Consider the following 230686-nt stretch of genomic DNA (forward strand, 5'->3'; position numbering starts at 1 on the left):
CTCCTCCGCTGGCGATTGCACTGGCTACAACATTTTTCAAATCCAAATTCACGGAGCAAGAACGTAAATCCGGTTTGACGAACTATGTACTCGGCTTGTCCTTCATTACCGAAGGCGCAATTCCATTTGCGGCGGCTGACCCGCTTCGTGTATTGACATCCTGTATTATCGGTTCTGCGGTAGCAGGTGGACTTACACAGCTGTGGAGCATTAACGTACCGGCTCCTCACGGTGGTATTTTCGTAGCAGCACTGGCTAACCACGCCTTGCTCTTCCTGCTTGCGGTGGTTATTGGTTCCGTCGTTTCCGGTCTCATTCTGGGATTGTGGAAAAAGGCACCGACACTTGTTAAATAAGAATTAGATGATCTCATCAACAAATAAATGATAGCCCACTGGCATCTCTCCACTTGAAACATCGATGGAGAGATGCTTTCTTTATATGTTCATACGACAGGCCATTTCACTTTACGCAAGGCATCCAGTAGCTCAGCAGGGGCATTGAGATTGTCACGTACCAGATCACGCGGTGTTAGAGCCATCCACTGGTTGAGAGATACATCCTCAAAACGGTCGCTGCGGAAGATTTCCAGAAACCATAATGTGTCTTTACCGGTATTCTGTATATAGTGCCCCATGGCTAGAGGAACATAGCCGACATCTCCAGCCCGGTAATCAAACGTACGTGCATTGCCTTCCCCGCCAAAAACCGTCATCCTGCCTTCACCTGTCAGATAGTACTGCCATTCATCCGCATTGGGATGCCAGTGCAATTCACGCATCGCTCCGGGTTTGATCTCGACAAGGGCTGCAGCGACCGTGGTTGAGGCAGGAAAGTTGGTGGAGTCCACAATACGTACGCTTCCTCCGGGTGTAATCAGAGGCTCCTGAGCAAGCAAGCGATAGGAGAAAGAAAGGGGAATCGTGCCGTAGGGAGATTCAACCTCCTGGCTTTCGAGTGAACCGGGTACAGTATCCTGGAAAATGTAAACCTGTTCCTTGGGCATGGACTGAAAGGCCGATTCAGGCACTCCAAAATTTAACGAAAGTACCTCTGGCGGGGTGTGAGCAAACCAGTCGGTGATTGAGAGTGTATTCAGGTCTGAGAAGCTCCCGTCATCAAACACTAATAAAAATTCACATCCGTTCTCCAGCCCCTGAATGGAATGAGGCAGTCCTTTAGGAAAAAACCAAAGGTCACCCGGACCGACATCGGCAATAAAATTGCGCCCGTTCTGATCCACAGAAGTGATCCGGGCTGTTCCCCAAATCATATAGGCCCATTCGGATTGCTGATGCCAGTGTAGTTCCCGTACCCCTCCTGGAGTCAGACTCATATTCACACCTGCGAGGGTGGTCGCAATGGGCAGATCACGCACGGTAATCTCACGTGACCAGCCGCCATGATTCAACTGCATGTGGGTATCGGAGAAGGACATTCTCATATTAGGTAACAAGCCATGATCCGTCTTGGGGGGCACAAGCATATCTGGATTCTGAATGTCTCGCAGCACGTCCCTTGGACCGTAATCGGGCCCTCCTGCACCATCACTGCGAATGGGCTGCGGTATGATGAAAGGCTGGCCGCTGGGCTGTTTTCCTTTGCTCATGACATAACTCCTTCCGCTGTTGGCCTCAATCCTTTGAGACACGGAATTTTCACTATGATTACACCTATGAGCAGGGGCTTGGCAATTATGATGGACTTTGGAACTTATGCTTATAGATGTGCTCTACACGGTGCAGCACAGCAGCACTCTGCTCGGTAAAACGCAGGCGAGCTGGTTTATTGTTGACAAGATAACTGCCCGACTCATGCGTGGTGTTTCCGAGCCCGGCGGCATATAGCAGGGATGCACCTCGCGTTGGAGGAGGGAAAAACAATTTCATGACAGGTTTGATATAGAAGGGTATGCCCGATAATTTATTAGCTCTTAATGTATTGTTCCCGCCAGGGTCCACACTTAGAAGATGAATGCCGTCTGCCTTGGCAGCAGCTGCAGCTTCTTGAGTCCAAAGCGAAAGTGCAAGCTTGGATGCAGCATAGGGACCAAACAGCTTTTTAAAGGATGCAGGCTGTTCCAGAGTTTGAAGATTGAATGATTTCAGCATGCGAAAAGCAGTTGTGGAGGTGTTCACTACGGTTTTCATCCGACCTTCACGCAGCAGATGGTAAAGCTCTCGATAGATGATGTAAGGAACGACAGTCTGAAGCTCAAAATGCAGTTCATGGCCTTGAGCCGAGTACAGAAGTCTGGGTGTGCTTCCCCCGGCATTGTTAAACAGGACATCAATGGCTTTGGTCTTGAAACGTATATGCTCAAGTGCAGCGTGAAGGCTGCTGTAGTTCGTCAGATCGGCTTGTACGGCGTACAGCTGGCCTGAGGCCAATGCGGCTTGAATGTCGGGGTGTTCAGGAAAGGCAGAGCGGTTCAGGCCGATAACCTGCCACTGATCTGTTAGGAGCTTTCGTGTGAGCTCCAGGCCGATTCCTGATGTGGAGCCTGTAACAAGGGCTGTCCGTAACAAGTGAGTATTGTTCATAATAACCTCCGTGAAGAATGTATTGTTATTTCGAAATACACTCTATAATTTGGAGTCGACTCCAAGTCAAGAGACAATTTTCGACTTGACTTGGAGCTGGCTCCAAATTGTATGATAGAGAGAATTATGTTTACAGGAGGGCTGATAATGAGTGGTCATATCATGTTTTCCATTCATGAGACGTCAGAGCGGTCGGGTTTATCCAAGGATACCATTCGTTATTATGAGAAGATCGGGCTTCTTCCCCGTGCCGAGCGGAAGGCGAGCCGCCACCGCGTCTATTCCGAGCAGGATATCCAGACGATGAGTCTGATTACTTGTCTGAAGAAAACAGGCATGTCACTGGAAGAAATGAAGCCATTTTTGCATATGTCGCTGGAGTCGGATCTTGATGATTTCCCGGATGAGCGGGAGATGCTGATCAATTATCAGCAAAAAGTAAAGGCACAGATCACATCGCTGCAGCAAGTGATTGATTTTATTGACGATAAGCTCGCTCAGCGCAGTATGTTCCCTGAGAAATGCGAAATAAATGATGAGCATTTGCTAACGGGATTGGAGAAAAAGAACACATTTTCTTAACGTAGAAAGGGGCAGGCCATGACATTACAACAACTGAAGTATGTCATTGAAGTTGCTACACACGGTTCCATGAATGAAGCAGCCAAACGGCTCTTCATTTCTCAGCCCAGCTTGTCCAATGCGATCCGCGATCTGGAGCAGGAGATGCGTATAACGATTTTTGAGCGCACGAATAAAGGCATTACCCTTTCCAAGGAGGGGGTAGAATTTTTGAGTTATGCACGACAGGTTGTGGAGCAGGCAGAGCTGCTGGAAAATAGATATTTGAATGCCAAGCCTTCACCTCAGCATTTCTCGGTATCTACACAGCATTATGCTTTTGCGGTGAATGCGTTTGTACAGCTTGTTCAACAATACGGTCATGATGAATATGAACTTGCCCTGCGCGAGACAAAAACGTATGAGATTATTCAGGATGTGAAAAGCCTTCGCAGCGAGATTGGCATTCTGTATCTGAATGAGTTCAATGCCAAGGTCATTAACAAATTGCTGAAGGACGCGGGACTTGTTTTTACGAGCCTGTTTACAGCGAAGCCGCATATCTTCATCAGTGTCAACAATCCGCTCGCCAGACAGGCATCTGTGGCTATAGAACAGCTTCAGGATTATCCTTACCTGTCCTTCGATCAGGGGGAATATAATTCTTTTCATTTTTCAGAGGAAATTCTAAGCACGTTATCACATCCGAAAAGCATTCAGGTCAATGATCGGGCAACATTGTTCAATCTGTTAATTGGTCTCAACGGATATACCATCTCCACAGGAGTGCTCAGTGCAGATCTGAACGGTAACGAGATTATCCCGGTTCCGCTTGAATGTGAGGAGTCCATTAATGTCGGCTGGATCAGTCATAAGAGCACGTCACTTTCCAATCTTGGTGTTGCTTATGTGCAGGCATTACATGAGGCTACCCGGTTGCAGATATGATTCGCAAGTTATTGGTAAGCGTTGTAAGAAGTCAGAATAGTAGTGGATAAAAGAAGAAGTTATAGAGGATAAGAGAAGTCAGATGGTTTGGATAGAAGGGAGGTTAGAGCTTGAAAGTGTTATATCGGGATAAAAGTGAACAGCATGAGCTAACGGTATATGATACAAGGAGGCTCTATGGGGAACAGGGACAGTTCCGTGTACTGCAGTTCTCGGACGACGCGGTTCAGGGAGCGCTTGATCTGGAGCGGCCTTCAAGAATTGTGCTGGAGTATCCGCGGGCGATGCTGCATCTAATGGAACGCAATGATCCGCAGTATCATCGTGTTTTTGTGGTGGGGCACGGGATCGGCACGATCCCTTCTTATCTATCTGATCGACAGGTCAAGGTGGCTGAGCTTGATGCCGAGGTTGTCTGGCTAAGTCAACATTTTTTTGGATATACAGGTCCAGAGATCATGGTGGGGGATGGTCGCGAGCTACTGAAGCAGGAAAAGTCCGGCACATATGATTATGTTGTCATTGATGCTTTTTCTGCAGCTGGCACACCAGAGCAGTTTACGAATCAATCCTTTTTTGCAATGGTCAAGGACAAGCTTGATGCAGATGGTACTGTGCTGCTTAATGTGTTTGGCCGTTCTGGAAATGACAAGCTGGTCAATGCGATCTACACAACGCTTGGCACGCAGTTTACCTGCACTCGTGCCTTTGCACTTCCGGCGGAGCCGAATGAAGTACAGAATCGCATTCTGATCGGCAGCCACCGTCCGATTGATGTTCATATAAAGCAAATGGCCGGTTTTGTGGAACAACGTCTTGAGGAAGGTTATATCATTGAGGGGTGAGTGAAACTCTAGTCAGGGTGAGCGAGACTCTTAGTCATTGATGAGACGCCCGGATTGTAATTTGTCATGAAATTGTCAATCGTATAAATTATATGTGAAGATATCATATGTTCTTTATTGATTCTTAACAACTTTAATATAAGATAGAATGGATATGCCTTTTTATGAAAATCCGGGGGAAGCAAACATGATTGTGAATAAAAAAATATCCAGATTAAGCAGAAAAGTCAAAAAATTCAAAAAACTCAAAAAAATCAGTCTTACCGTTTTGATGAGCGGGCTCGTCACGATTTCGGTGTTGATGACGTTGACCATCATGGTGATTACGTCATATACCACTCAGAAACAGGCGCTGATTGACAGCACTCTTTCGCTGAATTATGCAAGTGCAGTGCAGATGAGTCAAACGTTAAACTCTTTGTTTGAATCGATGCAAAAGAGCTTGAAGCAGGGGGCAGACTATCTTAAAGATGTGGATTATACGCATAAGGAGCAATTAAACAACACATTGGATTTAATTGACAAAAGCAGTGATTATTTTAACGCTGTTTCACTAATAGATGAGACTGGGCTGGTGTTATCCATGTCACCGTATGCTCAGGTTAGTGTGGGTAAATTTGTTAGCTCTGAAGCCGCCAAAGCAGCCATTAAAGCAGAATCCTCATACATATCAGATGCTTATCTGACACCGCGTACGAAGCGGAGAATCGTCTTTCTTAGCGAACCCGTTTTTGAAAAGACAGGAAAATATAAAGGTGTGCTTAGTGGAAGCATATATTTGCAGGAGAATAATATACTCGATTTATTGTTTGGAAGTCAACTGAAGACCAATAACGGATCATACTTTTTCATTGTTGATCATAGAGGGAACGTGTTGTTCCATCCAAATATTAGCCGGATCGGAACAAATATTAGTGAAAACACAGTGGTCCGTAAACTATTGCAAGGTCAGACCGGTCAGGAGCAGTATACCAACCTCGAGGGGATTAGCTCTCTGGCGGGGTACTACAAAGTTCCTGCAACCGATTGGGGCGTAGTTATCGTATCGCCGACTCAAATGGTATATGATCAGTTGAATCGTCAGATCGGACTGTTGTTGCTTTACACGTCTATACCGTTTGTATTGCTGACTCTGATTGTGCTCAGGGTGGCACGCAAGCTGGTACAGCCTTTTGTGTTCCTGGCTGATCTGGTGCATCAGGTAGACAAGGGACAGGGGGAATTGCCTGTTGTAAAGCCACACTGGAACCGCGAGGCTGATTTGATTACCCGTGCCATGCTCGGAGCTATAGCTAACTTCAGAAACAAGACCGATCAGCTCGTGTATGACGCGAGAACGGACATGTTAACCGGTTTGAATAATCGGAGAACCTTCGAAGAGGTTATACAAAGCTGGATTCATGAGCACATTTCATTTGCAATCGTTGTGCTGGATATTGATCGTTTTAAGTTAATTAATGATACCTTTGGTCATTCAACCGGAGATGAGGTCTTGAAACAGATCGCCAGACTGATCCAGCTGTCTGTTCGACCTGAGGATGTTTGTTCCCGCTTTGGCGGGGAAGAATTTGTAGTGCTGCTGCGGAATTATGATTCGAAGATGGCTTATGAGACAGCTGAACGCATCCGAATTTCTGTTGAAGAAAGTGTACTGGCAGTTGATCGCACCGTAACGATATCGGCAGGTATTGCTGAATTTCCGCTGCATGCCCGGTCTGAAGCCGAATTGTTCCACTTAGCGGATAATGCGTTGTATATGGCGAAGGAAGAGGGGCGTAATCGTACGGTTGTGATTCAGTCGGTAGAAAAATAGAACACAGATAAGCAGTAAACAGAAGTAGAAGCAGGCCCTTAAAGCAGGGTCTGCTTCTATTTGTAAACTCTCCTGAGAAAATTGTGCAAGAACGTTAGATGAAAGAGGATAGAATTCGATCACATAAAGCCATGGTATGCACATTATCCCGGGCGCTGGAGAGAGGAGTGGATTTTGCCTGACAGCAGGCGATGAAATGAGCCATTTCGCCAACGAATCCTCTAAGGTAAAGATCTCTCAATGCACCGGACATCGGGCTGTTGGAGGGTGTATATACTGAATCATGTTGCCCAAGAGATTTCCATGGCAGCAAATCTCCCTTACGGGAAGTATGCACTGTGAGTTTGTTGATCTCATCCGCCAGGGCAAATCCATTTTCAAATGTAACGAGCACACTTTCACTTTCACGTGACCAAGCACTCATACCGGTAAAATAAGCGCTGCCAGTTATCCCTTTATCAAATATGAAGGAAATGCTCTGGTTTATATACTTTCCGTTGTGCACAGTCGTTCCTGTTACCTGCAGGGCTTCTCCAAACAGATAACGCATCAGATCAACCATATGTATGGCGGCAAGCTTCATAAACTGCTCCTCATTTTCACAGAAGGGCGTGCTGTCTACAGCGAATTTAATCTGGAATGAGCAGACTTTGCCAAGCGTTTCGTCATCGATCAGTGCCTTGAGCTGCTGATAAACCGGTGCGTACCTTTTCATAAAACCAACCATGACGATAACTCCTGCTTGTTCTGCCGCATTGGCAACCATCAAGGCTTCTTTTTCATTCCAGCCAAGCGGTTTGTCCACATATACATTGTGACCCGCTTGTATACATTCCGTAACAAGTCTGGTTTGATCTGCAGGCTGCGCAACAACAACGACACCGTCACATGTTTCACGTTCCAGCATGAGCCCTGCATCATCGTAGGCGTGACCAGAACTGCCAAACCGGACCAGGGCAGCCTGAGAGCGCTCGTGGTGGCGTGTAGCTACAGCCTGAATGTATGCGCCTGCTTCAATTGCGGCGGGGAAAATATTTGTGGAGGCGTGAAAGCCGGATCCGACAAAGCAAAGTTGTGATTTCATCTCATGATATATAAGTTGAACAAAAGAATTTACACAAAATCCACTCCGATGACAGAAATGTGTAAAAGAATAGTTAAACTTATATAGCCTCCTATCCTTTTTTCTCAAGTAGATCAAACTGTACGTTCCTAAACATAGGCGGTTTGCAAAGAACAAAAAAGGACAAATGTCCTATTAAGACAGGTGTATAAAAAAGTTGTTGCAATATATTTATGGAACATGTATACTCTGAATTACGGTAAAACAAGGAATTGCTTCACCGGATGCAATTTTCATCGTTGATGAGAAGCTGCAATATATGCGGTCGTGGCGGAATTGGCAGACGCGCACGGTTCAGGTCCGTGTGGGCTAACCCCCCGTGGAGGTTCGAGTCCTCTCGACCGCATCAGATAAAAAAGGTTTGTACTATACCCAATGTGGTGGCGTACAAACCTTTTTTTGTTTTCATGGCCTATGCTCCTCGGTACGGCTCTGCCGAATAATGGCGGTGAGCAAGCCAAATAACATTCCAGCCAAGCCACATAAGGAAACACACCACATCAGAGGCAACGGGGCGAAGCGAAACAGAAACGCAATACCGCTTCCGAATGTGGTACCTGCAAGGAAGCCGAGTGAGAGGCCGATCGGTTTGAGTGACTTCATGGTTTCACCTGTTTCTTTGGATAGGAGTATACAGCAGCTGCACAATCTTCTGACTTATATGTGGAGGCGTGGAGAATATGTAAGCAGAAATTCGCTGTATGATATCATTTTGTGGTATTTGCGGGAAAACTATGCATCGGTTACATTTGTAGGTCTTCGAAAAATAAGCAGGTTAACCTGGAGCGTTTGAACTGCTAGTATTTAAAAAGGCTTTGTCTTCCCTGGGGGAGACAAAGCCTTTTGGCTGTTCGCTGTTTTAGTAAATTATTGGTTCCGGTGATCTTTCAGAATGATATCTGCGAACAAAATAGTTTTCGGAATGCGGAAAAATTGCTCCGCTTGTTCCTGAAACGCGGCAGAAGGCAGCGTTCCCTGATGCAGCCATTTGCGGAAAGTGCCGGGGTGAACCCCGATCCAGTGGCTGACATCTGTCACCGACAAATCATGGACCATACACAAGCCAGTCAGAATACGGTTGCTCACTGGGGAGCGGGTGACCGTTCGCTTCATAAAGCGCGATGGCTCGGGTTGACAGATAACAGGACTGTTACGCACGACTTCTTCATTGAAGAGAATATGCCGCGGATAGCCAAGCAACTGACAGGTTTTGTCCAGATTGGTGCTGCCGGGTATTCGCCCTTCATACACCCACGCGCTTACACTGCGTGAGGAGATCGAGAGATCTTCGGCGAGCTGAGACAATTTAATATCGTTGGCCATCAGCACGGCAAGAAGAACACGATTGCGGATTTGACAGCGTGTCGGTTTACGGAACCGCTTGACACGGACACCTTTTCCCAAATATTTACGGTTGATCAGAGACCACGCCTGGATGGAATGTTGTTCTGGTTGATTAGGCATATTTCCTCCGATTTTTTTTAACCAAATACTACAATAAAAAAAGATGCACTTCAAGTGTCCCAGTTACCTGATTTAAAACCGAAAGTGCGTGATCTCAGATGAAAGAGGGAACTATGAACTAGACTTCACGCCAAACACATCCTAGTATATTCCTAGATTACAATGATTCACTAAAAATGATGGAATGATTTGTACGGTATTCAAGGATAAATGATTCTAAAGAACTATTTATGGGTCTTTGGGACTTTTATGTGTTTTTTGCTGACATCACGCTGTTTTTGTCTCTGAATTCTCATTCGTAAACAGGCTTTATTTAATTTGAAATGATTCTGATATGCGCAAATCTGAAATGATAAATCCGCATCCTCAGTAAGGCAGTTGAACTGTCACAATCTCTCATTCTCACATATATTGTAGGGTACTCCAAGCGAAGTTGAAGGGTACTCGGAGAAAAGAAAACAAGGGAGAGGTGAGGAACGTGAGTCCAGCGGTGAGTACGTTTACTGCCATTTCAGGCGCGTTTATAACATTTGCTTTTGGAGGCTGGGATCAGCTGCTTAGTTTACTTGCAATCGCTATGGCTGTTGATTATGTTACAGGTCTGGCGGCGGCTGTGAGGACGGGAACGGGACTCAATAGCAAGATTGGCTTCTGGGGGATCGCGCGTAAGGGATTGATGTTGACGGTTGTTCTGCTGGCTCACCGAATTGATCTGATTATGGGAACCGACATTATCAAAGGAGGGGCTATTTACTTTTATCTGGTGAATGAATTGATCTCCATTACTGAAAATTACGCCAAAATCGGATTGCCCCTGCCGAACAAGCTTAGACAGGCCATAGCTGTGCTTAAAAAACAGGAGGAACAAGGGCGTTTGCCTGACCGCGAATGGTCCAAGCCGGGGCCGTCTTCCACAAATCCTTCTTCACATGCAGAAACGGGTACAGAACATGTTGTTGGAGCACCCCCTAATGAAGGTGAGAAAACAGAGAAATGAAGGTGAGAAAACAGAGAACGGGAAGGCGCCTTCTGCTGCGCAGCCGGAATCCAGGAAGGAATCGCAGGATTAAATATGTTGGTGTTAGGAAAACGCATGCAGGCATCCTTTCGTATTAGAGAGTGATATGATATATTTTGGATACACGAAACATTGCAAGAACATCCAACTATATCAAATCAAACGAGGTGTTTGGCCAGATGATTAAACATATTGTCCTGTTCAAAATGAAAGATCGCTCTGCTGAAAGTATTGAAGCTGCTGCTCAGGTTCTTCGTAATCTGGAAGGCAAGATTGATGTTCTGATCTCACTTGATGTAGGGATTGACGTCCTGCGCTCAGACAGATCATTCGATATTTCTTTAACTGCGGAGTTTGCTTCACTGGAAGATCTTCAGGCATACCAGGTTCACCCGCTTCATCAGGATGTGATCAAGTATATGAACGAGGTTAGAGAACAATCCATTGCTGTTGATTATGAGTTCTGATCAGTCAGACATCTTACTACGGGTTTAAAGGGGAATCTGCATGAGCGATTTAAGAGACGTTATGGAATTTCTATATATTTTTATCGTGTTTCTGATCGCTTGCCCTGTTATGATCTTCTGGCTCAAGCGCAGAGGCAAACGAAATCGATAACTCACTGAACGGGAAGTGAATGAATGTATTATGTGAACAGGGAACAGATCGCCCGTCGGCTTCAGGCCGTACCGGAGGTGGCTGAAGGCCTCAGACATGCTGTACAAGCTTGGGACGGTGGTCTGGTGTTAGGAATGGTACAGGAGCGCTGTCTGCATCTGGCTATCGAAATTGTGACCGATGTGGGCAGTTATCTCATTGACGGCTTCATTATGAGAGATGCGAGCAGTTATGATGATATCATTCAAATTAATTATGAAGAAAAGGTGTTTGATGAATCTACGTATGACGTTTTGCGCGAGCTTGTCTTATTGCGTAAACCGCTCGTACAAGACTATTACAGCTGGCAGCGTGAAGTGCTGCATCCGCTAAGCGCAGTTTTGCCGGAAATTTTGGAAAATTTTTCTGATCAGGTTAGCGTTTATGTGGAAAAAGAACTTGGTCCTTTTCAGGGGAATGAAGGTCAAGGGACAGAGTAAGGAATGAGGGAAGCAGTATGGGAAATGAAGAATTCAAAGAAACCAAGGAATCCAAGGAATCCAAGGAATCAAAAGAAACCATCTCAGGCAATCGTGAAGGGGATGAGCTGTCTTCAGGTTTTCACCCCGTATACATGGTTGAATTTCTGTTCAGAGAGCAGCCGGAAATAAATCAGGATGTGCTGCAGGAGGCATTGATTAAACGCACAGGACAAGGCCGACTGGATGTCAAGCAGGGTGAGAACGAGCAGGACTCGCAAGAGATGCTCCTTTTTTATCATCTGGCCCATAAGGTTGCTTTTCAGGAAGGCAGCATTCCGGCTCAGACCTGTATTCTTCCGGTGCATGAGATTAAAGAGCGCAAGCGTTTTGCCGGGGCACTGCAGCAAGCCTGGCATTGGCCTGAGGCGGGACAAGCTGTAGCTTCTGCGAGATACACCATTCGTATTCACGATCTGTTTACGGCTGCCATGCCGCGCAAGAAACGTCTGGCTCTTTTCCAGAAGGCGGTACTGGCTGTATTGGATACGTTAGATTGTGATGCACTTTACTGGTATGGCAGCGACAAGCTGGTTGAGCCTGCAAGCTATGTCGAGTCGCAGGAACGTGAGGAGCACCTCTATGCAGCGATGAATGTGCGGATGTATCAGGCCGGGGGTACGGAGGAACAGCGTGAATTAGTGATGGACACGGTGGGTTTATCAGCTCTTGGTGTGCCGGATGTGCAATGCCACTTCACGGGCCTTGAGCCGGATACAGTTGCTCAGACGCTGCTTGGCGCTGCGTATTACATATTTGATCAGGGAGATGTGCTTCAGGATGGTCAGACATTAGGCTCATCCGGTGGACGTCGCTGGCGCTGTGAGCATCAGAACGCTTTAATCGCACCGGGAAGATATGTCATTGATCTGAATCCGGGAGAAGAGCATGCTGTGCCTGTACAGCAGTCAGCCCGATAAAATGAAATAGCAATGGGCAGTCTAAGCCAGAGCAGGATAAGTTCACTTTTTTTCCAATTCGGAGTGTCAGATCAAGCCCTTCATGCTTATAATGCATCAACAGGGTAGGCATTAGCCCAGGGAAGCGGTACGTTGTGCTGCTGTGCAGACCGATGCCTAAATCAAACTTGAAGGAGAGATGAATCATGAAAGATTCGAACAAAAGCTTGTTATGGGGTGCTTTGATTGGCTCGGTTGTTGGTTCAGTCACTGCACTGCTGCTTGCACCGAAAACAGGACGTGAGCTTCGCAAGGACATCACGGACGGCGCTCGTCAGGTATCGGATAAAGGGCAGGAGCTGGCTTTCAAAGTTGGGGAGCAAAGCTCGCACCTTGTATCCAAAGTGAAGGAAACAGCAGATGTGGTTATCAAGGATATTCAGTCCTGGCGCTGTTCTTCGGATGGCAAGGAAATCCGGATCTCGGCCACAATCACGGATACAGACAAAGTAGAAGAGCATGCGCAAGGTCAAGCTCGGTCTGAGGAGATTCAGTCTCAGGAACAAGTACAAAGTCTGGCTCCAGAAGCTGTATCGGAAGAGCGGGAAACAGGTAATGTTGTTCAGCTTCCTGTAACTGATGAGTCCAAAGCCGAGAATTAAGAAGCTTGATTGGATATGAGCAGGCTTTCCCCGTTGCGGAGGAAAGCCTGCTTTGTTGTGTGTCCGTTGCCCTGCATGACTGCAGGCTGTACGGATTGAAATTTGAACACGGCGATGAAATCGGGTAAGATGTAGGTACCTTTTTGCCGATAATTTCATAGATTAGTCAGAAAGCTTTTGTGGTGAGTAATATAGGTAGAAGGCTTTTGGCATGTGTAACAGGTGCAAGTTTTTTTTGATATGTGTTATGACTCAGAATGAATTTAATGAAGAAGGAAGCGGTGTGTTCGTGCAGCAAGCTATTGCTATATTAGACTCCGGTGTAGGGGGATTGACGGTTGCAAAGGAAGTGATGCGTCAGCTCCCGCGGGAAAAGATCATTTATTTTGGGGATACTGCCCGAACACCGTACGGACCCCGTTCGTCCGAACAAGTGAAACAATTTACGGAGCAAATCGTTGATTTTTTGATCCAGTTCAATCCGAAAGTGATCGTTATCGCCTGCAATACCGCGACAGCCGCCGCACTGGAATATATTCGGGCCAAGGTGAATGTGCCTGTGATTGGTGTGATCCACCCAGGGGCAAGAGCAGCCATTATGGCAACCCGGACCGGGCGAATTGGTGTGATTGGAACGGTAGGTACCATCGGAAGTGGAGCATATACATCGGCACTCAAGCAGCTGTCTCCATATGTGGATGTGGTCAGTCAGGCTTGTCCGGCGCTGGTGCCGCTGGTGGAGCAGGGTGAATTTCGTTCCGAACACACAACCCGTACGGTGGATCAGGCACTGGGAGATATTAAAGGGCAGCCGATTGACTGTCTGATTCTTGGCTGTACACATTATCCGTTTCTGATGGATACCATTCAGGATGTGATGGGGCAGGACGTGAAGCTTATTAGCTCAGCGGATGAAACAGCAAGGGAAATCAGTACGATATTGTATGATAAACGCAAACTGGCCAGCGGGGATGAAACGCCTGTGCATCAATTTTTCTGTACAGGTGATCCACGGATGTTCCAGAACATTACAAAGCAATGGCTCGGGGAACAGATTTCCAAGACACCTGTCGTCTGGCAGGTTACGCAACTGTAATAATATGTTTTTGATATGTGCTTCAGCTATTTTCGGACCTGTCTTACAGGTCCGTTTTTTTTGTTTTCCAGTGGTGCTCATGTTTTCTGTATTCGTAATGTGATCGCCCCAAAGAAGTCTGCGAACGATGTCACATGACGGACAACCGGGCATGCATACGTATAATACAGACACGGTCACGCAAGAACCAGGCAGGGAGAATCGAGTCCGTGGGAAGGTGGAAAATATGGAACTGCAATGGATTATCGTGAAAACAGGAGATACACTGCCGCGGATTGCTTCCGCATATCGGATGACCGAGGAATTGTTATGTGCACTGAATCCTGAAGCTGCTGCTCAGCCCTATCTGCTTGCTGGTCAGATGCTGCGTGTGCTGCCAGGGACGGGACGCAGATATGCTGTGCCGCCGGGAGAGTGTGTGCACCAAACGGCGCAGCGTTTCGGGTTAACGGAGTATCAGCTGCGTGAGCAGAACCCCGAACTTGCTGGTATACAGGATTGGAGCGGCTGCTGCATCCATATTCCTGAAGCCGGGGGAGACAGAATTGTGAATATCGAAGGCGAATATGGATATCGTGAATTGATGCAAGACATACAGCGATTGGAGGCACGTTATTCCTGCATTAAATCAGGCTCGATCGGTAGAAGTGTGATGGGGAAAGAGCTGCCTTATGTACGAATCGGCAATGGCCCGCGTCACGTTCATGTGAATGCCTCTGTGCATGCCAATGAATGGCTGACTTCACCGGTGCTGATGAGATGTATCGAAGAATATGCTGCTGCCTATCATTCAGATAAAATGTGGCATTCATCCGATCCGAAGCGCTGGATGCAGGAAACGACGTTGTGGGCCGTGCCTATGGTCAATCCAGACGGGGTGGAACTGGTTCAGGAGGGTGTGGTGAATCATCATATGTATGCGTCCCGATTACTCGAATGGAACGGCGGTCGCGCACACTTCACGCATTGGAAGGCCAATATCCGCGGGGTGGATCTTAATGATCAGTTCCCTGCTCATTGGGAAGAGGAGGTTGCGCGCAGAGGGGTTACTTCGCCTGGGCCTCGGGATTATGCGGGAACCGCACCGCTAACGGAACCGGAGGCACAGGCGCTTGTGCAGTGGACACAGCAGCATGATTTTGCGGCTGTAGTTTCCCTGCATAGTCAGGGGCAGGAGATCTACTGGAATTACCGGGATCTGGAGCCGAGAGAGAGTGCGCCCCTGTCACGCAAGCTTGCCAAAGCTTCAGGTTATAAAGCCGTGAAGCTTGGCGGCAGCGATGCCGGGTATAAGGACTGGTTCATTCAGGCATTTGGAAAGCCAGGCTTTACGGTAGAAGTAGGTCTCGGTGTGAATCCGCTGCCTGTGGATCAGTTCGATGACATCTGTGTGGAAGTAGGCAGGCTGCTGACAGCCCTGTTATCCCACGGGTCACGTGAAGAAGGGAGCTCTGATAGGAGATGAGCGGGAAAAGAAGTGTATTGGCTGGGACAGCAACGGGCGCCGTGAACGGTGTTCGTTGTTTGTTTTTTTATAACAAGTTGCATTCTGTAGATGATTCACATCAATGTTATTGCGATTAGCTGCAACTTTCTTTACAATAGATGCTGGAGTCTAAATGAATGCTGAAATTGTTGAAACCAGCAATGACAATATAGGAGATGAATCGAATGAACTGCAAAATTACTCGTAACGCAGCGAAAGTGTTGAAGCTTGAACTGGACAAGCCGGAGAATGAAGGTAAATTATTGCGTGTTGTAATTACACATGCACACGGAGATCACGCTCATTACGGACTTGATCTGGATACGCCTGGAGATAACGATACCGTGGTATCTACGGATAAAGGCATTGACGTTATTTTGGAAAATGGTCAGCCTATGCTGGATGGCGTCAAAATTGATTACCTCTACTTGCCTCAGGAAGGGTTTGTGATCACAAATCCATCCAAAGGTAACCACGGCGACCACTAAGGGAGCAAAGAAAGGGAAATCATGGCTAACGATATCCGCGTATGCGAAAAATGTAATCATATCCGATTGAAGTCGATCGTTCCCAAGCTGGAGAAAATGGCGCCAGGCACAGAGGTCAAGATCGGCTGCAAATCGTATTGCGGCCCGTGTGCGAAGCGTGCTTTTGTTTTCATCAATGGACGGTATATCAGTGCTCCTACAGAAGAAGAAGTGCTGACGAAGGTTGCAAAGTTCATTAAGTAACCCAAAACCGGATATGCTGGAATCACTGGGGTATCAGCAATAAGTGAATGTTCCATATCCCGTGAAGGAGGGGCTTAGGCCTCTCCTTTTTTGCATTGTGGCTTTGTTTTTCAGCCTCTGTTTTGATGGACATCTCCTTTGTTCAGAATGTGCATATTGCCCATGCGTTCCTCCTTCAGTTCCATCCAACCAGCGTCATGCAGCTTTTGGAAATAATCAACTGGCGGATACAGCCCCTGCTCACCTCCAATATGTTTCAATTCATAAGTTTCGCTAAGTTCCAGTGTGGGGTGATCGGAATATGCTTTGGATTCAATGAGTTTGGCATTGGCGGGTACGGGAATATCCTTATGCAGAGCTGATGTGGTGTACCCTTTAATCTCGTAAGTTGAGGCTGCGGGGCGCTGAGTCCAAAGTATAAAAAGTAAAAATAACAAAATGAACAGTATCGATACAGTTAGCAGACGTAAACGAAGTCCTCTTGTGCTCAAAAATGCATTCCTCCTTGTTCTTGTTCTCATACACCCTTCTGTCTTTTTAACGCATTTTTCCGGATAAAGTTTGAACAAGATTTCAAAAAAAGAATAAGGGGGGCTTATACAACCCATGATAAAAGGGTAACAGGAATATGATTCCGAGGAGGAATAACTCATGCCAAAGCGTTATGATTCCAGTTTGCAGGCTGGTACGACCGTATCTCAGGCGCAAAATGCGGTGAACAAGCTTCACTATGCGGTTTCTCAGGCCATGTCACATCCGACACTGCAGACCATTGTACAGGCAGAGCAGCGCCTCGCACATACCGAGCAGGCGATGCGTCAGGCAGAGCTCTCTCTGGGAGGGCAGGGTTTTGAGTTGGCACAGGAAATGTTCATTGAGGAGAAGAAGAGATTGCATTCTATCCAGAATCAGCACGGGCAAGGGGAAAAATAATACGTTCCTGTTATACCGGAACCTGCGGGCGCGTTGCCTGCGGGTTTTCTTTTTTTCAGATAGGCCTCTTGCTCCTTCCGGGTACTGCAATCTGTTCTTCATTTGCCGAATTAATTTTTCCTAAGAACGCTTAAAATTTTGTCAGAAGGTTAATAGAGCAGAGAGCAGGCAAAAATCAATACGGGAGGTACAGAATGACAAAACATATTACGGATTGTACAATTCTGAACAACGGAGTGACGATGCCATGGCTTGGAATCGGGACGTATAAGGCAAAGGGGAAGGAAGTTCAGCAGTCGGTAGAGATTGCGCTGGAGGTTGGCTATCGCAGCATTGATACCGCGTCGGTCTATGGGAATGAGGAGGAAGTAGGACAAGCTATTGCGAGCAGTGGCGTTGCCCGTAACGAGCTCTTTGTAACGACAAAGCTATGGAATGATGACCAGGGCTTCGATTCCACGCTTCGAGCTTTTGAAGCCAGCCAGAAGGCGCTTGGGCTGAATGTCATTGATCTGTATCTGATTCACTGGCCTGGCCGGGATCAGTACAAGGAGACGTGGAGGGCATTTGAACGTTTATATAGTGAAGGAAGTGTGCGCGCTATTGGTGTAAGTAATTTTCAGGTGCATCATCTGCGCGATCTTATAGATGAAGGCGGTACGGTGCCTGCGGTGAATCAGGTGGAATTGCATCCGGGTCTGATTCAGCAGGAATTACAGGATTTCTGCGGAGAACAGGGTATACAGCTGGAAGCCTGGAGCCCGATTATGAAAGGCAAGCTGAATCAGGATTCGACACTCAAGGGTCTGGCCCAGAAGTATGGCAAAACACCAGCCCAAATCATTTTACGCTGGGACATTCAGAATCAGATTGTGACCATTCCCAAATCGGTAACGCCTGAACGGATACGGGAGAATGCAGATATTTTTGATTTTGAGCTGACGCCGGATGAGCTGAGACAGATTGATGCGCTGGATGCAGACAAGCGTACAGGACCGCACCCGGATCAGTTATTTTGGGATTAAGGAGCGAAGCCGTATTCAATACGTGCATGTCGATTCAACGTAGGTGGGAGCTCCGGGCACGAATCGTTCTTTCGATCGCTCCGCTTCTACAAAATCGATTTCGTTCCCTCCGCAGCAACGCTTCATCGGAGAGACACGTAAAGATTAAACTTCGATAGGTGAGGGGCGTTAACAAAAAAAGCAGCAGGCTCTCGGGATTGTTTCCCGGACCTGCTGCTTTTTTAGTTAGACGGTTTGTTTGCCGGGATTTCGCAGCCCTCGTCTGTGCATACACCGCCATCTGCTGTGGCATCTGCAGATTCAACGATCGTGAAAGGGGAGTGCTCATCCCATGCTTTCTGCAGCGCATTCAGGAACACTTCATCAGGCTGTGCGCCGGAAACGGCAAATTTGCGATCCAGTACGAAAAACGGGACACCCTGAATGCCGAGCTGTGCACCTTCTGCTTGATCGGCACGAACGTTTTCGGTGAACTCGTCACTGGACAAGACGGCAGCTGCGGCATCACGATCCAGTCCCACATCCTGAGCCAGATCAGCTAATACCTTATGGTCACCTGCGTGTTTTCCTTCAATGAATATAGCCTGGAACAAGCGTTCACTCAGTTCAAGTGCTTTGCCTTGCGTATCCGCCCAATGAGTTAAGCGGTGAGCCGCAAAGGAGTTCGTAGGGATCATGGCATCAATGTTGTATTCCAGACCAGCAGTGCGGGCGTTGGCATTCATCTGCGCGTTCATTCCCCGAGCCTGCTCCTCGCTGATGTTGTACTTGGAGGAAAGGTACTCCGTGTTCGTTTTACCGCTGTTCACTTCCGCGTTAGGATCAAGCTCAAAGCTTTTGAATTGCAGCTTCACTTTATCCCGGTGAGGGAATTGCTCCAGCACATTTTCCAGACGGCGTTTGCCAATATAACAGAAAGGGCACATAAAATCGGACCATACTTCAATATTCATTATATTTATAACCTCCATTATGTTCGAAAATGAAACTATTATAGTTACAATTATAAAGCGACTTTCAACAATTCGCAAGTTAATCGTGTTTATTGCGATAAGCTTTGGACCAATGATCAGGCTGGAGTTCATTTAGTGTTTTGAAAATAAGCTGTCCGGAGGGGGCGTATACTGCTGCTTTTACTTCCTCCCCCCAGAAAAAGAGGCGCTCCTGACAGATACCGCAAGGTGTGAGTACCTTGAATGCGGAGTGTTCATCATCACGTGCAATGCAGAGGGAGTGAGTAACGCGCTCATTTAATATGTGAGCCTCCAGATAAGCCCCGGTTTCCATACATAGATGTACAGCATCATTAATGACTTCCGGTGCCACGCTAATAAGCAATGAACCGGCATCTGTGTATACAGCGCCCGCTCCACCCCATCCTTGGGGATAACGCTGCTTAACAAATTCGGCGGCGGCATCAAACAGTTTCTGTTCTATATCATGTGAATGGATATTGGATGTCATGCAGTGATATTCTCTCCTTTTTGGTGCGTATTAATGGTTTTCCTCGCGAAACTGTCGAATCAGGTCAGAGGTAATCAGAGTGTCGGAAACATGCAAACGCTTCGAGGCCTGATCAAAACCGGCTTTGCAGGCGTTGATATCCGTAGTTTCGTGTGTAGACAGATCATAACAGGCCCCGCTTGTGTAGATGTAATCATCTGAAGGAATGTAGAATACCTTGCCATCCGTGAACGAGCCGTTACGCAGTACGACCATGCGTTCCGAGCCATCGTACACGTTGTTCCCCATATGGTAATAGGATTCATCGGATATTCCAAGCAAATGCAGCACTGACGGTGTAATATCCAGCTGTCCGGCGGGTTGTTCGAACGTACCTGCTTCCGCTCCGTCCGGTAAATGTACCAGCAGGGGTACTTCGTTCATAATCTGGGCCATATCCAGATCATTCAGCTGGCGTCCGAGAAATTGTTCGTATAAAGGTTTGTCTTTGATGGAGTTGTCGTGGTCACCGTAGAACATGAAGATCGTTTTCTCCCATAATCCGCGATTCTTCAAGTCCTCTACCAAACCGCCGAGCGCCGCATCTACGTAATGAACGGACTGCAGGTAATTCCCAAATATGGTACCCTGGAATTCACCCACATCAAGCTGCTGCTTATCCTTGGGAAGAGAGTAAGGATGATGACTGCTTAGTGTGATGAGGAACGAGTAAAAGGGCTCCTGGACCTCACTGCTCATTTTCTCTACAGATTGACGGAAAAAGGATTCATCCGATAAAGACCAGCCAAGCGGGTCGTCTTCAACAAAATCATTTTTACTGTAGAACTTGTCGTACTTCATATTTTGATACATCGTATATCGGTTCCAGAAGCTGCTCTCATAGGCGTGAAATGCGTTGGTGCTGTACCCCTGATCCTTCAAGATAGAAGGCAGCGAGTCATACGTATGATCCGGATAACGGACAAACGCAGATCCTGCCGAAAGAGGATGCAGCGAGATGTTGGCACCAAAGTCAGCATCCGATGTTCTGCCCTGTCCGGTCTGATGATAGAAGTGACTGTAATATTGGCTTTCTTTCATCAATTCATTAAAATGCGGGGTAATCTCCTGACCGCCAATGCTTTGGCCGATCATGAAATTCATAAAGGCTTCGCCCTGCACAATAATGACATTGCTGTCTTTATATTTTCCAAACAAGGCCTGATTGTGCTGTGATGCATTTGACTTCTGTCGATCTGCAAAATAAGCCTGCACCTGTTCAACATCGGCTGGATCAGCCTCGGCGCCGGAACCGATATTGTCCTTGACATAAGAATATACATCGTAGCCATGAAACGCGAGCAGTCCGGTTACATTGTACATGGATACATTCCACCAGTGGTTATCAAACAGGCCTTTGGCCCAGGTTTTGCCGGAATAATAGATGGGTCCTGCGCCAAGGCTCAGTCCCAATACAAGGGTTATGCTGCCTGTGAGCAGGCGGCGGTGAAGACGTTTCTTACGAGAAACAGAGGATGCATGTGTTGCAGAAGAGTTGTCTCTATATCCTCCGTTATAGCTGCTCGTGTACATTCCTGAGTTTTGACCAGAACGATCGCGTTTGCTGAACAGCATGATGACTGCAGATGGAATGACTAGCAGAAGGTCGGCAAAAAACCAAACATCACGCGCATAGATCAACGTTACGATACTATCGCCAAGGGAGTCCACCTGCCGTGCCTGTAACAACACCGGGACAGTAAGGAAATCCTGAAAGTAGCGATAATAGACCATATCGGCATAGATTAGAGCGGTGAGAAGCAGGTGAAGGACAGCAAGGGCTGCAATCATGCCTCTACGCGGCAGCCACCAGACCCAGAATGACAGGAGCAGAATGGATCCGATCGCAATGACTTTATCAAGCAGTCCCATCGTAATGTTGTAGGCATGCAGATTATGATGCAGCAGCATCAGTTTAAGCAGAATGAGTATGGTGAAGATGACATATAACGTCAATGGATGACGCAGAAGCCTGCGCGTTCCGGAGCTGCGCATCAGCTGAGTAACAACCATGTTATTTCCTCCTTGAGTAAATAGGATAAGTAGATATGATAAGTAGATTGAGCAAGTTGATAGGATGAGTAGGTAGAATAAGTAAATAGAATAATGCCGGATGTAAATGAAAATAAAAAAAGAAAACTTGTTCGCTTGTTTTGTTAACGCAGTGTAAAACAGGGCTTCATATATTATAGCGTGACCGCCTGGCATTTCAACTAGGCTTGTCATAACCGCCGCCTGTTCGCGAACAAAGCAAAAAACGCCCAGGCCGACAAAGGCTTGAGCGTTTCGACATAAAGTTTGTTTTAGGCTTGCGTTGTTTTGTTACGCGGAGGCAATGGGCCCAGGTATTGATAATACTGGGTTTCAATCCGTCCGTTAAACAGCTTGCGGCGCTTGTCCGCTTTGTGTCCGAAGTATTCTTCAAATGCTTTGGTGGAAGTAATTGCAAAAAATGACCATGTCGGCATCTCCAGATAGGTGCGTCCAAGGGAGCGGAGCAGCTTCTGAACTTCCTTTTCTTCACTCAAACGTTCGCCATAAGGCGGGTTGGTAATAATAACGCCATACTCGCCTTGAGGTCTGGCCCGGTGGGCAGGCAGTACGCTGACCTCAATATCTTTGGCAAAGCCTGCACTTTTGATTGCGGCCTGCGCAACCTCAATGGCTTCAGGATCAATGTCACTGCCAGCGATCTGAAGCGGAACGTCGTCACGGACTGCATCAAATGCTTCTTCCCGTGCTTGTTCCCACAGCTCCGCAGGAATGATGTCCCAGTTCTCCGAATTGAAGGTGCGGCGAAGACCTGGTGCGATGTTCCATCCAATCATAGCTGCTTCAATCAACATGGTACCTGAACCGCAGCATGGATCGTAGAACGGACGGGACACATTCCAGCGGCTGAGCTGAATCAATGCAGCTGCGAGCGTTTCTTTCAGCGGAGCTTCCGTAACGAGTTTGCGATATCCGCGTTTGTGAAGTCCCGGCCCTGTCGTGTCCAGCGTGATGAGCGCGCGATCATTCAGCAGAATGACCTCGACGACATAACGTGCACCATTTTCAGGAAACCATTCCGTGTGATGTGTCAGCTTGAGCTTCTCGACAATCGCTTTTTTGACGATACCTTGAGATGCAGGTACACTGCTTAGCTGGGACTTCTGGGAGCGTCCTTCCACCGGGAACTCACCGTTCGCGGGAATCCATTCTTCCCAAGGCAGTGCTTTGGTACCCTCAAACAATTCATCGAAGGTGGTTGCAGGGAATTCACCCATGTTGACTAATACGCGGTCCGAGCTTCGCAGCCACAGGTTACATCGGCAAATATCAATGTAATCTCCTGTGAAAAATACCCGTCCGTTATCGACCTTGACATCGTCATACCCCAGCTGCTTCAATTCTCGGGCAACAACGGCCTCAAGTCCCATCGCAGAGGTTGCAATCAGTTGCAATCGAGCCATGTGATTCATTCAACTCCATTTCGCGCCGCAGCGGGCTTACCCTCTGGCAGCGATATAGTAACGGTGCGGCCTTGCCGCTTTCCGTGAAAAAACTTACAATGAGTAATGCGGTCTGCGCCGCATCCATTTCAATGCAGGTGATGCCGTGTTCATTATTCTGTGTTGGATAACAAACATTCATTATAAAACATTGGCAACCATATGAAAAGCAGTACCAAGGTATTTATATAAACAACAGTACCAGGGTATTGATATGGAACGCTGTCCAAGTATCCAAGGAGGAACTTCGTGGTGAATCTGACCCCTGACGAATATGTAGATCAATTATTTCAAGAGGATGAGCTTTTGTTAAAAGTAAAAGAAGCCATTCGGGCGAATGGCATGCCGGAGGTTTCAGTTGCGGCGGCTTACGGTCGTCTGTTAACCTTTCTGGCCAAAACCTCGAAGGCTGAAGCCGTGCTCGAAATCGGTGTGCTGGGCGGGTATAGCGGCATCTGTCTGGCTCGCGGATTAAGTGATGGAGGAACCTTGACTTCCCTCGAACTGAAAGAAGAGTACGCAGCGATGGCTCGCGGACATCTGGAGGAGGGAGGGTTCGGTGATAAAGTGGAGTACCGGATCGGGCCTGCAGCATCCAGTCTGGAGCAATTGGCACAGGAGGGACGTACTTTCGATTTCTTCTTTATTGACGCAGATAAAGAAAATTATCCGGTGTATCTGGATTACGCCATTCGGCTTGCGCGTCCAGGTGCAGTCATCGTAGGGGACAACTGCTTCCTGCGCGGTCGCACGCTTAACCCGGACAAGCAGGGTCCGGCCGTGCTTGCTGTTCGCCGATTCAACGAGCAGATGGCGAGTGATCCACGTCTCGTCACGACTATGCTGCCTGACTACGATGGCTTGGCACTCGCTTGGGTGAAGTAGAACGATTGAACTTCGTTGAAGGCTCAGTTAAAAACCTGGATGAACCCAGGATTGAATGTAAAATTATATCGCGATGACGTGCAGCTTTAATTTATGCGTACAGACGACAAAAGCTCGACCTCCGCCCCGATGTTATCAGGCAGTGGATCGCTGACAGCGCTGAAAATCACACGATAAACGTAAAGGGCAAAAAGCAAAAAAAGCCGAGACAGGATGAATATCTGCTTCGGCTTTTTTGCGTATTCATAACGATGATTTAGCTGGCTTACACCTGTGGTGTGCCGTAGGTCTCAAACCATTTTTTAATCGTATCAAAATCATCACTGAAGGAGAGTCCGAGCATCAAAAGGATGCGTGCTTGCTGCGGGCTGAGGTTATCCCCGGCAATAATGCCTTTACCGCCGCCATAGACGCTGCCGGAGCCTGTCCGGGTTGTCGTTACGAAAATAACCCCTTCTTCAATCGCCTTGGTCCGGGCTTGTCCCATGGCTCTGGAGATGCCGCCTGCGCCTGTTCCGGAGGTGACAATGCCCTTCACTCCGCTTTTGACAAAGCCTTCAATGGCTCCCCCGCCTGCTTCCTGATAAGAGATTGCAATCTCTACCTTGGCAAGATCGGCTTTGGTAATTTTGCTAAGATCGAATACAGGCTTCGCTGTGCCCTCCGGTTTCATGGCGCGTGCAGGAGCACGATAGATTCGAATGTTTTCCTCATCAATGTAACCGACAGCGCCTAGCATTGGTGTTTCAAAGGTATCAGTGCGGTAGTCATTCGTCTTGGTTACGCCGCGCGCAAGCTGAATCGTATCATTGAGCATCAGCACGGTGCCAAAGGATGTGGTCCGGCCGCTGCCTGCAAGTTTGATGGCATTGTACAGGTTGGCTTGGGCATCAGAGCCGATAACCGTCCATGGGCGCATGGAGCCTGTAATGACAACAGGCTTGTCACTTTGAACCGTCATATCCAGGAAGTAGGCAATCTCCTCCATTGTATCTGTACCTGTCGTAACAACAACGCTGTCATATTGGGACAGTGCCTTATCTACTGTTTGAGACAAGTCGTAGAGGTCAGCCATCGAGTAGGAGCCTGAACCGGAGTTGCCGAACTGCAATGTGCTGACGTCTGCAATTTTTTGCTTGTCCGGCAAATCTTTGACCATGTCCGCAATGAGCAGTGTGCCTGCCTTGTAATTTTGGAAGCTGGTGGCGTCTTCGGATTGTCCTGCAATCGTCCCCCCTGTACCAATAACAAGCACATTAGGAAGAGAAGACTGCTTGGAGGATTCCGGCACAGCCGGGATGGTTGTGTTTCGTGCTGGAGTGGCTGGTGCAGGCTGAACAGCGCCTGTCGTGCCCTTCACTTCTACGGTAGCAGCCTGGGCGGCATACGTTCCCACAGGGGAGAGGGATAGGGTGAGGGCTGTTAGTGCAGCGGTACTCCAAACGGCCCAAGGACGAAGGTAAGATGATTTTTTCATGCTGACACGCTCCTTCAAGTGAAATGTGTGTGAGGTATTCTCTTTTTTTATGTATAAAGATTAAGATTATTTTATTTTGTGTTAGTTAATATGACAAATGATGATTATGATAGAGATAACGGTTACATTCAAAGTTAAAGAGAGTATTCGTGCTTTTTTTAAAAGAAAATGACCTATTTATGTACCGGATTAGTCTTTGATTAAAGAAAATAGTAGCGAGTTTAATATAGGAATTATAAATATATTGTAAATAAATATGACATTGATTGTATTCGACAATTTCAGGGAAGTTTGGAGTAGGGGATGGGCCGTAAGGCTTATTTACCGTGTTTTATTGGAATTAACATCCAGTTATGTGTATAATGATTATGAGTTTATATGTAAATAAATATATATTATTGATTGGAGGAAACACGATGAAACAAGCGCCCCGAAAATATGCCAATTATATCCCGATTCGGGAATTGCACAGCAAGGAGCGGCAGTTATCCCCCTTCCAGGTGTATGCAGAACTTCGTGAGAACACTCCAGTCCGTTATGATGAGCATCGAGAATGCTGGGATGTGTTTCGTTATGAAGATGTGCATTATGTACTGAAAAATCCAAAGCTGTTTTCTTCCGAGCGTAACCGTGCGAGTTCCAGTTTGCTGACAACAGACCCGCCCAAGCACAAGCAGCTTCGTGATCTGGTTAATCAGGCGTTTACTCCAAAGGCCATTGAAGCGCTGTCCCCGCGAATTCAGGAGATTACGGATGAGTTGCTTGCCCCGCATCTGCCCGGTGAGAAAATGAATCTGATTGATGACCTCGCAGCGCCGCTGCCCGTCATCGTCATTGCTGAACTGATCGGTGTTCCGGCTTCGGATCGCCGGGAATTCAAGCTTTGGTCCGATGTGCTCGTGAAGGGTGCACGCGATGACAGCGAGCAGGCATTTCAAGAGTTAACGGATGAAAAGCGACAGAATATCCAGGAGTTATATGCTTATTTCACTGAAATTTTGGAACAACGCCGTTTAGAACCGAAGGATGACCTCGTCTCCTTGCTGCTTGCTGCAGAGATTGAAGGTCAGAAGCTGACGGTGGAGGAGGTTGTCAATTTCTGTATTCTCCTGCTGGTCGCAGGGAATGAAACTACAACCAATCTGATTGCCAACGCGGTGCGTATCCTCTCTGAACAACCTGAATTACAGAACGAGTTGCGTGAGCATCCGGATCGGGTGGCGAGCGCTGTAGAAGAAACATTGCGGTATTATCCGCCAATTGTAGCGATAGGGCGTGTAGCAAGGGAAACGGTGGAATTAAACGGACAAACCATTCAGGCGGGAGATCAGGTTATTTCCTGGGTGGGGGCTGCGAATAGGGACCATGCTCAGTTTGAACGTGCAGATGAATTCGTATCGGATCGGAAGCCGAACAGGCATATGGGATTCGGGTTTGGTATTCATTTCTGCCTTGGTGCACCTCTGGCTCGTTTGGAGGCGAGAGTTGTATTGCACACGCTTCTTCAACGTATGGAACATATACAACTGGTACCTGAAACGGTGCTGGAGCCGATCCAAAGCCCTTTTGTCTTTGGTGTGAAGGAATATCCCATTCAATTTCACGAACGACAAGCAGAGTAGCGCCGCGTACCCGCTCTGCACACAGAAAGAAAGCCGCTCTCAGTCCCGCAAGGGGCTGAAGCGGCTTTTTGTACTTGTTATAAGCTGTATGTTACACCCTGAAGGTGAGTGCTGTCAGCATCTCGCCCTATTCTTGCATAAACGCCTGTTATCTTCACGGTTCACCCATGCGCACAGGCCTTTTGTACAGCTTGAGCCGGACCCAAACCATATTAAGCAGCAGCAGTGAGCCGGAAACGATAAACAGTCCCTCAATGCCGATAAACCCGGCCAGAAATCCGCCGATGATAGCGCCGAGCATGTTGCCAAGCGCCAGGGTACTGGTATTAAAGCTGAATGCCCGGCTGATCATGCTGTCAGGAGTATATCCCCGAATCAGCGCATTTACACTTGGAAGCAAACCGCCCATAAATACACCCATGACGAAACGGACCAGAATGAGCTGCCACACGGTTTGAACAAAAGCCTGCGGGATCAGCATAAGACCAGTACCGATCAAGGAGAAGGTAAGCACCTTATGGGGGCCTACTCGGTCACTTAATTTTCCGAGTACAGGCGACATTGCCATATTGGACAACCCTGTGACTGCACCAACCATTCCGGCCCAGAAGGCTACGTCTACTGCGGTCCCGTGCAGTTTTTGCACGTATAAAGGCAATAGTGACATCGGACTGATCATTGCAAATTGCAGCAGGAACGTCACAGCGAACAGCGCTGGCAGCTGGGGCGATTTGCTAAGCTCCTTCAGACCGGATAAAACGGATTGATCCGGGAGCTTTGCTGCTTTTTGACGGTCGAATTTCTCTCGCACCAGGAACATGGCCAGCAAGGAAGCCGTGAAGATAAGTCCGCCTGTAATATAAAAAATAGGACGAAATCCGACTGCATCCGCCAGCAGTCCGCCAATCAGAGGTCCCAGAATGGTGCCTGCCACCTGCCCGGACTGACTGATGCCCATGGCGAAGCCCATGCGATCCTTCGGCGTTGTGCCTGAGATCAGAGCTACGGCTGCCGGATTGAAACCGGAGATGGTGCCGTTCAGCAGCCGTAACAAGAGGAGCTGCCAGGGATTCTGCACAAAGCCCATCAGTGCAATAACGATGGCCATGCCAAATCCGGAACGAAGCAGCATAATTTTGCGTCCGTATTTATCAGACAGCTTGCCCCAGAGTGGTTGAAATATAAAAGAGGTAAGGAAATTGGCTGCAAAAATAAATCCGGCCCAGATGCCAATTTCATGCTCTCCTACGACGCCTAGATCTCTGGCGAGAAATAGCGAGAGAAACGGTGTAATCATGGTCATGCCTGCATTAACCAGAAACTGCCCGAACCAAAGCACAATGAGATTAACTTTCCATGTTTTCAATGTGCTTTCACTTCCTTTCAAATTTTCTGCAACTCTTGATGCAAAGATTTTTTTGCAAAACATTTGATATGAAGAATCTTTGCAAAACACTTGATATGAAGATTCTTGCAAGTATTTTCTGAAACTCTCAAAAAAGCCATTCTTTTATTATATCACAATTGGCATATTAAAGATGGGTTATTGAATACATCGAAAGCAGGCTAAACCAAAGTATGAAATAGGGTGTAACGAATGTCATAGTATTGTCACTTGGAACACATCCCCAAATGGTTGTTACGGCTGTTTAAAAAGGGCATAATGGTAGTTATGAGTCCAAAAACTATTGGAGGCTTCTTAATATGAGCTATAATGATCGTTTGATTCGGGCAAGTTTCAAACAGCAGGTAGATCGTGTGCCGGTTTGGTACATGCGTCAGGCTGGGCGTTACGATCCTGAATATCGCAAAATCAAAGAAAAGTACTCCTTGCTTGAAATATGCCAGCAGCCTGAGCTGGCGGCTGAAGTTACACTCATGCCCGTACGGAAACTGGGCGTGGATGCGGCTATTTTGTATTCCGATATTATGAATCCGGTTGCTTCACTCGGTATAGATTTTGATATTGTTAAAAATATAGGACCGGTGATTGATAATCCCATTCGTTCCGCAGCAGACGTAGACCGCCTGCGTCCTATTGATGTGGAGGGTGATCTGTCACACATTCTGGAAACGATTCGTATTCTGGACAAGCAGCTCGACGTTCCGCTGATCACGTTTGCGGGTGCTCCGTTTACGATTGCAAGTTATCTGATTGAAGGCCAGCCTTCCAAAGGCTATATCCGAACTAAAACGATGATGTACAGCGAGCCCGAAGTGTGGCATAAACTGATGCAGAAGCTTGGTGATATGGTCATTACATATATCCGTGCCCATATCGCGAATGGTGGTAAGGCATTTCAGTTGTTTGACAGCTGGGTAGGAGCACTCTCTCCCAAAGATTTCAAAACGTATGTACTGCCTACGATTACCCGTATTTTTACCGAATTATCCGATTTGAATGTACCGAAAATTTATTTTCCTGGTGTAGCATCTGGCGAATTGCTGCCAACCCTGCAGGAATTGCAGGCTAATGTGATCGGGCTGGACTGGAGAGTTTCCGTCTCGGAAGGTCGCAGACGACTGGGGGGCAAATTTGCAGTACAGGGCAATCTTGATCCGTATATCCTTACGGCGCCAATGGAGGTAATCAAAGAACAGGCCAAAGCTATTATTGATGAAGGAATCAAGGAGCCAGGATACATTTTCAATCTCGGACATGGGCTGTTCCCTGAAGCTTCTCTAGATAAATTAAAAGAACTAACCGCTTATATTCACGAATATTCAGCAGAAGCCTTGAAGATGGGAGTGACGGCAAACAATGACTAAGACCGTAGGTGTACTGGTGATGTCGTATGGCACGCCTGAAAATATGGAAAGTATTGAAGCGTATTACACGCATATCCGCAGAGGGCGGCCGCCTGAGCCGGAACAATTGAAGGAACTGACAGATCGCTACGAAGCGATTGTTGGCGGTGTATTCCCGCTCCGTGAGAACACGGACAATCAGGTGAGAACACTGCAGGAGACGTTACAGCAGGACGAGCGCCTGAACGGCACCGAGTTTCGCTGTTATCAGGGACTCAAGCATGCGTATCCTTTTATTGAGGACGGCGTGGAGCAGATGGCAAAGGACGGCATTGAAACTGCGATCGGCATCGTGCTGGCTCCGCACTTCTCGACGATGAGCGTAGGCAGCTATATCAAGCGTGCACGGGAAAAAGCGGAAGAGCATGGCATTCGCATGTCCTTTATTGAAAGCTATCATTTGCACCCGAAGCTTATTCAGGCACTTGCTACACGTGTAAGCGCAAAGCTGGATGCTTTTGAAGAAGCAGGAGCGAAGCGTGGGGACGTGAAGGTGCTCTTCAGCGCACACAGTCTGCCTGCGCGAATTGTAGACATGGGTGATCCATATCCGAATCAACTGCTGGAAACCTCCGAAGCGATTGCATCTCGCGTGGGGATTTCCAACTGGCAGTTTACTTGGCAAAGTGCAGGGCGCACCGCCGAGCCATGGCTGGGTCCTGACATACTGGACACACTGCAGGAGCTATCCCGTGAGCAGGTGGAGGATGTGCTTGTGGCGCCGATTGGCTTCGTATCCGATCACCTGGAAGTGCTGTACGATCTCGACATCGAAGCCAAAGCGATTGCGAAGGAAATGGATATGCGCCTGATGCGCATCGACTCGCTTAACAGTGATCCTCTGTACATGGAAACATTAAGCGACTCTATTATAAGCCAATGGCAGCAAGGGTCTGATAACTGATGGAAGACAAGAAACGACGCGTCGTTATTGTCGGCGGAGGCCTTACGGGTCTCAGCGCGGCATTTTATATTCGCAAGCATTACCGGGCGGCAGGTGTTGAGCCGGCGATTACCCTGCTTGAGAAAAGCTCATCCATGGGCGGCATCATTGAAACGCTGCATCGGGACGGATTCGTGATTGAGAAGGGTCCTGACTCCTTCCTGGCTCGTAAAACAGCCATGATTGATCTGGCGAAGGAGCTGGAGATGGATCATGAACTGGTCAGTCAAAATCCGGAGTCGAAAAAAACATATATCATGCAGCGTGGCAAGCTTCATCCGATGCCGGCAGGACTGGTTCTCGGGATTCCAACAGAGCTGAGACCTTTTCTGAGAAGTGGACTTGTCTCCCCCGCGGGCAAGCTGCGGGCGCTGATGGACTTTATTATTCCACCCAAGCGTACGACAGAGGATGAATCACTTGGTTATATGATTGAGCGCAGACTGGGAGCGGAAGTGCTCGAGAACCTGACGGAGCCGCTTCTGGCAGGCATCTACGCAGGAGATATGCGTAAGCTGAGCCTGCAAGCTACCTTTCCGCAGTTTGGAGAGGTAGAGCGGGATTATGGCAGCCTGATTCGAGGTATGATGACGGGGCGTAAACCGACCGAGACACATACTGGCACGAAGCGAAGTGCTTTTCTGAACTTCCGCCAGGGGCTGCAAAGTCTGGTGCATGCTCTGGTGCATGAACTAAATGATGTGGATCAGCGATTGAATACTGCTGCTGTATCTTTGCAGAGATCGGAACAGCAAGACGCAAGATATCGTGTTGAGCTGCACAATGGCGAATGGCTGGATGCGGATGACGTTGTCATTACCGTACCAACTTATGTTGCATCATCTCTGCTAAAACCTCATGTGGATACCTCGGGTCTGGATGCCATCAATTATGTTTCGGTGGCGAATGTTGTTCTCGCTTTTGAGAAAAAAGAGATTCAACATGTGTTTGACGGTTCCGGATTTCTTGTGCCCCGCAAGGAGGGGCGCAACATTACGGCCTGCACATGGACATCCACCAAATGGCTTCACACCAGTCCGGAGGATAAAGTGCTGCTTCGCTGTTATGTTGGGCGTTCCGGGGATGAGCAGAATGTCGAGCTTCCTGATGAGGCGCTCACGGAACTTGTCATGAAAGATTTAAGGGAAACGATGGGCATTGAAGCGAGTCCAATCTTCTCCGAGATTACAAGAATGCGCAGAGCGATGCCGCAGTATCCTGTCGGTCATCTCCAGCATCTTGCCGATCTCCGCAAAGAGCTTGGAACTAAAGTTCCGGGCGTTTATATTGCGGGCGCTGGTTATGAAGGGGTAGGTCTGCCAGACTGTATCCGTCAAGCCAAAGAGATGTCTGTGCAGGCAGCGACGCAGCTTGCTGCGAATTAAAGGCATACCATTTTATTTTAATATCCGTATACAACTTGCCGTCTCTAATGTAGCAGTATCTACAGCAGAGATGGCTTTTTTGTATAAATGTGCTTGGAGTGAAACCGTTTTAGATGTATTGAGAAACATTAAAAAGGAAAGATGCATATCCAGAATATGCTTGTTATAATGGTATGCATATGGATTGTTTGTAAAGAAGAGGAGTGGCTTATGTATCCCCCAAGATCGCAGCGAAGCTCAGTAAAGAAAAAAGCAAGACGTGCACGTAATGTCAAGATCAGAGTTGTCAATCTCATGCTTGTTGCAGCGATCGGTCTGGTCGGTGTGTATTATATCCTCAACACACGTGAACAGCAGCCAGGGCAGCCGATTCCTCAAGAGGCAGCACAGCAGGAGCCGTCTTCAGCAACGGACAATCAGGGCGGCGGTGCAGTCAATGAGCCTGATGCCGATCCGGCTGAAGCACCCGATGAGGATGCTGCTCCTGCAGATGGGCAGCCAGATGCAGGGACGGACAGTACAGATGATCCTGCATCATCTGGAGCAAGTGATCCGACAGAGAATAGCGGTGGGAAAAAAGACACAGGCACAAAGACTTCTGATTCGGATCAAGGTAATTCTGGCAAAGTTGAAAACAGTGGAAACACCAAGGCTCCTGACCCGGCGAATGACGTTACCATTCATTTTGTTGGCGATATTCAATTTTCCGGTAAAGTTGCGGAGCTGCTGGAGAAGAACGGTTATAACTATCCATTCGCCAAGCTTGGCAGCATGTTCAAGGATGACGATTTAACCATTGGTAATCTGGAGACACCGGTAACTCACGGAGGTACGAGTGCAGAAGACAAGTCGTTTGTATACAAATCTTCGCCAAAGGCTCTGCAAGCTATGGCGGCAGCCGGATTTGATGCGGTTAATCTGGCAAACAATCATATCCTGGATCAGGGTGTGGAAGGTTTGGTGGATACGCTGACGTATCTTGAGCAGTATGGTATTGCTCATGCCGGTGCAGGCATGAATGGCACAGAGGCTTACGAGCCTGCTTATTTTGAACGTAAAGGCATGAAGATTGCCTTGCTTGGTTTCAGCCGGGTTGTTCCAGTAGCAAGCTGGAAGGCAGATGGAAATCGGGCGGGGGTGGCGGAAGCGTATGATTCCACAAGAGCGGTTGAAGCGATTAAGGCGGCCCGGAAGAAGGCGGATCTGGTCATCGTTGTAGCCCATTGGGGAGAAGAGCGTGTCAGTACCCCGAACGCAGATCAAACACGACTGGCCCATGAGTTTGTGGATGCCGGAGCCGATCTGATTATTGGTGGTCATCCTCATGTTTTACAAGGTCTCGAAAACTATAAGGGGAAATGGATTGCATACAGTACGGGCAATTTTATTTTCACAAGATCTACTACGGAAGAAACCTGGAAGACAGCTGTGTTTCAGGCTAGCTGTAGCCGGGATGCGAAATGCAGTATGAAAGTGATCCCGTATGAAGCGGCTCTAGGGCAGGCTGTACCGATGCTTGATGATGCAAACCGGCTCCTGCTGGAGCAGATGGCAAAAATGTCGCCAGGTATTCGCATTAACACCAATGGGGTTGCTACGCTTAACTAAACCAGCCTGCTGCTGAGGAGAGATAAACTATGAATAATCTGTGTGTAGCCCATCGTGGATTCTCATCACTTGCACCTGAGAACACGATGGCAGCATTTAATATGGCAATGGAAAGACCGGAAGTTCAATGGATGGAGCTGGATGTGCAGTTGTCGCGAGATGGTGTGCCAGTTGTCATTCATGACTTTACGCTGGAGCGCACCACCAATGGCAAAGGAAGAGTCAAGGACACGGATTGGGTTGCCCTGAAACTGCTGGATGCAGGATCGTGGAAGGGCAACAATTACAAAGGCGAGCGTATTCCTTCACTTAGTGAGGTTTTGGATCGCTGTTGCGGCAAGGTTCGATTAAACATCGAATTGAAGACACAGGGGGATATGTATCCGGGCTTGCCCGCATCGGTCATTTACGAAATTAGAAAAAGACATATGCAGCATGATGTGGTTATTACTTCCTTTGAACCGGCAGCGCTGGTTGAAGTGAAGAAACTTGCCCCGGAATTGCAAACGGGTCTGATTATTGATGCCAAACCGGGTGATCTGCTTGCTGCGTTGCAGCAGATGCATTGTACTTTTCTATCGATCGGCTACACCAATGTAGATAAAGCATTAATGAAACAAATGCATGGGGCAGGCATTCAAGTGATGGCATGGACGGTGGATGATAAGGCTGCGATGAAAAAGCTTGCTGCCATTGATCCTGATGTGATGATCTGCACCAATCGGCCGGATGTGTGGGAAGAGGCCTTTCAGGAGACGAGCAGCCGTTTCTTCAGACCGTAAAGATCTATAAACCAGGATGAATAATCGAAGCAATGAATCCGGCAAAGGTGGTTACAACTCATGTTAACGAATATCTGTAATGTATACTGTGTAGGACGCAATTATAAACTTCATGCCGAGGAGCTTGGCAATGCGGTTCCGGATGAACCGATGATTTTTATGAAGCCTTCCCATGCTGTTGTGCCTCTGAATGGCGAAGCACTGGAGCTGCCAGCTTCCAGGGGGGAGGTTCATTATGAGGCTGAGTTGGTTATTCGAATTGGTCGGAATTATGAGCCGGGAGTGCGTGTAGATGAGCTGGTGGATGCCTATGCCTTCGGGATTGATTTTACGCTGCGTGATGTGCAGACCGTAATCAAGAAAAAGGGTCATCCATGGACTGCGGCCAAAGGATTCAAAAATTCTGCCCCCATCACAGCGTTTCAGACCTTCCCGGGAGCAGAGACGCTGCTTGAGAATGATTTTACGCTCACGAAGAATGGTGTCCAGGTGCAGCGTGGGAACATAAGCAATATGATCTTCTCTCTGCAGAATATCGTAGATTATGTAGGTCATCAATACGGCTTAGGGCCGGGGGATATTATTTTCACAGGTACGCCTGAAGGTGTAGGTGCTGCTGCGGCTGGCGATGTACTTGAACTGGCATGGGGTAGTGAAGTGCTCGGAGCTTGTACAATCAAGGCAGCGGAGTGAATTACGAACATTAACAGATATCCGTTTACCTGTGTAGTTCGCAGTAACACGAATCAGAGTAGATTCATGCTAAGGAGGGGCGCGCCGCGCTCCTTTTTTGTTCTTTGCGCTGCCTTGAATATATCGAACTGTATCGTTTTATTTACATAAAAGTTTGACTAGATATATGCTCTGTTTGCGCTCTCGATGATCAATTCTGCAACTTCCATAGACTGCAGCGCATGCTGTTCGGAACTGATGCTTCCGTTTGCAAGGCGCTCATCCAGTTGTTCCTGAAGCTGCTTAATCTGAATGGCAATAACTCTGTCATAATTACCTCCGCTGTTTTGCGCGATGCTTCGAAGGGATTGACCCTGATACAGTTTGTCAGCAAGTTCTTCTTCTGATGACTGATTAAGTGCACCTAGCAGCTCATCGTCCTCGCTCTCACTGCTGTTGTCCAGATCAACAATGGACCATTTTGGCATAGGTATAGGGGAGATGGCGGATTTCCCCCATGCAGTTCCCGCAAACGACATCGTTACAATCATCGTGCCCACAAACATAACGTGTTTTATATTCATTCTTGTCATCCTCGTTTCTGTTTTTAAGTACGAAGGGAATCGTAGCTTAATCTTGTTGTTTGATCTGAGATTAGTTTAACCGGCGAAGCTGAAGTGAAACTTAAAATGGCATAAATAATTCCTGACAGACAAAAAAAGAATAAATAACTTTTAATTCTTACTTGACAGGTTGGGTTAGTTGGTTATATGATGAACTCAATTATTTTAACACTAATTAAATGAACAATGAAATAAATTTGAATACAGATGCGAGCTGATTGGAACACCAAAGGCTCCCGGGACTACTCCATATGGAATGTCCTCGGGAGCCTTTTTGCGTACTTGCTAACGTTTCGATTGAATAGGAGGATATGGAATGAACGAGGCAGATTGGGATGCATTGGAGAAAACGGATTGGCTCTTTCGCAAAATGGTCAGACGATTCGTCAAGGAGCGGGATCGTATAACGGTGGAAGGCATTAGTCTGCCGGGTATGCTTATCTTGCACAAAATCATTCGTGAAGGAGAACAGCGACTCGGGGACCTGGCCGATCAATTGGACTTCACTTCCGGTGCCATTACTGCACTGACTGACAAGCTTGAGAAAAAGGGATTAACGATCCGCAGACGCAAGGAAGACGATCGCCGTACCGTCCTGCTTGATATAACCGCCAAAGGTAGGGAGATGTATGCCCGAAATAGCAATATCGGTGCCCGATGTATCACGCTTCTGTTTGAGGGATTTACCACTGCGGAACTGGAGCAGCAAAGCCAATTTTATGAGCGGGTGATCGCGAATCTGGAGGGATTCTCAGATACACTGCTGGAGCTTGCCGAGAGTAACACGAGAGATAAGAGAGAGCCGTCCGTGGACAACGACCTTGAACAGAAGCGAAATTCCGGAAAGAACAATTATCTCAGTTATTAAATGCTTGTATCGCAGTTATTAATGCTTGAACGATCGTGAATGAATTTGACAATCCAAGGGAGAGATGAGAACGATGGGACACTCAACCATTTATCCAACGGGAGCAACGCTGTATAATCCGGAAAAAGCCTGGGGTGGCTACACCGTGTATCAGGCTGGAGAAGAAGGCGTTGTATTAATTGATATGAACGGTAAGGAAGTTCACCTCTGGAAAGGACTGCTCGGATTTCCGGCCAAGATTTTCCCTGGAGGTTATGTGCTGGGAAGCACAGGCAGAAGAGATCCAAAGTTCGGTATTCAGGATAATGTGGACCTGGTTCAGGTGGACTGGGATGGCAACATCGTATGGAAATACAATAGCTTCGAACATATTGAAGATCCGGGATACGAACCATTGTGGTATGCCCGCCAGCACCATGATTATCAGCGTGAGGGCAATCCGGTAGGGTATTATGCTCCTGGTCTGGCTCCGAAAACACAGGGTGGCAAGACTCTGATCCTGGCGCATAAAAACGTAAGCAATCCGCAAATTTCGGATAAACCTTTGCTTGATGATGCCATTATTGAAGTGGATTGGGAAGGCAATGTGTTGTGGGAATGGCTTCCAAACGAGCATTTTGAAGAACTCGGCTTTGACGAGGCAGCACGCAATGTATTGTACCGTGACCCGAATACGCGTTCATTTGGTCACCTTGGTGGGGGTGTAGGTGATTGGCTGCATATTAACTCGGCTTCCTATGTTGGCCCCAACCGCTTCTATGAAGCGGGAGACGAGCGTTTTAACCCGGATAACATCATATGGGATGCAAGAGAAGCCAATATTATTGCCATTACGGACAGACAGAGCGGCAAAATTGTTTGGAAACTCGGCCCGGATTATTCCTCTCCTGAAGCGAAGCATATCGGCACCATTATCGGACAGCATCATGCGCATATCATTCCTCAAGGGCTGCCGGGCGAGGGCAATCTGCTGGTGTTTGATAATGGAGGATGGGCAGGCTACGGTCTTCCGAATCCGGCTTCTCCATATGGCTTGAAGCATGCGGTTCGTGATCATTCGCGTGTGCTTGAGATCGACCCGTTGACACTGGAGATTGTGTGGCAATATACCTCTGCCGAAGCTGGCTTTTCCGTTCCAACCGATTCGTATAAATTTTACAGCCCGTATATTAGCTCAGCCCAGCGCTTGCCTAACGGTAACACATTGATCACCGAAGGCTCCAATGGCAGATTGTTTGAAGTTACAGCAGAGCATGAGCTGGTGTGGGAGTATATTTCTCCATACAAAGACGGGCGTAATACCAATATGGTTTACCGTTCGTATCGGGTTCCATATCAATGGGTTCCTCAACTGGAGAAGCCGGAAGAGGTGGCGATCGAAGCCATTGATGTATCGGTCTACAGAGTGCCGGGAGCAGCAGCCAAGGGCTCTGATTCGGTAGTTAATGTAGAGACAACACTGCCTTTTGTTGAGGGTGCAGCTTGCGTGGCGACATCAGATGAAGGAAAACAAGGCAGTTGACAGTAGCCGATAATAAATGGATTGAACGGGGTGTATGTTGTGAAAAAAACAGCCATTTTAAAGGGAGCATTCATGCTGCTCCTCTCCTTAACGATTATAATTTCCGGATGTTCTTCAAACGGAGCAAAGTCCCAAGTGAAAGGCAGCTCCGCAAGTGGTGCCGCCAAGGTAAAGATCCGCATAGCGGATACTAGCACAAACCCGACGTTCAGGGTAGCCGTTGCCAAAGGGTTCTTTGAAAGCCAAGGCATTGATGCAGAGAGCGTCACGTTTGGTTCTCCGGCAGAAGGCGTGAATGCACTGTTTATCAAGCAGGTCGATATTGCCTACGGTGCTGACTTCCCGGTGTTGAACGCTCTGGCCAAAGGCGATTATTCGATCATCGCTTCTGCGGGTCAGACAACGGATGAAGCAGCAGCTGCGTGGAAGCTGTATGCCAGGGAGGAGATCCGGACGGGTGCAGACTTGAAGGGCAAGAGCGTGAGTTTTATTCGAGGCACATTTATTCCGTATCTGTGGGATGAATATTTGAAGGCTCAGGGGCTTACGCTTGGGGATGTGAAGCAGATTGGACAAGGGGCCTTCGATGAGTCCTATATTGCATTGAAGCAAGGAGAACTGGATGCTGCCTGGGTTATCGGCTCTGCATTAACCGACAAGTTCGATAAGCTTGAAGGCGTGCATCAGCTGACAGATATGTCCCAGACTCCAGTAAGGCTTGGCATGGGACTGGTCGCAAGTAATGAGTTCATCAAGGCTAATCCGGACACGATAAAGGGTTTTCTTGTAGCCCTCGATGAAGCTTCAGCATATGCCCAGGCTCATCCTGATGAGGTAGCGGATCTGATGTATAAGGAGACAAAACAACCCAAGGAAGCAACCTTGAAGGATCTTCCCATCAATCCGTGGGTCGTTGGATTTACCCAGGAAGCGTATGGAAGCTTGGCGGGACAGAAGCAATACATGGTGGATAACGGAATCATTGAGCAGGATTTTGATCTCAAAGGCAAGTTAAACCTCGAACCTCTGAAACAGGCATTGCCGGATAAAGTAACCTATACCGAATAACCCAAAACGTACTGGAGGTGTCTCTATGTCCTTACCCGCAGATCGTCACACCATTCATATTGAACAGCTTCGAAAAACCTACAACGCTCCCGCAAATGGAGAAGTGCATTACATTATCAAGGATGTTGATCTGGTGATCAGGGGTGGCGAATTTTTCGTTCTGCTCGGTCCCAGCGGCTGCGGAAAATCAACGTTACTTAACATGATCGCGGGTTTTATCTCCAAGTCGGGCGGGCAGCTTAAAGTAAATAACAAAGAGATCGACAGACCTGGAAGGGATCGTGCGATGGTGTTCCAACAGGCGGATTCCTCGCTTTTTCCATGGCTTACCGTAAGGGAAAACGTTGAATTCGGGCTTCGGATGTCCAAGGTGCCCAAGTCCGAGCGCCGTACGATTTCGGACCGTTACATTCAGCTCGTGGGCTTGGGAGGACATGAAGGGAAGTATCCGAAGGAACTGTCTGGAGGCATGAAGCAGCGGGTTCAACTGGCACGAGTGCTGGCTAATGATTCGGCGATTCTTCTCATGGATGAACCTTTCGGTGCGCTGGATGCCATGACTCGAAGAGTCATGCAGAAGGAGCTGGTGAATATCTGGAGGGAAACGAACAAGACGGTTATATTTGTTACCCATGACATCCAGGAGGCTTTATTGCTCGGTGAACGGATCGGAATCATGTCGGTGGGGCCTTCGTCGAATATAACGGATATTTATCATAACGTTCAGTCTTATCCGAGAAATATTGCTTCGGCTGAATTCAATACCCTATACGATCAGATTCAAAGTCATTTTGAAGAATAACTGAGGTGATCCGGATCATGAAATGGTTGGAGAAAAAATGGGTGTCTGTATCGCTGTTATGGGTTACAGTCATTCTGATATGGCAGGTTGGTGCATTGCTCTATGGGCCGGACGTGATTCCTGGTCCGTGGGATACTGTGCAGGGGGCTCGCGAATTAATTGCTGATGGCACGCTCATGCATTACATCGGGATCAGCTTCTCACGTGTACTGGCCGGATGGGTACTGGGAAGTGTCATTGCCATTCCGGTAGGGCTTCTCATCGGCAAGGTTCACATCATTCGTCTGTTTGCCGAACCCTTTCTTAATTTTATTCGATTTATACCGCCGATTGCTTTCATTACATTATTCCTGGTCTGGTTCGGCATCGGGGAACAGTCCAAGATTGCACTGATCATGTATGCGACATTTTTCATCGTTGTACTGAATACACTGACGGGCGTCTTGTCCATTGAAGAGGATAAGATTCGTTCAGCCCGCAGCATGGGTGCGAATGAGTGGCAGATTTTATTGCATGTTGTTGTCCCTGCTACGACCCCGTACATTTTTACAGGTGTTCGATTGGCGATGGGAACTTCCTATATGGCTATTATCGGCGCAGAGATGATTGCCTCTAATGAAGGCGTGGGTTATCTGATCTGGAATTCACGGCTGTTTTTTCGAACGGACTGGATTTTTGTTGGACTAATCTCCTTGGGATTTATGGGTTTTCTCACGGATCGTTTGTTCAATTGGTTTGGTCGCCGTGTGTTGTATCGTTATGGCGTTATCGGTGGGGACAAGCGAGGCTGACGTTGTACGGATCGAACGACGTAATGTTTAGGGCGTGTCTGAAAACGCTGAAGGAAGCCAATTTTGCCGAATTTTCGTTCCAAGCAAGGAAGTTTCCCGCAGGCGTGCAGTTTTGATCCATTATATTTCATCCATCAGACCTGGTTGGCAGCTTTCTAAGCTGTCGAATCAGGTTTTTGTCATGCCTGCAACGGGAGTTTCGGCATTGGGCTCAAACCGTGGTATAATTGAATTTCAAAAATAACATAAACGTCATGTGGACCATGGATGGTGCCACATGCAGGAGAGATTATGGACTGGATTATCGGCGCGGTATGCGCTTTTATTGTTGCGGGTGCAGCCTACGCGAAGAAGTCGCTAACCCTGTCCGGTTGCTTGGCAGCTGTGTTGATGGGAACGATCTATTACGGGGCAGGCAATCTGTTTTGGTTTGGCACACTGTTGTTGTTTTTCATAACTTCAACCCTGTTGTCGAAGTATCGTAAGGAACGCAAGCAGGAGCTGGAGAAATCGTATGCCAAGACAGGCAATCGGGATGCAGGGCAAGTGTTTGCCAACGGCGGGATGGGCATGCTTTTATGTTTGGGATACTGGATATTTCCACATCCGGCCTGGATCTATGCTTTCATTGGTGTAATGGCAACCGTAACATCCGATACCTGGGCTACCGAACTCGGCAGCCTGAGCCGCAAGCCGCCGCGTTCAGTGGTGAATTGGAAGGTGCTGACCCCGGGCGCTTCCGGTGGTGTGTCGTTACTTGGAACAACAGCGGCGGCAATAGGCGGTGTTTTGATTGGAGCGGGGGCATTTATCTTTTCTTGGGTCGCAGACTTTGAGACGCTGGGATTTTTGAGCTGGATATGTGTTGGTCTTGCAGGTGGACTGGCTGGAGCATTTGCCGATTCCTATCTGGGAGCAACCGTCCAGTTGATGTATCGCTGCACCGAATGCGGTCGTGAAGTTGAGGTCAGTGAACACTGTGGCCACAAGACCGTTCGTGCACGGGGCTGGACGTGGATGAGCAACGATCTGGTCAATGTGCTGAGCTCGGTGATCGGAGGATGTGTGGCGATCGGTTTGGGGAATATTTTGGCGTTGTAGGGAGGGAGTGCAAATGGGCACTGTGCAGGGAGACAAGTCGGAGGCTATATTGGATGCGGCTTATGGTATTTTTGGATCAAAAGGATTTTATGAGACGAAAATGTCCGATATTGCTGATGAAGCCGGCATTGCAAAAGGCACCATTTATTTATATTTCAAGAGCAAGGAACAGCTATTTGTTGCTGTGTCCATGCGGGATTGTAACAGCTTTATAAGTCGATTGGAATACGCATTGCAGGCAAACGACAATACGGGTGACAAGCTTGCCGCCATTGCGAAGACACATCTGACGTATTATTATGAGCGCCGCAATCATACCAAATTATTTTTTATGGCACCGAATAATGATCCGGACCTGATGAAATTTATGAAAGCCTTTATGAATGAATACATGAGCATCGTGCGCAGTGTTCTTGAGAGTGCCGGAGTGCCTGAGCCTGTGCTGCTGGCCGAAGCATATATCGGTATTCTGGACCGTCTGAAAATGGATATTATGCTGAATCCGGAATTTAATGAGACCGATCTGAATAAACGAATTTCGTTTGCAGCGGCGCTGTTTCTGGACGGATGTCGCTCTTTTTTGCAAGTATAAGCAGCTATGGTAGCTCGCGTAATATGCTTAATAATAGAGGATAGAGCATTTCAAACTATAGAGAAGTGTGGGTAACGGGCAATGAACATAATAACAGTAGAACAAATTGCAAAAAGCTATGGCGAGAAAATTTTGTTCAAAGATGCTTCATTTGGGATGGAGGATCAGGATAAAATCGGCGTCGTAGGTGTGAACGGCACCGGGAAATCTACGTTTTTGCGAGTGATTGCAGGTTTGGAGCCGGCAGATGAGGGTCAGATCGCCATCGGGAATGATGTACGTGTGCAGTTTCTGGCCCAGAATCCGGAGTTTAATCCGAATAATACGGTGTTACAGCAGGTGTTTGAAGGTGAAGGCGCCGAGATGAGAACGGTACGGGAATATACAGAAACGATGGAGCTGCTGGAGTTGAATCCGTCAGATACCGAGCTGACTGAGCGACTGATGCGTCTGAATCAACAGATGGAGCAGCTTCAGCTCTGGCAGATGGAGAGTGAAGCCAAAAGCATTTTGTCCAAGCTGGGCATACAGCAGTTCGATGCACTAATGGGCACTTTATCAGGTGGACAGCGGAAACGGGTTGCTTTGGCGGCAGCGTTAATTCACCCTTGCGAGCTGCTCATTCTGGACGAGCCGACGAACCATATTGATAATGATTCTGTCGTGTGGCTGGAGCAGTATCTGCAGAAGCGGCGCGGCGCATTGCTTATGATTACGCATGATCGCTATTTCCTCGATCGGGTAGCCAATGTCATGCTGGAGCTTGATCATGGACGTTTGTTCCGATATGAGGCGAACTATACACGTTTTCTGGAGTTGAAGGCTGAACGGGAAGAACGAGAGGCTGCTTCAGAACAGAAACGTCAAAATTTGCTGCGTACCGAGCTTGCCTGGATTCGCCGGGGAGCCAAGGCACGCACGACGAAACAGAAGGCGCGGATTGATCGTTTTGAACAGTTGAAAGACCAGCAGGGGGTTCAGCGTTCCGGTTCGCTTGAGGTGTCTGTAGGTTCGACACGTCTGGGCAAAAAAATACTGGAGATCGAGCATCTCTCCAAGTCTGCCGGTGACCGCAAGCTGATTGAAGATCTGAGCTACATTGCCGTGCCGGGTGATCGTGTAGGCATTGTTGGTCCGAATGGCAGCGGTAAATCTACCCTGCTGCAGATGATTTCGGGCAGATTGCAGCCGGATGCCGGAGAGGTTGTGCTTGGACCAACCGTCAATCTGGGTTACTTCACGCAGGAGCATCAGGAAATGGACGAGACGATGCGTGTCATTGAATATATCAAGGAAGTGGCCGAAAATATTAAAACTGCTGACGGATCGCTTATTACAGCTTCCCAGATGCTTGAGCGCTTTTTATTCAGTCCAACCGCCCAATGGACGCCAATAGCCCGCTTGTCCGGGGGAGAGAAACGGCGGCTCTACCTTCTTCGAATTCTGATGGCGGCTCCGAATGTACTGCTGCTGGATGAGCCAACGAATGATCTGGATATTCAGACGCTTGCGGTGCTGGAAGACTATCTGGATGATTTCCCGGGGGTTGTGTTTGTCGTATCGCATGATCGCTATTTCCTGGATCGTACGGTAGATAAAGTACTTGCGTTCGAAGGCGATGGAGCCATCCGTGTACATGTCGGTGATTACAGCGAATATGCGGAATGGATGCTGAAAAATGCGCCAGTCAATCAGCAGAGTGGTGCTGGAACTGCTGCCAAAAAACAGGCGAGTGAAAAAACGTCCGAGGCCGCTGCTCCTTCCTCCTCTGTGTCGGCAAAGCCTAAACTGAAATTCAGTTTTAAGGAGCAGCGTGAATTTGATCAGATTGATGAGAACATTGAGAAGGCTGAAGCGAATCTTGCCCGGATTAACCAGGAGATGGAAGCGGCCTTTAGTGATTCTGCTCGTTTGCAGGAGTTAATGGCCGAACAGGCAGATGCCGAGCGTCATCTGGATGAATTGATGGAGCGCTGGACTGTACTGAATGAGATCGCTGAGCAGATTGAACAGAATAAATCTTAAAGTTGATTGATATATGCAAATCCTACATTGCCTTTCTTCAGAATGCGGCCCCATGCTGATCTGAAGGAGGGCGTTTTTGGCTTGAATGTCCAATGCGAATTAGATATCTAAGATAAAAAGATGAAACGTTACCTATGTTTATTACGTTTTATTAGTAAACAATTCCATAGAAGGGAGAGATCGTGAAGTTGATTAATAATGAAATCAATGAACAACTCGCCACACTGAGGGAAAAAGGAAGAATCTATGAAAAATGGGCAAAACGGCTTCGTAAGCTCCAAGAGGGAGAAGCAGTGGGAAGCCAAGGTGGAACACTGTACCGTAGCATTTCAGAAGGAACAGAAGGATGTTGATCGGCTGAACAGCATGAGCTTGGCCTCATTTTTCTATGATCTGATCGGCAAGAAGACGGAACGTTTGGAGAAAGAAGAGTTGGAACTGCTGGAGAGTAAATCAGCTTATGATACGGCATGCGGGATGCTACAGGATGTACAAGAGCAACGTATTCAAGTGGAGCAGGAGCTTCAAAGGCAATCGAAATATCGGTTCTGGGAGAATGACTATCAGGTTTTATGGGGGGAGAAAGAACAACGTTTGCTTAGTGAGGATGCAGAACTGCAACAATTGGCCGAAGAACGGGAACATCTGGCAAGTGAGTTACAGGAGCTTAACGAAGCTCTCAGAGAAGGGGATTATCTGGTATATGCGCTTGAACGTGCAGAGAAAGCTTTAGATTCAGCAGGAAATTGGGGCATTTATGACATGATGGGTGGAGGTATGATCTCCACACATATCAAGCGTAGTCGTATGGATGATGCGCAAGTGGCTATTATAGATGCGGGCAAGCGCCTGCGTCGTTTTCAGAAAGAGTTGGAAGATGTAGAGATGGCCGTCAGCGCCGATTTAAATTTGGGTGGTTTGCTATCTTTTGCGGACTATTTCTTTGATAATTTCTTTGTAGATTGGATGATTCAGGATAAAATTCGCAGCGCAGAGAAACAGGTCAAACATGGACTTAGCATGGTACGACAGACAATACAGGTTTTACAGCGTGAAATTAAGGATCACGAAGCCCGGCTGCAGACTCAGGAACGTCGATATCGCGAGTATGTGGAACTAGCCTGATTAATGATCATATCTGTATAGCAGCATGCTTCCAATAATAAAGGACACAACTTTCACACGCTGTTCATGCGTTGAGAAAATGTGTCCTTTTTGATAATGAGAGTGGCTAATGAACTCAATGACAAGAAGCAAACAAAATAAAGGGATTGAATTAAGGAGTAAGCTAACTTAATCCTTACTTTGTAGTAATGTATGCGGCAAGAAGACGTGCTGTATTGATTACCGCTTTGGTGTGAGTGCGTTCCATGGAGTGAGAAGCGTGCACACCAGGGCCGATTAAAGCCGCACGAATGTTGTTGCCCCCGCGCAAGGCAGCACTGCCGTCCGAGCCATACTGAGGGTAAATGTCCACGACATAATCCATGCCATCCTGTTTGGCCAGCTCAATGAGGCGGCTTGTCATATCGTAGTCGTAAGGACCGGAAGAGTCTTTGGCACATATGGATACATCGGTTTCTTTGCAGCTGAGATCATCTCCCATAGCTCCCATATCTACAGCAATCAGTTCACTGATATCAGCCGGGATGTAAGCAGCTCCGTGTCCAACTTCTTCGTAGTTTGAGATGAGCAGGGTGACGTTATGTACGGGTTTCCAGCCTTCCCGATGCGCAGATTCGAGAATGCCAAACAGGGCGGCTACGCTGGCTTTATCATCGAGATGACGTGATTTGATATAACCGCTAGGTGTAATGACAGCACGGGCATCAAACGAGATAAAGTCCCCGACACTGATTCCGAGCTTCACAACTTCCTCTTTGGAAGAAACAAGCTCATCAATGCGAACCTCCATATGGTTCTCTGAACGTTCAAACGTGCGAGCATCAGGATAGACATGCACAGAAGGATGCAGGGACAGAATGGTTCCTGTGTACACCTTGCCATCTCGTGTATGAATGGAGCAGTACTCGTTCTCAATGCTGTGCATCGTAAAACCGCCGACAGAGGTCAGTTTCAGCGTACCGTAAGGTGTAATTGAACGTACCATAGCACCAAGTGTGTCTACATGTGCACTAAGGGCGATTGTTTTGGATGAGTCCTGGCCGGGCCAAGTGAGCACAGCACCGCCTTTGTTGTTCAGCTCCCAGGAGACGTTCAGGGACTCTGCTTCCTGGCAGATCATCTCCATGATCTGGCGGGTGTACCCGCTCGGGCTCGGGGTATCAAGTAATTTTTTGAGAAAAGACAGAACGTAGGATTCATTAATGGTAAAGCTCATGTGATCTTCCTCCTTAATTATGCCGCTTGCCATTATGGCTTCAGTAATGAAATGGCTTCAGTAAAAGAATACAGCCTGACTGGAAAGGGAATGCTTGCTTGTCCATTCCTTAATCGCCAGCAGGCTGTTTCTGATTTTACAATGTCCCTGGAGAATTTCCTTTATGCTGACTGCCAATGGAATCATTGTGCAGCTGGTCATCAGGCTCAGGTTCATTAGAATGAAGAGAATCGATGCTGTCGTACGAAACAGGTACAGCAGTGCTGGATGCGGAAGCTTCCAGTTCAGTAATGCGCAATTTCAGGCGTTTGTTTTCGCGCTGCAATCGGTATTGACGGTAGATTCCGTAAGAGCCGACGATTATTCCACCAATTAGCGTACAGCCTAGAATGAGTAGAATCAACGGCACACTAACGGTATTAAACAGCAGGTTAACTTGTACGGAATCGACATTAATGACTGCGAAGATGCCTGTCAGCAGTGCAAAAACAAGACCCGCGATAAGTGCCCATTGCATTTTCATGATGCTTCCTCCTTGTTGGACGTATGCGAACTAGAATGCATTACCCTTTTTGAAGGGCCCTGCATCTTGCTTGATTATAAAATCCCTTGCCCGTCTGGACAAGGGATATAGATTACAGGGGAACATATCCTTATTTGGTTAATTGCTCCATCTGCTCGATTAAATCTTTAAATACACTCATAGCTTCACGTATCGGCTGAGGTGTAGACATATCGACTCCGGCTTTTTTCAAAATATTGATGGAGTAATCACTGCCGCCGCTTTTCAGGAAGCCAAGATAGCGATCCACGGCTGGCTGACCTTCCTCCAGAATTTGCTTGGAGAAGCTGGTTGCTGCCGAGAAGCCTGTAGCGTATTTATATACATAGAAGCTGTTATAGAAGTGGGGAATACGAGCCCATTCCATCTCGATATCTTTGTCAACAACCATGTTTTTGCCATGATACTGCACATTCAAGTCATAATAAATTTCAGATAGCAGTTGTGGCGTAAGGGCTTCGCCCTGTTCGGCACGCTCATGAATGATTTTCTCGAACTCGGCAAACATCGTTTGACGGAATACGGTGGTGCGGAACTGATCCGCATAATACGTAAGCAGGTACAGTTTTTCCTTCGGATCTGTAGACTTGTTCAGCATATAGTCCATAAGCAAGGCTTCATTGGTGGTCGAAGCAACCTCGGCCAGGAAAATAGTATACTGTGCATCTCGATATGAAAGTGCTGTATCCGAATAATGTGAATGCAACGCATGACCCATCTCATGGGCGAGTGTGAACATGCTGTTCAGATTATCCTTATGGTTAAGCAAAACATACGGGTGAGTGCCGTAAGCGCCCCAGGCGTATGCGCCAGAGCGTTTGTTTTCATTTTCATATACGTCGATCCAGCGGTTGTCATAACCAGACTGAAGTGCTTCTGCATAATCTTTGCCAAGTGGTGCCAATCCTTCTTTTACCGTCTGCTTGGCTTCTTCGTACGTGATGTCCATTTTGTATTCATCCACAAGTGGAGCGAACAGGTCATACATATGCAGTTGATCTACGCCAAGCAATTTTTTTCGAAGATCCATGTAGCGGTGCAGCAAAGGAAGGCTTTCATGAATCGTATCCACCAGATTGTTATACACATCAGTCGGAATGTTGTCACCATACAGGTTCATTTCCATGACGGATGGATATTTCCGAACATTGGCATAGAACATATTTTTCGTTACATTGGCATTCAGCGCTGCTGCAATCGTATTTTTTTGTTTGGCGTATGTCTCGTAAACTGCCTTGAAGGCACGCTCGCGAACCTCGCGATTAGGATTTTCCAGAAATTGAATGTAGCTGCCATGAGTCAGTTCAACCTCGTTGCCATTCTCATCCTTGATTCGTGGGAACTTGAGATCGGCATTGTTCAGCATGCCAAAAATCGTTTGGGGAGCCTGGGACAAATTGCCGACCTGTGCGAGCAGTGCTTCTTCTGCTTGGCTTAATACATGGGCCTTCTCGCGTTTCATCTCTTCCAGTGTGAAGGTATAAGCGGCGAGTTTTTCATTTTTAATAAAAGCGTCCAGTTCTGCATCTGGCAAAGACAGAATTTCAGGTGTAACAAAAGAGAGTGCTTCACCTACGTTTACACCCAGCTTTTGTGCTTTTTGGGACAGGCTTTGATATGTAGGGTTAGCTGTGTCTTCATCCTGATGCATACGAGCATATACGAAAAGTCGTTCAAGCTTGAGACCGATTTCGTCTTCAAATTCGAAGCAGGCTTTAAGTGTGTCAGGCTGATTCAGTTTACCTTGGAATTCGGAGGCTTTTTTCATCATAGAAGATACTTCTTCATATTCCTGATCCCAAGCCTTCTGATCGGCAAATAAATCTTCCAGTTTCCATGTATGCTCGGCTGGCACTTCGGAACGTTTCAATAGTTTACTCATGGGAATCCTCCTTTGATTGTGGGCTGAAAAAATGGGCATAGCCGTCTTCGTCTCCTGTGCCTGAGCGGCAGGAGACGAAGGGAGCAGGCTAAGAGCCAGTAGAATGGATAAGGTTTTTCGATATTTCAACAGCCTTCCTCCTTGCTATACGAATTACTTCATATAGTATGGCCTGAGCACAGTTGAAATATTTGAGAGCCTTGAACCATGTGAATGTGCAAGCAAGCACAGTTGTAAGCTTCAGGCTCCCATATTAATGAGGTAATAGACGATTAAAAAAAAGGCGAAACAGATCATCAGGGTAGCGATCAGGGCCATTCCTCGTCTCAGTCGGTCCGGGATGGAGTTGCGTCCCAGAATCAAAACGATCCCGAGTGAGAAGGCCAGAATGATAAAAATAACGACATTGCCTGAATCCAGCTGCATCGTTCTATACTCCCTTGAAGGCTGCCATCAATGCACGCCATTCCTCTTCGCGATTCTCGAAATCCTCCTTCGGAAAACGGCGCTCGGCCCAATGCATCAAAGCAGGGCGGCTCAGGAAGGTGTGGCATTCTTCGCCCCACTCTTCAGAAATTTCCCGCAGGACGAGGTATTTTCCTTGTACTTCTACAGTCATCATATTCCACTTGTCTGTTTTGTATATTTCGTGTTTTTTTATCATAAGTAGTCTCCAAACTAACGGTTTTGGTAAAATGATACCGTACCCTACGTTGCAAAGCAAATTTTTTCTATATTTATGGAAAAGATAAATTGCAAATTGGAAGCCCATACAGTATAATAAGGGTATTCGCCATAGATGGCGATATTTTTAGGAGGTTGTTCATTTGAAAGGTACAGTTAAATGGTTTAACGCAGAAAAAGGCTATGGCTTTATTTCAGTTGAAGGCGGCGAGGACGTATTCGTACATTTCTCCGCGATCCAAGGCGACGGCTTCAAAACATTGGAAGAAGGTCAAGCGGTAGAATTCGAAATCACTGACGGAAACCGTGGTCCTCAAGCAGCTAACGTAATTAAATTGTAAGATTTTTCCGTTCTGTACGGACTTCTTATAAATGATTGTTTATAGCTGAATACAAACAACACAAGCACAGTCCCCTTGCGGAGACTGTGCTTTTTTTTGGTTTTGTATAGGGACCAAGCAGAATGCAGATTGCTGCTCAGGATGAACGGCTGGTAAGGCTGCCAAGCAGCTTGATGCCAAATCCGATCAGACCCGCCAAAGCAAAGGCCATCGCTGTAAGATAAAACGACTGACGTCCAGTATGCTCCAGCAGCAGCCCGCCTAAAGTTCCACTCAGCAGCCCGGAAGCGCTGGACCAGACAATGGTGAACAAAGCCATGCCTGTTGCCCGATAATTATCAGGTACCAGTCTTGTTATATATCGAACAGCAGTGACATAGAAGATGCCAAAGGTGACGCTGTGCATCGTTTGAATAACTACAACTGCAGCAGGTGTATCAGAAAACGACATGAACAGCAGACGAATGGTATACATCAAGGCAGCCAGGGTGAGAAGGGGAAGCTCTTTGTAGCGGTTTCCATACTTGCTGAGCAGTAAAAATATCGGGATTTCACTCACGGAAGAGATCAGCAGGGACCAGCCAATCAAACCTTCGCTTGCCCCCAAGTCCTTCAGTGTGATGGTCAGAAACGCTTCATTCATCCGATGCCCCATAGCCAGCAGAAATACACATCCGAAGAAGGTGAACACCTCTCGGCGTTTGAGGATATCCCATACCCCGGATAATTGCATCTTTCCTCCACCGCCGGAAGGCTGATCTTTCAGCTGGAAGCTGATGAGCAATGTTACAGCAGCAAGACTGATGCAAATGCCCATCGTCCATTCGGGACCAAATGAACCAAGCACATATCCGATGCTGAGCGCAAAGAAGGCATATCCGATCGAGCCGAAGACCCGAATAGACGTGAAGTTACGGCCATATTTACTTGCGGTTGTAATAGCCATCGTATCCGAAAGCGGATAGACCGGATAATAGAAAAAGTAGAATAAGGTCACCAGAACAAATACTTCTCCAAAGGTGGCTGCATTAGCCAGCAGCACCCCTGTAATCAGCTGGCCGCCCAGAAGTATGATCATTATTTTTCGCACCGTTTTGTATTTGTCGCTCGCCATACTCCAGAACATATTGGAAAATACAGAGATGAGTGGACCGATGCCGTACAGATAACCAATTTCAGCCGGACTGAAGCCGAGGTGACTGAAGTAAAGCTGGAAGTAGGATACGACCAGGGCGGTCGAACCAAAGATGGTGAACATCAGTGCCCGTAGCCAGTTCTGATCTGGCCGGGCGGCAAGACTTAATTTCATGATGTGATACTCCATTCTTGAATCAAGTTCATTTTTATAGAGACGCCGACCCGCGGGTTGGGGGAACAGTCATGGTTGGTTCTTTTTGCGTGCGCCGGATGACCATCCAGACAATAATAAGTTCTGCAAGCAATCCCAGAGACTGTGCGGCTGCTCCAATCATTCCATTCCAAGCCGGGAATATGCTGACCAGAATCAGCAGAACGATAACGGTGCAGATGGCGTTTGCGCTTTGCGAGCGAAACATCGTCTTGGTCTGCCCGCGGAGCAGGATGAGACCGTTACTGAAATCGAGAAACGGAGAGATTAGCGGAAACAGCACGAAGGCACGAAGAGTCCAGAGACTTTGCTGCAGCAGCTGGCCTTGAACACTCATCACGTTCTCAAATACCCAGGGTCCGAGAGGGGTATATGCGATAGATACCGTCATGGCAAACGGAATAAAGCCGGTAACCAGAGCGAATTTCTTGACGAGCTTGGCATCAATCATATAGAAGTTGAGCACAATCTGATGAATATAAGTGAAAAAGCTCAACATAAGCTGCATCAGACTGCTTGCTACAGCAAACGAAGAGATGGCGAGAGCAATCCCGGTTGTTTTGCCGAGCACAATGTTGATTACAGGACCTATAAAAAGGGCTACAAAGCTGGATAAAAGCAGTGGTTTGTAAAAACGAAACACATCCCCCTTGCTTTCCACAGGATGCTCCTCAAGCTTGGCTGGCATCTTTCGCATAATGCTTCTGCCCTCCAAATAGCTGACAAGTGCTTCGATCATCATTCCCGCTGCAAATATGATAGCGCCTACACGACCACTGTTAATGGAGTCGGTATAGATGAAATATAGAGATAGGCCATACATACCTGCCAGCCTGAATATCATGCCGATGGTAAGCCATTTGGTTCGGTTATTTGTAATAATAATGCCCTGATATATGTTTCGAATGACTGAAAAAATACTGACGTACATCAGGATCTCGTAAACGTCGATCACTTTGCTCAGCAAATCCGGGCTTACACCAAACAGATATTTGAACACTCCGGTGCCGACGGGAGAATATACGATGAGGAATCCGATCAGCAGCACACAGGCCAGAAATATTTTGGTAACAAACGTCAATGCCTGAAAGGAGAGCCGGTCACGTACCAGTGCAGAGCAGGTCTGGCGAAGCAGTGTAGAGGGACGCTCCGTGAGGGTAAGCAGACTTCCGGCAATAGCATAGCTCGCAATCACCGTCTCAGGATGGGCAGATCGGGCAAGTGTACTGTTGATAATTACATGTGATATCGTGACGAGAGAGGCGGAAATGCCAAGCGGCACAAAAAAAGAAAATAACCGACTCCACGAAAGTGGTTCACCTGACGACATGTCAACGACTCCTTTGATGGATAGAAATATGCATAGTATAACATAAACTATCGGCGGGAGATGCGATATTTTGTGCGGTTTGTGCGGCAGATCATTTGTACAATTAAGGGGATCATATTATAATAAGAATGGTTAAAAACAGCTCTAATACGTATTCAACCAAGTGGAGGCACATTTATTTTGAGCCAATCAAATCGAAAACGTCATCAGTACCCGCGTGGACCGCTGGCATTGATGAGAGGGGTGTACAAATACACCATTCCGGAAACGCGCAATGCATTGAATGGATGGCGTGCTCAGGCCGAAGCGATTCCTGATGAAGAATTGCGAACACAGGCACTTGCCAGCATAAGAGATAAGCAATTTCATTGTGAAGGTGGAACTGTCTATGCATTGGCTGACCTGCCGAACCGCCATATTCTGATTCCGTTAATTGTTTCTTATCAAACCATAAGTGATTATTTGGACAATCTGTGTGACCGCAGCACTTCGATGGACCCGGATGATTTCCGTCTGCTCCATCAATCCATGCTTGATGCGGTAGATCCGGAGGCTGTTCCTGTCAACTACTATGCTCTTCGTGAGGAGCAGGATGATGGCGGATATCTTCGGAATCTGGTGACAACTTGTCAGGAGCTGACCCGTCAGCTACCGGGATATGCGTCAGCCAAGCGCCAAATACAGGATCTGGCAGGCCTATACACGGACCTGCAGGTATATAAGCACATCAAACCGGAACTGAGAGAAACGGCCTTGCTCGAATGGTGGTCGGAGCATCGCCACCGCACACCTCAGTTCCGCTGGAATGAATTTGCCGCAGCTACTGGCTCTACTCTGGGTGTATTTATGCTGTTCCTTGCTGCAAGTGACGAACAGCTGACCGAAGAGCAGGCGGCTTCAATTCATAAGGCCTATTTCCCGCACGTATGCGCATTACACATCATGCTCGATTATTTGATTGATCAGGGTGAGGATCGTGTCGAAGGGGATCTCAACTTCTGCAACTACTACGAGAATGTAGAGACGATGCTGGGCCGAATTGCGTTTATTGTGGAGAAGGCTCGCAGTGATGTGCAGAAGATTCCGGGAACTGCGTTTCACCGGATGATTATTGAAGGACTAATAGCCATTTACCTGTCTGATCCCAAAGTCAGCGAACAGCAGGAGGTTCGCGATGTGTCCAAACGACTGATGAAGAAAAGCCCGATTACACGTGTGTTTTTCTTCATATTCAGCCGCTGGATACGAAAGCATATGTAAGTCAGGTGTGTTGTTGCGGGAGCCTGAAGTGAAACCAGAGGAGGAAGAAACATCATGACAGCAGTAAAGAAAATTGCAGTGTTAACGAGCGGTGGTGATTCACAGGGGATGAACGCGGCTGTTCGTGCGGTTGTTCGCAGCGGACTATATCACGGATTGGAAGTTTTTGGTATTCAACGCGGATACCAAGGGCTTTTGAACAATGACATTTTCCCAATGGATCTGCGGAGTGTCGGAGATATTATCCAGCGCGGGGGCACCGTTCTGCAATCTGCACGTTGTAAAGAATTTTATACCGCCGAAGGCCAACAAAGAGGCGCAGATATTTTGCGCGCACGCGGTATTGACGGTCTCATTGTTATCGGGGGAGACGGTTCATATAATGGTGCGAACAAACTGAGCAAGCTAGGCATTAACACAATGGGGCTGCCAGGCACGATTGATAATGATATTTCATTTACGGATTACACCATTGGATTTGATACCTCGGTAAGCGTTGTGGTGGATGCGGTAAACAAGCTTCGTGACACGATGTCTTCCCATGAGCGATCTTCCATCGTTGAGGTTATGGGCCGTCACTGCGGTGATATCGCGCTGCATGCCGGACTTGCTTCGGGAGCAGAAACGATTCTGGTGCCGGAAGTTCCGTTTGACATGGATGAAGTGGCTGAACGGATGAAAGCCAACTTTGCACATGGCAAACGCCACAGTATCATCATCGTCGCTGAAGGCGTAGGTAAAGGTGAGGATGTAGCCAAAGAACTGATGGAACGTTGCCCGACGTATGAGCCGCGTGTTACCGTTCTTGGACACATTCAACGTGGCGGTACGCCGACACCGTTTGACCGCAACCTGGCAAGCCGCCTCGGTGACTTCGCAGTGCGTAGTCTGATTGCAGGCGAAACCGATAAAGGCTGCGGAATTATCAAAGGTGAACTGGTTCTTACGGACATCGACAAAGTGGTAAATACGAAAAAAGCATTTGATATGGAAACGTATGAGCTGGCGCAGCGTTTGTCCCAATAACAGATGTTTAATCAAGAAAGAGCACAGTTCCGTTGATACGGACTGTGCTCTTTTTTTAGTGTTTTAATGTAATTTACATCGAATAGCTCAATCTGACGAAGACCGAAGGGCAGCCTGCTGCTGCACTCGGAAAAGTCTCCATAGAAGTGCAGTTGCGCCTACAGCCAATCCGGCAATAAGTCCGATCCAATATCCAAACGCGCCAAGTGAAGTATAGGTGGCTGTGATATATCCTACAGGTAGACCGATAATCCAGTAAGCTACAAAAGTAATGATCAAGGCCGGGTTCACATCTTTATAGCCGCGCAGCGCCCCTTGAGTCGGGGTAGCAATTGCATCTGAAATCTGGAAGAAAATCGCATAGATCAGGAAATGCTGAGTCAGGGTTATAACTTCACGTTCATTGGAGTATACACCAGCAATCTGTTCCCCGAACACCAGCAGGATAACGGCTGTAATCAAGGAAAGAGCAACAGCACCTCCGATGCCGAGCACACTGTACTGTTTTGCATCTTTCAATCGTCCGGCTCCGTTCTCGAAACCGACCAGAATGGTGAGGGCCATACAGATGCTCACAGGCAGCATATAGAGTGTGGAAGCAAAATTCAGCGCCGCTTGATGGGCTGCAATGGTAACTGTATCAAATCGGCTCATCAGCAGCGTAACGGCAGCAAAAATAGACGTTTCAAAAAAGGTTGCAAAGCCAATCGGCACACCGATGAGCAGAAGCTCTTTCCATTTGCGGAAGGAGACAGACGACCACTTGCGGAAAATACCATACTGGGCGAAAGGGTCAATGCGATGAACAAAAAACAAACTGATCAGGAAAATAAGCCAGTATGTACAAGCTGTGGCTACGCCGGCGCCAACCCCGCCCAATTGCGGAAATCCCCAGCGTCCGAAGATCAGCACATAGTTGAGTAAAATATTTACGGGCAGGGAGACCAGGGTAATCAGCATTGTGATCCTTGTCTGTCCAAGAGCGTCCATGAAGCTGCGCAGCACGGTGTATCCGAACAGCGGCATGATACCGAACGCGAGCGCACATAGAAAATAAAATGCAACATTGGCGACATGGGGCTCCAGTGGCATTCCGTTCAAGACAGGGCCGAGCAGCAGTGCGCCTGCACCCAGCACCACAAGGCCTACGGCTATGCCAAGATATAAGGCCTGAATGACGCTGTGCCCAATCTGATCATGGCGGCGGGAGCCGAGCAGATGAGAAACGACAGGAGTGATGCCCATCAGAATGCCGCTAAGACCGGTTTGCACGGGCATCCACAGGCTTGTGCCGATGGCTACGCCTGCCAGATCAGCGGGGGAGAACTTTCCAGACATGTTGGTATCAAAAAAGGACATGGCTGAGAGCGCAATCTGTGTAGTGAAGATCGGCAGAAATATAATCAGAAACTGTTTAATTTTTTGTGAAAAGCTCGTTGTGTTCATATTCACCTGAAGTTGCCTCGCGATCTGTAAAGTTATCATGATGATGTCATATCAGACAGCTATTTATTGTAGAGGATTTTGGTTGGTTTGAACAGTGCGGGCGGACAAGGGATAAACAAAGTGGAATGGCTTCTTAGGGAAATATAGTAAAAAACCGCCTCCTGACGTAGGTTCTCCTCGTCAAGAAGCGGCGTGATCCATCTTCGAAAAAAATTATTGAATATACACATCATTCTGATGCTCGCAAATACTGTACTGAATGATTTCCATTGCATCTCCCTGTTCCAGGATGCCCAGCCCATCCCGGAGCACAATCAGCGAGTCGAGTTCATTCGGTTTCAAGAAAGGGAGCATTTCCGGGCACCATTTGTTGACAATTTCAAACAGTTTTACCGTTTCCATATCCACAATAATCACCCTTTCCTACTCGAATTCCAAAATGGTAAGTCATTCGGCGCGAATCGGGAAAGCATATGGCTTGTGAAAAGTAAAGGTCAGAACCTGCTTACAACATATTTAAGAGCGGTGCACCATTATTATACCACAAACTTGTGAATTGTTAACGGGCATATGCCTAACTGCGACGGAAGGAGCCCATAACGCCTACCGTTTCTACAATGTTAACAAATGCCTTAGGATCGGTTTCCTTGATGATGCGTTTAATCTCGACCAGTTCGTAACGTGTTGTCACAGTCATTAACATATCCTTTTCAATGTCGGTATATGCCCCTTGCGTTTTGATTTTTGTAACCCCGCGCGGACGAACCAGCAGCTTTTTCAGCATCGCTTCGGTTTCATTCGTAATGATGTACAGCGTGACCTTGACGTGACTGATATGAATGAAATCCAGCACTTTACCTGTTACATAGATGGAAACCATGGAGGCCAGAGCGATGTTCCAGTTATTGTTCAGATAACCGGCTAGCAGAATAATCGCTCCATTCATGCCAGCCATGACGGTTCCAATGGGGAAATCACGATTTCGGGTGAAAATCGAACCGACAATATCCAGTCCTCCTGTAGAACCGCCAACCCTGAAGGATACGCCTGTTCCGATCCCCACAAGCACACCACCAAACACGCAGCTTAACAGCGGATCAGTAGAGACAGCAGAAACAGGCAGCAGGGCGATAAACCAGGAGGTGGCTGCTACCGAAACAATGCTCAATATAATGAAACGACGTCCGAGAATAAACCAACCTGCAACAAGCAGGGGAATGTTAAGAACGAAATACATTACACTAAGGTTCAAATTTGTAAAATAACCCAGAAGCATGGAAATACCGGATACCCCGCCGCTTAGCAGCTGATGGGGGACCAAAAACCAGTTAAAGCCGCAAGCAATCGCTGCAGCACCCAAAATGATCACCAAAGAGTGCCAAATTATTTTGGGCAATTTAATCACCTCATTTTTATTTAAAACCAGATTGCTGGTAATCTTGAATAGTTTTATGATATAATGATTTGTGGATATTCTTGAGTAGGAAACTTTTCCCAAATCGAAAGCTAAAATTTGAAATGTTTCAAACGCATGATTGTAGTTTTAGTCTTATGTTGGGGACCCATTCATGGAATTATGTTCGTTCATGAAAATAATTCGTCCCGTTGGGATACCCTATAAATATTAACGCTACTTAAGAATACAGACAACAAAGTGGATTGTCCACCATGTCCACCATATAAAAGGAGTATGAATAATTTTGACAAATTTAAATTTCTCAGATTTCAATCTTGAACCACTGGTGCTGCAAGCCATCACTGAGCTCGGGTTTGAAGAAGCAACACCGATTCAATCCAAATCGATCCCAATCGCGCTCGAAGGCAGAGATTTGATCGGTCAAGCTCAAACGGGTACAGGTAAAACCGCAGCATTCGGTATTCCGTTGATCAGCAAAATCTCCAAAACGGATGATAAAATCCGCGCCCTCATTATGGCACCTACACGTGAACTTGCGATCCAAGTCGCTGAAGAGATCGAAAAACTTACTCGCTTCAAAGGTCTGCGCTCCCTGCCAATCTACGGCGGACAAGATATCGTACGCCAGATTCGTGCACTGAAAAGAAAACCACAGATTATCATCGGTACACCAGGACGTCTCCTTGACCACATCAACCGCAAAACCATCAAACTTGATGATGTACAAACTGTTGTACTGGACGAAGCAGATGAAATGCTCGACATGGGCTTCATGGAGGATATTCAATCCATCCTGAAACAGGTTCCAGACGATCGTCAAACGATGCTGTTCTCTGCAACAATGCCTCCTAACATTCAAAAACTGGCTCAACAATTCTTGACTAATCCAGAACACGTTTCTGTTATTCCTAAACAAGTCAGCGCTCCGTTGATTGATCAGGCGTATATCGAAGTGCCTGAGCGTCAAAAATTCGAAGCACTCAGCCGTTTGCTGGATATGGAATCTCCTGAACTGGCGATTGTATTCGGACGTACGAAGCGTCGTGTAGACGAATTGGCTGAAGCTTTGCAAAAACGCGGATATTCTGCTGACGGCTTGCACGGCGACTTGTCTCAAAACCAACGTGATACCGTAATGCGTAAGTTCCGTGACGGCAGCATTGATGTGCTCGTTGCAACAGACGTAGCCGCTCGTGGACTCGATGTATCAGGCGTAACACACGTAGTGAACTTCGACCTTCCGCAAGACCCTGAGAGTTATGTTCACCGTATTGGTCGTACAGGCCGTGCGGGTAAAGAGGGTGCTGCATGGTCTTTCGTTACACCGCGTGAGATTGATCACCTGCACTTCATCGAGCGTGTAACTCGTCACCGTATTCCACGTAAACCACTGCCAACGATGGCTGAAGCGGTTGAAGGAAAACAACGTGTAACTGCTGAACGTCTCCTGGAGATTGTTCAATCCGGTGAACTGAACGAGTACAAAGGCATCGCAATTCAAATGCTTGAGCAGTACGATTCCGTACAATTGTTGTCCGCAGCTTTGAAACTCCTGACAGGTGACAAAAAAGATGCTCAGGTTGATCTGACTCCTGAAGATCCGATCCGTGCAAAACGTCGCAGACCAGATGTTCGCTCTGGCGGACGCAAGCCATCAGGTTACAGCGGTAACCGTAGCGGTGGTGGCGGTGGTTACAACCGCGATCGCAACAGCAGTGGCGGCGGACGCGGCGGTTACAACCGTGACCGTAACAGCGGAGGCGGAAGTGGCAGCAGAGAAGGCGGCTATAACCGTGATCGCAAACCGCGCCCAAGCAACAATGAAGGACGTCGTCCAGCTAGAGACAACTCTTTCGAATAAGCATACGAGTTAATGAGGATGGAGCAGGAAGCTGCTCCATCCTTTTTGCTTTTGTAATAACTTTCCATTTGTTAACGGGATGCATGTTCTTGAAAGTGATCTTCTTTCGGGAAGTGCTGGCTTTTCCTATATATAATAAGGTATATTAATATTAGACTTGAGGTTATAGGCAAGGTACGGAGGGGGAGAATTGTTTGGAGTTTAAAGGAGCTATGGGCGGGATATACCGGCTGACAGAGTGGATTACGAGACTGGCTGCAACCAATCTATTGTGGGCGATCTGTTCGTCACCATTTCTGTTTTTCATGATCATGAAACTGCTTGTGATGCAGCAGAATCTCGCCAATGAATCATTACAAATGAACTGGGCTATAGCCATTGTGGCACCGCTTACACTTTTTCCGGCTACAGCGGCGTTGTTCACGGTTGTTCGTAAATGGAATATGGGAGACACCGATGTGCCGATCTTCCGTACATTCTTCGCAGGTTACAAGGAAAACTACAAGCAAAGCTTAATCGGGGGTATTTTCTACACACTGCTGTTTGCTATTATGTACCTGGACTATACAGTGTATATGACGCAGTTCCGCAACATGCAGCTTGTTGGTATCATTATGCTTGTGCTGCTCCTGCTGCTGTTTGTGTCCTTGTTTAACTTCTTCTCAATGGTTGTTCACTATCATATGTCCATTGGGCTTATTATCAAAAATGCCGTGCTTCTGACGCTGATCCGGCCTTTCCGCGTGTTCTCCACATTGCTGGGCAGCGGATTGCTGTTCTATATCGGACTGCGTTATCCGGTACTGTTTATCTTTTTCATTATGAGCATTATAGCCTGGTTTGCGTTCTTTAACTTCTATGCAACCTACAACAAAATGCAGGAGCAGATGCAAAAGCTTCAATTGCAAAAGGAAGAAGAGGAGGCTGCTGCGCTGGCTGAGAAGTCCGATGATGCTAATGAAGAGGTTAAGGGTGCTGAAGCGGCTGACCAAAAGGATTTTACACAGTCTAAATAAAACGTGGTGCTTCGGCATTTACTTTTTACACAGTTAGGGATATAATAATTGTACATCCTGCGATGTACGTTTCGGTTATTCGTTGTTTTGAACCAATGATGATGTCTTTGGGAGATTAATACAAAATGTTGCTGAAAAGCCCTGTCTATACGACAAGGGGACTTCAAACGCATTTTTGCGGTCACCCACCTGCCAAGCAGGTTCATAAGACAATGTAGCCGGACGGCATAGGCGGGTTCCTAATGTTACAATGTTCAGCACCCTGACTTTTCCTTCAGCGAAGGAAGCCGGGGTGTTTTTACGTTGTTTTACTGGCTGACGTGATGAATGGTTAAGCCTGGCAGGCGATCTGGGTTCTATTTTTGTTAAATATCATGCTTACCCTTTTGTTACTACAAGAACAATGTTACACTAGAATACATAAATGGAACGGTTACACTTAAAGGAGGAAGGGTCTTGACCTTAAAGAGAACGCTCGTCGGTATCATCCGCAGCATGGAGGGAACCAGCGATCGAGCCAAGGATCCCAAATTAAAAACACGATATTACAATCTATCTAAGGATAAAGCCTGGGAAGAGATTTCTTCAACACTCAAAAAAATTCCGGGTTACAAAGTGCTGCATGAAGTACACTCGGTAGGCGAGATTATACTGGAGAAGCGTACAACGTTTGGACGCACGATGGATATTACAGTTTCCATTATTTCGGTAAGTCCTGTGCGGAGCGCAGTGGATATGTACTCGGCTTCCCGTGGTTCAATGGGAGACTTGGGTTCAAATTATCGTACAATTATGAACTTGTTCTCTGTATTGGATAAAAAGCTGAGCAAATACAAGGTGAATGAGTAAACATAAAGGATGGCATACAAAAAGCGAGAGAAGGCGGACCTTCCTCGCTTTTATTCTGCACCTATGAAACCTGTTTTACAGCAAAGCTTTTACAGCAGCAATGGCTTGCTCGAAGTTAGGGGAGTCTGTCATCTCAGGCAGGTACTCCACATATGTAATTTTGTCTTCGGCATCCACTACGAAAATAGAGCGCATGTCGAGCTGGAATTCTTTGATCAGAACGCCATAGTTCTCGCCGAAAGAGCGCGTTTTATAGTCAGAGAGGGTTACTACGCGGTCAACGCCCGCTGCGCCGCACCAACGTTCCTGTGCGAATGGAAGGTCAACGCTGACAGTTAGAACAACGACGTTCTCTCCGAGATCTGCTGCTTCCACATTGAAGCGGCGAGTCTGTGCATCACATACGCCAGTGTCCAGAGAAGGAACAACGCTGATTAATTTGATTTTGCCTGCGAAGTCTTTCAGAGATGCGTCTTCAAGCAGGTTTTTGCTTACAGTGAAGTCTGGAGCTTGATCGCCTACTTTCAATTCAGGTCCGATCAAGGTAATAGGGTTGCCTTTAAATGTGGCTGCGCCTGTACGTTCTTGTGTCATAAATAATGTTCCTCCTTATAAATTGGTGATCCGTGCCAAAATCCATTATAATCTTTTATGAAAGGCATTGTCCAATCCGGGCGTGCGCATTACGATCGATCTGAGAAGGTATGTCTGATCTTGACAGGGTGGAGTGAAAGCAAAAAGTCTATGATATTTATCCGTTATGAAAATTGGAAAAGTTATTTGAAGTTCTTTCCTTTGACATCACTGTTATTAATTGCGAATGTGATTATGTTTCTTGTGTTAACATTTAACGGGGGTTCAACGAACAGTCTGGTGCTGCTACAGTATGGAGCGCTGACGAATTATGAATTGTTAGCCCACGAATGGTGGCGTTATGTAACGTCCATCTTTTTGCACGCAGGATTCAGTCATCTTCTGTTTAACAGCTTTGCTTTGATTGTGTTTGCTCCGCCGATGGAGCGGCTGCTTGGCTCGTTAAGATACGGAGTATTGTATCTGGGCGGAGGCGTGGTCGGCAATATTCTTGCGATCGCGTATTACAATTCAATTGACAAGATTACAATTTCGGTTGGAGCATCCGGGGCGATCTATGCTGTATATGGGGCGTTTCTCTATGTGGCATTGTTCCAGCGCGGTCTGATGGATGAGACATCACGCAAGACGTTGTATACGCTGCTGTTGTTCGGGATCATTTTCTCCTTTGCGATGTCAGGCATCAACTGGATGGCTCATTTAGGTGGTTTGCTGGGTGGTTTCTTTATTTACGGTTTGATCATTCGTTTGTGGAAGCCGCGTATGTTCAGGAAATAGTCGGAACGTTCTCAAGATGGAATGCATTTGAGGATAGAGTAGGGTATAACAGATTGGAGCGATCAGGCAAGTGGAATTAAGACAGTTGCATTATTTTTTAAAGGTGGCGCAGAAGGAACATGTTACACAAGCGGCTGAAGAGCTTCATGTGGCGCAGTCTGCGGTCAGCAGGCAGATTCATCAGCTTGAAGAGGAGCTGGGTGTGGATCTATTTATGCAAAAAGGAAGAAATCTGCAGTTGACCGCGGTCGGTCAGCTTTTCTGCAAACGGGTTGAAGGCATACTTAAAGACCTCGACAAAGCTGTTGGAGAGGTGCATGAGTTTCTTGACCCGGAACACGGGGAAATTCGTATCGGTTTTCCCCACAGTCTGGGAATTCATCTGATTCCTTCGGTGGTGGCTGCTTTCCGTCAGCGTTATCCGAATGTAAAATTCAGGTTCAAGCAGGGGATGTATCCTACATTGATCCGCGATGTGTTATCTGCTGAAGTGGATCTGGCGTTTATCTCACCGTTTCCCGAAAAGCATGATCAGGTAGCGGGAGATATCGTTCTGACCGAGGAGCTGCATGCCATTTTGCCTCCCAATCATCCGCTCGCGGGTGAAGAAAAGATTGCACTGGAGCAATTGAAGGATGACAAGTTTGTGCTCTTTAGCAAAGGCTACTCACTTCGTCCGATTGTGTGGCATGCTTGTCTGGAGGCGGGGTTTACACCTAAGATTGCATTTGAGGGCGAAGAGACAGATACGATCCGGGGTCTGGTGGCCGCGGGTATGGGTGTCAGTCTGCTGCCGGAAATGGCGTTATTTCAGACCAATCCGTTACAGCCAGCCCATGTGGAGATTTCTCATCCGAAAGTAACCAGAACGATTGGATTAATTCATCGTGCAGATGATAAGCTTCCGCTGGTTGCCCAGTCCTTCCGCTCGTTTTTGCTTCATTACTTTGGTTTACAGCAAAACAATACCCCATCCGAATAAACGGTGGGGTATTGTTTTTTTTATTATAATATTGTGCAGGTGGATGAATTAATCACGGCTGTTGAAGATACCGATATAACGAATCAACTCAAGCAGCGAGATCAATGCAGCGGCCACATAAGTTAAAGCTGCAGCATTCAACACTTTAGCTACGCCTTTTTCCTCTTCGTTGCGGATATAACCCTCGGATACCATAATCTCACGAGCGCGATTGCTGGCATTGAACTCAACCGGCAAGGTGATCAATTGAAAGGCGACCGTCACCGAGAAGAAGATAATGCCAACGCCGACCAGGTTCATCGCGTTAAAAATGAAACCTGCAATCAACAAGAGCGGCGCGATTCCGGATGCAAAGTTTACAATCGGGAAGATCCGGTGACGCAGTGCCAGCATAGGGTAACTTTCTTTATGTTGGATCGCATGGCCAACCTCGTGACAAGCAACGGACAAGGCTGAGATGGATCTTTCGTAGTATACAGGCTCAGACAAACGAACAACCCGATTAATAGGATCGTAGTGGTCAGAGAGTGAACCGCGAACAGGTTCAATCGGTACATCATGCAAGCCGTTCGCATCAAGCATGTGGCGAGCTGCGTCATAACCGGTCATTCCGCTCAGGTTAGGAACTTCCGACCAGCGTCTAAAGGTGCCTTTGACTCGGAATTGCGCCCATAAAGAGAGCAAAAAGGCGATAATGATCAGTACGAACATACCATTATTAAAACTCATATTCATTCCTCCGCTTTCATAATAAGCTACATCATGGTGTTTTCAAGCAGGATTTTTAATGCCTCCATCGTGCCTGCACTTTTGGTGAGTAGTCCTGCCATCATCTTGCGAGCTTGTACAGGTTTCATCTCTCCAAGAAGTGGTTTAAGTTCATTCACCTCTCGTTCAAGCTGCTGTACATGTAGTTCAAGTGTTGTCAGTTTGCTTGCTACCTGTTCCTCTGTGCTGACCAGACGCCATTTCTCAAGAGATTGTTTGATCTCTTCGAGACTATACTTCTCCTGTTTCATCTGTACAATACGTTCAAGTCTGGTTAAGGTTTCATGACTATAGAGACGATAATTCTTTTGAGTTCTTTCTTCAGGAGCAATGAGCCCAAGTTTTGTGTAATAGTCAATTGTCCGTTCACTTACACCAGCGTTCTTGGCGAGTTCGCCAATCCGAAAAAGTTTCATATCCCCAATGATATTCACCTCGCTTGCAAGTTCAAATGTAGGGAAATGTAGTTTCCACAAGCGCTTCATTAAAATGCGCCCAGTTATTATTACTAATAAGTATGATACATGATCATGAACCGTACAGTCAAACGTTATGCTTTGTTATAGCTTGCCTTCATTTCTATATCTATGTGCTTACACGATAAGAATATGTACTTAAGTGCAAGAAAAAGACGTAAGACTTTATTCCCATAAATTATTTTGAAAAATGATGAAAATACTCTTGTCAACTTTCCTGTCTTCTGCTTATAATGACATTAAGAGTTTCGCGATATGTGAAGAAATATAACATAAGAGGGAGTGGGGTTTATGAGAAAGAAATGGTTGGTTTCAATGTTAGCAATGCTTACTTTACTGGCTTTTCCGGTGAGTGCATTCGCTGCTGCTGAGGGTCCAAGTACGGTAGAACTTCAAAGCGGTCTGAATTCAGCGTTTACGTTCCTGGCTGTAGTACTCGTATTCTTTATGCAAGGGGGATTTGCGCTTCTGGAGGCAGGTTCTACTCGAATGAAAAATGCAGGACATATTGCGGGTAAAACAGTCCTGACATTGGGCATTTCAGTTATCGCATTCTGGGCACTTGGATTTGGCCTAGGGTTTGGTAATGGTAACGGATTCTTTGGAACAACAGGTTTCTTCATGAGTGGAGATAACATGGCTGCTTCCTTCGAATCACTGGCTTTCTCCGATGTTCCACTGACCATTAAATTTGTATTCCATCTTGCATTTGCTGCTGTGTCTCTGGCGATTGCCTGCGGCGGTATGGCAGAACGTGCAAAAATGAGCGTATATATCGTATTTGGTACATTGTACACCATTATTATGTATCCGGTTGTTGCTCACTGGGTATGGGGCGGCGGCTGGCTGGCTGAGCTGGGCATGCAAGACTTTGCAGGTTCAACAGTTGTTCACTTGACTGGTGCGACTGCGGCGCTCGTAGCTACCATTTTGCTTAAACCTCGTATCGGTAAATACAACAAGGATGGCAAACCTAACATCATTCCGGGTCATAACCAAGTGTATTCTGTACTCGGTGTAATCATCCTCTGGATCGGCTGGTTCGGTTTTAACCCAGGTAGTACGTTGTCTGCAATGGGTGAAGGTTTCTTCGGATATGTGGCATTAACTACAAACGTAGCTGCTGCTGCAGGTGGTGTTGCTGCGCTGTTGATTTCCTGGGCAGTTCTTGGAAAATCGGATATTCCTAGTATGCTGAACGGTGTGCTTGCAGCACTCGTAGCAATTACTGGTGCATGTGCTTTCGTAGAACCTTGGGCAGCTCTGGTGATCGGTGCACTGGCGGGTATCATTACATTCTTCACCGCACAATATTTCGATCGCAAAGGCATTGATGATCCGATCTATGCATTTTCCGTACACGGTATCGCTGGTATGTGGGGCGCAATCTCCACTGGTTTGTTCGCTACACCTGAACTGGCTGAAAAAGTAGGCGTAGGTCAAGCGGGTCTGTTCTATGGTGGTGGATTCCACCAACTGGGTGTACAACTGTTAGGTCTTGTAGGCGCATTTGCCTTCGTACTCGTCATGTCCTTCATCATTCTGGGCGGTATGAAAGCAATCATGGGTATCCGCGTTACTGAAGAAGAAGAAACCATGGGTCTGGATCTCAGTGAACATGGTACGTATGGTTATCCTGAGCAAATGAAGCATGCAGAATCCAAATCGGGCGGTACGTTCAGCTCCTGAGGTGAATCATGATTGAAATTGCTTCAAGGAGGCTGGATATGATGGAACCTATCTCAACAACAAATCCTTTCTGGTCTTATCATGGCATCGATGGCGCGGCCTCTGTGTATGAGCTGCGTCAGGTACGCGTCGCTTTACAGAGAGAGCTCCAGCAATCAATGTTTGCTTCCTTGTCGCCTATGGAATGGTACGAAACGGTAAATGAGCTGCATGACCGCATTGCTCGAAAAGCAGTTGAGTTATGCATTGAGGGGATGGTAGAGGATGGCTTCGGTCAGCCTCCCGTCCCCTATGCCTTTATCGTATTCGGAAGCTCTGGCAGGGAAGAGGCAACATTATGGAGTGATCAGGATAATGGCATGATCATCAGCGATGCTCCGCATGAAGGGAAAGAAGCCTATTTTGACGAGTTTGGCGGACGGATCGCAGATTTGTTAGAGCAGCTTGGTTATGCGAAATGTGAAGGCAAGGTGATGTGTTCAGAGCCATTGTGGTGCAAAACGCTCACAGCCTGGAAGGAGCAGCTCTTGGAGTGGAGTTCAGACCTGAGCTGGGAACCGATCCGTAATCTGATCATCGCGTCGGATATGCGCTTTATTGCAGGCGAAAGCAGTCTTGCAGTTGAATGGCTAGAAAGCTTTTATGAGCAATTCCGCCGAGTGCCTGAGCTTTCAGATGCAGTGTTACGTAATACGGTGAAGCATAAGGCTACGTTAAACATACTCGGCCGTGTCGTTACGGAACGATTCGGTGAGCACGCAGGCGGTTTTGATGTCAAATACGGGGTATACATCCCGCTTGTAAACAGTGCGAGGTTTCTGGCCTTGCATCATGGAATTCAGGAATCGTCAACGGTAAAACGGATGGAAAGACTCACTTCGCTTGAGGCGGTGCCTTTTCCGTTAATGGATGCATGTCAGCGCGCATTTACAGCTGCATTGAAGCTGCGCCGAAGTACACCGATCGTTATGCAGCAGGAGCTGCAGCAGAGCAGTGGTTTTCTGGATGAGAAACAGTTGAAGCAAAAGCAGATTCATTATGATCTGAGGGAGACATTAGGCTTGGTCAAGCGGGTTCATCGTGCTTTGCAAAGACAGTTGCGTTTCGCAGAAAGGAGACGTCCATGAGAGAGCCGGCAAGGGGCAGTACAGGATTTTGGAATTCGCTGCGTCAGGGAGGGGTTCCTTCCGCCATCGCTTCCATTATGGGAGCCCCTACGGCGCAACATATGGCGTTTATCCGTTCGATGATGAGGGAGCAGCGCAGACCTGAAGTGCTGCATACCCCTTTAAATGAGCTGGATGCAGTTGTGTTTGATCTGGAAACGACAGGGTTTTCACCCCAGCATGGGGATGAGATTTTATCCTTTGGTGCGGTGCGCATTCGAGGGGGTGTCGTGCTGGAAGAGGAGCAGTTCTACACGGTAGTCCAGTCCAAAACGGCAGTACCCGAGCATATTACAGAGCTTACCGGAATTACACAGCAGATGACGGAGGAGGCTCCGACGCTGCTTGAGGGATTGCATGATTTTATGTCTTTTGTCGGCGGCAATGTACTGGTTGCACATGCGAGTGCGCATGATCGTGCGTTCCTCAATGCGGCCTTGTGGCGAACCTCCAAGGTCAGGCTGACACATCGGTTGATTGATACGATGATGCTTGCCCGCTGGCTTGAGCCAACCAGACCCGGATATGGTCTGGATGAATTGCTGGAATCAAGGGGCATTCCGATCTATGGTCGGCATCATGCGCTCGAAGATGCCAAGATGACAGCACAGTTATGGTCCTGTTATCTGGAAGATATGAAACATAAAAATATTGAAACGTTGGGTGACCTGTATACACGGCTAAGTCACGCGTAGCTGCATAGGTATCAGGTGATATGAAGGGTGTTCAGGCCATACGCTGTGTGGCTGCTGCTCATCGGTCTTTGCAATCTGATAGGCATTCAGAAGCATACAGGATATCGAGTTGTTTGTGTCCGAAGAATTCATGCCAAGCGTAGAATCCGAAGATTCCGCATTAATCCTTGAGTCTGCAGAGTTGTTCTCCAGATTCGGTGATCCGATGAGATACACCTGGACCATTCCGGCGAAGTCAGGCAGGGCTTGCAGGTCCTCGTATGAAGGAATGGGCAGGGTATGTGGATGTGTGTGAAAGATACCAACGATGATGGAGCCGGAAAAAATACATCGAATCCATTCTGTTTGATCCAGTGCGAAGTGATGCAGCGGGTCAGGCGCTACGTTACGAATGGGCTGAAACCGACTGATTCGTATGCCGCCCGCTGCGGATTCACCCAGCACAACCCCGCAGGCTTCCTGCGGCAGCGAAAGATGCATGTGCCTCGACATTTCCTGTTCCACCGAGCGGGGGATGGTTAAGGGTTTTTGCTGCCCGTGAAGTGCTGCCATTTGTATTCACCCCTCTCTCTTTTGGCTCCTGTTCAGGCAGGAGTCCTTTTTCATTTTATTTTGCTTTATGCAGATTGTAAAATTTTTAAGGAAAAGGGTACAATATGATGGAGGCATGTTGCAGCTCAATTCAGAGACATTTTGAATGAACAAGAGGGTGGCGAATGATGAAACGGAACATATACATAATGCTTGGAATTGTTCTGCTTGTTGGCATAGCTCTGGCTCAGAATACAGACAGTGGCATTGCGGCTGTTTTTAAACAGGAGGAGCCTATGCCAACAGAGACTGGCGCGAAGGCTGGTTTACTGGCCCCTCCGTTCAGTCTGACGGGACTTGATGGTAAAACGTACAGCGTGGGTGGTGCAAAAGAGAAGGCGACATTTGTCAGCTTCTGGGCTTCGTGGTGTGATCCGTGCAAGCAGGAAGCGCCTGAGCTGAACAAGTTAGCTGAGAAATATAAAGATAAGATGGATCTCTATGGTGTGAACGTGACTTCATACGATAAATTGAAGGATGCCAAAGCTTTTGTTGACGAGTACAAGCTGACCTTCCCGATTCCGCTCGATGAAAAGGGGACTGTGTATGCGATGTATAATGGCATGGCATTTCCAACAAATGTGTTGATCGATTCCAGAGGAGTCATTCAAGAGATCGTTTTGGGCATCATGCCGGAAAAAGAGCTTGAGAAAAAGATTAAAAAGTTAATTGCAAATTAAAAGATTGGCTGTAGTGTTGAAAACAGGATTGCTTGCATTCGCCGCATTCACAAAAAAGCTTCTGCACCATGAGAAATGGCTGCAGAAGCTTTTAATATTTTCCGGGAAATAAGGAAAAGGGTTGAGCTATTAATGGTTAACTAAACCGTGAGTGGGGAGTGAACGTGCATCTGGCTCGTCCAGAATACGCTCCTGGAGCAGGGCATATCGGAAACTGTGAACAAGTGCTTCCCAGCTGGCTTCAATAACGTTCTCGGATACACCAACCGTGTTCCAGGTGTTTTCTGTATTTTTGGACTCAATCAATACACGAACCTTGGCTGCGGTAGCATCCTTCTCATCGAGCACACGTACCTTATAGTCAGACAAATGCATGTGAGCGAGTGAAGGGAAGTACTGGACCAATGCTTTACGAAGTGCATTATCCAGTGCGTTAACCGGACCATTGCCCTCAGCTGCGGTGTATACACTTGCTCCGGCCACATTCAGCTTCACAAAAGCCTCGGAAACAACCGATTTGCCTGCTGTTTTCTCTACAAGCATTTTGAAGGATTCGAACGTAAACAGTTCCTTCATGTCTCCATTTGCTTCGCGGATTAACAATTCCAGTGAAGCATCTGCGCCTTCGAACTGATAACCTTGATGCTCCAGATCCTTGATTTTCTCGATAATCTGGCGTGAGTTAGCACTGTTCGGGTCGAATTCCAGTCCCATCTCCTGAGCTTTGGAAACAATATTGCTCTGTCCTGCCAGCTCGGAGACCAGTACCCGCTGTTTGTTGCCGACAAGCTCAGGCACAATGTGTTCATAGGTGCGTGAATCCCGCAAAATGGCGGATACGTGGATACCGCCTTTGTGTGCAAAGGCCGCATTCCCGACATACGGTTGATTGATCGGCATATTCACATTGGCGATCTCGCTGATATAGCGAGCAACATTGGTAAGCTGCTTCATGGAATCCTCAGCCACACACTCGTACCCCAGCTTCAACTGCAGGTTCGGAATAATGGAAGCAAGATTGGCATTGCCGCAGCGCTCGCCATAACCGTTCATAGTGCCCTGCACCTGACGTGCCCCGGCTTGTACAGCGCTGAGGGTGTTAGCAACAGCAAGTTCGCAGTCATTGTGCGTATGAATGCCGAGATGTGCCTGCGGCAGCAGGAGGTGCAGACTGGATACGATCGCGTGCACTTCATGCGGCATTGTCCCGCCGTTGGTGTCACACATTACAAGCCAGTCAGCACCGGCCTCGTGGGCTTTGCTCATGACAGCCTGCGCATACTCGGGATTATGCTTGAAGCCGTCGAAGAAATGCTCTGCATCAAAGATGACCTCCATACCGCTTTGTTTCAGATATGCGATGGAATCATAGATCATGGACAGATTTTCCTCAAGCGTTGTCTGCAGGGCAGTGTGCACATGGAAGTCCCATGACTTTCCGACGAGTGTGGCTGCCTGTGCCCCGGATTCAAGGATACGCTTGAGATTAGTATCCTCGCTGGCAATGCTACCTTTGCGGCGAGTGCTTCCGAATGCAACAACCTTGGCGTTCAGCTTCAGTTCCTTGACTCTTTTGAAAAACTCGATGTCCTTGGTGTTGCTGCCGGGAATTCCGCCTTCAATATAATGAGCACCCAGGTCATCCAGCTTTTTGGCTATTTTGAGTTTGTCGTCTGCGGACAAGCTGACACCCTCTCCTTGCGTGCCGTCACGTAAAGTCGTATCGAAGATGGAAATGGCCTTTGACATGAAGATCCTCCTTTAAGGTAAAGCGCTTTTTTATAAGTTTGATGGAAGGGTTAAAAAGCAGGTAAAGATGTTAATGGATAAATCCTTCGATTCAGCAACGCTACACTGTGTTAAATTCGTTGAATGGATTTGTCCCAAACTCGTGAATTTGTATAATTAATTATTATAGCATCATTATAGCCAAATGCTACATAGAATTCGCAGGTTGGCGGAACAATTGCAGATTGCAGGGTGAAAATAAATATACTCAGCGACGAAGCCTGAATTTATATTCTACTTTTGATATACTATATAGACAGGTTGACCCAGATCAATGAATCGTGAGGATAGAAAGGGTGGGGGGCGTGAAGTCTTCAGACAGCAATCCTCCAGTGGATGTAAGCGAGTATTATCCGGCAGCGGGCAGAGTTATTTTGCATGTGGACATGAATGCCTTTTATTGTTCTGTACATGAGGCCGAGGAGCCCGAGTTATATAAAGGAAGAGCAACGGCTGTTGCAGGCAGCAGTGAGCTTCGCAAGGGTGTAATTGTAACGTGTTCGTATACAGCGCGAAGCAGGGGCATATCAACAGGAATGGTCGTGCATCAGGCTATGAAGAAATGCCCGGAGCTTATTGTTATACGTCCGGATTTTCACTTATATCGCCAATACTCCAGAGCTTTCATGCAGATTGCATACAGCTATACCCCTCAACTGGAGGCAACTTCGATTGATGAGTGTTATCTGGATATCACAGGATCGAAGCAATTCGGTACACCAGTGGAGATCGCTGAACAGATTCAGCGGAGAATCAGGGATGAACTCGGCCTGCCTTGTTCTATCGGTATTGCACCAAATAAACTGCTGGCCAAAATGGCATCGGACCTCAAAAAGCCAAACGGCATATCGATCCTGCGGATGAGAGACGTTCCCCGCATCTTATGGCATAGACCGTGTAATGAGATGTTTGGAATTGGAAGGAAAACGGCCGAGAAGCTAAAAAAGATCGGTATTGATACGATCGGCCAGCTGGCTAAATCGGATGAAAAAATGCTGACGGACCTGTTCGGTATTAACGGAACGTGGCTTAAAAACTCGGCAAATGGCATTCATCACTCCCCTGTCGTTGCTGAACGGGAAGCGAATAAATCCATTGGTCATACGACCACGCTGCCTGCCGATGTTTCGGAGAACCATGATATTCACCGGGTGTTCCTGAATATTAGCGATCAGGTGGCCCGAAGATTACGTAAGCACGAAATGTTAAGTCAAGGCATTCAGATTACGATTCGTACACCTGACATGAAAACAATCACCAGATCACGCATGATGGACATACCAACCGAGGATGCCGCAGTCATCTACCGGGAGGCCTGCCAGCTTTTTGCGAAACACTGGGGGAACGGCAAGCCGGTACGCATGCTTGGCATTACGCTGCAGAGTCTGATTTCGCGGGAGGAATCAGCTGTGCAGATGGACTTGTTCGAATACGAGCAGAAGCCGAAAAAGGAAAGTCTGATTCGAATCATGGATGAACTGCGTGATAAGTTTGGCGAGAATGCAGTCGTGACCGCAGGCATGCTTGGCGATGATCCTTCCACATTGCTCCGCAACCATAAGGTGCGAGGAACTTCACTGCAAAAAGATAACTTGCAAAGTCTGGACTAAATAGGAGATAATAAAGACTTGAGGGTGCAATTTTATTTGTAATTATTCTTGCTTTGTATTAATATGTTTCTAGATAAAAACACTGTACGTGGTGAATCCTAGGAGGAGAGATTGTAAAATGAGCAAATATACTTGGGTAGAAAAAGATACATGTATCGCATGCGGCGCATGCGGAGCAACAGCTCCAGACATCTATGATTACGACGATGAGGGCTTGGCAGAAGTAATCTTTGACGGCGACGCGAACCAAGGCATCAAAGCTATTCCTGAAGATCTGTTTGACGATATGCAGGATGCATGCGATGGCTGCCCGACCGACTCCATTAAAGTAGCGGACGAGCCTTTCAATAAAGAGGGTTAATCTTTTTTCATACATGAAATAGAAGCGCACATTTTGTCTTAGCGACAAGAGGTGTGCTTTTTTTGTATCAGCAACGCGAGAATTTATTAATGACTTGGTGAGTGAGAACTGCTTGTTTACAGCGTATTGATTAGTACCAGGTGCTGTAGTCCTATGCAATTTTAACTGTTGTCTGCCGATATATTAATCTATAAGCTCAAGGCGGAATAGTGGAGGATCAGATGCAGAACACGGATCTAAGATCATATGTGAAGAAACATCCAGATAATAAAATGGCCTGGTATCTGCTTGGCAAAGAATATCTGGCGGAGGGACAGGAAGCGAAGGCCAATTATTGTTTTCAACAAGCGGGCGAAATATATGAGGCGTTTGAACGCAGTAAAGCTCCTGCCGACATATGGATGGATTATCAGGATAAGCTGGTAGAGATGTCTGCGCATAAGGAGAAGAAGAAGCGCAGACGTAAAATGTGGCTGACACTGCTTATGTTACTGCTGTTGACAGGGCTTCCACCTGCTGATGCTCCAGGTGCCAATCAGGGGGTGACGGATGCCCTGGCTTCGGCTCTGGATTCCGGGGATGATCTGCAGGAGGTGAAGCCGGAAGCAAATGAGAAGAAAGGGGCAGATGTATCGTCAGTGAAGCAAGGCAATGTGTTCACTGCAGCGGCATTCGGTGGCGAAAACGATGGGGGAGGAGCGCTTGCAGCAGCTTGGGCCGGTGCTGGTAATGGTGTTCAAACGACGGCTGTGCTGGGAATGCAGACTTCCGATGCCTGGGCCATCTGGCAACGGGATATGCCGGTTAAATACATAATGCAGACGAATTCAAAAGGAAAACTCACCGCCCAGAGTTACGATGCCAAGCAGTGTAACTGTGAACCTCCTGAAGTGTCCGCCAAGATTAAACGCATGGCGCTTGCCTGGACGGCCAGGCAGGAGACGGCGGCGGCATTGTCCAGTGCCATTGTCTCGTATCATAAACAACATAAAACGTGGCCGAAAAGTGTTACAGCACTCGCTCAGCCGTTCCCAGACAATATTCTGGGAGAAACTTCGGCTGAAATGAGCGAGATGTTTCCACAGCTGCTGGCAATGCATCAGAGCAAAGCTCAATCTATATCTACGGGGGATACCGGAAAAGGAGAGTCACAGGCTTCAAAGACACCTGACACCAAAAAGGCATCGTTTGCCGATACCGTGGGTGGACAGCCCTTCTTTGCGAAGCCGCTTGAAATTGTCATAGACAAGAACAACCACAGGCTGGCGCTCATTAGCGGCAGTACAATCCTTCGGATGTATGAGGTAGGTCTTGGCGGTGAGCGCACGCCTGAGGGTTCATATGTCATTACCGACAAAGTGGTGAATCCGAATGGTCGCTCCAATGGAGAGTTTGGAAGCAGGGGAATGCAGCTTTCGGACACCAATTATGCCATCCACGGGACTAATGAGCCGAGCAGCATCGGACAGGATGAGTCCCTTGGATGTGTGAGAATGCGTAAAGATGATGTGGAGGAGCTGTTCGCTCTTGCTCCGCAAGGCACGCCAGTGCGAATCGGGAAAAATCTTCTGCCTGCGTTGATGTCTGTACCGGAAGCAAAGGAGCGGTATACACACAAGCTTGTCCCGAAACAGAGCAATCCAGGCAAAACATATCACTGGTTGAATTAATCCGATCTTCATTGAAAGTCTGATTAAATTCGGTCAGTGCAGGACTTGCCGGAATCCTCACCTCTACATGTTGGCAATAATAATTAAAGCGCCAATAATAATAATCAGGCCGCCTACGCTGGCTGCTGTCCATGCGATGGCTTTGCGGTTAACCTCTTCCTTTTTTTGCTGCAATGCGGGTGGTTTACGTTTCTGAGCCATAATTACTTCCTCCTTATCAGGTATATGACTGGTCAAGAATTGGTTATGTAACCATGCTCTCATTGTAAAGAATTCAACTCGTCTTTTCCAGTAGGCGGGTTGATTTCTTGTGCATATACAGCTCGATTTGAAATTTACTTGTCTATGCGCAAATGACTTTCTTTTTGCAGAAGAAACCGCTAGACTTGTGTGTAGAGTTTTTTACATATTGAGACGGAGAGCGGCCATATCGCATGCCGGACCAGAACGGAGTGAGTGATTTGTTATACAAAAGTCTTGCTAAACCTTTATTGTTCAAAATGGACCCAGAGCAGGCCCATCATCTGATTATTGGCGGCCTTAGCGGTGTGGGCAAGGTGCGACCGGTTCCATCCGGGCTGCGTGTCATGTATGGAGTGCGTGAAACCCCTGACCTGGCGGTGGACATGTTTGGTTGCCACTTTCCTACCCCTGTTGGTCTTGCGGCAGGCCTGGACAAAAATGGTCAGGCTGTAACCGGCTTTTCCTCCATCGGATTTGGATTTATGGAGGTGGGCACGGTGACTCCGCTGGCACAGTCGGGCAACGAGCAGCCGCGTCTGTTCCGCTTGCCGCCAGATGAAGCGCTGGTGAACCGGATGGGCTTTAACAATCTGGGTGCAGAAGCGATGGCAGGCGAGCTTGCCCGTCTTCAGGAGCGGCGTATCCCGGTGGCGGTGAATATCGGTAAAAATAAAACAACACCCAATGAGGAAGCTCATCTGGATTATGAGAAATGCATTCAGGCGTTGTATAATTATGCTGACCTGTTTGTCGTGAATATCAGTTCACCAAATACACCGGATTTGCGTAATCTGCAGCATGGGAATGAATTGAAGGAATTGCTGGCAGCGGTTATGAGTGAGATGAAACGTCAGCAGGCTCAGCATGGAGGGGCGTCCAAGTCCGTGCTTGTCAAAATTGCGCCTGATGTGAATGATCAGGAGCTTGAATATATGGTCAGTACGATTGCGGCTAGCGGGGTGTCGGGCATCATTGCGACCAATACAACGATCAGCCGCGAAGGTCTCTCCCATCAGCATGCGAAGGAAACGGGAGGACTAAGCGGCAAGCCGCTGCGCGAACGTTCAACCGAGATCATTCGTCAGGTCTACAGACAGACCGAGGGTAAACTCCCTATTATCGGATCGGGCGGTATTTTTACAAGTGTGGATGCTTATGAGAAAATTAAAGCCGGGGCAAGTCTGGTGGAAATCTATACAGCCCTGATCTATGAAGGACCAGAGGTTAACCGGCGTATTCATGCAGGACTGCGTGAACTGCTGCGCAAGGACGGTTATCATCATATTTCAGAGGCGGTTGGTGCAGAGCACCGCTAAAAGAAGCAGGATGAATCCCCAGAGCACTAATATAGAAGCATGGAAGAGTGTATAATGGAACGGGACTCTTCCCCCCGGCAAACATCATGTATAATGGATAAGAACAGGGGATGCTATAGAGACAGGAGGCTTTAACCATGGACGGTAGAGACTGGGGTACATTTTTACTTCCTTATGAACAAGCGGTAGAGGAATTGAAGGTCAAGTTCAAAACGATGAGGGCCGAATTGAAAAAACGGGAAGAATATGCCCCGATTGAATTCGTTACTGGCCGTGTCAAAAAAATCTCCAGCATTCTGGAAAAATCAAGACGTTTGAACGTGGCACTCGACGATGTGGAGACAGGTATAGAAGATATTGCCGGTATTCGTATCATGTGTCAGTTCGTGGATGATATTCGCCGTGTGGCAGAGTACATCAGAGCACGTAAGGATCTGACAGTGCTGATTGAGAAGGATTATATTACCAACTTCAAGGAAAGCGGTTATCGCAGCTTCCATATGATTATTGAATATCCGGTTCAAACGGCGCTGGGACAGAAAAAGGTGCTTGCCGAGATTCAGATTCGAACGCTGGCGATGAATTTCTGGGCAACGATTGAGCATTCCTTGAGTTATAAATATCGGGAAAGCCTGCCGGATGACATGCGGGCAAGGTTGAAGAAAACAGCAGAGGCCGCTTTCGTGCTGGATAACGAGATGTCAGCGATTCGTCTGCAGATTCTCGAAGCACAGAAGGCGTTTGAGGACGATTCCAATATCGTGTCAAGGACACTTAGCATCATTCATCAGCTATATTTCTATCATCTGGTCCATGAGGCGATTGAAGCGCAGAAACGATTTAACGATTGCTGGGAGCGTCATGATATGGAAGGACTCAAAGTGCTGCTGGATGATGTGAAGCAGCTTCTGGGCAACGCCAGAAAGGGCGAGAATCCGGATGAACAGCTATGAGCCGCTCTACGTTGACTATCTGATCTATTTCAATCGGGATCAGGACTATTTCGAGTGCCATGAGGTGCTTGAAGAGCTGTGGCTGGAACGGGATCGTGATCCGCTCTATAAGGGGCTGCTGCAGGTAGCGGTTGGATTGTACCATTACAGGAATGGCAATCTTCGCGGAGGGTTTAAGATGCTGCAAAGCTCACTTGAATTAATGGAGGCCTATCCCGACGTGATGCTTGGCATCAGGCTTGGCGAGTTGAAGGAGCAGGTACGTGGACTTGTGAAGCAATTACAGGAAAGTGAACCGGAAGCGTCGGCATATCGAGATTTGTCTATCCAGATTGAGGATGAATCGCTGATACAGCAAATACAAATCAGGTCAGCCGAGCTGAAACCAAACATTCCACAGCGGCGAAGTCCAACCCGGGGACGAATCTATGAAGAGAAAATGAGAGAGCAACAGCGGCAAGCTCAAGCGATGGAGCAACGTAACCATGTGAAGCTTAACAATCATGCAAATAACTAGGATGAACTGTCCTATGTCTTGTATACAAAACACCCCGACCATTCCGTTCACGGAATAGTCGGGGTGTTTTTGGCAGGCATGCAGCCTAGCTTTTCTCAGGTGTAATATTACCTTTATATTTGTCAAAAAATTGCTTGTAGTCGTCCAGTGTATAACCGTTGTCGCTTCCATTTTCTTTCAGACCGCCAACCATGCGATCCTTCTCTACGCCGTCCTGGTAAAAGACGAGTGTAGGCGTGAATTCAATGTTGTAATCCGTCCAGCCTGATTCAAATTCACGCAGATTAAACTGCGGAAGCTTGATGCCTTCACTATCCACCAGTGGCATCAATTGTGGAGTCGTTGCACGGCAGTGGGAACAGTCAGAAGCGAAGAAGTATACAAAGAAGCTATCCTTCTTATCAATTCTGGCTTTCAGATCGGCTGGCAGAATAATCTGCTGATAGTTAGGATCACTCAGAAGTTCACGTGTAGCCGGATTAAGCTTGGAAGCCGCGATGCCATAAGCGTTGGGCGCAGAATCCATCTTTTCCTTGGACAGCTGGTTCACAAACACCAGGGCAGCAATCATAACAACTAAAATACCGAGAAATATAAGGATTGTGGCGCTTTTCTTTTTCTTCTTGGAATTCATTGTTCATCCCCCAATTTTGATATCAAGATATAATTACAGCAAAAATTGAGGTTGGGATAATATGCATAAACAACCGAATTTTTGCTTGTCAAACAATCTATTAGCATTATACTACATTACACGCTGTAGTGGAATACACATGATAGGATAGGCAAGTAAAAACAGGATATGATAACATAGAGCAATATGTCATTTTAACAGGATGGGAAGAGTGGAAATATGGCTGTACAGCTGCCTCACATGTTTACAGAGCGGATGAAACGTCTGCTCGGTGACCAATTTGATTCTTTTATGCAATCGTATGAACAATCCCCGCATGCCGGGCTTCGCGTAAATACACTGAAAATATCAATGGAACAATTCAAGGAATTGGCCCCGTTTGACTTGAGACCCATCCCGTGGTGTGAAACCGGTTTTTATGTGCCGCATGGGGTAAAGCCCGGACTGCATCCTTATTACCATGCAGGCTTGTATTATATTCAGGAACCGAGTGCAATGGCTCCCGTCGAGCAGCTGCAGGTACAGCCGGGAGACCGTGTACTGGACTTGTGTGCTGCTCCCGGGGGGAAATCGACCCAGATCGCTGCCAAGCTGCAGGGTAAAGGTGTGCTTGTCACCAATGATATTCATGCCGAGCGAACCAAGGCGCTTGCCAAAAATATTGAACTTTATGGTGTAAGAAATGCAGTGGTATTAAATGAGTCGCCTGAACGGATTGCCGAAGCATTCCCTCATTATTTTAATAAAGTATTAATTGATGCGCCTTGTTCAGGCGAAGGCATGTTCCGCAAGGATGAGGACATGGTGAAGTCCTGGGAGCATCATTCTGTGGAGAAATGTGTGCTGATGCAGCGCGACATTCTCGAAACAGCCGCACGGCTGTTGGCTCCGGGAGGCACGATTGTGTATTCAACCTGCACCTTTGCCCCGGAGGAGAATGAAGCGATGATTGCAGCGTTTTTGAAGCAGAATCGTGACTTTACCGTTACAAATATCGCAGATACCGCAGGGTTTGCCCCGGGACGTCCGGACTGGGTGCGTGAGATGCTGCCGGCACAGGCAGATGAGACAGAAGAGGTGCTGGAGCAGACGCGAGGCACGGCGCGATTGTGGCCCCATCTTCTGGAGGGAGAAGGGCATTACGTCGCGGTGTTACAACATATCGAAGCAGATGAAAGTGATGCAAAATTGTCTGAGCATGTGAATGAAAAGTCTGCGCTGCTGAATGAATCGAGTGAGGATGGTTTGTTACGAGTTGAATCAAGAGAGGGCAGTGACAGGGGTACACGCTCTGGCAAGCCCTCAGGCAAAGCGGGCAGAAAAGCTAAAGAGGCCGGTGGACGCAAATCGGAACGAGGCCATACACGGGCAACTGACTCGGGGAATGTTGATCCGTTGGCCGTTTACAGCCAGTTTGTAAAAGAGAATCTGGATATGCCGCTGCACGGCGAAACGGTGTGTTACGGAGATCGGGTATATCAGTCAGCCGTTGGCGCTTCCCGTCTGGAGGGACTGAAGGTGGTTCGCCCTGGATGGTTTGTCGGTACGATCAAAAATGGACGTTTTGTTCCTTCTCATCCACTGGCTTGTGCCTTGCGTACATCGGAGGCACGCCGCAGTGTGAATCTGTCCTCTGCAGATGGTGAAGCGGTAAGGTACTTGAAGGGGGAAACGTTGAACATTGAACAGGAGCGCATCATGCTTCATGGAGAAACCCTGTCGAAAGGGTATGTTCTCGTATGTATTGATGGATATGCCGCAGGTTGGGGGAAATGGCTGGACGGTGTGCTGAAAAATGAATATCCTGCGGGATGGAGGTGGACATCGAGATGAGTGGGAAAGGCAAACAAACGCAGCGTTTGGACAAAATTTTAAGTCATATGGGTGTCGGTACACGCAGTGAACTCAAAAAAATGGTGAAACAGGGACGTATTTATGTGGATGGCAAGGTGGTCAAGGATAGCGGTATCCAGGTTAACCCGGAGATTCATGTCATCGAAGCAGATGGCGAGCGGATTATGTACCGTGAAATGATCTATCTGATGCTGCACAAACCGCCGGGTGTGGTATCTGCTACAGAAGATGCAAGGGACAAGACGGTGCTGGATTTATTGCGTAAGGAGGACCGAATCTTTCAACCTTTTCCGGTAGGGCGACTGGATAAGGATACAGAGGGGCTTCTTATTTTGACGAATGATGGTCCACTCGCCCATGAACTGTTATCTCCCCGCAAACATGTGCCCAAAACGTATGAAGCACGGGTGCTTGGTAAAGTGGACGCAGAGGACGTTAAGCAGTTTGCCGCCGGGGTGCGGCTGGATGACGGGTATGAGACAATGCCGGCAGAGCTAACCTTGCTTGGACATGAAGAAACGGACGAGGGCACGGTATCGCTGATCTCCCTCATTATTCATGAAGGCAAGTTTCATCAGGTCAAGCGTATGTTTCAGGCTGTCGGTAAACGTGTGCTGTACCTGAAGCGTGTAGCTATGGGGGAATTGAGGCTGGCTTCTGATCTGGCGATCGGGAGTTACCGTGAATTAACGGAAGAGGAATTAAATCTTTTGCGGAATGATAATGCGGCTAACTAAAAAGAACAGATGGGGATGAAATCATATGACTTACAAACTGATTGCGCTGGATGTAGACGGAACGTTGCTGAATGATGATCATGAGCTGACCGAACGGACGCAGGAAACGTTGATTCAAGCCTCGCGCCAAGGGGCAGAGATTGTGCTTTGCTCCGGGCGTGGACCAGGCAACACGATTCCTTTTATGAAACAGATGGGTCTGGATGGTTATGTCATTACGCATAATGGTGCGGTTACAGCGCAGGTAGAGACACGGGAGGTTATTCATCAATTTGCACTGGACACTCAAGGGCTGGAGCCGATTATGACGTACTGTCGTGAGAATGGGGTGCATTTTGACATCAATACGGCGTTTGGACTGTATGTGGATCAGCCAGAAGGTTTGGAGCTTCAGGTCAGACAGATGTATTATAATTTCCTCGCAGAGCCGCTCAAGCTGCCTCGCTGGGCTGATATGCACGAACCACTCGCCAAGTTTACGGCATTTGGCCCTATAGAGCAGATGGACGAGGTTCAACGTGAATGGACGGCCTGGAACCTTCCCTATTATATGACACGCAGCGGAGATTTCTTCATTGATCTGATGCATCCGGAAGCTTCCAAGGGAGCGGCGCTCAAGAGATTGGCTGATTCGAAAGGCATCGCTTCCTCCGAGATTATGGCGATAGGCAATTATTATAACGATATAACGATGCTGACTTTTGCAGGTAAGGGCATAGCGATGGATAACTCTCCTGAAGAGGTCAAAGCCGCCTCCGACGAAGTGACATTGTCCAACAACGATGAAGGGGTTGCGCACGCCATTCACAAGTATATTTTGTCCGTATAATTCTGTTTCCTCATAAACTACTGCTTCCCAGGACATCCTAAGAGGATACGTTAGAAATGAGGAGGACTGGCAATGAAGCAGGTAGAACTGACGACGGATTTGCGTACAGCTGCGGGTGAAGTGCAGGACATTATGGTGGATGGCCGCTATGCAGGCACACTTGTCCTCGTATACAGGGAGGGAGAGCGGCTGTCGGGCAGCCTGCAGCTGGATCAGGAAGTGATAGATGATCAGGCTGAGTCGTTTATTACAGATAAAGTAGAAGGTTATATTCGTATGCTTGCCGATGCGGTGGGGGCTTCTCATTATGAAGTGTTAGTGAGCTCCGGTATACTGCGTACCGTTCTAGAGCAGCCAGATATGAGCACCGGCGCATCGGCTGGAAACGCTCTGGCGCTTGGTGAGAATGCTCATGAAGATGGAATATTTGCCGAGGCGAACAGAATTCCTGCCTATCGGGATGAATCTTTTACATATGAAGATCCGAAGCATCTTCTGGAGATGGAGATGGTCAGTGCGGGACGCAGTGTATCCACCTATGTGTTCAATGACGCTGAAGGCGAAGAAATGGCAGAAGCGGCGCTGAAGCAGTACGGAGCGGATGCACAGGGAGAAATCCACTGGTATGAGGAGCCAAATGAAGCGCTGCAGGAAGCTGCGGCCGAGCTGCTTGTCAGGGAGCTGGACGAGGAGATCATTGATACGATTACGATTCGCATGTGGTATCAGGGGAATGAACTGGAGAACCTTGAGTGGGTGCATCGTGATTTTGAAGACGAAGATGAAAAAGAACTTGAAGATGAAGATGAGTATGACGAGAGAAATTTTGAAGATGAATTTAATGAAAAATATGAAGAACATGCAGGTGATAAAGGGCAGGTACACTCGTTGAGTGCATCCGGGATGGAAGAAGCGGAGGAAGCATGTTATGTCATGCTCAGAAGCAGGGACCGGGAGTTCAGAGTTTACGATCTGTTCGTGCAGGAGCGTGGGGGGCTTCCGGTAGGCACAGCAACAATTGATATGTCTCAAGCAGATCTCACCGGTTTTATGGACTATGATGTGCCTGGAACAAGTGTGCAGCGCCAAACGCTGGTGGATGTGCTGATGCGGGAGCTGAACAAGGAGATCGAATTCGACACGTTACATCTCACCATGTTATATCGCAATCAGATTATAGATGAAGCCAGAATGGAAGGATAAGGGGCGCAAGCCTTTTATCCTTTTTTTATTGATTTTGACGGACTATGGATTTCCCGGTATAGTACGATTAGTCTAATTTTACATGAAAAGCTGCCGGGAAGTGGAGGGGTATGATGACACACGCATTCAACATTTACAGTGAATCGATTAATGACCATTTTCAAGTAGTGCAGGCTGGGCCAGAGGATACGGAAGAGGTGCTCTCCCTGCTTGAAGAGACAGCGTTATGGCTGCAAAGTCAGGGCTCGTCTCAATGGAGCGCGCTTCTGCACGGGGAGGATTCTCATAATACACCTGCGGCTATTCGGCGTGGAGACGTTTTTGTTTTTAAAAAAGAGGCGGAAATCGCCGGAATGGTCATCCTGATGCAGAAGCCCAGTCCGTGGGATTGTCAGTTATGGGGCGACAAGGCTCATGCGCAGGATGGGGCGGTTTACCTGCACCGGCTCGCCATTCGCAGAAAATATGCGCATGCAAGTCTGGGGAAATCCATTCTGCTGTGGTCCATTAACGGCATTAAATTCGAACATAAATCTCTCGTGCGGCTGGATTGCGGAGCAAGCAATAGTACATTAAATGCTTTTTATGCAAGGAACGGGTTCAGTCATGTCGGTGAAACAGATGGATTCAGCATTTATGAACGAGCAGTTGAGCTTTAAGGGATACAAGTAGTAGAAATTTGAGGCTGAAAATGGATGTAAGGGCGTCTTTATGAAGAGTTGTATGAATATCATGTATATACGACTTCATAATTGTTGTGCAGAAACAGTAGATGTTCAAGCTTTTATATGTCATAATGGACAATAATGATATGCAATAAAATGCATGAAAATACATTATTCATGTGAAGAATTGAGCTAAAGTTGCTCTGGTTTTGCTTTACTGAACATATGTTCTGATATATCATAAATACATGTGGAAGAAAAGAAATGAAGCTGGAAAGGGGGATAATCACGTTGAAGTTGCTACAAGCGCTATTCTTTCCTCCGGAGCAGCCCGGAGGGGTATCCTCTATGATTCCTTACCTGCAGGAGCGATTTACAAGCCCGAGGTGGGAGATGGATTTGTTTTCCCTGCCGAAGCGCATCCGGAATAAAGGTCAGGAGGAAGTACAGTTTGAAACGTTTGATTGGACCGTCTATGGAGATAGTCCTGTTGTGCAAAAATATATTCAGACGTATCGCGATTATTTATGGTGGACCCGGCTTCGTATTCAGAAGCCCTATGATCTGATTCATGCGCATCACCCCATTGCAGGGCTTGCCATGAAGTCAGTCTTTCCCGATATTCCACTTATTCAGACGATTCACTCCAGTTACGAACGAGAGCTGATTCTTAACGGGCGTATTGAGCCGAACGGGCTGGAGCATCAGTTCCTGTTATCGATCTATGGTGAGCTTGAGCATCGAGCTGATCGTCTGTTAACGGTATCGGATTCCTTCCGCAGGTACTTGGACCCGTATGTTAAACATCCAGACCGGATCGGAATTATTCCGAATGGATTTGATGAGAAGCGCTTCAAGCCGATTCCCCATGACAATGCTGTGCCGCAGCTGGTAACGGTCTGCCGTCTCGTTCCCGCTAAAGGTTTGGACATTTTATTCAAGGCTTGTGCAGAGCTCAAGGACAAAGGTCATGACTATGTGCTGCACATCATCGGAGATGGACCGATTCGTCCTGATCTGGAGGAGCTGGCCCAGCGTCTTGGCATTTATAATGAGACTATTTTCTATGGATATACGTTGCATCCTGAAGAGTTTATGCCTTTCTTTGATGTGTTTGTGCTGCCATCGCGTGCAGAAGCCTTCGGTTCAGTGTTTGCTGAAGCGGCTTTGAGCTGCCTGGCTCTCGTAGGCACAGAGGTGGGAGGCATACCCGAACAGATTGAGGACGGCATTAACGGTCTGCTAGTACCGCCTGAAGACCCATCTGCGTTGGCGGACGCTTTGGAAAAGGTGATGCTTGATCCGGCTTACCGTTATGAACTGGCTCGTTCCGCTTGTGAAAAAGCCAAAACACACTATTCGCTGGGAAGATCGGTGAATGAATTGAAAAAGATGTATCTGCAGTTCCGGGTGGAAGCCTGAGAATGGTCAGAGCAATGAAAGATGCCGCTGTAGGTGATACAGCGGCTTTTTGGTTGGTCAATATATTGATGAGGATATTAGAAAATACAATTGTTCGGATGGTGTGCCAGTTCCTGAACGGAGTTCATAAATAAGCCTGCGTGGTAACCGTCACAGACTGCATGATGGAGCTGTAATGAAATTGGCAGATAGATTAAATTTCCTTTATGAATCAAACGCCCTGCAGTAATAATGGGCAGAAGGTAACGACTGTTGTTATTGATATTCAAGTTGAAGCTGGTAAACGAGGTCCATGGAATAACCGAAAAAGAAAATGTATTTTCGGGTACAGGTGTTTTGGGAAACAGCCTGCCTGAACCATTATATTTTTCTACATCGGCAGTATAAGCCGTATGAAACGTCTCGAAATCATTAGTGACGCTAGTCCAAACCGCAGAGAATGATTCAGAACGGCGATCAAAGATGGTGTACAGCGGATCTAGTCTTTCCCAGTAACCCAGCTCTCCTTCACAATTGTAGCTCGTTCTAAAAGCCGGATGTGAATTCACTACAGTGGTGATCAAGAAGATCAAAGCCGGAGTAAACCGATATTTGTGTTGTTTTGTGAACCGATATAAGACACTGATATCTATTTCCCGGGTTAAACTGAAAGACGTATTTTGGTTCATATAATGGTTAAATGCCTCTGTTCTGTTCCAAACGTCAAAATCGATGCGATTAAATTTCATTGGATATGCCTCCTAAATTTTATGTTAGCGCAAATTCAGGAGGCGAACTTGTCTGTTTTTTTCATAAAGAACCAATCCTTTAATTCTTTTTTGAAGTCATTTTTATTGTAACATAACGATGCCGCATAAAACGATTTTTACACCAAGCATGCCTCATATATTATTTCGGCCGCGAAACGTGCCCCACCGATTCAAAAGTAACTTTCCAGCCCAGAACATTGCCATACAGCCAAAGATCGGATACAGGATGGACAACAGGGAGCTGAAGCCGAATTGACTGAGTGAGTAACACAGCAGCATGATGGTTAATGTAATTAATCGGGGATGTACGCTGATATGCTGTCTGAGCTGTAATGTCATACCATAGATGTCGGCAACAAATGTCGTGAAGATTTCCATGAAAATCAGTGAAACATAGATCGATTGCACAACCCAGCCTAATTGAAAAGCAATGCTGCCCATCGGAATTTCGAACTGGGTGATGCCAGGCATATATGCCGACATAGCAAAGTGAGCTGCCATGAGCATAAAACCTACGCCGATCCCGCCTGCGATTCCACCCCATTTCAGCGTATTGCGATTACGAATCTGATTGCCAACAGGTACAAGCACTGCTTGAGCAAGAGCAAGGTTGAAAGCAGAATACAGCAGCGGTGATACCCAGACCTGGATGGGATTGTCATCTGTTGTAAGGGTGATAAAACGTAGTGCACCAGGGTGATGGACTGTGCTGAAAATCATCAGCAGTGATAACAGGAGCATCATTGGAACGACAATGCTGTTCATTTGCAAAATAGCCTGCATCCCGCGTCCCAGAAGCAAATACGTGCCAATGAGAGTAATGATCAGACCCGTTTGATAGTGCAGACCCAGATGTTCCATAAAAACAGAGCCTGCTCCCGCAAGCATCACGCTGTTTACACCGATCAGTACGATAAGGGTGACCCAGGTAATCCATCCGCCAACCTTGGGACCAAACAAATGTTTATTCAGGTCTTCATATGAACGGGAACCTGTATCATGAGCGATCAGCATCATCTTGGTGCCAAGCCAGACAAAGAGCATGGTGGACAATCCGATGGTGATGGTAGCCCACTTGCCATACTGTGTGAAAAATTGCAGTATTTCCTGTCCGGTAGCAAAGCCGGCGCCTACAACGGTTCCGATATAAGTGAATGCAATCTGCAGCACCCGGAATGCCTGTTTCATGTGTTTCCCCTTTCAGGTCCCGGGATTTATTGGACATGCGGGTACCATAGTACAAGGTATGCTTGACCCATAAAAGTCATGACAGCAGGATGAGTCAGGTTATGAATTAGTACTGTTATACGGAGGTGTGCCGGATTTCGCTTGAACTTGCAGCCGGATATATGATACTTTAAACCTCATAGGATAGGCTTGGGAGGTCAAATCATGGATATATTAAAACAACGAATTTTAGAAGAAGGAGTCGTCATCTCGGATCAGGTGCTGAAGCTGGATGGACTTCTGAACCATCAGATTGATCCTGCATTAACGATGGAGATGGGACGGCGGTTTGCTGCGCGTTTTCGCGAGAGTGGTGTGACACGAGTGATTACAGTGGAGTCCTCAGGCATCCCGGTTGCTTTTGCCGCAGCGCATGAGCTGGGGGTACCTTTGGTATTTGCCCGTCGCAAAAAAACGCTCTTGGCCGATCCTGATGCCTACTGCGAACGTGTACCCTCCTTTACAAAGGGGATCGTAACCGACATTATGGTGTCTCGCGAATTTATTCATGAAAATGACCGAATTCTGTTCATCGATGATATTATTGCGAATGGAGACGCCGCTCGCGGTGTCATCAAAATTATCGAACGTTCCGGCGCGGAGCTGGTTGGCTTCGGTGTAGTTGTGGAGAAGTGCTTCCAGGCTGGGGCGCGTACGATTCGGGAGCAGGGTATTCCGGTGGAAGCCCTTGTACGCATCCGTTCACTAAATAACGGCACCGTGCAATTTGACGATAGCGAAATGTGACATTTTGAAGGAAATAGGGCCTAATTTTCGAACTTTGCCTTTGCATGGCTGCGGATTTCCTTTATAATGAGGGTATGTTAGGGAGAGGAGGCAACACCATGGGGAACCAACCGGCAACAGACCAATTTTTTATTGATAAGCTGGCGGAATCGAAAGTTCATTTTGAACGTGCCCTGGATTGTAAACATACGGAATTCGATGACCTTTATCCCTATATGATTGAACATCCTCAATTTTTCTGGTACAAACGCTATGTAGCCTGGTCAGAACTGCTGACGATTGTAGGCTTGTGTGAAGAGTTGTCCTTCTCTTGGAAAGAACAATTTACACCGCACCAAGTAGAGTACCTTGAAGAACGTGTGATGTCCGCCAAAGTGCTTGATTTTTGGTTCGAGAAGAACGACAGCAAAGAGCACGCGCAGCGGTAACTCTCAGTTGGGACATTTTCTTCGAATGACATGACAGTCCAATACAGTCACGTGAGACCTAAATGAATTTTCATTTAGGTCTCTTTTTGTAAACGAATATGAATATAGGAGTTCAAAACATGATCAGTGATTCAGAGTTGGATGCCCTGCGATTGTCAGGGGAAAAGGTAAGAGTTGTACGGGACGAGCTGGAGTCTAACGATGTGACCGGCATTGTGGTAGCCTGGGATGATAAACAGGTGCTGATTCGCCGTCAGAATCGTCGTGTGGTGAAGCTGGACCGCCGTTATCGGTATCAGCTGTTCAGTGAGCCTCGTCAAAGCGTTCTGGAGGAGTAAAGAAGTATAATAAGTAAACGATATGTTTGGAATTACCATCATGACCTGGCATAATTGCCGCACGGCCGAGAGAAGATAGGTACAGTGGAAAAATTCGCTGTATTGACAGCCGAAAGGGTGTGCTGCAAGCCATGACATTGATGAATGATAAAGTTCATGCGTACAAGGATCAGATTGGCGCATTAAGCGATGTACTGCCGGAAGTGGTGCGATCGTATCACGAGTTTACAGGTGAGTGCTTCCAGCCCGGTGTGCTTGATGCCAAAACAAAGCAGCTGATTGCGCTGGGCATCGGCCTGTTTGCCAACAATGAAGTATGTACGTTCTATCATGTACAGGAGGCCCGCTCCAAGGGAGCGACCGATCAGGAAATTATGGAGACGGTTGCTGTCGCTGGCGCTGTTGGAGGCGGACATGCCTTATCGCAAGGGGCTATGCGGGTGCAGAAGGCACTGCATTAGTCCATTATAGGCATGTACATGTACCGAAAATAGAAAGGAGGCTCTGGCATATACCAGGGCCTCTCTTTTGTATGAGAATGGATTTTAGATTTTACCAATCATTTTGTTGTACATAAATTGACCTGTAACCCGTCTGGCTGTCACATAACGATCGTTAAAGTAAGGGTTGGAGAGCTTGGTAATGCTGACCCCTTTGCTACTGGACGCGTGTGCGAATTGACCTCCACCGATGTATACACCTGCATGTGAGATGCCTTTGCCTGTTGTGTTGAAAAATACGAGGTCGCCTGTACGAATATTGGTTTTGGCTACCGGTGTGCCTGCTTTGGCCTGCTGCTGTGAAGTGCGTGGCAGTTCAATGCTGTATTTGTTAAAAAGATATCTCATGAACCCGGAACAATCGAAGCCAGCCATAGTTGTGCCGCCCCATTTGTAAGGGATGCCTGTCATATTGTTAACCATTGTATTAATAGTGCTTGCCTCTGTGCTTGTTGCCCCGGATGTGAATAGTACAGCAGCTCCAAAAATGGAAATAATCAGTTTTTTCAAAATCAATGTTCTCCCTTCGATGCCTACGGAGTTAGCTAAGGGTTCGGTAGAAGGTTCCCTATATTTCCTATGTATAAGAATAATTCACCCAAAATGGTTCCCCCGTTTTCAATCCTGAAACTCGGCAAATGAATAATTAAGTTTTTGTAACTATTTGAAACTATATTGCATAAATGCGTAAATGTCAAACCCGTTTGTAAAGCTTCTTTTCGATTCAATGTTAGCGGAATTATTGAATTTCGTCATAATTATGTTGAAATTTCGACAGTAAAGATTACAAAAAAGTCATTAATGTTTAACCAGGTACGGAGTTGGTTATTAAACCAATTTGTCAAGAGTTAAAAGTTGGATGGGTGGATATTATTATAAAGTGAAAATTTGAGTTTTGTTGCATATATTGACAAAATGTATTTTATTGCATATCATAAATTTATTCATACAAATTATGTATTTAATTAGATTTTATTGGTTGATTCATGTGATGCAGCTAAGCTTAGCGTGAAAGATTAGCCAGCAGATAGACATGTGAGAGAGCGATATTTGTGAATTGGGGAGCGTGTTGTCTTTTGAAAGCAAAAAAATGGGTTACGTTTGTGCTCGCGTGTTCGATGGTTTTTTCTGGAGTGGGCATGGAAATTTTGCCTACAGCAACCGTATCTGCTGCTGATGCCTCAGGTACAACGGCAAGTATGTCTGATATTTTGAAAAACCAACGTCCTGATGGGGGGTGGAGAAAGGATTACAGCCAGACATCGGGGGAGTGGGCCAAATCAACAATTGATAACAAAGCTACATATTCAGAGATTAGAAGACTTGCAAGCGAATTCAAAAAAACAAATGATCCGCGATACTCGGCTGCAGCAATCAAAGGCATTAACTTTTTGCTGAATATGCAGTATTCGAATGGCGGATGGCCGCAGGTTTACCAGAGCTCCGGTTATCATAAACATATTACGTATAATGACGACGCTATGATTAATGTGATGTACATGCTCGATGAGGTTGCGGGGCGCAAAGGAGACTTTTCCTTTATTGACAGCTCACTTGCAAATCGCAGTAAAAATGCGGTGTCCAAAGGTGTGGATGCCATCCTGAATACACAGGTAGTATCCGGTGGCAGGCCTACGGCTTGGGGCCAGCAGCATGATTCGAGCTCACTTAAACCAGCGGGAGCCAGAATTTATGAAGTACCTTCATTAACGGCAGCGGAAAGTGTAAACATTGTGAAATTTCTGAAGACCAGACCGGCCAATTCCAGAATTACGGCATCTATCAAAGGTGCAGAAGCCTGGTTTAATAAAGTGAAAATTACAGGTTATCGCTATGAAAGAGCAAATGGGGACAGCCGGATTATTGCAGATTCAAGTGCAGCACCGATCTGGGCGCGTTTTTATGAACTTGGCACAGACAAACCGATCTTTGTCGGTCGGGACGGGATTGTGAAATACAAGCTTAGTGATATTGAAAAAGAAAGAAGAGGCGGGTATGCATGGTATGGCAGCTGGCCGTCCAAGCTGTAATCATGCAGCGTTCAGCTAATGCAGCTCCAGTATAAATATAGCCAGATTATGCAAGTGCGAACCGGATATGAATCTGATTCGCGCTTGTTGGTTTTATTTTGTTGTTGACAAGAGAAAAGGTACATGATATATTATATCTTGTCGCCGATATTACTTGGTGAGACACAAAATATGCGGTCGTGGCGGAATTGGCAGACGCGCACGGTTCAGGTCCGTGTGGGCTAACCCCCCGTGGAGGTTCGAGTCCTCTCGACCGCATCATGAAAAGGCTCTTTCAGGATCATCCTGAAAGAGCCTTTTACTTTTTGGATCAAGGAATCGTGATTATTCTATGTTCCTGGCTTCCATTTGGGCGTCGTTGTACTGTCAGAAATGTAGCAAACGGTGGCGTTTATAAGGAGGCCGTTACTGTAATGTTATCCATATTAGGCCCCTCTGTCCCTGTTGTGACAATTCGAAGTGTGTTCATCCCTGAGTTCATAGGGATTTGAACGATTTTCTCACCCCAAGTCGACCAGCTGCCGGTTGCACTGAAGGGTTCATTGCTGATTATTTTGGTACCGTTTACATAGATGTCGAGAGTGCGTGTGCCGCTTTCCAAAGCGTAACGAAACTTTACGTTTTTAGTGCCAGTCGTCATGTTATTGATGTTATTCCATTCAATGGATGAGCCCGTTAAAGCGTTAAAGTTTACATATCCGGTACCTGTATAACCGGGGTAGATGGTTTCGATAACTGCATTTGTCAGCTGAGTGCTGCTCTCGGCTTCATAGGTTGTGCCTGTGGCCGGAGACGAAGAAGTGTTAGAAAACTGCCAGTAATCGAAGTTGAACAGTTGACCTGATCCGCTGCCAGTAAAGACTAGAAAGACATTGCGGACCCCTGTTGCCCCGGTAACGGCAGTTTCGACTTCCAGCCAGTTCTGTGAACCGCCAGTAGTGGGGACATTCAGAGTGCCAGCGAGAGGACCAGAGACGCTATCCAGACGAATCTCGATTTTCCCTCCACCTGATGCAGAAGCAACATGGGCTTTAAAAGTCTGAGCTCCGCTGGAACCAAAATCTGCTTTACTTACCGCGACCCAATCTCCATTGTGTATTTGGGTTACCTGCTGATTGTTTATTGGACCGCCAGGTGCATTCGATTTTTCCGTCTGAATTCCGCCATTCCAGGCAAAGGTCTCTGCTTCGACACGGTTATATGGATTCAGATTGGATAGCTGGGGAACTCCAGCATAATTCGCAGTCACTTCCTGAATTGTACCATTGGTGTTGTGCTGCAATTTGTTAATATGTGGCGAGCGATAACCCATTCCTGAACCATATAGAGCCAGACTGACGGTTTGAGCGTGATACACGACGTACCATTCATTATTGAATTGAAAAACCGAATGGTGGTTGTTGCCGCCTGCACCAAAGAATACCCCCGGGTTTTTCAGAAAATGTCCTTCGTATGTAAAGGGGCCCATGGGGCTGGAGCTTACCATATATCCAATTTCGCCTGGGGGAATGTTGGATGGGTGTACGCCGCCAAAGTTAATACAATAGGAGTAATAATACTTGCCATTGTATTTGTGAATGCCCGAGTCCTCCAGAATGAAGGGAGCATCAATTGTTGATGCGCTGCCAACTATACTGGTCATATCGGGACCGAGTTTGATAACCCGGGCTGTTTTGGGATTGGCTCGCTGCTCCTGAGTGGGGTTCGAGCCGCCGGGAATTCCACCGCCTGCATACAAATATCCTGTCCCATCGTCGTCCACAAAAACAGCAGGGTCGAAAAGCCAAACCACGCCTGCCATGCCCGGGGTATTTGTTGTTAAAAGGGCTTTACCAATTGGATCTGTCCACGGCCCAACAGGGCTATCTGCCGTTAGAACACCGATACCGCCAGTACCGTTAGCAAAGTAAAGGAAAAACTTGTCTTTGCCATTGATATTTTTGACTGCAGCTGCGGGGGCCCAGGATGCGCCTGCCCATTTGGCTATCCCTTGTCCACCGTTTGCTCCGTTCGCACCGGCAACGGGAATAGCTCCGTGATCCGTCCAGTTTACCATGTCGGCAGACGAGATAACAAATACGCTTTTCAGATTGGCAAAAGTGTTATCCTTGATGGAGCCATCGCTGTTGTACTCATAATTGTCACTGGACATGTAGAGATAGACACGTCCGTTATAGGTTAATGCAAAAGGATCGGCTCCGAGATGATGATCGATTAGCGGATTTGCATTTCCGATCTGTTTGGCGATGGCGGAGCTTGCAGCAGAGGCCTGATTTATGGGCACACAACTTAGAATTAATGCAATGACAAGAAGCGTGATTCCATATAATCTGTACATCAAGTTTTGTCCTCCTTAAAAAAACGAGTTGGTATGTGATAAATAACCCCGTGCATCAGCTAATTGGTATGTAGTACCTGCTGAACACGGGGCTTGGCTATTTATTGCCTTGATTAAAAAGGGAGAATCCAATGTGGGTTATCAGACTTGTCCTAAACAACACAATAAAATAAAGGATGAAAGCTGTATTTAGGAGGCAGCCGTTACGGTAATATTATCAATATTCGGTCCTTCAGTACCTGTGGTAACGATTCGAAGGGTATTTACACCTGAATTCATAGGAACCTGAATGGTTTTCTCACCCCAGGTGGACCAGCTTCCTGTTGCAGTGAAGGGTTCATTGCTGAGCACTTTGGTGCCATTCACGTAGATGTCCAGATTACGAGTACCGCTCTCCTGGGCGTAACGGAACTTTACGTTTTTGGTACCTGTTATCGTGTTGTTGATGCTATTCCATTGAATGGCCGAGCCTGTGTACGCGTTAAAGTTCACATATCCTGATCCCGTATATCCCGGGTAAAGTGTTTCGATGACTGCATCTGTCAACGTTGTTCCCGTCTCGGCTTCATATGTGGTGCCAGTGCCTACATTCCCGCCTCCAGTGCCACCAGAGAGATTAGCAACAAATGTAGTTACACTCTGTGCAGGAAGCTGAGCTGTGAACGCGCCATTGGAAACATTAATGGGTGCAAGACTTGCCAGATTACGGCTGCTGTCCGTCACATACGAGGATACAGTGGAGGCATTGCCATTTTGCAGCACAAACCGCTGACTGGTTGCTGAATTGCCGCGGTTAATTGCGACGATGACAACTTTGTTGTCTCCTTTATAAGCCGAAACGTAAGTGTTGGTATCCGGGTTTTTGGTTGCATCTACACGAACATAGCCTGGACGAACAAATTTGGAGAAATGGGCCATGTTGTAACCACGTTTACTGATCGTGCCATCTTCCTTCATCGGTCCGTATTGTCTGCGGATATACCACCATACATAAGCTTGGAAATCACCTTCTACCATGGCGCTATGCATGTGGTACGATACGTCCAGAGCCTCTGGCCAGCGGTCTGCGGAATTGTTGTCACTGTTAGGGTAATACACTTCTGTCATCCAAAGTTCCTTGCCGGCCCCTTTTTGTTTGAAGAGCGGGTATGCAAAATCCTTGATCTGGGTTCCGTAGGTATGTGCTCCGAGAATGTCCATATTGGCGAGAGCCTGCGGATCATTCAAGATCGGATCAGACATATTTTTGAGATACTGGAAGGACTCTGGAGCCATAACCTTTGTATTATTAATGGACCCCGCGTTTTCCTTCATGAAGCGAAGCATTTCTTGTGGTGTCCACCAAGTCCAGTCATGAGCGTAATCTGGCTCATTTTGTACCGAGATGGCATATAGGTTTACACCATTATTTTTCATATAAGTTACAAAGTCGTTCAAATGCTGGGCATATGCGGCATATTTGTCGTATTTCAGGCGCTTGGCATTAGTATCTCCGTTGCGGTTAAAGGTTTCAACCATGTCACTCGGTGGGTTCCATGGGGAGGCGAATACAATAGCCCCTTTTTCAATGGCACGTTTCGCCGTGGCGACTTCCCGAGACCAGTTATTTCTATCGGGATCGACGTAGATTCGGAGTACCGAGAAGCCTAACTGGTTCTGATCATTCCCGAAAGCGGTTTCACGTTGTGCCGCAGTAAGGTCACCAATCCATGCTGGATGGTTGATACCACCAAAACCTTTAATGAGCTGCTTTTCAGAGGCCAGATTGATGTTGGCATCACTTGCTGCAGACACGTTGGTAGGTGTTAACATCAGCGGCAGTGCGGTCAAGCAGGCCAGTAAAAGATTGGCAGATTTTTTTAATTTCAATCTCATTTTCATTCTTTACCCTCCTCAGATTGATGGTTCCTGCAAAAGCTGATCAAGAAAAACATCCGAATGCTTGCTTGGCAGCAATATAAGTCTTCACGATCACTTCCTCTCCATAGTGCAACTTGTAATGTTGGTGTTGATTTGAAAATTTTACCATATAATTGAACTGAAAAATACCCTGCAAATTGCAGTTCTATGTAAAATTTTCACTTTTTTTGTATTCGAAGATACATAGACGTGTAAAATCGACAAAATAAATATGATCAGACGTATGTCAACCGGTTGACATATCATATTGAGACCGCTTATGATAAAGCTGCATTCGAAATGTATGCGCATTCATAACAAACACCAGGGGGGAAGTTGAGACATGAAAAAGAAATGGGTACCGTTTGTTGGCGTATTATTAATGATGTTGATTATCACAGCCTGTTCACAAGGCAAGACAACAGAATCTTCATCTCAAGGTTCAGGCAAGCAGGCTGATGAGTCTTCCAAGGAGGTCAAACTGACCTTTTTTAACACCTCTGCTGAAGTCAACGGTGTGTTCGAAAAGCTGTTCAAAACGTATCATGAGCAGCATCCCAATGTGACCATTGAGCTGATTCCAACCCCGATTGGTGGAGCGCAGCTGGAGAAGTTCCAATCCTTGCTTGCATCAGGCAACCCGGCAACGATTGCGAATCTGGATGCAGGCACTATTTTGCAATATAAAGATAAATTCCTCAATCTGGATTCCGAAAAGGCGACATATGAAGGGTTGACCAAACCAGGAGCAGTGGACGGAGCACTGCTGGACGGTCAATTTCTCGGCATCCCGTGGACAGCACAGGGGTACGGACTTTTGTATAACAAACGTGTAGTGGAAGAGGCATTGGGTGGTTCCTTTGATCCAGCCAGTATCAAAACCCGTGACGATCTGGAGGCTGTATTCAAAAAGGTAGAGGCTGCAGGTAAAGCGCCGGTTATGCTTCATGGTGCAGACTGGTCACTCGGAGCTCATTATCTGGGACTGACGTATTCCCTGCAATCCAGCAATGTGGAGGACAATCGTAAATTCGTAAAGGACCTTGAAAATCGAACAGCGAAGCTTGCAGACAATGCTGCTTATAACGGATTGATGGACACCTTTGATCTGCTGAAAAAATATAACGCACGCGGCAAAGACCCGCTGGTGGCAGATTACACCAAAGACAGCACCGATTTTGCCAAAGGCGAAGCCGCTTTTTATTTCATGGGTGACTGGACCTGGGCTGTTATTGGCAATCTGGAAGGACGCGACAAGGAATTCGGTATTGTGCCGGTGCCAATCAGCAACAACCCGGAAGATTACGGCAATACACAAGTGGCCTACAGCGAACCAAAGCTGTTCGCGATTGATAACTCTGGTTCCACCGAGGCACAGCAGGCTGCAGCCAAAGAGTTCATTCAGTGGATGGTCACTAGTGATGAAGGGCAGGATGCGATTGTAGCGCAGATGGGCCTGGCTTTACCTTACAAAGATGTCAAAGTGAAAAGCAGCAACATTTTATCCGAAGCAGTGGGCAGTTTTGTAGATCAAGGTAAAGTAGTGAATATCAGTGTGATTAACTATCTTCCGCAGGATTATTGGGCGAAAACAGGTGCGTCCATGCAGAAATATCTCGCAGGTGTAATTGATCGCAAAGGACTGACAGATGAAGTGCAGGCGTATTGGGCCAGCCAAGCAGGAAAATAAACATTTAACCCGCTGGAAAGAGGATGTGCACCCGGTTTGAGGAGCACATCCTTCCTTCATCAAGACATAGCCAAGGGATGCACAGGAGGTCAACATGGATAGAAAAATACGATTGCGAAATGCGGGAACTTTCCTGCTGTTTGGGGGTCCTTCCGTTATCGCTTTTCTCGCAGTGGTTGTGATCCCGTTTATCGTCGGACTATATCTTACGTTTACGAATTGGGATGTTCGTACCGGGGATAACAGCTTTATCGGTTTATCGAATTATATTGCGGTTTGGCAGGATACCGTGTTCTGGACTCAGTTATGGTTCACGCTCAAGTATGTGTTTTTTACCGTCATTATTGCCAATGCCGTCGCTTTTTTTATCGCGCTGGCGCTGACAGGCGGCGGGAGAGGAGAGCAGTGGCTGCGTACAGGTTTTTTCACACCGAACCTGATTGGCGGTATTATTCTCGGGTATTTGTGGCAAACATTATTTTCGCAGGTACTGCCTTATCTGGGTGAAAAGTATGGATGGTCCTGGTTCGAAACCTCCTGGCTAACGAACACGGATACAGCCTTCTGGGCTCTGGTCATCACAACCTCATGGCAGCTGATTGGTTACTTGATGATTATTTATATTGCGGGCTTTGCCGGGGTTCCGAATGATGTACTGGAAGCCGCCAGCATTGACGGAGCGAGCCGTATGGCAACAATCCGCCGAATTATGCTGCCGCTGACCATTCCGGCAATCGTCATCTGTGTGTTTATTTCGATTTCACGTTCTTTTCTTACCTACGATATCAACCTTGCGCTTACCAAAGGCGGCCCCTTTAACTCCACGGAGCTGGCGACGTATCATATCGTGCAGAAGGCATTTTTGTCCAACCAATACGGGGTTGGTCAGGCAGAGGCTGTGGTGCTATTTGCGGTAGTGGCAATTATTGCGCTGACACAATCGTATCTGCTGAAGAGACTGGAGGTTGAATCCTGATGACCAAGCGTGCATTCCTTCCGTCACTGAAGAAAATATTGTTGTATGTATTGTTATTCGTATTTTTAACACCGTTTTTGCTGATCATTATGAACTCGTTCAAGTCCACCCAGCAATTTGTAGAGAATCCATTATCCTTGCCAACGGGCTTTCAATTGAACAACTATGTGAGTGCATTCGACAATATGAATTTTCTGGACGGATTCCTGAACTCGCTGCTGATTACCGTTGGTTCAGTGGTGCTGATTCTCTTTTTTTCCTCGATGACTGGATATTTGTTTGTACGCTTCAAATGGCGGATCAACGGCATTTTTTTCTATGCGATGCTGGCTTCGCTGGCACTGCCGTTTCAGGTATTAATGATTCCGCTAGTGATGCTGTACGGCAACATGAGCTTGCTTGATTCCAAGCTGACATTGCTCTTTATGTACCTGGGCTTTGGTGTTCCGTTCGGTGTATTTACATTCCATGGCTTCATCAAGGGCATCCCGTTTGAGCTTGAGGAATCGGCATTTATCGAGGGCAGCTCCCGGATGCGTACATTCTTTCAGATTGTGTTGCCGCTGCTAAGACCTGTTTTTGTTACCTTGATTGTGCTTGACGTCCTGTGGATCTGGAATGACTACCTGTTGCCAAGTCTGGTGCTGTTATCCCCGGAACACAAAACGTTGCCGCTCTCGACCTACAATTTCTTCTCGTCCTACTCGGTGGATTATGCACCGCTTATGGCTGGACTAATTATGACCATTATCCCGGTATTAATTATGTATTTGCTTTTGCAAAAGCAGATTATCAAGGGGATCACAGAGGGAGCTCTGAAGTAGGATCGGGGTGGCCTGGAGTGAAATACACGAGAATTAAGCTTATAATGGATTAAAAAGAGCAAGGTGGTTAATCGTTATGCCCAAGATTGATGATGTTGCCAGGCAAGCGGGAGTGTCGGTCACAACCGTGTCCCGTGTATTGAACAACCGGGGGTATATTAGCGAGGAAACTCGCGAAAAGGTATACCGTGTGATGAAGGAACTTGATTATCAGCCTAACGAGATGGCCCGGGCGTTGTTTCGCAGAAAATCCAATATGATCGGTTTGATTATTCCCGATGTGTCTCATCCTTTTTTCAGTGAGATGACCTATCACTTGGAGTATTATGCGGATAAAGCAGGATATAAACTGCTCTTATGCAATTCCAATCGGGATGTTCGCAAAGAGAGCAAATATATGGATATGCTGAAAAAAAACAAGGTCGACGCCATTATTACAGGCAGCTCTTTACTTGAAGTGGAGCATTATCTCAATCTGAATTTACCTATCGTTTCACTTGATCGTGAGGTGGCAGACGATATTCCTGTCGTTTCCTCGGATAACGAGATGGGGGGCAGGCTGGCTACGCAGCTGCTGCTTGAAAAGAATTGTAAACAGCCGGCTTTTCTCTATCGAGGCATTGGTGGCCCACATCATGTAGCTTTACTCGCCAATGGCAGGGCTCAGGGGTATGAAGAAGTGATGCGCAGCGCGGGACTTGAACCCATTCATCTGCAGCTCGATGCTTCCGCCAAAGAGGAGCAGGAAATTCAGGAAGAAATCATGCGTTTTCTGGAGGAGCATCCAGCCGTGGATGGCATTTTTGCAAGCAGTGATGTTATTGCTGCGGAAGCTTTGCAGGCCTCCCGTCAGGCGGGGAAGCGTGTTCCCGAGGATATGCGAATTATCGGCTATGATGATGTCAAGATAGCATCGCTGCTTAGCCCACGTTTAAGCAGTGTAAGTCAGCCCATTCAGGCCATGGCCGAACGAATTATCGAGCTTGTGGTCAAACAAATTAAAGGAGAAGAAATTTCGAGTACGAACCTGTTCCCGGTGCAGCTGGTAGAACGCGAGACGACATAGGAGGGTGCTTGCAGAAAGCACACTTTCTGTGTTGCTTATATGTCAACCGGTTGACATATAAAAGATAAACATCGAACTATTGCTATATAAGTCGAACAGCGATTGGAGGGTTGTTCTGTCCTCGGAGTGGATTGTGTAACATCTTTAGTTCAACTTATATAGTCCCAAAATGAAGCTTGCCAATACGTCAGGAGGATACAGAAATGGGTTTTATAAATAGAGTTGCTCCAGAGCTGCGGGCGGGTCTGCTTGGGCTTGCGGTCATTCAGCTGCCGGAGGACCTGATGAAAGCAAGGCTCGATGCCGCACCTTCTGTTCAGGTATCTGATGCTGTAGAGATTGAGAATGTATATATCCGAGGGGAGCATGGAGATGAGCTTCAACTCCGCATGTATACCCCGGCACATACAGAGCCCACTACAAAAATTACAGAAAGACCGGCACTGCTGTGGATTCATGGCGGTGGAATGATACTCGGCAGTCCCGAAGGGGATGATCAGCTCTGCGCGGATTTTGCGACCCGTGCAGGTTGCATCGTCATCTCGCCGAATTATCGGCTGGCGCCCGAGCATCCTTATCCTGCGGGACTTGAGGACTGTTATACAACGCTGGAGTGGATATCCACCGAGGCTGAAGCAAGAGGAATCGACCGGAGCCGAATTGCTGTTGGAGGAGCCAGTGCAGGAGGAGGACTGGCTGCCGCACTTGCTCTTTTGACGCGGGATCGCCAAGGACCGGCACTATGCTTCCAGATGCCTCTTTATCCGATGCTGGATCATCGGAACGAAACTTCGTCGAGCTATGAAATCACGCATCCTTCGGTATGGAACCGGGCTCATAATCTGGCGGCATGGGAGATGTATCTCGGTCAGGACTTGAAAGCGGATATTCCCGTGTATGCTTCGCCAAGCCTTGCAACGGATCTCACAGGTCTGCCTCCTGCTTACATTTGCGTTGGTGAGCTGGACCTTTTTCGGGACGAGATTCTGGATTACGTTGCTCGTCTGGCCAGAGCAGGTGTTCAGGTGGAGTTTCATCTATATCCCGGCTGTTATCATGCGTCAGAACATGTTGCTCCCGAAGCGGACAGCAGTCAGCGTATTCGAAACGAATATATTGGACGTCTGGCTCAAGCTTTGAAGTCTCCAATTCGTAATATAAACAACCGCTGATTTTTGAAAAAACAAAACGTTTTACTGAAAGTATCGTACAGGACATAGCCCTACAATAAAGTTGTCATTGTCAAATGATAACCTTTGAATGAATACCGTGAAGGATTCGAGGAGGAAACAGGATGTTTGGGCTGGATGAAAGCATAAAGCTGGAGAGACGATCCAACGATCTCTTGGCCATCGGGGAACTGCTGATTGATATGATATCCAATGAATATGGTGATCATGCTGGATCAGACGGGTATACCCGCTTTTTTGGAGGAGCACCCTCCAACATTGCCATTAATGTCAAGCGGCTCGGGATTCGTTCACGTATCGCTTCAGCAGTCGGAGAGGATGGATTTGGCACCTTTTTACTGAGCCGTTTGCAGCAAGCGGGTATGGATACGGATGGCATTAAACGAGTGGGTGAAGCAACAAGCATGGTTGTCGTTAGCAAAAGCAAATCTACACCGATCCCCATTTTCTATCGGGCCGCTGATTTTCAACTGACCGTGGATGAGGCGCTCACAAAATGGCTGCGCAATTCCTCCATCGTTCACTTTTCGTGCTGGCCTCTATCCAGGCAGCCCGCCAGAGCAGCCATTGAACAGATTATTGCCGAGGCAAGAAAACATCATGTGTTGATTGGCTTTGATCCTAATTTCCACAAGATGATCTGGCAACCCGGGGAAGATGGTGCTGCATATGTACAGTCGATCATCCCGCAGGTGGATGTCATTAAACCGTCCAAGGATGATGCGGATCGTTTGTTTGGTGAGGCATCTGCCGACCAGCATTTACAGCGCTTTTTGGACCTGGGAGCACGGCTGGTTATTTTGACGTTGGGCGAAGAAGGTGCCCTGGTTTCCAATGGTGCAGAGACGGTGAAGTTTGAGACGTGTGCAGCAGAGGTTGTGGATACAACCGGAGCAGGGGACGCGTTCTGGTCCGGCTTTTATACCGCGCTCGTCAAGGGGTATACCCTTCGCGAAGCGTTAAAATCAGGTTTTGCCGTGAGTGCGTTCAAATTAAAGCATCCAGGTGCAATCGTAGAGCTGCCAGCTCTGGAGAATATTCGAGAACAGTACGGCATGGGAAAGGGTGGACACATTGCTTAAAAACCAGGTTCAATTAATTACCTATCCAGATTCGCTTGGCGGCAATTTGAGTACACTGAACCAGCTGCTCCAGACCGAACTTTCGGGTCTGTTTACAGGGGGAGTGCACATTCTGCCACCCTTCCCGTCATCAGGCGACCGTGGCTTTGCCCCGTTAACCTATCTGGAGATTGATCCGGCCTTTGGAACGTGGGATGACATTCGCTCTATTGGTGAGCATACGGATGTATTGGTTGATCTGATGGTGAATCATATTTCACAGCAGTCCCCTTATTTTCAGGATTTCCTTCTGAAAGGCAGGGCGTCCGAGTATGCCGATCTGTTCCTGACACTGGACAAGGTATGGGAAGATGGAAATCCGGTTCAGGCAGATATCGATCAGATGTTTTTACGCCGGGAAGTGCCTTATTCTACCTTTGAGATCAAAGAGACGGGCCAGGAAGAGAAGGTCTGGACGACCTTTGGCAAAACGACGCCCTCGGAGCAGATTGATCTGGATATACGGGCAGCCATTACACAGCAGCTGCTGAGATCCTTTTTTGAAAATTTCAAAAAAAACAATGTTAAAATTGTCAGACTGGATGCTGTCGGTTATGTTATAAAAAAATTAGGCACGAGCTGTTTCTTTGTAGAACCGGATATTTATCTGTTCCTTGACTGGGTGAAGGCGCTCGCCGATGAACTGGAGATTGAATTGCTGCCGGAAGTACATGCTCATTACAGTATTCAGTACAAGCTCGCCGAATATGGCTGCTGGATCTATGATTTTATTTTGCCATACCGGGTGCTGGAGGCGTTAATCAACCGTTCCGGCCGGGAGCTGTGTCAATATCTCCAGAACAGACCCGCCAATCAGTTCACCATGCTGGATTGTCATGATGGCATCCCGGTCAAACCTGATCTGGACGGACTTATCCGTACAGAGGAGGCACAGCAGCTGGTGGATATCTGTCTGGAGCGGGGAGCGAACCTCAGCCTGATTTTGTCGGATCAACACAAGTCAGAGGATGGCTTCAATGTTCACCAGATTCGGTGCACGTATTACAGTGCCTTGAACGAGGATGATGATGCATATCTGGCTGCACGAGCGATTCAATTTTTTGCGCCAGGTATTCCTCAGGTCTATTATGTCGGGTTGCTCGCCGGGGAGAATGATCTGGCACGTGTAGCCGAGACAGGAGAAGGTCGCGAGATTAATCGTCAGAATTATACGCTGGAGGACATCAGGTCGCAGCTGGATAAAGAGGTTGTGCAGCGTCTGATGAAGCTGATCCGCTTCCGCAACACACATCAGGCGTTTCAAGGAGAATTCAGTGTACTGGAATCTTCGGATGATCAGGTCTGTCTGGGCTGGAAGCAGGAAGATGTACAGTGCCGGTTGACCGTAAATATGGGTACCTATCAGTCCGTCGTGCACTATACAGATGATTCAGGTCAGCTTGTCGAATATATTGTCTAATCATGTAGGTTGAAATCGGTTGTTCTATCATCGAAGTGTCCGTGTAAACCGTCTTTAGTTCGATTATTATCCATAATCAGGGGGTTGCGAATATGGCTACTGTACAGGTAAACTTTTTCTCAAAAAGCATGCGCAGAGAGGTGTCGTTTAATGCTCTCTTGCCCGTAGACCTGCCCGTCATTCCGGGCCAGTCGGAGACGGCAATACAGCATCAGCCTTTGAAGTCGTTATATCTGTTGAACGGATACTCTGGCAATCAGTGGGACTGGATCACCTTCACACGAATTCGTGAGCTGGCTGACCGATACCGGGTCGCGGTATTTATGCCGGCTGGTGAAAATCATTTTTATGTCGATGATGAAGACAAGGGTGAACTGTATGGACAGTATGTAGGCCAGGAATTAGTGGCATTCACCCGTGAACTATTTCCTCTCTCTACCCGGCGTGAGCATACCTTTATTGGAGGTTTGTCAATGGGGGGATACGGTGCTATTCGAAACGGTCTGAAGTACGCGGAGCATTTCGGCGGAATCATTGCTTTATCCTCTGCCATCCTGCCTTACAAAATCGCAAATGCAGAGCCTGGTTATTCTGACGGCGTAGCAGATTATAAATATTTCACCCGGGTTTTCGGTGATCTGAGCAAGCTGGAAGGCAGTGATAAAGACCCGGAAGCATTGGTGATGCAGTTGAAGGAAAGCGGAGCGCTGATCCCCAATATTTATATGGCCTGCGGCACGGAGGACTTTTTGCTGGATGTCAATCAGCGGTTTCGGGATTTCCTGCTGCGTGAGCACGTTCCTGTGATCTATACAGAGAGTGCAGGCGTGCACAATTGGGATTTCTGGAACGACTACATTACACTTGCGCTGGACTGGTTGGCATCAAACGAACCATCAAAACCATAAAAGGTAGCTGAAACGATAGATTATGCCAAGCCTCTGAGGGTCGTGTGTTATGCATCGACTGTTCAGGGGCTGTCTGATTATTGCAAAGTGAATAATGCAGGTGAGAGTTAAGAGTTGAGAGATAAGAGATGAGGGAACGCATGCAGAGAAAACATTCATTCCGTAGCAGAAGCATTGTATTCAGATTGTACACCCAGATCACGGTTATTTTGGTTATTCTCTTTGCGGCGCTTCTTCTGAGCAACATCTATTCTCTTCAGGTGGTACAGAAAAATATCATCAGCAATTCAGAGCATACGCTGGCGATTTATACGGAATCGATTCGTAACAATCTGGATATCTATGCCAAGGATCTGATGGAGGTATTTGAAAATCAAGCTGATTTTGCCAGGGAATACGGGGATCAATACGGTTCTTCCGGTCATGCGGGAGATTATTTCAAAGAATTAAGACTGATCAATGCGCTGAAGTCCAAGATGTCGAATAATTATGCCAGTGACGGCATGTTCATTCAGATTGCCCGGGACGAGAGAGTGCTCACCTTATTCGGCAATCGGATCAACTCTTCGAACAAGCTGGCTCTAGTGGATGAATTGAAGCATCAAAACTGGAGAGAAATGCAGGTACAGGGGAATCAGGAGGGGCAGTGGAGCGTGGTAGAGGTGAATCACGTTTATTATTTGTTCAAATGGATTTCATACGGTGAGGTGAGCTTCGGCACGTTTGTCCAGGCAGATCACTTGATCTCCTTAACCAGTCGTGAAGCAGAACCTGCCAGCCAATTTGTACTCAGCGATCAGGATGGGCGTATTCTTACAGCAATGTCCAGTCAGGCAAGCTTGGCAAAAAAGGACCTCGACATGACCAAGCAGGAGCTGGGCAATCGTTATCTTTTTGTGAGCAGGCCAATTGCCGAATTCGGGCAAATCACCAATATTGTGATGAAACAAAGTGTGTTTTCCGGGCTGAAGCTGATCCAGTGGCTGATCATCGGTCTTGGAGCTGTTTCTATTATTGTCGTGCCATTGGTCATGCGATTTATCGCAAAAGAGATGCTGCGCCCGATTCTGGAATTGGTGAGGGCTGCAAAAGAGGTAGAAAAAGGCCAGCCCGCCTTCCCGCCGCCCTCCAGAGCGTATTCTGTTGAATTCATGAAGCTGTTCCATGCCTTTCAATCCATGGTGCATGAGATTACACATCTGAAGATTCAAAGTTATGAAGAGAAGATTGAGAAGAGCCGTGCTGAGCTGAAGGTGTTACAGATGCAGATCAGACCTCATTTTTATCTCAATGCAATCTCCACCATCTCCAGTTTGACTTATCAAAATCGGAATGAAGAGATCAGGCGTATGATTCAGATGCTGTCCCGTCATCTCCGTTATATGTTCCGGGCTGAGCAGATGCTTGTCAGCATCAATGAAGAGATGAATCATGTTGAAAACTATATTCGCATGCAAGAAATACGCTACCCGGATCAGATTTTTTATATGACTGATCTGGAGCCGGAAGCAGGTCAAGTTCGTATTCCGCAGCTTTTGCTTCAGACCTTTGTGGAAAATTGCTTCAAGCATGCTCTAACTTATGGAGAGCTGTTATCTATATTTATCCGTGCGCATGTAGAGAGAAAGACAGACGGGGAGATGTACGTTCATATCGTCATCGAGGACAATGGTGAAGGATTCCCGGAAGCCCGGCTTCAGCAAACCCCTTCTTCAGAGGTGACTAAGCACGAGGGTGAGCATGTTGGTATAGCAACCATTCGCAGAACGCTGCAATTATTATACAAACAGGATGATCTGCTGTTGCTGTCGAACGGCGAAGAAGCAGCGGGAGCCAAAATTGACATATGGATACCCGTCCAGGACGACTCCGGTGCTGCATCAGGTATGAAAGTGGGGGAAGTATAGATGCAATGTATGCTGATTGATGATGATATTCCTACCGTTCAGGTGTTGCGAGAGATTATTCCCTGGCCTTCTTACGGTTTTACGGATGTGTCACAGGCGCACTGTGTTCAGGATGCACAAATGCTCTTTGCCGCGGGTGTTCCTGATCTCGTTATTTGTGATATCGAGATGCCCAGAGGTTCGGGGATTGAGATGATTCAATGGATCAGAGAGCAGGGGTATGATTGTGCTTTTATTTTTTTTACATGCCACGAAAGCTTTGATTTTGCGTCCACGGCGATCTCCTTCAATGCGGATTCTTATCTGCTCAAACCTTTGAATCAGGAAAAGCTTGAAGCAGCTGTCATGAAGGCTGTTGGCGGCTTGCGGTGGCGAAGACAGATGGGGGAGTATCAGAAGTTTGGCAAGGCATGGCTGAAAAATAAAGGTTTGGTGGAAGCTGGCTTCTGGACGGATATATTAATGGCGACGATTGCCCCGCGGCTGGACCTGATTCAGGGGGAGATTCTCAAACGGGAACTGACGATTCAAACAGAGCAAGCCTATGTGCTGGTGCTGATTAGTGTATTTCTATCCGAAATTGATGAAAGATGGAATGAAAGTACGTTCCGATATGCATTTGCCAATCTCAGCTCAGAGATTATGCTGCTGCGGCTTCATTATGACCGGATCGTTTCCTATCAGAAGAACAGCATGCTGTATGTTGCCGTGGTATTGGATGAGGACTACGTTAGCCGAACACAGCTGGAGGAACGCGCCCGGCTGCTCATTCAATTGATGAATGAATATTTGAAATGTATGGCAACCTGTTATATTAGCGAGTCTAAGTTGATCGATGAACTGTGCGGGTCGAAGGCAGAACTTGAACGCATGGATCATTCGAATGTCATGTATCGAGGCAAGGTTCACCTGCAGCAAGAGGTATTTCAACGGGAGTGTCAGCAACGATTTGATCTGGATACAGTTCACTACACAAGCCTCTTTGTTGAGCGGGAGAAGGCGCAGATTGTGAACCGTCTCAAAAAAGATTTGGAGCAGCTTGCTGCGCAGCAGCGGTTGGATGCGGAGATGCTGTATGTCATACGCGAGGATTTCATGCAAGTGGTGTATGCCATTTTGGCTCAGAACCATGTACAGGCTCATCAGCTTTTTACCGATCAGCTTGCCCAGCAGTTATATATCAAATGCGAGCATAGCATTTTTGATTTTATGAAATGGGCTCATCTTGTCACCGAACGCACCATCGAAACGATTAAGCAGAATCAGCGCTCGGAAGGAATTGTAGACAAGGCGATGCGTTATATTCATGAAAATTACACCAGAGATCTGAATCGTGAAGAGGTGGCAGCCAGCGTATTTCTGACCCCGGACTATCTTGCCAAAATGTTCAAACAAGCGACAGGGCTGACGATGAAGGAATATTTGAATGAAGTTCGAATTAAAGCGGCCAAGCGTATGTTAATTGAAAGTCGTTTGAGCGTGGGGCAGATTGCAATGGAAACGGGATATGATACGATATCTTATTTTTCTACCGTATTCAAAAAGCTTGCAGGAGAAACACCGAACGCATTCAGAGCGAGACATCGTGATATTCAGTTGAATAATGACGTTTAACGTGTTTGATGGTCAAGTAGCGTTACAGATACAGGATAAACTCTGCTTCATACGGAGCAGGGTTTTTGTTATTTCCAGACATCAGGCAGGATGCATCCCGTTTTTACGAAAAAACAGAACGTTTTTGTTAAAGCCGCAGAGGGCACAATTTTATAAAATGAAAACGAATACAAGCACGACACAAGGAGGTCATGAAACAAGATGAAAACAAAGAGATTATGGGGTTCCCTGTTATCACTGGTGCTCTGCGGTTCCTTGCTGGCAGGATGCGGGGCAGAATCTTCATCCTCAACCGCACAAGAGGGGGACGGCTCGCAAAAGGTGGAAAAGGTCGTATTCGCGATGCCTTCATTCAATCGCATTCCTGATGATATCAGTAAAGTTACAGCGGCCATCAATGCAATCACTGTTCCGAAAATCGGTGTTGAAGTTGATTTCAGATTATACGGTCCGGCAGATTATGCGCAGAAAGTGAATCTTGCATTGCAAAGCGGTGAGCAGATGGACGTTTTTACAACGCTGGGGCAATTCACAAACTATGTATCCAAAAACCAGCTGTATCCGCTTGATGAATTGCTGCCGCAATATGGCAAGGAGCTGACACAGATTCTGGAAAAGGATTTTGGCCCAAATCTGCTGGATGCAACCACGATGGATGGACATATCTACGGCATCCCGGTGAATAAAGGCATGTCCTTGCCAACGAACATTGTGTACAATGCCGACATGCTGAAGGAAGCTGGCATGACATCGGACCAAATCTCGTCACTGGATAATCTGCCTGCGGTATTCGAAGCGGTCAAGCAAAAACAACCAGATGTTATTCCTTTTGGACCGGTTAATGTTAACCCGAGTGACACCAATCTGGTGTTGGCGCTGAAGGGCATGCACAAGATTGATTTCCTGTCAGATACTACGGGAATCGGTGTTGTTGTAGGCAACGACGGGAAGGTTCAGAACTTCTATGATACAGAGGCATTCAAACAGGGTGCCCAAATGATGCGTGACTGGTTTGAAAAAGGTTATCTGGAGAAGGATGCTGCTACAACGTCTATTTCCTTCTCGGATACGATCGCTTCAGGTCGTGGTTTCTCTTTCCTCGGAGGATACAGCGGAATGGAGGCCGCCAAAGCGCTTGGTGCACAAACGGGCAAAAACCTGGAAATGAAACGTTTGGTACCGTATTACTTTGATACCAGTGCGGTCAATCTGGTGAGCTGGATGGTGTCCAGTACGACGAAAGCTCCTGAGGGCTCGGTTAAATTTCTCAATATGCTGTATACCGATCAGCAGCTGATTAATACGATCCTGTACGGCATTGAAGGTGAGGACTACGTCAAGGTGGATGAGCACCACGTGAAGTTCCCGGATGGCATGGATGCTTCAACTGTTCCCTATACAGCCATGCTGAGCACGGGCATCGTCGGTTCGGAATCGCTGCAATACCAGCTGGAAGGTGTGAACTGGTCTGATGTGGAGCTGAAGCTGAAGGAGAACAAGGAAACGGAGCGCTCACCGTATTTCGGCTTTATCTTTGATCCAAGTGAAGTCAAAACACAGATGAGCGCCGTAACCAACGTGGTCAATCAATATCTGCCTGCGCTCGTTACCGGGGTGCTTGATCCTGACAAAACCATTCCACAATTCGTAAAAGCTTTGAACGATGCGGGGGCCCAGGATATTATCGCGAGCAAACAAAAGCAGCTGGATCAATGGATTGCAGAACATCAGAAATAAAATGTGGATGAACGTTTAATGTGGAGCGGCGGTGTAAGGCCTTGGAACACGCCCCCGCTCTTCATTATGGAGGGGAATGGAGCAATGACTGTGAAAACCAAATCCGGAGGGATAAGAAAAACACTGCCTTTACTACTGCTTGCTGCGCCGGGTCTGCTGTATTTTCTGATCAACAATTATTTGCCAATGGCCGGCATCTTTATCGCTTTCAAGGATGTGAACTACGCCAAAGGTATCTTTGGAAGTGATTGGGTGGGCTTCGACAATTTCAAATTTTTGTTTCAGACAAGTGACGCCTGGATCATGACACGCAACACACTGTTGTACAATCTGGCCTTTATCGTGCTTGGTACGATGCTGTCGATTGCCATTGCCATTCTGATGTCCGAGCTGTTAAAAAGCGTATGGTCCAAGCTGTTTCAGTCCGGTCTTGTTTTACCCAATCTGATCTCGATGGTTGTACTGTCTTATATCGTATTTGCTTTCCTGAATGCAGACAGCGGTTTTATCAATAATTCCATCTTGAAGCCGCTTGGCATTCCCGAGATTAACTGGTATTCAGAAGCCAAGTATTGGCCATATCTGCTGGTGTTTATTCAGCTGTGGAAGACGGCAGGATACGGCTCTATTGTGTATATCGCTTTTATCTCCGGCATTGATAAAAGCATCTATGAAGCGGCCAAAATTGATGGTGCAGGCAAGCTCAAGCAGATTCGCATGATTACACTGCCTTTGCTCAAGCCAACCATTATCATACTGACTCTGATGTCCATTGGCCGTATTTTCAATTCCGATTTTGGCTTGTTCTATCAGGTGCCGATGAATGCCGGGGCATTATACAGCACCACACAGACGATTGATACGTATGTGTACCGGGCGTTGATGCAGGTTAATGATATCGGGATGTCAGCGGCTGCAGGCTTATATCAATCCATTGTGGGATTTGTTTTGGTGATGGTTGCGAATGCCATTGTCAAAAAAGTTAATCCTGAGAATGCATTATTTTAGGGGGAAACACCATGATACAAACCAAGGGTGAACGCGCTTTTCATGTGTTTTCCATCGCTGCTATGGCTGTGTTTACGCTGCTTGCTTTTCTGCCTTTTATTCTGATCATCATGGCATCCTTCACGGATGAATCGTCATTAATTCGAAACGGTTACAGCTTTTTTCCAGAAAAAATGAGCATGGATGCTTACGTATACATGTGGTCCTCAGCATCTACATTTGTTCGTGCTTATGGGGTATCCTTTCTAGTCACTGTGCTCGGAACGGCGCTTGGATTGTTAATTACCAGCATGCTCGCTTATCCGATGTCGCGTCAGGACTTTAAATACCGCAATGTGCTGGCCTTTATCGTGTTTTTCACCATGCTGTTCAGCGGGGGCATTGTACCTTCCTATATTTTATGGACCAAGTATTTTCAGATTAAAGATACGCTTGCAGCGCTTATTATCCCGAATTTGCTGACCAATGGATTCTACGTGCTGTTAATCCGAAATTTTTATAAAAATAATATCCCTGTTGAGCTGATTGAGTCAGCACAGATCGATGGAGCCTCAGAGCTTCGCATTTTCTATCGCATGATGCTGCCTCTTTCCGTACCGGTTCTGGCGACCGTTGGGCTATTTATGGGACTGGCATATTGGAATGACTGGATTAATGCCTTATATTTTATAACCAAACCCCAGTACTACGGAATTCAGAATATGCTGATTCGTTTGATGAATAACATTCAGTTTCTGAAATCAGGCCAGGCCAGCAGCATGCTCGGTGCCAATGCAGCTGAGCTGCCGAGTACAGCGGTACGCATGGCTATGGCAATCATCGGGATTTTGCCGATCCTCGTGGTATTTCCTTTCCTTCAAAAGTATCTGACCAAGGGTATTATTGTTGGTGCAGTTAAAGGTTGATCACCAGCTTAGAAGCTGAAGTCCAAGGAGGAGCATAGATGAATGTACAGCAAGTTATGGAAACGGTGATTCAGGATTCCTGCGGAGATCAGCGTCTTCCAGGCACGGGAGATGTGCTTGTCGCTGGAGAAGCAGGCACAAAGGTAACAGGCATTGTGACCACATATATGGCAACGGTCGATGTTATTCGGCAGGCTCATGCCATAGGAGCTAATCTGATTATTACACATGAGCCGAGCTTTTATACGGGAGCAGATCAGCTGGACTGGGTACAGCAAGATCCTGTGTATGAAGCCAAGCGAAAGCTTATCGAGGATTGCGGTATGGCAATCTGGCGATACCATGATTACATGCATATGGCACAGCCGGATCGAATGTACACGGGATTGATCAAGGAGCTGGGCTGGGAATCCAGACAGGTTGATTACCCGCATCCATGGATTTATGAGATGGATTCGTTGAAGCTTCGTGATCTGGCGGAGCAATTGAAGCAACAGCTGCACATGGATGTTATACAAATTGTAGGAAACCCTGATATGACATGTTCTCGCATTGGCATTCTTGTTGGCGGAGGAAGTCTGGGGTTAGGCAAAGAGTCGATGCCTATGGAGCTTATGCGAGAACAAAACCTGGACGTCATGATCTGTGGCGAGATTACGGAATGGACGCTGTGTGCGTATGTCAACGATGCAGCCATGCTCGGATTAAACAAGGCAATGCTTGTTATCGGACATGAACGCAGTGAAGAGTGGGGTATGAAACATATGGCCGATTGGCTGCAGCCCCTTGTTGGTGAGATTCCAGTGCATTTTGTGGATGCCAAAGAGCCTTTTCTGTACCTGTGAACCCATATAAGTTGACGCGCGCGCAATTATTTATTTACACGTGAACGGAGAGGACAGAAAAAACCTGAAAAAGCGGAGCGGTCGCCTTTATCACCGGATTTTCCCTTTGGAAAAGGGAATCGGAAAAATCTGGGGATAACAGCGATTGGAAGGTTGTTCTGTCATCGGAGTGGATGGTGTAAAATATTTAGTTCAACTGATATAGATCTAGCTGCAATTCAAACTGCATAGAATTCGAAGTCCATCGTAAAGCCTGCTAATGCAGGCTTTTTGGCGTTGGGATTGGACTTAGAATGAATTGGGAACGTGAACTTACATAGAAGTGGCGATGGAATCAAACAATGAGAACACGAAGTTCAAAAGGAGGCAGCAGGGGATGAAGGAAAAGGATATCAAGCGAAAAAATGGCGGGTACAGGTATTCTGCTACCTGGGGATTTCGATGGGCAATCCTGCTCTGTGTGGCAGGGGTAATCAGCGTGACAAGCGGATCAGGAGTATCCGCCAGTCAGGATGGCATATCATCAGCTCAGCCTAATCGAATGGCGATTATTATTGATGATATGGGCAATGACATGAAGGGAACTGCCGAAATTTTGAATATGCCGGTCAAGCTGACTGTGGCGGTGATGCCTTTTTTGCAAACGACCAAGAAAGATGCGGCGGCCGCGCATGATAAAGGGATGGATGTCATTGTTCATATGCCGATGGAACCGAAGAAGGGAAGACCAGAATGGCTTGGTCCGGGGGCAATCACTTCCAATCTGACAGATGAGCAGGTGCGGGAGCGTGTGGAAAAAGCCATTGATGATGTCCCTTATGCCATCGGCATGAATAATCATATGGGGTCAAAAATTACATCTGATAAGCGCATTATGTCCATCGTGCTGGATGTCTGCCGGGAGCGCGGTCTGTTTTTTGTCGATAGCCGGACCAATTTTCGTTCTGTTGTAGGGGAACTGGCCGCAGTCAAAAACATGCCTCCCGTTGGCAATGATATTTTCCTGGATGATCAGAACTCCAAGACACATATTCGTAAACAGCTTCATCTGGCTGCCCAGCATGCGGTTGACAAAAAAAGCTGTGTTGTCATCGGCCATGTTGGACATACAGGCATGAACACCTCTGCGGTGATTCGTGAGTCGATATCAGGTTTGAAAAATCAGGTTCAGTTCGTAGGCATCAGCGATCTCGTGCGGGATGTGTGGCACTGGCAGGCAGCGCCTACACTACCGACAGATAATAAATAATGCCGTCTGCAATGGATTGTGCAATTCGTTTCTGCTCTTTCGGATCAGTGATTCTGGCTCGATCAGCTGCGTTGCTTAGAAATCCGGTCTCCACAATGACCGCAGGCTGCTTCACATAATTCAGCAAGTAAAACGGTTTGCCCCATACCACTTCACGATGTGTACCGCATGAACGGTTCATCGCATCCTGAATCGACTGTGCTAGCAAATAGCTGCGACCTTCTTTCTGATGCAGAACGACAGGTCCGTGTGTAGCCGCACGGGGGCTCCAGTTCGCATGAATGCTGACGACAATATCGGTGCTCACTTCTTCGCTGAGGCTTTTACGCTGTGCCAGATCTCTTATGTGCCGTGAACGGCTGTTCAACCAGCGGTTCTCATCACTAAGCGCATAATCGCCGAGACGATTAATGATGACTGCATACCCTTTGCTGCGGAGCAGCAGATAGACTTTTTGACTGATCGCCAGATTAACGTCTTTCTCCAGCACACCAGCTTCGGTTGTACCGCCATCAATACCGCCATGTCCAACATCCAGCAGAATCACTGGTGCTGCAAAAGCATGATGGCTTGAACGGTAAGCATCTCCATCCGTGATCGGCATCATTGAGGGCTTTTGGACCGGAGAAGGCTTGGCCTGTATCGGCATTGAAGCAAAGCACATAGCTGTAGCGGGAAAAGAATGAAAACTGATTAGCAAGGCCGCAGTTGCGGCAAGCAGTTTATACATGGACACACACTCTCCTTCATAAATAGGGATCTGTAGCAGATTCGGGACGTAGTGGATACCTTTGGCATTAGACTGTGCAATCTGATGTATTTCATACGCGGCGGTTCAAAAAATGTTTAGGTTGATCATGTCGTGCGCACAATAGAAGTAACGTCTTTTCATAAAGGGTACGATTAGAGGAGGGCTGCAATATGGCAAAAGGTGATGAGCTTGTTAAATACATTACACAGCGCGTCGTGCATTATATGGACACACCGAAGGATGAGCGGAAGGAACGAAGAGCACAGAGCAGAAGGAAAGAGCCGTGGTCAATGAAGTGGTTTGGCATGATTCCGTTTGCGGTTTCGCTCTGGGTTGGCCAAAAAGAAAGCAGCATGAAATCGAAGCATCGTAAACACCGCTCGTCCAAAAAAAGAGAACACACATGAAATACGGTTACAGTGAAGCCGTTTTTATCTGTCGACACACCTAAGAAGACGCCATCCTTATGAAAAGGGGGCGTCTTCTTTGTAGTCAGTGATGATGTTATTCCATAAGTTCCATAAGTGCACTTTATGCTGTGGATTGTATTGGTTTGAATACTCTGTTTGTTATTACGGGTTAATTATATAAAAATGTCCATCATTCCACAGTGTATTCATGGGCACAAATCGCTGAACCGAGTGCATGCCACCTAATGCCACGTAAAGAATAGAATCGGAATCTTTGTGCCACCACTGATGCGCGCTTACCGGCAATGGACCGCCATAGAACAGATTGCGTTCTCCTGCCGAAAAGACGAGAGCCTCGTTCTGATTGTACTGCAGCCAATTCTCGATATGAGCAGGCTGGAGCGGTTCCGATGTCAGCCAAGCCAGCTGCAGGGAAGGATCAAACGCCGGATGCGTGTATACCTGATTTGTTCTCACGACTTTCACAGCGGAGTTGTCCTGCGGTTCAAGCATTTCAGCAGCGCCCCATGATGAGGATGGAGCATTGTTCTCCCATTGTTGTAACGTATGATCAGGTAACAAATCACCATTGGATGCATCCACGTACAAGGCGTCCTGATTCGGTTGTTCCAGCTTCCAGTATGCAAGCAGGGGAGGAGCGTAATGTGCTGTAATCTTCCCGCCAGCAGCCTGAACCATCGCCTGCTTCAGATGAAGTCGCTCCAGTGCTTGTCCCAGCAGCTCATTATCGTACAGTGCTTGTTCGCCCTGACCATACTCGCTGAGAGTAAGTTCTCCCAGACTTGTAACTGAAATAATCATATATCCGACGCGTTTGTCCGTAATGCTGGCCTGAACAAACCAGCCATGCGTTCCGGGGCCCAGTGGATAATAGTCCAGCTTGGCTGCAAGCCAGTCCGAATTGGACGTGCCGAGTGCACGCGCCTGCTGCTCTGCATATTGCTCTACGGCAGCAGGGGCCAGATGGCTTGTCGGTGCAGTCGCATAGGCTGTCGGCCAGAACGAGCATACGGCAAAGCTGATCATCACGCTCAGGAGCACGTATATGCATCTTTGAATACGGCTTTGTTTTCGTCCGAAATCACTCTTCATATCAACACCTTCTTCCTGATTCAATTGTAGAGGCTACTTATTGCAAAGGATGCTGCAACATGTCGGTCAAGCGGTCATGAATAAACACTACTTTTGCCAGCATTTGCAGGAAAAGTAGTGTGCTCGTCTATCTTAGATGAAACATGCCGCTGCTGATTGCAGTGACCTTTACCTTTGGCTCATATTGCCAGATCATCTCGGTTCGCCGTGTCTCATACTGCCTTTTCATCGCCTCGCGATCCATAACCGCCTGTTTTGCTTTTTCCTGCTCCGGGTCAACCTGCTCCACGTCAGGAGATAGGGCAGGTTCAGCAGCAAGCTCTGCATCACTCGCAACTGGCTCCAGCATGCCCCGAACCCGATTGTTGACAGCCTGCACAGGCGAGGCTTCAGGTGGCGAAGGGACAGCCTGATTATTGGAGGCTTCACGGACAGTTAATCGATTGGCAGCGGCCCGGGCATCTTCTGTTTCTTCGGACTTCTCAACCTCAGGCATATCTTCCCTCAGCACGGCCTCATAATACGCATCGACTACATCCAGCTCCATTTGCAGCCGTTCCTGAGCTTTTTCAGCCCAGCTGTAATCCAGTTTGCTTAACTGACGGGTCAGATGTAATTCAAGTGCTGCTCCTGCATCCGCCAAAGAAATTTTGGGTGCCTGGGCATGCATATTCTCGGCCAGTCTTGGACTAAGGTCGCGCCGGCTAAGCTTGCTGCCAAAGTTCTCAACAATCTCGCCTGAACGCAAGGAAATGCCGAGAAAGTGAAGTTCCTCCCGTTTCAGGTCACAGGCAAACTCGATTTTGAAGCAAACGCCGAGCCAAGGCTCATACACAGCAGGAGCTGTCGCACGAATCTGTCGTTTGGCAGCCTGCTCAAACAGATTGACAAAAGCTCCGCCTTCACGGGCCGCTGCAAAAATCTGCTGTAATCTGCGGCTGCCATACACAACGTCTTCACGCAAAATACGACCAGGACCGAGCTGCGGCATAGATGGTGTAATGCCAAAATATCGCCCGAGAATGGTATCTTTGGGTGCGCTTGAGTCCGTTTCAGGTGCTGCTGGAGCAGGCTGTGCTGCCTTCGCCTTGGCTTCCGCTGCTTCCATCATCTGCTGATAGGCCTCCGGGTCAAAAACAAAGGTAAAAGACATCGTCTCCGGCTCCACACCGACACGTTCTACAAACCCCCAGTAATAGGGGCGGTTGGTTAACGCTTTATCTGCCTCAGGCGACAGCTTGACCGTCACATGGGCGGGTGATCTTTCAAGGATTTGACAATCTAGAGCTTCAAGGTAAGTCAGGACATAAGCCTGTATTTCGTGTGATGACATCGTCATGGATATCAGCGTCCTCCTTTGTGAAGATCAAGTTTGGTGATCAGAGGAACTTCACTCGCAACGTCGCGCTGAATGGAATGCAGCGACTGCCCGAGCGAATCCATTTTGCGGCGAATATCGTCTTCGTTCTCGGATTCCAGCATAATTTTGTACAGACTTTTTTCAATAGATTCATTTTTCTCCAGCCGCTCCAGAATGACGTCCAGACCGCCAATGACCATCTCGAACATGTTGATCTTCTCGTGCAGCAGATTCAGAATGTGCTCTTCAATCGTGCCTTTGGTGGACAGGTTGAAAATATTAACGTCGTTCTGCTGACCGAGCCGGTGAACCCGGCCAATCCGCTGCTCTACCCGCATCGGGTTCCAAGGCAGATCAAAGTTGATCATGTGATGACAGAATTGCAGGTTGATGCCCTCACCACCCGCTTCTGTTGCAATCATCGCCTGTACACGTCCGCGGAAGAGATCCATCATCCAGTCTTTTTTACCCCGGTTCATGCCGCCCCGATAAGGAACAGCTGTAAGCCCGTTATTCCGAAAATAGTTCAGCAAATACTCCTGCGTAGCCCGGTATTCCGTGAAGATAATGACCTTTTCATTCATATCCCGGATCAGTTCCATCGTTTTCTCGGCTTTTGTATTCTCCTTGATCGCCTTGATGTGTGCAACGAGCTCCCAGATTTTATCCCGCAGCGGGGAATCGAGCGGCAGCTTCTTCGACAGATTGACAAGAGTTACAAACACGGCATCCCGGCTGCTGCATACTTCCCGCTGCAAAGTGACGAGGGAGAGCATGCTGCTAAGATTGCCGCCAGCCTCCTGATACTGGTCTTTTACAAAGGAGGTAACTCCATCGTAAAGCGCCTGCTCCTCAGGGGAGAGACGAAGATCGACGTTGGAAACATTACGTTTGGTGAACTGTACCGGACCTTCGCCGCGTCTGTTACGGATCATGACCTTGGACAGCTCATCCTTGAGCTGCTCCTGATTTTTGGGCACCCGTTTATCCACCACAAAGTTGGCGGCAAAATCCCCCTGACGTCCCAGCTGACCTGGCTTCAGCAGATTGATCAGATTAAACAACTCGCTCATATCATTCTGCACAGGTGTAGCGGTGAGCAGCAGGCAGTATTTTTTGCGTAACTGCAGCATGAATTGATAGTTGGTCGTTTTTTTGTTTTTAAGTTTATGTGCTTCATCAATGATGATCATGTCATAGTCCATACTTAACAGCATATCTTTGTGCGGGTCCCGTTTGGCCGTATCCATCGAGGCTACGACCACATCGTTTTGCCAGGAGTACGCTTTTTTCTGCGCTACGGCAGGAATGCCGAATTTCGAATTGAGCTCACGCACCCATTGAAGCACAAGGGATGCAGGCACAAGAATTAACACCTTCGATACCAGACCACGCACCATATATTCTTTCAGAATAAGGCCAGCTTCGATTGTTTTGCCCAGACCTACCTCATCGGCAAGAATGGCACGGCCTGACATTTCAAATAATACTTTGCGTGCCGTATCCATCTGGTGAGGCAGCGGGGTTAAACCTTGCAGATGCTTGAGACTTTGAATTTCGTCAAAATTAGGGATCAGATTTGTTTCTTCAGCCTGAATGCCCAGTTGAAAGAGTCGATAGTCTCCCCAAGGGCCGCCTTTATCCAAACGGGATTCGAGCTGGTCCAGCCAGCTGCGATCAAACTCCAGCGGCACGGGTATTTCAGCTGCAGGCTGTTTGAGGTGATGCGGATGTTTCCGGTTCATGCTGCGTCCTCCCCTGTCATGCTATATAGATGACGTTTTATTTCGTAGGTAATAGTATGGACGAACGTGTGGCAGTTCATAACCTGTAGTGCAATTCCGTCATGCTGCCGATGGACATTCTCAAAAAATTCACAACCTGCGCAAGAGAGCGTACAAGAGAATAGGAGAGAGCTTGGACGAGTACATGCTCCTCCAATAATGTTTCTATGACAAAAATCACATGGAAAATCAATATATTGTGTAATATACTGGGTATACATCGCTATATGTAGTATTTTTGCATATTTTATTCGCAGGTGTGAAGTGAATCAGATGAATAATCTATTCGGGAGGGTGATTGGAACGATGACATCCAACAATACACAAACGAATCAACAAGAATATAGTCAGAACCACAAGGATAAACACAAGCACAGGCTGGAAGGGCTCAGCGAGAAAATATTTCTCGATCGCTATGCGTGGAAGAACGCAGATTCGTCACATGCCAAGGTCGGAGATATCGTGCTTGTTCTGACCAAGGATGATCCCAAGTTCCCAATGAAGGAAGTGGGAGAGATTGTAGAGCGGCAGGGACAGCAGGTTAAAGTGCGAACACGAAGCGATGCAGTCATTGAGACGGATGTGGAGAAGCTGACACTTACCATCGAGAAAACACCGGAAGAGATGTGGGACCGACTGGCGAAAGCCGTTGCCTCTGTGGAATCAACACCTGAGCAGCGCACAATGTGGGAAAGCCGCTTCCGCTCGGTGCTGCAGGATTGGAAGCTGGTTCCGGGTGGACGCATCGCAGCCGGGGCAGGGGCGAGCGAAGAGCTTACGCTGTTTAACTGTTATGTCATTCCTTCTCCGCAGGACAGCCGGGGCGGTATCATGAAGACGCTGACAGAAATGACCGAGATTATGGCTCGCGGGGGTGGCGTGGGCATCAACCTGTCTTCGCTGCGTCCGCGGCGGGCTGTCGTAAAAGGGGTGAATGGTTCGTCGAGCGGCTCAGTATCCTGGGGTGGTCTGTTCAGCTATACGACTGGACTCATCGAACAAGGCGGCAGTCGTCGCGGTGCGCTCATGCTGATGATGAATGACTGGCACCCGGACGTGCTTGATTTTATTACGGTTAAACAAACGATGGGTCAGGTAACCAATGCGAATTTGTCGGTTTGCGTGAGCAATGCATTCATGGAAGCCGTCAAGCAGGACGGCAATTGGGAGCTTGTTTTTCCCGATACCCATGACCCGGATTACGATACGGCATGGGATGGCGATCTGAGCAAATGGAAGCAAGCAGGTCACAAGGTCATCTCTTATCGGACCGTAAAAGCACGTGAAATATGGCATACCATTATTGAATCTGCCTGGAAGTCGGCGGAGCCTGGCGTTGTGTTTATGGAGTATTACAACCAGATGTCCAACAGCTGGTATTTCAATCCGATTATTTGTACAAATCCTTGCGGCGAACAGGGACTTCCAGGCTGGGGAGTGTGTAATCTGTCAGCGATTAACCTCTCCAAATTCTATGATGAAACGAATCATGATGTGGCGTGGGAGGAATTGGCGGAAACGACGCGCATCTCGGCCAGATTTCTGGACAATGTGATTGATGCGACGCCGTATCATTTTGAAGAGAATCGGCTCAATCAGCAGCGCGAACGCCGGGTGGGGCTGGGCACAATGGGGCTGGCGGAGCTGATGATCAAGTTGCGTATCCGTTATGGCAGCCCGGAGTCACTTGAATTTCTGAATCAATTGTATGGCTTCATGGCAAAGGAGGCCTACCTGGCTTCGGCAGACATTGCTGCGGAGAAAGGTGCATTTCCGGCATTTGAAGTGGAGCCTTACTTGCAGAGCGGATTTATGAAACAGATGACGGAGGAGTACCCGGAGGTCGAAGAGGCGATCCGTGAAAAAGGGATTCGTAACGTGACGCTGATTACTCAGGCACCTACGGGCAGCACGGGAACGATGGTAGGCACATCGACAGGTATTGAGCCGTATTTTGCCTTTAAATATTTTCGTCAGAGCCGTCTCGGTTATGATGAGCAATTTGTGCCGATTGCCCAGAATTGGCTGGAGCAGCATCCCGGTGAGCCGCTGCCGGATTATTACGTGACGGCGATGGACCTCTCGGCTGAAAATCATATTCGCGTACAGGCCGCCATCCAGAAATGGGTGGACAGCTCCATCTCGAAAACGGCGAATTGCCCGGCTGATTTTACGGTGCAGGATACGGCAGAGCTGTATGAGCTGGCCTTTGAACTCGGCTGTAAAGGGGTAACCATCTACCGGGATGGCAGCAGAGATGTGCAGGTGCTCTCCACGTCGAAGAAAGAAGAGAATGAAAATGAGCAGGAAAATGAAAGCCCGGCTTCCGATCAGCATACAGAGGTCACGGAGAAAAAACAGGTCACGCAGCATGACGACGCTTCAAGTGTCCTGGATAAACAGTACAAACGCCGTCCGCAGGTGCTGCACGGTGCAACGTACAAGATCAATACACCATTTGGCATGGCATACATTACGATTAATGATCTGGACGGAACGCCCGGAGAAATTTTCCTCAACGTAGGCAAGGCAGGCTCGGACGTGTTTGCCATGGCAGAAGCGTTGGGCCGTGTATGCTCACTTTTCCTGCGGTATGGCGACCACGGTCACAAGGTGGAGCTGCTGATCAAACATCTGAAAGGCATCGGCGGTTCAGGGGCGATCGGCTTCGGAGCCAACCGGGTGGAGTCGATTGCAGATGCCGTTGCCAAAGCGCTGGAAAGTCATGTACAGATGAATGAGGGTGGTGTGGTCGAAGGTGCACAGGAAGTACAGGGTCAAAAGAAAGTAGCCCTTTTCCAGACACAGGTGCAGCATTCGCATTCGACAAACCCGGAAGATGCGGGAGTTGAGGTTGATGGACAGAAGGCTATTATCCAATCCATCGATTTATGTCCTTCCTGTGGCGCGGCGTCTCTGATCAATATTGAGGGCTGTAAAACATGCAGCAACTGCGGATATAGCAAGTGTAATTAATTTTTCAAAAAAGTATAAGTAATCTCAGGGCTGCGGCAGCATGATTATCATGTTGCCGTATTTCTTGATAAACGGGATCGTTAGACCCAAATGACGAATCAATTACAGAAAAAATATGATTTAAATACAAAATTTGTTATTATAGTCCTTTTTAAGGAGGGTTCGTTTACATTATAATGAAAATTGGGACGAATTCAACTGAAAAGAGGGAATATATTGCATAAACCGATTGATGAGCCGATTTTTTATTCTTATCCCGGTATGGTTGCTGTAGTTACTTCGCGTGATGGAGACAGACAGAATGTGATGGCCTCTGGTTGGCATACGTATATCGGGTCGTCTCCAGGTGTATACGGCATTTCGCTTCGCAAAGAAACGTATTCATACCAATTAATCGAGCAAAGTGGTGTATTTGGTGTTCATTTTCTGCCTGCCCAACGGTCAGAATGGATTCAGGCAGCGGGAACATTTAGCGGCAAGGATACGGACAAATTCTCCAGATTTGGTATTACGTATAGCGATGGGTTGAAGCTGAATGTGCCTGTTCTGGACGATGCTTATTTTGCTTATGAATGTAAGGTAATTGATATTACTACCTATGGTGATCATGAGTGGATTGCAGGTGAAGTGATGCAGCGATATCGGGACGAGTATTATTTTTTGGAGAATGGCATGGTAGATTTGGAAAAGCTTCAGATCCCGATGTACACGGGACGTTCCAGTTATCGTATTCTGGATGCAGATGCGGCGGAAAAAGTTCATCCCTTCCACCTCTAGAGTCCTAGGAAGGAAGATGCAATTCGAAGCAAAACTTTCAATCAGGTTGCAGATCGGTTTATAATGGTTATTGGCTGCTGAGCAAGTCGGCAGCTTTTTTCTATTTGCAGAGGTCGTGGTAATTTTGCCCAGACGGTAAAAAGGGCTATATTAAACGTTCAATTTGCAGTATGATTTTACAGCTGGTTGGCTGGCAGGAAAGGTTACATGAATTCAACTGGATTGTAACTGTTCCTGTAAAGAGTTCAAGCTAATCTCAGGCGTATAATATAAATCGTAATCGTGAGTTCACGAGAAAATAGATATTAGTTTTACCATTTATACAACTAAATTTATAGGCAAAACGTCTTCTTTATGTTGTAAATGAAAGATGGAAGGTGCAATACGTATGTTAATAGCAACCAGAACGACCGAAGGTTCCAGAATGCCCCGATCACCATGGATGTGGATTGGCAGTAACAAGGAGGGGCGCGCATGTCACAAGCAGTAAAAAGAAAGAGGCATATGAACGGACTGGATGGCCTGCGGGCTATCGCGGTAATAGGCGTGATCGCGTATCATCTTAATTTGGATTTTATTCCGGGCGGGCTGCTCGGTGTCGGTATATTTTTTGTTCTGTCCGGCTACCTGATCACGGATATACTTCTATCTCAATGGCGGGAGCATGGACGTATCTCACTGGGAGATTTCTGGTTAAGGCGATTCAGGCGCCTGCTGCCCGGGATGCTGACGATGACAGCGGCAGTGATGCTCTGGCTGGCATGCACGGACCCGTCCCGGCTCGCATCACTGCGAGGGGATATCGTATCCGGTATCATGTACATAAGTAATTGGTGGTATATTTTCCACCATGTTTCCTATTTTGAAAGCTTCGGTCCGCCATCGCCTTTTGGACACTTCTGGTCACTAGCAGTAGAAGAGCAGTTTTATCTGGTCTGGCCACTGCTGCTGATTGCCGCAATTATGTTGTTCAAAAGAAAAGGATGGCTGGTCGTTTTCATCGTGGTTGCCGCTGAATTGTCTGCCGGCGCAATGGCGATTATGTATAACCCGGATCTGGATCCCAGCCGTGTATATTATGGGACAGATACCCGTGCTTTTGCTCTGCTGGCCGGAGCCGCATTAGCTGTAGTCTGGCCGAGCCGCAAGCTGTCCAATGCGCTGCCTGCGATGAACCGACTGGCTTTGGATGCTGCGGGGCTTGGTGCTCTTGCCGTGTTAATCTATATGATGCTGAATACCAGCGAGTACGATTCATTTCTGTATCAAGGAGGCATGGTGCTGCAATCCGTCGCCGCGACTGTGCTGGTAGCGGTGCTGGCTCATCCTTCATCCTTCCTGGCACGTATCATTGGTGCCAAGCCACTTCGCTGGATCGGTGAACGTTCCTATGGAATGTATCTGTGGCATTATCCGGTTATCGTATTAACGAGTCCTGTTGTAGATACCGGAGGTTCACATCCTGTACGTATGATGCTGCAGGTGATAGCAACGATAATACTCGCGTCCCTGTCATTAAAATATATCGAAAATCCGATTCGGTATAATGGCTTCCGTGACTCCTTATCCAGACTGTGGGGAAGAGGCTGGACGTCCCTCGTTCCTCGTCATGTATGGTGGAAACGCACAGGGCTGTTAATGACATTACTGCTGTTATGTTACAGTGTGTCTCAGATGGTGCTGCCTGTTGCAGCCAACTCCGATTCTCATATCGTGTCTATGTCTACCATGTTAAATGGAGAGAAGTCTGCAGAAGAAAAGGGGCAGAACGTTCTACCGGTTGAAACGAAACCGGCAGGGACTGGGCAAACGGATCAGGATGCTCAAGCAGGTTCGGATTCAGGCGGCAAAGGCAAATCGGAAGAGAATAACAAGCCGGAAGCCGGGGATGCGGCAGGTTCCAGACCCGCCAAAACAAACGATTCCTCCAGCGGAAATGAGGATCAGAAGAATGAAACGTCAGACAACGAACCTGACAAGAGTTCTGCTGGTGCGGGGAACGGAGAATCAGATCAATCGGGGTCCGAGCCTGTGGACGGGAATAAGGACACGGCGGATTCAGGTAAAAAGCCTGAACCGTCCACACCCGTTGTGCAGGATGGGAAAATCAATTACACCATTATCGGAGACTCGGTCATTCTGGATGCGAAACCCTATCTGGAGCAGAGTGTCGGCGGTGTATATGTAGATGGTCATGTCGGCCGCCAGATGTGGCAGGCCGGAGATGTGCTGCAGGATCTGAAGCGAAACAAACGGCTGGGCAGTCAGGTGGTGCTTGAGCTCGGAACGAACGGTTCATTTAATTCCAGAAGTTTGAAAGCCGTGCTGGACGGCTTGAAGGATGAAAGCCATGTCTACCTTGTAACCGTGCGTGTTCCGCGTCCATGGGAGCGGACGGTGAATAAGGCTCTGGAGGAAGCAGCCTCAAACTATAGCAACGTTTCGCTTATTGACTGGTATGAGGCTAGTGAAGGCCATGATGAATATTTTGAGAAAGACGGTGTGCATCTGACCGTCACAGGTTCTGAAGCTTTTGCAGCACTGGTGAAGAGCAGTATTCAATAATCGATATGTTTGTTATAACGGATTACAGGGTATCTCGATGGATTTCGTACTTATAGTTGTCTTACCACCTTATACGGATGTGATTCATGTCCATCCACCATTCATTAAAGAGCTCTCCGAGAGTGATATCATTAACGGTACAATGATGATATTGCTTGCGGGGGCTTTTTTTCTTGAAAATGGGAATCCGATATAATTCACCCCTGCATCCGCGGATTGTCACCTTACCGTATGATAGCGTTACCATTTACAATGACAGATATCAAATGCTCAAGGGGGAGTATAAAGATGTTGAAAAGATGGCTTTCAGGCATGCTGGCATTGACCTTGTTTACAATCGTTCTGGCAGGATGCACAAGTAGTGATTCGTCCGAAGCAGGCGGCGGAGGAGACAAGGTCGCTGTGACGATCTGGCACAACTGGACTGGACAGGACGCCAAGGCGGTAGCCATGCGTCAGATCATTGAGGATTTCCGTGCGGCACATCCGGATATTGAAGTGGTGGATGAAGGACTGCCAACGGATGGACTGAAGACAAGGCTGCGCACAGTCGCGGCAGCGAATGAGATGCCCGATCTGTTCGTGATGTGGCCGGATGCGATGACCAAGGAGTTTGTGAAGGGAGATCTGCTGCAGCCGATTAACGCAGAGCTTGATGCGAAGCCGGAATGGAAAAATAACTTTATTCCGAGTGCGCTGGATGGATACACGGTGGACGGCAATATTTATTCGGTACCGATGAATCTGGCGCCAAGCTCTTTTATTTATTACAATGAGGCACTGTTCAAGGAGCATAACGTCAAGGTTCCTGAAACGTGGGCTGAACTGGAGAAAGCGATCAGTGTCTTTAATGACAATGGCATTATTCCGATGGCGCTGGGTAACAAGACAAATTGGGTGGCGCAATCTACGATTTTCAGTACACTGGCGGACCGGATGACAGGTACGGACTGGTTTCTGAAGGCGGTAGCCCAGGATGGGGCAAGCTTTACAGACCCTGTGTTTGTGGATGCGCTGAACAAGATGCAGGAGCTTGGCAACATGAAGGCTTTTCAGGACGGATTTAACAGTATTGATGAAACACAGATGATGCAGCTCTATTTTCAAGGAAAAACAGCGATGGTCATGAACGGCGGATGGGCGCTGGCTAACCTGGTCAACAATGCTCCTGAAAACGTATTGAACAATACACATATTACGATTCTGCCTCCGGTAGAGGGCGGTCAAGGTGAACCAAGAACTACGTCAGGAGTGGTCGGAACGGGTCTGGGTGTCAGCAAAAAATTAAGTGGTGCTCAAAAAGAAGCTGCCATGCAGCTGTTCTATGCACTCGCTGGCCCGGACGGTCAGAAAGCTACGCTGGACAGCAGCACACTCGTCAGCTACAAGATTGATCTCGATAAAACGAAGGCACATCCACTGTTTGTCGAGCTGTACGATCTGATGCAGGAAGTGAAAATTACGCCGGTATACGATTCCAAGCTGGGTTCGGCTACGGTTGAGGTCATTAATAACGGCCTGCAGGAGCTGCTGATGGGCGGCAAAGCGGAGGATATTGCGGGCCGAATCCAGGCAGCTCAAGCGAATGCGGTGAGTCAATAAGGGCTGATCGTACGTACTGACTGGGCTGCGGGTAATGTGAGTACAAGGTAATCACAAGGTAATTCCCCTTCCCGGCAGGGGAGGGGTTTTTAGATTAGCGAGGGGAAGTGAACCGATTGAACGCATTGCGAAGCCGACGTTTCATTATGCTGGGCCTGGCCCCGGCAGTGATCATCTATGCATTGTTTGTGTTTGTTCCGGTTGTGTGGTCGGCGTATTACGGATTTTTCAACTGGTCGGGCATTGGAGCTGCTTCGTATATTGGTCTGAGCAACTATGTAGAAATATGGAATGACGCGATCTTCTGGCGAGCCTTGAAAAATAACGTCATTTTTGTACTGGCTTCGGTGTTCGGCCAGATTCCATTAGCTTTGATGCTGGCAGTGATGCTGCACAAAAACAATCCGCTGCAGCGATTTTTACGATCTGCTGTATTTCTGCCGATGGTTTTGTCCACGGTGGTCATCGGCATGATCTGGCAGTACATTTATCATCCGCAGATCGGCATTCTGAACTTTCTGCTGGATGCGCTCGGGCTGGAGAGCTGGAAGCTGCAGTGGTTATCCGATGCAAAGATTGCCATCTTCTCACTTGTGCCGCCGCTGCTCTGGAGTTTTGTCGGACTGTACCTGATTATTTTTATCTCAGCGCTGCAGAACATCCCGGGGGAAATTCATGACGCAGCCAAAATAGACGGCGCATCCGGGATACGCAAGCTTGTATCCATCTCGCTGCCAATGATCTGGGGTACGGTTCAGGTGGCTATTATTTTGTGTATTTCGGGCAGTCTGAAGTCCTTTGATCTGGTCTACATTATGACAAAAGGCGGGCCGGCTCACGCAACGGAGCTGCTTGCTACGTATATGTATAACTCGACGTTTACGACATATCGATACGGTTTCGGCAGTGCAATCTCAACCACCATCGTGCTGATTTCCTTGCTGCTTATTGGAACAAGTCAGTGGGTAACCAGCCGTGGACGCAAAGAAAAGGGGTAGAGAGGAGGAACACTCATGCAAGTATCACCTGTGTCCAACCAAACATCGAGAGGTCCATCAGGACATTCGATTCGCCGGATGCGCAGTGGCATCGTTTGGACGCTGCTTACGGTATATGGTATTTTAACATTGTATCCGTTTTATTGGCTTGTGCTTAGTGCGTTCAAAACAAACGAGGATTTCTACAGCAGGCCCTTTGGTCTGCCAGCTCACTGGAATGCGGCCAATTTCACGAACGCCTGGGAAAGCTCGAAGCTGGGAACTGCTTTTGGCAATTCATTGATTGTATCCATTGGGTCATTGGTGCTGACGCTGTTTATCGCGGCACTGGCCTCCTTTATTCTGGCCCGATTCCAGTTTCGCTGGAAAGGCCTTATTATGACGTTTTTTGTAGTGGGCATGCTTATTCCGATTCACAGCACCCTGGTGCCATTATTTATTTTGATGAAACAAATGTCGCTTCTGAACACGTACTGGGCATTGATTTTGCCATATACTGCTTTTGCCCTGCCTACGGCGATCTTTGTGCTTACCGCGTATCTGGTCAGCATTCCGCGAGACATTGAAGAGGCGGCGTTCATGGATGGCACGGGACTGTGGGGGCTCTTTACGCGAATTATGCTTCCGATGTCTCTGCCTGCGCTTTCAACCGTGACGATTTTGAGCTTTCTGCATGCGTGGAATGACTTTTCTTTTGCCCTTGTGTTTATTAATAAAACCGGATTGAAAACGTTACCGCTTGCCATTGCTAATTTTGCTGACGGATATCAGACCGATTACGGTTTAACGCTTGCTGCGATGACCCTGTCTGTTATTCCTACGATTATTGTCTATCTGATCTTTCAGGAACAGGTGATGAAGGGCATGACAGCGGGTGCAGTCAAAGGGTAAGCGAGAGCGCATCCAAAGGAGGAACAGAGTTGGTTCGCTGGCTTGCATCTTCACTGCAGCGGAAGTTATCCGTGGTTGTTACAGCCTCGATGATCGTGCCGCTTCTGGCGCTGGGGCTGTTTGCTTTTCTGTTCTCCTCGCGCATTACAGAGGAAAAAACGAAGCTGTCGGGTATGGATACGCTGAAACAGGTTGAGGCCAACCTCCGATATATGCTTCAGGATGCCGAGAATTTATCCATTTTCCTGATTGGAGAACGCGATATCCAGCAGTATTTAAGCCGTAATGAGGATCATGAACTGGATCGCATCGACATTTTGGGCAGAATGACCAACCTGGCTGCCTCCAAAAAATATATAGCGAACATCGCGATATATCCCGGGCGTTTTGATGCTGCGTTATCGACAGCTACCTGGTACGAGGCAGACGGCTCAAGCATCTATTATCCGGCGATGCCAAGCGGGGAGGCAGACAAACGATGGACGGGCGTTTATCCGGTTCGAAACTACGCCGGCGTTCAGAATGTCATTACTTTAATACGCCCGATCCGCAGCATTCATGATTATCGGCCGATTGGCTGGCTCGCGATCAGTCTGGATGAGAAAGTAATATCTAAAGGATGGCCTGCACTGGGACTTGGCAGAGGGGAAGGCGAGCTGGAGCTGATTGGCGGTTCCGGCGAAATTTTATCCTCCATGGACAAGTCCAGGCTTGGGCAGCATGTGTCTGATCTGGAGCCCGGCCTTATGCTGCGTATTCAGAAGGGACGCAGCGGAACGGCGATTTACGGTGAGAAGGAATACAAACGTACCGTACTGTATTATCCGGAGGAATTAACAGGCTGGACTTTGGTTGGAACGGTTCCTTACGAGCAGTATCGTTCCGAGAATAGTTACATTTTGATTCTGACTGCGATAGCAGTGGCTATGTCAGCGCTGATCAGTGGTGGTCTGATCTGGTTCACCGTTCGCCGGATTACGAGACCGCTGCTCCTGTTGACCCGGCATCTGTCGAGAATCGATCCGAAACGTCCGCTTCCCTTGTTTCAATCCGTGAGCAATGATGAGATTGGCAGGCTGGGCGAGAGTTACAACCTGCTCGGCGAGCATATCCAGATGCTGAAGGAAGAGGTTATCCGTGGGGAGGCTCGCAAAAAAGAGGCAGACCTGCGTGTGCTGCAGGCACAGATCAATCCCCATTTTCTGTATAACACGCTTTCTTCCATTCATTGGATTGCGCTGATGTCCAAAGAAAGTCGAATCGCAGATATGGTGGAGGGGTTGAGTGATTTTCTGCGCATCAGCTTGAACAATGGGCAGGATTACTGCCCGGTTGCTCAGGAGATTGCACATATCCGTCATTATGTGCGGGTGCAGTCTATTCGTTTCCCGGATCAGTTTGTGCTTCATTATATTGTTGATCCTGCTCTGGAGCAGCAAATGATGCTGAAGCTGCTGCTGCAGCCGCTTGTGGAGAATGCGATGCTTCATGGTATTCAGCCAACAGGGCGAAGGGGCACGATCACGATTATGATTCAGAAGGACACAGGAGATGAGCGTATGAATATTCTTGTGCTGGACGATGGTGCAGGGATGGCTGCGGACAAGCTGGAGCAATTACGAGCAAACCTTGCAGCCGTAGCAGAAGGAAGCAATGTGCTGCCAACAGGCAGTCAGCTGCAGGAGAAAACACTTGGCAGCTCATTATCTGATGGCGGATATGGCCTGCGCAATGTTAATGAAAGACTGCTGCTGCATTACGGAGCCGATTCACTGCTTGAGGTGCACAGCAGAGAGGGCGAGGGCACCCGGATTTCATTTTCAATTCCAATCCTGGAGGACATGCCGTGAGATTATTAATTGTTGATGATGAGGTCATTATTCGAACAGGACTTGCAAGTGTCATTGCCTGGCATGAGCTCGGGATCGAGCTTCTTCAGCCCGCTGCCTCAGCAGAGGAAGCTTTGACAAGAATGGCAGAGGAACGTCCGCACATTTTGATGACGGATATTCGGATGAATGGCATATCAGGTCTGGAGCTGGCTGAGGAAGCCATGCTGCTGATCCCTGAACTTGAGGTCATTATTTTATCCGGTTATGATGATTTTTCTTATGCGCAGCAGGCTATTCGTAACGGGGTCACCGATTATTTGCTCAAAACGAGCAAGCCGGAAGAAATTATAAGAACTGTATTGCAGGCCAAGGGAAGAATTGCAGACCGTTGGGCCGAAAAATCGCGCGAGGAAAAGCTTTTGCGTGAAAATCGAGAGCGGCTGTTTGCAGACTGGGTCATTGAAGGCAACCTGCACTCAGGTGTTTGTCCTGCTTTTCTGGAATTTGAAGCAGCATCCGGGCAGTCAACACCCGCCGAACGGGAGGATCACAGCGCGAATGGATATCGCAGCAGGCAGGTTGCTCTGATCCAGACGAAAGGCTGGAGCGGCACCTCGGATGCGCTGCTGCGGTTTGCTGTACAAAACATGCTGCAGGATGTGCTGCCCGGGTCGGTGGCTCAAGTGCATAAGCAGCATATTGTTTGCATTGTGCCTGCTGTTTCTGAACATGAAGTAAGCGTATACAGGCTGGAAGCCGGGTTAAGCCAGATCGAGCAGTGGTTGAAATGTTCACTCCGGGCAGCGGTTGGCAAGCCGGTTCATCGTTCTGATGAGCTGCATCACAGCTACCACACCGCTCTGACAGCCTTTCGCTATCGGGGATTACTGGATGCCAAAGTGTGGCGCTATGAAGACATCCGGACACGGCAGGGCGGCAAAAGTGTTCTGACACATGAGGAGGAGACTTCTCTTGGTACACTGCTGCTGGATCATGATCCGGTCAAACTGACAGCATGGATTCGTGAGCTGATGACAGGACTGATGGAAGAGCCAAGCGTGACGCCAGGATCATATGCAGCCTGTTTACATTCGGTTGTCATTGCAGGTCACCGCTGGTTGGCGCGAACGCTGCAGGCGATCGGGCGGGAGCATACAGCCCGGATTGAGCCGTGGACGCCTGAACCGGATAAAGATGCTGCATCGCTGGGAGATGAGCTCTTTCACCATCTGTATGAACTGATGTATGTGTATCACAGCCGTATGGGGCAAGGGCAGGCGGCACATGTGCAGAAAGCGATTGGTTATATTGAATCCTCACTGACTCAGGATGTTAGCTTGCAGCAGGTGGCAGGACGGGTTCATTTGCATCCGGGACATCTCAGCGAGCTGTTCAAAAAAGAGATGGGTGTAACGTTTGGCGATTTTGTCACCGATATGCGAATCAGACGGGCGATGGATATGCTCGCGGTGTCTCCGGCAAAAGTGAGTGAAGTGGCCGCGATTAGCGGTTACGAGGATGTGAAGTATTTTAGCAGGCTGTTCAAAAAGCATACAGGCAAAACTCCCAGTGAATACCGGGAGCATGTACTTTTATACAAATCTTCAGGTATCTAGAAGCTGGAGCTGCCTGTGGGCCGGGTTCGATTCAGTGATAACTTCTGATCCTATAGAAACAGGTATCATAGAGAGGAGGCCGCAGCATCATGTCTTTTGTTTTTTGGCCCCGGATGATGGTGATTCTTCTAATTGTTGTACTGTTCAGGCCAGGCAATCAGACGAGCTGTGATTTATCTCAGGCTAGAGTCTGAAAAATATAGCTCAAAAAGCCATGTCCTGTGAGGATTGGCTTTTTGAGCTACCCTGTTGTAAGAGCTGAACTATTTACACGTGAACGGAGAGGACAGAAAAACCTGAAAAAGCGGAGCTAAAAGCTTTCTGTAAGAAAGCTACATCGGAAGCATAAGCTTTGCCTTTATCACCGGATTTTCCCCTTTGGAAAAGGGAATTGAAAAAATCCGGGGATAACAGCGATTGGAAGGTTGTTCTGTCATCGGAGTGGATGGTGTAAATTTTGGCTTATACAGACGCCGATTAACGAAAAGATTCATAGCGTTGCTGGAAAGAAGACTCCATCTCGACCTGACGCGCCAGCTGCTGTTGCACTTTGGTGCCACGAATAGCCTGCAGCTGCTGCAGGGCTTCAAGTGATCTGAAATCTTCCTTTGCCATGTGAATGAGCAGCTCGGAGAGCACATCGGCATCCTCAAGCGCCGCGTTTAAGCCAAAGGCACCTGTAGGCGTCATCGTATGGGCGGCATCTCCAAGGAGCACCACATGATCCACTGCCCATTTCGCACTATAGCTGCTTTCTACGGAGAGCAGTACAAAGTCACTCCAGTTCCGGATATGTGCTGCTACGGAATCTGCAAGGCACGGGAAGGCCGCAACGAGCTTACCCACGAAGGGGGCGAAGGGCTGCTCGCGTAGCTTGGCATAACCAGCCTCCGGAATATTCCATCCGATCTGAACATAGCCGCCGTACTGTGAGAACAAAGCAAGCTGCTGTCCATCCATGCTGGCCATACGAACTGCGGGTTCCCATCCGGCAGGAGCTGGAATTCGGGCCCATAACAGATCGTAACCATGCTTGCGAATTTCCGGCGTAAGGCCGGCATGTTTGCGTACCGCCGAATATCGACCGTCTGCTCCAACAATGATGGATGCTCTAATGCTTGCCGGGACACCATTCTGGCGCACATTAATGCCTGCAATGCTGCCATTTTTGTCCCGAAGCAGGCCCGTCATCACGGTATTAAATCGAATTTGATACAGGGGGTTCAGTCCCTGCGTCTGAGCCATGATTGCTTCAAGCAGATGGTCCTGGGGTACATGAATGCCAACATGACGTTCCCCTTTGTTCAGATCAGGATCAATCGTGTGCAGGATGTTCCCCTCTTTCCAATACTGAATTTGCTCCAGCGGCAGTGCACCAAGCTCCTGAATGTGCGTATACAGCCCATGTTTTTTCAGAATGGCTTCACCATCTGTGTTCAGCAGCTCCCCGCGAAAAGACTTATGCAGATGCGGCTGACGCTCAATAAGTACGGTAGAGATGCCCTGCTGATTAAGCAAATAGGACAACAACATGCCGCCAGGGCCTGCGCCCACGATACAGACATCTGTATGACTGAGGTCGTTTATTTCGGCCATTTTCATTGAATTCATATCCATTATTCCCTTACGATATATTGATAAATCTCATTTACTTTATGATAACAAATTTACTTAAATTATTAAGTAACTAAAAGTAACTAAAAAGATATACGTTATTATATACAAACTACTCGTTATATACAATAGGCTGCCTCAACTTTTTATTCATATGTACCTAAGGACACAGGCTGCTTCAGCAGCTGCTGTTTTTTTCGCAACCAAATGTGTGTAAATATGTTACAATATACGGTAGGTTATGATGAAAGGCAGGAGGAACGGATATGAGCCCGAATACGGAGCGAAACTCGCAATTGGCAAACGTGGATCAATTGTTGGAGGCCTTCTTCAGATATAAAAACAAAGTATTGGATCAACAGCAAAAGTCGGAAACGAACTGTAAGATGAATCCAACGAAGAGTCATATACTAGGCATGATTTTACGTGAACAGCGCTGTATGGCAGTTGATGTTGCACGTCAGCTCAGTCTGTCCTCCGGGGCGACAACGATCGTTTTGAACCAGCTCGAAAGTGATAACCTGATTCAACGCGTTCGGAGCGAGGAAGATCGCAGAATTGTCTGGCTTTCCTTGACGGAAGAAGGAGAGCAGTTAGCCAGAACGCTGAATGCCAACCGAGGTCGTATGACATGGGAATTGTTACAAGCGCTTACGGAGGAAGAACAGCAATTAATGCTCGGTATGCTCAAAAAGATCGAGATGAAGCTGCTGGAGAAAATGAAGTTGTTTGAACAGACCTATCGTTAATAATAAAATATGAACTTGAAGACGTCAGTCCTCATGCGTTCGTCCCGAAATACGGGTATGAATCGTGAAGACTGGCGTTTTTGCGCATTTCTTTTTAAGCTTGACGTATTTCTATTGAATTGGAGCGGAGGGATTAGAGATGAAAACGGGATATATGCTCGTTCAAACCTTCCTGCTTCAAAATTTCCTTCTGCCTGCTTCCCATCAGATCAAAATGAGGGAAGGGCTGTCTTCGATGAATGTAGTGTGGGTCCAGACTGTGTTCCCGGCACCACTGCTCCAGACGGTCCAAATCTGCACAGCCGACCTTGGTAACACTTGTAATTCCGGGAAATCGTGGATCAATCCAGTAATGAGTCAGATAGGCGATTTCGCCGCGAGCGACCTGCTCTTTCCATGCTGCCAGTTCCTGTCGTTTAATTCCAAAAGCCATCGTTGAACGATCCTTTCTAGCGGGGTATGGTCCTATACATACTGTACATCTTATAGATATCCATAATCAAAAGGGTTTGCATAAACGAGTAGGAAAGCGACTGGAATGGGTAAAAGAATATGAAAACTTTGTTATAAGCGTCTTTGATTTTGTTAAAATAAGGACATTATGATGTTTTGCTAACTTTAGCAGCGGAAAGGGTTGTCATCATGGAGCTATTTATTGCGGTGCTTGTCTTGCTGGTGCTGATCGGTTTGTCGAATGTATTAAACCGGTTTGTGCCTTTTATTCCCGTTCCGCTCATTCAGATTGCACTTGGTGTAGCTGCAGCGCTGCTGCCTGCGGGTGTTCATTTACCACTTAATCCCGAATTGTTTTTTGTGCTTTTTATCTCGCCATTGTTATATAACGATGGGAAAAGAACACCACGAAACGAACTTTGGAACCTGCGCGCACCGATTCTGCTGCTTGCTCTTGGCTTGGTGTTCGTCACGGTTGCTGTAGCCGGGTATATCATCCACTGGCTGATCCCGTCCATTCCGCTTCCAGCGGCATTTGCTCTTGCAGCCATTCTGTCTCCGACCGATGCTGTAGCTGTGGGGGCTATGGCAGGACGTGTACATTTGCCAAAAAGCATACATAGACTTCTTGAGGGCGAAGCACTGATGAATGATGCGTCGGGTCTGGTTGCGTTTAAATTTGCGATTGCTGCAACGGTTACCGGTGTTTTTTCACTCGCTCAAGCGACGGTCAGTTTTATCCTGATTGCCGCGGGAGGTCTGCTTGCGGGTGCTCTGATGTCCTTTTTGTTGATCCGGCTCGGGGTATGGATTCGCAGACTGGGCATGGAGGATGTAACCATTCATATGCTGCTGCAAATTTTGACTCCATTTATCATTTACCTGGTAAGTGAGGAGATCGGGGGTTCCGGCATTTTGGCGGTCGTGGCAGGGGGCATCATTCATGCCATTGAACGGGATCGGGCAGAATCGGTGCAGCTCAAGATGCAGGTGGTGTCGGCAAGCACATGGTCGGTTATTTTATTCATTTTGAATGGTCTTGTATTTATGATTCTTGGTGTACAGATCCCGGATGTGTTAAATACGATCTTTGTCAACGTGTCATTTAACAATCTCGAAGTGTTAGGTTACGTGGTGCTCATTTTCTTGCTGCTTGTTCTGCTGCGTTTCCTGTGGATTTATCTGTTCTGGCAAGGGAATGAGTGGCTGCGGAGCACCAGGAAGTCACCTATTGGCAAACCACGCTTTAAAGAGATTATAATTCTCTCCCTTTCTGGTGTAAGAGGTGCGGTAACACTCGCAGGGGCATTTTCAATTCCTTATGTTCTACAGGACGGGTCACCGTTTCCTGAACGGGATTTGATTATTTTCCTGGCGGCCGGTGTCATTCTGGTATCTCTGATCGCTGCCAGTGTGCTGCTGCCTGTGTTAGCAAAGGAGGAAGGAAAGACTTCGGATGAGCATACACCGCAGAAGTCTGAACGCAAAGCACAAGACATTATGCTGAATGCGGCAATTCGAGCGGTCAAATCCGAGATGAATGATGAAAATAAAGCGGCTGCCCTGACCGTCGTATCCGACTTGTCCAAATACATTAAACAGGCAGCCGGGCAGTATACTGCAGATACACGTAAAGCGATGCAGAAACAGGAAACAGTAATGAATCTGGTCGCCACACGAGCGGAACGCAAAGAGATTGAAGCGATGATGGATGAGAATGCTCTTGGACCCGAAGCCGCTTTCAAATGTGATACCTGGTTGGATCGCAAGGAGATGATGCTCTCCAATCGTACCAACACACAACTTCTGGCTTCGCTACACGAGGTCGGACGTATGCTGGGTCAACTGTTTGCCAGTCGTAATCATAAGCAGGCTCAGCCCTTTATGTTGGAAAATGCAGAGCTGTTTCGCAAGGTGAAGCTGCGCACGTCCCAGGCTGCCATTAAAGCCGTGCGGGCACAGATGAATGACACGAATCGTACGGCTGCGCTCTCTGTCATAGCCAAATATGAACGGGTCATGGCCAGGCTGCGAGCCTGGAACCAGGACAAGGCGGAAGACCCATTCAATCAGGAAAAGCTTGAGCTTCAGATGGTAGCCATTCAGGAACAGCGGAATACCGTTCAGCAATTATATGAGAACGGAGAGATTACCCGGGATGTAGCAGCCAAACTGCGTCGTTACATCAATGACGTGGAGGCGACTGTATTGAAAAATGATTAATGAAGATAATTCATGAGTTGCCCACAATCGGGTAATGCTAACAGGGGATTGCAGTTTAAAGGATGAAGTTAAAGTATGAAGTTAAGTTTGAAGTTTAAAGTATGACGAATGAAGTATGAACATCAAAGTGAGGATACGACATGAACCTGAAAGCAGCTCGATTTGTCGCATTGTTCATGCTGGCTATGGTGTTGCTGACCAGTTCAGCGTATGCCAAGCCGGTGCAAAAGAATCGCCAGTATTATGAAGAGCGGGGAGAGATCGTGTGGGAAGTTCCTACACAGGACAAATTGATCGCCCTGACCTTTGATGACGGACCAGACCCCGTCCAGACACCCCAGATTTTAGCATTATTGAAGCAGTATGATGCTAAGGCAACCTTTTTTGTACTTGGCAAATGGGCTGAGAAGTACCCTGACATCGTTCGGCAGGAGCAGCTTCAAGGTCATGAGATCGCTAATCATACGTATGCTCATACGTATGCCGTGCGCTCAACAGCAATAGGTAAATACTTGAAAGACATGGGGGCGGCGGAGGCCTCCATTGTTAATGCAGGAGCGCAGCGTCCATTACTGTTCAGGCCTCCCGGAGGTTATTACAATGATATGGTGATTCAGGCGGCCAAGCAAAAGGGATATACCATTATTTTGTGGTCCTGGCACCAGGACACACGAGACTGGGCTTTGCCTGGCGTATCAGCGATTACGAAAAAAGTGCTGAACAATGCACGGAATGGGGATATCGTGTTATTCCATGATAAGGTTGATGGCAGGTCGCAGACCATCGAATCCTTGCGGAAGATTTTACCCATATTGAAGGAACGAGGATATGAATTTGTAACGGTGTCCGAGCTTCTTGCCGTCAAGGCTCGCGAAGCCGCCAAAGAGGGAGTTTCATCCTCATCACCGCGGAAGCATCCATAATATCTGCTAACAATTCGATCCATTTTGCTTCGGACAGAAACTGTAGCTCGTGTGCATATGGAATGCTGTTATGCCTGTTCAAGCCGCAGACCCCGATCGTATCAGGGACTGCGGTCTTTTGTTTTGCAGTCCAAACGTCTACAATAGATAGAGCTGAACCGCTGCTGATACTTCAATAAAGAAGGTGAATATATGAATGGACAAAAGAGAGCAGACATTAAACCGGGTCTGGAGGTTGATATCGTACTCAAGCAGGATCAGGCCTCCGGTAAACTGACACGAGGTATTGTCAAAGACCTGTTAACCAAATCGCCTTCACATCCGCACGGCATTAAAGTGAGATTAACGAACGGACAAGTTGGCCGGGTGAAACAAGTGATTTCAACGAACAATGCCAATGAATAAACAGGGCAGGCTGCACACGACATCAGAGGTGATCTCGCTCAATCACGCGTTACGTTTTAAATGAGAAAAATTGCAACAATCGTTGTGACGGTCAGTCCGAGCATGACCGGCTTCAGATTGCGCCGTGCCAGCTCAAACGGGCTGACCCCGCAGATCGCGGCAGCTGGAATTAATGCCCATGGTATTAACGTGCCACCGCCAACCCAGATGGCTGCGATTTGACCCAATGCGGTAAGCATCGGTGCTGAATCTGCTGAGCCAGCAAACATGGTCGCAATTGAACCCACAAGCGAAATTCCCGAAAATCCTGAACCGTCCATACCGGTTACAGCGCCGGTAACGGTCATGGTAATCGCCCCCACAGTGCCGTTCAGAGGCACAATACCCGCCAGCGCAACGCCAAGATCATTAACGATCCCGTGTGAGCCTTCAGGAAGAGGATTAGCAAATAATTCGGTAATAGCTGCGTCTCCAAGATAAAAAAATGCAGCAATCGGAATAACCGGACCAAATACTTTGAAGCCAAATTGGAAGCCTTCAATGAGATAATGGGTCGTTTCCTCTGATCCGTTATAACGATGCGCTGCCAGCGAAACGGCGATCAGAATGACCACGGCGGTTCCGCCAATTAAGGCCGTTGCATCTCCTCCCTGCAGGTTTAACACAAACATCAATACAACATCGAGTGCGAATAACAACGGTATAATAAGTGCGAATGCTTTTCTAAGATGAAGGGGCATCGCATGCACATCGATAGATGAATGACCTTCTGGTGCTAACGGCAGCTCTGCTAACGGTTGCTCTAACTTGACAGTTTGCTGTCGAGCGTTGCTGGATTTCATCTCTTTGCGAAGCATCCAGAAGGCAGTGAGTGTAGATACCGTTCCCATGACGAGCACAAGAGGCACGCTGGCAGCCATCACGGCTGCTACGGGAAGACCGGCCGCATCTGCTGTAAGCTTTGGAGCACCTTGAATGATGTAATCGCCTGACAGTGCAATGCCATGACCAAACAGGTTCATAGCGATGGCAGCTCCAATGGGAGGCAGTCCAACCCGGGCCGCTGCTGGCAGGAGCACTGCACCGACCAGTGCAACAGCTGGAGAGGGCCAGAAAAATAAAGATACGACCATCATAATCAGCCCGATGCTCCAATAAGCGGCCTGAGGCGTTCGAATAAAACGGGTAAGGGGTCTCACCATGACTTCATTGATGCCTGTTCTGATCAGCACACGACTCATCGCAACGATAATTGAAATGATAAAGATGGTGCTTAACAATTCCTTGGCAGCGTAGATAAAACTGTTAAAAACGCCGGCGACCGAGCCGCTTAACGTTTCTGCTGCCAGCAGTCCGATGGTCATAATGCCTGCGACACAGATGATGGTTGTATCTTTGCGCCGAACCATAACGGCGATAATGAGAACAATAAATGCCAAATAAACATAGTGCAGCGGAACAAGTTGAATATTCATCATGATGACAACCTCCCTGCATATCCCTGCATCCCTGGTCACTTATCCCGGGAGTGATATATCCTATGCATGTCAGGCCTCGGTGTTCAAGCAGGATTTTTTTTACATTCAGAGAATTATGTAGGAGTGAAACGAAGCGTACACATGGAATGCACTGGAGAATAAAAGTCACGAGAACACATATCTGGGGGTCACCGAACCTGATAGACAACGTCGAACACAGGTGATTACAATATACATGCTATCTTGAGGGAGAAATCAGAAACAACAGATGAAATCAGAATAAATCAGATTATCCTGAATCAAAAGGACGGTAATCCATGAACTTGATCCGTTCATTGCGCTTTAAATTTATTGTGGGACTTACGCTGATCATGCTGCCACTGTTCATGCTGCTCTATTACAACAATGTGTATGCGATGAAGGTGGTACGTGATAAGGTATCCCTCACTTATATGAATCATCTGGCCAAAAATGTGGAGCAAAATGAACGTGTACTGCAGGAAACGAATCGATATTTATACAGTTTGGGCGAGCGTGACCCTGATATTATCTCCCTGTTCTTTCTGCAATACGGAAGTGGAGACTATATTATTGCCAAGCAGCGTATTATGAACAAATTTATGACCGATATCGGATTTTACAATCTCATTGATGCATTCTATTTGTACGATGCGGTGAATGATGATCTTCTGCTGGCCACCGCGGGCAACTATGATATCAAAAAGTCGGTTGTGCAGCGAAGTATGCCAGCCCAGCTGCGCCAGTTGGAGGGGGATATTCAGAAGCCGGAATGGAGTATTGTACGCGGAGGTTCGTTTAATGCGTTAGTGAAAACGGTGCGGATCAATCAGCAATTCTATGCCGGGGCTTTGGTAGACATGAATGCACTGAATGATTCACAGCAATTTGCTGAATCGGGGGACAGGGGCGGAGCGGTTATCGTGACTCCCGATGGCAGAGCCTTGTCTGATTCAACGCTGGATGCGAAACAAATTAAACTGGCGGCTGATCATTTAACCGGTTTGGAAAGTCCGTACCAGGTCATCACTGAAACGGGCGGGCAGGCCCGGCAGTATCTGATGGTTGGCATTGCCTCCGCGATGTCAGAGATGAATTATGTTGTATTGCTGCCAGAGGAAGACATGATGCGCAACCTGCCATTTTTCCAACAAATTATCCGATTGCTGCCTATAGGGGCTGCTGTCATTCTCATCACGGCGCTGTTCTTTCTGCGGCAGCTTCTGTTCCGTCCGATGAACGCTCTGATTCGCGGCATGAGAAGGGTTAGTCGCGGAGAACTGGATGTGACACTGGACGCACCGTCCTCCTCCGAGCTGGAGTTTGTGACACGCAGCTTCAATCAGATGATTCAGGAGATCCAGCATCTGAAGATCGATGTGTATGAGGAACAGCTGCGGACGCGGGAAGCCGAATTCAAGCAGCTGCAGATGCAGATTAATCCGCATTTTTATCTGAATTCCCTGAATATTATTCATAGCCTTGCCTCCCTGCAAAAACATGAGCTGGTACAACAGATGGCAGGTCACCTGGCCGATTATTTCAGATTCAGTTTACGTGCCGGCAAACGTGTAATCAGCCTTAACGATGAGATCGAGCATATTCGCCACTATCTTGAGATTCAGAAGCTGCGCTTTCCGAGCAAGCTGGAATTCGAACTGGATATTGATGCGAAGGCGGGACAGTATGTTCTTCCGCCGCTGACCCTGCAACCTTTTGTAGAAAATGCTATCATTCATGGATTTCAGCGGAGAATGCAGCCCTTTGTCATTCGTATCTCGGCACGTGTGAAGGAAGAAGCAGACGGTGAGGCCAGGGATGGCATGCTGGAGCTCCAGATTACGGATAGCGGAGTCGGCTTTGCACCGGAGCTACTGGAGCGGCTGATGCAGGCACAATATGCCAGGGACCCCGGAGGACAGCATATTGGAATATGGAATGTGGCTCACCGGCTGCTGGTGAAGTATGGCAGCGAGGCTGGTTTGACTTTTGAAAACAGGATAGATGGAGGCGCTGCAGTAAGCATTTATCTGCCTGCTCAGACGGAAGAGCAAGAAGGAGGAACTCATGCGGAACCTGTTGATCGTGGATGATGAGGTATACGCTCTGCAAGCGATGCTGGAGGGTGTGGACTGGAAGGCTGCCGGAATTGATCAGGTGTTCGGGGCATGTGATGTGGAAGAGGCCAGACAGGTCATTCGGACGGAGGCCATTGATATTTTGATCTGTGACATCGAGATGCCCGGGGAGACCGGTCTGGATTTGCAAAGCTGGGTGCTCAAGCATGATCCAGGCATACTGACTATTTTTTTGACGGGTCATGCACTGTTTGATTATGCCCAGACAGCAATCAAGCTGAACAGCTTCGATTATCTGCTGAAGCCTGCTCCAGCGGATCAGCTTATCAAAGTGGTTACACAAGCCATGGACAAAATCAGGGATGGAGAACAGCGTACCCGAACGAACGAGGTTTACGAAACCGTATACAAGCGGTGGAAAACCCATAAACCTCTACTGACCGAGCGTTTCTGGAAAGATGCAGTATCCCAGCGCAGTGCACTTACCCCGCAGAAGCTGAAGGAGCTCGCCGAGCTGTACGGTGCAGAGATTGATCCCGAGGTTCGTGTGCTGCCGATTGTTATATCGGTGGAGGAATGGGTACGCGAGTTCAATCTGCGTGATGAAGAGGTATTGGAATATGCCCTGCGTAATGCGGCCAGAGAAATGGTGCTGGGGGATAAACCAGGTGAAGTGTTTCAGGATCACAGCGGGCTGAACATCGTCCTGGCGTATGAACAGGATGGAACTGTCCTGTCTGCGGAAGAAGCCCAGCAGCGCTGCCAGCGCTACATTCAGGAGTGTGGAACTTATTTCTATTGCCGCTTGTCTTGTTATGTAGGAGCACCTGTTGCTGTAACTGAACTGCAAGGCATGCTGAATGATCTTATGGACATGGAGCGGCGTAATATCAAGGAACTGGAAGAGGTTTTTGTCTATGACGAGCGGCATCGGGCGCAGGAAGATCGTTTTTTACCGATCCCATGGTTCTCGGAGCTGTCCATATTGTTTGAAACAGGCAAAGTAGATGATTTGCGTGAACGTGTGCATGAAATTTTCGAGCTGCTTGCCGCGCAGGAAGGCTTATCCCCGGAAATGCTGCGTCTCTACTATCATGCGATGCTGCATGTCGTCTATCCGCTGCTGCATCAGAACAATGTATCCATTCGCAGTCTTTATCCAGGAGAGCGAGAGCCGGAGGAAGCCGTAGTGACACGATCGCTGTCGCAGCTGAAGCAGTGGACGCTTGATCTGATTGACCGTGTCATCCCCGTCCTGTACCCGGACGATCAGAATCCGATGTCGATTGTGGATCAGCTGTGCATTTACATTGAGAATCATATCGGCGAGGAGCTGATGCGGGAGGAGCTTGCAGCGTTTGCCGGATTTAACCCGGCTTACCTGTCCCGTTTGTTCCGCAAGGAAAAAGGAATGTCTCTGTCCGAATTCATTCTGCAGCGCAGAGTAGCGATGGCGAAAACCTTACTCTCCCAGTCCACTGTCAAGGTGACGGATATCGCAGGTAAGGTAGGGTACTATAATTACTCTCATTTTACGAAAATGTTCAAAAAATGCACCGGCATTACGCCGCAGGAGTTTCGCAAACAGTCCAGAACCGTGTAACCAGGCGCAGCATGCTGCGCTTTTGTTTGTTTTTTATGGAATGAAAGTCATAATTTGATCATTGAACAGGTCACCACAGCAGATAGAGGACTTGATCGCCCCGCCGTATACTTGAACCACAGGAGACGCACGGAGCTTCATCCTGAGGAAGAATTCAAGAGGAGTGAGGGAGAACACGTATGAAGACACAACCCCGGGCGGGTAAGGGCGTACGAATATCGGAGATACCGGAAGGCACGGTTCGAAAGCGCAAGTCCGTGTTATACAATCTTGGCAAGTACAAGGTGCTCTACCTGATGTTTCTGCCAGGCATTTTGTTTCTGCTGGTAAACAACTACATGCCGATGTTCGGCGTTCTGATCGCATTCAAAAATGTCAACTATGCCGATGGAATATGGGGGAGCCCGTGGAGCGGATGGGATAATTTTAAATACCTGTTCTCAACCAGCGATGCGTGGGAGATCACGCGAAACACGCTTGCATACAACACCGTATTTATCGCACTCAATCTGTTTGTTGGTGTAGGACTGGCAATTATGCTTAACGAAGTGAAAAATAAAGCAATGTCCAAGTTATACCAGTCACTTATGCTGCTGCCTTATTTTTTATCCATGATCGTGGTCAGCTATCTCGTACTTGCTTTTCTAGGCAAGGACTCGGGATTTATGAACTCGACCATTCTGCAAATGTTTGGAGGACAGCCGATCGACTGGTATTCTGAACCGAAATACTGGCCATACATTTTGCCGCTCGTGAATACGTGGAAAAATATCGGTTATTATGCGGTTATTTATCTCGCTGCCGTTGTGGGAATTGACGAGGAATACTACGAAGCGGCTGTACTCGATGGGGCATCAAAGTGGCATCAGATTCGGTTCATTACGATTCCTTTTCTGATTCCGTTGATTGTCATTATGACTTTGCTTCAGATCGGACGTATCTTTTATGCAGACTTCAGCTTGTTCTATCAGGTTCCGCTGGAATCAGGCGCACTGTTCCCTGTAACCAACGTTCTTGATACGTATGTATATCGTACATTCCTTATTGGTGGAGACATCGGGATGTCATCTGCGGCAGGTTTGTACCAGGCGATTGTCGGTTTTGTGCTGGTGCTGGTATCCAATACCATCGTCAGACGGATTGACAAAGATAATGCACTATTTTGAGAGGAGGCAAGTCAGTTGTGAAAACACGTGATCCATTAGCGGTATCCAAGCGTTCCGCGGCCGTCATTCATTTCATGTTTCTATTCTATGCCATTGCCTGTATCGTGCCGATCATACTGGTCTTCGCCATCTCTTTTTCGGATGAAACGACGGTTGTTGCCAATGGCTACAAGCTCATTCCGGAGCAGTTCAGCCTGACAGCCTATGAGTTTCTGTTCAAGGATATGGATCAGATCATCCACTCTTACGGCATATCGATTATCGTTACCGTTGTCGGTACGATTACAAGTGTTGCACTGACCGCACTTTATGCGTATCCGCTCTCACGCAGGGATTTGCCGTATCGCGGCTGGTTCGCCTTTTTCATCTTTTTCACCATGCTGTTTAACGGGGGACTTGTTCCCTGGTATCTCGTATACGTCAACGTGCTGGATCTGAAAAACTCCATTCTGGCGTTGATCCTGCCGCTGTTGTTATCACCGTTTTTTGTACTCGTCATGCGAACGTTTTTCGCCAACTCCATTCCGGTATCTATTCTGGAATCGGCGCGCATTGACGGAGCGGGGGAACTGAAAACGTTTTTGCGGATTGTCCTGCCGCTCTCGCTGCCCGTTATGGCAACCGTGGCACTGTTCAGTACGCTGAACTACTGGAATGACTGGTACCTCAGTATGATTTTTATCTCGGATAACCGGACGATCAGCCTTCAGTACCTTATGTACCGGACGCTGCTCGATATTCAATATTTAACTACCAACTCCAACGTTTCTTCACAGATTTCATCACAGGGAGGACTTCTCAACCTGCCTAACAAAACGCTGCAAATGGCAATGGCTGTTGTCGGTATAGGTCCAATTGTACTGGCGTACCCGTTCTTCCAGCGTTATTTCATCAAAGGTCTGACGGTAGGTGCTGTGAAGGGATAACTCCAGCCGGTTAGGGAGTGGCCAAGGTTATTGGAAGATAGACGAAAGGGCACATACAGAAAGGTTTTACCGTTTATTTGGAATTGGGGAAGAACGGTAAAGGTGTAAAAGGTAACGGTCCATTATATGAACAGGAGGGGTTCAATTGGTTCAATCGTTTAAAGTGTGGTCACGTATGACAGCGGCTGCCATGACACTGGCTCTGGTGCTTGCTGGCTGTTCGCCTGACAAGGGGGGGACTGCAACACCGGGAGCAGAAGGAAGTACTCCGAACGCAAGTAATACTGAAAAGCCTTACGAGGTTTCGCTATTCTATCCGGGCACACCTCAGAAGGATGTTGCATTGGTAGAGGCAGAAATCAACAAAAAGATGGAGTCCAAGATTGGAGCTACGATCAAAATCAATGCTGTGGACTGGGGTCAATGGGATAATAAGCTGAACCTGATGATCTCCTCAGGGGAGAAGGCTGACATTATCTTCACGGCAGCTTGGCAGAACTATACCGTTAACGTAGCCAAAGGTGCGTTCTTGCCGCTGAATGACCTGCTGGATGAATACGGGCAGGACATCAAGAAAAATCTGGACCCTGCCTTCCTGGAAGGTTCTCAAGTGGATGGTGTCAACTATGGAGTGCCAACCAACAAGGAGCTTGCAGCCACCCGCGGTGTGCTGGTCCGCAAGGATCTGGCTGACAAATACAAGCTGGACCTGACAGCAGTTAAAACATGGGCTGATCTGGAGCCGCTGCTCAAAACCATTAAGGAAAATGAACCTTCCGTCACTCCGTTCTACATGTCCAACACGAATGGTAACGGATTGCTCGAAAACCTCGACTGGGATTATCTCGGTGATGCTTCTGTACCGGGTGTGATCTCCAAAACAGCAGGCGAAACAAAAGTGCTGAATGAAGTGGAAACGCCGGAGTTCAAACAAGCAGCCGAGCTTGCACGTAAATGGTATCAGGCGGGTTACATTAACAGTGACGCAGCAACGTCGAACGTATTCCCGAAAGACCAGGCCAAAGCGGGCAAAGCGTTCATGTGGACGGATGGTATGAAGCCGGGCAAAGATAAGGAAGAGGAAGGGTATGTTGGCTATCCGCTGACACAGATTGAAATGACAAGTCCGACCATTACGACTGGGGATGCATCCGGTGCGATGCTTGCAATCTCCCGCTCTTCTGAAAAACCGGAGAAAGCGATGCAAGTCATTAACCTGCTTCACTCTGACAAAGAAATTAATAACCTGCTCAACTTCGGTATTGAAGGGAAGCATTATGTAAAAGTAGAAGGTCAGGATAACATCATCAAGCTGCCTGACGGTGTAGATGCCAACAGCCGTACTTATAATCCAGGCGCACAGTGGCAGCTGGGTAACCAGTTCCTGAATTACCTGTGGGATAATGAAGATCCGCAGAAATGGGAAAAGTTCAAGGAGTTTAACGCCAAAGGTGTAAAATCTCCTGCCCTTGGTTTCACCTTTAACAGCCAGTCCGTGAAAAACGAAATTGCGGCTGTTAACAACGTCAACAAGCAGTTCAAACCAGGCATGACCTCGGGTGCAGTTGATCCGAACGAGATGATTCCGAAATATCTGGAAAAATTGAAAGCGGCAGGTATCGATAAAATTATTGCCGCTAAACAGGAGCAGCTGGATGCATTTCTGGCTGGAAAATAAAGCTTCAGACAAAGACGTTATCGGCTATTACCGATAACGTCTTTTTTTTGTTTTGGATCGTTAATCAAAAATAGGAAAAATATGATATAATCAGGTGGTTGATTAGGAGGTGTTTGCGTGTCGGGAACCAGACTTGTGTTCTCAGGAAGTTTATTGCTCTTTGCGATTATTTTTACCTGTAACCACCATCTCGGTTTCTCAGTCGGTGATTCGTTATTGTTATCCATCGGCATATCCCCATATACCAAAGCGTACGTCAGCGGTGTACATATTACGGTTTTCTTCGGACTTGGCATGCTGGCTTGCGGGTATTATCTTGCGCGGAAGGAGATCATGACCAAGTATCCGCTCGTGGCGAAGACGTTGTGGATTGCGGTAGTGATCTTAATCTCCAATTATTCGTTTATGACGGATAAGTTGATGTATGTGGTAAAATGGGGGGCCACGGGTTTAAGCAGCATATCGTACTCACAGAACGATAGCTCATGCACGTATCAGGTTTATCCTGACGGTCAAGCTCGTGCGACTTGTGAATTGTTACTGAAAAATTATAGCAGCTCGGCTGTCGCCGCGATGGTAAAGCCTGATCTGGCAGGAAGCTACCGTTATCAGGATGATCCGTTATCTGAATCTTTACAGTCTGTTGAGCTTGACGCTATATCGGTCAAACTTGAGCCCCGCATGACGTTCACAGGAAAGCTTGAATTCTCCGGATTGGCGCAACGGCCCTTGCAGGTGAGCGGCAAGCTGCATGATATCGTACTAGATGTTGCAGTTGATGGGACCAATACGGTTTTTGACTATGATATCCCTTAGCATGTGTAGGCAGACTGTAAATCCAAGTACATAACCAATATATACTGAATGACCGACAGGCAGAATAACATAAAAAATACATCATTTATCAGGAGTGAAGTCGGCTGAGCGCCGACTTTTTTCCGTTTGTGCAAGTTGAATTAAGTGCTGAAACCTTGCATTAATGTCCTTTTCCAGAGGATGGGTGAGGCTTACCATATAATATGGGACAGTCTGTTTATGAGAGCATCTAACGGTGCATTATGAAGCTTGTACAAGAAATAGATTGTATTTAAAGCTGCCATGACTACAATTAATGTCACGACTTGTGTCAGGACGATTAAAGAAAATTAAAATAAAGCGAGATGAACATTTCCATGTCATACCGGACAAATCTGTTTTCAAAGATGGTCATTTTGATTCTGATTATGCTTGTTCCTGTTGTACTCCTGTACTGGTATTCCAATCATAAAACAACGGCTGTGCTTCGAGATGAGCTTAACCAATCAAACAGCAATCAGCTGGAGTTTTTTCAAAATCAGGTGAACTCTAACATTGAATTGTTATCCTCTTGGCCTAATCTGCTGATCCATGACCCGGATATCGCCAGTTTTCGGCGTATATTTGCGGAGAGCCGTTATTTCGATCTGGATGCGATCAATCTGGTCAAGCGTATTCAGAACAAGCTGAGTATTCAGGAAAGCTCATCGAACTGGGCTACCAAATTATATCTGTATTCCCCGTCGCTCGGCAGAGTGATCTCGGAACGGGATGCCCGTACGTATGACAAGCATGCGTTAAAAGAAAGTATCGTTTCAGGCTGGGATGTTCACAAAATTGAGGATGGGCAGAATGACCGGTTCATGTTCAGCTGGATCACCGTATCCCCATACGGAATCAAAGACCCTGCCGAAAATGCAGAGACCATCATCAAGCTGGAATTCGACAGTGACAACATTCGGGACATGCTTGATAAATTCAAAGGGGATGGAAGACATGATCCCTTTTATTTCCGTGAGGAAACGGGCGTAATCTATAACCGGACATCGGATCGGACATTGACAGATCCATTGATCAAGGAATTGTCCAGCCAGCCCTTGAAAGACGTGGAGAACCGTACGGTAGTGATTGGCAATGAGCCATACATGGTCAATTCGGTGAAGTCAAGCACCACAGGCTGGTATCTGGTGGACTATATGCCGTTGTCCGATATTTTGAAGCCGATTCACCAGTCCAACATTCTGTTCTACTCGTCCATGATATGCCTGCTTCTGATGAGCTCTACCGCAGCTTATTTGTTATATGTGCAAGTTCAGGTGCCGGTGAAACAATTGATTCGTGGATTCCAGCGGTTGAAGCAGGAGGATTACTCTGTTCGAATCGAGCCGAAAGGTCGCAATGAGTTCAGTTTTCTGTCCGAACGCTTTAACTCGATGGTAGAAAAGATTCAACAGCTGTTCGAGCACGTATATCTGGAGCAGATTCATGTACGGGAAGCTAGGTTGAAGCAGCTGCAGTCACAGATTAATCCGCATTTTTTCTATAACTGTTTCTCATTCATTACAAGCATGGCGAAGCTGAAACGTGTAGATGCCGTTGTAGCCATGTCTCACAATCTGTCCAGATATTACAGGTATACAACAAGGCAGGAGAGGGATCTGGTCCCGCTATCCGAAGAAATTGAATTTGTGACCAACTATTTGGAAATCCAACGTATGCGCATGGAGCGCATCCATTATACGCTTGATTTGCCAGAGGACATGCTGCGTATCGAAGTTCCGCCACTAATTGTGCAGCCTCTGGTTGAAAATGCGGTCATTCATGGGATTGAAGCATATGCAGAAGCAGGGGAGATCAGAGTATCCGGTGAGCAAAAGGATGGCCGAATACTGCTCATTGTTGAAGATGATGGTCAAGGCATGACACAGGAGGAGCGGGAGGCGCTGCTCATCAAGCTTGCGGGTACGCTGGATCAGGAGATGGGCTGCGGCTTGTGGAATGTGAATCAAAGACTGCAGCTGAAGTATGGTGAGAAGGGTGGACTTCATATTACCGAATCCGACCTGGGCGGCGTGCGAGTTGTGTTGTCATGGCCGGTAGAGCCGAAACCTGCGCTTGAAGAATACGAAGAAGAGTAACTTAAAGTTAACCGGGAGAGTGATTGAATTGATCGATATACTGCTTGTGGATGATGAAACGTATGTAACCGAGAGTCTGGAACTCACCATTCCTTGGGGAGAGATCGGAGTAACAACCGTGCTGCGTGCGGCCTCCGGCAAGGAAGCGTTGAAGATTATGGAGGAGAACGCAGTAGATATCGTCGTGACTGACATTCGAATGCCAGGTATGACCGGGCTTGAGCTGATTAGCGAGGTGAGCCAGCGGTGGCCGCATGTGCGCTGTATTTTGCTGACAGGACACAGTGACTTTGATTATGCCAAAAAGGCGATTCAGCTGCAGGCGGCAGATTATATTTTGAAGCCGGTTAACGATGATGAATTTATGAATTCTGTATCAGCAGCGATTACCTCTCTGCGTGACGAATGGGATGAATTTGACAAATATCATCGCCTGCTGTACAGCCGCAAATCGGATTACAAAATTTTACGCGAAAATCTGATGCATGATCTGCTCTTGGGCCGGGTGCTTACTACGAAAGCATTGCGCGAGCAGTTTGAGCAGTACGAGCTTCATATGGACCCCGAGCAGCCTGCTGTCATGATGCTGATTCGTCTTGCCGGACGATTTGCGTCTATGGATCAGCAGTCGCTGGACCTGATGGATTTTGCTGTCGGGAATATTGCCGAGGAAGTGCTGGGTGAAGCGTACAACGTCTGGTTTGGTCGGGGGCCGCATGAGTGTCTGGTCATGTTCCTTCAGAACCGAGAGCCGGATGAGCTATCCCGAATGGAGGGAAGCAATCTGCAAGCAGCTGCCGGAACATTCCGGGAGCATGTGGTTCGTTACCTGCAGGGAGATCTGTCCATGGTGGTTACACCGCCTTTTCCATTTAACGAGCTTACAAATGTGTATCGCAAAAGTTTGGGGTCTTTAATCCTTTCCGGACCCGAGGAGCACAGAATCATATATATCGACATGGAAAAAGCGTTAAACAAACGTGCCGAAAACGATGCTGCGCAAGCGCTTGAAGAGCTGTATAAGCCACCGGTGCTGCCTCAGCTGCTGGAGACCAAACAATGGGAGGCTGCGGCGGACAAGCTGAACGCTGTTTTTAATGCTGTGGAGAAGGTGTATTTGTCCAGAGAGCATGCGTATGAAATGTATTTGTCTGTGACAAATGCTTTTATGTACATCGCTCATAAACAAGGACATCTGGTACATGAGATAGATCATGCGGGTTTCGATCTGGTGCTTGCGCACCAGTTGATTCAATCCCCGGAGAAGCTGCGGCGCTGGGCAATGAACATGCTCGAGAAGCTGCAGGAGGAGCTGTCGGATCAGGAAGGGGTACAAAGCCGCAGGCATGTCATTAAACAAGTGCAGGAGCTGGTAACCCGAGATACGGGACAGGATCTGTCGGTGAAAATGATTGCGGACAAAGTGTATTTACACCCCGTATACCTCTCTAAAATATACAAGGCAGAGACGGGGGAAGGTCTCGGAGACTACATGATCCGTATGCGTATGGAACGAGCGCTGTATCTGCTCAAACATACAAATAAAAAAATATACGAGATTACGAGTGAGCTGGGTTATCAAAATCCGCAATATTTCAGCAAAATGTTCAAAAAACATTACGGCATGACACCGAATGAATTCCGGGATCAGACATAAATACAACATAAATCGAGCATACAGGTTGGTAAAGGTGCAGAAATCTTGATTTCTTATCATAGGCTGATGTGCCTGGCCGTCCTATAATGAAAGGGTAACCAAAACGATTAAGGGGGAACAACATGAGAGCGCAATCAACGAAAAAGAGATTCTTGTCGCTTCTCGCTACGACGCTCTGTCTGACCGTCGTTCTTGCAGGATGTTCAGGAGGAAATGGGAGCAAGGAGAGTGCTGAGCCAAGCGCATCCGGGTCCCAAAATGAATACAAGGAAAAGTATGATCCCGCAGTAACCATTACTACAGCATGGGGCATCGACCCTGAGCTGAAATTCAAAAATGGCGAATCGATGGAAAATAACGTCGCTACGAAATGGGCCAAGGACAAATTCGGTATTGAGATTAAGTCGCTGTGGTCCGTAACGGATACAAACAACGCGTTCGCAACCAAACTTCGTTTGGCAATGTCCTCGGGTCAGGAAATGCCTGATATCGTAACCGTAGGTGATAACCTGCTGGCTCAGGACCTGATTGATTCCGGCATGTATCAGGAAGTGGGTCCGCTGTTTGACAAGTATGCTTCGGATACTTGGAAAAAAGCAATGGAGCAAGATCCGAATGTATGGAATGCGTACAGCCGTGATGGTAAAAGAATGGGTATTCCGGTACTCGATTACGCATACAACAATGACTACCTGCTCTGGATTCGTCAGGATTGGCTGGACAAGCTGAATATGAAAGCACCTAAAACCATTGATGAGCTCGAAGCGGTTATGGAAGCTTTCAAAAACAAAAATCCGGATGGTCTGGCACCAGATAAAGTAACTCCGCTCAGCATCGGTTTCAAAACATCCATGAATACCTGGATGGGTGATCCATCCTGGATCTTCGGTGCATATGGAGCTCTGCCATCTCAGTGGAATGTGGGTGCAGATGGCAAACTGGAGTATGGTTCTGTTAACCCGGGTATGAAGCAAGGTTTGACAAAGCTGAATGAATGGCTGACCAAAGGTTACATTCCTCAGGAAGCAGCGTTGTGGGATGAGAACAAAACGTCAGAACCGGCGGTTGCAGGTACAGCAGGCATTATCCCTGGTCCTTACTGGATGAGCGGCTGGCCGCTGAAAGATACAGTGAAAAATGTACCGAGTGCAGTATGGAAGCCAATTTCTATTCCGACAGGCCCTGATGGCAAAGCAATGCGTCACGGAACACAGTTTGTTAACGGTGTGACCCTGATCAAAAAAGACATGGCTCACCCTGAAGCGTTCTTCACTTACCAGAACTACCTGTTTGACAACTATGCTGACCCGGCTCCAGGCAGCCCGTATGACAACGGTCTGTTTGAAGGGTATGACTACCAGCTGGATGCCAACGGCAAACAGAAAAAACCGGATGAAATTGACGGTGGATATGTCAACGTTGTACGTTACCTGCTTGTTCGTGACGGCGCACGTATTCCAGATGCACAGATGAAGGCATTGATGAATCTGGCAGATGGCAAAGAGCCGCAAACGAAGCTGGAAAAAGACGTAGCGGTGAACTATGGACCGGAGACTCCTGCGGCGGCTAAAGTGCTGCTTGAGCAGAAAGATATTTCGTTCAAAAATATGTTCACAGGTCCTACAACCAAAACGATGAAAGCCAAGCTGGACTACCTCAACAAAATTGAGAATCAGGCATTCAATGAAATCATCTATGGCAAGAGCCCGATCGATTCATTTGATACCTTTGTTCAAACATGGAAATCCGGCGGCGGCGATCAGATCACTCAGGAAGTTAACGAGTGGTATGATGGTGTGAAAAAATAAGCCGAACCTCTCTATGAAAATGTAAATCAATAGTGACGCACAGACGATACAAGTCTGTGCGTTTTTTGTGTTTTTCAACGTCATAAAAACACATGGAAAATCGAGTGAAACAGCGGTTTTATGGCTTTCCGTGCTGAGCAGCAGGGCCTAAGCCCAAAGTAGTTGCTTTTGTGCCATTTATATTGCTTTTATGCGCTGTTTGAGGGTGCTGGAAGGTTGATATAATTTGCCTATAAGCCACTCAGGGAGTACTTGAGTAGGAAGAATTACAGGGGGAGCAATCATGAGAACTTTAAAACGAACTTGGCCATTCCACGTAATGCTGCTGCCAGCTATCATCTTTCTGATTATTTTCAGTTATGTGCCTATGGGCGGAATTGTTATGGCATTCCAGAACTACAAACCATGGCTTGGCATTAGCGGCTCGGACTGGGTCGGGCTTGATAACTTTAGATATTTATTCGAACGGGAGGACAGCTTGCAGGTCATCTGGAATACGCTGATCATCGCTGTACTCAAATTGATTTTCAACTTGTTTGTACCGTTTGTGTTTGCCATCCTGCTCAATGAGGTTCGCAAGATGGCCATTCAGCGAACGATCCAAACGCTCGTATATTTGCCTCACTTCTTGTCCTGGGTCATTCTGGGCGGCATTTTGCTTGATCTGTTGTCAACAGGTGGTCTGGTGAACCGGGTACTCGGCACCTTCGGTCTCGGACCGTACTTCTTCCTCGGAGATAACAGCTTGTTCCGACCAACGATCATTGTTACGGATGTGTGGAAGGAATTCGGATATAACATGATTGTCTTTCTGGCTGCACTGGCAGGTATTAACCCGGCACTGTATGAAGCTGCCGAGATCGACGGAGCGAATCGTTGGAAGCAGACACTTCACATTACAATTCCGTCTCTCGTACCGATGCTGATGGTTGTAGGAACGCTCGCGCTTGGTAACGTATTGAATGCCGGATTCGACCAGATCTTCAACCTGTACAACCCGCTTGTATATCAATCGGGAGACATCATTGATACATTCGTATATCGCTCGGCGCTGGAAAACGGTGAGATGGGCTTCGCCACAGCCATTGGCTTGTTCAAATCCGTGATCAGTATGGTGCTGATTCTCGTATCGTACAGCCTCGCCAAGAAATACGCCGGATACCGCATATTCTAATTGAATGAACAGAGAAGGAAGGGACTACGATGTATCATAAATCAAAGTCATATCGTGTATTTAACGTTATCAATATCAGTTTTCTCATTCTGGTCGCCATCATGTGTATTGTACCGATGATTCACGTTTTGGCTGTATCCTTCAGTAACAAAGCTGCGGCAGATGCCAACCTGGTCAGTCTCTGGCCAGTCGGCTTCTCTCTTGAAGCTTACAAAAAAACAATGAACAATCCGATCTTTCTGAACTCACTCTGGATTTCACTGCTGCGTACCGTTATTGGTACAGGCATTACGCTGTTAATTACCTTCCTGGCGGCATATCCGCTGTCCAAGGAAAACAGTGAGTTTAAAGGCAGAACCGTATACTCCTGGATTTTCGTATTCAGCATGATTTTCAACGGCGGTCTGGTTCCATTCTACATGGTGATTCAAAAGATTGGTCTGATGGATTCCTTCTGGGTACTGGTGCTGCCAGGTGCAGTCAACACCTTCCTGGTCATCCTGATGCTGAATTTCTTCCGCGGCATTCCGAAAGAGCTTGAAGAAGCAGCCCTGATGGACGGAGCCAACCATTTCAGAACACTGTTCAGCATTTTCCTGCCGATCTCCATGCCTTCCATCGCAACCATTGCACTGTTCAGTATGGTGTTTCACTGGAACTCCTGGTTTGACGGTCTCTTGTATATGAACAACGCCAAAGACTATCCGCTTGCAACATTCATGCAGACCGTCATTATCAAACGGGATATGAGTACGATGGCGATGAATCCGAAGGAGATGGAAACGATCTCCCAGACAACGGTACGTGCAGCTCAGATTTTTATCGGAAGTGCGCCAATCCTGATTGTATATCCATTCCTGCAGCGGTATTTTGTAAAAGGTATGACACTGGGCTCAGTGAAAGGCTGAGCCTGAATCCCTAATTCATGGAGGCTGATATTTTGAATCAATCAACCAAACAACCATTTGTTCTCGGCATGGATGTGTCATTTATGGACGAGATTGAACAGCATGGGGGGACATATCGTGATGCGGATGGCAAAGAAGCAGATCTGCTCACCATTCTCAAGCTGAATGATGCCAATGCGATCCGGCTGCGTATCTGGAATGATCCGGTCGGCGGATTCTGTAATCTGGAGCGCACAATTGAAGTGGCGAAACGAATCAAGGCACAGGGCTTGCAATTTTTGCTTGACTTCCACTACTCGGACCGCTGGGCTGATCCGGCTAACCAGTGGAAGCCGAAAGCGTGGGAGAACCTGTCCTATGAACAGCTTAAACTGGCGGTATGCACATATACAGCGGATGTGCTTCGCGCATTAAAGGAACACGATGCTCTGCCGGATATGGTTCAGGTAGGCAATGAAATTACACCAGGCATGTTGTGGGATGATGGGCGTGTCGGCGGCGAAGAGCATGATACAGACGAGCAGTGGCAGCGTTTTGCCGGGCTTGTGAAATATGGCATTGCTGCTGTGAAATCGGTTGATCCTTCGATCCAAATTATGATTCATATTGACCGCGGCGGTGATAATGCCGAGAGTCGCAAATTCTATGATCGCTTTGAAGCGCTGGGTGTTGAGTTTGACGTCATCGGCTTGTCCTATTATCCTTGGTGGCACGGAACGCTGGATGCGCTGCGTGACAATCTGAATGATCTGGCCAAGCGCTACGGCAAGCCAATCAACGTTGTGGAGACCGCTTACCCATGGACGCTGGAGCAGCCGGAAGGTATTGAATGGATTATGAATCAGGAAGACATGCTGCTGCCAGGATATCCTGCAACGGTAGAAGGCCAAACCCGATATTTGCAGGATATGCTGCAGATTATACGCGAGGTTCCCGGTGGTCTGGGCCATGGCTTCTATTATTGGGAGCCAGCATGGATTCCAAGCAAGGAAGAATGGTCTGTAGGACACCCGAACAACTGGGGTAATCTGACCATGTTTGATTTCAAAGGTCGCAAGCTCGATTCATTTAAGGCGTTAACTGCGGCGCAAGAACTGAATGCCACATCCTTCGTTTAATAAGGTGTGCCAAAGCAAAATTATCGTAATTCAACAGCAAGGGAGTTTTCATAAATGACATACAAATTTCCACCTGTAAGCTCCAAAGCACCGCATATGCTGCATGGTGCCGACTATAACCCGGAGCAGTGGCTTCGTTATCCAGAGGTGCTGGAAGAAGACATTCGTTTGATGAAATTAGCCAAATGCAATGTGATGTCCATCGGTATTTTCTCCTGGGTCTCACTTGAACCGGAAGAAGGCGTATATACGTTTGAATGGCTCGATCAGGTGCTGGATCGTTTCGCAGCGAGTGGCATCTATGCTTTCCTGGCTACACCAAGTGGTGCCCGTCCGGTGTGGATGTCGGCAAAGTATCCTGAAGTGCTGCGTGTCTCCGAGAACCGGGTTCGTAACCTTCATGGCTTCCGTCATAACCATTGTTATACGTCCCCGGTGTATCGTGAAAAAGTGACGGAGATGAACACAAGACTGGCTGAGCGGTATTCAGATCATCCGGCCGTCATTGGCTGGCATATTTCGAATGAATACGGCGGGGATTGCCACTGTGATTACTGTCAGGAGGCATTCCGCGGCTGGGTGAAAAACAAATACAAAACGCTGGATGAGCTGAATCATGCGTGGTGGACAACATTCTGGAGCCATACGGTGACAGATTGGAGTCAGGTCGAATCTCCAGCACCGCATGGTGAGACTCAGGTCCATGCAATGAATCTGGACTGGCGCCGTTTCGTAACGGATCAGACAGCAGATTTCATCGTACACGAGACGAAACCACTCAAGGCGAAAAATCCGAATCTGCCTGTGACAACCAACCTGATGGAATTCTACGGTGGTCTCAACTATTGGAAGTTCGCAGATATTCTCGATTTTCTTTCCTGGGACAGCTACCCGACATGGCATGATGCAGAGGATGATGCGAAGCAGGCGTCCCGTATTGCGATGATGCATGATATTGTACGGTCCATTAAAGGTGGACAGCCGTTCCTGCTGATGGAGAGCACGCCAAGCTCAACCAACTGGCAGGATGTGAGCAAGCTGAAGCGTCCGGGCATGCATCTGTTGTCCTCCTTGCAGGCGGTAGCTCACGGATCAGACAGCGTGCAGTACTTCCAGTGGAGAAAAAGCCGCGGGTCCAGCGAAAAGCTGCATGGCGCCGTGGTTGACCATGTAGGTACTGAGCATACACGTGTGTTCAAGGATGTTACAGACGTAGGTACAGCGCTGCAGAGCATGCAGGATATCGTAGGTGCATCGGTTCCGGCGGAAGTCGCAATCATCTTCGATTGGGAAAACCGCTGGGCTGTGAATGATTCACAGGGCCCGCGTAATATCGGCGTAAAATACGAGCAGACGGTAGAAGCTCACTATGAAGCCTTCTGGAAAAAAGGTGTAGCGGTGGACGTGATTGATATGGATGCCGATCTGTCCAAATACAAAGTGCTTGTTGCACCCATGCTCTACCTCGTTCGTGAGGGTGTAGGCGAACGGATCGAGAGATTTGTGGAGCAGGGCGGTACTTTTGTAGCGACATACTGGTCGGGCATCGTTAATGAGAATGATCTGTGCTTCCTGGGTGGATTCCCTGGACCACTTCGCAAAACGCTGGGCATCTGGTCCGAAGAGATCGACGGACTGCATGATCGGGAACTCAATGGCATTATTCCAGAGCAGGGCAATGCGCTTGGACTTACAGCGGAGTATGATGCAATTGAGCTCTGTGATCTGATTCATCTGGAGGGTGCGAAGTCCCTTGCTTCCTATCGTTCCGACTTCTATGCAGGACGTCCGGCATTGACCGTGAACGAGCTTGGCTCAGGTAAAGCCTACTACATGGCTGCACGTATGAAAGCACCGTTTTATGATGATTTCTACGGCAAGCTGATTGCAGAGCTTGACCTGGAGCGCGGACTCAAGTCCGAGCTGGCTGCAGGTACAACGGCTCATGTGCGTACAGACGGGAATTCCGATTATGTATTCATTCAAAACTACACCGAGCATGAGAAACAGGTTCAACTCGACAGTCATGCTTACACAGATGTACTGAGTGGTGAAGCGGTTGAAGCGAGCCTGGACTTGCAGCCTTACGACATTCGTGTGCTGCGCAGAACGGCGAATCGCAAGTAATGCCATTGTTGGTGAAGTGAAACATCATTTGTGTAAAATAAGATGAAACAACAATAACTGGATTACCCGGGTGCCTCGGAACAGGTGCTTGGGTAATCTTTTTTTGATGCTGAAATGGGGCTTCTGTACTTTTTCTGGACAAGATAAAGGATAATCGTGTCCACGTAGCGAAGACAAATACGTAACTTGTCAACTTTAGACTTTCATTGTCTGGGAGGAATTGAAATGAATCAGAGAAATCTGGACGGCAACAGCATTATTATACGGCTGGAAATGACAACGAAAGATATCAAGTTTGGCGAAGTGGCCTCGGCCATCTCGGAAGCTGGAGGAGACATCATTGCCATTGACGTCATTTCGACCAATCAGGATGTCAGTGTGCGGGACTTGACTGTTGCAGTCACCGACTCACAGGATAACAGTAAAATTATAGAAGCCGTACGCCAGCTTAAAGGCGTGTCCATCGTTAACGTGTCAGACCGGACATTCCTGCTGCATCTGGGCGGCAAAATTGAAGTGACACCAAAGACCCCGATTCATAACCGGGAAGACCTGTCACGTGTGTACACGCCGGATGTGGCCCGGGTATGCTCTGCAATATCCGAAGAACCGGGTAAAGCCTTCTCATTAACGATTAAACGAAATACAGTCGCCGTTGTCTCCGATGGCAGTGCGGTACTGGGGCTTGGCAATATCGGGCCGCGTGCAGCGATGCCGGTTATGGAAGGTAAGGCGATGCTGTTCAAGCAGTTTGCAGGTGTCGATGCGTTCCCGATCTGCCTGGATACTCAGGATACTGAAGAAATCATTCGAACTGTGAAAGCGATATCACCGGCGTTTGGCGGTATCAATCTGGAGGATATTTCTTCCCCGCGCTGCTTCGAAATTGAACGCCGCCTGAATGAAGAACTGGACATTCCGGTGTTCCACGATGACCAGCATGGTACAGCGGTTGTATTGTATGCAGGTCTGATTAATGCGCTGAAGCTGGTTGGCAAGTCCATCGAGGATGTTAAGATTGTGGTGTGCGGCATAGGAGCAGCGGGTGTAGCTTGCAGCAATATTTTGTTATCTGCCGGTGCGAAGCGACTGATCGGAGTGGATCGCGAGGGCGCGATCATACGTACAAACACGTATGAAAACGAGGTCTGGACGGAGTATGCGGCACGTACTAACCCCGATATGGAGAAGGGTTCCTTGCGGGAGGTTATTCGCCATGCCGATGTTTTTATCGGCTTGTCCCGAGGCAATCTGCTTACACGCGAGGATGTGCAGACCATGGCGGACAATCCGATCGTATTTGCTATGGCGAATCCGGTGCCTGAGATTATGCCTGCTCTGGTCGAGGATATTGTAGCCGTTATGGCGACAGGCCGTTCGGATTATCCGAACCAGATAAATAACGTGCTTTGTTTCCCGGGTATGTTCCGAGCAGTACTGGATTGCCGGGCAACAGAAATCAATGAAGAAATGAAGCTGGCAGCTGCTCAGGCGATTGCCTCATCCATATCGGACGAAGAGCGTACACGTTATTATATTATCCCGAGTGTATTTAACGATAAAGTGGTTAAATCCATGCGCAGTCGTGTCATTGAAGCGGCAATCAAGACGGGAGTGGCAAGACGTGTGCCGCGTGAGCAGCCGCGTGAAGGTGGAGAATCCTGATGACTTCGGATTTACCTAACATGACTTCCGATTTACCTAATGCATCTGAGCGATCGCATCATCCGGTGAATGAATCCATTTTGCGCGCGGCTCGTGCTTTTGTGCAGGAGGATGCTTCCCGGCATGCCGATGGACACGACTGGACTCATATTGAGCGCGTCACCAGACTTGCAGCCAGATTGGCACATGACGAAGGCGCTGATCCGTTCATCTGTGAACTGGCTGCGCTGCTGCATGACGTACCGGACGAGAAGCTGAATGATAGTCTGGAGGCAGGCATGGTGAAGCTGCACGCGTGGCTGGATTCGCAGCCGCTCACTCCAGAAACACGGGAAGCGGTGCTGAACATTATCAGCACGATCTCGTATGCAGGCGGTCAAGGAGCTGCGCTCAGCTCTCTTGAAGCCCAGGTTGTGCAGGATGCAGATCGTCTGGATGCACTGGGTGCCATCGGCATTGCCCGTACCTTTGCATTTGCCGGCGCCCGCGGGCGAGAAATGTACGATCCTTCACTTCCGCCGCGGGAGCAGATGACCCGTGAGCAGTATCGCAATGAGCGCAGCACAACGATTAATCATTTTTACGAAAAATTGTTCAAGCTCAAAGATTTGATGAATACCTCCCGCGGCAGGCAGCTGGCTCAGCAGCGTCATGATTATATGGTGCAGTTCGTGGAGCAGTTCAAGAACGAATGGGAAGCACTAATGTGAATCCGCTTCATCCTTTTGCATGTTTTGGGTTAAATTATGCTCAGAACACCAGCAAAGGGATGAAGCTTTTTTTAATGATATCTAATACGTTCATGGAACTGGGAATAGCAAAGGCATAACCTCTCATGGTACAATAAATCGTTCTCCTGAACTCATTCAGGCAAAAAACGAAATATGGGGTAATAATGAACATGATGATCATTAAAAGTGAACGAACAGGCCGGGTAAGAGGAGGGGGATGCCATGTCATTTGGAGCACGTGTACTTAAGACAGGTATAGCGGTCACGCTTGCTTTATATCTGAGCAGCCTGTTTCTGAACCCGCAATCTCCTGTGCCTGCCGCGATTGCAGCGATCTTTGCGATGCAGCCTTCCATCTATCGTTCGTGGAAATATTTTCTGGATCAGCTGCAGACAACGACGCTGGGAGCCATTGTGGCTTTGCTCGGGGGCATGGTGCTGTCCAACGAACCCATCGCAGTCGGGTTAATTATTGTGCTTGTTATTATGATCTGTCTTAAATTAAATATGGGTGAGACGGTAGGCCTGACACTTGTCACGGTAGTCTCTATTATGGAAGCTTCGGGTGATTGGCACTTTGCACTGAATCGTTTCCTGCTGACTCTTGTAGGCATCGTGTCTGCATTTCTGATTAACATCTCGGTGTTTCCGCCCAAACCCAAGGTGCAGTTTGTAAAGCAGATTCAAAGTGTATTTAGCGGCATGTCCTTACTGCTTCGCACCTCGATCTCCGATGAGATTAAAGAGGTTATTTTCCGGGAGGAGAAAAATACGCTGGGCGGCTCGATCAAGTCTTTATCTGACAAGTATCACCTGTTTGAGGAAGAGCAGAAGAAGATGAAACGCGCCAAATTCAGCGAAACCCGTCAGATGGTCGTATACAAGCAGATGCTGCTTAGTTTGCAAAAAGGATATGATGTGCTGGATTCCGTTGAACGTCATTACTTCCAGGCACAGCGTACCCCGGAGATGGATCTGTTCTTTGATACACATCTGGAGCGGGTGATCAAGTTCCATGAGCATGCCTTACTTAAATTCGAAGACAAGTTAAAACCGAATGGTGAGGAAGCAGCACAGTTTGTGACGGATAATGATCATTTCATGGAGCAGGCGATTACGCAGTTTGATATCGACAAGGAAGGTATGTTACGATTATCCATCGTAGCCGCAGCCATCTATGATTATGGCTATCAGCTGGAACGCTTGAATCGGCTGGCGGATCATGTGCACAGTGTCAGCGAGGATAAAGAGTCACAGGATACTATGCTGAACTGGCTGAAATGGCCTTAGCCTGGAAAATCATATACAATAGAATAACAACCAAGCCCGGACAGCAGCGTCCGGGCTGTTTGGTCTATTGGGTCAGGGAATTGAGGGATAAAGATATGCATATAGAGCAGCTGGATACAGAACTGATGGAATGGTTAGATGGAGGCAGGCTGGAGACCAAGCAGCATGAGGCTATGCAGCTGCTGACGGTAACAGACGGGCAGTGGGCACATACGGCCATGATTAGCATGGGAGAAGTGGTGGCTATAAGCCCAACCTGCCTCAGACTCGCACTTTGGCAAGGAACTCAAACAAGTATGAATATGATGGAAACAGGTAAGGCTACTTTAATTGCAATTCATGGACAGCATTTGCTGCACATCCGGCTGGAAGTCCGCCCTTTGCCAGCCCTGGCAGAGGCCGTGCATCCGCGCGACAGATATGAGGGCAACATCCGGCATATTCGTATAGATGAGGCACCTTATGCTGAAATAACGTCAGGCATTACCTTTCAATTAAAAGATCAAGCCGGTGCTTTGGCGCGCTGGGCAGCTACAATTGAGGACCTGAAAAAGTAGACGAGTAACGATTGGAAAAACAAGAACTTATACCATTGCCTTTTCGGGCTTGTCCAATGGCTATTTAGAAGACACAATCCGGGGAAAGAGGGGCGCATCAACAAATGAGTACAGAACAGCAATGGAATGAGGAACAACAGCGAGTGAATTCAGTCACTGACCTGATTGAGCATCGAATTACTGCATTGGAAGAAGAAGCAGGTTCATTCCGTGGTGAAGTGGTCGAGATGAGAAAAGAATTCTGGGACGAGGTCACCATGAACTTCAGTGAAGCAGATGATGTCGGGGAGACGTCAACGAGTATGCGGCAGCAGTCGCAGGTGTTGTCTGATCGCGAACGAAGTCATCTGAATACAGCTGCGGCTCTGGATAAAATGAAACGGCTGCATCATTCTCCTTATTTCGGGCGCATTGATTTCAAAGAAGATGGATATGCAGATGCAGAGCGAATCTATCTGGGCATTGCTTCACTGCTGGATGAGAAGGAGGAGTCTTTTCTGATCTACGACTGGCGTGCACCGATCTCCAACCTGTATTACGACGGTGCACCGGGACCGATCTCCTATCGTACACCAAGCGGTGAAATCAGCGGAGAGATCGAGATGAAGCGACAATTTGTTATTCGGGACAGACGAATTCGGTTTATGTTTGATACGGGCGTGACCATCGGTGATCAGCTGCTGCAGGCCGTGCTCAGCCGAACGTCGGATGCCCAGATGAAAAGCATTGTAGCAACGATCCAGAAGGAGCAGAACCGGATTATCCGCAATGACCGGACCCGAATGCTGATCGTGCAGGGAGCGGCAGGTAGTGGTAAAACCTCTGCTGCGCTCCAGCGGGTAGCTTATCTTCTCTATAAATACCGCGAGCATCTGCAAGCGGATCAGATGGTTCTTTTTTCACCGAATCCGATGTTTAACAGCTATGTATCGACGGTATTGCCGGAGCTTGGAGAAGAGAACATGCTGCAGACGACATTTCAGGAGTATCTGGAGCGTCGCTTGGGCCGGGAATATCAGCTGGAGGACCCGTTTATTCAGCTTGAATATGTGCTTACAGCAATGCAGGAGCCGGAGTACGATGCACGGATGTCGAGTATTCGCTTCAAGTCCTCTGCATCCTTTCAGAAGGTCATCACACGTTATAAAGAGAGCATGCTTTCCGGTGGCATGAAATTCAAGCCAGTGCGTTTTCAGGGCAGAGTAATTGTGGATGCGGAAGCGATGGCTGAGAAATTTTATAGCTTTGGCTCATCTGTCAAGCTGGTGAGTCGACTGGAGCTGCTGCGGGACTGGCTGCTGAAGGAGCTATCTACATTTGGCAAGAGTGAATTAAATGCGCCTTGGGTGGATCAGCAGCTGGATGTAATGGAACCTGAGGACCTGCAGAGAGCTTATCAACGGTTAAAACGCAAACAGAAGGGGAAATCGCATACGTTTGATGACTTCCAGCAGGAAAGAGAGATTCTGGCCAGAATGGTAGTCAGTGACCGGCTCAAACCTCTGCGTAAATGGATCAAATCCTTGCGTTTTGTCGATATCCGTCAGCTGTACGCAAACCTGTTTCAGGACCAGGCACAGATGGTGCGTTTGCTGGAAAACGAACCGCTGCCCGCGCATTGGGAGGCGATCTCCACGATGACGCTGCGCAGGCTGAAGCTGCAGGAATTGGCTTATGAGGATATCACACCATATCTGTATTTGCGAGAGCTGCTGCTTGGGTTCCATATTAACTCTGGCATCCGTCATGTGATTATCGATGAAGCGCAGGATTATTCTGCATTTCAGCTGGCCTTTATGAAAAGGCTGTTCCCGCATGCCAAAATTACGGCTTTGGGTGATTTCAATCAGGCGATCTACGCTCATTCGTCTGTGCTAAGCGGAACGGGACCTTTGAGTGATCTATATGGACCGGAGAATACAGAGGTTATCGAATTGACGCGCAGTTATCGATCCACCATGGAGATTGTTGAGTTTACACGGGGCATGGTTCCGGGGGGAGAGCACATTATTCCGTTTAATCGAAGCGGTGAGAAGCCTAAAGTGATCGTAACGGCTGATCTTGAGAAGCATATGCATCATATTACGGCTGATCTTCATCATCTGATTGAGCAGGGATATGAATCGGTCGCGGTCATCTGCAAAACAGCAGAGGAGAGCAGTGAAGTTCACGCGCTTCTCAGTGAGAAGCTTAACACTGCGCCCAAGCTGATCAAAAAAACGACACTTGCTTTCGAGCAGGGTGTTCATGTCGTGCCTGCTTATCTGGCGAAAGGTGTGGAGTTTGACGTGGTATTGATCTATGACGGGTCTGCTGCAGCCTATTCCCATGAACAGGAACGCAAGCTGTTCTATACAGCCTGTACGCGAGCGATGCATCTGCTGCATGTATATTGTCTGGGCAAACCGAGCCCGTTTATTACCTCACAGTCAGAGGAATGGTATGAGGTGAGTGATATGACTGCGACTCGTGTAGAGTAATGCTGGTTTTCCGCTGCTCGTTGTACGCTAATCGTTAATCGCTATCGGAGTTGCATTAAGAAAGGCTGGTCAGAATCCAAACTTCTGTCCAGCCTTTTTTTGCATGCCTTATCGAGATTTTTATATGTGTAGTATCGAGATTTTTGTATATGTAGTATCCAGATTTATGTGTATGCTGTATCCAGATTTATGTGTATGCTGTATCCAGATTTATGTGCATGCTTATATTGAGAAGAGACCTGATTTGTTTGGTGAAGTAAACAGACACTTTTTAGTGTATATTGATAATTCAGGTGGATTTCATTGTGTGTATACACAATTGATGTAATTTTTCTTTACACATGAAGCCAAGACTCATATAATCGTAACAATCTATTTTTTTGGAGCGTTGAATGAAGGAGGCAGGTAGCTTGAATAAATCAGCTTTTGAACGGCCGCTGATGGCCGATTGCGTACCCGATCTGGTTGCTACAGCACGGGGAGATATGAAGGCAACATTGGTGATTCGTGGCGGTACATTGGTTAACGTCATATCGGGAGAGATTTTGCCAGACATGTCGGTCGCTGTACAAGGGGCGAGAATTGCCTATGTCGGCAGGGATGTAAGCCATACGATTGGAGAGCACACCCGAATTATTGAAGCAAAAGGCAAGTATATTGCTCCTGGTTTATTGGATGGTCATTGTCATATCGAGAGCACACAGATGAAAGTGTCCGAGTTCGCAAGAGCAGTATTGCCTTCGGGAACGACCGGTGGTTTTTTCGATCCGCATGAAATATCAAACGTGCTTGGTCTAAAGGGACTACGGCTGATGCTGGATGAAGCACGGACTACACCGATGGCTGCCTATTTGCAAGTAGCCTCCTGTGTTCCCTCCACTCATCCGGGACTGGAAACGACGGGGGCATTTATTGGCCCTGAAGAAGTAGCGGAAGCTCTTTCCTGGGGGCCTGATATGATTGGTTTGGGTGAAGTCATGAACTTCCCGGGGGTCGTGTATGGAGATGAAACGATGATCGGGGAGATCCAGGCGACACTGCGCGCAGGCAAGGTGGCAGATGGTCATTTTACATGGGCATCGGATGATTGGCGCCTGCCCGCTTATGCGGCAAGTGGTGTTACAGGGGATCATGAGTGTGTAACCAAAGAGGATGTCGTGGAACGGCTGCGGCTTGGCATGTATGCGAAGATGCGTCAGGGGTCTGCATGGCATGACGTTGCCGAGACCATTAAAGCTTGTACGGAGCTTGGACTGGATACCCGCCGGATGATGCTGGTGACAGATGATCGCAGCTCTGAATCCCTGCTCAAGGAAGGGCATATGGACTTTGTGGTTCGACTGGCGATCTCTCAAGGGGTGAAGCCCGTAACGGCATTCCAGATGGCAACGATTAATACAGCCGAACGCTTCGGCGTAGCGCGTGATATCGGGGCGGTGATTCCAGGCAACATAGCTGACATTATTTTGCTGGACGGACGCTTGGCCGATGTGCGTGTAGGCATGACGATTGCTGCAGGGCAAGTCGTGGCCGAGAATGGCAAAATGACAGCGGTATGGGATACCTTCACGTATCCTGAAGAGGCTTTGAATACGGTGAAGCTGGAAGCCAATATTCAGCCTCGGGACCTGGAGCTGGCTGCTCCGATTATACAAGGTACCATTGGTGCACGAGTGATTCACGTGACAGAGAATCATGTGGAGACGAAGGAGAAGCGTGTGCAGGTGAGTGTGCAGGGCGGCAAGGTGGTTCTCCCCGTGACGGGTGATGTATGCAAAATTGCGGTGCTGGAACGTCATAAACAAACCGGAAATCGCGCCGTAGCTCTGGTTGGAGGCATCGGGTTCACATCTCCGGCTGCCATCGCAATGACGGTAGCTCATGACAGCCATAATCTGTTGATTATCGGTAACGATGATGCGCTCATGGCGGAAGCGGGCAATCGGGTCATCTCTATGCAAGGCGGTGTAGCTGTTGTAACGAATGCAGGCGTGACGGAGTTCCCGCTTCGTATTGCAGGACTCATGTCGGTGGAACCATTCGAAGTTGTAGCCGAGCAATCGGCAGCAGTCAGCGAGGCGTTGCAATCGGCTGGCTGTACGCTGAATAATGCGTTTATGACGCTGTCCCTGCTTGCTTTAGTAGTTATTCCTGAGCTGCGTTTGTCTGACATTGGATTGGTGCGAATCTCAGCAGAAGGCATTGAGCGGGTTTCGCTCTTTGATGATGAGCCTGCTGCGGATTAAGCTGACCTCAGAGACAAATAACATGTCCGTGCAATCAGAACAAAAGATCATAATAAATATTGCTGAATTACAGGCCGCCTTCGGGCGGTTTTTTGTCTTGGGAAAAGAAAGCGCTCACTAGGTCTGTAGAATTGTCTCTCTCAAAACAAGGATGATGACTGAAGTCGTGGTTAGAATTTATATTTTACATAAAATATTAATATTTGTGACTTTTGACCTATGTATTCAGAACTGTGAATTCCCGAAATAAAGTTATATGATTCTTTCGTCGTGAGTCTTAGAGGTGATATTGCGTATAGAAGAAGTTTTCATTCATCGTGCTTCCATTAAAGTGCAAAAGTGAATAATAAACGACAACAATTCATCCGGATTTATACGTAAGAGCTGCATAACTTCAAGGGAGTGTATAAATATGAAAACTAAAAGAGAGATTCGTTTCCTGCTGCTGATGAGTTGTCTGATCTTGTGTTTGAGCACAGCCTGTTCTTCCGAGGTATCTGCTATCGGTTCCGATGAACCTGTGGACAGCTACACTGAAATCCATGGCCATCTGGATCATCCTGTGAGAGCAACCTGGGTATGGGATACAACCCAGATCAGAAGCAATGCACAGGATGTGCTGCAATTTGCTGCGGAGAACAATGTGAATACCATCTATCTGCAAATAAACCGGGACATTAAAATTCCTGAATATAAAAGCTTTATTCGTCTTGCACGGGCACAGAACATCGCTGTTGATATCATGGATGGACGTTCTGCATGGGGGCTGACGGAGAGCCGGGATCAGATCGTTTCTTTTATGGACTGGATTGAGGCATATCAGGCACAGGCGCTGTCCCAGGAGAAGTTTGCTGGCATTCATCTGGATATTGAGCCACATGTACATCCGCAGTGGAAAACAAATCAGGCGAGTGTCATCACACAGTGGCAGGGCAATGTGAATTATATTGTGGAACGCGCTGCGGCTATGAAAATACCGGTCGGAGCAGATTTGCCATTCTGGCTGGACAATTACAAAATTCCAAATTCCACGATGGCGGTAAGCAGCTGGATGATTCGCAAGTTCGATTCCATCACGATTATGGCTTATCGGGACACAGCGGCCGCGATCTATAATGTTGCGAAGGATGAATTGATCGATGCAGCCTCTGTAGGCAAAACCATCTCGATTGCTGTAGAAACGAAGCAGAGCAAGGAAGGGGATTTTATTACGTTTTACGAAGAGGGAGAAGCTTACATGGAAGAGCAGTTGAAGCTTGTAGAGAAAATGGCCAGTGTGCATCCATCCTTCAACGGTTTCTCCATTCATGAGTACACGTCCTGGCAAACATTAAAGAAATAAGGTGTGCATGAGAAGAGCAAGTATCAACTGTTCCATAAAGGAAAGGAAGCTTGAAGGCATACCTGAACGACAGCTGTTCCTGTTTTAACTTTAAAAAGGTGCTTGCAGAAGTGATCGCTGCAGCACCTTTTTTTATTTATTTTAGATAAGCTGGCTAAGGGAGTCAGGCTCCAGGTTCAGGTTGTGCGTAAACATTTTGCGATAATGGGACGGGGTGGTATGTTTGTGTTTTTTAAAGGTGGTAATAAAGTAGCTCAGATGCTCAAAACCAACGTCCATCGCAATGTCGACAATTTTATGATCCGTATTCTCAAGCTGCAGGCAGGCCTGCTGTACACGGTAATAATTAATGTAGTCCACCGGACTCTTCTGTACCATCTGTTTGAAAAAACGACAGAAATGCCCTTCGCTCATATTCGCTTCTTCCGCCAGTTCTTTCAGCTTGAGCGGTTCAGGATAACGCTTGTGAATATAACCGAGCACCGATTTCAGACGTTCCACCTTGTCAGGGCTTCCTCCATGAACAGAGCCTTTGAGCGGCAGCTGCTTACGATGCTCAAACATACGGGCAAACATCAGATAGAGATAGGCTTTCGTAGTCATTTCACAGGTTACTGCTCCGGCTGCGTGATCTGCGAAGATACGCTCCAGATATTCCAGCACTTCTGCTCCCCAGGCTTCATCCGGCGTGATATGAGAGGGGAGTCGTACATTTTTTCGTATGATGGGAACGATAAATTTCTCCTGCACTGCGTCAAAGCTATGGCTGCCAAGCAGATCGGAGTGAAACACGATAGAGGAAAACATACAAGGCTCCGTGCCTCTCAGGTTGCCCGCATGAATCTCGCCCCGATGAACAAAAATAGCCTCTCCTGCCTTGACCTCAATTCGGTTCATGTCAATCTGAAACACGGCAGAGCCCTGCGTCACCATCGTAAACTCCATCTCGTCATGCCAGTGGCAATCGAGAATGCTGTCCCCATTCAGCTGCTGAATGTCAGGATACACACTTACCGGATACATGGCATTGCCATGAATACGATCCTCCCTTAAACGTTCACGTTCCATAATGTCCCCCTTGTATCCATGAAAAGATGTAATCGTTTGCAATATATATCGATAATCAGCTAAATAACCTTTGAAATATCAAAATAATGATATATTTAGTCAAAATAGAAGAAGAAATTCATTATTTATATCAATATCATTATAGTATAACCGAAGGAGGTAATCCAAGATGAAATTTACAGATGGCTATTGGCAGATCCGTGATGGATATCATGTTCAAAATCCTGCGGACGTTCGAGATATTGTACAAAAGGGCGATTCCTTTACCGTATATGCAGCAACAAAACGTATTGAGCGCAAAGGGGACACCCTGAACGGAACGCTGCTCAAAGCAACCTACAGCTCTCCAATGCCTGACGTCATTCGTGTACAGTTAAATCACCACAAGGGCAAAGTCAATCCGGGTCCTGAGTTTGCTCTGAACACGTTGAATACCGATGTGCAAATTACACAAGATGAGCATGGTGCAGAGCTGAAAAGCGGAAATCTTCGTGTAAGCGTGAACAAATCCAAGGGCTGGGATATAGGCTTCCATTATAACGATAAACGTCTGACAGGCAGCGGCTGGAGAGGCCCGGCATATATCGAGTCAGCGACAGAAGGGGTGTTTTTCCGGGAGCAGCTGGAGCTGGGTGTGGGCGAGTATGTCTATGGCCTTGGTGAACGCTTCACTCCGTTTGTGAAAAATGGCCAGGTTGTGGATATCTGGAATGAGGATGGCGGCACAAGCAGCGAGCAGGCCTACAAGAACATTCCGTTTTATCTGTCGAATAAAGGTTATGGCGTATTTGTCAATCATCCTGAAAAGGTATCCTACGAGATTGCTTCTGAAAATGTATCAAAGGTGCAGTTCAGTGTAGAAGGAGAAACGCTGGAGTATTTTATTATCGGTGGTGCCAATCCCAAAGAGGTGCTGGACAACTACACCAAGCTGACTGGCAAACCGGCTTTGCCGCCAGCATGGACGTTTGGACTGTGGCTGACAACGTCATTCACAACGGATTACGATGAAGCGACGGTGAGTCACTTTGTTGACGGCATGGCTGAGCGTGATCTGCCGCTTTCTGTTTTCCACTTTGACTGCTTCTGGATGAAGGAATATCAGTGGTGTGACTTTGAATGGGACAAGGACATGTTCCCGGACCCGGAAGGCATGCTGAAGCGTTTGAAGGACAAGGGACTCAAAATCTGTGCATGGATCAACCCGTATATTGCCGAGAAATCCATTCTATTTGATGAAGGCATGGAAAAAGGTTATCTCGTCAAGACGGCTGATGGCAGTGTATGGCAGTGGGATAAATGGCAGGCGGGCATGGGGCTTGTGGACTTCACGAATCCAGAGGCAACTGCATGGTACAAAGACAAGCTGAAAGGTTTGATTGACCAGGGCGTGGACTGCTTCAAAACCGACTTTGGCGAAAGAATTCCGACCGATGTTGTATACCATGACGGTTCTGATCCGGTGAAAATGCACAACTACTATACTTTCCTGTACAACAAGGCAGTATTTGATGTGCTCGAAGAAAACCTGGGTAAAAATGAAGCCGCCTTGTTTGCACGCTCCGCTACCGTAGGCGGTCAACAATTCCCAGTACACTGGGGAGGAGACTGCTCTTCCAACTATTCCTCCATGGCAGAATCACTGCGCGGCGGATTGTCTCTGGGCCTCTCCGGGTTCGGCTTCTGGAGCCATGATATCAGCGGATTCGAAGCGACAGCCGAGCCAGATGTATACAAACGCTGGGTACAGTTTGGCCTGCTCTCTTCCCACAGCCGCCTGCATGGTAATGAATCGTACCGTGTACCTTGGTTATTCGATGAAGAGGCTGTCGATGTTGTGCGTGACTTTACGAAGCTGAAGCTGAGCCTGATGCCTTACCTGTTTAACTCTGCGGTTGAATCCTCTGTACAGGGTCTGCCTATGATGCGGGCAATGGTGCTGGAGTATCCAGACGATCCAACGTGTGCGACGCTTGATCTGCAGTACATGTTTGGTGACTCGATCCTGGTTGCGCCGATCTTCAACAAAAAAGGCGACGTTCGTTATTACCTGCCTGAAGGAACATGGACCAATTATCTGACAGGAGCCAAGGTTGAGGGAGGACGCTGGATCAGTGAAAATCATGACTTCAAAACACTGCCAATGATGATCAAGCCAAACAGTCTGATCGCGGTTGGTGCAGTTGACAGCAAACCGGATTATGATTTTGCCGACAATGTATCCCTGCATTTATTTGAACTTGCTGATGGAGAGACAGCACAGGCTGTAGTTGTTAATCAAACCGCAGAGCGGGAATTGCAAGTCGCAGTATCACGCAGCGGGTCGAAGCTGTCGGTTCGCGCAGAAGGTGCAGGCAAGCCGTGGAGCATCGTGCTTCGTGGCATTGATTCGGTATCAAGTGTAGATGGTGGTACGCAGCAAGCTGGCTCACATGGGGTAATCGTAGCTGCAGCATCAGGGACAAGCGAGCTTACTATAGAGCTGTAACATGTTACAATAGGAAATAGGAAATAGGAACGGACGGTGCGTGAGGCACCGTCTGTTTGTTTATTTGACATATCCTGAATAATCAACCTTGGTTAGACCGACAATAACGCTGTTGTGTGTACAATCTGCGAAGGTGGTTAGGGTATGTCTGATAAAAAGTGGGACCTCGTCGCACTTGCTTCCATCCCTGTGATTATGACCTTGGGGAACTCCATGCTTATACCGATTTTGCCACAGATTGAACGGGAATTGAAGGTATCTTCATTCAAGGTCAGTATGCTGATTACGGTATATGCTGTAGTTGCGATTCTGCTGATTCCACTGGCAGGATATTTATCGGATCGATTCGGCAGGAAAGTGGTCATTATCCCCAGTCTTGTTATTGCGGCGGTCGGTGGGGGTGTTGCTGGTGCTGCAGCATGGATAATGCAAGGTGATATCGCTTACTGGACGATTCTTGCGGGAAGGTTTTTACAGGGGATCGGTGCGGCAGGTGCTTTTCCCATTGTCATTCCACTGGTGGGGGACATGTTTAAGGATGAAGATCAGGTCAGTAAAAGCCTGGGCATTATTGAAACCTCCAATACGTTTGGCAAAGTGCTCAGCCCGATTCTCGGAGCAGCGCTGGCGGTCTGGCTCTGGTATTCCCCGTTTCTGGCTGTTCCGGTGCTTTGTCTGATTTCGCTATTGCTCGTTATATTTCTGGTCAAAACACCGAAGAGGAGCGAGAAACCCCAGACCTTCTCTGAATTTATTGCGTCCATCCGTGGCGTATTAAAACAAAAAGGGCGTTGGTTATATGCGTTGTTTGCCATTGGCGGCATCTGCATGTTCCTTCTTTTTGGCGTGCTGTATTACCTTTCGGAGACACTGGAGAGTGAATTTGCGTTAAAGGGTGTGGTGAAAGGCCTTGTACTGGCGATCCCGCTGGCCGCGTTATGTCTTGCTTCTTTTTTTGCGGGCAAATGGATCGGGAAAAACAAATCCAAAATGAAATGGCTGGGCTTCACGGGGCTTGCCTTGGTTACCGTATCGCTGGGGATCATAGGCATGTTCGACAATATCTATGTTGTCGTGGGGTTATTTACGCTAGGAAGCGTCGGAATCGGGGCTGCACTGCCGTGTCTCGATACGTTAATAACCGAAGGGGTGGACAAAAAACAGCGGGGTACGATTACAGCTTTGTTCAGCAGTATGCGCTTTATCGGAGTATCACTGGGCCCGCCTGTCGTGTCCTTGCTCATTGGAGCCCATCATTTCCTGCTGTTTGGCATTCTGGCCGCATCAGGTGCAGCCGGGGCTTTACTTACCTTGTTAGCGGTGAAGCCGAATAAGGGAGGGCAGTCGTCCTCCGAAGGAGATTCGAAGCAGCGGCATCAGCACGAGCAAGAGAACGAAACAAACCCAGCATACAGAGTCCCTTTGCGTCGTAAAAAAAGTCCATTTTGACATGACGTATCTGAGTAATTTTTTATGTCTAAAAGGGTAAAATAAAAAACGCGTCTACTCCGAGAGCAAATAAACTGCTGCCCGGTGTAAACGCGTTTTTGTTGTGCAATGCGCTGAGGTCTATTTTCTATTCTCAGAACCGGAAGTGTTCTGCTCAGAAGCATCGGATGCCGTGATGTGTGTGTGTGACAGCAGCGGATGCGTCTGAATCTGAAAACTGCCGCTCCGTTTACCCTGGATCAGATAGATCAGCAGAAAGAGCACCATGAACAATACAGAGTAACGATACATTTCGGTATAGCTGGTCAGGGAAGCGATGGAACCAAGCAGAAGCGCTCCGGTAGCAATCCCGAGATCAAGCGTATTTAAAAACATGCCATTAGCCATTCCCCGCTGAGCAGGGGAGACCACTTGAATCATCCAGGTTTGCAGTGACGATTGCATGGAGCCATAACCAATCCCGTACATAAATGCTGCTGCAAACAGTACCGGCATCGTTGATGCTGTGGATAGGATAACAAGTCCGAGTGCGATACATACGGCACCTGGAATTAATAAAGCTTTAGGTCCTTTGCTGTCGTAAATACGACCAGCAAAAGGTCTGACAAGCAATACAGCCATAGCGTTAAATAGGAAAAACAAAGCCGGATTCGCAAGATGAGCTTCCTTGCCAAACAGGACGATAAATCCAACCAGTCCACCGTAAGTAATGGATAACAGGCCGTTCAGTATACTAGGAAGAATCAGTTTGCGGTTAAAGGTTGTTTTCCCGGCAGCACCCGATGCAGAAGATGGAGCACCCGATACAGTTACCGCAGCGGGTTCGGCAGCCTGCTGTAAGTGTTGGCTTGAAGCAGCCTGCTGCGTTTGAGCCGCTTTTTTGCGGGTCAGGCTGTAACTGAGTGGATAGATTACAGCGATAACAGCCGCAGTGCACACCATAAGTGTCACAAATCCGGCCCCTTGCAGCAACGTAACACCGATGATTGGACCCATGGACATCGCAAGGCTTGTTGACAGACCAAAGTATCCCATGCCTTCACCCATCCGCTTCACGGGCACAATGTCAGAGGCCATCGTTGGGAAGGCGGTGCTGCTCATGCCGAATCCAACACCAAACAACATGCGCAGCAGCAACAGCACAGCAATGCCGGCAGCAAAATAATAGCCAAGCGTGGCGAGCAGGGCTACAGACAGACCGATATAGATCATCGCATTACGCAAACCCTTCTCCAGCGCCTTGGCGGAGTAAAGCCTTGCCGCAATGGCACTCAATGCGAACAGACAGGTGAAGAGACTGACTTGAAAGGCATTGGCGTGGAAACGATCCTGTACATATGAGGGAAGGGGTGAAACGATCATGTGCAGTTGAAGAAACAGCAGAAAATTACATAACATTAGCAAAATAAAATCGGTTGTCCATAATCGGACAGGTGCAGATTGTTCTTTCATGGTGAGACATTCCCCCTGAGTTGTGATAGTTACAGATTGTGATTGATGAGGGAAAGAGTATGCTTAAAGGCTTCCATCTGGTCTGCGGGTATACCTTCTGCAAGTTTTTTATTCATTGCTCTTTCGATCGGTACTAGAATATCAATTAAAGCTTTGCCTTCCTTGGTTATATACAGCAGATATGCCCGGCGGTCATGTTCGCTTGTCCGGCGTTCGACCCAGCCTTTCTTCTCAAGCAAATCAATAATTCGTGCTGTGGTTGGCTGATCCTTGAAAACAAGCCCGGCGATCTCCTTCTGGTTCACACCTTCTGAACGATTCACATTAAAAAGGACAGAGAACTGCTCTGTCGTGATATCGTATGGCTTGAATTGAGATGCCAGCAGTGCGGCTGATTTGCGATGGGTGAGTCCGAGCATGAATCCAACGGATTGCTCCAGAGAATAATCCATGTATCAATGAGCCTCTCTTTCCGAAATAACATCGTTTAAATTCATTTAATTGTTATAACAACTATATGTGAAACAAGTAATTTTGTCAAAGCCAATTTATGCTTTCAAGGTGATTGCATCCCGGTGCAAAGCACACAGAATCCTGTTAGAATAGGAATGAAACGGCTTTCAAGGCAATTCAATTCGTGTGTAAGGAGCGTTTAATGATGCTAAAAAATATCCCTGCCATACTTCCGCCCGAGCTGCTTAAATTCATGTCCGAGATGGGGCATGGCGATGAACTTGTAATCTCGGATGCCAACTTTCCGGCAGCCAGTCATGCGCAGCGACTGATACGCTGTGATGGCGTAAACGCTGTGCAGCTGCTACAGGCCGTATTACAATTGTTTCCGCTGGATACGTATGTAGAGAAGCCCGCCGCTGTAATGCAGGTGGTTAAGGGAGATCCCGTCATACCGATCATCTGGGAGGATTACCGGCGAATCATTGAAGAGCATGAAGGCATAACCGATGCATTGGAGTATGAGGAACGCTTTGATTTTTATGAACGGGCCGCCAAAGCTTATGTCATTGTTGCCACAGGGGAACGGGCGCAATATGCGAATCTGATTTTGAAAAAGGGTGTTATCTTTCCTGAACCAGGCCATGCCCAAGGGCAGCTGAATCTGGAATTCAAATAGACAATCAAAGTTATGGCGACGGGGCTGGCGAGGCTTTCGTTGCCTTTTTGTGTTTACCCGAACGCAGCCAGTAGACGACAGTATATACATGGGCATCGACTCAACCAGAACAGTAAAGGCTGTATCGCGTAAGAGCGAATGCCAATTCGTAAGCTGCTGCATTTCTGGCCTACGCATCATTTACTGCAAACTTTGCTTCAGTTGATGAATGGGGCACAACGAAGATTTCTTTTACAATTAAATTAAGGAAGATATGAGGTGCATGAAGATATGAAGCACAGGGAGGATTTGAGGGCTATGGAGGAAATAGAAATGCAGCAAACGCAGGACGTGCAAGTTCGAATCAGACAAGCGAACGGAGAAAACGACATTTCTGAAGTATCAAGGCTTTTTAACAATTACCGTATTTTTTACGGTCAGCATTCAGATCTGGAGGGAGCCCGCTGTTTTATCCAGGAACGATTCCGTAATGAGGAATCTATCATTTTTATTGCTGAATTAGGTGAAGCAGGTGAGTGCGCGTCAGCTGAAGCAGAATCCGTATCACACTATTCTGGCGAATCACAGGTGCTGGCTGCTGGTTTTGTGCAGATTTATCCCAGTTTTAGTTCCGTTTCTATGGGACCGATCTGGGTACTGAACGATCTATATGTCGATTCGGTTTACCGAAAGCAAGGGATTGCAAGAAAACTGTTACAGGCCGTTGCCGGAGAGGCACAGAAACAACAGATCATCCGTATTACGCTAAGCACTGCTGTGAGTAATCTGCATGCTCAAGCATTATATGAGTCTGAAGCGTATACACAGGATCAGGGCTTCATGTATTATGAACGTAGTGTTTATTCTGGAAATGAAGCGTAAGAGAGACACTTGGCGTTAAGGGCAGGTAAAAGGAGGGAGCAGCTGATATGATGCAATGGATTGCCATGATTACGATGCTGATCGATCATATAGGTGCTGTATTTTTTCCGCATATTGTGGAACTGAGAATTATCGGACGTATCGCGTTCCCGATCTATGCTTTTGCGGTGTATATTGGTTACAAGCATACACGTAATGTGCAGAAATACATATGGCGTTTGTTCTGGATCGCGGTCATTTCTCAATTGCCGTTTACGGCAGCGTTTAATCATTTCTCGCTGAATGTGGTTTGGACCTTGTGGTCGGCGCTGCTTGTTTTGCTGGCTTTGGATAAGCTGCCTTCCAGATCTCTTGGTATCCTGATTGCCATCGGAGCGGGCGTAGTCATGGAATACACACATATGGACTATGGGATGTATGGCCTGCTGCTGGTACTGCTGTTCCGCTACTTCAACGGGCCTGTGCTGGTTATGGCTCATGTGATTCTGAATGGACTCTATCTGCTGTTGTACCACAGTTCATTACAGATGTACAGTGTGCTGGCAACTATCGGGATTGCTATCGCTCAGTATTATCAGGCGGCGTTTCGCTTGAAGGGACCACGCTGGATCTGGCGTTATTTCTATCCGGCTCATCTTGCGATTATTGCTGTGATTCGCTGGTTGCCCTGATTGCATTTTCTATTATCGTTTGGCAAGAAAAAGCCACTTTTTCGCTATGTGCAGCGAGAAAGTGGCTTTTGAAATAAAGGTGTACATTGATGTTTATTAATTCATGTTTATTATAGAGAACACTTGCCGAACCTCGATTAATCCGCAACCGTCGTTGTTCCGTAATTCGGACGAATCGGCTCCGGGAAATATCCGATCTGAACGGCATAGTCCAGCATAAGATTGATGAAACGATGGTCTGTTCTGGCACACGAAATTCCGGCCGGTTCAACATATGCAGTTGTTACCGGTGATGCATAGGCATATGCTGAATCCTTCGCTCCATCACCTTCAAGCTGCGCGATGGCAAGCTGTAAGGCTTCTGGCTCTTTAGGGATAGTGGCATCGAACAGCCAGCGGTTATAATCCTCAAACGGCATCGTCTCAACATGATAACCGGCTTGTTTGATCGCTTCAATCAGATCATCATAACGAATCGGCTCCGGATTACAGATGTGGAATACTCGTCCGGCTGTATCCTGACGTAAGGCCAGATGTACGATCGCTTCACTTGCATAATCAATCGGCGTGAAGTCCATCATCCAATCTGCAGCAGGCGCTTTACCCAGCATCAACATTGCTTTGATCATTCGGTAAATCGCATTGCTGTCGATGTTGGTCTGGAAACGACCGGTGAGAGAATGACATGTGAGATTGCCCGCACGATAGATGCTGACAGGCACACCTTCTTCTGCGGCAGTCATGAGCACTTTCTCGGCTTCGAGCTTGCTGTCCGAGTACAGGTTGTCTACATGCAGCTCAGCCGGGAAACGATCGTACTGCAGCGTGGATTCCCATTGCCCGCTAAGGGCCAGATCCTCCGGTATACCCATGGTCGATACGTGATGGAAGGAGGCTCCTTTTTTGTTGCGGATCAGATTCAGCAAGGCAACGGTACCTTCGACATTCGTTTTGGCAAACTGTGATGCTTCTCCGAAATGTCGTACGTCAGCTGCACAGTGAATGATGCGGTCAATGCGTGATTGAATGTAAGCTTGCTGTTCACCAGACAGCCCAAGGTTTTTTTCCTCCAGATTGCCTTCAACGATTTCCACACGATCTGTAAGCTGATCAGCCAGTTGTTTTCCGAAATAGCTTTGCATGACTTTGGTTAATCGCTGCATGGCTGTTGTTCCGTCACTTGCACGGCGAACGAGGGCATAGATGCGCGCCGAAGATTTGACAATCAGCTGCTGCAGCACGTGAGAGCCGAGATAACCCGTTGCACCAGTCACCAGCACATGCTCGGGTTTAACAATATCCGGGTACCCCAGTTGGGATGAGAGCTCGACCGGATGTTCGGAAAGCTGAGTCAGCACTCCGCTGCGGACAGAAGCCTGTGTATCCGTACGCTGATGGGATAACATTTCTATTCGATGGGCAAGTGCACGAATCGTTTTTTCAGCAAAGAAATCGGCAATTTTCAGCTGTGGATAATGCGGCTTCAGAATAACCAATACATGGATGACCCGCAGGGAGTCGCCGCCAATGCTGAAGAAGCTGTCCTCGATACCGAACTCGTCATGCTGCAGGATTTCTTTCCACGCATTGTACAGAATGATTTCCGTTTCTGTTTCGGGCATCACCCGGTCAGGCTGATCAAAATGACGTTCTGTATGCGGCATGGATACCATTGCTTTACGGTTGATTTTGCCTGTCGGTGCGATCGGCATCATATCCAGCTGACAGATCCATTTCGGTATGAAATACGATGGCAGTTTCTCTGCAAGCGCTGCTTTGATGTCAGCTGGCGAAACGGTGCTTCCATCTTTGGAGGTGAAATAACCGACCAGCATATTCTGACCATCTGCTTCCTTTTTCGGAATAACAGCCACATCCTGAATCTGCTCCAGTCGAGCCAAATGATCTTCAATCTCACCGATCTCAATCCGGTGACCACGAATTTTAAGCTGGGAGTCACTACGTCCGACATACTCCAGCAATCCTGTATCCAGTACCTTGGCAATGTCGCCGGATTTGTAAATCTTTTCTCCGATAGCAAAAGGATTATCAACAAATGATTGCTCGGTGCGCTCAGGCTGGTTCAGATAACCTTTGGCAAGGGCAGGCGTTGCGATGTATACTTCACCGGGAACACCTATCGGACAGAGCTGCTGCTCTTCATTGACGATATATACTTTGTAATTATGAATCGGTTTGCCGATGGGAATGTTAACGACATCTTCTGAAATCTGCTCACTGATCCGGTAAGTGGTCGTAGCTACTGTACATTCTGTAGGCCCGTAAACGTTAACGATATCAATCTGATTGCCAAATTTACGCTGGAATGCCCGAACCTGCTCGCCGTAAAGTGCTTCTCCGGCTACGGTAATAATGCGCACCTTTGCCAGCTTGTGAAAGCCTTCGTCAGACAGATAGGAAGCCAGCTGGTTAAAGAAAATCGTTGGCAAAATGGTGATAATGGTTGTTCCTGTGCGTTCAACTGCACTTGCAAACTCTTCGATGGACACACGTTCTTCCGCAGACAGCAGGTAGAGCTCCGCACCATAGAACAGGGCGCCGATCGTGTCCCACACGGATGCATCGAAGCTGTATGTGGCAAACTGGGTCAGAACGTCTCCGGGCTGAATGTCGCAGTCGCGCTGTACAACGCTGCCCAGATTGGTGACTCCCCGGTGGGCAATCAGCGCACCCTTAGGTTTGCCGGTTGAACCAGAGGTATAGATAATATAAGCGAGATCGTCCGGCTTGATATCCAGATTCGGATTGCTTGCTGCAAAGCCTGCAAGGCGACCGTCCACCGAGAGAATCTGGCGTACCGTCGAAATACCAGAGAATAATGCTGCAGCCTGCTCATAAGAAGCTTCTGTTGTCAGTACAAAAGATGAGGCCGTATCTTCAACAATGTAGCTGTTGCGTTCCTCTGGATGTTCAGGATCAATGGGTACATAAACACCGCCTGCCTTTAATATACCGAGCAATGAAATGATCGTTTCCAGGCTTCGATCCATAAAGATGCTTACAAATTCACCTTGCTGCAGTCCATTGGACATCAACACACGAGCAACCTGATTCGCCCGCTCGTTCAATTCCCGGTATGTATAACTCATTGAAGGAGAAGTTATCGCCGGGGAATCCGGGTACGCAGCCGCAGTTGCTTCGAACCACCCATGGATTGTTGGATGGACTGGCTCAAGCATTGATGTATCATTCATCTCGCGGTAGATCAAACGATCGGAAGGAGAAAGGATATCTACAGCCCCAATGGCTTTATTGTAGTCACGCAGCATTGCGAGAAGCAAAGTCTGGAAATATTCTGCATATCGCAGCACTGTAGATTCCTTTAACAGAGAGCAGTCGTAGAACATGTCAAGAATAATTTCATTATGATCATAACGAATGTTCCAGTTCATCACCTGAGGGGCCTGAGGCAGCTGAACACTATTCAGCATAAATAGTGTCTCAGGATACCCTCCGGTTTGCAGTGTATAATGAATTTTCAGCTGTTCTGTAATTTGTTCAAACAATTGATTAAACGTTGTTTTGCCCTGAAGCTGTAATGAAAGATAGGAAGCTGCCTGATCTGGCGCAAGTACCCCAATGGCAAGCTCCTGTTCTGCAGACAATCGGAATAACAAGGCCGCATAGGCTGAAAGGAATGCAGGATACACCATCTGTTCCCCAAACCTCTTTTGAAGTTCACGACTCAATGACGCTTGCAATGTAATATGAGTAGACTCATAAGAGAAAGTTTGCTGGCGGCGCCCATAATCCAGTGGAATCTGAAGAACGGGCAAGCCAGATTCCACTATGTTGGATGATGATTGGTTTTCAATCACTTCAGGTATCCTCCTTGGTTGAAACCGAGTGTTGGTTTATTTTTATTGTTGCTTGCTTACATGGAAATGAGAGATTAGCTCTTGCAGTTCTTCGGACATATCGTTCAATCGAGTAGAGGAATCTACCAGTGTAATTGAGGAAGCTTTCTGTTCATCAACAGATACTGAAATCTGTTCACTGCTTACTGCTGTTTTACTTACACTTGCGGACAAATCTTCAGCCGTTGCTGTCATCTCTTCTGTGCCTGCTGAAATTTCCTCTGTTGCACTTGATACTTCCTGAATTTGCTGTGAAACCTTTTTCGCTGCTTCGAGAATTTCGTCGAACAATTGACCTGTTTGATCTGCTACTGTGAGCCCTGTATCCACTTCCGAGGTGCCTTGCTCCATCGCACGAACGGCTTGTCTAATACCGGCTTGAATCTCTTGAATCAAAACACCAACTTGGCTGGTTGCCTGTTCCGATTGTTCAGCGAGCTTGCGTACTTCACCAGCAACTACCGCAAAACCTCGACCTTCTTCACCGACACGAGCAGCTTCAATGGAGGCATTAAGAGCAAGCAGGTTGGTTTGACTGGATATGCCCGAGATAATGTTCAGGATATCGCCGATTTCCTGAGAACGGCTTTCCAATACTTCAATTGCGGATGCTGTGTTTTTTACAGACTCAGTAATCAGATTCATTTGTTCGGAGACTTGTCGAACTACGCTGTTACCCTGTTGTGAGCGGCGTTCCATCTCATAAGCTTCATCCGCTACACTGGCGGAGCTGCTTGCAATGGTTTGAATAACGGTAGCCATCTCGGACATGGCACGAGCGCTGTCCCGCGTCGCTTGCTCCTGTGAACGGATGTTGGACGCAATCTGGGTTACGTTATGATTAATAGAGTCTGCGTTGTCACTGTTGCGTTCAGATACTTCATAGAGTTCCTTGGCGGACTGATTGACTTCCTGAGAAGTCACTTGCACTTTTACGATAGTGTCATTAATTTTGCGAACCATGACATTGAATTTCTCGTTAACGAGTCCCAGATCATCTTTGCCTGTCGGGATGTTGACATCAAGGTTGCCTTTGCTGACCTCGTCAATACCTTTAATCAGGTGACGAATCGGAGAAAGTGTGTTTTTAACAACCAGATATTGGATGATAAGGAACAAAAGCAAGAAAGCAACGAGAATAATCGTTCCATTTAACAGCAAGGAATTCAGACCAGCCGGCACCGCACTTGCATCGGCATCGACAGCGAAGTAAGCAAAAATTTTGCCATTGCTGTCCTTGATCGGGTAAGCGATCGTTGTCCATGTTCCAAAGTCATCTGAATAAAACGAGGTGAATGTTGGACGGTCTGTATTCAGCATTTCTTTGAGCGCATTGGCAACGACAACAGGCTGTTCGTACATGTCACCAATATTTACGTTATCACTCTGAAAAGCCTCTCTCAGGTTTGTTGGCATCGCGACAAGCGAGGTTAATCGTTTGTTATCGCCGCCAAGCTCAACACCAAAGATATAGGCTTGTGCAATGTTAGGATAATATTTTTGCATTTCATCGAAATAGGCTCTTAATTTTGTCTGTGCTTTACCATCATAGCTTTTTTCGGTAATTGCGGTCTGTACATCAACGGGATTAATATCTTCTGCCCACTTTTTCGTAATCTGTGCTACTTGTCCATGTAACTGATCGACCAGAATCGTTTTTTGGAAGTAATAACTGCTTGCAATCAAAGCTACACCAATGATGATAATGTTGGTAAATGAAAGCAATAGGTTTTTGGAGAAAAACGACATGTTTTTCCAGCTTAATGATTTCACTAAATTCCACTCCTGATCTCTATTAAAGTTAAATGTTTGTAAGCTATACTTCGAATCGAGCAAGCTATCTCATCTCGTCATCCCCTTCTGAAAATATGCGACAATGGTCTCGGTTTCCTGTTTGTGTATCAAGACTTATGTACCTCTTGAAACCATAGGTGTCTAATTATTAAAACACATCTCTATCTATTATGTCGTGTAAAATGTCGTTAAATTGAAGAGTATTGTTAAAAGTTTTTTAATTTTCTACGTATTTATGGACATATTTCTCGAAAAATAGGTATAAAGAACTGTTTATTGTAATCAATTGCCATTTTTTAGTTTCATTCTGTATTCTATAACATAGTGAGTAAAATTACACTATCAAACATCCAGAAATGAACACCTTGCTGCATCAGAAGCATGGATATACATTACATAAGGTTTTATCTATAATAACTACATATGGTTTTTTATAAATTGAGAGCAGGCGGGGGTTAAATGATGAATCTGAAACAAATTGCGGCAGAACATGCAGCATCATTCGTTGAAGATGGAATGAAGGTTGGTTTGGGCACAGGCTCAACTGCATATTATGCGATATGTCGAATCGGGGAACGCGTTCGGGAAGGATTGAACATTCAGGCGGTAGCTACCTCGGAGGCTTCAGACAAGCTTGCAAGGGAGTGGGGCATTCCGATTATTCCTTTTGATCAAATCGGGCGTCTGGACCTGACGATTGACGGAGCAGACGAGGTTGATCCGGATTTCAATCTGATCAAAGGCGGCGGTGGTGCTCTTTTGCGTGAGAAAATAGTGGCAGCAAACAGCGATAAACTGATTATTGTTGCTGATGGTAGCAAGGCTGTACAGAAGTTGGGTAAATTCCCGCTACCTGTTGAAGTCGTGCCTTTTGCCTCGGAATGGACTTTTCAGACGCTTGAAAAAATGGGATGTCAGCCGCAGTGGAGAATGGACGGGCAAGAACGGTACTTTACCGATAACGGCAATCTGATTGCAGACTGTCATCTGGGCACAATTGAGCATGCAGCAGAATTGAATGTGCAGCTTAATATGCTCCCTGGTGTTGTAGACAACGGATTATTTGTGGATATGGCAAACCTAGTTATTATCGCGAAAGAGGATGGCACGATCGATGAGCTTCACCGTCCGTGATCATTAAAGAAAAAGGGTCTGTGAACATTGAAATAGGAAGAGGGCCTGTGAACCTAGAATGGGAAGAGGGTGAGTATAATCACGAGAACTGAACCGATACTTAGACAAGATGAGCTTGTCCTCCGATGCGTGGAGCCGCGAGATCTGGCTGAACTCTATGAACTGATCTATGGGGAGGACGAGCCTGAATGGAAACGATGGGATGCGCCTTATTATCCGCTGGAGCGTGTGAGTTACGAGCGTTTTGAGCAGAATACGTTCAAACGCATGAGAGCGGATCACGAGGAAGCACACCCCGCATCTATTCGGGTTATTGAAGCGGACGGAGAGATCATTGGCATGATCAGCTATTATATAGAAGATTCGTCATCCATGTGGCTTGAGATAGGAATTGTGATCTACAAACCCTTAAGATGGGCCCGTGGCATTGGTACGAGAGCTCTTCAAATGTGGTCAGGTTATTTGTTCGAACAAATGCCTATAGTCCGGGTTGGACTAACGACCTGGTCGGGCAACGAGCGAATGATGCGGGCTGCTGCCAAGGTTGGATTTCAGATTGAGGCACGTCTGCGGAAGTGCCGGATTGTACTTGGAGAGTATTATGATTCTATTCGAATGGGAATGCTTCGTGAGGAATGGGAGCAGATGTATGCCATAAGGGCGGACAGAAATGTAAACAACTGATGGAGGATTATAGAAATGCTGAACACGGAGGATAACCGGGACCTGTCATTGCAATTATTCGTTGTACTTATTCGAGCTTATAATTCGGTGACATCACGCTCCAATCGGGACATCCAGAGCCATGGACTGAATTCAACAGAGTTTGGTGTACTTGATCTGTTGTATCATAAAGGACCACAAGCTTTGCAGAAGATTGGTGAGAAGGTGCTGATGTCCAGTGGAAATATAACGTATGTTGTCGATAAGCTGCAAAATAAAAATCTGCTGTTTCGCAGACCTTCCAAGGAAGACCGGCGGGTGATATACGCTGAGCTGACGGAAGAAGGCAAACAGTTGTTTACAGAAATCTTTCCACAGCATCATCAAGTGATTATTGATATCCTGGATGGACTTGAAGCTTCCGAGAAGGTGGAAGCGATACGTCTGCTGAAAAAACTCGGACTTGCTGCAGAAGGCAAAACGGACCTGCGTTCATAACGTAGATCCGTTTTTTTTGTGTCCATAAATGGACTCTGATCCTAACTATGTGACTTGCGTACAGATACATAATATAGGAAGATTGAAATTCGAAAGAATATGAACTCTTGTTCGTGTATAATAGAATAGTTAAATTGCGTGATTTAGTTCGATTTTTTATTATAACTCAATAATAGAGGAAGTAGAGTTCATACAGCTGCAGGATGAAGACAGGGGAGGAATGTGTCTATGAGTCATCGGGAAGCTGGAGAGCGTTTACTTCAAAATGCAGGAACCTTGGCTGAGAAAATTACCGAAAAGCAATATCGGCTACAGCCTGATTTAATGGAACGTTTCGGTCCAATCGGAAAAATACGAACAAAGGAAGACTCACGGTACAGCCTGAGTTATTTGGCAGAAAGTGTGCTTGTGAAGAGTCCAAGTTTATTTATTCACTATATATCCTGGTTAAAGGTGCTGCTTGCTGGTTATCGGGTATCTGCCGAAGATCTGGAAGTGAACCTGCAGCTGATTAAAGAGTCATTAGAAGAAGAGTTCGAACATCCTTATCTTGAATTTCTTCTGGAGTACCTTGAAATGGGCATTGAAGCGACCTGTCAGCCGGAATCGCAGAGTAGCTTTATTCATGCCTCCTTGCCCTATGGACTGGAGGCTCAGGCTTATGTACAGCATCTGCTTCATAATCGTCGAAAGGAAGCTTTTGAACTGATCGAATCAGAACTGGATGCTGGTGCATCGATTCGTGACATGTATCGCTACATTTTTCAGCCAGCGCAGTACGAGATCGGTCGATTGTGGCAGCAGAGCGAGATTAGTGTGGGCCAGGAGCATTTTTGCACAGCAGCAACACAATCGTTTATTTCAAGATTATATTCCAGATGGCTGCTTCAGCCTAATCAGGAGAAAAGGCTGGTTGCTGCCTGTGTCGGAAGTGAGCAGCACGAGATTGGATTACGCATGCTTACAGATGTATTTGAGATGGAGGGCTGGGATACGCATTATCTCGGTGCAAATGTTCCGAATGCAAGTATTGTGGAGGCCATTGGTCGGCATAAAAGTGATGTAGTGGCAATCTCCGTTACGATGACTTATCATCTTCATCTGGCTAAAGATTTAATTCATCGCATTCGAAGCCATGCAGAAACGGCACATGTCAAAATAATGGTAGGCGGTTACCCGTTTAATATAGACAAGGATTTATGGCGGGCAGTCGGCGCGGATGGTTATGCACCGGGAGCGGAGGAGGCTGTCGCTGTTGCGGAGCATTTACTTATTCATCCGGTATCGCTTGACAATGTAAGTGCGGCAAGTGAAGCAGGAAAGGGATGAAGTGATGTCTAATGACAATGAAGAGATACAGAGACTGCGTCAAACGGTTGAGCAGTTGTCAGACCGGATGATTCGCAGCAAAGAGCAGGAGGAGCGCACGCTCTCTGCGTTTTCGGAAATGAATAACGAATTGGTCACGCTCCAGCGGAGACTTGCCAAGAACAATGTGAGCCTGGAGTCGGCACGGCAGCAGGCAGTAGAATCGGACGAGTCAAAAAGTGCTTTTATGGCGGTTGTCAGTCACGATTTTCGCACACCGTTGAATGGCATATTGGGAATGGCGGAATTGTTAGCCCTGTCTCCCTTGTCCGAGGAACAGAAAAATTCAGTCACTGTTATCCAGGAAGCAGCGAAGCTGCTGCTCAAATTAATTCAGGACCTTCTGGATCTATCGAAGCTTGAGGCGGGGCAGATGCGGCTTGAACAGGGCGAAGTCAACCTTCAGGCGATATTGGACCAGATTGCGCAGCTGCTTCGGCCGCAAATCGAGAAGACAGGAAATCGGTTGTTGATTGATTTTGATGCTGAAGTGGCGTCTGTACTGCAAGGGGATTCGACAAGAATAACCCAGGTGCTGATTAATCTGATCCAGAATGCAAACAAATTTACGACGGATGGCTTGGTAGAAGTGCGTGTGAAACGATTGAAGCATCAAGCCCATCATGCACAGCTTATACGATTTGAGGTGCAAGACACCGGGATAGGTATTCCAGAAGCAGATCAGGCCCGTCTCTTTGAGCCTTATGTGCAGACGGAGCAGGGGCGTGCGAAAAAGTATGAGGGTACAGGGCTTGGCTTGTCTATATGTAAATCACTGGTTACCCTGATGAACGGGCAGATCGGCATCAAGAGTAAGGAAGGGCAGGGCTCCACCTTCTGGTTTGAAATAGAGCTGGGTGTACAGGCGGATCAAGGCGATGAATCCGTGCAGCAAGCTGCGGGAGATGATTCACCGGTTCATTCAGCTGGCCCGGGTCATGATGATAGCTGTGCTCCTAAAACAGATGTTCATGAAGCAACCAAGAAGTCCGCGCTTGCCTTGCCTATACTGCTCGCTGATGATAATGCAATTAACCGCCAGCTTGTGCAGTTACAATTAAAGAAGCTAGGATATACGGAAGTGGAATGTGTATCCAACGGGCAGGAAGCGCTAGATGCGTTTCGTCATAAAACATACAGCCTGATTCTGATGGATAGCATGATGCCTGTTATGGACGGAATCGAAGCTGCCCGCCAGATTCGAATCATCGAGCAGAATGAAATGCGTGAACCGACACCGATCATTGCAATGACAGGTAATGTGATGAAAAGTGAGCAGGAACGATGTTACGAGGCCGGGATGAATGATTTTATAGGTAAACCATGTACCCTGGATGTGCTTGGAGTTGCTATCCGAAAATGGCACTCGGCGTCCAAGCCGGTTGAGATATTGAATATGAACGTTGTTCGTGAAATTGCCGCCTTGAATACGGACGGGAACGAAACGCTGCTTAGCATGCTGCTGGAGATGTACCGTGCGGAGACGCCCGGCAAGATTGAAGACCTGCGCAGACATGTGGTTTCTGCGGATCATACAGCGGCAGTCGAGACAGCACATGACTTGAAATCAGGCAGCCTGAGTCTTGGCATCAGCTATCTTTCAAACCTGTTTAGTCAGATAGAAGAACATGCCAAAAAAGAGCAGACACATCTGGCAGAGCCGCTGCTGGACAAGCTTCTTCCGGCGTATCAGGCGGCATGTGAAGCACTTCGACAGGCTAACACCGACTAAGGCGTGTCTTGAAGCCCTCTGAAGTGCATCCAGGTATCTATCAAGAAGTGAAGAAACACATGATTCTTTATTTCGCTTTCTGGTGAACGTTACTGTGAACGTCTAAATCGATTTGCAGGAGGTACCGGAATGGGAAAACAACAATTTGAGGCTGCTCGTCAGGCTGAAGCGGGGTATCATTCCAACTTCTATAAAAACAATGAATTGTTTGAAGACGGAACATGGATGTCCAGACCGATGCCCCTAGTTATGGAAATGCTGGAACGGCTGCTTGTTCACAAAAAAGAACTGTGTGTACTTGATTTGGGATGCGGTGTGGGCAGACACACAATACCGATCGCACAGCGTCTGACAGAAACCAAAAGTCAAGTCATTGGTGTAGATCTGCTGGATGAAGCGGTGAACGGACTTAACAAGTATGCGAAGCAGTATGAGGTGAATCACATCGTTCGGGCAGAAAAAGCAGATGTTGAGCATTATCAGGTTCAGCCGAATGCTTTTGATTTTATTGCAGCTTGTTCATGTCTGGAGCATACCTCCAGCAAAAAAGCTTTGCTTGAAACGGTGGAGCGATTAAAAGCGGGAACTCGGCTCGGAGGCATTCATTGTATAACGATGAGCACCAGCGTAGAGGAAAAGGAAATTCAAACAGGCCGTCAGATCGAGCCGTTGATCGAATTAAATCTGTCCACATCCGAAGCCATCACATTGCTGGAACAGGCATACAAGGGGTGGAACATCCTTTTTCAAGAGCATGTTACCCAGACGATTCAAGAAGAAAAGTATGATGAACCCACGGAGTTTCGCTGTGAGCTGCTTCGGTTTGCTGTGCAGAAGGATTAATCGACTCGTCTTGAACTTTGCAAAAATAAAGTCTACAATACGATAACGGGTTTGAGCATTTCTTTGCGATTGCAGAGCTGAATAAGTCTTTTGGAGGAATTGTTTTGTTGAAAAATTTGAAGCCTCGTTTGAAGGAGCTGGAAGTTCAGGAGTTGTTATCCTACTCTGTCTTTCCAGACCCGGATCAGGTGAACCAAGCGATACAGGAGTACGAGACACAGGAGACATTGTTTCTGTCTGGTTATGAAGACGAGGAGCAACTGGTCGGTCTTATTGGATATGAGCACACCGGGCCAAGCGAAATTACAATTCGCCATATAGCCGTGCTGCCGGAGAATCGGTTCAAAAATTATGGTCGCGGAATGATCTCACAGCTGCTTGCCGCCCATAATCCCGATACGTTGATCGCAGAAACGGACCATGAAGCGGTTGAGTTTTACCGTAACAGCGGATTTATCGTATACAGCCTTGGTGAGTTATATCCTGGTGTGGAGAGATTCCGCTGTGTATTAGAGAAAGAAGATGAGCAGGACGAGTAGTGCGTGCATAGAAGTGACCATTTTAAAGTCATGAGAAGCTGCACTCACATACTCCTATACTTGGATACAACCGACAGGATGTCGGACTTGGCAAATGGGCTGAGTCAGATGTCCTGTTTTTTTTGATTTCAAAAATAGGATAAAAGTATTGCTTTATAACATAGTTTCATTATAGAATAGTTTTGTTGATGAATAGTTCGTTATGTGAACTAATTTGGAGGGGAGGATATCCATGAGCGCCACAGATGCAAAAAGTTTGGTCAATCGATATTTGGACGCCTGGTTTTTGGTGACAAAGCGATTTGATACTCAGATACGGGAAAAGGTAGGTCAGACGGTCACGAAGGATCAGTTCAGTGCACTGCGTCTCATTCATGAGAAGCCTGCATGTACCCCATCGGATCTGGCTGAGCTTCTATGTGTAGGCAAGAGCAGCATCACGGCTCTGGTGAACAAGCTGGCTGACCGAAGTCTGGTGCATCGTACAGGTGACGAGCGTGACCGTCGCGTCATCTATCTCACCTTGACCGATATGGGACTGCAGATCTACAGGGAAACCGAGCTGGAGATTCAGAACGTCCTGGAGCCTTACTTGAAGCATTTTACGCCAGAAGCGGTCCAGAATTTTATTGAATCATTTGAGAAGCTGGCAGCGCTGCTAACACAAGAAGAAGGGCTGGAAGAACAATGAGAGCGATTTTGAAAGGACGCTGGTGGATCATGGGGCTGTGGATTGTCGCAGCTGCTGTGTTAATGTTCACCGCGCCAAATATGAGTGAGTTAATTCGTGAGAAGGGGCAGTTTTCCGTCCCGGAAGGCTATTCTTCCACCAATGCTGCGGCGATTCTGGAAGAAGCCGCGGCTCAAAAAGGAGAACAGAAGGGCACGGCCATTGCGTTAGTATTTCATAATCCGGATGGACTCGGAGCAGCAGGCAAGCAGGAGGCAGAGAAGGCGATCAAGCAGCTTGAGGCCGATAAGCAGAAGCTGGGCATCGTGTCTATTGTAGAGCCATTTTCTCAGCCTGAACTGGCAGACAAGATGATCTCGGAGGATGGCAAAACCATTCTGACATCTCTCTCCATCGAGATTGGTGACCGTACCGTCAAGGAAATGCGTCAGGATCTGAATGACGCTATGAAATCAGTCCCGGTTGAACATTATTTTACAGGTAAAAATTTGATTGACGAAGATACGATCGAGAGCTCCCAGGAAGGACTTAAGAAATCGGAATACATTACTGTTATCTTCATTTTACTTATTCTTTTCATTGTATTCCGCTCGTTTGTCGCTCCATTTGTACCGCTTCTGACGGTGGGCATCAGTTACATCGTATCCCAGCAGATTGTAGCGTTCCTGGTTGACGGAGTGGACTTTCCGATCTCCACGTTCACACAGATCTTCATGGTTGCGGTTATGTTCGGGATAGGTACGGATTATTGTATCCTGTTGATCAGCCGTTTCAAGGAAGAACTGGTGCATCATGAGAACACATGGGATGCTATTATTGCTACATATCGTACAGCGGGTAAAACCGTATTTTTCTCGGCGCTCGCGGTATTGGTTGGATTTGTGGCCATCGGCTTTGCACAGTTTATGCTGTATCGATCTGCGGTGGCCGTAGCTGTCGGTATAGCTGTGATGATGCTTGCACTTGTCACCATTGTTCCATTTTTTATGGCCGTGCTTGGAAGAAAGCTATTCTGGCCATCGAAAGGCTCACTTGAGCATGCGGAGAGCGGAATCTATAGTGCAGCCGGGAAATTCTCGCTTAAACGTCCGTGGGCAGCCCTGCTGATTGTTGCGGCGGTTTCTGTGCCCCTGCTGGTGACTTATAATGGAAAATTGTCATTTAACAGTCTCGATGAGATCGGTGACAAATATGATTCAGTTAAAGCCTTTAACATTATTTCAGACAGCTTTGGTCCAGGTGAATCCCTGCCGGGGCAAATTGTCATTCAGAATGACGAGCCGATGGACAATGTGAAGTATATGGCTGTAGCTGAGAAAATTAGTCGTGAAGTAGAAAAGGTTCCTGGTGTTGCAGGTGTACGCAGTGTAACACGTCCAACCGGGGATGAGATCAAGGATTTTGAAGTTACGAAACAGGTGGGCACTCTCTCTGATGGTCTGGGCGAAGGCAAGACGGGTCTGGACAAAATCAGCGATGGTCTTAGCAAAGCAAGCAATGAATTGAGCAAAAATGAACCTCAGCTCAAAGAAGCGGCTAATGGAGCCGGAGAGCTGACCAAGGGAACAAGCCAGCTGCAATCCGGTATTACACAGCTTAGCGATGGGCTGAAGCGGATTGAAAAAGGTATCCGCGACGGTTCATCTGGTGCTGGCGATCTGAAGGCGGGTCTTCAGCAAGCCAAATCCAGTGCAGAGCAGCTTGCGAAAGCGAATGATCAGCTGCTGCAAGCCTATCGTCAAGCGGGAGCCGGTGTAGCTGCGCTGGGCGACGGCACGAAGGAACTGGAGCAGCAGCTGACTGGAGTGTCAACAGCTCTGACAAGTCTGACACAATCTTTTGCTGCGCTTGAGGAGCGTTACCCTGAGCTGCAGCAGGATGCTGACTACCAACGAATTAAAGGTACGATTGGTCAGACAGGTACAGGTACAGCGCAGCTTGCGCAGGGACTGTCCCAGATTCAAACCAATCTGAGTGCAGCTGCAGCCGGAATTAATCAAGCGAATGAAGGTTTTGCTTCTGCCGCAGCTGGACAAAAGGCGCTGGCTGATGGTCTGGGTCAGATCGTTGCAGGCATTGGACAATTGCAGTCTGGATTGAAGCAGGCTGCGGACGGTCAAGGTAAAGTGATCAAGGAGATTCCTTCTATTCAAAATGGTCTGGGTCAGCTGCAGGGAGGACAGGAGAAGATCCAGCAGGGATTCTCCGATCTGAGCGGTCAACTGACACAGCTTACAGATGGCCTGAACCAAAGCGTAGACGGAATTAAAAAAGTGGCAGGAGGTCTGGATTCTGCACAGGATTATTTGACAGAATTGCAGAACTCGCCGGATTCCGATCTTGCAGGCTGGTATGTTCCGGCAGAAGCACTGCATAACAAGGACTTCCAGAAGGTCTTTGATACGTATCTGTCCAAGGATCGCAAGACAATGACACTGGATGTTATTTTTGCAGAAAATCCGTATGGTACGGAAGCGATTGATCGTGTGCAGGATATTGAAGCAGCAGTGCAGCGTGCGGTTCAAGGCAGTGCGCTTGAAAAGGCTGACGTAGCTATTGGTGGTGTAACCAGTACGTTTGCCGACTTGCAATCCATCTCGAACAAGGATTATATTCGCACAGTGATGTTGATGCTGGCAGGAACCTTTATTATTCTGGTTATACTGCTTCGCTCTGTAATTATGCCGATTTATCTCATTATTTCTTTGCTTCTTGCGTATTTCACATCGATGGCACTCACAGAAGTTGTCTTCGTGAATATTATGGGCTACGCTGGAATCAGCTGGGTGACTCCGTTCTTCGGATTCGTCATGCTGATCGCACTTGGTGTGGATTACAGCATCTTCCTCATGGATCGTTTTAATGAAAACAAAGGCATGAGAGCCCAGGATGCGATATTACACGCCATGAAAAATATGGGGACCGTTATTCTCTCCGCAGCGGTAATTCTAAGCGGAACATTCGCCGCGATGTATCCATCAGGAGTGCTTTCGATGATGCAGATTGCTACCGTTGTACTGAGCGGGCTGGTTCTGTACTCGTTATTGTTCCTGCCATTCTTCGTACCTGTCATGGTGAAGATGTTCGGGCGAGCAAACTGGTGGCCGTTTCCGAACAAGGAACAAGCCGACTCTGCGGATTCCAATCGTTCTGTAGGCATGTAATATACCGAGCAAATAATGCAGTCATCAATGATGTTTAAGGAGGCTCTGCCGTATACCGCGGCAGAGCCTTTTTCTTCCTCATTGCTATCATGGCAAAGAGGGGTGTCTGCCTAAGGACATTATCCCGCGCTTTGACGTGCTGGCTCTCATATGATATATGGCAGTTCTTTATTGAACAGGCAGATCAACAGAGAGAGGGGCGGCGGGATGGTATATCGTTATGTAGCTATAGGAGACTCATTGACTGTGGGTACGGGAGCGCTGCTCGGAACCGGGTTTGTGCCCATCTACCGGCGAATGGCTGAGATGAATCTTCGTACGTTTGTATCGATGGAAAATTTGGGAGTGAACGGGCTGACCTCCGGGGAACTGCTGCAGATGATTCACAACCACCCCCGAGTTCGTCAGGCGGTGCGCGAAGCGGATATTGTTACGATATCTATCGGCGGCAATGATCTGATCCGAACCTTTAAAGCGAGCGGTGGTGTGCCAAGCGCGGGGAAAATGACACAGATTCTGGGTGAAACGCGCAATCACGTATCTCTGACGATGAAACAAATTCGACAGCTAAAAGGCAATGGCAAGTATTTTGTTCGTTCGATTGGATTGTACAACCCGTATCCGCAATCGACAGAGGCAGCATACTGGGTTCGGCAATATAACGCTTATCTGAATGGTGCAGGGTCGGGCAACTATGCATGTGCCCAAGTGTATGACAAGTTCGAGGGGCGTGAGCGCGAGTTGTTGTTTTGGGACAGAGTTCATCCCAATGCCCGAGGATATCGGGTTATTGCTGAGCAACTGAACCGGACGGGATATAGTCCTTTTGTGTAGGTGAAGTGTAAGAGCTAAAGAAAGCTAGACCTGTTATATGAGTTTCGATATGATGAGAGGTATACTTCAAATCATCGGAACAGAGGGGTTAAAAAGGTGTCTAACTTGCATAACAATTGTCTTTCTCGGGCGGAGCAGCAATTCATCTCTGACGTGTTGACCTTGTACGGCATTACATCGGAGTGGCAGGGCAAACGCAGCGAAGGAGGCATGAACAATTCGACCTTCGTGCTGCATACAGACGAAGAAATCTATATTATGAGACAATATGAAACACATAATGATCAAGCGAAAATAGCTTTTGAACATGACGTATTGACTGCACTGCAGCATTCCGATTTCAAACTGGATTCGCCTAGACCTGTTGAATCTGTTAAAAATCAGAGGATGTATCAGGTCGTTCAGGATGAGTTTACAGGCAGAACGAAAATTGTGACGTTGTTTCATTATCTGGAAGGTGTCAATCCAGTATGGGAGCATGCGGATCAGCTGCTGCAATTGGGACGTGCAGCCGGTCATTTATCCTCATCACTCGCCAGACTGGATGTGCAGTCGGAGCCTGTCTATCCACCATATTACCGGATTGATAAGGCTTATCCGCTCTGTTCACCGTCCAGACTAATGGAACTGTGTGCTTCGCCACCGGAGGCACTGACTGCTTGTGCTGCACAGCTTGGACAGCTGCGGGATGAACTTCCGGATCTGTTTGAAGCGCTGCGCGGAATGGATCAGCTCCCACATCAGCTTGTACACGGAGATGTGAACGCCTCGAACGTGCTGGCTGATTCCGAAGGAAACATCTGTGCAATTCTGGATTTCGAATTTGCTACTTGGGATCTGCGAGTAATGGAACTGGCCGTTCCGATGTCTGACATGCTGACGATGGACAAGAGTGAAGCTTGGATGTGGAAGGCGCAGGCCAGACTGGTTCAGGGATTTCGGGAAAAAGTGGAATTGACGGCTCAGGAGCTGAGAGCGATTCCTCCGTTAATTCTGCTGCGAAGTCTGGACGTGGTGATGCATTTCATCAGCCGAATGCTGGAAGGAACAGATAAGCCGCAAGTTGCTGTGGAGCAGATTGTGAAGTTGAAGCAGCGAATGGAATGGATGCGGCTGAATGAGCTTCAATTACGCAGATTGTTAACGGAATAATTCGTCATGAATGAAAGTGCACTGCTTCTGCTCGGGTTAAATGGGCAGGGGCCAGTGCACTTTGTATGTGTTGAAGTTTTTGAAACGGATATCAGGAGGTTATATCGTCATCTTGCGAAACCAGCTGCGAACAGCCCAGCGGCGTTCCTGACGTTTCTTATACTTGGGCAAGGAACGATATACATTCAGGGATTGATGATAAGCCTGCTTGGCATCATCGTTACGCCCTATCGAACGATAGACGGAGCCGAGTAGATAGAAGGCCTCACTGGACGAAGAGTGAATCTCCTGAAATTGCTGCACATAATGAAGTGCTTTGTCGCGATCCGTATCTTTGAAGGCGGTGGCAAGCGTGAGATAAGGCTGCCCGTATTTTACTCTCGGATTAATCTCAAGCGCATGTAAAATATGACGTTCGCCTTCTACAGTGTGACCCAGATGCAATTCAGTTGTGCCCAACGCTTCCCAGTATTCTGCCGACTGCTCATAAGGGCGCTCCAGTTCAAGCAAATAAGCATGGGCTTCATTATAACGTTTGCGTTCAATCAGCAGCCTTGCCAGCTCCAGCTTGGAGGATACTTCGTTGGGATTTAACGCAAGCTGCTGTTTCAGCCGCGAAATGTTGCGCATCCGTTTCAGCGGCTTGGTGAGGCTCGGGAATACACCTACAAAGCGCCGGTCCAGAATGTACAGAATGACCAGCAGAATGAGAACGGCAAGGAATGGATTGCCGACGATCTGCCAAAGCAGACCAAAAATAAGAAATTTGATAATCACAGGTTCAACTCCAGTAACAATTTGATCGGGCTTAGCAAGCCTTGAATATCATACCATATCTTTCCTGCAAATAAACTGTGAGTGCATATCAACGATGACGTACCATCGTTCTGCGGTAAGCGGCGGGGGTTGTACCTGTAAGCTTCTTGAATTGTCTGTAAAAATGAGGCAGGCTCTCAAAGCCGCAGGCGTCTGCGACTGCCGCCATTGTGGCATCTCCTTGCACAAGATGCTCCTTCGCCATAATCACTCTGCGAGCCAAAACGTAGTCCGTTAACGTCATCCCGGTATAACGTTTGAAGGCACGGCTAAAATGGGCAGGAGACACGGCAGCTTGCTGAGCAAGTTCGGGTAAGGAGAGGCCGCTTCTCAGTTTGTGGTCCATGCTGGATAGTGTAGATGAGAGCCAGGATGGGGCCGGAAGTGACGCTGTAGCATGAGCGGGTCCGGCAGCGGTTTCTGCCTCCAGGCGTTCCAGAAAAATGAGCAGCAGCTGCAGATGCAGCTGTGCTGCGTGAGCACTCAGATGATGGTCAAGCTGGAATTCGGCATGTATGTCCTCGATTAAAGCGGATACTTGTGCGCGCTGCTCTTTGTTCAGCTGCCTTTTGTATACCCGGCGTTTACGGCAGCGCTCGAATGGATGCAGCAGCGCTGAGGACATGCCACCCGCAGATGAAGCCAGCAGCCCCGGGCTAAAGAACAACGCCGACGAAGTCACGGGATTGCCGGCATCGGGCAAAGCACGGTGCACTGTGCTGCCTGGAATAAGGAACAAATCACCCTCCTGCATCTCTTCAAGCCCCGTATCAATAAAAATACTGCCTTGTCCCCGGTAGACATAAATAATCTCATGCCAGTCATGCAAGTGATCGGGCAGCTCGTTCTGCGGGGACTTGGTATCACTGTAGACGAGCCGCAGCGGTATGCCTGATTCGGTCTGGATCGTAGTGCGTACAGGTGAGTGTTCCATAAAAATACTCCTTTTGGAGACGAATGTCTCTGGTGAGATGTTATTTCTAGTCATGAAAGAGTATATTTAACGCAAAATAAGCAATTTAATTTCCTTTTATTGATGATACAATGAATTTAAAGCGTTTACAATAAAAGGATGACAGCATCTGATGTGTATTCTGGGTTTACAAATAATCGGTGAGGTGAATGTCCATGTCTGCAAGCACAAAGCGGCCAAGGTTAAAGCTGCATTTGCTCGGTAATGATAGTCAGCGCAAATGTAAAGAAATGATGGAACGTCCCGTCAAGGTTTTGCAGATCGGGGAAGGGAACTTTTTACGGGGATTCGCAGACTGGATGCTGCATGAAAGTGCAAGACAGGGCAAGTTTCACGGTAGTATAGCTGTGACACAGCCGCGGCCCGGCGGAAAGGTCAAGCTGGAGCAGATTCGTGATCAGGATGGATTATACACGATGATTACGCGAGGGCTGTCTGACGGGAAGCGTGTAGAGCGTACAGAGATGGTGTCCATTTTTTCACAATATATTAATCCGTACGAGGAGTGGCAGACGTTTTTGGAGCTGGCAGAGCTCCCGTCGCTTGAGTTTGTCATCTCGAATACAACCGAATCCGGGTTGAAATATATAGCTTCTGACTATGTTCCGGGTGAGCCGGTACAGTCCTTTCCTGGTAAATTAACGGTTTTCCTGCATCAGCGATATGTACGATTTGGTGGAGATCCATCTAGAGGTCTTATTCATCTTCCGTGTGAGCTGCTGGAGGGCAATGGAGATGTGTTGCGGAGCTGCGTGCTCCGTCACAGCGAGGATTTCGGATTTTCCGACAGCTTCCGTTCGTGGATCGAGCATCATAATTTGTTCCTGAACAATCTGGTGGATCGCATTGTGACGGGTGCACCGACAAACGAAGAAGCAGAGGAGCTCGCAGATCGCTGGGGGTACGAGGATCAGCTGATTAATACGGCAGAGCCCTATCATTTCTGGGCGATCCAGGGGGAGGAGTCACTGGACAAAAGGCTTCCGCTCAAGCAGGCCGGGCTGAACGTGCACTGGGTCAAAGATCTGAAGCCTTATCAGCTGCGGAAGGTTCGCATCCTGAACGGTTCACATACACTCATGTCCTCCCTTGGCTTGCTTCGGGGCAAACAGCATGTCAGAGAAACGATGGAAGACCCGCAGTTCAGCTCATGGATCAGGGAAGCGGTGCTTGAAGAGATTGTGCCAGCCATGGATATGCCTGAGCTTGGACTGGAGCAATATGCAGAAGAAGTGTTCGAGCGTTTCCTGAATCCCTACATCGATCACAAGCTGCAGGACATTGCATTAAATACCGTTGGTAAAATCAAGGTGCGTGTGCTGCCAACCCTTCTTGCTTATGAACAAAATCAGGGAAGCTGGCCCGAGCGGTTGGTGCAGGGGCTGGCAGGCTTCCTGTACTTGTATCGTCCGATTCCAACAGAGGACGGATACAAGGCCCAGCTGCTGAACGGTGAAATGATTTCCTTGCGGGATGATCCTGATGTGCTGAAAAGGTTGGCTGCTCATTGGGACGGGTATGACAGTCTGAGCGGTACAGCGGCAGCTGATCTGGAGAACAGGGTTGCAGACGTATTGTCCGATGCAGGCATCTGGGGAGAGAGTTTGAATGAAAAAGAAGGGCTGCGTGCAGCACTTGTGCATGAAGTCGGCAAACTGGAAGGTGAAGCGAAATGAGTACAACCAGTACAATCAATGACTGGATTGCGATCCAGCCGCAGGATGATGTCATCATTGCACTTCGGGATTATGTCAAGGGGGAAGAAATTACTCTGCCGGATGGGGTATCATTCGCTCTGCTGCATGATGTGCCCAAAGGACACAAAATTGCAGTACATGACCTCGCGCAAGGTGCAGATGTGATGAAATACGGCTTCTCCATCGGGATCGCCCAAGAGCCGATTGCACAGGGGAGCTGGATACACAGCCACAATCTGAAGACAGGCCTGCACGGACTGCTTGAGTACGAATATCAGCCTGGAAAAGCAGTCCCTATGGACATGCCGCCCGAGCATCTGCGCTCCTTCGATGGTTATTTGCGCCCGAATGGCGAAGCGGGAATTCGCAATGAGATCTGGATTGTGAATACCGTGGGATGTATCAACAAGGTATGTGAAGCCCTTGCCCGTATGGGGCAGGCTCAGTTTGGCAGCCGTATTGACGGGGTGTACCATTTTCCGCATCCATTCGGATGTTCCCAGCTTGGGGATGATTTGAAATATACGCAGCAGCTGTTAGCTTCGCTGGTGGAGCATCCGAATGCCGGGGGTGTGCTTGTCATCGGTCTGGGTTGTGAAAATAACCAGGTGGATGAGTTCCGCGAATGTATTGCGCCTGAATATCGGGAGAAGGTTCGTTTTCTTAAAGCGCAGGAGACCGAGGACGAGCTTGAAGAGGGACTTCGTTTAATGGAAGAACTGGTGGAGATTGCAGAGCAAGAGCAGCGTCAGCCGCTGCCGCTGAGCAAATTGAAAATTGGTCTGAAATGCGGGGGATCGGACGGGTTATCCGGCATTACAGCGAATCCGCTGGTAGGTGCTGTTGCCGATCTGCTGGTTGCCGCAGGAGGAACGGCAATTTTGACAGAGGTACCCGAGATGTTCGGAGCGGAGACGATTCTGATGAACCGTGCTGCCGATGAGCATGTATTTAATGATCTGGTAGACCTTGTGAACGGCTTCAAGCAGTACTTTGTGAATCATGGTCAGAACATCTATGAAAATCCTTCACCGGGCAACAAGGCAGGCGGCATTACAACACTGGAGGAGAAATCACTCGGCTGTACGCAAAAGGGAGGACGTTCCTCGGTTGTCGATGTGTTGAGATACGGTAAACGAGTGACCAAAACCGGTCTGAATATTGTAGAGGCACCAGGGAATGATCTGGTTTCGGTGACGGCATTATCTGCAGCGGGAGCTCATATTGTGCTCTTTACGACAGGCCGAGGCACACCTTTTGGCGGTCCAGTGCCTACACTGAAAATTGCGACACAATCCGATCTGGCGAAACGCAAAAAACACTGGATTGACTTTAACGCAGGGCAACTGCTTGAAGGCCAATCGATGGACGAGGTCAAGGTGCAATTATTCAGCCAGATCATTGACATTGCTTCAGGGCGTGCAAACACACTCAGTGAGTTGCATGGTTTCCGCGAGATTGCCATTTTCAAGGACGGAGTTATTCTGTAACTATAAGTAGAACTAAATATTTTACACCATCCACTCCGATGACAGAACAACCTGGAGAGTAGCGGTTATCCCCAGATTTTTTGGATTCCCTTTAAATAATGGGGAAAATCCGGTGATAAAGGCGACCGCTCCGCTTTTTCAGGTTTTTTCTGTCCTCTGCGTTCACGTGTAAATGAATAGTTTAACTTAAATATCCATGATGACGATCATAATAAATCAAACCAACAACCGGACGGTCTGCTTGCCTGCAGACATCCGGTTGTTGGTTTGTTCAGGCGGAGAGCTTTGGTGGTGCAAAGTACAAGGGCCTTATATTTCATACAGCATTTGTTAAGTGGTCCATTCCAATATGTGCACGCCGCGCGCTTCGATCTCGGTCGCACCTGTATAATGTTGACCTGTTAACAGGTCGCGAGCAGCATTTTCACCCAGGTCATACGATTGTGCAGACGCATGATGATTCATGACAAACAGATAAGAGCTGCCATCTTTGGTGCGTGCGCTTACCTCCACACCTTGCGGCGTTTCCAGCAAAGGTTTGATATGTTTGGCTGCTGCAAGCTCACCAAGCAAACCGTCAAGGAACAGATCATCCGGGTCTGTGGCAACATACCATGCTTCCCCTTGACCGAATCTGTTGCGGGTAAGCGCAGGCATGCCTTTGTAGAAGTCCTCACCGTATTCAGCAATCACTTCTGCCCCTTCACTGTGCAGCAGGTCACATAACATGCCACATTCGTAAACGCCCTCAAGTGAACCGAATGTTTCCTGCAGCACGATCGTGTTCTTCTGCTCGGGTAATAGCGCATCAATCTCTTCAACCCAGATGCCAAGCAGGCTGCGCAGCTCGCCCGGATAACCGCCTGTGGTCACCAGATCATGCTCGTTAACGATGCCGCTGAAGAAGGTGGTCAGGAATGTGCCGCCAGCAGCAACAAACTGCTCCAGCTTGGCAGCAAAGCCTGGTTTGACCATGTATAACACAGGCGCAAGCACAAGATTATAACTGCTGATATCTGTATCCACACTTACGATATCCACTTGAATGTTACGGCGGAAGAAGGCTGCATAATATTTGTGAATCTGATCGACATATTTCAACGCAATGGTCGGTCCGCTTGATTTTTCGATAGCCCACCAGTTGTCCCAGTCAAATACGATGGCTACCTTGGACTGCACTGCCGCATCGAGCGTCGTATCGCCCAGGAGCTGCAATTCCTTGCCCAGCTGTGCTACTTCGCGGAACACCCGTGTATTCTCATGTCCGGCATGTTCGATAACAGCGCCATGATATTTCTCGCATGCCCCGATTGAACGACGCAGCTGAAAGAACATAACCGTATCCGCGCCATGTGCGATGGATTGATAGCTCCACAGCCGCATCACACCTGGACGTTTCAGCGAATTGTAAGGCTGCCAGTTCTGCTGGCTTGGTGTCTGCTCCATCAGCATGAACGGCTGACCATCCTTGAGTCCACGCATGAGATCATGTGCCATCGCGGTGTAGCTTACCGGTGTAGCAAGACCCGGATAACTGTCCCAGGAGACGATATCCATATATTTGGCCCATTTGAAGTAGTCAAGCTGTTTGAAAAAGCCCATCAGGTTGGTTGTAACGACGGAGTCGGGGATATGCTTTTTGATGGCATGATATTCCAGCAGGTAACATTCCAGCATACTGTCCGAGTTAAACCGGGAGTAATCCAGAGAGATGCCCTGAAACGAGGAGCTGTTATGGCCCCAATGCTCGCTTAGATTGCTTGGAAGCACGATCTCGTCCCAATCGTAAAACGTGTGCCCCCAGAAGTTGGTGTTCCAGGCTTTGTTGAGCCGTTCAATGGACGTATAACGTTTCTTGAGATACACACGGAATGCCTTCTCACAATTATCACAGTAACACTCGCCGCCGTATTCGTTGGAGATATGCCACACGAGCACAGCGGGATGATCTTTGTATCGGGCTGCCAGCTTGTCAGCGATGATCTCGGAGTATTTGCGATAGGTTGGACTGTTTGGGCAGGAGTTATGCCGCCCGCCGAATTTGCGTTTGCGCCCGTCTGTATCTACACGAAGCACATCCGGGTATTTTTTAGCCATCCAGGCCGGATGAGCAGCCGTGCTTGTCGCAAGGCAGACGTATACTCCATTCTCATAGAGACGATTAATGAGCTGGTCCAGATACTCAAAGTTGTAGGTTACTTCATCGGGCTGAATCAGCGCCCAGGAGAAAACGTTAATGGTAGCGATATCAATACCTGCCAGTTTAAACATACGCAGGTCCTCCAGGTGGGTCTCATGATCCCATTGTTCAGGGTTGTAATCCCCTCCATAGAACATTTTGGGCAGTTTGCTGCTTATCAACGCGCTCACCTCTTGTATAAGAATAATTCTATACTATATGATACATATGACTTTTAAAATATAACAAAAGTGATAACTCATATAAGAATATGGAACTCAATTATGGGATATAAAGCTTGTGATTGCAGTTCTATGCGAGGAGGCTTTTATGCTCATTTCGCCCCGTCATCAACGTTATTTTATGACCCCGCGAGACCAGTCGCTGCCGCTGTACATCGAGAGCATCGGGTATAACGGAAGTCAGGAAAAAGTCTACAGACCTGCAGGTTATCCGTATTATCACTGGCTGCAAACGGTGAAGGGAGCGGGTGAACTCAAATTGTCCGGGGCTTCGGCAACACTCGGTGAAAATGCAGGTATTCTGCTTCCACCCAACCTGCCGCATGAGTACGTCCGTGTTCAGAAGGAGTGGGAGACGATCTATATTACTTTTGGCGGATCGCAATGTGCAGCAATTGTCGATTCGCTTGGTCTGGGTGAGCCTGCTTTCCAGCAGTGGGATCTGCATAGTCCGCTGAATCGTTACGCCCGGCATGTGCTGGATTCCATCGGCAATGATCAGGATTTATCCGGACTTGAAGCGTCAGCAGACATGTACCGTTTTCTGATTTTGCTCAAAAAACATGGCATGACCGGCAATCGCTCCTCGATCTCGCAAGCCGTAGCCAGACTGGCTCCGCTCCTCGCCTTTATGGAGCAGCATTATCAAGATCCCGACATTGGACTGGAGCAGATGGCATGCATTACCGGAATTTCATCGAGACATTTGAACACGCTGTTCAAACAGTCCTTTGGCATGACGGCCTACAGTTATTTTATTTTGCTGCGGATACGCAAATCCAAAGAGCTGCTGACAGGCAGCAGGGAGCTGACAATCAAAGAGACCGCCATACGGGCAGGATTTCGGGATGCCAGTCATTTTGTCGCCACCTTTCGCCGGATTGAAGGGGTAACACCGGAACAGTTCCGGAACTTGTACTAATTTAGGGCCGGCTTGAACAAAAAGATATGCTGTAAGGTATTGATGCATGATGCCGTTCCCGTTATGATGGTATCGAATCCTAGTAACGAAAACGATTAAACGGATATATTTCCATGCTAACGAGAGAGGATGAGCCATATCATGAGTTCTATTATCCCTTTGTGGGATCAGGCAGCGCCTTATGCGGCTGCAGGTCATGAAGACGAAATGCCGCATCTGATTCCTTTTATTCAACCCGGTTCCGAGAGCGCTGTCATTGTGTGTCCAGGAGGCGGTTACGGTTTTCTCGCAGATCATGAGGGTGCGCCTGTTGCTGAACTGTTGAATCGTGCAGGTATCAGTGCATTTGTGCTTAAATATCGCGTAGCTCCTCATCAGCATCCAGCTCCCAAGGCCGACGGACAGCGTGCAATCCGTTATGTGAGAGCACATGCGGAGCAATACGGAATTAACCCGTCCAAAATCGCGGTGTTAGGTTTCTCGGCAGGGGGCCATTTAACAGCCACACTGGGTACCCAATATGATGCAGGACAACCGGATCACGAGGACTTTGTCGAGCGGCAGAGCTCGCGTCCAGACCGTGTAATTCTCTGTTATCCGGTTATTACGATGGAGTCATATGGACATTCGGGTTCAAGAATAAATCTGCTGGGCGAAGATGCAACACAGGAACAGATTCAGGCCTTTAGTGCAGAGCAGCAGGTCAAGGCAGACGCTCCTGAAGCGTTTATCTGGCATACGAGTAACGATCAGGCTGTTCCTGTTGAAAATAGTTTGCGCTACGCTCTCGCTTTGGGTAAACACGGTATCCCTTATGATCTGCACGTATTCGAGAAAGGGCCGCATGGCTTAGGTCTGGCTGAGAATGATAATACGGTTCGGGTATGGTCTGATCTGTGCCTGACCTGGCTTAAAAATCAAGGCTGGTAACGACAGGCTGCCCAAGAAAGAAACACAAGAACGGATGCCGCCCTGAGTAACGTACTCATCGATTTCATATCAAGCGAAGGAGATCAGACTCATGAAACTGCATAAGAATGACAAGCTTCTATTCATCGGTGATTCCATTACCGACTGCGGACGATCACATCCTGTAGGAGAGGGGAGTTCGGGGCTGGGCCATGGATATGTCGCACAGGTGTATGCCTTGTTACGGTCTATTTATCCCGAACTGATGCTTCGGGTACAAAATGTGGGTAATAGCGGGAATACAGTCCGTGATCTGAAGCAGCGCTGGGAGCGTGACGTGCTGGAGCTGAAGCCGGACTGGTTGACCATCATGATTGGTATTAACGATGTATGGCGCCAATTTGATCATCCGCTGGCAGATTCACATGTGTTCCTGGATGAATATGAAGCCACACTGCGTGAACTGGTGGCATCTGTTCGCCCGAAGGTGAAGGGACTTGTGCTCATGACACCGTATTATCTTGAAGCAAATCCGGAAGATCCGATGCGGGCTACTATGGACATATATGGAGCAGCTGTTCGCAGGGTAGCATCGGAATATGAGACTCTGTTTGTGGACACACAGGCCGCATTTGCACCATTCTGGGATCACTATTATACATCCGTGCTGACACATGACAGAGTGCACCCGGATGCTACAGGTCATATGATCTTGAGCAAAGCTTTTCTGGATGTGATTGGATTTGAATGGTTGGGTAATAAGAAATCCTGAAAACAAGGAGTGATGATATGAGTAAAGTAACTGTAGTCGTGGATACCCCTGCACTATTAGGAGAAGGGCCCAGCTGGGATGCAGAAAATAACCGTTTGTTATGGGTGGATATCGAAGGGTTCAAGGTGCATGCATTTGATCCGGTGACAGGTCAGGATCAGGTCTATGACGTGGGTGAGCACGTCGGGGCTGTCGTTCCGTATCGCGGCAGCGAGGTGATTGTTGCGCTTCGTACCGGATTTTATACATATGATCTGTCTACGGGCGAACGTCAAGCCATTGCCGACCCGGAACAGGATAAAACGACCAATCGGTTCAATGATGGAAAGTGCGATGCCAATGGACGATTCTGGGCTGGCACCATGAGCCTGAATAACGAGCAAAAGGCCGGATCATTATATTGCCTGGAGGAAGGACAGCCGGTGCGTACAATGGTGCAGCAGGTATCTACTTCCAATGGTCTCGGCTGGAGCCCGGATCGTCAGTTCATGTATTACATTGATACGCCAACACGTTCGATAGATCGTTTTGCTTTTGATCTGGCTTCCGGCACAATCTCGAATCGGACCAGCATTATTTCCATTCCTGAAGAAATGGGATTCCCGGATGGCATGACTGTGGATGCTGAAGGAATGTTATGGGTTGCTCATTGGGGCGGAGGGAGAGTTACCCGCTGGAACCCGGAAACCTCGGAGCTGTTACAGCAGATTGAAGTACCTGCGGATCAGGTGACCTCCTGTTGTTTTGGCGGATCCGACCTGGAGGAGCTCTATATTACTACCGCACGAATCGGGATCAAGGAAGAAAGGTTGCAAGAAACGCCGCAAGCAGGTTCACTATTCGTGGTGAAGCCTGGTGTGAAAGGGCAGGAAACTCATGCTTATGGGCGAAAAGGCTGAGCAATCTGCTGAACATAAGAAGATTTAAGGTGCTGCTTCTGCAGCGCCTTTTTTGCGCCTGGAAGCAAGGATATGAAGAGAAAATATTTTTTTGAAAGACAGCTTGAAAGAAAGGGATAAAACGTTTTCCATCGAATGTTAATTATTGTACAATAAACTATTTTGTGGTTTTATTTACAGATATTTTGTAAGCGCTTAACCCGAATGTGAAGGGAGGTGATGTTTCCTTAATAAGCAACTTCTATGGATTCGTCTGGAACGGCATCATCATCAGGATGAGACAGCGGGGATAGAGCGGATTACAGCACATGTTCAACCATGAAAAGGAGGATATGTTGAGATGAAAACGTGGATGAGGAAGCTGCGGATGATTGGTTTAAGTGTGGCTATCGTAACGGCTTCACTGGGTGGAGTAGGCATGTCTGGAACGGCGGCGGCGGCTCCAAGCGAAGCTTATGAATGGAAAAACGTTGTAACTGGTGGAGGCGGGGGATATATACCGGGAATCATTTTCAACGAATCGGAGAAGGATCTGATCTATGCCCGGACAGACATTGGTGGAGCGTATCGCTGGAATCCGGCTGATAGCAGCTGGAAACCGCTTACCGACTTTGTCGGGTGGGATGACTGGAACAACAATGGGGTGGACGCACTCGCTACGGACCCGGTAGACCCGGATCGTGTGTATATGGCTGTAGGCACGTATACGAACTCGTGGGTACAGGATAACGGGTATATTTTTCGATCCACAGACCGGGGAGATACGTGGGAGAAAACGGAGCTTCCCTTCAAGGTGGGCGGAAACATGCCTGGTCGCTCCATGGGAGAACGCTTGGCGATCGACCCGAATGATCATCGGATTTTATATTTTGGGGCACGCAGCGGCAACGGGTTATGGAAAAGCACCGATTATGGAGTAACCTGGAACAAAGTGACCAGCTTCCCGAATCCGGGCAACTATGTAGAGAATCCAGGGAATGAATATACCAGTGATATTACAGGTTTGGCCTGGATCACTTTTGATAAAACAACCGGCTCAGCAGGACAGGCAACACAGACGATCTATGTTGGAGTAGCGGATAAAAGTGAAAGCATATATCGCAGTACAAACGGAGGTTTGACCTGGACAGCTGTTCCCGGGCAGCCGACAGGTTATCTGCCTCATCATGGGAAGCTGGATGTCGATGGCAGTCTGTACATTACCTATAGCAACGGTGCAGGACCTTATGACGGCACAAAGGGAGAGGTCTGGAAGCTGAACACAGCGACGGGGGTGTGGAAAAATATTAGCCCTGTGCCGAGCAGCAGCTCGGATAACTACTACGGTTATGGCGGCCTGGCTATTGATGCACAGGAACCCGGTACACTTATGGTAGCCACGATGAATTCCTGGTGGCCTGATGCCATCCTGTTTCGAAGCAAGGATGGTGGAGATACATGGACACGCATCTGGGATTTTGAAGGATATCCTGACCGTAAATTCAGATATACGCAGGATATTTCTGCAGCACCTTGGTTAACCTTTGGCGTTAATCCTGCACCGCCGGAGATTACACCCAAACTTGGCTGGATGATTAGTGCGCTGGAGATTGATCCGTTTGATTCAGATCGGTTGATGTATGGAACGGGTGCAACCATCTACGGAACCAATAATCTGACCGATTGGGATCAGGATGAGAAGATTCATATCTCCGTGATGGCCAAAGGCATTGAGGAGACCAATGTAATGGATCTGATCAGCCCGCCAAGTGGAGCAAATCTGGTCAGCGCTTTGGGCGACATTGCCGGGTTCCGCCATGATGATCTGACTCAAGCTCCTGCTACAATGTTCACGAACCCGAACTATCCTTCAACAGAAAGCATTGATTTCGCTGAATTAAGTCCGAATACGATGGTACGTGTGGGTAAAGCCGATTACACGGTTGATCCAAATGCGAGATCCATAGGGCTATCCAGCGACGGAGGCAGCACATGGTACAAAGCAAGCGCAGAGCCTTCAGGCACAACAGGGGGCGGGACTGTTGCGATCTCGGCAAGTGGCAATCGTATCGTGTGGAGCACATCGGACCGGGGAGTATTTTACTCTGCCAGTGGTGATTCATGGACGGCAAGCACAGGAATTCCTGCACAGGCCAAAGTGATCTCCGATCGGGTGAATCCGAACAAATTCTATGGCTTCGCAGCCGGTAAAATGTATGTGAGTACCAATGGTGGAGCTTCATTCACTGTATCTCCAGCTGCAGGTCTTCCAGTGGAAGGCAACGCAGACCTTCATGCTGTACCGGGTGTAGAAGGGGAGTTGTGGTTCGCAGGTGGTAATGAGGAAGATGGGCCATATGGTTTGTGGCACTCCACAGATTCGGGAGCAACCTTTACCAAGCTGGCAAATGTGGAGGAAGCGGACAGCATTGGTTTTGGTAAGGCAGCTCCGGGGCAAAATGTTGTTGCCTTATATACCGTGGCACAGATTGACGGGACACGAGGATTTTTCCGTTCGGATGACGGAGGAGCAAGCTGGGTGCGGATCAACGATGATCAGCATCAATACGCTCGTGTAACAACTATTACAGGTGACCCGCGTATATATGGCAGAGTTTACCTTGGAACAAATGGACGGGGAATTCTCTATGCAGATCCGGTTAACGGAAATGGCGGCACAACGCCAGTACCGAATTCGACGATCACCCCTGTAACGGCTCAATTTGATCTGAACATCGATCATCAGGCTGATATTCCTGTAGCGTTGACACTCAACGGCAATACATTGACCTCTATCCGCAACGGAAATACGATATTGGCAGCCGGAACCGACTATAGTGTAACTGGAAATCAGGTTGTGTTTCATAAAGCGTATCTGGCTACTTTGCCAAAAGGGGCAGCCACATTAACATTCCAGTTTAGTGCAGGCAATCCGGCCACGCTGAATCTGACCGTCAAGGATACAACAGTGGTGATTCCAAGTGGCACGATTCGGATTGAGATGTATAACGGGACAACAGCGGCATCCAGCAGCTCCATCAATCCCAAATTCAGACTGACCAATACAGGCACGGCTCCACTCAATCTGTCGGATGTGAAAATCAGATACTACTATACGATTAACGGCAGCCAGCGGCAAAATTTCTTCTGTGACTGGGCTGCTGTAGGTAACAACAACGTTACGGGTACGTTCAGTGCATTAACTCCGGGGCTGCCTGGAGCGGACCATGTACTGGAGATTGGCTTCAAAGCCTCGGCAGGAACGTTGAATGCGGGGCAGAGTACAGAGATTCAGACCCGTTTCTCCAAAGACAACTGGACCAACTATAATCAAACGGATGATTATTCATTCGCAGATGCACTTTCCTCGTATACAGAGTGGTCGAAAGTTACCGGTTTTGTTGCTGATCAGCTGCAGTGGGGAGTAGAGCCTTAATATAGGGTCCCAGCACCCGGAATAGCAGAATAACTGTGGAAGTTCCTTAACGCCTGAATAGGTACAGGCGTTTTGGGACTTCTTGTTTTGTCGAAATATAGTGTACACTATAGATAGTTACCATTGCTTAAACACAGGATTTGAGATATAACAAGATGTACGATTATTTTATTATTCATGTAACCGCTAACAAGGGGAGACTTCAATAACCAACACATATAGAGTTAAACTGTATAGATACAGAGCGATAGATGAGACAGGGGGGTCGCGATCATGAACCGGTTGTGCAAGGTGCTGATTGTTGACGATGAATTTCTGGTTAGACAAGGTATAAAGCACCATATGAACTGGGAAGCCGAAGGCTTTAATATCGTTGGAGAGGCTTCCAATGGCGAAGAGGGTTTGCAGCAGGTGGAGCTGTTGAAACCGGATATTGTTATAACCGACATCGTGATGCCTGTTATGAACGGTGAAACATTTGTCCGCACACTCAAGGCGGCTTATCCGCAGATAGAGGTAATTGTGCTGAGCAGTTTCAGTGAATTTGAGTATGTTCGATCAACATTGCAGCATGGAGCAGCGGACTATATTTTGAAGCCAAAGCTGGACACAAACGAACTGCTTGAAGTACTTAGACGCACGGCTGGCAAAATTCCAGAGCTTCACTATGAGCCTTCACATGAGGGCTATCGAATCGGTCAGCTCATGGATAAAATGCTATCCGGCTTTACGCTGGATGAAGACAATGAAATGCCTAAGCTGCGGGAAGCATTTCCGTTAGGCTCCTTTCGTCTGTTCGCTTTCCAGCCGGAGAGTGGACTGAAGAATCAGGATCATGAGCGGATTGAAGCACAATTACGGAGCCGTCTGCCTGAGATTGGCTGCGCGGTTTTGCCCGCGGAGAGCCGTCTGCCTGTTCTGCTGCTGAATGTAAAACCAGAACAGGATGAAGAGATGGTTGAACAAATTCGGGAGTGGGCTAAGGAGTCGGGGACGAGAACTGGTGAGCACGCTTCAGTGTGGGTACTCAGCGAGAGGTTTGGCTCATTTGAGAAGATGGGTGAGATCTACCGTGAGCGTCTGGTTAAATTAATGGAGTTTTGCTTCTATTATACAGATCGTGCGATTTTGGTAGATGGCGAGCTTCCACCGATGCATCCCGCAGGATATCAGTTCAATGTCAATATGTTTTTGCAGCATGTGAAACGCAATCGGGTGGAGTCGGCCAGAGAATATTTACGTGATCATGCCGCCTCGCTTGGACGGGATTATATAGCCGACGTATTTGAAATCAAATCCTTTCTCGGCAACCTGATTTTTAATGTTACGATTACGCTGGCAGATATGGATGTGCAATCCTCCGGACTGGAGGAGAGCAAGTACACGTACTTCAAAAACGTCGATGGAGCGTCAAGTCTGAACGAAGTGATGCAGGTGCTGGATCAGTTCATGAACGAGGTTGAGGAATGTGTATCCGGTTCAGGTGGCAAACGGAGTGATCCTAATATGAAAATGCTGCTGGATTATATGCATGAGCATTACGATCAACCGCTGGGGCTGTCCGAGGTGGCCAAGCATTTCCATTTCAACCCATCGTATCTGTCCAGTTATTTCTCGTCACACAAAAAAGAAGGCTTTAATGAATATTTGAATAAAATTCGCATTGAAAAGGCTGAGGAGCTGCTTCGTTCAGACGATGTGACAATATCCGAAATCAGCAGTATGGTCGGATACTCGGATCACAGCTACTTCTGTAAAGTGTTCAAAAAATTCACTGGACTATCACCAAGCCGATACCGACGTAAATTCTGGGCTTAACTCCCGTGGCAGATTCCAGGGATAGAAGTTTAGAGAAATGAAGTTTAAAGAAATGAAGGTTAAAGAAATGGATGAGATGTATTCATGAAAAAATGGTTGTACAGCGGCTTGGCTCGTCTTGGACTGTTTCCCAAGCTGATTCTGGTTATGCTCGTCAGCATTGTACTTGTCTCTGTTCTTATCCTATGGACAACAATTCATATGTCTACCAACCTGTTTACGGAAACGTTCAGCATCACGAATTCCAAGGTGCTCAGCCAGATCAAGACGAACTTTGATGCGTTTAACGACTCAATTGCTGCGGTGACCAATAACGTAGCTCAGAGCGGCGCGATACGCGGGTTTCTATCCGAAGGGGACGGAGATTCAGTCACCTTGTCCAAGTCATATTATAATATGCGGGAAACGATGAAGCGGGTTCAATCGATCATTGACTTTTATGAGGTAGGCATTACGATTGCCGGTGTGAATGGACGCTCTTACTCAACCAATCCCTCCTATATTCAGAAAACAGCAGAAGAGCTAAAGCAGGAGCAGATTACGAAGGAGGCAGCTCAGTCGCCGAGCAGATTGATTTTTGACGACTATCAGAGTAAAACCAATGAAGGCGAGCTGCAGATGATCTCCGCTACGAAGGCATTGACCGACCGTACACGAAGCCGTACGTACGGAACGGTGTATATAACGATGAGAGAAGAGGCATTCCGTCAGTTTTATGCTAATTTCACCAGTCGCGGCAATGATGTAGTCATCATGAACGAAAAGGGAGAGATCGTCTCGTCCAACCGGGAAGACTGGATCGGTACGAATCAGCCAGAATTGTTATCATATGCCGAGACGATAAAAGAAAATGCTCCTAAAAACATTACGGCACGTGTAATGGGACAGGAGAGCATTATCATATCGGAATATTTGCCATTCTACCGTTTTTATCTGGTGAATATCGTTGATAAAGAGTCTGCAATGGGGCAGCTCATCGACATGAAGACGGTAGCCCTGATCTGTGCTGCGATTGTTGTCGGGGCTCTGCTGCTGGTGTTCCTGATTACAAACCAGATGACGAAATCACTGCGCAGACTCGTGAAGCAGATGTCCAATATTACGAAGAGTGATCTGGACAACTATATTCCGGTTAGCGGCAGTTACGAGAGCAGACAGCTTGGTCATGCGTACAATTATATGTTGGATGAGCTTCATGACTATGTGGATCAGCTTGTGCAAACACAGCGTGAGCAGCGTAATGCTGAGCTTGCGGCATTGCAGAGTCAGATTAATCCGCATTTCCTCTATAACACGCTGGCTTCCATCAAAGTTCTTGTGCAGCAGGGCAACAAGGACCGGGCTGCGGAGACGATCAATGCGCTGATCGGCTTGTTACAGAATACGATTAGTGATGTGAGCGAGACCGTTACGGTCGAGAAGGAAATTGAAAATTTGAAAAACTATGTATTCATCAATCATGTGCGTTATGGTGGTCGCATCAAGGCGGCCTTCTATGTAGCACCGGATTGTACGCATTATCATGTACCCAAGCTCGTCATTCAGCCTTTTATTGAAAATGCCTTCTTCCACGGGTTTATCAAAAAAGAAATGGGCACCATTCATGTCATGGTGTCCCGTGCAGGGGAATCACTCATCTGTGAGATTATGGATAATGGAGATGGCATTGAAGGCTTGAATATGGAAGGAGCACTGCCTAATCCCCAGAACAATCGTCAACTGTTTAGCGGGATTGGTATCCGAAACGTACATGATCGCATAGAACTTTTGTATGGCTCCCCCTATGGGGTAACGATTATGAGCACTGTTGGAGAAGGCACCCGAGTGACGGTAACGCTGCCTCTGATCACAGGTTAAAGCTATACAAACCCTCATCTAAAATTACAAAGAACCTCTCATTTGGTCGTTTGCAGATGAGGGGTTTTTCATATGCAAATGTATGACCGACTGCATAGTTGTAAAATATTCAGCTCAAAATAATACAAAATCAAAAGAAAGTACAAAAAGCTAAATTTAGTGCAACCGTTTACTGTAAAGGTTTTCATTGTGGCAATAAGAAGACAAATCTGCACAAAATTTTTACTAACGAATGGAGAAATGGGAATGATAAGATGAATACATCGAAAGCAACCGCTTTCAGAAAACGCAAACAAATTTACAAACAAAGAGGTCGAAGGGGAGTTGAATGTTTTGAAAAAAATGTGGGTATTGATGCTCGTAACCGTATTACTGTTGTCCGCATGTTCATCCGGCGGTGGAGGTAAAGAAGCTGCAAGCGGTGGCGGCAGCGAGAAAACAAATGAAATTACGATCTGGGCTTGGGATAAAGCCTTTAACGTCGCTGCTCTGGAGCAAGCTAAAGCTATTTATCAAAAAGAAAACCCTGATCTGAAAATCAACATCATTGAAAATGCTCAAGATGCGATCATTCAGAAGCTGAACACTGGCTTGAACTCCGGAACAAGCAGCGGTCTGCCAAACGTAGTTCTGATCGAAGACTATCGTGCACAAAGCTTCCTGAGTGCTTATCCAGATGCGTTCAAGGATTTGTCTTCAACAATCAAAGCATCTGACTTTGCAGATTACAAAATTGGACCAACTTCTTATGAAGGCAAACAATACGGTATTCCGTTTGACTCCGGCGTAGCTGGTTTGTACTACAGAACAGACTTGCTTGAGCAAGCAGGCTACAAAGCTGCTGACCTGCAAGATATCACGTGGGATGATTACATCAAAATCGGTGAAGCTGTAAAAGCAAAAACGGGTAAAGAGCTTCTGTCCCTTGACCCGAACGACCTGGGTATCATCCGTATGATGATCCAGACTGCAGGTAAATGGTACACAGCTGAAGACGGTAAAACACCTGATCTGAACAACAATCCTGCATTGAAAGAAGCATTCGAAACATACAAAAAAATGATGGATGCTAACATTGTTAAATTGCACTCCGACTGGAGCCAATTCGTTGCCAACGCCAACAACGGTGACGTAGCAACAATTCCTACAGGTAACTGGTTCTCACCATCCGTTCGTCAAGAAGCTTCCCAATCCGGTAAATGGGCTGTAGCTCCAATGCCGAAAATGGCTGGTCAAGCAAACTCTGTACACGCATCCAACTTGGGTGGTAGCTCATGGTATATCATGAACAATGTTCCTGGTGCAGATCAAGCGGCTGACTTCATGGCTAAAACGTTTGGTTCCGACAAACAACTGTATCAAGATCTGTTGACTAAAATCGGTGCAATCGGTACTTACACGCCGGCTGTTGATGGTGAAGCATACAACAAACCAGATGAGTTCTTCAGCGGTCAAAAAATCTTCGCTGATTTCGCTAACTGGACTAAAGAAATTCCAAAAGTAAACTATGGCAGCAACACATATGCAATCGAAGATATTCTGGTTGTAGAAATGCAAGCATATCTGAACGGTAAATCACTTGATGACGTTCTGAATGATGCACAAAAACAAGCAGAAGCACAATTAAACTAAAATAACCAAGGTAACTTATAGAACCAAGGAAACAACGGAGCCATCTCCCTTGTCTGGCGCAAGTTGAGCTGGACATGGCGAGAGGCTCTGTAGGTTCTACCCATGTTGCATGGAGAGAGAGGAGCCATACTGTGAAAGCCATAAATACAGGAGACAGTCTCCAAAAGAAAAATAATTTGACTGGATGGGCTTTTGTTTTGCTGGCTGTTGTCGGAATTGTAGCCTTCTACTTCTATCCGATGATTCAAGCGCTGCTCTTATCATTCAAGTCAGGCAAAGGTGCCAACCTTGAGTTTTCGGGCCTTGCAAACTACAAAAGATTGCTCGTAGATACAACGTTCCGTACAGCGTTATCGAACACATTTATTTATTTGATCATTCAAGTGCCTTTAATGATCATTCTCGGTTTGTTCATTTCCGTATTGCTGAATGACAGCACACTTCGTTTCCGCAGCTTTTTCCGTACTGCAATCTTCTTGCCTTGTGTAACTTCACTTGTTGCTTACTCGGTTGTATTCAAATATTTGTTTGCACCGGATGGTATGGTGAACCAAGCATTACTGGGTTTACACATTATCGGCACACCAATACAATGGATTACTGACCCGTTCTGGGCTAAAATTACGATCATAATCGCCGTTACTTGGCGTTGGACCGGATATAACATGATTTTCTATCTGTCATCCTTGCAGAACATCGATCAATCGATCTATGAAGCAGCGAAGATTGACGGAGCGAATGCATTCACTCAATTTTTCAAAATTACTGTACCATTGCTTAAACCGATTATTCTCTTCACATCCATTACATCAACGATTGGTACATTGCAAATCTTTGATGAAATTATGAATATTACCAAAGGTGGTCCGGGTAACGCGACCATGTCGATTTCTCAGTATATCTACAACCTTTCGTTCAAATATTCACCGGACTTCGGTTATGCAGCAACCGTTTCGTATTCCATCGTAATTCTGATCATTATTTTGTCCATTATCCAGTTCAAAGTGGCAGGTGATAATAAAAATGGCTAAATCAAGAGCAAAACGCATTTTCACATATGTCTTCCTGTCCATCGTCGCTTTTATTTCCATCTTCCCATTTTTCTGGATGATCGTCAGCGCTACAAACAAATCGGTAGACGTAACCAAAGGCACTTTGCTGCCGGGCTCTGCTTTAATTGAAAACATTAACAAACTGCTCGACTCTACAAATCTGATTCAGGCACTGGGCAATTCGGCGATTATCTCGATCGTTTCCACCGTTCTGGCTCTGTTGATTGGTTCCATGGCTGGTTACGGGTTTGAAGTATATCGTACGAAATCCCGTGATATCGTGTTTAACATCCTGTTGATGTCGATGATGATTCCGTTTGCAGCGATTATGATTCCACTCTATCGTATGTTTGCAACCATTTCGAGTACGGTACCGGCAATCGGTATCAACACGATGGGATCCGTTATTTTGCCGACCATCACAACAGCGTTCCTGATCTTCTTCTTCCGTCAGAACACCAAAATGTTCCCGAAAGATTTGCTGGAGGCTGGACGTATTGACGGTCTGAGCGAACTGGGTATTTTCTTGAAAATCTATATGCCGACGATGAAAACAACTTATGCAGCAGCGGCGATTATTACGTTCATGAGCAGCTGGAACAACTACCTGTGGCCGCTGATCGTATTGCAAACGCCTGATCAGCAAACCATTCCGTTGTTGATTTCTAACCTTGGCGCAGGTTATGCTCCAGACTATGGGGTTATCATGACAGCCGTTGTTATTGCAACCCTTCCGACAGCACTCGTGTTCTTCATTATGCAGAAACACTTTGTTGCAGGTATGGTTGGTTCGGTAAAATAAAGTTAACCGCATATGACGTCCATAAGGACGAATGCAGGAAAGAAGGGAGGACGCCTGTACAGGCGTACCTCTGTCTTTTTTGTATAAAGCACATATTAGGTACATTCTGTTGTAAGCTTGAAATAACTCAAAACGATATTCGTTCTAAAGAGGGAGAGAGAGCCGATGAAAGCAACAAAGGCAGATATCAACTGGTTGGGAGATGTAAGTGTATTTGAGGTGAACCGTCTGCACGCATACTCCGATCACCGCTATTACCATACGATGGAAGAGGCTGTCGCTAATGCTTCCATGTCGATGCGTTATGATCTGAACGGAACATGGAAATTCAACTATTCGATCCGCCCGGATTGCCGTCCCGAGCTGTTCTACACTTCGGAATACTCCAGCGAAGGCTGGGATGATATTGAAGTGCCAGGACATATTCAACTGCAAGGGTACGGACAGATTCAATATGTAAATACACAGTATCCGTGGGATGGTCTGAATGAACTTCGTCCACCGGCACTGCCGCAGGACAAAAATGCGGTGGGCAGCTACATTCGCACCTTCCATCTACCAACGGGCTGGGAAGCAAACCCGGTATATATTTCATTCCAAGGTGTGGAATCCGCATTTTATGTATGGCTGAACGGTCAGTTTGTCGGTTACGGCGAAGACAGCTTCACACCATCTGACTTTGACCTGACCCCGTTCCTTCAGGATGGAGAGAACAAGCTGGCTGTTGAAGTATATCAACGCAGCACGGGCAGCTGGCTGGAGGATCAGGACTTCTGGCGTTTCTCCGGTATTTTCAGAGACGTATATCTGTATACCGTGCCAGCAGCACATATTCGTGATGTGCATGTTCGGACGGATCTGGAAAAGTCTTACACAAACGGTACCTTGGAGCTGGATCTGAAACTCGAAGGAAAAGCGGCAGCAGGTGCGCGGATCGAAGCCGAGCTTCGCGACAAGGACGGCAATACGGTTAAAACCTTTGGCGGTCATGAAGTGGGTAATGGGCTGGTGCAGCTTCGTGAAGAAATCGGTCAAGTGAACCTGTGGAGTGCCGAGATTCCGTATCTTTATCGTTTGTATATTCGTGTATATGATGCGGCAGGCAATCTGGTAGAGGTTGTTCCGCAAGCGGTTGGCTTCCGCAAGTTCGAAATGATCGACAAGGTTATGCATATCAACGGCAAACGCATTGTGTTCAAAGGGGTTAACCGTCACGAATTCAACCCGCGCCGTGGTCGTGCGATTACGAAGGAAGACATGCTGTGGGATGTTCGTACGATCAAGCAGAACAACATGAATGCCGTTCGTACATCACACTATCCCAACCAAAGTCTGTGGTACGAGCTGTGTGACGAGTACGGATTGTATGTTATTGACGAGATGAACCTGGAAACTCACGGCTCCTGGCAAAAGCTTGGCGCAGTTGAGCCATCTTGGGTTATCCCTGGCGACAAGCCGGAGTGGCATGACATTGTTATGGATCGTGCAATCTCTATGGTGGAGCGTGACAAAAACCATCCGTCCATTCTGATCTGGTCCTGCGGTAACGAATCTCACGGCGGTGAAGTGATCTACAAAGTATCCCAATACTTCAAAGAGGCTGATCCGACACGGTTGGTTCATTATGAAGGTGTATTCCACGACCGTCGTTTCAATGACACAAGTGACATGGAATCCCGGATGTATGCGAAACCGGCTGACATTGAGGAATTCCTGAACGATAACCCGACCAAACCATATATCAGCTGCGAATACATGCACGCGATGGGTAACTCTATTGGCGGTATGCATAAATACACTGAACTCGAAGACAAGTACCCGATGTATCAGGGTGGCTTTATCTGGGACTACATCGACCAATCCATCTACAAAAAGGATCGTTATGGCAAAGAATATTTGGCATATGGCGGAGACTTTGGAGATCGTCCATCGGATTATTCCTTCTGCGGCAACGGGATTGTTCATGCAGATCGTAAAGTGACGGCTAAAATGCAGGAGGTTAAATTCCTGTATCAGAATATCAAGCTCTTCCCAAGTCGTGACGGTGTTAAAATTGTAAATCAGAACCTGTTCGCAGATACATCTGCGCTTGAACTGGTGTACAGCCTGGAGCGTGAAGGGCATGAAGTATTGCGCGGCACATTGGATGTAAATGTTGCTGCGGAAAGTGAAACCGTAGTAGAGCTTCCTTTGAATGCAAAGGCTCTTGAAGGCGGTGAATATGCTGTCAACGTGGCGTTTGTGCTCAAAGAAGCAATGCTGTGGGCTGACAAAGGTGACGAAGTGGCATTTGGCCAGTTCATTTTCACACAAGAAGGCAGCCAGGCAGCTGCGGCTGTAGATCAAAATCTGGTGAGCTATATACAAGTGGTTGAAGGTGACGTAAACATCGGCGTTCGCGTTGGTCAAACCCATGCCTTGTTCTCCAAGCAATTTGGTACACTGGTTTCCCTGAAATTCTCCGGACGCGAAACGATTGCGATCCCGCCGGCACCACTGTTCTGGCGTGCAACGACAGACAATGACAAAGGTACAGCGATGGGCTTTGAGCTTGGCGCTTGGTATGCTGCCAGCCTGCTGCCGCGCTGTGTAGAATGGAAACATGAACAGAAGCCGGATCAATACCGCATTGAATTCACCTACAAGCTCAACATCTCCGCAGATGTAGAGGTGAAGGTGATTTATACGGTGCTTGCCGATGGCAGTGTGCATGTGAATAACACGTACAAAGGCACTGAGGGCTTGCCAAACCTGCCAATCCACGCCCTTTCGTTCAGAACGTCTCCAGACTATGAAAATGTGGAATGGCTGGCGATGGGACCAGAGGAAAACTATTCCGATCGTGCATTCGGTGCACGTCTGGGCATCCATGGCAGCAAAGTAGCAGATACTATGGCTCCGTATCTTGTACCACAAGAGTCGGGTAACCGTACAGGCGTACGCTGGGCCAAGCTGACGGACAATGCCGGACGCGGATTCAAGATCGAAGCTTCCGGCTCGCCGGTTGAACTGAATGTGTCACCATATACAGCGTTTGAGCTGGAAAATGCGCAGCATGTATATGAGTTGCCACCAGTGCATTACACTGTCGTTACGGTTGCTGGTAAACAAATGGGTGTCGGTGGTGACGACAGCTGGGGCGCTCCGGTGCATCCAGAATATCAGATCCCTTCCAATGGTGAGCTGAGCTTCGAATTTGTGATTCGTTCACTGTAAGGAAAGCATTAGAAAGACTTTGTGTTCACGTTAAATACAGATGTGAACTGCATCTTCATAAACAGTTAAAACCAGAGGCTCCTCCACGAGAATGAGAGGGCCTCTGTTTTATTTTTATTTTTTGCTGGAAGGGAGGGTTCAGAGAGCTTCAAATCAATGATTGAATGTTTCAGTGATTGAAACCGTTTTCGCTTTATGCTCGTAGTGTACAGGACAAAGAGACCGAGGAGGGGACATAATGAGCAGAAAAGCAAAAACAGGGGTATGGGTGACGGTGCTGGCTGTTCTGGGCATCATTGTTGGATCATTAATCTGGTATTTTAATACAGCTTCCGGTGAACGCGCACTCAAAACGATGAGATCCAATAATGCTGGCGGGTTGGAACGTATAGTGAAGGTGTACAGCTATTCGGGTGAATTGATTCAGACTTACGAAGGCAAGATCGATGTGCAGGATACGGAGTATGGCAACAAGGTATTGTTTGACCTGAACGGTAAACGTGTTGTGATCTACAATGCAACGATTGTGACGGAAGAGAAGTGAAGATGAGCATAAAAAGAGGAATTGGGTGATTGTACAATGATGATGCTCGTCCGCATTTCGAATCGAAAGCAAAGAGAACGCCTTAAACGAGAATTTACTTGAATCGTCGAGACAAGGAGGGTGCGCTTTGATTCTGGGCCAAACAACAGATACGTCAGGACTGACCAAGGTTGCGGAGCTATCGGATGAGTTACAGCCTATTTTTGAAGAAGCCGCTGAAAAGTATGCTTCATGCATATCGAATTGTACTTTGTGTTCCGCTGCCTTCCCGATGAATATTATGACTGGGGCGTTCCTCTTCTCGCTTTTATTTTGATGCTTTTTCAAATTAAGACTACTAAATCGAGAAGTGAGATATAAAAAACAGGAAGCTCTTAGTTTTCGAGCTTCCTGTTTTTTATATCTAGTTTTAAGATGTGCCTGCTTGGGCTAAACCATTAAAGGTTACTGGACCTGTAATTGTTACATCATTAGGACCTGTATTCGATGCGTACATCGTATACCGAATTTGACCAGTTGCAACATCAGTCGCAGGAGGGAAGTCACCTGCAGCAAAAGTTTCCAGTCTGGAGGCGGGGCCAGCAGTCAAAGGGAGTGTAGCAGCAAAAATTAGAAGTCCTGTTCCGAACACACCAGTACCTCCTCTTTCAACAAAAATGTTAACGGTATTTGCTGCTGTTCCACTAACTCCAATCGTCCCCCAAAGTTCTATGCGAACATCGCTTTCATTTGGGGTGCCTATTGCACCAACAGTTTGAAGTCCAATATCACCTAGTAACGTTGGGGTTGCTGGTAGAATGGCTGTGCCAGTACCATAAATGTTGTTTAATGAAAGACGGGAATCCAAAAATTGAGTTGCCATTGATAACACCATCCTTTTCTTTTGATAGTTTAATATATTAATAGTAAGTGAGAATGTTTGGACACCGGTTGAGATTTCACTAAATTTATGCTAAAACCTACAATGATTGAAAAGTTATTATCAATAAAGTGAGGAAAGCAGAGAAAACTGCTGGTTTGTCCCGAATCATCAGGACTCACCCGTTTTCTGTTCCTTGACCCGGTTTTGGTAGCTTGTATAAAATGGTCTTGTTCTTCCTCTATAGTAACAAAGCTGGTATGCATTTAAAGCAAAGAGCACAGCGTTTTTGCTGCGGACGGTACGGATGCCAATCTTTTAAAAGCGTCACACGAATCACCAAAAGCGTCATTTTATTCATCATAAACATGTTTTGATTAGCCATTATTGTACATATAACAGCCAAAGTCGTTCCTTCCCTGGATCGGCTTTTTTTATTGGAGGAATTGAAGTGATCAGCAGAAGACGGAAGAAGATACGCATTCGCCCCAATAAGCAGCCAGAGAAATGCAAAGGTTGCATATGGGGCAGATGGGGTGGAGTAAAACAATACTGTAGTAGACGAAAATGCACAAAGGAGTTAAATAATACTTCTAGATAAGTTTCAGTTTCGATGGTTGAAACTGGGTCTTTTTTATCATGCTCTAATTGAATTTATAGTCACTTATGACTGTTTTTGATATTTGAGGTAAACCGCTATTGCCTACAACAAGGGGTTGCACATATGATCAACGCAAATAGAGACCAACACATTCTTATTAATTCCATTAAGAGCGTTATACAGTCAATAGCATCAAACAAAATAGAGGTGTATAAAGTGGAGAGGAGTGCGAAATTAACAGTCAAAATCAAGGCGAAAAAATCAACGCGAATTTCGTCAACAACTCGTCAACAATTATGGATTTTGAGGTGAAGTTAAAATAGCAACAATCCTCATTAACGTTGGTACATAAAGGTTTGTGAAACAAAAAGAAGCCCTCTTTCGAGAGCTTCTTTTTCATGGGAGAGGAGAAACCGGATGAAGAGCTTATGGGGAAACGTAAGTCTTCTCCGCGGTTGTCTACGACACTTGTGATGTCGATAATTATAGAATGGCCCAAGGCTTTCCTTTTTATACATATTGGTCAACAGTATTTTTCAAACCGAACCTGATTGTGGTACGATAGCTTTATCAATAAACTTACATAGAGAGAAAAGGTGACTCATTCGTGAGAGTGGTATCTGGAAGTGCAAAGGGCAGGCCGCTGAAGGCTGTTCCCGGCACAGGTACGCGACCGACCACTGATAAGGTGAAGGAAGCGTTGTTTAGCATGATTGGCCCTTATTTTGAGGGTGGAACAGCATTGGATCTGTTTGCGGGCAGTGGAGGTCTCGGGATCGAGGCGCTGAGCCGGGGCATGGACAAGGCTGTTTTTGTTGATCTTGAACCGAAAAGTATTGAGGTAATCCGCGCGAATCTAAAGGCCACGAAGCTGGAGGATCAGGCGGCTGTATATCGTAACGATGCAGGTCGGGCGCTCAAAGCGCTGGCAAAGCGGAACACGGCGTTTGAGCTGGTGTTCCTCGATCCGCCGTATCGTATGAAAAATGGACATGAACTGATGTTAACGATGCATGAGCTGGAGCTGCTTGCACCGAATGCAACCATCGTGCTCGAATACGAATCCAAACATGAGTACCCTGAGCAATTCGGGCCGTTTGAGCAAACACGTAAAGCGGTGTATGGGGAGACGGCTGTATCCATCTACGAATATGTACCGAATGCTTCAGAGGATGACGAGAACAGCAGCATAGAAGAGGAGGCTCCTCATGACTGAAATGATCCAGCGCAAGGAACGTATTGCCGTATATCCAGGCAGCTTTGATCCCGTAACGATGGGGCATCTGGATATTATTGCGAGAGCATCGAAGCAGTTTGACCGTGTGATCGTGGCTGTATTGAACAATATGAGTAAAAATCCACTCTTCACCGTAGAGGAGCGCAAGGAACTGATTCGAACGGTAACGAGCGACCTGCCAAACGTGGAGGTGGACAGCTTCCGTGATCTGACGGCTAATTATGTGCGGCAAAAGGAAGCTCAGGTCATCGTTCGCGGCATTCGCTCTGTGACGGATTTTGAGTATGAGCTGATGCTCGCTTCCACCAACAGCAAGCTGAACCCGGATGCGGAAACGATTTTTATGATGACCAATCCGAAATATTCATACCTGAGCTCCAGCATTGTGAAAGAAATTGCTCACTACAACGGGGATGTTACCGATCTGGTTTCACCTGAGGTGGAAGAAGCACTTCGTCAGAAAATCAGCGAGAAGAGCGGCGCGTAAACCACAGGAGCGTACCTGACAGACTAATCATAATGACAAGAAGCAAGCTGAGGCTTGCGGCTGCGACAGGGAAGGCACTCCAGATGATCTGGATCGTACTGGTTGTGTCATAATAAGGCATGAACCACTGTAACAGCCAAGGGTGTGACTCACTAGCTGCAGTGGTCTGCCAAGCAGTCCAGGCTTCTGTGGAATATAGGCTGAATGGTTTCCATAACCAGAGTGTAAGGCCAAATGCGATCATGGCATGTGCCAGTCGAACGAGTATAAAATACAGTATGGATTGGCGCCCAGGAATGGTAGATCTCAGAATCGAGGTCACTTGTAAATGCGAGCAGATGCCACCCCATCCGAGCGCGGCAGCCAGAAAAGCCATCATCATGGCGGAGTCCAGCGCTGTTTTACTAATCTGATATGTACCCAGGTGAAGTTCAAGAATGGATGGCCATAGCGCCGCTGAAATGCCAGGTGTCAGATAAAGAGAAAGCAGTCGGATGAATACGGCAAAAACGATAATGTATCCTCCGGTTAACATCAACGTCTGTACCGCCTGGGATACGGTGTCACCAAGCAATTTGCCGAACCCTCGTGCATCCCGGCTGTGTGCTTCTCGAGCTACCTGCAGCATGCGGGTAATTAAACTTAGCTTACGGGATGACTTTAGTGCAAGGACAGATATCGAAGTGGACGTTGAGCCTGACGCGAGGCTGCCCTTGCGAGCGGCTGGATGAAATCGCACCGCTGTTGCGGTCGCAATCCAGCCGCTAATCCAGTGTATCATTAGCAGGAAATACCCGGCGGCAGGCTGATGAAGAAAAGCCCCCCCTATGACGAGCAAAATCATCATCGGATTAGCAAAATGAGCCGCAGCAACTACGATAACCGCCTGTCTGGCGGTCATTTGTTTATCCTGAACCAGACGGGAAACGGCATCTGCTGCGGCCGGGAAGCCCCCGCACATACCTACTGCAAGAGCAAAACCTGCATGGCCAGGGAGCTTGAACACACGCTGCATTAAGGGCTCAAGCATCACCCCGATGGCATGGGTGAAGCCAAAGGCAGTCAGCATTTGCGACAGCATCAGGAACGGCAGCATGGCGGGAAAAACGATTTTCCACCAGATGTCGAGTCCCTGAATGGAGGCGTCAAATGCTTCTTTGGGAGAGGCGACTACTGCAATAACGAGCATGAATGCACTGCTGCTCAGAATCAGGGTGCGTAATACACCTGAGCTGCGAACCTCACTGGATACGGCCATGGTCTCACCTCTTTATTGAATAGGCCTTTAGCGGCATTGACATCATTGTGGACGGCCGAAGCACGTCCGTAAACGGCTCGGCCTTGACCAGACAGACAGCCATGAAGCAGCGGCCGATCCAGCCTGTACCATTGTATGCAGGAACGCCAAGGTGTTAGAATGATAACCACATTAAATCAGAAAATAAGATGAGCTAGACAGTTACACGCAAGCATATCTTGGGGAGATGGAACGGAGGCTCATAGGATGAATCGAATCCGCAAAACGGGCGGTTTCAGAGCTTCGATCTATGTGATCGCGGTGGCTCTGATCGTCTATCTTACCGTGTATATGCCAACGCCGTATATCATATATACACCTGGCAGCGCGGATGAAGTTAAACCGATGGTTACCGTGAAGCACGGTGACAAGGATGAACGCGGCGTTTTCATGATGACAACCGTGTCGGCGACTTATGCAAACTTATTTTTGCTAGGGACCTCGTTGTTTGATAAAAATGCACAAGTGGATAAAAAGGAAGATCGTCTTCGGGGTAAAAGCGAGGCGGAGTACTCGGCTGAACAGATGTGGTTCATGAGTGATTCGCAATCCTCTGCCATGGAAGCCGCATATGAGAAGGCGGGGATCGCCTATTCCATCGTGCCGGAGCACATCTTTGTATTCGGGCTTTCGGAAAATCCGAAACCGGATGGGGATATTGAGCCTGGAGATATTATTCTGGGTGTAAACGGCACAGCGACGCCGGATAATACGGCTTTGGCTGAACAGCTCAAGGGGAAAAAGGCCGGAGATACGGTGGAGATGCAGCTGGAACGCGGCGGTGAAACGATCAGCAAGGACGTGACGCTGGTTCAGGTCAAGGACAGTCAGACAGGAAAGACACGGCCAGGTCTGGGTGTAATGATCGGGGCCGTGCAGAAGGTCAAACCTGAAGATCCGAATAAACAGATTACGTTTACAAGCACCCAGGTGGGTGGCCCTTCTGCCGGGCTGATGTTTACACTGGAAATCTACAATCAGCTGACTCCGGGTGATCTGACGAAAGGGCATCGGATTGCAGGCACAGGCACGATTACAAAGGACGGTGTGGTAGGAGCAATTGGTGGTGTGCAGCATAAAATTGTAGCCGCTGACCGTAAAAAGGCCGAAATATTCTTTGTACCCAAAGATAATTACAAGGAAGCCGAAGCCAAGGCCAAACAAATTCACACCAGCATGAAGCTTGTGCCTGTCAGCACACTTGATGATGCATTGAATTATCTGAATACCCTGTCTGTGAACTCGTAATTTGTCAGAGAGCATGGATGAAGAACAGGGATCAGGTTCAGATGGAGGACGATGTGCCCAGGAGTGTATCAGGTGGAAAATGTCACGCGTAACGAGAACGGGAAAAAGCAGATGATCATGAAGATGATATGGTTGTCATTGTTGTTCTTGCGGAAAAAATGGAATGAAAAATCCCTTGTTGTGGCAGCCTGAACGGGCTGTGTACAGCAAGGGATTTTTTTGAGGTGGACCATGGTCTGAAAAAATTGAATGCTGAGTTCTGTTCTCTTCTATATTCGTATCGGTGACTCGTAGTAATCGCTGTACATGGCGCGTGATATGCCGTGTGAATCAGCTTGGCCATATGCGAGAGCATAAGCGGCCTGTGCCTGAATATCCAGTTCCAGCTGATGATGTGTGAACGTTGACGGCTTCACGACGACAGGCAGCGAGGCTGTTTTTTTCATTTGTTTAAGCAGGTGCTGTCCAGTCGATGTGAAGCCAAGGACACGCAAGTATCCGGGTCCTGCAGCTAACTGCTCCGGGAAACACTCGTGCTTGGTGTGATTCAGGAGCAGGTGGGTGAGCATGCGCTGCAGTTTGGTGCGTGTGTACCGCTTCGTTTTGAGTGCATTCAGGAGAGCTTCGACGGAAGGCTCCTTGAGCTGGGCGAGTGCACGCAGGAGCCGGTGCTCCAGCCCCTCCGTGACTTCGGCGATGCGCTCCAGCTCGCAGGCACGGCGGGTAGCCGCGATGTGTAGCAGCGGCTGTGCAAAGCGCTCCCAGTGTATGGGAGCGCGCCCCTCTTGCCATTCGCGCTGCAGAATGGCAAGGCTTGCCGCCGGCACGTACGGCGCGGCGGCGGTGGGCCCGTCCGCCAGCAGCAGGCGGCGGACGGCTGTGGCACTGGCGATCGCCCCCGGGCCGGGCGTCGCCTGGTGATAGGCGGCACCGGTACGTGCCGCCGTCAAGGGCCGGATCGCGCTGCCAAGCCGCTGCAGCGCGATGAGGTAGTGCAGCCCAAGCGAATTGTTGGGCTGCTCCAGCAGTGCCGCGGCGTCGTCAGCATCGACGCCGCCGGGCGCCAGCGCTGCCGCCGCGCCTGCGTACGCGGCGGGGTAGCTGGCGCCTTCCCGCAGGCGGCGCGCGATCTC

196 protein-coding genes, 2 tRNA genes, 1 other RNA gene, 1 pseudogene and 1 riboswitch (2 of these 201 cut by a window edge) are annotated in these 230686 nt (G+C 47.6%); of the genes and pseudogenes, 147 read left to right on the forward strand and 53 right to left on the reverse strand.

Going from position 1 to position 230686, the window contains the following annotated elements; translation table 11 throughout:
- Positions 1-356: the 3' portion of a PTS fructose transporter subunit IIABC gene (locus tag HNR77_RS00760; RefSeq protein ID WP_184179763.1), read on the forward strand. Its footprint begins 1615 nt before the window's first position; only the last 356 of its 1971 coding nucleotides appear in the window; the start codon falls outside the window, past its left edge; it ends in the stop codon at positions 354-356.
- Between the two features lie 89 nt (positions 357-445).
- On the opposite strand, the gene HNR77_RS00765 is transcribed toward HNR77_RS00760, so the two are convergent.
- A complete protein-coding gene (locus HNR77_RS00765) occupies positions 446-1609 on the reverse strand; it encodes an oxalate decarboxylase family bicupin (RefSeq protein WP_184179766.1) in 1164 nt (387 codons plus the stop codon).
- An 85-nt stretch (positions 1610-1694) separates the two neighbouring features.
- On the reverse strand, positions 1695-2543 hold the full coding sequence (locus HNR77_RS00770) for an SDR family NAD(P)-dependent oxidoreductase (protein ID WP_184179769.1): 849 nt from the start codon (positions 2541-2543) through the stop codon (positions 1695-1697).
- A gap of 147 nt (positions 2544-2690) precedes the next feature.
- Between HNR77_RS00770 and HNR77_RS00775 the strand changes: the two genes are divergently transcribed.
- From HNR77_RS00775 to HNR77_RS00790, 4 genes are all read left to right on the forward strand, one after another.
- Entirely contained in the window at positions 2691-3125 is a 435-nt protein-coding gene (locus HNR77_RS00775; protein ID WP_253298854.1) for a MerR family transcriptional regulator, read from the forward strand.
- Positions 3126-3143: 18 nt separating this feature from the next.
- Complete coding sequence (locus HNR77_RS00780) at positions 3144-4052, forward strand: LysR family transcriptional regulator (RefSeq protein WP_111273022.1); 909 nt, start codon at positions 3144-3146, stop codon at positions 4050-4052.
- A gap of 116 nt (positions 4053-4168) precedes the next feature.
- The gene (locus HNR77_RS00785) at positions 4169-4897 is read left to right on the forward strand and encodes a spermidine synthase (protein WP_311768558.1); all 729 of its coding nucleotides are present in this window, start codon (positions 4169-4171) and stop codon (positions 4895-4897) included.
- A 187-nt stretch (positions 4898-5084) separates the two neighbouring features.
- A complete protein-coding gene (locus HNR77_RS00790; protein WP_184179776.1) occupies positions 5085-6710 on the forward strand; it encodes a sensor domain-containing diguanylate cyclase in 1626 nt (541 codons plus the stop codon).
- Between the two features lie 94 nt (positions 6711-6804).
- Here the strand turns inward: HNR77_RS00790 and HNR77_RS00795 are convergent, their stop codons facing one another.
- Positions 6805-7794, reverse strand: coding sequence for a Gfo/Idh/MocA family protein (locus HNR77_RS00795; protein ID WP_184179779.1), 990 nt, complete (start codon positions 7792-7794; stop codon positions 6805-6807).
- Positions 7795-8094: 300 nt separating this feature from the next.
- Here HNR77_RS00795 and HNR77_RS00800 point away from each other — a divergent pair.
- Positions 8095-8179, forward strand: a tRNA-Leu gene (locus HNR77_RS00800).
- Between the two features lie 59 nt (positions 8180-8238).
- Here HNR77_RS00800 and HNR77_RS00805 read toward each other — a convergent pair.
- Complete coding sequence (locus HNR77_RS00805) at positions 8239-8436, reverse strand: hypothetical protein (RefSeq protein WP_184179782.1); 198 nt, start codon at positions 8434-8436, stop codon at positions 8239-8241.
- 264 nt (positions 8437-8700) lie between these two features.
- The gene (locus HNR77_RS00810) at positions 8701-9297 is read right to left on the reverse strand and encodes a helix-turn-helix domain-containing protein (RefSeq protein WP_184179785.1); all 597 of its coding nucleotides are present in this window, start codon (positions 9295-9297) and stop codon (positions 8701-8703) included.
- A gap of 469 nt (positions 9298-9766) precedes the next feature.
- Between HNR77_RS00810 and HNR77_RS00815 the strand changes: the two are divergent.
- The 9 genes and pseudogenes from HNR77_RS00815 to HNR77_RS00855 all read left to right on the forward strand — a co-directional run.
- Positions 9767-10171 (forward strand): annotated as a pseudogene (locus tag HNR77_RS00815) (phage holin family protein); the annotation flags it as partial.
- Between the two features lie 323 nt (positions 10172-10494).
- A complete protein-coding gene (locus tag HNR77_RS00820) occupies positions 10495-10782 on the forward strand; it encodes a Dabb family protein (RefSeq protein ID WP_111273028.1) in 288 nt (95 codons plus the stop codon).
- Between the two features lie 174 nt (positions 10783-10956).
- Positions 10957-11412 carry a DUF86 domain-containing protein gene (locus tag HNR77_RS00825; RefSeq protein WP_184179791.1) on the forward strand — a complete coding sequence of 152 codons (456 nt, stop codon included), beginning with the start codon at positions 10957-10959 and terminating at the stop codon, positions 11410-11412.
- A 17-nt stretch (positions 11413-11429) separates the two neighbouring features.
- The gene (locus HNR77_RS00830) at positions 11430-12371 is read left to right on the forward strand and encodes a DUF4261 domain-containing protein (RefSeq protein ID WP_184179794.1); all 942 of its coding nucleotides are present in this window, start codon (positions 11430-11432) and stop codon (positions 12369-12371) included.
- A 185-nt stretch (positions 12372-12556) separates the two neighbouring features.
- Positions 12557-13012 (forward strand): YtxH domain-containing protein, encoded by a 456-nt coding sequence (locus HNR77_RS00835; RefSeq protein ID WP_184179797.1) that lies wholly within the window; start codon positions 12557-12559, stop codon positions 13010-13012.
- 289 nt (positions 13013-13301) lie between these two features.
- Positions 13302-14108, forward strand: coding sequence for a glutamate racemase (racE, locus tag HNR77_RS00840; protein ID WP_289374267.1), 807 nt, complete (start codon positions 13302-13304; stop codon positions 14106-14108).
- 226 nt (positions 14109-14334) lie between these two features.
- The gene (locus tag HNR77_RS00845) at positions 14335-15573 is read left to right on the forward strand and encodes a M14 family metallopeptidase (protein WP_397365972.1); all 1239 of its coding nucleotides are present in this window, start codon (positions 14335-14337) and stop codon (positions 15571-15573) included.
- A gap of 206 nt (positions 15574-15779) precedes the next feature.
- Entirely contained in the window at positions 15780-16082 is a 303-nt protein-coding gene (locus tag HNR77_RS00850; protein WP_090920458.1) for a heme biosynthesis protein HemY, read from the forward strand.
- A gap of 21 nt (positions 16083-16103) precedes the next feature.
- On the forward strand, positions 16104-16325 hold the full coding sequence (locus tag HNR77_RS00855; RefSeq protein ID WP_184179800.1) for a YuzB family protein: 222 nt from the start codon (positions 16104-16106) through the stop codon (positions 16323-16325).
- Positions 16326-16435: 110 nt separating this feature from the next.
- On the opposite strand, the gene HNR77_RS00860 is transcribed toward HNR77_RS00855, so the two are convergent.
- Entirely contained in the window at positions 16436-16816 is a 381-nt protein-coding gene (locus tag HNR77_RS00860; RefSeq protein WP_184179803.1) for a hypothetical protein, read from the reverse strand.
- A gap of 160 nt (positions 16817-16976) precedes the next feature.
- On the opposite strand from HNR77_RS00860, the gene HNR77_RS00865 reads away from it, so the two are divergent.
- Complete coding sequence (locus HNR77_RS00865; RefSeq protein WP_184179805.1) at positions 16977-17258, forward strand: hypothetical protein; 282 nt, start codon at positions 16977-16979, stop codon at positions 17256-17258.
- 194 nt (positions 17259-17452) lie between these two features.
- Entirely contained in the window at positions 17453-18283 is an 831-nt protein-coding gene (locus HNR77_RS00870) for an aldo/keto reductase (protein WP_184179807.1), read from the forward strand.
- A gap of 221 nt (positions 18284-18504) precedes the next feature.
- Here the strand turns inward: HNR77_RS00870 and HNR77_RS00875 are convergent, their stop codons facing one another.
- From HNR77_RS00875 to HNR77_RS00890, 4 genes are all read right to left on the reverse strand, one after another.
- Entirely contained in the window at positions 18505-19236 is a 732-nt protein-coding gene (locus tag HNR77_RS00875; protein WP_184179809.1) for a DsbA family oxidoreductase, read from the reverse strand.
- Between the two features lie 79 nt (positions 19237-19315).
- A complete protein-coding gene (locus tag HNR77_RS00880) occupies positions 19316-19747 on the reverse strand; it encodes a cytidine deaminase (RefSeq protein WP_184179811.1) in 432 nt (143 codons plus the stop codon).
- Between the two features lie 30 nt (positions 19748-19777).
- Positions 19778-21799: an LTA synthase family protein gene (locus HNR77_RS00885; RefSeq protein WP_184179813.1), complete on the reverse strand. Its 2022-nt coding sequence runs from the start codon at positions 21797-21799 to the stop codon at positions 19778-19780.
- A gap of 290 nt (positions 21800-22089) precedes the next feature.
- Positions 22090-23241, reverse strand: a complete 1152-nt coding sequence (locus HNR77_RS00890; RefSeq protein ID WP_111272762.1) for a THUMP domain-containing class I SAM-dependent RNA methyltransferase — start codon at positions 23239-23241, stop codon at positions 22090-22092.
- 291 nt (positions 23242-23532) lie between these two features.
- Between HNR77_RS00890 and HNR77_RS00895 the strand changes: the two genes are divergently transcribed.
- Positions 23533-24165, forward strand: a complete 633-nt coding sequence (locus tag HNR77_RS00895; protein WP_184179815.1) for an O-methyltransferase — start codon at positions 23533-23535, stop codon at positions 24163-24165.
- A 265-nt stretch (positions 24166-24430) separates the two neighbouring features.
- Here the strand turns inward: HNR77_RS00895 and HNR77_RS00900 are convergent, their stop codons facing one another.
- The gene (locus HNR77_RS00900; RefSeq protein ID WP_184179817.1) at positions 24431-25642 is read right to left on the reverse strand and encodes an asparaginase; all 1212 of its coding nucleotides are present in this window, start codon (positions 25640-25642) and stop codon (positions 24431-24433) included.
- Positions 25643-26058: 416 nt separating this feature from the next.
- On the opposite strand from HNR77_RS00900, the gene HNR77_RS00905 reads away from it, so the two are divergent.
- Positions 26059-27264, forward strand: coding sequence for a cytochrome P450 (locus HNR77_RS00905; RefSeq protein ID WP_184179819.1), 1206 nt, complete (start codon positions 26059-26061; stop codon positions 27262-27264).
- Between the two features lie 154 nt (positions 27265-27418).
- Here the strand turns inward: HNR77_RS00905 and HNR77_RS00910 are convergent, their stop codons facing one another.
- On the reverse strand, positions 27419-28630 hold the full coding sequence (locus tag HNR77_RS00910) for an MFS transporter (RefSeq protein ID WP_184179822.1): 1212 nt from the start codon (positions 28628-28630) through the stop codon (positions 27419-27421).
- Between the two features lie 338 nt (positions 28631-28968).
- Here HNR77_RS00910 and hemE point away from each other — a divergent pair, with 338 nt between their 5' ends.
- The 6 genes from hemE (at position 28969) to HNR77_RS00940 (ending at position 35483) form a co-directional block, all read left to right on the forward strand.
- A complete protein-coding gene (gene hemE, locus HNR77_RS00915; protein ID WP_184179825.1) occupies positions 28969-30033 on the forward strand; it encodes a uroporphyrinogen decarboxylase in 1065 nt (354 codons plus the stop codon).
- Positions 30026-30976 (forward strand): ferrochelatase, encoded by a 951-nt coding sequence (gene hemH, locus HNR77_RS00920; RefSeq protein WP_184179828.1) that lies wholly within the window; start codon positions 30026-30028, stop codon positions 30974-30976. Before hemE ends, hemH begins: the two co-directional genes overlap by 8 nt.
- The gene (hemY, locus tag HNR77_RS00925) at positions 30976-32400 is read left to right on the forward strand and encodes a protoporphyrinogen oxidase (RefSeq protein WP_184179831.1); all 1425 of its coding nucleotides are present in this window, start codon (positions 30976-30978) and stop codon (positions 32398-32400) included. Before hemH ends, hemY begins: the two co-directional genes overlap by 1 nt.
- 210 nt (positions 32401-32610) lie before the next feature.
- Positions 32611-34008, forward strand: a complete 1398-nt coding sequence (locus tag HNR77_RS00930; RefSeq protein ID WP_184179834.1) for a CapA family protein — start codon at positions 32611-32613, stop codon at positions 34006-34008.
- Positions 34009-34037: 29 nt separating this feature from the next.
- Entirely contained in the window at positions 34038-34790 is a 753-nt protein-coding gene (locus tag HNR77_RS00935) for a glycerophosphodiester phosphodiesterase (protein ID WP_184179837.1), read from the forward strand.
- Between the two features lie 60 nt (positions 34791-34850).
- Positions 34851-35483 carry a fumarylacetoacetate hydrolase family protein gene (locus tag HNR77_RS00940; RefSeq protein WP_184179840.1) on the forward strand — a complete coding sequence of 211 codons (633 nt, stop codon included), beginning with the start codon at positions 34851-34853 and terminating at the stop codon, positions 35481-35483.
- Positions 35484-35641: 158 nt separating this feature from the next.
- On the opposite strand, the gene HNR77_RS00945 is transcribed toward HNR77_RS00940, so the two are convergent.
- The gene (locus HNR77_RS00945) at positions 35642-36046 is read right to left on the reverse strand and encodes a hypothetical protein (RefSeq protein ID WP_184179843.1); all 405 of its coding nucleotides are present in this window, start codon (positions 36044-36046) and stop codon (positions 35642-35644) included.
- Between the two features lie 355 nt (positions 36047-36401).
- Between HNR77_RS00945 and HNR77_RS00950 the strand changes: the two genes are divergently transcribed.
- The 9 genes from HNR77_RS00950 (at position 36402) to HNR77_RS00990 (ending at position 45979) form a co-directional block, all read left to right on the forward strand.
- Positions 36402-36953 carry a MarR family winged helix-turn-helix transcriptional regulator gene (locus HNR77_RS00950; protein WP_184179846.1) on the forward strand — a complete coding sequence of 184 codons (552 nt, stop codon included), beginning with the start codon at positions 36402-36404 and terminating at the stop codon, positions 36951-36953.
- A gap of 73 nt (positions 36954-37026) precedes the next feature.
- Positions 37027-38475, forward strand: coding sequence for an aryl-sulfate sulfotransferase (locus tag HNR77_RS00955; RefSeq protein WP_184179849.1), 1449 nt, complete (start codon positions 37027-37029; stop codon positions 38473-38475).
- A gap of 72 nt (positions 38476-38547) precedes the next feature.
- Entirely contained in the window at positions 38548-39543 is a 996-nt protein-coding gene (locus tag HNR77_RS00960; RefSeq protein ID WP_184180433.1) for an ABC transporter substrate-binding protein, read from the forward strand.
- A 25-nt stretch (positions 39544-39568) separates the two neighbouring features.
- Positions 39569-40345: an ABC transporter ATP-binding protein gene (locus tag HNR77_RS00965; protein ID WP_184179852.1), complete on the forward strand. Its 777-nt coding sequence runs from the start codon at positions 39569-39571 to the stop codon at positions 40343-40345.
- 17 nt (positions 40346-40362) lie between these two features.
- The gene (locus HNR77_RS00970) at positions 40363-41136 is read left to right on the forward strand and encodes an ABC transporter permease (RefSeq protein WP_184179855.1); all 774 of its coding nucleotides are present in this window, start codon (positions 40363-40365) and stop codon (positions 41134-41136) included.
- A 291-nt stretch (positions 41137-41427) separates the two neighbouring features.
- Entirely contained in the window at positions 41428-42237 is an 810-nt protein-coding gene (locus tag HNR77_RS00975; RefSeq protein WP_184180435.1) for a DUF92 domain-containing protein, read from the forward strand.
- A gap of 13 nt (positions 42238-42250) precedes the next feature.
- On the forward strand, positions 42251-42829 hold the full coding sequence (locus tag HNR77_RS00980) for a TetR/AcrR family transcriptional regulator (protein ID WP_184179858.1): 579 nt from the start codon (positions 42251-42253) through the stop codon (positions 42827-42829).
- Positions 42830-42910: 81 nt separating this feature from the next.
- Positions 42911-44854, forward strand: a complete 1944-nt coding sequence (locus HNR77_RS00985; RefSeq protein WP_184179861.1) for an ABC-F family ATP-binding cassette domain-containing protein — start codon at positions 42911-42913, stop codon at positions 44852-44854.
- Positions 44855-45100: 246 nt separating this feature from the next.
- The gene (locus HNR77_RS00990) at positions 45101-45979 is read left to right on the forward strand and encodes a hypothetical protein (protein WP_184179864.1); all 879 of its coding nucleotides are present in this window, start codon (positions 45101-45103) and stop codon (positions 45977-45979) included.
- Positions 45980-46154: 175 nt separating this feature from the next.
- On the opposite strand, the gene HNR77_RS00995 is transcribed toward HNR77_RS00990, so the two are convergent.
- The 5 genes from HNR77_RS00995 to HNR77_RS01015 form a co-directional block, all read right to left on the reverse strand.
- On the reverse strand, positions 46155-47195 hold the full coding sequence (locus HNR77_RS00995; RefSeq protein ID WP_184179867.1) for a M42 family metallopeptidase: 1041 nt from the start codon (positions 47193-47195) through the stop codon (positions 46155-46157).
- A gap of 136 nt (positions 47196-47331) precedes the next feature.
- Positions 47332-47718: a LapA family protein gene (locus HNR77_RS01000; RefSeq protein WP_184179870.1), complete on the reverse strand. Its 387-nt coding sequence runs from the start codon at positions 47716-47718 to the stop codon at positions 47332-47334.
- Between the two features lie 130 nt (positions 47719-47848).
- Entirely contained in the window at positions 47849-49639 is a 1791-nt protein-coding gene (gene pepF, locus HNR77_RS01005) for an oligoendopeptidase F (RefSeq protein WP_111272742.1), read from the reverse strand.
- Between the two features lie 240 nt (positions 49640-49879).
- Positions 49880-50065: a hypothetical protein gene (locus HNR77_RS01010; protein ID WP_397365871.1), complete on the reverse strand. Its 186-nt coding sequence runs from the start codon at positions 50063-50065 to the stop codon at positions 49880-49882.
- A gap of 4 nt (positions 50066-50069) precedes the next feature.
- Positions 50070-50303: a hypothetical protein gene (locus tag HNR77_RS01015; RefSeq protein ID WP_090924721.1), complete on the reverse strand. Its 234-nt coding sequence runs from the start codon at positions 50301-50303 to the stop codon at positions 50070-50072.
- Positions 50304-50466: 163 nt separating this feature from the next.
- Between HNR77_RS01015 and HNR77_RS01020 the strand changes: the two genes are divergently transcribed.
- Positions 50467-50664 (forward strand): cold shock domain-containing protein, encoded by a 198-nt coding sequence (locus HNR77_RS01020; RefSeq protein WP_095288023.1) that lies wholly within the window; start codon positions 50467-50469, stop codon positions 50662-50664.
- A gap of 136 nt (positions 50665-50800) precedes the next feature.
- On the opposite strand, the gene HNR77_RS01025 is transcribed toward HNR77_RS01020, so the two are convergent.
- Together HNR77_RS01025 and HNR77_RS01030 are read right to left on the reverse strand one after the other, a co-directional pair.
- Entirely contained in the window at positions 50801-51973 is a 1173-nt protein-coding gene (locus HNR77_RS01025; RefSeq protein ID WP_184179872.1) for an MFS transporter, read from the reverse strand.
- Between the two features lie 34 nt (positions 51974-52007).
- Positions 52008-53342 carry a polysaccharide biosynthesis protein gene (locus HNR77_RS01030; protein ID WP_184179875.1) on the reverse strand — a complete coding sequence of 445 codons (1335 nt, stop codon included), beginning with the start codon at positions 53340-53342 and terminating at the stop codon, positions 52008-52010.
- Between the two features lie 180 nt (positions 53343-53522).
- Here HNR77_RS01030 and HNR77_RS01035 point away from each other — a divergent pair, with 180 nt between their 5' ends.
- Both HNR77_RS01035 and pfkA read left to right on the forward strand, forming a co-directional pair.
- Entirely contained in the window at positions 53523-54602 is a 1080-nt protein-coding gene (locus tag HNR77_RS01035; RefSeq protein ID WP_184179878.1) for a tetraprenyl-beta-curcumene synthase family protein, read from the forward strand.
- Positions 54603-54656: 54 nt separating this feature from the next.
- Positions 54657-55628: a 6-phosphofructokinase gene (pfkA, locus tag HNR77_RS01040; protein WP_111272739.1), complete on the forward strand. Its 972-nt coding sequence runs from the start codon at positions 54657-54659 to the stop codon at positions 55626-55628.
- A gap of 87 nt (positions 55629-55715) precedes the next feature.
- On the opposite strand, the gene HNR77_RS01045 is transcribed toward pfkA, so the two are convergent.
- From HNR77_RS01045 to HNR77_RS01055, 3 genes are all read right to left on the reverse strand, one after another.
- Entirely contained in the window at positions 55716-57113 is a 1398-nt protein-coding gene (locus HNR77_RS01045; RefSeq protein WP_397365875.1) for an MATE family efflux transporter, read from the reverse strand.
- A 174-nt stretch (positions 57114-57287) separates the two neighbouring features.
- Positions 57288-57476 carry a hypothetical protein gene (locus HNR77_RS01050; RefSeq protein ID WP_174812284.1) on the reverse strand — a complete coding sequence of 63 codons (189 nt, stop codon included), beginning with the start codon at positions 57474-57476 and terminating at the stop codon, positions 57288-57290.
- A 172-nt stretch (positions 57477-57648) separates the two neighbouring features.
- Positions 57649-58470 (reverse strand): YitT family protein, encoded by an 822-nt coding sequence (locus tag HNR77_RS01055; protein WP_184179881.1) that lies wholly within the window; start codon positions 58468-58470, stop codon positions 57649-57651.
- A 304-nt stretch (positions 58471-58774) separates the two neighbouring features.
- Here HNR77_RS01055 and cshA point away from each other — a divergent pair, with 304 nt between their 5' ends.
- The 4 genes from cshA to HNR77_RS01075 all read left to right on the forward strand — a co-directional run bounded on the left by cshA (position 58775) and on the right by HNR77_RS01075 (position 62217).
- Complete coding sequence (gene cshA / locus HNR77_RS01060) at positions 58775-60352, forward strand: degradosome RNA helicase CshA (protein WP_184179885.1); 1578 nt, start codon at positions 58775-58777, stop codon at positions 60350-60352.
- A gap of 194 nt (positions 60353-60546) precedes the next feature.
- Positions 60547-61368: a YesL family protein gene (locus tag HNR77_RS01065; RefSeq protein WP_145402889.1), complete on the forward strand. Its 822-nt coding sequence runs from the start codon at positions 60547-60549 to the stop codon at positions 61366-61368.
- 51 nt (positions 61369-61419) lie between these two features.
- A non-coding RNA gene (gene ssrS, locus HNR77_RS01070) (6S RNA) lies at positions 61420-61610 on the forward strand.
- A gap of 214 nt (positions 61611-61824) precedes the next feature.
- A complete protein-coding gene (locus HNR77_RS01075) occupies positions 61825-62217 on the forward strand; it encodes a DUF1499 domain-containing protein (RefSeq protein WP_111273102.1) in 393 nt (130 codons plus the stop codon).
- Positions 62218-62292: 75 nt separating this feature from the next.
- On the opposite strand, the gene tpx is transcribed toward HNR77_RS01075, so the two are convergent.
- Positions 62293-62811, reverse strand: coding sequence for a thiol peroxidase (tpx, locus tag HNR77_RS01080; protein WP_110893450.1), 519 nt, complete (start codon positions 62809-62811; stop codon positions 62293-62295).
- 150 nt (positions 62812-62961) lie between these two features.
- On the opposite strand from tpx, the gene HNR77_RS01085 reads away from it, so the two are divergent.
- Positions 62962-63588 (forward strand): rhomboid family intramembrane serine protease, encoded by a 627-nt coding sequence (locus tag HNR77_RS01085; protein WP_145403769.1) that lies wholly within the window; start codon positions 62962-62964, stop codon positions 63586-63588.
- 70 nt (positions 63589-63658) lie between these two features.
- Complete coding sequence (gltC, locus tag HNR77_RS01090) at positions 63659-64570, forward strand: glutamate biosynthesis transcriptional regulator GltC (protein ID WP_111273101.1); 912 nt, start codon at positions 63659-63661, stop codon at positions 64568-64570.
- Between the two features lie 48 nt (positions 64571-64618).
- Here gltC and HNR77_RS01095 read toward each other — a convergent pair whose 3' ends face one another.
- Together HNR77_RS01095 and HNR77_RS01100 are read right to left on the reverse strand one after the other, a co-directional pair.
- Complete coding sequence (locus tag HNR77_RS01095; protein WP_110893446.1) at positions 64619-65299, reverse strand: zinc metallopeptidase; 681 nt, start codon at positions 65297-65299, stop codon at positions 64619-64621.
- A 26-nt stretch (positions 65300-65325) separates the two neighbouring features.
- Positions 65326-65754, reverse strand: coding sequence for a MerR family transcriptional regulator (locus HNR77_RS01100; protein WP_111273109.1), 429 nt, complete (start codon positions 65752-65754; stop codon positions 65326-65328).
- A gap of 351 nt (positions 65755-66105) precedes the next feature.
- Here HNR77_RS01100 and HNR77_RS01105 point away from each other — a divergent pair, with 351 nt between their 5' ends.
- Genes HNR77_RS01105 through HNR77_RS01115 form a run of 3 tightly spaced genes read left to right on the forward strand, consistent with a single transcriptional unit; the run spans position 66106 to position 69364 of the window.
- Positions 66106-67503 (forward strand): ammonium transporter, encoded by a 1398-nt coding sequence (locus tag HNR77_RS01105; RefSeq protein WP_184179888.1) that lies wholly within the window; start codon positions 66106-66108, stop codon positions 67501-67503.
- A 41-nt stretch (positions 67504-67544) separates the two neighbouring features.
- Positions 67545-68630 (forward strand): DUF294 nucleotidyltransferase-like domain-containing protein, encoded by a 1086-nt coding sequence (locus tag HNR77_RS01110; protein WP_260410234.1) that lies wholly within the window; start codon positions 67545-67547, stop codon positions 68628-68630.
- A complete protein-coding gene (locus tag HNR77_RS01115) occupies positions 68627-69364 on the forward strand; it encodes an exonuclease domain-containing protein (protein ID WP_184179894.1) in 738 nt (245 codons plus the stop codon). Before HNR77_RS01110 ends, HNR77_RS01115 begins: the two co-directional genes overlap by 4 nt.
- Here the strand turns inward: HNR77_RS01115 and HNR77_RS01120 are convergent.
- A complete protein-coding gene (locus tag HNR77_RS01120) occupies positions 69350-69916 on the reverse strand; it encodes a M67 family metallopeptidase (protein ID WP_184179897.1) in 567 nt (188 codons plus the stop codon). The genes HNR77_RS01115 and HNR77_RS01120 overlap by 15 nt on opposite strands.
- Before the next feature lie 164 nt (positions 69917-70080).
- Here HNR77_RS01120 and HNR77_RS01125 point away from each other — a divergent pair, with 164 nt between their 5' ends.
- The gene (locus HNR77_RS01125; RefSeq protein ID WP_311768550.1) at positions 70081-70635 is read left to right on the forward strand and encodes a redoxin domain-containing protein; all 555 of its coding nucleotides are present in this window, start codon (positions 70081-70083) and stop codon (positions 70633-70635) included.
- Between the two features lie 129 nt (positions 70636-70764).
- On the opposite strand, the gene cimA is transcribed toward HNR77_RS01125, so the two are convergent.
- Positions 70765-72384, reverse strand: a complete 1620-nt coding sequence (gene cimA, locus HNR77_RS01130) for a citramalate synthase (RefSeq protein WP_184179900.1) — start codon at positions 72382-72384, stop codon at positions 70765-70767.
- Positions 72385-72728: 344 nt separating this feature from the next.
- Between cimA and HNR77_RS01135 the strand changes: the two genes are divergently transcribed.
- The 3 genes from HNR77_RS01135 to HNR77_RS01145 all read left to right on the forward strand — a co-directional run bounded on the left by HNR77_RS01135 (position 72729) and on the right by HNR77_RS01145 (position 76064).
- Positions 72729-74033: a DNA polymerase IV gene (locus tag HNR77_RS01135; protein WP_184179903.1), complete on the forward strand. Its 1305-nt coding sequence runs from the start codon at positions 72729-72731 to the stop codon at positions 74031-74033.
- Positions 74034-74151: 118 nt separating this feature from the next.
- Entirely contained in the window at positions 74152-74394 is a 243-nt protein-coding gene (locus tag HNR77_RS01140) for a ferredoxin (protein ID WP_111273095.1), read from the forward strand.
- Positions 74395-74615: 221 nt separating this feature from the next.
- Complete coding sequence (locus tag HNR77_RS01145; protein WP_184179906.1) at positions 74616-76064, forward strand: L,D-transpeptidase family protein; 1449 nt, start codon at positions 74616-74618, stop codon at positions 76062-76064.
- A gap of 63 nt (positions 76065-76127) precedes the next feature.
- Here HNR77_RS01145 and HNR77_RS01150 read toward each other — a convergent pair whose 3' ends face one another.
- Positions 76128-76265 (reverse strand): hypothetical protein, encoded by a 138-nt coding sequence (locus HNR77_RS01150; protein ID WP_167434145.1) that lies wholly within the window; start codon positions 76263-76265, stop codon positions 76128-76130.
- Between the two features lie 260 nt (positions 76266-76525).
- Between HNR77_RS01150 and HNR77_RS01155 the strand changes: the two genes are divergently transcribed.
- The 3 genes from HNR77_RS01155 (at position 76526) to HNR77_RS01165 (ending at position 79093) form a co-directional block, all read left to right on the forward strand.
- Entirely contained in the window at positions 76526-77623 is a 1098-nt protein-coding gene (locus HNR77_RS01155) for a quinone-dependent dihydroorotate dehydrogenase (protein WP_184180443.1), read from the forward strand.
- Between the two features lie 137 nt (positions 77624-77760).
- Positions 77761-78576, forward strand: coding sequence for a GTP diphosphokinase (yjbM, locus tag HNR77_RS01160; protein ID WP_111273092.1), 816 nt, complete (start codon positions 77761-77763; stop codon positions 78574-78576).
- Positions 78563-79093, forward strand: a complete 531-nt coding sequence (locus HNR77_RS01165; protein WP_184179909.1) for a DUF309 domain-containing protein — start codon at positions 78563-78565, stop codon at positions 79091-79093. The genes yjbM and HNR77_RS01165 overlap by 14 nt, the downstream gene beginning before the upstream one ends.
- 85 nt (positions 79094-79178) lie before the next feature.
- Here the strand turns inward: HNR77_RS01165 and HNR77_RS01170 are convergent, their stop codons facing one another.
- Complete coding sequence (locus HNR77_RS01170; RefSeq protein WP_184179912.1) at positions 79179-79727, reverse strand: thioredoxin family protein; 549 nt, start codon at positions 79725-79727, stop codon at positions 79179-79181.
- Between the two features lie 219 nt (positions 79728-79946).
- Between HNR77_RS01170 and HNR77_RS01175 the strand changes: the two genes are divergently transcribed.
- The 6 genes from HNR77_RS01175 to HNR77_RS01200 all read left to right on the forward strand — a co-directional run bounded on the left by HNR77_RS01175 (position 79947) and on the right by HNR77_RS01200 (position 86437).
- Positions 79947-81560 (forward strand): RsmB/NOP family class I SAM-dependent RNA methyltransferase, encoded by a 1614-nt coding sequence (locus HNR77_RS01175; RefSeq protein ID WP_184179915.1) that lies wholly within the window; start codon positions 79947-79949, stop codon positions 81558-81560.
- On the forward strand, positions 81557-82318 hold the full coding sequence (locus HNR77_RS01180; protein WP_184179918.1) for a pseudouridine synthase: 762 nt from the start codon (positions 81557-81559) through the stop codon (positions 82316-82318). Before HNR77_RS01175 ends, HNR77_RS01180 begins: the two co-directional genes overlap by 4 nt.
- A 25-nt stretch (positions 82319-82343) precedes the next feature.
- Positions 82344-83147: a Cof-type HAD-IIB family hydrolase gene (locus HNR77_RS01185; RefSeq protein ID WP_184179922.1), complete on the forward strand. Its 804-nt coding sequence runs from the start codon at positions 82344-82346 to the stop codon at positions 83145-83147.
- A gap of 72 nt (positions 83148-83219) precedes the next feature.
- The gene (locus tag HNR77_RS01190; protein ID WP_184179925.1) at positions 83220-84350 is read left to right on the forward strand and encodes a hypothetical protein; all 1131 of its coding nucleotides are present in this window, start codon (positions 83220-83222) and stop codon (positions 84348-84350) included.
- Positions 84351-84463: 113 nt separating this feature from the next.
- On the forward strand, positions 84464-85009 hold the full coding sequence (locus HNR77_RS01195; protein WP_184179928.1) for a GNAT family N-acetyltransferase: 546 nt from the start codon (positions 84464-84466) through the stop codon (positions 85007-85009).
- Positions 85010-85306: 297 nt separating this feature from the next.
- Positions 85307-86437, forward strand: a complete 1131-nt coding sequence (locus tag HNR77_RS01200) for a glycosyltransferase family 4 protein (RefSeq protein ID WP_184179931.1) — start codon at positions 85307-85309, stop codon at positions 86435-86437.
- 77 nt (positions 86438-86514) lie between these two features.
- On the opposite strand, the gene catA is transcribed toward HNR77_RS01200, so the two are convergent.
- Together catA and HNR77_RS01210 are read right to left on the reverse strand one after the other, a co-directional pair.
- Positions 86515-87165 carry a type A chloramphenicol O-acetyltransferase gene (gene catA, locus HNR77_RS01205; protein WP_184179934.1) on the reverse strand — a complete coding sequence of 217 codons (651 nt, stop codon included), beginning with the start codon at positions 87163-87165 and terminating at the stop codon, positions 86515-86517.
- 153 nt (positions 87166-87318) lie between these two features.
- The gene (locus HNR77_RS01210) at positions 87319-88374 is read right to left on the reverse strand and encodes a YkvI family membrane protein (protein WP_184179936.1); all 1056 of its coding nucleotides are present in this window, start codon (positions 88372-88374) and stop codon (positions 87319-87321) included.
- Positions 88375-88578: 204 nt separating this feature from the next.
- On the opposite strand from HNR77_RS01210, the gene HNR77_RS01215 reads away from it, so the two are divergent.
- The 4 genes from HNR77_RS01215 (at position 88579) to HNR77_RS01230 (ending at position 90387) form a co-directional block, all read left to right on the forward strand.
- Positions 88579-89160 carry a xanthine phosphoribosyltransferase gene (locus HNR77_RS01215; protein WP_184179939.1) on the forward strand — a complete coding sequence of 194 codons (582 nt, stop codon included), beginning with the start codon at positions 88579-88581 and terminating at the stop codon, positions 89158-89160.
- A gap of 98 nt (positions 89161-89258) precedes the next feature.
- Positions 89259-89588, forward strand: coding sequence for a hypothetical protein (locus HNR77_RS01220; RefSeq protein WP_110893402.1), 330 nt, complete (start codon positions 89259-89261; stop codon positions 89586-89588).
- 119 nt (positions 89589-89707) lie between these two features.
- On the forward strand, positions 89708-89926 hold the full coding sequence (locus tag HNR77_RS01225; RefSeq protein ID WP_184179942.1) for a hypothetical protein: 219 nt from the start codon (positions 89708-89710) through the stop codon (positions 89924-89926).
- 131 nt (positions 89927-90057) lie between these two features.
- Positions 90058-90387 (forward strand): carboxymuconolactone decarboxylase family protein, encoded by a 330-nt coding sequence (locus HNR77_RS01230; protein WP_184179945.1) that lies wholly within the window; start codon positions 90058-90060, stop codon positions 90385-90387.
- Between the two features lie 84 nt (positions 90388-90471).
- Here the strand turns inward: HNR77_RS01230 and HNR77_RS01235 are convergent, their stop codons facing one another.
- A complete protein-coding gene (locus tag HNR77_RS01235; RefSeq protein WP_111269880.1) occupies positions 90472-90936 on the reverse strand; it encodes a C40 family peptidase in 465 nt (154 codons plus the stop codon).
- A 5-nt stretch (positions 90937-90941) separates the two neighbouring features.
- A riboswitch (cyclic di-AMP (ydaO/yuaA leader) is annotated at positions 90942-91073 on the reverse strand.
- A gap of 429 nt (positions 91074-91502) precedes the next feature.
- Between HNR77_RS01235 and pelA the strand changes: the two genes are divergently transcribed.
- Together pelA and HNR77_RS01245 are read left to right on the forward strand one after the other, a co-directional pair.
- Positions 91503-92456: a pectate lyase gene (gene pelA, locus HNR77_RS01240; protein ID WP_260410205.1), complete on the forward strand. Its 954-nt coding sequence runs from the start codon at positions 91503-91505 to the stop codon at positions 92454-92456.
- Positions 92457-92629: 173 nt separating this feature from the next.
- Positions 92630-92714 (forward strand) — tRNA-Leu (locus tag HNR77_RS01245).
- Positions 92715-92847: 133 nt separating this feature from the next.
- On the opposite strand, the gene HNR77_RS01250 is transcribed toward HNR77_RS01245, so the two are convergent.
- Together HNR77_RS01250 and xynC are read right to left on the reverse strand one after the other, a co-directional pair.
- Complete coding sequence (locus HNR77_RS01250) at positions 92848-94794, reverse strand: carbohydrate-binding protein (RefSeq protein WP_184179948.1); 1947 nt, start codon at positions 94792-94794, stop codon at positions 92848-92850.
- A 189-nt stretch (positions 94795-94983) separates the two neighbouring features.
- Positions 94984-96675: a glucuronoarabinoxylan endo-1,4-beta-xylanase XynC gene (gene xynC, locus HNR77_RS01255; RefSeq protein WP_311768551.1), complete on the reverse strand. Its 1692-nt coding sequence runs from the start codon at positions 96673-96675 to the stop codon at positions 94984-94986.
- Between the two features lie 361 nt (positions 96676-97036).
- Between xynC and HNR77_RS01260 the strand changes: the two genes are divergently transcribed.
- From HNR77_RS01260 to HNR77_RS01330, 15 genes are all read left to right on the forward strand, one after another.
- Positions 97037-98383: an ABC transporter substrate-binding protein gene (locus tag HNR77_RS01260; protein ID WP_184179951.1), complete on the forward strand. Its 1347-nt coding sequence runs from the start codon at positions 97037-97039 to the stop codon at positions 98381-98383.
- A gap of 94 nt (positions 98384-98477) precedes the next feature.
- Positions 98478-99359 (forward strand): carbohydrate ABC transporter permease, encoded by an 882-nt coding sequence (locus tag HNR77_RS01265; RefSeq protein WP_145402874.1) that lies wholly within the window; start codon positions 98478-98480, stop codon positions 99357-99359.
- Entirely contained in the window at positions 99359-100183 is an 825-nt protein-coding gene (locus HNR77_RS01270; RefSeq protein ID WP_184179954.1) for a carbohydrate ABC transporter permease, read from the forward strand. Before HNR77_RS01265 ends, HNR77_RS01270 begins: the two co-directional genes overlap by 1 nt.
- A gap of 76 nt (positions 100184-100259) precedes the next feature.
- Positions 100260-101249 (forward strand): LacI family DNA-binding transcriptional regulator, encoded by a 990-nt coding sequence (locus tag HNR77_RS01275; protein WP_184179956.1) that lies wholly within the window; start codon positions 100260-100262, stop codon positions 101247-101249.
- A gap of 203 nt (positions 101250-101452) precedes the next feature.
- Positions 101453-102421, forward strand: a complete 969-nt coding sequence (locus HNR77_RS01280; RefSeq protein WP_184179959.1) for an alpha/beta hydrolase — start codon at positions 101453-101455, stop codon at positions 102419-102421.
- Positions 102422-102543: 122 nt separating this feature from the next.
- On the forward strand, positions 102544-103521 hold the full coding sequence (locus HNR77_RS01285; RefSeq protein WP_184179961.1) for a carbohydrate kinase family protein: 978 nt from the start codon (positions 102544-102546) through the stop codon (positions 103519-103521).
- A complete protein-coding gene (gene gtfA, locus HNR77_RS01290) occupies positions 103514-104980 on the forward strand; it encodes a sucrose phosphorylase (RefSeq protein WP_184179964.1) in 1467 nt (488 codons plus the stop codon). Before HNR77_RS01285 ends, gtfA begins: the two co-directional genes overlap by 8 nt.
- Positions 104981-105072: 92 nt before the next feature.
- Complete coding sequence (locus HNR77_RS01295; protein WP_184179967.1) at positions 105073-105888, forward strand: alpha/beta hydrolase; 816 nt, start codon at positions 105073-105075, stop codon at positions 105886-105888.
- Positions 105889-106028: 140 nt separating this feature from the next.
- Complete coding sequence (locus HNR77_RS01300; RefSeq protein WP_260410210.1) at positions 106029-107795, forward strand: sensor histidine kinase; 1767 nt, start codon at positions 106029-106031, stop codon at positions 107793-107795.
- On the forward strand, positions 107796-109409 hold the full coding sequence (locus tag HNR77_RS01305; RefSeq protein WP_184179970.1) for a helix-turn-helix domain-containing protein: 1614 nt from the start codon (positions 107796-107798) through the stop codon (positions 109407-109409).
- A 201-nt stretch (positions 109410-109610) separates the two neighbouring features.
- Positions 109611-111146: an ABC transporter substrate-binding protein gene (locus HNR77_RS01310; RefSeq protein ID WP_184179974.1), complete on the forward strand. Its 1536-nt coding sequence runs from the start codon at positions 109611-109613 to the stop codon at positions 111144-111146.
- A gap of 84 nt (positions 111147-111230) precedes the next feature.
- Complete coding sequence (locus tag HNR77_RS01315) at positions 111231-112154, forward strand: ABC transporter permease (protein WP_111270058.1); 924 nt, start codon at positions 111231-111233, stop codon at positions 112152-112154.
- Positions 112155-112165: 11 nt separating this feature from the next.
- Positions 112166-113059, forward strand: coding sequence for a carbohydrate ABC transporter permease (locus tag HNR77_RS01320; RefSeq protein WP_111269892.1), 894 nt, complete (start codon positions 112166-112168; stop codon positions 113057-113059).
- 38 nt (positions 113060-113097) lie between these two features.
- The gene (locus tag HNR77_RS01325) at positions 113098-113904 is read left to right on the forward strand and encodes a Nif3-like dinuclear metal center hexameric protein (protein WP_184179977.1); all 807 of its coding nucleotides are present in this window, start codon (positions 113098-113100) and stop codon (positions 113902-113904) included.
- Positions 113905-114280: 376 nt separating this feature from the next.
- Positions 114281-115153 carry a divergent polysaccharide deacetylase family protein gene (locus tag HNR77_RS01330; protein ID WP_184179980.1) on the forward strand — a complete coding sequence of 291 codons (873 nt, stop codon included), beginning with the start codon at positions 114281-114283 and terminating at the stop codon, positions 115151-115153.
- Here HNR77_RS01330 and HNR77_RS01335 read toward each other — a convergent pair.
- Positions 115128-115883 (reverse strand): N-acetylmuramoyl-L-alanine amidase family protein, encoded by a 756-nt coding sequence (locus HNR77_RS01335; RefSeq protein WP_184179983.1) that lies wholly within the window; start codon positions 115881-115883, stop codon positions 115128-115130. The genes HNR77_RS01330 and HNR77_RS01335 overlap by 26 nt on opposite strands.
- A 191-nt stretch (positions 115884-116074) precedes the next feature.
- Here HNR77_RS01335 and HNR77_RS01340 point away from each other — a divergent pair, with 191 nt between their 5' ends.
- Positions 116075-116311 carry a YqzE family protein gene (locus HNR77_RS01340; RefSeq protein WP_184179986.1) on the forward strand — a complete coding sequence of 79 codons (237 nt, stop codon included), beginning with the start codon at positions 116075-116077 and terminating at the stop codon, positions 116309-116311.
- A 165-nt stretch (positions 116312-116476) separates the two neighbouring features.
- Here HNR77_RS01340 and HNR77_RS01345 read toward each other — a convergent pair whose 3' ends face one another.
- The 3 genes from HNR77_RS01345 to HNR77_RS01355 all read right to left on the reverse strand — a co-directional run bounded on the left by HNR77_RS01345 (position 116477) and on the right by HNR77_RS01355 (position 120532).
- Positions 116477-117451, reverse strand: coding sequence for a hypothetical protein (locus HNR77_RS01345; protein WP_184179989.1), 975 nt, complete (start codon positions 117449-117451; stop codon positions 116477-116479).
- Between the two features lie 103 nt (positions 117452-117554).
- The gene (locus tag HNR77_RS01350; protein ID WP_260410211.1) at positions 117555-118766 is read right to left on the reverse strand and encodes a YqhG family protein; all 1212 of its coding nucleotides are present in this window, start codon (positions 118764-118766) and stop codon (positions 117555-117557) included.
- A gap of 5 nt (positions 118767-118771) precedes the next feature.
- Positions 118772-120532, reverse strand: a complete 1761-nt coding sequence (locus HNR77_RS01355) for a DEAD/DEAH box helicase (RefSeq protein WP_184179992.1) — start codon at positions 120530-120532, stop codon at positions 118772-118774.
- A 345-nt stretch (positions 120533-120877) separates the two neighbouring features.
- On the opposite strand from HNR77_RS01355, the gene HNR77_RS01360 reads away from it, so the two are divergent.
- The 8 genes from HNR77_RS01360 (at position 120878) to HNR77_RS30535 (ending at position 133828) form a co-directional block, all read left to right on the forward strand.
- Positions 120878-123547, forward strand: coding sequence for an adenosylcobalamin-dependent ribonucleoside-diphosphate reductase (locus HNR77_RS01360; protein WP_184179995.1), 2670 nt, complete (start codon positions 120878-120880; stop codon positions 123545-123547).
- A 216-nt stretch (positions 123548-123763) separates the two neighbouring features.
- The gene (locus HNR77_RS01365) at positions 123764-124324 is read left to right on the forward strand and encodes a flavin reductase family protein (protein WP_184179998.1); all 561 of its coding nucleotides are present in this window, start codon (positions 123764-123766) and stop codon (positions 124322-124324) included.
- Positions 124325-124798: 474 nt separating this feature from the next.
- Positions 124799-126889 carry an acyltransferase family protein gene (locus tag HNR77_RS01370; protein ID WP_184180001.1) on the forward strand — a complete coding sequence of 697 codons (2091 nt, stop codon included), beginning with the start codon at positions 124799-124801 and terminating at the stop codon, positions 126887-126889.
- A 288-nt stretch (positions 126890-127177) separates the two neighbouring features.
- Positions 127178-128491: an extracellular solute-binding protein gene (locus HNR77_RS01375; protein ID WP_184180004.1), complete on the forward strand. Its 1314-nt coding sequence runs from the start codon at positions 127178-127180 to the stop codon at positions 128489-128491.
- Between the two features lie 116 nt (positions 128492-128607).
- Entirely contained in the window at positions 128608-129489 is an 882-nt protein-coding gene (locus tag HNR77_RS01380) for a carbohydrate ABC transporter permease (RefSeq protein WP_184180007.1), read from the forward strand.
- Positions 129490-129504: 15 nt separating this feature from the next.
- Complete coding sequence (locus HNR77_RS01385) at positions 129505-130380, forward strand: carbohydrate ABC transporter permease (RefSeq protein WP_184180010.1); 876 nt, start codon at positions 129505-129507, stop codon at positions 130378-130380.
- Between the two features lie 29 nt (positions 130381-130409).
- Complete coding sequence (locus tag HNR77_RS01390) at positions 130410-132230, forward strand: sensor histidine kinase (RefSeq protein ID WP_184180014.1); 1821 nt, start codon at positions 130410-130412, stop codon at positions 132228-132230.
- On the forward strand, positions 132227-133828 hold the full coding sequence (locus tag HNR77_RS30535; RefSeq protein WP_184180017.1) for a helix-turn-helix domain-containing protein: 1602 nt from the start codon (positions 132227-132229) through the stop codon (positions 133826-133828). The genes HNR77_RS01390 and HNR77_RS30535 overlap by 4 nt, the downstream gene beginning before the upstream one ends.
- 477 nt (positions 133829-134305) lie before the next feature.
- On the opposite strand, the gene HNR77_RS01400 is transcribed toward HNR77_RS30535, so the two are convergent.
- Positions 134306-135439, reverse strand: coding sequence for an FAD-dependent monooxygenase (locus HNR77_RS01400; RefSeq protein ID WP_260410213.1), 1134 nt, complete (start codon positions 135437-135439; stop codon positions 134306-134308).
- Between the two features lie 269 nt (positions 135440-135708).
- On the opposite strand from HNR77_RS01400, the gene HNR77_RS01405 reads away from it, so the two are divergent.
- Complete coding sequence (locus HNR77_RS01405; RefSeq protein ID WP_184180020.1) at positions 135709-136191, forward strand: MarR family winged helix-turn-helix transcriptional regulator; 483 nt, start codon at positions 135709-135711, stop codon at positions 136189-136191.
- Between the two features lie 133 nt (positions 136192-136324).
- Here the strand turns inward: HNR77_RS01405 and HNR77_RS01410 are convergent, their stop codons facing one another.
- On the reverse strand, positions 136325-136624 hold the full coding sequence (locus tag HNR77_RS01410; RefSeq protein WP_184180022.1) for a hypothetical protein: 300 nt from the start codon (positions 136622-136624) through the stop codon (positions 136325-136327).
- Between the two features lie 209 nt (positions 136625-136833).
- Here HNR77_RS01410 and HNR77_RS01415 point away from each other — a divergent pair, with 209 nt between their 5' ends.
- The 3 genes from HNR77_RS01415 to HNR77_RS01425 all read left to right on the forward strand — a co-directional run bounded on the left by HNR77_RS01415 (position 136834) and on the right by HNR77_RS01425 (position 140195).
- Entirely contained in the window at positions 136834-138867 is a 2034-nt protein-coding gene (locus tag HNR77_RS01415; protein ID WP_184180025.1) for a Na+/H+ antiporter, read from the forward strand.
- 140 nt (positions 138868-139007) lie between these two features.
- A complete protein-coding gene (locus HNR77_RS01420) occupies positions 139008-139790 on the forward strand; it encodes a polysaccharide deacetylase family protein (protein ID WP_111269913.1) in 783 nt (260 codons plus the stop codon).
- Between the two features lie 192 nt (positions 139791-139982).
- Positions 139983-140195, forward strand: a complete 213-nt coding sequence (locus HNR77_RS01425) for a YwbE family protein (RefSeq protein ID WP_184180028.1) — start codon at positions 139983-139985, stop codon at positions 140193-140195.
- A 56-nt stretch (positions 140196-140251) separates the two neighbouring features.
- On the opposite strand, the gene HNR77_RS01430 is transcribed toward HNR77_RS01425, so the two are convergent.
- Complete coding sequence (locus tag HNR77_RS01430; RefSeq protein WP_184180453.1) at positions 140252-141670, reverse strand: hypothetical protein; 1419 nt, start codon at positions 141668-141670, stop codon at positions 140252-140254.
- Between the two features lie 320 nt (positions 141671-141990).
- On the opposite strand from HNR77_RS01430, the gene HNR77_RS01435 reads away from it, so the two are divergent.
- The 20 genes from HNR77_RS01435 (at position 141991) to HNR77_RS01530 (ending at position 171178) form a co-directional block, all read left to right on the forward strand.
- On the forward strand, positions 141991-143784 hold the full coding sequence (locus HNR77_RS01435; RefSeq protein ID WP_184180031.1) for a sensor histidine kinase: 1794 nt from the start codon (positions 141991-141993) through the stop codon (positions 143782-143784).
- Positions 143759-145372, forward strand: coding sequence for a response regulator transcription factor (locus tag HNR77_RS01440; protein ID WP_184180034.1), 1614 nt, complete (start codon positions 143759-143761; stop codon positions 145370-145372). Before HNR77_RS01435 ends, HNR77_RS01440 begins: the two co-directional genes overlap by 26 nt.
- Positions 145373-145551: 179 nt before the next feature.
- Positions 145552-146538 (forward strand): ABC transporter permease, encoded by a 987-nt coding sequence (locus tag HNR77_RS01445; RefSeq protein ID WP_184180037.1) that lies wholly within the window; start codon positions 145552-145554, stop codon positions 146536-146538.
- 17 nt (positions 146539-146555) lie between these two features.
- Positions 146556-147464, forward strand: coding sequence for a carbohydrate ABC transporter permease (locus tag HNR77_RS01450; RefSeq protein ID WP_184180039.1), 909 nt, complete (start codon positions 146556-146558; stop codon positions 147462-147464).
- A 145-nt stretch (positions 147465-147609) separates the two neighbouring features.
- Positions 147610-149142, forward strand: coding sequence for an ABC transporter substrate-binding protein (locus HNR77_RS01455; protein WP_184180042.1), 1533 nt, complete (start codon positions 147610-147612; stop codon positions 149140-149142).
- Between the two features lie 117 nt (positions 149143-149259).
- The gene (locus tag HNR77_RS01460) at positions 149260-149958 is read left to right on the forward strand and encodes a serpin family protein (RefSeq protein ID WP_184180045.1); all 699 of its coding nucleotides are present in this window, start codon (positions 149260-149262) and stop codon (positions 149956-149958) included.
- Positions 149959-150314: 356 nt separating this feature from the next.
- Entirely contained in the window at positions 150315-152075 is a 1761-nt protein-coding gene (locus HNR77_RS01465) for a sensor histidine kinase (protein WP_184180048.1), read from the forward strand.
- 28 nt (positions 152076-152103) lie between these two features.
- Complete coding sequence (locus tag HNR77_RS01470; protein ID WP_184180051.1) at positions 152104-153732, forward strand: response regulator; 1629 nt, start codon at positions 152104-152106, stop codon at positions 153730-153732.
- A 122-nt stretch (positions 153733-153854) separates the two neighbouring features.
- Entirely contained in the window at positions 153855-155540 is a 1686-nt protein-coding gene (locus HNR77_RS01475) for a type 2 periplasmic-binding domain-containing protein (protein ID WP_184180054.1), read from the forward strand.
- A gap of 283 nt (positions 155541-155823) precedes the next feature.
- Entirely contained in the window at positions 155824-156714 is an 891-nt protein-coding gene (locus HNR77_RS01480; RefSeq protein ID WP_111269923.1) for an ABC transporter permease, read from the forward strand.
- Between the two features lie 29 nt (positions 156715-156743).
- On the forward strand, positions 156744-157622 hold the full coding sequence (locus HNR77_RS01485; RefSeq protein ID WP_111269924.1) for a carbohydrate ABC transporter permease: 879 nt from the start codon (positions 156744-156746) through the stop codon (positions 157620-157622).
- A 32-nt stretch (positions 157623-157654) separates the two neighbouring features.
- Positions 157655-158740 (forward strand): glycoside hydrolase family 53 protein, encoded by a 1086-nt coding sequence (locus HNR77_RS01490; protein ID WP_260410215.1) that lies wholly within the window; start codon positions 157655-157657, stop codon positions 158738-158740.
- A 54-nt stretch (positions 158741-158794) separates the two neighbouring features.
- Positions 158795-160867, forward strand: coding sequence for a beta-galactosidase (locus tag HNR77_RS01495; protein ID WP_311768552.1), 2073 nt, complete (start codon positions 158795-158797; stop codon positions 160865-160867).
- 225 nt (positions 160868-161092) lie between these two features.
- On the forward strand, positions 161093-162532 hold the full coding sequence (locus HNR77_RS01500; protein WP_184180060.1) for an NAD-dependent malic enzyme: 1440 nt from the start codon (positions 161093-161095) through the stop codon (positions 162530-162532).
- Positions 162533-162552: 20 nt separating this feature from the next.
- Positions 162553-163242 (forward strand): HD domain-containing protein, encoded by a 690-nt coding sequence (locus HNR77_RS01505; RefSeq protein WP_184180457.1) that lies wholly within the window; start codon positions 162553-162555, stop codon positions 163240-163242.
- Positions 163243-163485: 243 nt separating this feature from the next.
- Complete coding sequence (locus tag HNR77_RS01510) at positions 163486-164553, forward strand: FUSC family protein (RefSeq protein ID WP_184180063.1); 1068 nt, start codon at positions 163486-163488, stop codon at positions 164551-164553.
- A gap of 95 nt (positions 164554-164648) precedes the next feature.
- Entirely contained in the window at positions 164649-165110 is a 462-nt protein-coding gene (locus tag HNR77_RS01515) for a pyridoxamine 5'-phosphate oxidase family protein (RefSeq protein WP_184180066.1), read from the forward strand.
- Positions 165111-165214: 104 nt separating this feature from the next.
- Positions 165215-167590: an RNA polymerase recycling motor HelD gene (gene helD / locus HNR77_RS01520; protein WP_184180069.1), complete on the forward strand. Its 2376-nt coding sequence runs from the start codon at positions 165215-165217 to the stop codon at positions 167588-167590.
- Positions 167591-168030: 440 nt separating this feature from the next.
- Positions 168031-169836 (forward strand): adenine deaminase, encoded by a 1806-nt coding sequence (locus HNR77_RS01525; protein WP_260410237.1) that lies wholly within the window; start codon positions 168031-168033, stop codon positions 169834-169836.
- Between the two features lie 412 nt (positions 169837-170248).
- The gene (locus HNR77_RS01530) at positions 170249-171178 is read left to right on the forward strand and encodes a hypothetical protein (RefSeq protein ID WP_184180074.1); all 930 of its coding nucleotides are present in this window, start codon (positions 170249-170251) and stop codon (positions 171176-171178) included.
- Between the two features lie 141 nt (positions 171179-171319).
- Here HNR77_RS01530 and HNR77_RS01535 read toward each other — a convergent pair whose 3' ends face one another.
- A complete protein-coding gene (locus HNR77_RS01535) occupies positions 171320-172246 on the reverse strand; it encodes an AraC family transcriptional regulator (RefSeq protein WP_184180077.1) in 927 nt (308 codons plus the stop codon).
- 169 nt (positions 172247-172415) lie between these two features.
- Between HNR77_RS01535 and yicI the strand changes: the two genes are divergently transcribed.
- Entirely contained in the window at positions 172416-174734 is a 2319-nt protein-coding gene (yicI, locus tag HNR77_RS01540; protein ID WP_184180080.1) for an alpha-xylosidase, read from the forward strand.
- 144 nt (positions 174735-174878) lie between these two features.
- The gene (gene bcbE, locus HNR77_RS01545; protein WP_184180084.1) at positions 174879-176183 is read left to right on the forward strand and encodes a bacillibactin exporter BcbE; all 1305 of its coding nucleotides are present in this window, start codon (positions 174879-174881) and stop codon (positions 176181-176183) included.
- A gap of 120 nt (positions 176184-176303) precedes the next feature.
- Here the strand turns inward: bcbE and HNR77_RS01550 are convergent, their stop codons facing one another.
- Together HNR77_RS01550 and HNR77_RS01555 are read right to left on the reverse strand one after the other, a co-directional pair.
- Positions 176304-177635: an MFS transporter gene (locus tag HNR77_RS01550; protein WP_184180087.1), complete on the reverse strand. Its 1332-nt coding sequence runs from the start codon at positions 177633-177635 to the stop codon at positions 176304-176306.
- Positions 177636-177664: 29 nt separating this feature from the next.
- A complete protein-coding gene (locus HNR77_RS01555; RefSeq protein ID WP_111269940.1) occupies positions 177665-178087 on the reverse strand; it encodes a MarR family winged helix-turn-helix transcriptional regulator in 423 nt (140 codons plus the stop codon).
- A 206-nt stretch (positions 178088-178293) separates the two neighbouring features.
- Here HNR77_RS01555 and HNR77_RS01560 point away from each other — a divergent pair, with 206 nt between their 5' ends.
- The 3 genes from HNR77_RS01560 to HNR77_RS01570 all read left to right on the forward strand — a co-directional run bounded on the left by HNR77_RS01560 (position 178294) and on the right by HNR77_RS01570 (position 180299).
- On the forward strand, positions 178294-178767 hold the full coding sequence (locus tag HNR77_RS01560; RefSeq protein ID WP_184180090.1) for an RbsD/FucU family protein: 474 nt from the start codon (positions 178294-178296) through the stop codon (positions 178765-178767).
- Between the two features lie 297 nt (positions 178768-179064).
- The gene (locus HNR77_RS01565; RefSeq protein WP_184180093.1) at positions 179065-179628 is read left to right on the forward strand and encodes a GNAT family N-acetyltransferase; all 564 of its coding nucleotides are present in this window, start codon (positions 179065-179067) and stop codon (positions 179626-179628) included.
- A gap of 47 nt (positions 179629-179675) precedes the next feature.
- Complete coding sequence (locus HNR77_RS01570) at positions 179676-180299, forward strand: conjugal transfer protein TraX (protein WP_260410217.1); 624 nt, start codon at positions 179676-179678, stop codon at positions 180297-180299.
- Between the two features lie 137 nt (positions 180300-180436).
- On the opposite strand, the gene HNR77_RS01575 is transcribed toward HNR77_RS01570, so the two are convergent.
- Positions 180437-184138 carry a non-ribosomal peptide synthetase family protein gene (locus HNR77_RS01575; protein ID WP_184180096.1) on the reverse strand — a complete coding sequence of 1234 codons (3702 nt, stop codon included), beginning with the start codon at positions 184136-184138 and terminating at the stop codon, positions 180437-180439.
- 42 nt (positions 184139-184180) lie between these two features.
- On the reverse strand, positions 184181-185926 hold the full coding sequence (locus HNR77_RS01580; RefSeq protein WP_184180461.1) for a methyl-accepting chemotaxis protein: 1746 nt from the start codon (positions 185924-185926) through the stop codon (positions 184181-184183).
- Positions 185927-186433: 507 nt separating this feature from the next.
- Between HNR77_RS01580 and rpiA the strand changes: the two genes are divergently transcribed.
- From rpiA to HNR77_RS01635, 11 genes are all read left to right on the forward strand, one after another.
- Positions 186434-187105, forward strand: coding sequence for a ribose-5-phosphate isomerase RpiA (gene rpiA / locus HNR77_RS01585; protein ID WP_184180099.1), 672 nt, complete (start codon positions 186434-186436; stop codon positions 187103-187105).
- A 69-nt stretch (positions 187106-187174) separates the two neighbouring features.
- Positions 187175-187789: a GNAT family N-acetyltransferase gene (locus HNR77_RS01590; RefSeq protein ID WP_397365905.1), complete on the forward strand. Its 615-nt coding sequence runs from the start codon at positions 187175-187177 to the stop codon at positions 187787-187789.
- 15 nt (positions 187790-187804) lie between these two features.
- The gene (locus HNR77_RS01595; RefSeq protein ID WP_184180102.1) at positions 187805-188266 is read left to right on the forward strand and encodes a MarR family winged helix-turn-helix transcriptional regulator; all 462 of its coding nucleotides are present in this window, start codon (positions 187805-187807) and stop codon (positions 188264-188266) included.
- Between the two features lie 228 nt (positions 188267-188494).
- The gene (locus tag HNR77_RS01600; protein WP_184180105.1) at positions 188495-189595 is read left to right on the forward strand and encodes a cobalamin B12-binding domain-containing protein; all 1101 of its coding nucleotides are present in this window, start codon (positions 188495-188497) and stop codon (positions 189593-189595) included.
- A 4-nt stretch (positions 189596-189599) separates the two neighbouring features.
- Positions 189600-191366 (forward strand): ATP-binding protein, encoded by a 1767-nt coding sequence (locus HNR77_RS01605; protein ID WP_184180108.1) that lies wholly within the window; start codon positions 189600-189602, stop codon positions 191364-191366.
- A gap of 129 nt (positions 191367-191495) precedes the next feature.
- On the forward strand, positions 191496-192209 hold the full coding sequence (locus tag HNR77_RS01610) for a class I SAM-dependent methyltransferase (RefSeq protein ID WP_184180111.1): 714 nt from the start codon (positions 191496-191498) through the stop codon (positions 192207-192209).
- Positions 192210-192316: 107 nt separating this feature from the next.
- Positions 192317-192748 (forward strand): GNAT family N-acetyltransferase, encoded by a 432-nt coding sequence (locus HNR77_RS01615; RefSeq protein WP_311768554.1) that lies wholly within the window; start codon positions 192317-192319, stop codon positions 192746-192748.
- Between the two features lie 232 nt (positions 192749-192980).
- The gene (locus HNR77_RS01620; protein ID WP_184180114.1) at positions 192981-193439 is read left to right on the forward strand and encodes a MarR family winged helix-turn-helix transcriptional regulator; all 459 of its coding nucleotides are present in this window, start codon (positions 192981-192983) and stop codon (positions 193437-193439) included.
- Positions 193436-196603, forward strand: a complete 3168-nt coding sequence (locus HNR77_RS01625; protein ID WP_184180117.1) for an MMPL family transporter — start codon at positions 193436-193438, stop codon at positions 196601-196603. The genes HNR77_RS01620 and HNR77_RS01625 overlap by 4 nt, the downstream gene beginning before the upstream one ends.
- Before the next feature lie 207 nt (positions 196604-196810).
- Positions 196811-197437 (forward strand): GDSL-type esterase/lipase family protein, encoded by a 627-nt coding sequence (locus HNR77_RS01630; RefSeq protein ID WP_184180120.1) that lies wholly within the window; start codon positions 196811-196813, stop codon positions 197435-197437.
- Between the two features lie 96 nt (positions 197438-197533).
- Positions 197534-198589, forward strand: a complete 1056-nt coding sequence (locus HNR77_RS01635) for a phosphotransferase (protein ID WP_184180123.1) — start codon at positions 197534-197536, stop codon at positions 198587-198589.
- A gap of 99 nt (positions 198590-198688) precedes the next feature.
- Here HNR77_RS01635 and HNR77_RS01640 read toward each other — a convergent pair whose 3' ends face one another.
- Together HNR77_RS01640 and HNR77_RS01645 are read right to left on the reverse strand one after the other, a co-directional pair.
- Complete coding sequence (locus HNR77_RS01640) at positions 198689-199366, reverse strand: tetratricopeptide repeat protein (RefSeq protein WP_184180126.1); 678 nt, start codon at positions 199364-199366, stop codon at positions 198689-198691.
- A gap of 88 nt (positions 199367-199454) precedes the next feature.
- Positions 199455-200339: an AraC family transcriptional regulator gene (locus HNR77_RS01645; RefSeq protein WP_184180128.1), complete on the reverse strand. Its 885-nt coding sequence runs from the start codon at positions 200337-200339 to the stop codon at positions 199455-199457.
- Positions 200340-200533: 194 nt separating this feature from the next.
- Here HNR77_RS01645 and HNR77_RS01650 point away from each other — a divergent pair, with 194 nt between their 5' ends.
- A complete protein-coding gene (locus HNR77_RS01650; RefSeq protein ID WP_184180131.1) occupies positions 200534-202054 on the forward strand; it encodes a tagaturonate reductase in 1521 nt (506 codons plus the stop codon).
- Positions 202051-203565 carry a UxaA family hydrolase gene (locus tag HNR77_RS01655; protein ID WP_184180134.1) on the forward strand — a complete coding sequence of 505 codons (1515 nt, stop codon included), beginning with the start codon at positions 202051-202053 and terminating at the stop codon, positions 203563-203565. The genes HNR77_RS01650 and HNR77_RS01655 overlap by 4 nt, the downstream gene beginning before the upstream one ends.
- Before the next feature lie 330 nt (positions 203566-203895).
- Here HNR77_RS01655 and HNR77_RS01660 read toward each other — a convergent pair whose 3' ends face one another.
- Positions 203896-205926, reverse strand: a complete 2031-nt coding sequence (locus HNR77_RS01660; protein ID WP_184180465.1) for a beta-galactosidase — start codon at positions 205924-205926, stop codon at positions 203896-203898.
- A gap of 148 nt (positions 205927-206074) precedes the next feature.
- Here HNR77_RS01660 and HNR77_RS01665 point away from each other — a divergent pair, with 148 nt between their 5' ends.
- The 13 genes from HNR77_RS01665 to HNR77_RS01725 all read left to right on the forward strand — a co-directional run bounded on the left by HNR77_RS01665 (position 206075) and on the right by HNR77_RS01725 (position 224140).
- Positions 206075-206908 (forward strand): helix-turn-helix domain-containing protein, encoded by an 834-nt coding sequence (locus tag HNR77_RS01665; protein ID WP_184180136.1) that lies wholly within the window; start codon positions 206075-206077, stop codon positions 206906-206908.
- Positions 206909-207049: 141 nt separating this feature from the next.
- The gene (locus HNR77_RS01670) at positions 207050-207838 is read left to right on the forward strand and encodes an alpha/beta hydrolase (RefSeq protein ID WP_184180139.1); all 789 of its coding nucleotides are present in this window, start codon (positions 207050-207052) and stop codon (positions 207836-207838) included.
- A 91-nt stretch (positions 207839-207929) separates the two neighbouring features.
- Positions 207930-208589 (forward strand): SGNH/GDSL hydrolase family protein, encoded by a 660-nt coding sequence (locus tag HNR77_RS01675; RefSeq protein ID WP_184180142.1) that lies wholly within the window; start codon positions 207930-207932, stop codon positions 208587-208589.
- Positions 208590-208606: 17 nt separating this feature from the next.
- Entirely contained in the window at positions 208607-209488 is an 882-nt protein-coding gene (locus tag HNR77_RS01680) for an SMP-30/gluconolactonase/LRE family protein (RefSeq protein WP_184180145.1), read from the forward strand.
- Positions 209489-209828: 340 nt separating this feature from the next.
- Complete coding sequence (locus tag HNR77_RS01685; RefSeq protein WP_184180148.1) at positions 209829-212903, forward strand: X2-like carbohydrate binding domain-containing protein; 3075 nt, start codon at positions 209829-209831, stop codon at positions 212901-212903.
- Between the two features lie 273 nt (positions 212904-213176).
- Positions 213177-214721, forward strand: a complete 1545-nt coding sequence (locus HNR77_RS01690) for a response regulator transcription factor (RefSeq protein ID WP_184180151.1) — start codon at positions 213177-213179, stop codon at positions 214719-214721.
- An 84-nt stretch (positions 214722-214805) separates the two neighbouring features.
- Entirely contained in the window at positions 214806-216578 is a 1773-nt protein-coding gene (locus HNR77_RS01695) for a cache domain-containing sensor histidine kinase (protein ID WP_184180154.1), read from the forward strand.
- A gap of 333 nt (positions 216579-216911) precedes the next feature.
- A complete protein-coding gene (locus HNR77_RS01700) occupies positions 216912-218210 on the forward strand; it encodes an extracellular solute-binding protein (RefSeq protein WP_184180157.1) in 1299 nt (432 codons plus the stop codon).
- Positions 218211-218341: 131 nt separating this feature from the next.
- The gene (locus HNR77_RS01705; RefSeq protein ID WP_090923919.1) at positions 218342-219241 is read left to right on the forward strand and encodes a carbohydrate ABC transporter permease; all 900 of its coding nucleotides are present in this window, start codon (positions 218342-218344) and stop codon (positions 219239-219241) included.
- A complete protein-coding gene (locus tag HNR77_RS01710; protein ID WP_184180160.1) occupies positions 219234-220064 on the forward strand; it encodes a carbohydrate ABC transporter permease in 831 nt (276 codons plus the stop codon). The genes HNR77_RS01705 and HNR77_RS01710 overlap by 8 nt, the downstream gene beginning before the upstream one ends.
- Before the next feature lie 165 nt (positions 220065-220229).
- Positions 220230-223280 carry a beta-galactosidase, LacZ type gene (gene lacZ, locus HNR77_RS01715; protein ID WP_184180164.1) on the forward strand — a complete coding sequence of 1017 codons (3051 nt, stop codon included), beginning with the start codon at positions 220230-220232 and terminating at the stop codon, positions 223278-223280.
- Positions 223281-223518: 238 nt separating this feature from the next.
- Positions 223519-223824: a hypothetical protein gene (locus HNR77_RS01720; protein WP_184180167.1), complete on the forward strand. Its 306-nt coding sequence runs from the start codon at positions 223519-223521 to the stop codon at positions 223822-223824.
- A 127-nt stretch (positions 223825-223951) separates the two neighbouring features.
- A complete protein-coding gene (locus tag HNR77_RS01725) occupies positions 223952-224140 on the forward strand; it encodes a hypothetical protein (RefSeq protein ID WP_184180170.1) in 189 nt (62 codons plus the stop codon).
- Between the two features lie 93 nt (positions 224141-224233).
- On the opposite strand, the gene HNR77_RS01730 is transcribed toward HNR77_RS01725, so the two are convergent.
- Positions 224234-224686, reverse strand: a complete 453-nt coding sequence (locus HNR77_RS01730) for a hypothetical protein (protein WP_184180174.1) — start codon at positions 224684-224686, stop codon at positions 224234-224236.
- 1205 nt (positions 224687-225891) lie between these two features.
- Between HNR77_RS01730 and rsmD the strand changes: the two genes are divergently transcribed.
- A complete protein-coding gene (rsmD, locus tag HNR77_RS01735; protein ID WP_184180176.1) occupies positions 225892-226500 on the forward strand; it encodes a 16S rRNA (guanine(966)-N(2))-methyltransferase RsmD in 609 nt (202 codons plus the stop codon).
- Position 226501: 1 nt separating this feature from the next.
- Positions 226502-227008 carry a pantetheine-phosphate adenylyltransferase gene (gene coaD / locus HNR77_RS01740; RefSeq protein ID WP_184180467.1) on the forward strand — a complete coding sequence of 169 codons (507 nt, stop codon included), beginning with the start codon at positions 226502-226504 and terminating at the stop codon, positions 227006-227008.
- On the opposite strand, the gene HNR77_RS01745 is transcribed toward coaD, so the two are convergent.
- Complete coding sequence (locus HNR77_RS01745; protein ID WP_184180179.1) at positions 226986-228266, reverse strand: nucleoside recognition domain-containing protein; 1281 nt, start codon at positions 228264-228266, stop codon at positions 226986-226988. The two genes, coaD and HNR77_RS01745, sit on opposite strands and share 23 nt — an antisense overlap.
- 246 nt (positions 228267-228512) lie before the next feature.
- On the opposite strand from HNR77_RS01745, the gene HNR77_RS01750 reads away from it, so the two are divergent.
- The gene (locus HNR77_RS01750; protein ID WP_184180182.1) at positions 228513-229553 is read left to right on the forward strand and encodes a SepM family pheromone-processing serine protease; all 1041 of its coding nucleotides are present in this window, start codon (positions 228513-228515) and stop codon (positions 229551-229553) included.
- Positions 229554-229822: 269 nt separating this feature from the next.
- On the opposite strand, the gene HNR77_RS01755 is transcribed toward HNR77_RS01750, so the two are convergent.
- Positions 229823-230686 carry the 3' portion of a nucleotidyltransferase gene (locus HNR77_RS01755; protein ID WP_184180184.1) on the reverse strand. Its footprint extends 381 nt past the window's final position, so only the last 864 of its 1245 coding nucleotides appear in the window; its start codon lies off the right edge, out of view; the stop codon is at positions 229823-229825.

It is taken from the genome of Paenibacillus sp. JGP012, assembly GCF_014203995.1.
Classification (GTDB): domain Bacteria; phylum Bacillota; class Bacilli; order Paenibacillales; family Paenibacillaceae; genus Paenibacillus; species Paenibacillus silvae.

Excerpts from the sequence above, each read along its gene's own strand:
- HNR77_RS01730 (WP_184180174.1), bottom strand. The coding sequence starts at position 224,686 with ATGGCAACTCAATTTTTGGATTCCCGTCTTTCATTAAACAACATTTAT.
- HNR77_RS01600 (WP_184180105.1), top strand. The coding sequence starts at position 188,495 with ATGAGTCATCGGGAAGCTGGAGAGCGTTTACTTCAAAATGCAGGAACC.
- HNR77_RS01095 (WP_110893446.1), bottom strand. The coding sequence starts at position 65,299 with ATGAGTTTTAATAATGGTATGTTCGTACTGATCATTATCGCCTTTTTG.
- pepF (WP_111272742.1), bottom strand. The coding sequence starts at position 49,639 with ATGAGTAAACTATTGAAACGTTCCGAAGTGCCAGCCGAGCATACATGG.
- hemE (WP_184179825.1), top strand. The coding sequence starts at position 28,969 with ATGAGCTATAATGATCGTTTGATTCGGGCAAGTTTCAAACAGCAGGTA.
- hemY (WP_184179831.1), top strand. The coding sequence starts at position 30,976 with ATGGAAGACAAGAAACGACGCGTCGTTATTGTCGGCGGAGGCCTTACG.
- HNR77_RS00945 (WP_184179843.1), bottom strand. The coding sequence starts at position 36,046 with ATGAATATAAAACACGTTATGTTTGTGGGCACGATGATTGTAACGATG.
- HNR77_RS00890 (WP_111272762.1), bottom strand. The coding sequence starts at position 23,241 with ATGGCTCGATTGCAACTGATTGCAACCTCTGCGATGGGACTTGAGGCC.
- HNR77_RS01500 (WP_184180060.1), top strand. The coding sequence starts at position 161,093 with ATGAATCAGAGAAATCTGGACGGCAACAGCATTATTATACGGCTGGAA.
- HNR77_RS01295 (WP_184179967.1), top strand. The coding sequence starts at position 105,073 with ATGGCTACTGTACAGGTAAACTTTTTCTCAAAAAGCATGCGCAGAGAG.
- HNR77_RS00830 (WP_184179794.1), top strand. The coding sequence starts at position 11,430 with ATGGGAAATGAAGAATTCAAAGAAACCAAGGAATCCAAGGAATCCAAG.
- HNR77_RS00775 (WP_253298854.1), top strand. The coding sequence starts at position 2,691 with ATGAGTGGTCATATCATGTTTTCCATTCATGAGACGTCAGAGCGGTCG.
- HNR77_RS01225 (WP_184179942.1), top strand. The coding sequence starts at position 89,708 with ATGATCAGTGATTCAGAGTTGGATGCCCTGCGATTGTCAGGGGAAAAG.
- xynC (WP_311768551.1), bottom strand. The coding sequence starts at position 96,675 with ATGAAAATGAGATTGAAATTAAAAAAATCTGCCAATCTTTTACTGGCC.
- cimA (WP_184179900.1), bottom strand. The coding sequence starts at position 72,384 with ATGTCAAAGGCCATTTCCATCTTCGATACGACTTTACGTGACGGCACG.
- HNR77_RS00870 (WP_184179807.1), top strand. The coding sequence starts at position 17,453 with ATGACAAAACATATTACGGATTGTACAATTCTGAACAACGGAGTGACG.
- HNR77_RS01260 (WP_184179951.1), top strand. The coding sequence starts at position 97,037 with ATGAAAAAGAAATGGGTACCGTTTGTTGGCGTATTATTAATGATGTTG.
- HNR77_RS01560 (WP_184180090.1), top strand. The coding sequence starts at position 178,294 with ATGCTAAAAAATATCCCTGCCATACTTCCGCCCGAGCTGCTTAAATTC.
- rpiA (WP_184180099.1), top strand. The coding sequence starts at position 186,434 with ATGAATCTGAAACAAATTGCGGCAGAACATGCAGCATCATTCGTTGAA.
- HNR77_RS01030 (WP_184179875.1), bottom strand. The coding sequence starts at position 53,342 with ATGTCGTCAGGTGAACCACTTTCGTGGAGTCGGTTATTTTCTTTTTTT.
- HNR77_RS01180 (WP_184179918.1), top strand. The coding sequence starts at position 81,557 with ATGAGTGGGAAAGGCAAACAAACGCAGCGTTTGGACAAAATTTTAAGT.
- HNR77_RS00985 (WP_184179861.1), top strand. The coding sequence starts at position 42,911 with ATGAACATAATAACAGTAGAACAAATTGCAAAAAGCTATGGCGAGAAA.
- HNR77_RS01550 (WP_184180087.1), bottom strand. The coding sequence starts at position 177,635 with ATGAAAGAACAATCTGCACCTGTCCGATTATGGACAACCGATTTTATT.
- HNR77_RS01285 (WP_184179961.1), top strand. The coding sequence starts at position 102,544 with ATGTTTGGGCTGGATGAAAGCATAAAGCTGGAGAGACGATCCAACGAT.
- HNR77_RS01710 (WP_184180160.1), top strand. The coding sequence starts at position 219,234 with ATGGCTAAATCAAGAGCAAAACGCATTTTCACATATGTCTTCCTGTCC.
- HNR77_RS01325 (WP_184179977.1), top strand. The coding sequence starts at position 113,098 with ATGAATGTACAGCAAGTTATGGAAACGGTGATTCAGGATTCCTGCGGA.
- HNR77_RS01650 (WP_184180131.1), top strand. The coding sequence starts at position 200,534 with ATGTCTGCAAGCACAAAGCGGCCAAGGTTAAAGCTGCATTTGCTCGGT.
- HNR77_RS01275 (WP_184179956.1), top strand. The coding sequence starts at position 100,260 with ATGCCCAAGATTGATGATGTTGCCAGGCAAGCGGGAGTGTCGGTCACA.
- HNR77_RS01360 (WP_184179995.1), top strand. The coding sequence starts at position 120,878 with ATGACATCCAACAATACACAAACGAATCAACAAGAATATAGTCAGAAC.
- HNR77_RS01745 (WP_184180179.1), bottom strand. The coding sequence starts at position 228,266 with ATGGCCGTATCCAGTGAGGTTCGCAGCTCAGGTGTATTACGCACCCTG.
- hemH (WP_184179828.1), top strand. The coding sequence starts at position 30,026 with ATGACTAAGACCGTAGGTGTACTGGTGATGTCGTATGGCACGCCTGAA.
- HNR77_RS01045 (WP_397365875.1), bottom strand. The coding sequence starts at position 57,113 with ATGATAACTTTACAGATCGCGAGGCAACTTCAGGTGAATATGAACACA.
- HNR77_RS01425 (WP_184180028.1), top strand. The coding sequence starts at position 139,983 with ATGAATGGACAAAAGAGAGCAGACATTAAACCGGGTCTGGAGGTTGAT.
- HNR77_RS00780 (WP_111273022.1), top strand. The coding sequence starts at position 3,144 with ATGACATTACAACAACTGAAGTATGTCATTGAAGTTGCTACACACGGT.
- HNR77_RS01125 (WP_311768550.1), top strand. The coding sequence starts at position 70,081 with ATGATGAAACGGAACATATACATAATGCTTGGAATTGTTCTGCTTGTT.
- HNR77_RS01375 (WP_184180004.1), top strand. The coding sequence starts at position 127,178 with ATGTTGAAAAGATGGCTTTCAGGCATGCTGGCATTGACCTTGTTTACA.
- HNR77_RS01420 (WP_111269913.1), top strand. The coding sequence starts at position 139,008 with ATGAACCTGAAAGCAGCTCGATTTGTCGCATTGTTCATGCTGGCTATG.
- HNR77_RS00955 (WP_184179849.1), top strand. The coding sequence starts at position 37,027 with ATGGGACACTCAACCATTTATCCAACGGGAGCAACGCTGTATAATCCG.
- yjbM (WP_111273092.1), top strand. The coding sequence starts at position 77,761 with ATGGACGGTAGAGACTGGGGTACATTTTTACTTCCTTATGAACAAGCG.
- HNR77_RS01480 (WP_111269923.1), top strand. The coding sequence starts at position 155,824 with ATGAGAACTTTAAAACGAACTTGGCCATTCCACGTAATGCTGCTGCCA.
- HNR77_RS01685 (WP_184180148.1), top strand. The coding sequence starts at position 209,829 with ATGAAAACGTGGATGAGGAAGCTGCGGATGATTGGTTTAAGTGTGGCT.
- HNR77_RS01620 (WP_184180114.1), top strand. The coding sequence starts at position 192,981 with ATGAGCGCCACAGATGCAAAAAGTTTGGTCAATCGATATTTGGACGCC.
- HNR77_RS00790 (WP_184179776.1), top strand. The coding sequence starts at position 5,085 with ATGATTGTGAATAAAAAAATATCCAGATTAAGCAGAAAAGTCAAAAAA.
- HNR77_RS01145 (WP_184179906.1), top strand. The coding sequence starts at position 74,616 with ATGCAGAACACGGATCTAAGATCATATGTGAAGAAACATCCAGATAAT.
- HNR77_RS01265 (WP_145402874.1), top strand. The coding sequence starts at position 98,478 with ATGGATAGAAAAATACGATTGCGAAATGCGGGAACTTTCCTGCTGTTT.
- HNR77_RS01630 (WP_184180120.1), top strand. The coding sequence starts at position 196,811 with ATGGTATATCGTTATGTAGCTATAGGAGACTCATTGACTGTGGGTACG.
- HNR77_RS00885 (WP_184179813.1), bottom strand. The coding sequence starts at position 21,799 with ATGGTTGTTACTCAGCTGATGCGCAGCTCCGGAACGCGCAGGCTTCTG.
- HNR77_RS01465 (WP_184180048.1), top strand. The coding sequence starts at position 150,315 with ATGTCATACCGGACAAATCTGTTTTCAAAGATGGTCATTTTGATTCTG.
- HNR77_RS01215 (WP_184179939.1), top strand. The coding sequence starts at position 88,579 with ATGGATATATTAAAACAACGAATTTTAGAAGAAGGAGTCGTCATCTCG.
- lacZ (WP_184180164.1), top strand. The coding sequence starts at position 220,230 with ATGAAAGCAACAAAGGCAGATATCAACTGGTTGGGAGATGTAAGTGTA.
- HNR77_RS01105 (WP_184179888.1), top strand. The coding sequence starts at position 66,106 with ATGAGAAAGAAATGGTTGGTTTCAATGTTAGCAATGCTTACTTTACTG.
- HNR77_RS00765 (WP_184179766.1), bottom strand. The coding sequence starts at position 1,609 with ATGAGCAAAGGAAAACAGCCCAGCGGCCAGCCTTTCATCATACCGCAG.
- HNR77_RS00995 (WP_184179867.1), bottom strand. The coding sequence starts at position 47,195 with ATGAGCTTTACCATTAATGAATCCTACGTTCTGTCTTTTCTCAAAAAA.
- HNR77_RS01675 (WP_184180142.1), top strand. The coding sequence starts at position 207,930 with ATGAAACTGCATAAGAATGACAAGCTTCTATTCATCGGTGATTCCATT.
- HNR77_RS00835 (WP_184179797.1), top strand. The coding sequence starts at position 12,557 with ATGAAAGATTCGAACAAAAGCTTGTTATGGGGTGCTTTGATTGGCTCG.
- HNR77_RS01370 (WP_184180001.1), top strand. The coding sequence starts at position 124,799 with ATGTCACAAGCAGTAAAAAGAAAGAGGCATATGAACGGACTGGATGGC.
- HNR77_RS01015 (WP_090924721.1), bottom strand. The coding sequence starts at position 50,303 with ATGATAAAAAAACACGAAATATACAAAACAGACAAGTGGAATATGATG.
- pfkA (WP_111272739.1), top strand. The coding sequence starts at position 54,657 with ATGACAGCAGTAAAGAAAATTGCAGTGTTAACGAGCGGTGGTGATTCA.
- HNR77_RS01430 (WP_184180453.1), bottom strand. The coding sequence starts at position 141,670 with ATGAATATTCAACTTGTTCCGCTGCACTATGTTTATTTGGCATTTATT.
- HNR77_RS01750 (WP_184180182.1), top strand. The coding sequence starts at position 228,513 with ATGAATCGAATCCGCAAAACGGGCGGTTTCAGAGCTTCGATCTATGTG.
- HNR77_RS00865 (WP_184179805.1), top strand. The coding sequence starts at position 16,977 with ATGCCAAAGCGTTATGATTCCAGTTTGCAGGCTGGTACGACCGTATCT.
- HNR77_RS01440 (WP_184180034.1), top strand. The coding sequence starts at position 143,759 with ATGCGGAACCTGTTGATCGTGGATGATGAGGTATACGCTCTGCAAGCG.
- HNR77_RS00940 (WP_184179840.1), top strand. The coding sequence starts at position 34,851 with ATGTTAACGAATATCTGTAATGTATACTGTGTAGGACGCAATTATAAA.
- HNR77_RS01570 (WP_260410217.1), top strand. The coding sequence starts at position 179,676 with ATGATGCAATGGATTGCCATGATTACGATGCTGATCGATCATATAGGT.
- HNR77_RS01270 (WP_184179954.1), top strand. The coding sequence starts at position 99,359 with ATGACCAAGCGTGCATTCCTTCCGTCACTGAAGAAAATATTGTTGTAT.
- HNR77_RS01110 (WP_260410234.1), top strand. The coding sequence starts at position 67,545 with ATGGAACCTATCTCAACAACAAATCCTTTCTGGTCTTATCATGGCATC.
- HNR77_RS00980 (WP_184179858.1), top strand. The coding sequence starts at position 42,251 with ATGGGCACTGTGCAGGGAGACAAGTCGGAGGCTATATTGGATGCGGCT.
- HNR77_RS01670 (WP_184180139.1), top strand. The coding sequence starts at position 207,050 with ATGAGTTCTATTATCCCTTTGTGGGATCAGGCAGCGCCTTATGCGGCT.
- HNR77_RS01505 (WP_184180457.1), top strand. The coding sequence starts at position 162,553 with ATGACTTCCGATTTACCTAATGCATCTGAGCGATCGCATCATCCGGTG.
- HNR77_RS01170 (WP_184179912.1), bottom strand. The coding sequence starts at position 79,727 with ATGAATTCCAAGAAGAAAAAGAAAAGCGCCACAATCCTTATATTTCTC.
- HNR77_RS01150 (WP_167434145.1), bottom strand. The coding sequence starts at position 76,265 with ATGGCTCAGAAACGTAAACCACCCGCATTGCAGCAAAAAAAGGAAGAG.
- HNR77_RS01115 (WP_184179894.1), top strand. The coding sequence starts at position 68,627 with ATGAGAGAGCCGGCAAGGGGCAGTACAGGATTTTGGAATTCGCTGCGT.
- HNR77_RS01475 (WP_184180054.1), top strand. The coding sequence starts at position 153,855 with ATGAGAGCGCAATCAACGAAAAAGAGATTCTTGTCGCTTCTCGCTACG.
- HNR77_RS00810 (WP_184179785.1), bottom strand. The coding sequence starts at position 9,297 with ATGCCTAATCAACCAGAACAACATTCCATCCAGGCGTGGTCTCTGATC.
- HNR77_RS00805 (WP_184179782.1), bottom strand. The coding sequence starts at position 8,436 with ATGAAGTCACTCAAACCGATCGGCCTCTCACTCGGCTTCCTTGCAGGT.
- HNR77_RS01445 (WP_184180037.1), top strand. The coding sequence starts at position 145,552 with ATGAAGACACAACCCCGGGCGGGTAAGGGCGTACGAATATCGGAGATA.
- HNR77_RS01190 (WP_184179925.1), top strand. The coding sequence starts at position 83,220 with ATGAAGCAGGTAGAACTGACGACGGATTTGCGTACAGCTGCGGGTGAA.
- HNR77_RS01165 (WP_184179909.1), top strand. The coding sequence starts at position 78,563 with ATGAACAGCTATGAGCCGCTCTACGTTGACTATCTGATCTATTTCAAT.
- HNR77_RS01655 (WP_184180134.1), top strand. The coding sequence starts at position 202,051 with ATGAGTACAACCAGTACAATCAATGACTGGATTGCGATCCAGCCGCAG.
- HNR77_RS01555 (WP_111269940.1), bottom strand. The coding sequence starts at position 178,087 with ATGGATTATTCTCTGGAGCAATCCGTTGGATTCATGCTCGGACTCACC.
- HNR77_RS00820 (WP_111273028.1), top strand. The coding sequence starts at position 10,495 with ATGATTAAACATATTGTCCTGTTCAAAATGAAAGATCGCTCTGCTGAA.
- HNR77_RS01210 (WP_184179936.1), bottom strand. The coding sequence starts at position 88,374 with ATGAAACAGGCATTCCGGGTGCTGCAGATTGCATTCACTTATATCGGA.
- HNR77_RS01315 (WP_111270058.1), top strand. The coding sequence starts at position 111,231 with ATGACTGTGAAAACCAAATCCGGAGGGATAAGAAAAACACTGCCTTTA.
- HNR77_RS01350 (WP_260410211.1), bottom strand. The coding sequence starts at position 118,766 with ATGACGATGTCATCACACGAAATACAGGCTTATGTCCTGACTTACCTT.
- yicI (WP_184180080.1), top strand. The coding sequence starts at position 172,416 with ATGAAATTTACAGATGGCTATTGGCAGATCCGTGATGGATATCATGTT.
- HNR77_RS01050 (WP_174812284.1), bottom strand. The coding sequence starts at position 57,476 with ATGGAAACGGTAAAACTGTTTGAAATTGTCAACAAATGGTGCCCGGAA.
- HNR77_RS01300 (WP_260410210.1), top strand. The coding sequence starts at position 106,029 with ATGCAGAGAAAACATTCATTCCGTAGCAGAAGCATTGTATTCAGATTG.
- HNR77_RS00990 (WP_184179864.1), top strand. The coding sequence starts at position 45,101 with ATGAAAAATGGGCAAAACGGCTTCGTAAGCTCCAAGAGGGAGAAGCAG.
- HNR77_RS01410 (WP_184180022.1), bottom strand. The coding sequence starts at position 136,624 with ATGGCTTTTGGAATTAAACGACAGGAACTGGCAGCATGGAAAGAGCAG.
- HNR77_RS01565 (WP_184180093.1), top strand. The coding sequence starts at position 179,065 with ATGGAGGAAATAGAAATGCAGCAAACGCAGGACGTGCAAGTTCGAATC.
- HNR77_RS01195 (WP_184179928.1), top strand. The coding sequence starts at position 84,464 with ATGACACACGCATTCAACATTTACAGTGAATCGATTAATGACCATTTT.
- HNR77_RS01400 (WP_260410213.1), bottom strand. The coding sequence starts at position 135,439 with ATGAATTCAATGAAAATGGCCGAAATAAACGACCTCAGTCATACAGAT.
- HNR77_RS01510 (WP_184180063.1), top strand. The coding sequence starts at position 163,486 with ATGTCATTTGGAGCACGTGTACTTAAGACAGGTATAGCGGTCACGCTT.
- HNR77_RS00930 (WP_184179834.1), top strand. The coding sequence starts at position 32,611 with ATGTATCCCCCAAGATCGCAGCGAAGCTCAGTAAAGAAAAAAGCAAGA.
- HNR77_RS01645 (WP_184180128.1), bottom strand. The coding sequence starts at position 200,339 with ATGGAACACTCACCTGTACGCACTACGATCCAGACCGAATCAGGCATA.
- HNR77_RS01535 (WP_184180077.1), bottom strand. The coding sequence starts at position 172,246 with ATGGAACGTGAACGTTTAAGGGAGGATCGTATTCATGGCAATGCCATG.
- HNR77_RS01690 (WP_184180151.1), top strand. The coding sequence starts at position 213,177 with ATGAACCGGTTGTGCAAGGTGCTGATTGTTGACGATGAATTTCTGGTT.
- HNR77_RS00960 (WP_184180433.1), top strand. The coding sequence starts at position 38,548 with ATGCTGCTCCTCTCCTTAACGATTATAATTTCCGGATGTTCTTCAAAC.
- HNR77_RS00950 (WP_184179846.1), top strand. The coding sequence starts at position 36,402 with ATGAACGAGGCAGATTGGGATGCATTGGAGAAAACGGATTGGCTCTTT.
- HNR77_RS00880 (WP_184179811.1), bottom strand. The coding sequence starts at position 19,747 with ATGACATCCAATATCCATTCACATGATATAGAACAGAAACTGTTTGAT.
- HNR77_RS01025 (WP_184179872.1), bottom strand. The coding sequence starts at position 51,973 with ATGAAATTAAGTCTTGCCGCCCGGCCAGATCAGAACTGGCTACGGGCA.
- HNR77_RS01385 (WP_184180010.1), top strand. The coding sequence starts at position 129,505 with ATGCAAGTATCACCTGTGTCCAACCAAACATCGAGAGGTCCATCAGGA.
- HNR77_RS01000 (WP_184179870.1), bottom strand. The coding sequence starts at position 47,718 with ATGAAAATGCAATGGGCACTTATCGCGGGTCTTGTTTTTGCACTGCTG.
- HNR77_RS01720 (WP_184180167.1), top strand. The coding sequence starts at position 223,519 with ATGAGCAGAAAAGCAAAAACAGGGGTATGGGTGACGGTGCTGGCTGTT.
- HNR77_RS01405 (WP_184180020.1), top strand. The coding sequence starts at position 135,709 with ATGAGCCCGAATACGGAGCGAAACTCGCAATTGGCAAACGTGGATCAA.
- HNR77_RS00970 (WP_184179855.1), top strand. The coding sequence starts at position 40,363 with ATGAAATGGTTGGAGAAAAAATGGGTGTCTGTATCGCTGTTATGGGTT.
- HNR77_RS00855 (WP_184179800.1), top strand. The coding sequence starts at position 16,104 with ATGGCTAACGATATCCGCGTATGCGAAAAATGTAATCATATCCGATTG.
- HNR77_RS00850 (WP_090920458.1), top strand. The coding sequence starts at position 15,780 with ATGAACTGCAAAATTACTCGTAACGCAGCGAAAGTGTTGAAGCTTGAA.
- HNR77_RS01515 (WP_184180066.1), top strand. The coding sequence starts at position 164,649 with ATGCATATAGAGCAGCTGGATACAGAACTGATGGAATGGTTAGATGGA.
- HNR77_RS01310 (WP_184179974.1), top strand. The coding sequence starts at position 109,611 with ATGAAAACAAAGAGATTATGGGGTTCCCTGTTATCACTGGTGCTCTGC.
- HNR77_RS01580 (WP_184180461.1), bottom strand. The coding sequence starts at position 185,926 with ATGTCGTTTTTCTCCAAAAACCTATTGCTTTCATTTACCAACATTATC.
- helD (WP_184180069.1), top strand. The coding sequence starts at position 165,215 with ATGAGTACAGAACAGCAATGGAATGAGGAACAACAGCGAGTGAATTCA.
- HNR77_RS01495 (WP_311768552.1), top strand. The coding sequence starts at position 158,795 with ATGACATACAAATTTCCACCTGTAAGCTCCAAAGCACCGCATATGCTG.
- HNR77_RS00975 (WP_184180435.1), top strand. The coding sequence starts at position 41,428 with ATGGACTGGATTATCGGCGCGGTATGCGCTTTTATTGTTGCGGGTGCA.
- HNR77_RS01530 (WP_184180074.1), top strand. The coding sequence starts at position 170,249 with ATGAAAACTAAAAGAGAGATTCGTTTCCTGCTGCTGATGAGTTGTCTG.
- HNR77_RS01485 (WP_111269924.1), top strand. The coding sequence starts at position 156,744 with ATGTATCATAAATCAAAGTCATATCGTGTATTTAACGTTATCAATATC.
- HNR77_RS01340 (WP_184179986.1), top strand. The coding sequence starts at position 116,075 with ATGGCAAAAGGTGATGAGCTTGTTAAATACATTACACAGCGCGTCGTG.
- bcbE (WP_184180084.1), top strand. The coding sequence starts at position 174,879 with ATGTCTGATAAAAAGTGGGACCTCGTCGCACTTGCTTCCATCCCTGTG.
- HNR77_RS01625 (WP_184180117.1), top strand. The coding sequence starts at position 193,436 with ATGAGAGCGATTTTGAAAGGACGCTGGTGGATCATGGGGCTGTGGATT.
- HNR77_RS01665 (WP_184180136.1), top strand. The coding sequence starts at position 206,075 with ATGCTCATTTCGCCCCGTCATCAACGTTATTTTATGACCCCGCGAGAC.
- HNR77_RS01120 (WP_184179897.1), bottom strand. The coding sequence starts at position 69,916 with ATGGCAGCACTTCACGGGCAGCAAAAACCCTTAACCATCCCCCGCTCG.
- HNR77_RS01335 (WP_184179983.1), bottom strand. The coding sequence starts at position 115,883 with ATGTATAAACTGCTTGCCGCAACTGCGGCCTTGCTAATCAGTTTTCAT.
- HNR77_RS01085 (WP_145403769.1), top strand. The coding sequence starts at position 62,962 with ATGATATTTATCCGTTATGAAAATTGGAAAAGTTATTTGAAGTTCTTT.
- HNR77_RS01680 (WP_184180145.1), top strand. The coding sequence starts at position 208,607 with ATGAGTAAAGTAACTGTAGTCGTGGATACCCCTGCACTATTAGGAGAA.
- HNR77_RS01140 (WP_111273095.1), top strand. The coding sequence starts at position 74,152 with ATGAGCAAATATACTTGGGTAGAAAAAGATACATGTATCGCATGCGGC.
- HNR77_RS00770 (WP_184179769.1), bottom strand. The coding sequence starts at position 2,543 with ATGAACAATACTCACTTGTTACGGACAGCCCTTGTTACAGGCTCCACA.
- HNR77_RS01220 (WP_110893402.1), top strand. The coding sequence starts at position 89,259 with ATGGGGAACCAACCGGCAACAGACCAATTTTTTATTGATAAGCTGGCG.
- HNR77_RS01595 (WP_184180102.1), top strand. The coding sequence starts at position 187,805 with ATGCTGAACACGGAGGATAACCGGGACCTGTCATTGCAATTATTCGTT.
- HNR77_RS00875 (WP_184179809.1), bottom strand. The coding sequence starts at position 19,236 with ATGAATATTGAAGTATGGTCCGATTTTATGTGCCCTTTCTGTTATATT.
- HNR77_RS01305 (WP_184179970.1), top strand. The coding sequence starts at position 107,796 with ATGCAATGTATGCTGATTGATGATGATATTCCTACCGTTCAGGTGTTG.
- HNR77_RS00965 (WP_184179852.1), top strand. The coding sequence starts at position 39,569 with ATGTCCTTACCCGCAGATCGTCACACCATTCATATTGAACAGCTTCGA.
- HNR77_RS00935 (WP_184179837.1), top strand. The coding sequence starts at position 34,038 with ATGAATAATCTGTGTGTAGCCCATCGTGGATTCTCATCACTTGCACCT.
- HNR77_RS00900 (WP_184179817.1), bottom strand. The coding sequence starts at position 25,642 with ATGAAAAAATCATCTTACCTTCGTCCTTGGGCCGTTTGGAGTACCGCT.
- HNR77_RS00905 (WP_184179819.1), top strand. The coding sequence starts at position 26,059 with ATGAAACAAGCGCCCCGAAAATATGCCAATTATATCCCGATTCGGGAA.
- HNR77_RS01100 (WP_111273109.1), bottom strand. The coding sequence starts at position 65,754 with ATGAAACTTTTTCGGATTGGCGAACTCGCCAAGAACGCTGGTGTAAGT.
- HNR77_RS01435 (WP_184180031.1), top strand. The coding sequence starts at position 141,991 with ATGAACTTGATCCGTTCATTGCGCTTTAAATTTATTGTGGGACTTACG.
- HNR77_RS01605 (WP_184180108.1), top strand. The coding sequence starts at position 189,600 with ATGTCTAATGACAATGAAGAGATACAGAGACTGCGTCAAACGGTTGAG.
- coaD (WP_184180467.1), top strand. The coding sequence starts at position 226,502 with ATGATCCAGCGCAAGGAACGTATTGCCGTATATCCAGGCAGCTTTGAT.
- catA (WP_184179934.1), bottom strand. The coding sequence starts at position 87,165 with ATGAAATTTAATCGCATCGATTTTGACGTTTGGAACAGAACAGAGGCA.
- tpx (WP_110893450.1), bottom strand. The coding sequence starts at position 62,811 with ATGACACAAGAACGTACAGGCGCAGCCACATTTAAAGGCAACCCTATT.
- HNR77_RS00795 (WP_184179779.1), bottom strand. The coding sequence starts at position 7,794 with ATGAAATCACAACTTTGCTTTGTCGGATCCGGCTTTCACGCCTCCACA.
- HNR77_RS01525 (WP_260410237.1), top strand. The coding sequence starts at position 168,031 with ATGGCCGATTGCGTACCCGATCTGGTTGCTACAGCACGGGGAGATATG.
- HNR77_RS00845 (WP_397365972.1), top strand. The coding sequence starts at position 14,335 with ATGGAACTGCAATGGATTATCGTGAAAACAGGAGATACACTGCCGCGG.
- HNR77_RS01280 (WP_184179959.1), top strand. The coding sequence starts at position 101,453 with ATGGGTTTTATAAATAGAGTTGCTCCAGAGCTGCGGGCGGGTCTGCTT.
- HNR77_RS01355 (WP_184179992.1), bottom strand. The coding sequence starts at position 120,532 with ATGAACCGGAAACATCCGCATCACCTCAAACAGCCTGCAGCTGAAATA.
- HNR77_RS01330 (WP_184179980.1), top strand. The coding sequence starts at position 114,281 with ATGAAGGAAAAGGATATCAAGCGAAAAAATGGCGGGTACAGGTATTCT.
- HNR77_RS01010 (WP_397365871.1), bottom strand. The coding sequence starts at position 50,065 with ATGCAGCTGGATTCAGGCAATGTCGTTATTTTTATCATTCTGGCCTTC.
- HNR77_RS01185 (WP_184179922.1), top strand. The coding sequence starts at position 82,344 with ATGACTTACAAACTGATTGCGCTGGATGTAGACGGAACGTTGCTGAAT.
- HNR77_RS01610 (WP_184180111.1), top strand. The coding sequence starts at position 191,496 with ATGGGAAAACAACAATTTGAGGCTGCTCGTCAGGCTGAAGCGGGGTAT.
- HNR77_RS01230 (WP_184179945.1), top strand. The coding sequence starts at position 90,058 with ATGACATTGATGAATGATAAAGTTCATGCGTACAAGGATCAGATTGGC.
- HNR77_RS01175 (WP_184179915.1), top strand. The coding sequence starts at position 79,947 with ATGGCTGTACAGCTGCCTCACATGTTTACAGAGCGGATGAAACGTCTG.
- HNR77_RS01250 (WP_184179948.1), bottom strand. The coding sequence starts at position 94,794 with ATGTACAGATTATATGGAATCACGCTTCTTGTCATTGCATTAATTCTA.
- HNR77_RS00825 (WP_184179791.1), top strand. The coding sequence starts at position 10,957 with ATGTATTATGTGAACAGGGAACAGATCGCCCGTCGGCTTCAGGCCGTA.
- HNR77_RS01320 (WP_111269892.1), top strand. The coding sequence starts at position 112,166 with ATGATACAAACCAAGGGTGAACGCGCTTTTCATGTGTTTTCCATCGCT.
- HNR77_RS01415 (WP_184180025.1), top strand. The coding sequence starts at position 136,834 with ATGGAGCTATTTATTGCGGTGCTTGTCTTGCTGGTGCTGATCGGTTTG.
- HNR77_RS01695 (WP_184180154.1), top strand. The coding sequence starts at position 214,806 with ATGAAAAAATGGTTGTACAGCGGCTTGGCTCGTCTTGGACTGTTTCCC.